This is a genomic window from Streptomyces gilvus, assembly GCF_022513565.1.
GTDB classification, from domain to species: domain Bacteria; phylum Actinomycetota; class Actinomycetes; order Streptomycetales; family Streptomycetaceae; genus Streptomyces; species Streptomyces gilvus.
This window is the reverse complement of the sequence record NZ_JAKWBE010000010.1, coordinates 1-230,686: the sequence shown is the minus strand read 5'-3', so window position 1 is coordinate 230,686 and position 230,686 is coordinate 1. Positions and strand designations below refer to the sequence as shown.

Annotated in this window: 199 protein-coding genes, 1 tRNA gene, 6 pseudogenes and 1 riboswitch (1 of these 207 cut by a window edge); of the genes and pseudogenes, 68 read left to right on the top strand and 138 right to left on the bottom strand. The window is 71.0% G+C overall.

Annotation, left to right across the window (positions count from 1 at the left end; all coding sequences use genetic code 11):
• The 5 genes in view from pabB to MKW14_RS18150 are tightly spaced (at most 23 nt apart) and all read left to right on the top strand, a layout consistent with a single transcriptional unit that may run on beyond the window.
• On the top strand, positions 1–1,678 hold the 3' portion of the coding sequence (gene pabB / locus MKW14_RS18170) for an aminodeoxychorismate synthase component I (protein ID WP_240863571.1). 581 nt of this gene lie to the left of the window's left edge; 1,678 of the gene's 2,259 nt are visible here — the last part of the coding sequence; its start codon lies off the left edge, out of view; it ends in the stop codon at positions 1,676–1,678.
• Complete coding sequence (locus MKW14_RS18165; protein ID WP_240863570.1) at positions 1,675–3,198, top strand: benzoate-CoA ligase family protein; 1,524 nt, start codon at positions 1,675–1,677, stop codon at positions 3,196–3,198. Before pabB ends, MKW14_RS18165 begins: the two co-directional genes overlap by 4 nt.
• A gap of 23 nt (positions 3,199–3,221) precedes the next feature.
• Entirely contained in the window at positions 3,222–4,784 is a 1,563-nt protein-coding gene (locus MKW14_RS18160) for a class I adenylate-forming enzyme family protein (RefSeq protein WP_240863569.1), read from the top strand.
• On the top strand, positions 4,781–5,959 hold the full coding sequence (locus MKW14_RS18155; protein ID WP_240863568.1) for an FAD-dependent monooxygenase: 1,179 nt from the start codon (positions 4,781–4,783) through the stop codon (positions 5,957–5,959). The genes MKW14_RS18160 and MKW14_RS18155 overlap by 4 nt, the downstream gene beginning before the upstream one ends.
• 13 nt (positions 5,960–5,972) lie before the next feature.
• A complete protein-coding gene (locus MKW14_RS18150) occupies positions 5,973–6,767 on the top strand; it encodes an aminotransferase class IV (protein WP_240863567.1) in 795 nt (264 codons plus the stop codon).
• 93 nt (positions 6,768–6,860) lie between these two features.
• Here MKW14_RS18150 and MKW14_RS18145 read toward each other — a convergent pair whose 3' ends face one another.
• Positions 6,861–7,346 (bottom strand): carboxymuconolactone decarboxylase family protein, encoded by a 486-nt coding sequence (locus tag MKW14_RS18145; protein WP_240863566.1) that lies wholly within the window; start codon positions 7,344–7,346, stop codon positions 6,861–6,863.
• Positions 7,347–7,406: 60 nt separating this feature from the next.
• Positions 7,407–8,795: a MocR-like pyridoxine biosynthesis transcription factor PdxR gene (gene pdxR, locus MKW14_RS18140; protein ID WP_240863565.1), complete on the bottom strand. Its 1,389-nt coding sequence runs from the start codon at positions 8,793–8,795 to the stop codon at positions 7,407–7,409.
• Between the two features lie 47 nt (positions 8,796–8,842).
• Between pdxR and MKW14_RS18135 the strand changes: the two genes are divergently transcribed.
• The 3 genes from MKW14_RS18135 to MKW14_RS18125 are packed head-to-tail and all read left to right on the top strand — an operon-like array spanning position 8,843 to position 10,502.
• Positions 8,843–9,340, top strand: a complete 498-nt coding sequence (locus MKW14_RS18135; protein ID WP_240863564.1) for a carboxymuconolactone decarboxylase family protein — start codon at positions 8,843–8,845, stop codon at positions 9,338–9,340.
• Positions 9,337–9,780, top strand: a complete 444-nt coding sequence (locus MKW14_RS18130) for a carboxymuconolactone decarboxylase family protein (RefSeq protein WP_240863563.1) — start codon at positions 9,337–9,339, stop codon at positions 9,778–9,780. Before MKW14_RS18135 ends, MKW14_RS18130 begins: the two co-directional genes overlap by 4 nt.
• A complete protein-coding gene (locus tag MKW14_RS18125; protein ID WP_240863562.1) occupies positions 9,777–10,502 on the top strand; it encodes an isocitrate lyase/PEP mutase family protein in 726 nt (241 codons plus the stop codon). Before MKW14_RS18130 ends, MKW14_RS18125 begins: the two co-directional genes overlap by 4 nt.
• Here the strand turns inward: MKW14_RS18125 and MKW14_RS18120 are convergent, their stop codons facing one another.
• From MKW14_RS18120 to MKW14_RS18100, 5 genes are all read right to left on the bottom strand, one after another.
• A complete protein-coding gene (locus tag MKW14_RS18120) occupies positions 10,503–11,456 on the bottom strand; it encodes an ABC transporter substrate-binding protein (RefSeq protein WP_240863561.1) in 954 nt (317 codons plus the stop codon). It abuts the gene before it with no gap.
• A gap of 1 nt (position 11,457) precedes the next feature.
• Positions 11,458–13,395 carry an ABC transporter permease gene (locus MKW14_RS18115; RefSeq protein WP_240863560.1) on the bottom strand — a complete coding sequence of 646 codons (1,938 nt, stop codon included), beginning with the start codon at positions 13,393–13,395 and terminating at the stop codon, positions 11,458–11,460.
• Entirely contained in the window at positions 13,395–14,438 is a 1,044-nt protein-coding gene (locus MKW14_RS18110) for a quaternary amine ABC transporter ATP-binding protein (protein WP_240863559.1), read from the bottom strand. Before MKW14_RS18110 ends, MKW14_RS18115 begins: the two co-directional genes overlap by 1 nt.
• Positions 14,435–15,967, bottom strand: coding sequence for a GMC family oxidoreductase (locus MKW14_RS18105; protein WP_240863558.1), 1,533 nt, complete (start codon positions 15,965–15,967; stop codon positions 14,435–14,437). Before MKW14_RS18105 ends, MKW14_RS18110 begins: the two co-directional genes overlap by 4 nt.
• Before the next feature lie 119 nt (positions 15,968–16,086).
• Positions 16,087–17,616: an aldehyde dehydrogenase family protein gene (locus tag MKW14_RS18100; protein WP_240863557.1), complete on the bottom strand. Its 1,530-nt coding sequence runs from the start codon at positions 17,614–17,616 to the stop codon at positions 16,087–16,089.
• Positions 17,617–17,810: 194 nt separating this feature from the next.
• On the opposite strand from MKW14_RS18100, the gene MKW14_RS18095 reads away from it, so the two are divergent.
• Complete coding sequence (locus MKW14_RS18095) at positions 17,811–18,569, top strand: LolA-like protein (protein ID WP_240863556.1); 759 nt, start codon at positions 17,811–17,813, stop codon at positions 18,567–18,569.
• A gap of 1 nt (position 18,570) precedes the next feature.
• Here the strand turns inward: MKW14_RS18095 and MKW14_RS18090 are convergent, their stop codons facing one another.
• The 4 genes and pseudogenes from MKW14_RS18090 to MKW14_RS18075 all read right to left on the bottom strand — a co-directional run.
• Positions 18,571–19,344 (bottom strand): serine/threonine kinase C-terminal domain-containing protein, encoded by a 774-nt coding sequence (locus MKW14_RS18090; protein ID WP_240863555.1) that lies wholly within the window; start codon positions 19,342–19,344, stop codon positions 18,571–18,573.
• A 499-nt stretch (positions 19,345–19,843) separates the two neighbouring features.
• Entirely contained in the window at positions 19,844–20,212 is a 369-nt protein-coding gene (locus tag MKW14_RS18085; protein WP_240863554.1) for a hypothetical protein, read from the bottom strand.
• A complete protein-coding gene (locus MKW14_RS18080) occupies positions 20,202–21,947 on the bottom strand; it encodes an AbeC-like domain-containing protein (protein WP_240863553.1) in 1,746 nt (581 codons plus the stop codon). The genes MKW14_RS18085 and MKW14_RS18080 overlap by 11 nt, the downstream gene beginning before the upstream one ends.
• Before the next feature lie 154 nt (positions 21,948–22,101).
• A pseudogene (locus MKW14_RS18075) lies at positions 22,102–22,524 on the bottom strand (LysR substrate-binding domain-containing protein); the annotation flags it as partial.
• Between MKW14_RS18075 and MKW14_RS18070 the strand changes: the two are divergent.
• Positions 22,513–23,163 (top strand): annotated as a pseudogene (locus tag MKW14_RS18070) (MFS transporter); the annotation flags it as partial. The pseudogenes MKW14_RS18075 and MKW14_RS18070 overlap by 12 nt on opposite strands.
• Positions 23,164–23,192: 29 nt before the next feature.
• Here the strand turns inward: MKW14_RS18070 and MKW14_RS18065 are convergent.
• The 6 genes from MKW14_RS18065 to MKW14_RS18040 all read right to left on the bottom strand — a co-directional run bounded on the left by MKW14_RS18065 (position 23,193) and on the right by MKW14_RS18040 (position 29,583).
• A complete protein-coding gene (locus MKW14_RS18065; RefSeq protein WP_240863552.1) occupies positions 23,193–24,233 on the bottom strand; it encodes a serine/threonine kinase C-terminal domain-containing protein in 1,041 nt (346 codons plus the stop codon).
• Between the two features lie 148 nt (positions 24,234–24,381).
• A complete protein-coding gene (locus tag MKW14_RS18060; protein WP_240863551.1) occupies positions 24,382–25,371 on the bottom strand; it encodes a malate dehydrogenase in 990 nt (329 codons plus the stop codon).
• A 332-nt stretch (positions 25,372–25,703) separates the two neighbouring features.
• The gene (locus MKW14_RS18055) at positions 25,704–26,921 is read right to left on the bottom strand and encodes a helix-turn-helix domain-containing protein (RefSeq protein ID WP_240863550.1); all 1,218 of its coding nucleotides are present in this window, start codon (positions 26,919–26,921) and stop codon (positions 25,704–25,706) included.
• A gap of 270 nt (positions 26,922–27,191) precedes the next feature.
• Positions 27,192–27,662, bottom strand: a complete 471-nt coding sequence (locus tag MKW14_RS18050) for a helix-turn-helix domain-containing protein (protein WP_240863549.1) — start codon at positions 27,660–27,662, stop codon at positions 27,192–27,194.
• Positions 27,663–27,893: 231 nt separating this feature from the next.
• Positions 27,894–28,331: a DUF3017 domain-containing protein gene (locus MKW14_RS41280; RefSeq protein ID WP_308314606.1), complete on the bottom strand. Its 438-nt coding sequence runs from the start codon at positions 28,329–28,331 to the stop codon at positions 27,894–27,896.
• A gap of 397 nt (positions 28,332–28,728) precedes the next feature.
• On the bottom strand, positions 28,729–29,583 hold the full coding sequence (locus MKW14_RS18040) for a bifunctional methylenetetrahydrofolate dehydrogenase/methenyltetrahydrofolate cyclohydrolase (protein ID WP_240863548.1): 855 nt from the start codon (positions 29,581–29,583) through the stop codon (positions 28,729–28,731).
• Positions 29,584–29,839: 256 nt separating this feature from the next.
• Here MKW14_RS18040 and MKW14_RS18035 point away from each other — a divergent pair, with 256 nt between their 5' ends.
• Together MKW14_RS18035 and MKW14_RS18030 are read left to right on the top strand one after the other, a co-directional pair.
• On the top strand, positions 29,840–30,544 hold the full coding sequence (locus MKW14_RS18035; RefSeq protein ID WP_240863547.1) for an RDD family protein: 705 nt from the start codon (positions 29,840–29,842) through the stop codon (positions 30,542–30,544).
• Between the two features lie 103 nt (positions 30,545–30,647).
• Positions 30,648–30,870, top strand: a pseudogene (locus MKW14_RS18030) (DUF397 domain-containing protein).
• A gap of 122 nt (positions 30,871–30,992) precedes the next feature.
• Here the strand turns inward: MKW14_RS18030 and purH are convergent.
• A complete protein-coding gene (gene purH, locus MKW14_RS18025) occupies positions 30,993–32,561 on the bottom strand; it encodes a bifunctional phosphoribosylaminoimidazolecarboxamide formyltransferase/IMP cyclohydrolase (protein WP_240863546.1) in 1,569 nt (522 codons plus the stop codon).
• Positions 32,558–33,187, bottom strand: coding sequence for a phosphoribosylglycinamide formyltransferase (gene purN, locus MKW14_RS18020; RefSeq protein ID WP_208785643.1), 630 nt, complete (start codon positions 33,185–33,187; stop codon positions 32,558–32,560). The genes purH and purN overlap by 4 nt, the downstream gene beginning before the upstream one ends.
• Positions 33,188–33,529: 342 nt before the next feature.
• Here purN and MKW14_RS18015 point away from each other — a divergent pair, with 342 nt between their 5' ends.
• Complete coding sequence (locus MKW14_RS18015) at positions 33,530–34,303, top strand: hypothetical protein (protein WP_240863545.1); 774 nt, start codon at positions 33,530–33,532, stop codon at positions 34,301–34,303.
• Between the two features lie 80 nt (positions 34,304–34,383).
• Here MKW14_RS18015 and MKW14_RS18010 read toward each other — a convergent pair whose 3' ends face one another.
• Positions 34,384–36,132, bottom strand: a complete 1,749-nt coding sequence (locus MKW14_RS18010; protein ID WP_240863544.1) for a cell division protein PerM — start codon at positions 36,130–36,132, stop codon at positions 34,384–34,386.
• Positions 36,133–36,231: 99 nt separating this feature from the next.
• Between MKW14_RS18010 and MKW14_RS18005 the strand changes: the two are divergent.
• A pseudogene (locus tag MKW14_RS18005) lies at positions 36,232–37,059 on the top strand (SigE family RNA polymerase sigma factor); the annotation flags it as partial.
• A 136-nt stretch (positions 37,060–37,195) separates the two neighbouring features.
• On the opposite strand, the gene sucD reads toward MKW14_RS18005, so the two are convergent.
• The 6 genes from sucD to MKW14_RS17975 form a co-directional block, all read right to left on the bottom strand.
• A complete protein-coding gene (sucD, locus tag MKW14_RS18000) occupies positions 37,196–38,080 on the bottom strand; it encodes a succinate--CoA ligase subunit alpha (protein ID WP_208784794.1) in 885 nt (294 codons plus the stop codon).
• 27 nt (positions 38,081–38,107) lie between these two features.
• On the bottom strand, positions 38,108–39,289 hold the full coding sequence (gene sucC, locus MKW14_RS17995; protein WP_240863542.1) for an ADP-forming succinate--CoA ligase subunit beta: 1,182 nt from the start codon (positions 39,287–39,289) through the stop codon (positions 38,108–38,110).
• 1,131 nt (positions 39,290–40,420) lie between these two features.
• Positions 40,421–41,467, bottom strand: coding sequence for a hypothetical protein (locus MKW14_RS17990; protein WP_240863608.1), 1,047 nt, complete (start codon positions 41,465–41,467; stop codon positions 40,421–40,423).
• Between the two features lie 227 nt (positions 41,468–41,694).
• On the bottom strand, positions 41,695–42,861 hold the full coding sequence (locus MKW14_RS17985; RefSeq protein WP_240863541.1) for a VWA domain-containing protein: 1,167 nt from the start codon (positions 42,859–42,861) through the stop codon (positions 41,695–41,697).
• Between the two features lie 187 nt (positions 42,862–43,048).
• Positions 43,049–45,631, bottom strand: coding sequence for a DUF5682 family protein (locus MKW14_RS17980; protein WP_240863540.1), 2,583 nt, complete (start codon positions 45,629–45,631; stop codon positions 43,049–43,051).
• Positions 45,628–46,767, bottom strand: coding sequence for an ATP-binding protein (locus MKW14_RS17975; protein ID WP_240863539.1), 1,140 nt, complete (start codon positions 46,765–46,767; stop codon positions 45,628–45,630). Before MKW14_RS17975 ends, MKW14_RS17980 begins: the two co-directional genes overlap by 4 nt.
• A gap of 133 nt (positions 46,768–46,900) precedes the next feature.
• Here MKW14_RS17975 and MKW14_RS17970 point away from each other — a divergent pair, with 133 nt between their 5' ends.
• Together MKW14_RS17970 and MKW14_RS17965 are read left to right on the top strand one after the other, a co-directional pair.
• Positions 46,901–48,256: an SWIM zinc finger family protein gene (locus MKW14_RS17970; protein WP_240863538.1), complete on the top strand. Its 1,356-nt coding sequence runs from the start codon at positions 46,901–46,903 to the stop codon at positions 48,254–48,256.
• A 157-nt stretch (positions 48,257–48,413) separates the two neighbouring features.
• Positions 48,414–50,036, top strand: coding sequence for a DUF5691 domain-containing protein (locus MKW14_RS17965; RefSeq protein ID WP_240863537.1), 1,623 nt, complete (start codon positions 48,414–48,416; stop codon positions 50,034–50,036).
• A 113-nt stretch (positions 50,037–50,149) separates the two neighbouring features.
• Here MKW14_RS17965 and icmB read toward each other — a convergent pair whose 3' ends face one another.
• Positions 50,150–50,566 carry a coenzyme B12-dependent isobutyryl CoA mutase small subunit gene (gene icmB, locus MKW14_RS17960; protein WP_240863536.1) on the bottom strand — a complete coding sequence of 139 codons (417 nt, stop codon included), beginning with the start codon at positions 50,564–50,566 and terminating at the stop codon, positions 50,150–50,152.
• A 395-nt stretch (positions 50,567–50,961) separates the two neighbouring features.
• Here icmB and MKW14_RS17955 point away from each other — a divergent pair, with 395 nt between their 5' ends.
• Positions 50,962–51,825: an esterase/lipase family protein gene (locus MKW14_RS17955; RefSeq protein ID WP_240863535.1), complete on the top strand. Its 864-nt coding sequence runs from the start codon at positions 50,962–50,964 to the stop codon at positions 51,823–51,825.
• A 231-nt stretch (positions 51,826–52,056) separates the two neighbouring features.
• Entirely contained in the window at positions 52,057–53,517 is a 1,461-nt protein-coding gene (locus tag MKW14_RS17950) for a M23 family metallopeptidase (protein WP_240863534.1), read from the top strand.
• Between the two features lie 51 nt (positions 53,518–53,568).
• Here MKW14_RS17950 and pcrA read toward each other — a convergent pair whose 3' ends face one another.
• Positions 53,569–56,055 carry a DNA helicase PcrA gene (gene pcrA, locus MKW14_RS17945; RefSeq protein ID WP_240863533.1) on the bottom strand — a complete coding sequence of 829 codons (2,487 nt, stop codon included), beginning with the start codon at positions 56,053–56,055 and terminating at the stop codon, positions 53,569–53,571.
• A 241-nt stretch (positions 56,056–56,296) separates the two neighbouring features.
• Positions 56,297–56,467, top strand: a riboswitch (cyclic di-AMP (ydaO/yuaA leader).
• An 8-nt stretch (positions 56,468–56,475) separates the two neighbouring features.
• Between pcrA and MKW14_RS17940 the strand changes: the two genes are divergently transcribed.
• The gene (locus MKW14_RS17940; RefSeq protein ID WP_240863532.1) at positions 56,476–57,591 is read left to right on the top strand and encodes a C40 family peptidase; all 1,116 of its coding nucleotides are present in this window, start codon (positions 56,476–56,478) and stop codon (positions 57,589–57,591) included.
• Between the two features lie 358 nt (positions 57,592–57,949).
• Positions 57,950–58,945, top strand: coding sequence for a tellurite resistance/C4-dicarboxylate transporter family protein (locus MKW14_RS17935; protein ID WP_240863531.1), 996 nt, complete (start codon positions 57,950–57,952; stop codon positions 58,943–58,945).
• On the opposite strand, the gene MKW14_RS17930 is transcribed toward MKW14_RS17935, so the two are convergent.
• A complete protein-coding gene (locus MKW14_RS17930; protein ID WP_240863530.1) occupies positions 58,923–59,276 on the bottom strand; it encodes a hypothetical protein in 354 nt (117 codons plus the stop codon). The genes MKW14_RS17935 and MKW14_RS17930 overlap by 23 nt on opposite strands.
• A gap of 414 nt (positions 59,277–59,690) precedes the next feature.
• Here MKW14_RS17930 and MKW14_RS17925 point away from each other — a divergent pair, with 414 nt between their 5' ends.
• Positions 59,691–60,752: a C40 family peptidase gene (locus MKW14_RS17925; RefSeq protein WP_240863529.1), complete on the top strand. Its 1,062-nt coding sequence runs from the start codon at positions 59,691–59,693 to the stop codon at positions 60,750–60,752.
• Positions 60,753–60,755: 3 nt separating this feature from the next.
• On the opposite strand, the gene MKW14_RS17920 is transcribed toward MKW14_RS17925, so the two are convergent.
• Complete coding sequence (locus tag MKW14_RS17920) at positions 60,756–61,475, bottom strand: LuxR C-terminal-related transcriptional regulator (protein WP_240863528.1); 720 nt, start codon at positions 61,473–61,475, stop codon at positions 60,756–60,758.
• Positions 61,472–62,764, bottom strand: a complete 1,293-nt coding sequence (locus MKW14_RS17915; protein WP_240863527.1) for an ATP-binding protein — start codon at positions 62,762–62,764, stop codon at positions 61,472–61,474. The genes MKW14_RS17920 and MKW14_RS17915 overlap by 4 nt, the downstream gene beginning before the upstream one ends.
• Before the next feature lie 188 nt (positions 62,765–62,952).
• Between MKW14_RS17915 and MKW14_RS17910 the strand changes: the two genes are divergently transcribed.
• Both MKW14_RS17910 and MKW14_RS17905 read left to right on the top strand, forming a co-directional pair.
• A complete protein-coding gene (locus MKW14_RS17910; RefSeq protein ID WP_240863526.1) occupies positions 62,953–64,641 on the top strand; it encodes a PspC domain-containing protein in 1,689 nt (562 codons plus the stop codon).
• Entirely contained in the window at positions 64,628–64,873 is a 246-nt protein-coding gene (locus tag MKW14_RS17905; RefSeq protein ID WP_240863525.1) for a hypothetical protein, read from the top strand. The genes MKW14_RS17910 and MKW14_RS17905 overlap by 14 nt, the downstream gene beginning before the upstream one ends.
• Positions 64,874–64,933: 60 nt before the next feature.
• On the opposite strand, the gene MKW14_RS17900 is transcribed toward MKW14_RS17905, so the two are convergent.
• Entirely contained in the window at positions 64,934–65,461 is a 528-nt protein-coding gene (locus MKW14_RS17900; RefSeq protein WP_240863524.1) for a DoxX family protein, read from the bottom strand.
• Between the two features lie 160 nt (positions 65,462–65,621).
• Positions 65,622–66,911 (bottom strand): hypothetical protein, encoded by a 1,290-nt coding sequence (locus MKW14_RS17895; protein ID WP_240863523.1) that lies wholly within the window; start codon positions 66,909–66,911, stop codon positions 65,622–65,624.
• 187 nt (positions 66,912–67,098) lie between these two features.
• On the opposite strand from MKW14_RS17895, the gene MKW14_RS17890 reads away from it, so the two are divergent.
• Positions 67,099–67,980 (top strand): DUF4429 domain-containing protein, encoded by an 882-nt coding sequence (locus MKW14_RS17890; protein ID WP_240863522.1) that lies wholly within the window; start codon positions 67,099–67,101, stop codon positions 67,978–67,980.
• Between the two features lie 41 nt (positions 67,981–68,021).
• On the opposite strand, the gene MKW14_RS17885 is transcribed toward MKW14_RS17890, so the two are convergent.
• Complete coding sequence (locus MKW14_RS17885; protein ID WP_240863521.1) at positions 68,022–68,816, bottom strand: class II aldolase/adducin family protein; 795 nt, start codon at positions 68,814–68,816, stop codon at positions 68,022–68,024.
• A gap of 139 nt (positions 68,817–68,955) precedes the next feature.
• On the opposite strand from MKW14_RS17885, the gene MKW14_RS17880 reads away from it, so the two are divergent.
• Positions 68,956–69,429 (top strand): pyridoxamine 5'-phosphate oxidase family protein, encoded by a 474-nt coding sequence (locus MKW14_RS17880; protein WP_240863520.1) that lies wholly within the window; start codon positions 68,956–68,958, stop codon positions 69,427–69,429.
• An 18-nt stretch (positions 69,430–69,447) separates the two neighbouring features.
• Here the strand turns inward: MKW14_RS17880 and guaA are convergent, their stop codons facing one another.
• Complete coding sequence (gene guaA / locus MKW14_RS17875) at positions 69,448–71,025, bottom strand: glutamine-hydrolyzing GMP synthase (protein ID WP_240863519.1); 1,578 nt, start codon at positions 71,023–71,025, stop codon at positions 69,448–69,450.
• 319 nt (positions 71,026–71,344) lie between these two features.
• Here guaA and MKW14_RS17870 point away from each other — a divergent pair, with 319 nt between their 5' ends.
• Positions 71,345–71,599 carry a chorismate mutase gene (locus MKW14_RS17870; RefSeq protein ID WP_240863518.1) on the top strand — a complete coding sequence of 85 codons (255 nt, stop codon included), beginning with the start codon at positions 71,345–71,347 and terminating at the stop codon, positions 71,597–71,599.
• Positions 71,600–72,200: 601 nt separating this feature from the next.
• Here MKW14_RS17870 and MKW14_RS17865 read toward each other — a convergent pair.
• Positions 72,201–73,352 carry a hypothetical protein gene (locus MKW14_RS17865; RefSeq protein ID WP_240863517.1) on the bottom strand — a complete coding sequence of 384 codons (1,152 nt, stop codon included), beginning with the start codon at positions 73,350–73,352 and terminating at the stop codon, positions 72,201–72,203.
• Positions 73,353–73,604: 252 nt separating this feature from the next.
• On the opposite strand from MKW14_RS17865, the gene MKW14_RS17860 reads away from it, so the two are divergent.
• Positions 73,605–74,630: an LPXTG cell wall anchor domain-containing protein gene (locus tag MKW14_RS17860; protein WP_240863516.1), complete on the top strand. Its 1,026-nt coding sequence runs from the start codon at positions 73,605–73,607 to the stop codon at positions 74,628–74,630.
• 102 nt (positions 74,631–74,732) lie between these two features.
• Here the strand turns inward: MKW14_RS17860 and MKW14_RS17855 are convergent, their stop codons facing one another.
• The 7 genes from MKW14_RS17855 to MKW14_RS17825 all read right to left on the bottom strand — a co-directional run bounded on the left by MKW14_RS17855 (position 74,733) and on the right by MKW14_RS17825 (position 89,335).
• A complete protein-coding gene (locus MKW14_RS17855; protein WP_240863515.1) occupies positions 74,733–76,508 on the bottom strand; it encodes a GMC family oxidoreductase in 1,776 nt (591 codons plus the stop codon).
• Between the two features lie 72 nt (positions 76,509–76,580).
• Positions 76,581–78,194, bottom strand: coding sequence for a succinic semialdehyde dehydrogenase (locus MKW14_RS17850; protein ID WP_240863514.1), 1,614 nt, complete (start codon positions 78,192–78,194; stop codon positions 76,581–76,583).
• A gap of 228 nt (positions 78,195–78,422) precedes the next feature.
• Complete coding sequence (locus tag MKW14_RS17845) at positions 78,423–80,150, bottom strand: serine/threonine-protein kinase (RefSeq protein ID WP_240863513.1); 1,728 nt, start codon at positions 80,148–80,150, stop codon at positions 78,423–78,425.
• A gap of 81 nt (positions 80,151–80,231) precedes the next feature.
• Positions 80,232–81,878, bottom strand: coding sequence for a serine/threonine-protein kinase (locus MKW14_RS17840; protein WP_240863512.1), 1,647 nt, complete (start codon positions 81,876–81,878; stop codon positions 80,232–80,234).
• Positions 81,879–81,945: 67 nt separating this feature from the next.
• Positions 81,946–83,652 carry a serine/threonine-protein kinase gene (locus MKW14_RS17835; protein WP_240863511.1) on the bottom strand — a complete coding sequence of 569 codons (1,707 nt, stop codon included), beginning with the start codon at positions 83,650–83,652 and terminating at the stop codon, positions 81,946–81,948.
• Positions 83,653–83,826: 174 nt separating this feature from the next.
• Positions 83,827–86,739, bottom strand: coding sequence for a serine/threonine kinase C-terminal domain-containing protein (locus MKW14_RS17830; RefSeq protein WP_240863510.1), 2,913 nt, complete (start codon positions 86,737–86,739; stop codon positions 83,827–83,829).
• 163 nt (positions 86,740–86,902) lie between these two features.
• Positions 86,903–89,335 carry a serine/threonine-protein kinase gene (locus MKW14_RS17825; protein ID WP_240863509.1) on the bottom strand — a complete coding sequence of 811 codons (2,433 nt, stop codon included), beginning with the start codon at positions 89,333–89,335 and terminating at the stop codon, positions 86,903–86,905.
• 246 nt (positions 89,336–89,581) lie between these two features.
• Between MKW14_RS17825 and MKW14_RS17820 the strand changes: the two genes are divergently transcribed.
• A complete protein-coding gene (locus tag MKW14_RS17820) occupies positions 89,582–90,625 on the top strand; it encodes a serine hydrolase domain-containing protein (RefSeq protein WP_240863508.1) in 1,044 nt (347 codons plus the stop codon).
• Between the two features lie 108 nt (positions 90,626–90,733).
• On the opposite strand, the gene MKW14_RS17815 is transcribed toward MKW14_RS17820, so the two are convergent.
• A complete protein-coding gene (locus MKW14_RS17815) occupies positions 90,734–92,440 on the bottom strand; it encodes a glycerol-3-phosphate dehydrogenase/oxidase (protein WP_240863507.1) in 1,707 nt (568 codons plus the stop codon).
• A 271-nt stretch (positions 92,441–92,711) separates the two neighbouring features.
• Between MKW14_RS17815 and MKW14_RS17810 the strand changes: the two genes are divergently transcribed.
• Both MKW14_RS17810 and MKW14_RS17805 read left to right on the top strand, forming a co-directional pair.
• Positions 92,712–93,920 (top strand): nucleotide sugar dehydrogenase, encoded by a 1,209-nt coding sequence (locus MKW14_RS17810; RefSeq protein ID WP_240863506.1) that lies wholly within the window; start codon positions 92,712–92,714, stop codon positions 93,918–93,920.
• 124 nt (positions 93,921–94,044) lie between these two features.
• Positions 94,045–94,647 (top strand): hypothetical protein, encoded by a 603-nt coding sequence (locus MKW14_RS17805; protein ID WP_240863505.1) that lies wholly within the window; start codon positions 94,045–94,047, stop codon positions 94,645–94,647.
• A gap of 687 nt (positions 94,648–95,334) precedes the next feature.
• Here MKW14_RS17805 and MKW14_RS17800 read toward each other — a convergent pair.
• The 4 genes from MKW14_RS17800 to MKW14_RS17785 all read right to left on the bottom strand — a co-directional run bounded on the left by MKW14_RS17800 (position 95,335) and on the right by MKW14_RS17785 (position 99,723).
• Positions 95,335–96,459 (bottom strand): GuaB3 family IMP dehydrogenase-related protein, encoded by a 1,125-nt coding sequence (locus MKW14_RS17800; protein ID WP_240863504.1) that lies wholly within the window; start codon positions 96,457–96,459, stop codon positions 95,335–95,337.
• A gap of 106 nt (positions 96,460–96,565) precedes the next feature.
• Positions 96,566–98,068 (bottom strand): IMP dehydrogenase, encoded by a 1,503-nt coding sequence (gene guaB, locus MKW14_RS17795; RefSeq protein ID WP_133043227.1) that lies wholly within the window; start codon positions 98,066–98,068, stop codon positions 96,566–96,568.
• Between the two features lie 153 nt (positions 98,069–98,221).
• Positions 98,222–98,809: a sigma-70 family RNA polymerase sigma factor gene (locus MKW14_RS17790; RefSeq protein ID WP_093724548.1), complete on the bottom strand. Its 588-nt coding sequence runs from the start codon at positions 98,807–98,809 to the stop codon at positions 98,222–98,224.
• 302 nt (positions 98,810–99,111) lie between these two features.
• The gene (locus tag MKW14_RS17785) at positions 99,112–99,723 is read right to left on the bottom strand and encodes a response regulator transcription factor (protein ID WP_003948568.1); all 612 of its coding nucleotides are present in this window, start codon (positions 99,721–99,723) and stop codon (positions 99,112–99,114) included.
• A 381-nt stretch (positions 99,724–100,104) separates the two neighbouring features.
• Here MKW14_RS17785 and MKW14_RS17780 point away from each other — a divergent pair, with 381 nt between their 5' ends.
• Positions 100,105–100,434, top strand: coding sequence for a WhiB family transcriptional regulator (locus MKW14_RS17780; RefSeq protein WP_133043228.1), 330 nt, complete (start codon positions 100,105–100,107; stop codon positions 100,432–100,434).
• Positions 100,435–100,550: 116 nt separating this feature from the next.
• Here MKW14_RS17780 and MKW14_RS17775 read toward each other — a convergent pair whose 3' ends face one another.
• Entirely contained in the window at positions 100,551–101,459 is a 909-nt protein-coding gene (locus tag MKW14_RS17775) for a LysR family transcriptional regulator (RefSeq protein ID WP_240863503.1), read from the bottom strand.
• A gap of 80 nt (positions 101,460–101,539) precedes the next feature.
• Here MKW14_RS17775 and MKW14_RS17770 point away from each other — a divergent pair, with 80 nt between their 5' ends.
• The 3 genes from MKW14_RS17770 (at position 101,540) to MKW14_RS17760 (ending at position 103,849) form a co-directional block, all read left to right on the top strand.
• Positions 101,540–102,208 (top strand): MOSC domain-containing protein, encoded by a 669-nt coding sequence (locus tag MKW14_RS17770; protein WP_240863502.1) that lies wholly within the window; start codon positions 101,540–101,542, stop codon positions 102,206–102,208.
• Between the two features lie 71 nt (positions 102,209–102,279).
• Positions 102,280–103,053 (top strand): SDR family NAD(P)-dependent oxidoreductase, encoded by a 774-nt coding sequence (locus tag MKW14_RS17765; protein ID WP_240863501.1) that lies wholly within the window; start codon positions 102,280–102,282, stop codon positions 103,051–103,053.
• Between the two features lie 88 nt (positions 103,054–103,141).
• Entirely contained in the window at positions 103,142–103,849 is a 708-nt protein-coding gene (locus MKW14_RS17760; RefSeq protein WP_240863500.1) for an ester cyclase, read from the top strand.
• Between the two features lie 56 nt (positions 103,850–103,905).
• On the opposite strand, the gene groL is transcribed toward MKW14_RS17760, so the two are convergent.
• From groL to MKW14_RS17740, 4 genes are all read right to left on the bottom strand, one after another.
• Entirely contained in the window at positions 103,906–105,531 is a 1,626-nt protein-coding gene (gene groL / locus MKW14_RS17755) for a chaperonin GroEL (protein WP_240863499.1), read from the bottom strand.
• Positions 105,532–105,647: 116 nt separating this feature from the next.
• Positions 105,648–105,956 (bottom strand): co-chaperone GroES, encoded by a 309-nt coding sequence (gene groES, locus MKW14_RS17750; protein ID WP_055493212.1) that lies wholly within the window; start codon positions 105,954–105,956, stop codon positions 105,648–105,650.
• A 260-nt stretch (positions 105,957–106,216) separates the two neighbouring features.
• Positions 106,217–107,005: a polysaccharide deacetylase family protein gene (locus MKW14_RS17745; RefSeq protein ID WP_240863498.1), complete on the bottom strand. Its 789-nt coding sequence runs from the start codon at positions 107,003–107,005 to the stop codon at positions 106,217–106,219.
• The gene (locus MKW14_RS17740; RefSeq protein ID WP_240863497.1) at positions 107,002–107,931 is read right to left on the bottom strand and encodes a polysaccharide deacetylase family protein; all 930 of its coding nucleotides are present in this window, start codon (positions 107,929–107,931) and stop codon (positions 107,002–107,004) included. Before MKW14_RS17740 ends, MKW14_RS17745 begins: the two co-directional genes overlap by 4 nt.
• Before the next feature lie 90 nt (positions 107,932–108,021).
• Here MKW14_RS17740 and MKW14_RS17735 point away from each other — a divergent pair, with 90 nt between their 5' ends.
• Positions 108,022–109,185, top strand: coding sequence for a class I SAM-dependent methyltransferase (locus MKW14_RS17735; protein ID WP_240863496.1), 1,164 nt, complete (start codon positions 108,022–108,024; stop codon positions 109,183–109,185).
• On the opposite strand, the gene MKW14_RS17730 is transcribed toward MKW14_RS17735, so the two are convergent.
• The 5 genes from MKW14_RS17730 to MKW14_RS17710 form a co-directional block, all read right to left on the bottom strand.
• Complete coding sequence (locus MKW14_RS17730) at positions 109,186–110,439, bottom strand: RNA polymerase sigma factor (RefSeq protein ID WP_240863495.1); 1,254 nt, start codon at positions 110,437–110,439, stop codon at positions 109,186–109,188.
• A gap of 45 nt (positions 110,440–110,484) precedes the next feature.
• On the bottom strand, positions 110,485–110,841 hold the full coding sequence (locus tag MKW14_RS17725) for a YciI family protein (protein WP_240863494.1): 357 nt from the start codon (positions 110,839–110,841) through the stop codon (positions 110,485–110,487).
• A 131-nt stretch (positions 110,842–110,972) separates the two neighbouring features.
• Positions 110,973–111,941: an LCP family protein gene (locus MKW14_RS17720; protein WP_240863607.1), complete on the bottom strand. Its 969-nt coding sequence runs from the start codon at positions 111,939–111,941 to the stop codon at positions 110,973–110,975.
• A 187-nt stretch (positions 111,942–112,128) separates the two neighbouring features.
• Positions 112,129–113,478, bottom strand: coding sequence for an endo-1,4-beta-xylanase (locus tag MKW14_RS17715; RefSeq protein WP_240863493.1), 1,350 nt, complete (start codon positions 113,476–113,478; stop codon positions 112,129–112,131).
• Between the two features lie 114 nt (positions 113,479–113,592).
• On the bottom strand, positions 113,593–114,660 hold the full coding sequence (locus MKW14_RS17710) for a LacI family DNA-binding transcriptional regulator (RefSeq protein ID WP_240863492.1): 1,068 nt from the start codon (positions 114,658–114,660) through the stop codon (positions 113,593–113,595).
• Positions 114,661–114,790: 130 nt separating this feature from the next.
• Between MKW14_RS17710 and MKW14_RS17705 the strand changes: the two genes are divergently transcribed.
• A complete protein-coding gene (locus tag MKW14_RS17705; protein WP_240863491.1) occupies positions 114,791–117,094 on the top strand; it encodes a beta-xylosidase/alpha-l-arabinosidase in 2,304 nt (767 codons plus the stop codon).
• A 418-nt stretch (positions 117,095–117,512) separates the two neighbouring features.
• Here the strand turns inward: MKW14_RS17705 and MKW14_RS17700 are convergent, their stop codons facing one another.
• The 4 genes from MKW14_RS17700 to tsaB are packed head-to-tail and all read right to left on the bottom strand — an operon-like array spanning position 117,513 to position 120,028.
• Positions 117,513–117,770, bottom strand: a complete 258-nt coding sequence (locus MKW14_RS17700; RefSeq protein ID WP_240863490.1) for a hypothetical protein — start codon at positions 117,768–117,770, stop codon at positions 117,513–117,515.
• Positions 117,767–118,852, bottom strand: coding sequence for a tRNA (adenosine(37)-N6)-threonylcarbamoyltransferase complex transferase subunit TsaD (gene tsaD, locus MKW14_RS17695; RefSeq protein ID WP_240863489.1), 1,086 nt, complete (start codon positions 118,850–118,852; stop codon positions 117,767–117,769). Before tsaD ends, MKW14_RS17700 begins: the two co-directional genes overlap by 4 nt.
• Positions 118,845–119,375: a ribosomal protein S18-alanine N-acetyltransferase gene (rimI, locus tag MKW14_RS17690; RefSeq protein WP_240863488.1), complete on the bottom strand. Its 531-nt coding sequence runs from the start codon at positions 119,373–119,375 to the stop codon at positions 118,845–118,847. Before rimI ends, tsaD begins: the two co-directional genes overlap by 8 nt.
• Complete coding sequence (gene tsaB, locus MKW14_RS17685) at positions 119,372–120,028, bottom strand: tRNA (adenosine(37)-N6)-threonylcarbamoyltransferase complex dimerization subunit type 1 TsaB (RefSeq protein ID WP_240863487.1); 657 nt, start codon at positions 120,026–120,028, stop codon at positions 119,372–119,374. The genes rimI and tsaB overlap by 4 nt, the downstream gene beginning before the upstream one ends.
• A 113-nt stretch (positions 120,029–120,141) precedes the next feature.
• Here tsaB and MKW14_RS17680 point away from each other — a divergent pair, with 113 nt between their 5' ends.
• The gene (locus tag MKW14_RS17680) at positions 120,142–120,690 is read left to right on the top strand and encodes a hypothetical protein (protein WP_240863486.1); all 549 of its coding nucleotides are present in this window, start codon (positions 120,142–120,144) and stop codon (positions 120,688–120,690) included.
• A gap of 196 nt (positions 120,691–120,886) precedes the next feature.
• Here the strand turns inward: MKW14_RS17680 and MKW14_RS17675 are convergent, their stop codons facing one another.
• Entirely contained in the window at positions 120,887–121,723 is an 837-nt protein-coding gene (locus MKW14_RS17675; protein WP_240863485.1) for an AAC(3) family N-acetyltransferase, read from the bottom strand.
• Positions 121,720–122,808 (bottom strand): hypothetical protein, encoded by a 1,089-nt coding sequence (locus MKW14_RS17670; protein WP_240863484.1) that lies wholly within the window; start codon positions 122,806–122,808, stop codon positions 121,720–121,722. Before MKW14_RS17670 ends, MKW14_RS17675 begins: the two co-directional genes overlap by 4 nt.
• Before the next feature lie 127 nt (positions 122,809–122,935).
• On the opposite strand from MKW14_RS17670, the gene MKW14_RS40925 reads away from it, so the two are divergent.
• From MKW14_RS40925 to MKW14_RS17645, 5 genes are all read left to right on the top strand, one after another.
• Positions 122,936–125,284, top strand: a complete 2,349-nt coding sequence (locus MKW14_RS40925; protein WP_276621008.1) for a large ATP-binding protein — start codon at positions 122,936–122,938, stop codon at positions 125,282–125,284.
• Between the two features lie 157 nt (positions 125,285–125,441).
• Complete coding sequence (locus MKW14_RS17660; RefSeq protein WP_240863483.1) at positions 125,442–126,344, top strand: AAA family ATPase; 903 nt, start codon at positions 125,442–125,444, stop codon at positions 126,342–126,344.
• Entirely contained in the window at positions 126,341–127,525 is a 1,185-nt protein-coding gene (locus MKW14_RS17655; protein ID WP_240863482.1) for a hypothetical protein, read from the top strand. Before MKW14_RS17660 ends, MKW14_RS17655 begins: the two co-directional genes overlap by 4 nt.
• Positions 127,522–130,230: a hypothetical protein gene (locus tag MKW14_RS17650; RefSeq protein ID WP_240863481.1), complete on the top strand. Its 2,709-nt coding sequence runs from the start codon at positions 127,522–127,524 to the stop codon at positions 130,228–130,230. The genes MKW14_RS17655 and MKW14_RS17650 overlap by 4 nt, the downstream gene beginning before the upstream one ends.
• A gap of 28 nt (positions 130,231–130,258) precedes the next feature.
• On the top strand, positions 130,259–131,476 hold the full coding sequence (locus tag MKW14_RS17645; protein ID WP_240863480.1) for a toll/interleukin-1 receptor domain-containing protein: 1,218 nt from the start codon (positions 130,259–130,261) through the stop codon (positions 131,474–131,476).
• A gap of 44 nt (positions 131,477–131,520) precedes the next feature.
• Here the strand turns inward: MKW14_RS17645 and fxsT are convergent, their stop codons facing one another.
• The 5 genes from fxsT to fxsA all read right to left on the bottom strand — a co-directional run bounded on the left by fxsT (position 131,521) and on the right by fxsA (position 139,673).
• Complete coding sequence (gene fxsT / locus MKW14_RS17640) at positions 131,521–135,522, bottom strand: FxSxx-COOH system tetratricopeptide repeat protein (RefSeq protein WP_240863479.1); 4,002 nt, start codon at positions 135,520–135,522, stop codon at positions 131,521–131,523.
• Positions 135,519–136,697, bottom strand: coding sequence for an FxsC protein (fsxC, locus tag MKW14_RS17635; protein WP_240863478.1), 1,179 nt, complete (start codon positions 136,695–136,697; stop codon positions 135,519–135,521). Before fsxC ends, fxsT begins: the two co-directional genes overlap by 4 nt.
• A 184-nt stretch (positions 136,698–136,881) precedes the next feature.
• Positions 136,882–138,309 carry an aKG-HExxH-type peptide beta-hydroxylase gene (locus MKW14_RS41275; protein ID WP_240863477.1) on the bottom strand — a complete coding sequence of 476 codons (1,428 nt, stop codon included), beginning with the start codon at positions 138,307–138,309 and terminating at the stop codon, positions 136,882–136,884.
• Positions 138,306–139,457 carry an FxsB family cyclophane-forming radical SAM/SPASM peptide maturase gene (locus tag MKW14_RS17625; protein WP_240863476.1) on the bottom strand — a complete coding sequence of 384 codons (1,152 nt, stop codon included), beginning with the start codon at positions 139,455–139,457 and terminating at the stop codon, positions 138,306–138,308. The genes MKW14_RS41275 and MKW14_RS17625 overlap by 4 nt, the downstream gene beginning before the upstream one ends.
• A gap of 42 nt (positions 139,458–139,499) precedes the next feature.
• Positions 139,500–139,673: an FxSxx-COOH cyclophane-containing RiPP peptide gene (gene fxsA / locus MKW14_RS40915; protein WP_276621003.1), complete on the bottom strand. Its 174-nt coding sequence runs from the start codon at positions 139,671–139,673 to the stop codon at positions 139,500–139,502.
• A 377-nt stretch (positions 139,674–140,050) separates the two neighbouring features.
• On the opposite strand from fxsA, the gene MKW14_RS17615 reads away from it, so the two are divergent.
• Entirely contained in the window at positions 140,051–140,944 is an 894-nt protein-coding gene (locus tag MKW14_RS17615; RefSeq protein WP_240863605.1) for a DUF4231 domain-containing protein, read from the top strand.
• A 267-nt stretch (positions 140,945–141,211) separates the two neighbouring features.
• Here the strand turns inward: MKW14_RS17615 and MKW14_RS17610 are convergent, their stop codons facing one another.
• From MKW14_RS17610 to MKW14_RS17575, 8 genes are all read right to left on the bottom strand, one after another.
• Positions 141,212–141,388 (bottom strand): hypothetical protein, encoded by a 177-nt coding sequence (locus tag MKW14_RS17610; RefSeq protein WP_240863475.1) that lies wholly within the window; start codon positions 141,386–141,388, stop codon positions 141,212–141,214.
• Positions 141,389–141,527: 139 nt separating this feature from the next.
• Entirely contained in the window at positions 141,528–142,070 is a 543-nt protein-coding gene (gene tsaE / locus MKW14_RS17605) for a tRNA (adenosine(37)-N6)-threonylcarbamoyltransferase complex ATPase subunit type 1 TsaE (RefSeq protein WP_240863474.1), read from the bottom strand.
• Positions 142,036–143,277, bottom strand: a complete 1,242-nt coding sequence (locus tag MKW14_RS17600) for an alpha/beta fold hydrolase (protein ID WP_240863473.1) — start codon at positions 143,275–143,277, stop codon at positions 142,036–142,038. The genes tsaE and MKW14_RS17600 overlap by 35 nt, the downstream gene beginning before the upstream one ends.
• Positions 143,278–143,424: 147 nt before the next feature.
• Entirely contained in the window at positions 143,425–144,594 is a 1,170-nt protein-coding gene (gene alr / locus MKW14_RS17595) for an alanine racemase (RefSeq protein WP_240863472.1), read from the bottom strand.
• A gap of 45 nt (positions 144,595–144,639) precedes the next feature.
• Complete coding sequence (locus MKW14_RS17590; protein ID WP_240863471.1) at positions 144,640–145,557, bottom strand: L,D-transpeptidase; 918 nt, start codon at positions 145,555–145,557, stop codon at positions 144,640–144,642.
• 237 nt (positions 145,558–145,794) lie between these two features.
• Positions 145,795–147,348 (bottom strand): NAD(P)H-hydrate dehydratase, encoded by a 1,554-nt coding sequence (locus MKW14_RS17585; protein ID WP_240863470.1) that lies wholly within the window; start codon positions 147,346–147,348, stop codon positions 145,795–145,797.
• Positions 147,349–147,461: 113 nt separating this feature from the next.
• The gene (locus MKW14_RS17580; RefSeq protein ID WP_240863469.1) at positions 147,462–147,695 is read right to left on the bottom strand and encodes a hypothetical protein; all 234 of its coding nucleotides are present in this window, start codon (positions 147,693–147,695) and stop codon (positions 147,462–147,464) included.
• 255 nt (positions 147,696–147,950) lie between these two features.
• Positions 147,951–149,174, bottom strand: a complete 1,224-nt coding sequence (locus MKW14_RS17575; protein ID WP_240863468.1) for an RNA-guided endonuclease InsQ/TnpB family protein — start codon at positions 149,172–149,174, stop codon at positions 147,951–147,953.
• Positions 149,175–149,199: 25 nt separating this feature from the next.
• Here MKW14_RS17575 and tnpA point away from each other — a divergent pair.
• Positions 149,200–149,657, top strand: a pseudogene (gene tnpA, locus MKW14_RS17570) (IS200/IS605 family transposase).
• Positions 149,658–149,870: 213 nt separating this feature from the next.
• Here tnpA and MKW14_RS17565 read toward each other — a convergent pair.
• On the bottom strand, positions 149,871–150,242 hold the full coding sequence (locus MKW14_RS17565; RefSeq protein ID WP_240863467.1) for a holo-ACP synthase: 372 nt from the start codon (positions 150,240–150,242) through the stop codon (positions 149,871–149,873).
• A 9-nt stretch (positions 150,243–150,251) separates the two neighbouring features.
• Entirely contained in the window at positions 150,252–150,623 is a 372-nt protein-coding gene (locus MKW14_RS17560) for a hypothetical protein (RefSeq protein ID WP_240863466.1), read from the bottom strand.
• 83 nt (positions 150,624–150,706) lie between these two features.
• On the opposite strand from MKW14_RS17560, the gene MKW14_RS17555 reads away from it, so the two are divergent.
• From MKW14_RS17555 to MKW14_RS17545, 3 genes are read left to right on the top strand one after another with little or no spacing between them, the layout of a single operon-like run.
• Positions 150,707–151,543: a helix-turn-helix domain-containing protein gene (locus tag MKW14_RS17555; RefSeq protein WP_240863465.1), complete on the top strand. Its 837-nt coding sequence runs from the start codon at positions 150,707–150,709 to the stop codon at positions 151,541–151,543.
• Positions 151,544–151,551: 8 nt separating this feature from the next.
• Positions 151,552–151,755 carry a DUF397 domain-containing protein gene (locus MKW14_RS17550; RefSeq protein WP_240863464.1) on the top strand — a complete coding sequence of 68 codons (204 nt, stop codon included), beginning with the start codon at positions 151,552–151,554 and terminating at the stop codon, positions 151,753–151,755.
• 40 nt (positions 151,756–151,795) lie between these two features.
• Positions 151,796–152,146, top strand: a complete 351-nt coding sequence (locus tag MKW14_RS17545; RefSeq protein ID WP_240863463.1) for a hypothetical protein — start codon at positions 151,796–151,798, stop codon at positions 152,144–152,146.
• Between the two features lie 106 nt (positions 152,147–152,252).
• Here MKW14_RS17545 and glmS read toward each other — a convergent pair whose 3' ends face one another.
• Complete coding sequence (gene glmS, locus MKW14_RS17540; protein WP_240863462.1) at positions 152,253–154,100, bottom strand: glutamine--fructose-6-phosphate transaminase (isomerizing); 1,848 nt, start codon at positions 154,098–154,100, stop codon at positions 152,253–152,255.
• A gap of 164 nt (positions 154,101–154,264) precedes the next feature.
• On the opposite strand from glmS, the gene coaA reads away from it, so the two are divergent.
• Together coaA and MKW14_RS17530 are read left to right on the top strand one after the other, a co-directional pair.
• Positions 154,265–155,233, top strand: a complete 969-nt coding sequence (coaA, locus tag MKW14_RS17535) for a type I pantothenate kinase (protein WP_240863461.1) — start codon at positions 154,265–154,267, stop codon at positions 155,231–155,233.
• A gap of 16 nt (positions 155,234–155,249) precedes the next feature.
• A complete protein-coding gene (locus MKW14_RS17530) occupies positions 155,250–156,188 on the top strand; it encodes a DUF389 domain-containing protein (RefSeq protein ID WP_240863460.1) in 939 nt (312 codons plus the stop codon).
• 124 nt (positions 156,189–156,312) lie between these two features.
• Here the strand turns inward: MKW14_RS17530 and glmM are convergent, their stop codons facing one another.
• From glmM to rplM, 3 genes are all read right to left on the bottom strand, one after another.
• Positions 156,313–157,671 carry a phosphoglucosamine mutase gene (glmM, locus tag MKW14_RS17525; RefSeq protein WP_240863459.1) on the bottom strand — a complete coding sequence of 453 codons (1,359 nt, stop codon included), beginning with the start codon at positions 157,669–157,671 and terminating at the stop codon, positions 156,313–156,315.
• A 177-nt stretch (positions 157,672–157,848) separates the two neighbouring features.
• A complete protein-coding gene (gene rpsI, locus MKW14_RS17520) occupies positions 157,849–158,361 on the bottom strand; it encodes a 30S ribosomal protein S9 (RefSeq protein ID WP_123974782.1) in 513 nt (170 codons plus the stop codon).
• Between the two features lie 41 nt (positions 158,362–158,402).
• Positions 158,403–158,846: a 50S ribosomal protein L13 gene (rplM, locus tag MKW14_RS17515; protein ID WP_133043272.1), complete on the bottom strand. Its 444-nt coding sequence runs from the start codon at positions 158,844–158,846 to the stop codon at positions 158,403–158,405.
• Positions 158,847–159,115: 269 nt separating this feature from the next.
• On the opposite strand from rplM, the gene MKW14_RS17510 reads away from it, so the two are divergent.
• Positions 159,116–159,997 (top strand): hypothetical protein, encoded by an 882-nt coding sequence (locus MKW14_RS17510; protein WP_240863458.1) that lies wholly within the window; start codon positions 159,116–159,118, stop codon positions 159,995–159,997.
• Between the two features lie 87 nt (positions 159,998–160,084).
• Here MKW14_RS17510 and MKW14_RS17505 read toward each other — a convergent pair whose 3' ends face one another.
• From MKW14_RS17505 to MKW14_RS17480, 6 genes are read right to left on the bottom strand one after another with little or no spacing between them, the layout of a single operon-like run.
• Positions 160,085–160,594 carry a GtrA family protein gene (locus MKW14_RS17505; protein WP_240863457.1) on the bottom strand — a complete coding sequence of 170 codons (510 nt, stop codon included), beginning with the start codon at positions 160,592–160,594 and terminating at the stop codon, positions 160,085–160,087.
• Between the two features lie 8 nt (positions 160,595–160,602).
• Positions 160,603–161,364, bottom strand: coding sequence for a polyprenol monophosphomannose synthase (locus MKW14_RS17500; RefSeq protein WP_240863456.1), 762 nt, complete (start codon positions 161,362–161,364; stop codon positions 160,603–160,605).
• Between the two features lie 18 nt (positions 161,365–161,382).
• Positions 161,383–162,702 (bottom strand): UDP-glucose dehydrogenase family protein, encoded by a 1,320-nt coding sequence (locus MKW14_RS17495; protein ID WP_240863455.1) that lies wholly within the window; start codon positions 162,700–162,702, stop codon positions 161,383–161,385.
• Between the two features lie 55 nt (positions 162,703–162,757).
• Positions 162,758–164,602 (bottom strand): ArnT family glycosyltransferase, encoded by a 1,845-nt coding sequence (locus MKW14_RS17490; protein ID WP_240863454.1) that lies wholly within the window; start codon positions 164,600–164,602, stop codon positions 162,758–162,760.
• Positions 164,602–165,612 carry a glycoside hydrolase family 26 protein gene (locus tag MKW14_RS17485; RefSeq protein WP_240863453.1) on the bottom strand — a complete coding sequence of 337 codons (1,011 nt, stop codon included), beginning with the start codon at positions 165,610–165,612 and terminating at the stop codon, positions 164,602–164,604. The genes MKW14_RS17490 and MKW14_RS17485 overlap by 1 nt, the downstream gene beginning before the upstream one ends.
• A gap of 1 nt (position 165,613) precedes the next feature.
• Positions 165,614–167,029, bottom strand: a complete 1,416-nt coding sequence (locus MKW14_RS17480) for a glycosyltransferase family 2 protein (protein ID WP_240863604.1) — start codon at positions 167,027–167,029, stop codon at positions 165,614–165,616.
• 476 nt (positions 167,030–167,505) lie between these two features.
• On the opposite strand from MKW14_RS17480, the pseudogene MKW14_RS41555 reads away from it, so the two are divergent.
• From MKW14_RS41555 to MKW14_RS17470, 3 genes and pseudogenes are all read left to right on the top strand, one after another.
• A pseudogene (locus tag MKW14_RS41555) lies at positions 167,506–167,784 on the top strand (glycosyl hydrolase family 28-related protein); the annotation flags it as partial.
• Between the two features lie 112 nt (positions 167,785–167,896).
• Positions 167,897–168,706, top strand: coding sequence for a right-handed parallel beta-helix repeat-containing protein (locus tag MKW14_RS17475; protein ID WP_240863452.1), 810 nt, complete (start codon positions 167,897–167,899; stop codon positions 168,704–168,706).
• A gap of 221 nt (positions 168,707–168,927) precedes the next feature.
• The gene (locus MKW14_RS17470; RefSeq protein WP_240863451.1) at positions 168,928–173,265 is read left to right on the top strand and encodes an Ig-like domain-containing protein; all 4,338 of its coding nucleotides are present in this window, start codon (positions 168,928–168,930) and stop codon (positions 173,263–173,265) included.
• A gap of 45 nt (positions 173,266–173,310) precedes the next feature.
• Here MKW14_RS17470 and truA read toward each other — a convergent pair whose 3' ends face one another.
• The 31 genes from truA to rpsJ form a co-directional block, all read right to left on the bottom strand.
• Positions 173,311–174,168, bottom strand: coding sequence for a tRNA pseudouridine(38-40) synthase TruA (truA, locus tag MKW14_RS17465; RefSeq protein ID WP_240863450.1), 858 nt, complete (start codon positions 174,166–174,168; stop codon positions 173,311–173,313).
• A gap of 169 nt (positions 174,169–174,337) precedes the next feature.
• A complete protein-coding gene (gene rplQ, locus MKW14_RS17460) occupies positions 174,338–174,850 on the bottom strand; it encodes a 50S ribosomal protein L17 (protein WP_240863449.1) in 513 nt (170 codons plus the stop codon).
• Between the two features lie 106 nt (positions 174,851–174,956).
• On the bottom strand, positions 174,957–175,979 hold the full coding sequence (locus MKW14_RS17455; protein WP_003966937.1) for a DNA-directed RNA polymerase subunit alpha: 1,023 nt from the start codon (positions 175,977–175,979) through the stop codon (positions 174,957–174,959).
• A 243-nt stretch (positions 175,980–176,222) separates the two neighbouring features.
• Positions 176,223–176,627 carry a 30S ribosomal protein S11 gene (gene rpsK, locus MKW14_RS17450; RefSeq protein ID WP_003956432.1) on the bottom strand — a complete coding sequence of 135 codons (405 nt, stop codon included), beginning with the start codon at positions 176,625–176,627 and terminating at the stop codon, positions 176,223–176,225.
• Between the two features lie 60 nt (positions 176,628–176,687).
• Entirely contained in the window at positions 176,688–177,068 is a 381-nt protein-coding gene (rpsM, locus tag MKW14_RS17445) for a 30S ribosomal protein S13 (RefSeq protein ID WP_009300593.1), read from the bottom strand.
• A 194-nt stretch (positions 177,069–177,262) separates the two neighbouring features.
• Entirely contained in the window at positions 177,263–177,376 is a 114-nt protein-coding gene (rpmJ, locus tag MKW14_RS17440) for a 50S ribosomal protein L36 (protein ID WP_003998809.1), read from the bottom strand.
• Between the two features lie 29 nt (positions 177,377–177,405).
• Entirely contained in the window at positions 177,406–177,627 is a 222-nt protein-coding gene (gene infA / locus MKW14_RS17435) for a translation initiation factor IF-1 (protein WP_003948620.1), read from the bottom strand.
• Between the two features lie 155 nt (positions 177,628–177,782).
• The gene (gene map, locus MKW14_RS17430) at positions 177,783–178,619 is read right to left on the bottom strand and encodes a type I methionyl aminopeptidase (protein ID WP_240863448.1); all 837 of its coding nucleotides are present in this window, start codon (positions 178,617–178,619) and stop codon (positions 177,783–177,785) included.
• 106 nt (positions 178,620–178,725) lie between these two features.
• Entirely contained in the window at positions 178,726–179,388 is a 663-nt protein-coding gene (locus MKW14_RS17425) for an adenylate kinase (RefSeq protein ID WP_240863447.1), read from the bottom strand.
• Positions 179,388–180,701, bottom strand: a complete 1,314-nt coding sequence (secY, locus tag MKW14_RS17420) for a preprotein translocase subunit SecY (RefSeq protein ID WP_240863446.1) — start codon at positions 180,699–180,701, stop codon at positions 179,388–179,390. The genes MKW14_RS17425 and secY overlap by 1 nt, the downstream gene beginning before the upstream one ends.
• 191 nt (positions 180,702–180,892) lie before the next feature.
• Positions 180,893–181,348: a 50S ribosomal protein L15 gene (gene rplO / locus MKW14_RS17415; RefSeq protein ID WP_240863445.1), complete on the bottom strand. Its 456-nt coding sequence runs from the start codon at positions 181,346–181,348 to the stop codon at positions 180,893–180,895.
• Positions 181,349–181,350: 2 nt separating this feature from the next.
• Positions 181,351–181,533, bottom strand: coding sequence for a 50S ribosomal protein L30 (gene rpmD, locus MKW14_RS17410; RefSeq protein WP_003998814.1), 183 nt, complete (start codon positions 181,531–181,533; stop codon positions 181,351–181,353).
• 2 nt (positions 181,534–181,535) lie between these two features.
• Positions 181,536–182,141, bottom strand: coding sequence for a 30S ribosomal protein S5 (gene rpsE / locus MKW14_RS17405; RefSeq protein WP_019753099.1), 606 nt, complete (start codon positions 182,139–182,141; stop codon positions 181,536–181,538).
• A gap of 36 nt (positions 182,142–182,177) precedes the next feature.
• Positions 182,178–182,561 carry a 50S ribosomal protein L18 gene (gene rplR / locus MKW14_RS17400; RefSeq protein ID WP_071373345.1) on the bottom strand — a complete coding sequence of 128 codons (384 nt, stop codon included), beginning with the start codon at positions 182,559–182,561 and terminating at the stop codon, positions 182,178–182,180.
• Between the two features lie 3 nt (positions 182,562–182,564).
• On the bottom strand, positions 182,565–183,104 hold the full coding sequence (gene rplF / locus MKW14_RS17395; RefSeq protein WP_208777379.1) for a 50S ribosomal protein L6: 540 nt from the start codon (positions 183,102–183,104) through the stop codon (positions 182,565–182,567).
• Between the two features lie 24 nt (positions 183,105–183,128).
• Complete coding sequence (gene rpsH / locus MKW14_RS17390) at positions 183,129–183,527, bottom strand: 30S ribosomal protein S8 (RefSeq protein WP_007494756.1); 399 nt, start codon at positions 183,525–183,527, stop codon at positions 183,129–183,131.
• A 241-nt stretch (positions 183,528–183,768) separates the two neighbouring features.
• A complete protein-coding gene (locus MKW14_RS17385) occupies positions 183,769–183,954 on the bottom strand; it encodes a type Z 30S ribosomal protein S14 (RefSeq protein ID WP_003948630.1) in 186 nt (61 codons plus the stop codon).
• 5 nt (positions 183,955–183,959) lie between these two features.
• Positions 183,960–184,517 (bottom strand): 50S ribosomal protein L5, encoded by a 558-nt coding sequence (rplE, locus tag MKW14_RS17380; RefSeq protein ID WP_020135807.1) that lies wholly within the window; start codon positions 184,515–184,517, stop codon positions 183,960–183,962.
• Complete coding sequence (rplX, locus tag MKW14_RS17375) at positions 184,517–184,840, bottom strand: 50S ribosomal protein L24 (protein ID WP_018543913.1); 324 nt, start codon at positions 184,838–184,840, stop codon at positions 184,517–184,519. Before rplX ends, rplE begins: the two co-directional genes overlap by 1 nt.
• A gap of 2 nt (positions 184,841–184,842) precedes the next feature.
• Positions 184,843–185,211 carry a 50S ribosomal protein L14 gene (rplN, locus tag MKW14_RS17370; RefSeq protein WP_003998823.1) on the bottom strand — a complete coding sequence of 123 codons (369 nt, stop codon included), beginning with the start codon at positions 185,209–185,211 and terminating at the stop codon, positions 184,843–184,845.
• Positions 185,212–185,321: 110 nt separating this feature from the next.
• Positions 185,322–185,609 (bottom strand): 30S ribosomal protein S17, encoded by a 288-nt coding sequence (gene rpsQ / locus MKW14_RS17365; RefSeq protein ID WP_007384073.1) that lies wholly within the window; start codon positions 185,607–185,609, stop codon positions 185,322–185,324.
• The gene (gene rpmC, locus MKW14_RS17360) at positions 185,609–185,833 is read right to left on the bottom strand and encodes a 50S ribosomal protein L29 (RefSeq protein ID WP_003974259.1); all 225 of its coding nucleotides are present in this window, start codon (positions 185,831–185,833) and stop codon (positions 185,609–185,611) included. The genes rpsQ and rpmC overlap by 1 nt, the downstream gene beginning before the upstream one ends.
• Positions 185,833–186,252: a 50S ribosomal protein L16 gene (rplP, locus tag MKW14_RS17355; protein ID WP_007494765.1), complete on the bottom strand. Its 420-nt coding sequence runs from the start codon at positions 186,250–186,252 to the stop codon at positions 185,833–185,835. The genes rpmC and rplP overlap by 1 nt, the downstream gene beginning before the upstream one ends.
• Before the next feature lie 5 nt (positions 186,253–186,257).
• Complete coding sequence (gene rpsC, locus MKW14_RS17350) at positions 186,258–187,085, bottom strand: 30S ribosomal protein S3 (protein WP_240863444.1); 828 nt, start codon at positions 187,083–187,085, stop codon at positions 186,258–186,260.
• Positions 187,085–187,432: a 50S ribosomal protein L22 gene (gene rplV / locus MKW14_RS17345; protein WP_003974262.1), complete on the bottom strand. Its 348-nt coding sequence runs from the start codon at positions 187,430–187,432 to the stop codon at positions 187,085–187,087. The genes rpsC and rplV overlap by 1 nt, the downstream gene beginning before the upstream one ends.
• A gap of 45 nt (positions 187,433–187,477) precedes the next feature.
• Complete coding sequence (gene rpsS / locus MKW14_RS17340; protein WP_095748093.1) at positions 187,478–187,759, bottom strand: 30S ribosomal protein S19; 282 nt, start codon at positions 187,757–187,759, stop codon at positions 187,478–187,480.
• Between the two features lie 12 nt (positions 187,760–187,771).
• A complete protein-coding gene (gene rplB / locus MKW14_RS17335) occupies positions 187,772–188,608 on the bottom strand; it encodes a 50S ribosomal protein L2 (RefSeq protein WP_240863443.1) in 837 nt (278 codons plus the stop codon).
• A gap of 38 nt (positions 188,609–188,646) precedes the next feature.
• Positions 188,647–189,066 (bottom strand): 50S ribosomal protein L23, encoded by a 420-nt coding sequence (gene rplW, locus MKW14_RS17330; protein WP_133043291.1) that lies wholly within the window; start codon positions 189,064–189,066, stop codon positions 188,647–188,649.
• Entirely contained in the window at positions 189,066–189,722 is a 657-nt protein-coding gene (gene rplD, locus MKW14_RS17325; protein ID WP_208777382.1) for a 50S ribosomal protein L4, read from the bottom strand. The genes rplW and rplD overlap by 1 nt, the downstream gene beginning before the upstream one ends.
• Positions 189,723–189,730: 8 nt before the next feature.
• Positions 189,731–190,375: a 50S ribosomal protein L3 gene (rplC, locus tag MKW14_RS17320; RefSeq protein WP_208777383.1), complete on the bottom strand. Its 645-nt coding sequence runs from the start codon at positions 190,373–190,375 to the stop codon at positions 189,731–189,733.
• Positions 190,376–190,392: 17 nt separating this feature from the next.
• Entirely contained in the window at positions 190,393–190,701 is a 309-nt protein-coding gene (rpsJ, locus tag MKW14_RS17315; protein ID WP_003948644.1) for a 30S ribosomal protein S10, read from the bottom strand.
• A gap of 392 nt (positions 190,702–191,093) precedes the next feature.
• On the opposite strand from rpsJ, the gene MKW14_RS40910 reads away from it, so the two are divergent.
• Entirely contained in the window at positions 191,094–191,228 is a 135-nt protein-coding gene (locus MKW14_RS40910; protein WP_276620984.1) for a hypothetical protein, read from the top strand.
• A 15-nt stretch (positions 191,229–191,243) separates the two neighbouring features.
• Positions 191,244–191,693 (top strand): hypothetical protein, encoded by a 450-nt coding sequence (locus MKW14_RS17310; RefSeq protein ID WP_240863442.1) that lies wholly within the window; start codon positions 191,244–191,246, stop codon positions 191,691–191,693.
• 37 nt (positions 191,694–191,730) lie between these two features.
• On the opposite strand, the gene MKW14_RS17305 is transcribed toward MKW14_RS17310, so the two are convergent.
• From MKW14_RS17305 to MKW14_RS17280, 6 genes are all read right to left on the bottom strand, one after another.
• A complete protein-coding gene (locus MKW14_RS17305) occupies positions 191,731–192,870 on the bottom strand; it encodes an acyltransferase family protein (protein ID WP_240863441.1) in 1,140 nt (379 codons plus the stop codon).
• 261 nt (positions 192,871–193,131) lie between these two features.
• Positions 193,132–194,325 (bottom strand): elongation factor Tu, encoded by a 1,194-nt coding sequence (gene tuf, locus MKW14_RS17300; protein ID WP_240863440.1) that lies wholly within the window; start codon positions 194,323–194,325, stop codon positions 193,132–193,134.
• A gap of 170 nt (positions 194,326–194,495) precedes the next feature.
• Entirely contained in the window at positions 194,496–196,622 is a 2,127-nt protein-coding gene (gene fusA / locus MKW14_RS17295; protein ID WP_240863439.1) for an elongation factor G, read from the bottom strand.
• Positions 196,623–196,661: 39 nt separating this feature from the next.
• Positions 196,662–197,132 (bottom strand): 30S ribosomal protein S7, encoded by a 471-nt coding sequence (rpsG, locus tag MKW14_RS17290; protein ID WP_003998848.1) that lies wholly within the window; start codon positions 197,130–197,132, stop codon positions 196,662–196,664.
• Positions 197,133–197,134: 2 nt separating this feature from the next.
• On the bottom strand, positions 197,135–197,506 hold the full coding sequence (gene rpsL, locus MKW14_RS17285; RefSeq protein ID WP_003948652.1) for a 30S ribosomal protein S12: 372 nt from the start codon (positions 197,504–197,506) through the stop codon (positions 197,135–197,137).
• Between the two features lie 314 nt (positions 197,507–197,820).
• Positions 197,821–198,375 carry a DUF1707 and DUF4190 domain-containing protein gene (locus MKW14_RS17280; protein WP_240863438.1) on the bottom strand — a complete coding sequence of 185 codons (555 nt, stop codon included), beginning with the start codon at positions 198,373–198,375 and terminating at the stop codon, positions 197,821–197,823.
• 436 nt (positions 198,376–198,811) lie between these two features.
• Here MKW14_RS17280 and MKW14_RS17275 point away from each other — a divergent pair, with 436 nt between their 5' ends.
• From MKW14_RS17275 to MKW14_RS17225, 11 genes are read left to right on the top strand one after another with little or no spacing between them, the layout of a single operon-like run.
• Positions 198,812–200,107 (top strand): glycosyltransferase family 2 protein, encoded by a 1,296-nt coding sequence (locus MKW14_RS17275; RefSeq protein WP_308314604.1) that lies wholly within the window; start codon positions 198,812–198,814, stop codon positions 200,105–200,107.
• Positions 200,104–200,601, top strand: coding sequence for a hypothetical protein (locus MKW14_RS17270; protein WP_240863436.1), 498 nt, complete (start codon positions 200,104–200,106; stop codon positions 200,599–200,601). Before MKW14_RS17275 ends, MKW14_RS17270 begins: the two co-directional genes overlap by 4 nt.
• Positions 200,598–201,389, top strand: a complete 792-nt coding sequence (locus tag MKW14_RS17265; protein WP_240863435.1) for a polysaccharide deacetylase family protein — start codon at positions 200,598–200,600, stop codon at positions 201,387–201,389. The genes MKW14_RS17270 and MKW14_RS17265 overlap by 4 nt, the downstream gene beginning before the upstream one ends.
• On the top strand, positions 201,386–202,495 hold the full coding sequence (locus MKW14_RS17260) for a glycosyltransferase family 4 protein (RefSeq protein ID WP_240863434.1): 1,110 nt from the start codon (positions 201,386–201,388) through the stop codon (positions 202,493–202,495). The genes MKW14_RS17265 and MKW14_RS17260 overlap by 4 nt, the downstream gene beginning before the upstream one ends.
• On the top strand, positions 202,492–204,843 hold the full coding sequence (locus MKW14_RS17255; RefSeq protein ID WP_240863433.1) for a DUF2206 domain-containing protein: 2,352 nt from the start codon (positions 202,492–202,494) through the stop codon (positions 204,841–204,843). The genes MKW14_RS17260 and MKW14_RS17255 overlap by 4 nt, the downstream gene beginning before the upstream one ends.
• Positions 204,840–206,012: a glycosyltransferase family 4 protein gene (locus tag MKW14_RS17250; RefSeq protein WP_240863432.1), complete on the top strand. Its 1,173-nt coding sequence runs from the start codon at positions 204,840–204,842 to the stop codon at positions 206,010–206,012. The genes MKW14_RS17255 and MKW14_RS17250 overlap by 4 nt, the downstream gene beginning before the upstream one ends.
• Complete coding sequence (locus MKW14_RS17245; RefSeq protein WP_240863431.1) at positions 206,009–206,503, top strand: hypothetical protein; 495 nt, start codon at positions 206,009–206,011, stop codon at positions 206,501–206,503. Before MKW14_RS17250 ends, MKW14_RS17245 begins: the two co-directional genes overlap by 4 nt.
• On the top strand, positions 206,500–207,870 hold the full coding sequence (locus MKW14_RS17240) for a lipopolysaccharide biosynthesis protein (RefSeq protein WP_240863430.1): 1,371 nt from the start codon (positions 206,500–206,502) through the stop codon (positions 207,868–207,870). Before MKW14_RS17245 ends, MKW14_RS17240 begins: the two co-directional genes overlap by 4 nt.
• Complete coding sequence (locus MKW14_RS17235; protein WP_240863429.1) at positions 207,867–209,000, top strand: glycosyltransferase; 1,134 nt, start codon at positions 207,867–207,869, stop codon at positions 208,998–209,000. The genes MKW14_RS17240 and MKW14_RS17235 overlap by 4 nt, the downstream gene beginning before the upstream one ends.
• A complete protein-coding gene (locus tag MKW14_RS17230; protein ID WP_240863428.1) occupies positions 208,997–210,268 on the top strand; it encodes a polysaccharide pyruvyl transferase family protein in 1,272 nt (423 codons plus the stop codon). Before MKW14_RS17235 ends, MKW14_RS17230 begins: the two co-directional genes overlap by 4 nt.
• Positions 210,265–212,538, top strand: a complete 2,274-nt coding sequence (locus tag MKW14_RS17225) for a glycosyltransferase family 4 protein (RefSeq protein ID WP_240863427.1) — start codon at positions 210,265–210,267, stop codon at positions 212,536–212,538. The genes MKW14_RS17230 and MKW14_RS17225 overlap by 4 nt, the downstream gene beginning before the upstream one ends.
• A 66-nt stretch (positions 212,539–212,604) precedes the next feature.
• Here the strand turns inward: MKW14_RS17225 and MKW14_RS17220 are convergent, their stop codons facing one another.
• The 11 genes from MKW14_RS17220 to MKW14_RS17170 form a co-directional block, all read right to left on the bottom strand.
• The gene (locus MKW14_RS17220; RefSeq protein ID WP_240863426.1) at positions 212,605–216,504 is read right to left on the bottom strand and encodes a DNA-directed RNA polymerase subunit beta'; all 3,900 of its coding nucleotides are present in this window, start codon (positions 216,502–216,504) and stop codon (positions 212,605–212,607) included.
• Between the two features lie 96 nt (positions 216,505–216,600).
• Positions 216,601–220,086, bottom strand: a complete 3,486-nt coding sequence (rpoB, locus tag MKW14_RS17215) for a DNA-directed RNA polymerase subunit beta (RefSeq protein ID WP_240863425.1) — start codon at positions 220,084–220,086, stop codon at positions 216,601–216,603.
• A 576-nt stretch (positions 220,087–220,662) separates the two neighbouring features.
• Entirely contained in the window at positions 220,663–221,046 is a 384-nt protein-coding gene (gene rplL, locus MKW14_RS17210) for a 50S ribosomal protein L7/L12 (RefSeq protein ID WP_240863603.1), read from the bottom strand.
• Between the two features lie 121 nt (positions 221,047–221,167).
• The gene (rplJ, locus tag MKW14_RS17205; RefSeq protein ID WP_240863424.1) at positions 221,168–221,698 is read right to left on the bottom strand and encodes a 50S ribosomal protein L10; all 531 of its coding nucleotides are present in this window, start codon (positions 221,696–221,698) and stop codon (positions 221,168–221,170) included.
• 279 nt (positions 221,699–221,977) lie between these two features.
• Positions 221,978–222,829, bottom strand: coding sequence for an SCO4651 family lipoprotein (locus tag MKW14_RS17200; RefSeq protein WP_240863423.1), 852 nt, complete (start codon positions 222,827–222,829; stop codon positions 221,978–221,980).
• A 102-nt stretch (positions 222,830–222,931) separates the two neighbouring features.
• A complete protein-coding gene (locus MKW14_RS17195) occupies positions 222,932–223,798 on the bottom strand; it encodes an SCO4651 family lipoprotein (RefSeq protein ID WP_240863422.1) in 867 nt (288 codons plus the stop codon).
• Between the two features lie 131 nt (positions 223,799–223,929).
• Positions 223,930–224,655, bottom strand: coding sequence for a 50S ribosomal protein L1 (rplA, locus tag MKW14_RS17190; RefSeq protein ID WP_240863421.1), 726 nt, complete (start codon positions 224,653–224,655; stop codon positions 223,930–223,932).
• A gap of 76 nt (positions 224,656–224,731) precedes the next feature.
• Positions 224,732–225,166 (bottom strand): 50S ribosomal protein L11, encoded by a 435-nt coding sequence (gene rplK / locus MKW14_RS17185; protein WP_055515278.1) that lies wholly within the window; start codon positions 225,164–225,166, stop codon positions 224,732–224,734.
• Positions 225,167–225,333: 167 nt separating this feature from the next.
• Positions 225,334–226,194 carry a transcription termination/antitermination protein NusG gene (gene nusG / locus MKW14_RS17180; RefSeq protein ID WP_240863420.1) on the bottom strand — a complete coding sequence of 287 codons (861 nt, stop codon included), beginning with the start codon at positions 226,192–226,194 and terminating at the stop codon, positions 225,334–225,336.
• Positions 226,195–226,274: 80 nt separating this feature from the next.
• Complete coding sequence (gene secE, locus MKW14_RS17175) at positions 226,275–226,559, bottom strand: preprotein translocase subunit SecE (protein WP_133043307.1); 285 nt, start codon at positions 226,557–226,559, stop codon at positions 226,275–226,277.
• 105 nt (positions 226,560–226,664) lie between these two features.
• A tRNA-Trp gene (locus MKW14_RS17170) sits at positions 226,665–226,737 on the bottom strand.
• A gap of 305 nt (positions 226,738–227,042) precedes the next feature.
• On the opposite strand from MKW14_RS17170, the gene MKW14_RS17165 reads away from it, so the two are divergent.
• Together MKW14_RS17165 and MKW14_RS17160 are read left to right on the top strand one after the other, a co-directional pair.
• A complete protein-coding gene (locus MKW14_RS17165; protein ID WP_240863419.1) occupies positions 227,043–228,269 on the top strand; it encodes a pyridoxal phosphate-dependent aminotransferase in 1,227 nt (408 codons plus the stop codon).
• A gap of 116 nt (positions 228,270–228,385) precedes the next feature.
• Positions 228,386–229,420, top strand: a complete 1,035-nt coding sequence (locus tag MKW14_RS17160) for an adenosine deaminase (RefSeq protein WP_240863418.1) — start codon at positions 228,386–228,388, stop codon at positions 229,418–229,420.
• Here MKW14_RS17160 and MKW14_RS17155 read toward each other — a convergent pair.
• A complete protein-coding gene (locus tag MKW14_RS17155) occupies positions 229,407–230,465 on the bottom strand; it encodes a UDP-N-acetylmuramate dehydrogenase (protein ID WP_240863602.1) in 1,059 nt (352 codons plus the stop codon). The genes MKW14_RS17160 and MKW14_RS17155 overlap by 14 nt on opposite strands.
• Between the last annotated feature and the right edge of the window lie 221 nt (positions 230,466–230,686).

Below are 230,686 nucleotides of genomic sequence, written 5' to 3'. Positions count from 1 at the left end.
GGAACGGGCCCGTAAGCAGCGTACGAAGAACACCGCCGTCACCCCGGCCGCGGCGGCGATCCCCCAGCCGGCGGTCCCGCGTCCCCGGCACACCCCATCCCCGGCGACCCCCTCCCCGGCCACCGCGCCGGTCGTCCCGCGTCCCCGGCGCGCGGCCCCCGCCTACCGTCTGCACACCCGGCGCATCGCCGGCGCGGTCGACGCGGAGGCGGCCTTCACACGGATGTACGGGGCCTCGCGACGGGCGTTCTGGCTGGACAGTGCCCTGGTGGAGGAGGGGCTCGCACGGTTCTCGTTCTTCGGTGACGACAGCGGGCCGCTGGCGGAGTTCGTCCGTTACGACGTCGACAGCGGCCGGTGCGAGATCGAGCGCGCCGGACGGCCGCAGCGCAAGGTGGCGGCGAGCGTCTTCGACTATCTGCGACGGCAGTTGACGAACCGTCGGGTCGACGGCACCGGGCTGCCGTTCGACTTCACGGGGGGCTATGTCGGCTACTTCGGCTACGAGACGAAGGCCGACTGCGGGTCGCCGAACCGGCACTCCTCCCCGGTGCCGGACGCCTGCTGGCTGTTCGCGGACCGGATCGTCGCGGTGGACCATCTGAAGGGGTTCACCTACGCGGTCTGTCTCGCCGAGGACACCCCTCAGGCCGCGCGGGAGGCCGAGGACTGGCTCGAGAGCGCGCTGGCGCAGCTGTCGTTCGTCGCCGCCGACTCCGGACCGTCCCCGCGGGCCGCACGGACGGAGCCCGACCTCGGTGCCGCGGAGCCCTGGCTGGTGCGGGACCGGGCGAGGTATCTCGCGGACATCGAGGCGTGCCAACGGGAGTTGCACAAGGGCACCAGCTACGAGATATGCCTGACGAACGCGGCGCGCTTACCCGCCCCGCCGGACGCGTTCGACTTCTACCGGGTGCTCAGGCGGGTGAATCCGGCGCCGTACGCGGCCTTCCTTCGCTTCGGGGACGTCGACGTGGCCGGCTCCTCCCCCGAGCGGTTCCTGCGGATCACCCGGGACGGGGTCGCCGAGGCACGGCCCATCAAGGGCACCGCGCCCCGGGGTGAGGGGCCCGAGGAGGACGCCCGGCTGCGGGACGCGCTGGCGGCGGACGCCAAGACCCGCGCCGAGAACCTGATGATCGTCGACCTGCTCCGCAACGACCTGGGCCGGGTCTGCCGGACCGGCTCGGTGCGGGTGACCCGGCTGATGGCCACCGAGACGTACGCGACGGTGCACCAGTTGGTCTCCACGGTCGAGGGACGGCTGCGGGAGGGCACGGACGCGGTGGACTGCGTGCGGGCCTGCTTCCCCGGCGGCTCGATGACCGGCGCGCCCAAGCTGCGCACCCTGGAGATCATCGACTCCCTGGAGACGGAGGCCCGGGGCGTGTACTCCGGCGCCCTCGGCTACCTGGGGTGCAGCGGGGGCGCGGATCTCAACATCGTCATCCGTACGGCCGTGTTCGCCGACGGGCAGATGCAGCTGGGGGCCGGCGGCGCGATCGTGCTGGACTCCGATCCGGTCGCCGAGTACGACGAGATGCTGCTGAAGACGGCGGCCCAGATGCGGGCCCTGCACCTGCACACCGCGGAACGGATCCGCGAGCAGCGGCAGCACGCCTCGGCCCGTGCCGACGCCCGTCAGGAGCGCGCCGCGAGCGAGGAGCCGGTGCGATGACGACTCCGCAGAGCACGCTGGCCCCCGCCGACTCCGACGCGCCGGGCAATCTCGCCGCGCAGCTCGCGGGGCTCGCCGAGTGGCGGGGCTGGACCGACCGGCCCGCCTTCCACCAGGGGCACCGGGTGTGGACCCACGGCCAGGTGCACGCCCTGGCGGCGAAGGCGGCGACCGTGCTCGACGGGCACGGGGTGCGGCCCGGGGACCGGGTGGTGATGGCACTGCCCGACGGGATCGCCTGGGTGACGGCGTTCCTCGCCACCGCCCGGCTCGGCGCCGTCGCCGTCCTGGTCAACCCCGAACTCCCCGCCGCCGACCACGCGTTCATGGCCGCGGACACCGACGCCGTGCTGTGTGTGACCGGACCGGGCCTGGAGGACCGCTTCGCCGGCCGGGAGCAGCTCGGCGCCGACCAGCTCCTCGCACTCAGCGCCACCGCCGGACCGGCCCCGGCCCACCCGGTCGACGCGCAGACACCGTTGTACGTGCAGTACACGTCCGGTACGACGGGCCGTCCCAAGGGCGTGGTGCACACCCACGGCGACCCGAAGACGTACCACGACCTCATCGGACGCCGGCTGCTGCGGATCAACCGGGACGACGTCACCCTGTCGGTGTCGAAGCTGTACTTCGCCTACGGCTTCGGCAACGCGTTCGTCTTCCCGCTGTTCTCCGGCTCCTCCGCCGTGCTGGTGGACCGGCGTCCGACCCCGGCCGCCGTGGACGAGCTGGTCGCCCGGCACCGGGTGACGCTGCTGTACTCCGTGCCGTCCGCCTACGCCGCGCTGGTCGCCGACCGGGGCAGCGGGCACGAGGCCTGCTTCGCCTCCGTGCGGGCCGCGGTGTCGGCGGGCGAGGGACTGCCGGACGGGCTCGGCGAACGGATCACCGAGCTGCTCGGGGCGCCGGTGCTGGAGCAGATCGGCTCCACCGAGGCCGGTCACGCCTTCTGCGCCAACGGCTTCGAGCACAACCACCCCGGCACCGTCGGGCGTCCCGTGCCCGGCTTCGAGGTGGAGCTGCGCGACCGCGCGGGGCGGCCGGTCCCGGACGGCACCGAGGGCGAACTGTGGGTGCGCGGACCGACGGTGACCCCCGGCTACCTCAACCGCCCCGAGGAGACGGCCCGCACGCTGGTCGGCGGCTGGCTCGCCACGCACGACCGGGCGGTGCGCGAACCGGACGGCGCCTACCGGCACCTGGGCCGCGCCGACGACATGGAGATGGTCGGCGGGATCACCGTCTCCCCGCTGGAGGTGGAGGCGGTGCTGCGCACCCATCCGGCCGTGAAGGAGGTCGCGGTCGTGACCGTCACCGACGGCACCGGCGCCGGCCGGCTGCGTGCCTTCGTCGTCCCCGTCACGCCCGCCCCCGACGGCCTGCGGGACGACCTCCTGCGCCTGGCGCGCGAGCGGCTCGCCGCCTTCAAGGTGCCCCGCAGCGTGAGTCTGGTGGCGTCCCTGCCCCGCACCCCCACCGGCAAGCTCCGCCGTCACCTCGTCCGTCAGGGCGCCTGGTGACCATCACTGAAGGGAACGTCCAGATGCGACAGCAGCAACCACCGCTCGCCGACCGGGGGTTCTACCTGGGTCAGGTGTTCCGCCGGGCGGCCGACCGGCACGGCGCCGTCTTCGTCACCCTGGACCGGCCGCTGGACACCCACCCCGCCCTCGGCGTCGACCTCACCTACTCGGCGCTCGCGGACGCCGTCGAGGACCTGTCGGGCCGGCTGTGGGCGGCCGGGGTACGCCCCTCGGAACAGGTGGTCGTACACAAGACGGACAACGTCGACATCGTGCTGCTGACCTGCGCGATCTCCCGGATAGGGGCGGTTCCGGTGCTCCTGTCCCCGGCGCTGGCGGGCGAGGTGGTGGGGCAGTTGGCCGAGCGGCTGCGCGAGCCCTGGCTGGTCACCGACCGGGCCAAGCTGGAGGGGCCGCTGAAGGGGCTGAAACCGGCCGTGCGGTGCGTGCTGTCGGTGGACGACGCGCCGGGCGCCGAGTCCCTGGAGAAGCACGCGGGCGCCGAACGACCGGCCCCGGTGCGTCTGCATCCGCGCGAACCGTCGCTCATCACCCACAGTTCCGGCACGACCGGCCTGCCCAAGCTCGCCGTGCACTGCCCGAACACCATGTGGAACCGGCTGGTGCCGCAGAAGGCGATGGGCTGGCCGACGCGCGGCGAGACGGCCGCGCTGCACATGTCGTTCGTGCACTCGCGCTTCTACCATCTGCTCGGCGTGCTGCTGCACTTCGGCAGCCCGCTGGTGCTGATCACCGACCCCGACCCGGCGACCGTGGGCCCCCTCCTTACCCGGCACCGGCCCGGCATCGTCGAGACCCACCCCAACACCTTCGTGCTGTGGGAGGAGTTGGCGGACGCACCGGGCGCGCCCCTGTCCCGGGTGAAGTCGTACGGCTCGACGTTCGACGCGATCCATCCGCGCACGGTGCGGCGGCTGCTGGACGCCTCCAAGCGCCGTACGCCCTGGCTGATCCAGCTGTACGGGCAGAGCGAGACCGGGCCGGTCGCCTTCCAGTGGTTCACCCGGCGCAGTGCCGCCCGCGCGGACGGGCGGCGGGTCGGGATCGGGATACCGGGGTTCACCCGGGTACGGATCACCGGGCCCGACGGACGGCCCGTGGCGCCGGGCACGCCCGGACGGATCGAGGCGCGCACCCGGGGACGGATCCTCACCTATCTCGGCATGCAGGACCGCTACGACCGGCAGCTGAACGACGGCTGGTGGGAGATGGGCGACATGGGGCATCGCAGCCGCCTGGGCGCCCTGTACCTGATCGACCGGGAGATCGACCGGATCGACTCCGTCCACAGCAATCTGGAGGTCGAGGACGCGCTGATGGACCGCCTGGAGGAGCTGCGTGAGGTCGTCATCGTGCCGGGCGCGGACCGGGAGCCGGTGCCGGTGGTGTGCGTACGGGGCGAGCGACCACTGGACCCGGAGCGCTGGCGGGAGGCGACCGCCGATCTGCCGGCGCTGGCCGAGCCTCGGCAGTGGCGGTTCGAGGAACTGCCGATGACCGCGACCTGGAAGGTCAAGCGGGTGGAGATCAGCCGGATGCTGACGGAGGGCGCACGCGCGTGAATCCGGTCGTGGTGGTCGGAGCCGGTCCCGTGGGGCTGTCGGCGGCGCTCGGGCTGCGGGCGCGCGGGCTGCCGGTCGTGCTGCTGGAGGCGGACGCCGAGGACCGTGAACGGCCCGGCAGCCGGGCCCTGTTCGTGCACCGCGAGACGCTCGCGCTGCTCGACGGGATGCTCCCGGGGCTGGCCGGGGAGATCACGGCGTACGGGCGTACCTGGCAGACGAAACGGACCCTGTACCGGGGGCGGGAGGTGTACTCCCGCACCTTCCCGCCCCCGTCCGGCCCGCCGCCCTTCACCAGCCTGCGCCAGGTGGACACCGAGCGCTTTCTGCGGGGGGCCTGCGAGCGGGCGGGGGTGGAGTTCGTGTGGGGCACCCGGGTCACGGGCGTGCGGACGACTCCGGACGAGGCGGTGCTGACCTGCGCGGACGGGCGGGAGTGGAGCTGCGGGTACGTCGTGGCGGCGGACGGCGCGCGGTCGGCCGTGCGGCGGGAGCTGGGCATCCCCATGGAGGGTGAGCGGGGCGAGGGCTTCCATGTGGTCGTCGATGTGGCGGAGGCCGAGGACACCGAGCCGGTGTACGAGCGGGTCTTCCACTACGAGCATCCGGGCGTCGGCGGGCGCAGTGTGATGCGGGTGCCGTTCGCCGGGGGCTTCCAGGTCGATCTGCAGTGCCGGGACGACGACGCGCAGGAGGACTTCGGGACCCGGGAGGCGGTACGGCGGTGGCTGCCGACGGTCGTGGGCGACGGGTACGCCGAACGGATCCTGTGGGTGTCGACGTACCGCTTCCTGCGCATGGTGGCGGCCTCCTTCACGGATCAGCACCGGCGGGTGCTGCTCGTCGGTGAGGCGGCGCACCTCTTCCCGCCGTTCGGAGCGCGCGGGATGAACAGCGGGATCGCGGACGCGGCGGCTGCCGCGGAGGCGGTCGCGGCGGGTACGGCGGACGCGGTCGGCGAGTTCGCACACGTGCGGCGGGCCGCGGGGCTGTTCAACAGCGCCGCCGCCCAGACCGCGCTCGACCATCTGCGGCCCCGGCGCCGGATCGTCCGGGCCAGACAGCGCGCGGCGGCGGTCCTCGCGCCCATGCTGCCGTGGTGCGGGGCATGGCTGGAGCACGCGCCGTACGGGCCGCGCGACGGAGCCCCGGTGGTCGCCGGCGGCAAGTACTGAGGGAGGTGCGGCTGTGACGCAACCGGTCATCGCCGAGGGGCTGTTGGCGTGGACGCCCGCCGGTGGGCTGGTACCGGCGGGCGAGCCGGGAGGGCGGCTGCTCGTCGCGGACTCGTGGCTCGTGCGGGACGGCAGGGTGCGCGGTTTTGACCGGCACCGGGAGCGGTTCCTGCGGGCCTGCGGAGAGGTCGGCGGGCCGCCGCTGAGGCGGTTGCTGGAGTTCTGGCGGGACATGACCGACGCGCTGCCGCGGACCGGCGAGTGGTTCCCGCGTGTCGAACTCGCTCCGGGCGGCACGGAGTTGCGGCTGCTGCTGCGGCACTCGCCGCCGCTCGGGACCGGGGTGCGGGTCTGGGCCACGGGCCAGTCCGACCCGCGGACGGTGCCCCGTCGCAAGGGCCCGGACCTGGACAAGCTGGCCCGGGTCCGCCGACGCGCCGCGGGCGAGGGAGCCGACGAGACGGTGCTCGTCGCGCCGTCCGGAGCGGTGCTGGAGGCGGCCACGGCCAGCGTGCTGTGGTGGGAGGACGACACGCTGTGTCTGCCCCCGCCCCAGCTGCCCGTCCTGCCCGGCGTCACCGTCGCCCTCATCCAGGAACGGGCCCACCGCGAAGGCGTCCGGCTCGCCCACCGCACCCGGACCGTGGCGGAACTGGACGGCCGCGAGGTGTGGCTCGTCAACGCCCTCCACGGGATCCGGCCGGTGACGGACTGGACGGGCGGGTCGATCCAGCCGGCCCCCGCGACGCACGCCCCGGAATGGCGGGCCTGGCTGGACGACATCATGGAGCCGCTGCCGGAGAAATAGAAGGAGAAGAGCGCACAGAATACGGGCATCGACGCATATCGCCGATGCCCGTGTCTGTCATTCCTTTATCACGTGCTGTTCCTCGGTCCGACGTTACTTCTTGGCCGGCTGATAACCGCCCGGCGCCATCCGCGTGGCGATGGCGATGCGGTTGTAGGCGTTGATGACGGTGGCGGCCCAGATGAGTGCCGCGATCTGGTTCTCCTCGAAGACCTCGGCGGCCTCGGCGTAGACGGCGTCCGGCACGCGGCCGTCGTGGACCAGGGTCACGGCCTCGGTCAACGCCAGTGCGGCGCGCTCGCGTTCGGTGAAGAAAGGGGTCTCCCGCCAGGCGTTCAGGGCGTAGATCCGCTGCTCGGTCTCGCCCGCCGCCCGCGCGTCCTTGGTGTGCATGTCGAGGCAGAACGCGCAGCCGTTGATCTGCGAGGCGCGGATCCTGATCAGTTCCAGGAGTTCCGGTTCGACCTTGGCTTCCTGGGCCGCGGAAACGGCGGCGGCGTGCAGGGAGCCCATCGCCTTGGAGACGTCGGGGGTGATTTTCTTGAGGGCCACACGGGATATCGCGTCACTGTTGCTCATGGGACGACTCTATCCGGGCCGCCGTATTCAGGAATGGTGAATGCGGCAATTACGGCGGCGTCATTCGGGCAGTGCCGCGCACAGGGCGTCCAGCGCCCCCGACCAGGCGTGGTCCGGGGGTGTGCCGTACCCGACGACCAGCGCGTCGCGCCGCTCGACCGTCGCCTCGGGGTGCTGGTAGCGGTGCAGCCCGTGCACGGCGAGCCCCTGCCAGGCCGCCGCCCGCAGCGCCTCCTGCTCGGTGCCCGGCGGGAGCCTGAGGACGACGTGCAGGCCGGCCGCGATGCCGGTGGCGCGGACCTGCGGGGCGCTGCGGGCGAGCTGGGCCACGAGCGCGTCGCGGCGCCGCCGGTAGCGCAGCCGGGCGGCGCGCACATGGCGGTCGTAGGCGCCGGAGGTGAGGAACTCGGCGAGGGTCAGCTGGTCCAGCGCCCCGCAGCTGTCCACCCCGCCCTTGGCCTTCACCGCCTCCCGCAGCCATCCCGGGGGCAGGACCAGCCAGGCCAGTCTGAGGCCGGGGGCGAGGGACTTGCTGGCGGTGCCGGCGTAGACGACGTGGTCGGGGTCGAGGCCCTGGAGGGCGCCGACGGGCTGGCGGTCGTAGCGGAACTCGCCGTCGTAGTCGTCCTCGATCACCAGGCCGCCGGTGCGGCGGGCCCAGTCGACGACGGCCGCCCGCCGGTCCCGGTGCAGGGTGCCGCCCATCGGGAACTGGTGGGCGGGGGTGAGCAGGACGGCCCCCTGATCCGCCAACTCCCCCGGATCCGTGCCCCGTTCGTCGAAGAGCAGCGGGACGGTGCGCAGGCCGGCCTCGGCGAGCAGGTCCCAGTGCACGTAGAGGCCGTACGACTCGACGGCGACCGTGGCGGCGCCGCGTGCGCGCAGGACGGCGGCGAGGATCCGCAGGCCGTGTGAGATGCCGGAGCAGATCAGGATGTGGTCGGGGTCGGCGCGCACGCCCCGGGCGCGGGCGAGGTAGTGCGCGAGGGCGGTGCGCAGTTCGGCGCGGCCGCGCGGGTCGCCGTAGTCCAGGGCCTGGTGGGGGGCGGCGGCGAGGGCGCGGCGGGCGGCCTTGAGCCATTCGGCACGGGGGAAGGAGGCGAGGTCGGGCAGGCCCGGGACCAGGTCGTAGGCGGGGCTGCTCGGGGCGCGCGGGTGGGGCGCCGGCGGGGAGGGCGGGGTGACCGGGCGGTCGGCCACCCGGGTGCCGGAGCCCTGCCGTGCGGTGAGCCAGCCCTCCGCGACCAGGTCGGCGTAGGCCTCGGCGACCGTGTTGCGGGCGACGCCCAGGTCGGCGGCGAGGCTGCGGGAGGAGGGCAGCCGGGTGCCGGGAGCCAGCCGGCCGGTGCGGACCGCCTCGCGCAGGGCGTCGGTCAGGCCCCGGCGCACGCCCCCTCCCGTCGGCTCCAGATGCAGGTCGACGCCCAAAGTGGCCCAGGATTTCGCCATGGAAATGGACCATACCCCTGGGCTGCCTCGCCTCTAGGGTCGAGGACATGACCACACAGGAGACCACCGAGTACGCGCCCGAGCGGCCCGCCCGGCTGCGCTGGGCCCAGCACGCGCCCGAGGTCTACAAGGCGATGCTCCGCCTCGAGACCGCCGCCAGGCAGGGCCTGGACCCGACCTTGTACGAGCTGGTGAAGATCCGGGCCTCGCAGATCAACCACTGCGCCTTCTGCCTGGACATGCACACCAAGGACGCCCTCACGGCCGGCGAGAGCGCGGAGCGGATCGTCCAGCTGAGCGCCTGGGAGGAGTCGAAGCACTTCTACACGGAGAAGGAGCTCGCGGCGATCGAGCTGACCGAGGCGATCACCGTCCTGACCGACGGGTTCGTGCCCGACGAGGTGTACGACCACGCGGCCAAGCACTTCGAGGAGGCCGAACTGGCGCAGCTGATCGCCGCGATCACCGTGATCAACGCATGGAACCGGTTCGGCGTGACCACCCGGATGGCGCCGGGCCACTACACGCCGGGCCAGCACCGGTGAGCCGTACGCAGATCCTCGACCGCGCCGTCGGATCGGCCATGTCGGCACTCAGCGCGGCGGCGAAGCGGGGGCTCGGGGATCCCGCCCTCGCCGAGCTGGTCGTCATCCGGGCCTCGCAGCTCAACCACTGCGCCTTCTGCCTGGACATGCACCTCACGATCGCCCGCGAGCACGGGGTGAGCGAGAAGCAGCTGGATCTGCTGGCCGCCTGGGAGGAGGCCGGGGACGTCTTCGACGAGCGGGAGCGGGCCGCGCTCGCGCTGACGGAGGCGATCACCGTGCTGACGGAGGGCTTCGTACCGGACGAGGTGTACGACCGCGCGGCCGAGCACTTCGACGAGGGCCGGCTCGCCCATCTCATCGGCCTGGTCGTCGCCATCAACAACTGGAACCGGGTGATGGTCAGCCGCCGGATCCCGCCGGGAGGGTACACGCCATGAGCAAGGTCGATGTCTTCCGCGCCCTGCACCGCGGCCGCCTCCCGGGCGACCCCCTCGTACTGCCGGGGCCGTGGGACGCGGTCAGCGCGCGGGCACTGGAGGAGGCCGGGTTCCCGGCACTCGCCACGCCCAGCGCGGGGATCGCGGCCTCACTCGGGTACGAGGACGGGACGACCCCGGCCGACGAGATGTTCGCTGCGGTGGCGCGCATCTGCCGGGCGGTGGAGGTGCCCGTGTCGGCCGACGTCGAGGGCGGGTACGGGCTGGCGCCGACGGAGCTGGTGGAGCGGCTGCTGGAGGCCGGTGCCGTCGGCTGCAACCTGGAGGACTCGCACCGGGGCGTGCTCAAGGACCCGCGCGAGCACGCCGACTGGCTGGCCCAGGTCCGTTTCGCGGCGGGTGACCAGCTGTTCGTCAACGCCCGCGTCGACACCTTCGCGCACGGCGACGGCGACCCCGGACGGGCCATCGAGCGGGCCGCGTTGTACGTCGCCGCGGGCGCCGACTGCGTCTATCCGATCGACGCCCCGACGGACGTACTGCCCCTGCTGCGGTCCGGGATCCAGGGGCCGATCAACGTGAACGCCAAGCCGGCCGGCGGCCCCGAGCCCTCCGAACTCGGTGAACTCGGGGCCACGCGCGTCACCTTCGGGCCGACCCTGCAGCGCTGGGCGGCGCTGGCGTTCAAGGGGATGACGGACGAGCTGAAGAAGCGCTGGTGATCAGGACAGCCACGCCTTCCACGTGGACGCGTGGCCGTCCACCCACTTCTTCGCCGTCTGTTCGGGCGACAGCTTCTGGTCGGCGATCATCAGGGAGACCTCGTTCTGGTCCTCGGTCGTCCACCTGAACTTCTTCAGGAAGGCGGCCGCCTTGCCGCCCTTGTGCGCGAAGTCGGCGTTGAGGTACTTCTGCAGCGGGGTGTGCGGATAGGCGCAGGCCACCTTCGCCGGGTCCGCGTCGCAGCCCTCCTTGTACGGCGGCAGCTTCACCTCGGTCATGGGGACCTTCTTGAACAGCCACTGCGGGGCGTACCAGTACGTCAGGAAGGGCTTCTTCTCCTTGGCGAACTGTTTCATCTGGGTGATCTGCGCGGCCTCCGAACCGGCGAACACCACCTGGTAGTTCAGCTTCAGGTTCTTCACCAGCGCCTTGTCGTTGGTGACGTACGACGGCGAGCCGTCCATCAACTGGCCCTTGCCGCCGCTCTCCGCGGTGCGGAAGAGGGAGGCGTACTTGTTGAGGTTCTTCCAGTTCGTGATGTCCGGGTGCTGCCTGGCCAGGTACGTCGGCACGAACCAGCCGATGTGCCCGGTCACCCCGAGGCCGCCGCCGCGCGCGATGGTCTTCTTGTCGTCGACGTACCGCTTCTCCTGGTCGGGGTGGCCCCAGTCCTCCAGGATCGCGTCGACCCGGCCCTGGCTGAGCGCGTCCCAGGCGGGGACCTCGTCGACCTGCACGGTGTCGACGCGGTAGCCGAGCTTGTGCTCCAGCAGGTACTGGGCGACGGCGACGTTGGCCTGCGCGCCGACCCAGGACTGCACGGAGAGGGTCACGCTCCTGGTGCCCGCCGCGTTGACGAAGGGGGACGCCTGCTTGGTCATGTCGGCGGCGCCGCAGCCGGTGAGCAGGGCCAGCGAGGCGACGGCGGCGGTCGTGGTGACGCTCAGTCGCATGTCACGCTCCCTTCGTCGCGCGGCGCCGCGTCGGCTGGGTCACCCGGTCGAGCATCAGCCCCAGGCACACGATCGCCGCACCGGCCACCAGCCCCGTCGCCAGATCGCCCTGCGCGAGGCCGAAGACGACGTCGTAGCCGAGCGCGCCGCCGCCGACCAGGCCGCCGATGATGACGACGGCGAGGACGAGGACCACGCCCTGGTTGACGGCCAGCAGCAACGCGGGCCGGGCGAGCGGGAGTTGGACCTGGCGCAGCTGCTGGGCGGGGGTCGCGCCGAGGGAGCGGGCCGACTCCAGGGCGGCCGCATCGACCTGCCGCAGACCCTGGGTGGTGATCCGGACGACGGCGGGCAGGGCGTAGACCACGGCCGCCGCGACGGCGGGGGCGCGGCCGACGCCGAACAGGGCCACCACCGGGATCAGGTACACGAACTGCGGCATCGTCTGGAAGACGTCCAGGACGGGCCTGAGCAGGCGTTCGAAGCGGTCGCTGCGGGCCGCCGCGATGCCGGTCGCGAAACCGAGGACGAGGGTGACGGCGACGGCGGCCAGCACCTGGGAGAGCGTGTCGAGGGAGGGCTTCCACACGCCGAGCACGCCGATCGCGGCCATGGCGAGGACCGCGGTGAGCGCGGTGCGCCAGGTGCCGATCAGCCAGGCCAGGGCGGCGACCAGGAGCAGCACGGACCACCAGGGCAGCCACTGCAGACCGCCACGGACCGGGTCCAGGACCCAGGTGGTGAAGTGGCCCGCCCAGTCGGCGGTGCCGCCGACGACCGGGACGCCCGAGTAGAGGTGGGCGGTCATCCAGTCGACGGCGCTGTTGACCGGGTCGGCGATGTTCAGGGTCCAGGCCTCGGGCCAGTCGAGACGCCCCGCGAGCCGTCCGGCGAGCGCCACGGCGACGGCGCCGGCGGCCGCGTACAGCCAGGGGCGCACGCCCGCCGGCTCCTCGCCGGCGTTCTCGCCCGCGGCGCAGGTGACCCGGTCCAGGACGACGGCCAGCAGCACGATCGGGATGCCGGCCGCGAGGGCGGCGCCCACGTCGACGGAGGCCAGCGCCTGGTAGACGCGGTCACCGAGGCCGGCGGCGCCGATGACGGACGCGATGACCGCCATGGACAGGGCCATCATGATCGTCTGGTTGAGGCCGAGGAGGAGTTCCTTGCGGGCCAGCGGGATGCGCGCGGTCAGCAGCCGCTGGCGGGCGGTGGCGCCGAGCGAGTCGACGGCTTCGAGGACCTCCTTGTCGGCGCCGCGCAGGCCCAGGGAGGTGAGGCGGGCCATCGGCGGGGCGGCGTAGACGACGGTGGCCAGGACGGCGGCGGGGACGCCGATGCCGAAGACCAGGACGACCGGGAGGAGGTAGGCGAAGGCGGGCAGCACTTGCATGGTGTCCAGGACCGGGCGCAGGGCGCGGTCGAGGCGGTCGGACAGACCGGCGGCGAGGCCGAGCAGGGCGCCCACGGCCACCGACGCCAGGACGGCGACCACCATCAGGGCGAGCGTCTGCATCGTCGGGATCCACATGCCGAGCAGCCCGCAGGCCAGGAACGCGACGGCCGTGCCGAGGGCCAGCCGGACACCGGCGACCCGCCAGGCGACGAGGGCGCCGATGGCCGTCACCCCGGCCCAGCCCGCGGCGAGGAGAACCAGGTAGACGGCGCGTACGGAGATCACGACCGCGTTGCTGACGTAGCCGAAGCCGTAGAGGAACAGCGGGTGGCTGTCGCGGTTGTCGATGATCCAGTTGCTGGCGCCGGTGAGCGGCTTGGACAGGTCGACCGTGAGCGCGGCGGGCCAGCTGCCGCTCGCCCACCGGGCGTCGGCGAGCGGGACGAGGACCGCGGCGGCGAGGGCGAGCAGCAGCAGCTTCCGCACGGCCCGGTGTTTCAGGAAGCCCGCGGACAGTGGGACGGGCGCGGTGAGGGTGGCCATCAGGCGGCCTCCTTCTGCGGCTCGGTCCCGGCGACGACGCCGAGGAGCCTCTCGTGGTCGACGACGCCCAGACAGCGGCCGTCCTCCACCACACAGGCCGGCCTGCCGCTCGTGGCGACGACCTTGATGGCGTCGGCGACGAGTTCGTCCGGCGCGAGCGCGCCCGGGTGCTCCGGGCCCGCGCAGCCGCCGGGCCGCATGGCCGTGCGGACGGTCATGACCTGCTCCCGCGACACGTCCCGGACGAACTCGCGGACGTAGTCGTCCGCCGGGCTGCCCACGATCTCCTCCGGGGTGCCAAGCTGGACCACCCGGCCGTCGCGCATCAGCGCGATGCGGTCGCCGAGCTTGAGGGCCTCGCTCAGGTCGTGGGTGATGAAGACCATCGTGCGGCCCTCCTCGCGGTGCAGTCGCACGACCTCCTCCTGCATGTCACGCCGGATGAGGGGGTCGAGGGCGCTGAAGGGCTCGTCGAACAGCAGGACCTCCGGGTCCACGGCCAACGCCCGTGCCAGGCCCACTCGTTGGCGCTGACCGCCGGAGAGCTGGCCGGGGCGGCGCTGCTCCATGCCCTCCAGACCGACCTTGGCGACGACCTGCCGGGCGCGCGCCCGGCGCTCCGCCCTGCCGACGCCCTGGATCTCCAGGCCGTAGGCGACGTTGTCGAGGACGGTGCGGTGCGGGAGGAGGCCGAAGTGCTGGAAGACCATCGCGGCCCGGTGCCGGCGCAGTTCGCGCAGCCGGGACCGGTCCATGGCGCGGACGTCCTCGCCGTCGATGGCGATCGTGCCGGCCGTCGGCTCGATGAGGCGGGTGAGGCAGCGGACGAGCGTGGACTTGCCGGAGCCCGACAGGCCCATCACCACGAAGACCTCGCCCTTGCGCACGTCGAAGGAGACGTTCCGGACGGCGGCCGTGCAGCCGGTGCGGGCCCGGAGTTCGGAGGGCGCCAGCGTGGACAGCTCGGCGTCGCCGGGGACGCTGTCGGCCTTGGGGCCGAACACCTTCCACAGGTTGTCGACGGAGAAGACCGGCGCGTTCATCGGGCACCGCCCCCGATCAGGTCGACGGCCCTCTCACCGACCATGAGCACTCCGATCATCGGGTTCACGGCGGTCATCGTCGGGAAGACCGAGGCGTCGGCGATCCGGATGCCCTCCAGGCCGCGGATCCGCAACTCGGGGTCGACCACCGCGAGTTCGTCGTCGGCGGCGCCCATCTTGCAGGTGCCGGCGGGGTGGTAGACGGTGTGGGCGACCTTACGGGCGTACTCGCTCAGCTCCTCGTCGCCGGTCACCTCCGGCCCCGGGCACACCTCGCGCTTGAGCCAGCTCGCCAGCGGTTCGGTGCTCGCGATCTCGCGGGCGACGCGGATGCCGTCGACGAGGGTGCGGGCGTCGTAGTCGTCCTCGTCGGTGAAGTACCGGAAGTCCAGGGCCGGTTTGACCGACGGGTCCGCGCTCGTCAGACAGAGGCGGCCGCGGCTCCTCGGCTTGGGGATGTTGGGGGTCATCGAGACGCCGTACGCGGGGCGTTCGTAGCCCAGCCGTTCCGGGTTGTCGGTGAAGGGGATCTGGTAGAAGTGGAACATCAGGTCCGGGCCCGGGTGTCCGGGGTCGCGGCGCACGAACAGGCCGGCGTCGCTGTCCATCGCGGAGTTGTCCGGGATGGGTCCGTTCGTCTCCCAGACGATCACCGACTCCGGGTGGTCGAGCAGGTTCTCGCCGACGCCGGGCAGGTCGTGGACGACGGGGATGCCGAGGGCTTCCAGGTCCGCGCGCGGACCGATGCCGGAGTGCAGGAGCAGGCGCGGGGAGTCGACGGCCCCGGCGCACAGCACGACTTCGTCGCGGGCGCGTACGAGGATCTCCTCGCCGTCCTTGGTGCGGACGTGCACGCCTTCCGCGCGCGTGCCGTCGAACTCCAGCCGGTACGCCCAGGTCTCCAGCAGGATCGTCAGGTTGGGCCGCTCGTCCATCACGGGGTGGAGGTAGGCGACGGACGCGCTGGAGCGCTTGTTGGTCTCGGGGTGGTAGGCCAGGTCGAAGAAGCCGACGCCGTCGTCGAACGGCTTCTTGTTGAAGCCCTCGACACGGGGAACGTCGAGCGCCTTCTGGGCGGCGTCGACGAAGTCGCGGGCGATGGGGTTCCGGTCCTTCTCGTCGACCGGGACGATGTTGTTCTTCAGGCGCGCGAGGTACGCCTCCATCGGCACCGCGCCCCAGCCCTTGGCGCCGGCCGCCTCCCACTCGTCCCAGTCGGAGGGCAGCGGCTTGAAGGCGATCAGCGTGTTGTGGGAGGAACAGCCGCCGAGCACACGGGCCCGGCTGTGCCGGATGTGGGAGTTCCCGCGTGGCTGCTCGGTGGTGGGGTAGTCGTAGTCGAGTTCGCCGCCGAGCAGGCCCATCCAGCGGCGCAGCGTCAGGACGTCCTCTCTGCCGACGTCGCTGGGGCCGCCCTCGATGACGGCGACGGTGACGTCGGGGTTCTCGGTCAGGCGGGAGGCGATGACGGAGCCTGCGGTGCCGCCGCCGATGACGACGTAGTCGTAGAGATGGGGGGTCTCGGACATGAGGGGGTCGCTCCAAGGTGCGGGAAACGTACGGGAGTCGGGGGCTTCGTACGGGCGTGGGGGGCGTACGGAGGTCGCTGTGTCGTACGGAAGTCGCGGGTGGGTACGGGAGTCGGTGCTCAGCCCGTGAACCAGCGCACCGGCTTCGGCGCCAGGTTCTGGTACACGTGCTTGGTCTCGCGGTACTCGGCGAGGCCGGCCGGCCCCAGCTCGCGGCCGACGCCGCTCTTGCCGAAGCCGCCCCACTCCGCCTGCGGGAGATAGGGGTGGAAGTCGTTGATCCAGACGGTGCCGTGCCGCAGCCGGCCGGCGACCCGGCGGGCGCGGCCCGCGTCGGAGGTCCAGACGGCGCCGGCGAGGCCGTACTCGGTGTCGTTGGCGAGGGCGACGGCCTCGTCCTCGGTGCGGAAGGTCTCCACCGTCAGCACCGGTCCGAAGACCTCCTCGCGGACGACCTTCATCTCGCGGTGGCACTGGTCGAGGACGGTCGGCTCGTAGAAGTAGCCGGACACGGGACGCTCCGGCGCCGGTACGGGCCGCCGGCCGCCCGAGCGCAGCACCGCGCCCTCCGCGAGCGCCGAGGCGACGTACGCCTCGACCTTGGCGCGCTGCTGCTCGGAGACGAGGGGGCCGCACTCGACCCCGTCCTCGGTGCCGCGGCCGAGGCGTATCCGGCTTGCCCGGCGGGCGAGTTCGGCGACGAAGCGCTCGCGCAGCGACTCCTCGACGATGAGGCGGGCCCCGGCCGAGCAGACCTGACCGCTGTGGATGAACGCGGCATTGAGGGCCTGATCGACGGCGGTGTCGAAGCCCTCCTCGGAGGCGCAGGCGTCGGCGAAGACGACGTTGGGGTTCTTGCCGCCGAGTTCGAGCGCGACCTTCTTCACGGTCGGGGCGGCCGCCTGCGCGACCTTGGTGCCGCTGACCAGGCCGCCGGTGAAGGAGACCAGGTCGACGTCGGGGTGCTCGGCGAGCCGGGCGCCGACCGAGTGGCCGGGTCCGGTGACGACGCCGGCGACACCCGCGGGCAGCCCGGCCTCGGTGAGCAGGTCGATGAGGGCGACCGTGGTGAGCGGGGTGATCTCGCTGGGCTTGACGACGAAGGTGTTGCCGGCCGCGAGCGCCGGGGCGATCTTCCAACTGGCCTGCAGGAGGGGGTAGTTCCAGGGAGTGATCAGCGCGCAGACGCCGACCGGTTCGTGCACGACCACGCTGTGGACGTCGGGCGAGCCGGCGTCGACGACCCGGCCCGGCGCCTCACCGGCGACCAGGTCGGCGAAGTAGCGGAAGGCGTCGGCGACACAGTCGATGTCGACCCGGCCCTCCTCCACGGTCTTGCCCGCGTCCTGGCTCTCCAGCCGGCCGAGGCGTTCGCGGTCGCGTACGAGAAGATCGGCGACGCGGCGCAGCAGCGCGGCGCGCTCGGCCGCGGGGGTGCGGGGCCAGTCGCCGTGGTCGAAGGCCTCCCGGGCGGCCGCGACCGCCAGGTCGGTGTCCTTCTCGTCACCCTCCGCGACCAGGGCGAAGGGCTGCCCGTCCGCGGGGTCGAGGATCTCTCGCGTGGCGCCGGAGACGGCTTCCCGCCATTCTCCCGCCACGTGGATGGTCGCCTGCGCGTCGAGCTCCGGTGCTTGCGCCCTGTCCGCCATGTTCGGTACTGCCTTCCGTTCCTGTTCAGCTCCCGTGAGTCACACCGGTGTCACCCACCGGGACCGTGAGCACCTGCCCTCCGCCTCTGATTGCATGCGCAATCCATGGCCGAAAGTGCGCTGTGTCACTGAACGTGCGGGCAAATAGGGCAAACCGTAGGCTGAGCCGTGACGCGCACCACGGAGGTGAGGTCATGCACGGCAGGGCTCTGGTGTGTACGGCGGCGAGCGTGGCGCTCGCCCTCGCCCCGGCCGCGCTCGCCGCGGCCGACGACGGCGGTGGGCTCTCCGCCCGGCAGTTGGCAGAGCAGGCGAAGAAGAACCTCCTGGACGCCACGTCCGTCCATCTGAAGCTCACGGACCGCGGGGTGGGGGTGGCTCACAGCAAGACCCAGCCGAGTTTCATGGATCTGACGCTCGACCGGGACGGCAACTGTGTCGGCACCCTCCGCATGGGCGGTCACGGCGGCAGCGTCGACCTGGTCAAGCGGGGGGAGCAGGTGTGGATGAAGCCGGACACCGCGTTCTGGAAGACGCAGGTGCCCGGGGCGCAGGGCGACGCGGTCGCCGAGCTCTTCAAGGGCCGCTACATCCACGGCACGACGAAGGACGCCATGCTCAAGGGGCTGTCGGACACGTGCGATCTGGCCGCCTTCCAGCATCAGGTCGACACCGGGTCGTCGACGGGCGACAAGTCCCTGACGAAGGGCGCCGAGACGACCGTCGACGGCACGAAGGTGATTCCGCTGAAGGGCACGGAGGGCGGGAAGCGGTCGGTCCTGTACGTCACTTCGGGCGCTCCGCACCGGCTGGTCGAGGCCACCATGAAGGGCGGCCGCACCGACACGACGCTGGCCTTCTCGGACTACGACAAGCCGGTGCCGTCCGCCACGCCGTCGCCGGACCAGTCGGTGGACATCGGCAAGCTGCAGCAGCGGTTGCAGAACGCCTGAGTCAGTCGGTGCCCGGGTCGGGGTCGCAGGTGGTGTTCGGCGGGCAGAACCAGTCCAGCGCGGTGGTGAGTTCGGTGAGCTGCTCTTCGCTGCCGTCGGACTTGGGGCCGTAGGCGGCGATGGCGTAGATGTTGCCGTCCTGGCCGACGAAGCGTTCGTCGTAGACGTGCCAGGTGCCGACGTCGGGCTCGCCCTTGATGGTGTCGGCGAGGTACTCCAGCCGGGCCCCGGTGAACCGGCCGTCGTCCAGGGTCCGCAGGGCGAGCTTCTTGAAGCCGGCGGGCTTGGGGGTCTGGTCGGACAGGTACAGGTCGAAGGAGGCCTGCGGGGACTCCTCCTGCACCTGGTAGATCTGCAGCCGGTGCGTGCTGTCCGCGCTGCGGTAGTTGACCACGTCGATCCCGAACTGCGAGGGCACGGTGGTACGGGTCCAGCCCTCCGGTACGGCGATCCGGAACCCCTCCCCGTCGTCGAGCAGTTCGTATCCGGCGGGCGGTGCGGAGGGCGAGGGGGAGGACGTCGTGGTGTCCTCGACGAGCGGTGACGGCGATGGGGTGGGCGACTCGCTCGCCGTCACGGACGACCCCGCGGCGACGGGCTCCTTGTGTCCGCCGCCGCTCCTCCCCACGACCAGGGTCACCACGAGACTGACGACGACCCCGACGACGGCGGCCCCGACCACCACGGACCACACGAGCCGCCGACTGAGCCCCCCACCGCCGGCGTCCTGCTGCTCCGGGGGCGTCCACGAGACCCCGGAACTCCACTCGGGCACGGTCCCCCAGGAGGCCCCACTGGACCACTCGGGCGCGGGGCCTCCGGCCTGGCCGCCACCTGCCGCACCGGAGGCGCCGGTATCAGCAGGAGAACCCGCGACGCCCGAATCAGCCGACGCCGCCCACGCACCACCGCCCCCGGCCGAACCCGAGGCACCGGTCCCGGCCCCCGAATCCACCGCGGTCCCCCCGGCTCCGGGCCCGTGCCACCCACTCCCGCCTCCCGCACCGGGCCACCCACCGGGCAGGGGCGGAACAAGGGGGGCCGGCGGTTGAGAGCCGACACCCCCCGCATCCCCGCCCTCCGAGACACCGGCGCCCGCCCCGTCAGCGTCGGCCACAGCATCAGAGCCACTGACGTCGGCCCCCGGTCCGCCCGCCCCCGGCCACCCCGGGGGCGCGGACGTCGGCTCCACCGTCGGATGACTCCCCGTGCTGTCCTCCCAGCGCTGGGTGTCCTCGTTCCAGTACTGTCCGCCCCCGCTCATCGGCTGTGTCTCACATCCCCAGGAGGCCGGCCAGGGCGCCGGCGGAGGCCAGGAAGGTGACCAGGGCCTGGGAGTCGGAGAGCAGTTCCCTCAGGCGTTCGCGGCGGGTGGGGCCGGCCTGGCCCGTCGTCGCGATCTCCGTCTCCGTCTCCGCGAGGGCCTCGTCCAGCGCGGCCGTCTGCTCGGTGCCGCGCACCCGTTGGGCCAGGTCGGCCCGCAACTCCCGCACAGCGGCGAGAAGTTGTTCGGTCGCCTCGTCGCGCTGCGGACCCGTGCCGTGGTGCACGTGGTGGCTCTCGGCATGCGACTGGCTGCCGATGGCGAAGGTGTTGTTGCCCGAGATGTCGCCGATGTTGACGCTCGGCTCGTTACTTGCCACTGCTGTCGGCTCCCTTCGGCGGCACCGCACCGCCCGAGACACTGGAGGAGGCGGCGGACGAGCCGCTGCCGACCGCGAAGGTGGACCCCTCGATCCGGCCGATGTTCACGTCCCCGTTGCTGATGTTGACGACCTTCTGGACGAACTCCCCGGTCTCGTAACCGGATTCGGCGAGCGCGGCCCGCACCCCGTTCGCCACCCTGTCCTGCACGCTCTTCAGGTAGCGCACCACGTCCATCTCCTGGAACGTGGAACCGGCCGGCGCCGCCCCCAACTCCCGCACGGACAGACCCGGTCCGTCGGGCAGCGCGCCCGCGTAGCCGCCGGTCAGCAGCCGCCACACGTACACCAGCCCCCGGCCCAGCTGACCCAGCGAGCGGCCGACCGACGACGGCACCAGGACGGCCGCGCCCGCCGCCTTCCCGGCCAGGTTGTTGTGCCGGAACCGGTGCGCCATCCGGTCGGCGTCCTTGAAGTCGGCGCGCACCGGCGTCAGCACGTGCGGCGCGATCTCCAGCATCAGCATCCGCCCCTGCGTGTGGATGCGCACGAAGACCGTGACGACCAGCTCCTCCTCCCAGCCGCCGACCCGGATGCGCAGGAAGTGCCGCCGCTTCTCGGCGCCCTCCTCGACCGCCCGGGCCCGGTGCTCCTCGAAGGCCTGCGGGGTGTACGGCGCCTGATCCCGGGTGAGCAGCCCCTCGGCCGGCAGGAACACGCACTCGTCGATCTCCAGCCAGCGCAGCCGGTCACGGACCCCGGGGCCCGCGAACTCGGCCGGGACACGCAGCTGTTCGAGCAGCGGACGGATCCGCTCCAGGACCGTGCGGTTGCTGAGCGGCTGCTGCTTCCGCTCCTCGTCCGGGCGCAGTTCGACGGCCAGCACCCAGGTGTCGTACGCGGCGCCCGCCCCGCAGAACGGCCGGGCCTCGTGGTACATGATCAGCGGCGCGTGCTGTTCGAGCCGGATGCGCTGCTTCAGCCGCTGGAAGCGCGGGTTGTCGGCCTGCTCGGCGGGGTCGTTCGCCGCGTCACCGAACCGCTGCGGGGAGAGTTCGGCGGCCAGCGCCCGGCTCACCTGGTTGCGCTGGGCGTATCCGCACCAGGCGATCAGCGCGAGCACGCCCAGCCCCAGCCAGGCCCGCCACGGCTCGATCAGGTCGGTGATGGTGCTCGGCGAGAACACGTCCGTGAAGCTCGACGAGTCGGAGTAGGGGTCGTACCGCAGGGAGGACGAACCGCTGTCCGAGCCGCTGCCGAACGCCGCGATCAGGGTGAACACCAGCATCACCGCGAAGGACAGCCGGCCCCACCAGCGGGCCAGGAACGCGGGGACCAGCCGCCACAGCGGGGGCTGCTCGGCCCGCCCCCTGATCCAGGGCGCGAGGGCGAGGGCCACGCTGGGCCAGATGAAGAAGGCCAGCAGGCCCCCGCTGAGCACCCCTCCGACCACCCACAGGCCGAGGATCGCCCCGGCCCAGAGCAGCTCGAAGCGGCGGGCGCGCAGGGCGTGGGCGAGGACCCGGGCGGCGTCGAAGCCGAGCGAGGGCGCGACGATCCGCTGTTCGTTGAGCTGCAGTTCCTCGATGACCCGGTCGCGGTAACCGGAATCCAGATAGGCGCCCGCGCACAGCAGCCGGGTCGCCTCGCTGGCGTGCGGTGGGACGGGCGGTGTCGGCGGCGCCCCCGTGGCGACCACGGGCTGCGGTTGCTGAGGCACGTAAGCGGTACTCACGCTACTCCCCCGATGCGTGGAAAGACCGTTGTCAGACGTTCAGTTGACAAACCATCAGCATAGAGGTGCAGGTGGGATGGGGAAAGCGGAATGCCGAGGGATGAACCGATCCGGGTGACAGCCGGCCGCGCGGGGTCGAGCCGACGCGCCTGGGTCAGAGTTCGCGCTCGGACCATCCGGCCAGCAGTTCCCGGACCGTCCGCCTGAGCCATGCGTGGGCCGGATCCGCCTCGTGCCGCGGATGCCAGGCCAGCCCCAGGTCCAGCGGCGGCAGAACCAGCGGCACCTCGAACACGGCGAGATCGAGCGCGGCGGCGAGCGGTAGTGCCCAGGAACTGATCAGACCGACCAGGTCGCTGTCCCGTACGACGAACAGGGAGGCGGGAAGGGTCCCGATCGTGCCCGCCACGCGCCGCGTGAGCCCCAGGGCGGCGAGCGCGTCGTCGACCGGTCCGAGCAGCCTGCCGCGGCGCGAGACGATCAGGTGATCCGCCTCCGCGGCGAACCGCGCGGCCGTCAACTCCCCCTCCAGCAGCGGATGACCGGCCCGTACGACGCCGAGCATCCGGTCCTCGACCCGCGCGTCTTCAGGTCGCCCCGGCTGCGTGCCGCCTCCCTGGGCATGGCCACCGGCTTCTTCGGCCTGTTCGCCCTCTTCTACGTCAACTCGCAGTACCTGCAAGGCGTGAAGGGGTACGGCCCCGCCCTGACCGGCGTCGCGATCGTGCCGCTGATCGTCGGCATGGCGCTCACGCAACGGCTGGCGACGCGCTGGACGTCGTACCCCCGACCGGTCATCGGCACCGGCCTCGCGCTCATCGGTCTGGGGCTGCTCGGCGCGTCCACCGCGGACGCGGGCACGCCCTACCCGGTGTACGCCTGCTGGCTGTTGGTGATCTCGGCGGGCGCCGGTCTGAGCATGCCCGCGCTGACGCTCGGGGTGGTCACCTCCCTCCCGGCCCACCAGGCGGGTCTCGGCTCCGGGCTCGGCACCTCGGCCCGCGAGATCGGCGCGGCCCTCGGCGTCGCCACCGCCGGCACGGTCCTGGCCGCCCATCCCGACTTCGCCCACGGCCTGGGCCCGGCCCTGCGCACGGCCGCCCTGCTGGTCCTGGCGGCGACGGCGGCGGTCGTGGCGGGATACGGCGGGGCCACCACAACGCGCACGATCGCGTCGAGCGGGAAACGCGTACTGTCGCGCTCAGCTCGCCCCTGACCTCCAACAGGAAAGGGCTGGACCAGGGCCTAGGTGCACTGGGCGCCGGTCGGGCAGAAGTACCGGACCGCGGTCCTCAGCGGCTCCCGCACCTGTTCCGGCGCCAGGCTCGCGGGGCCGCTGGCGCGGATCGCGTAGAGGGTGCCGTCGGCGGCCTCGAAGCGGTGGTCGATGACCTGGCGGGCGCCCTTGTCCTGGTCCGTGTAGCGGTACGTCAGCTCCGCCCAGGTGTCGCCGTGGTCCCGCTGGATCACCTGGTAGCCGGGCTGCTTGGCGAAGCCGAAGCCGGGGTCGGTCTCGGCCACGGTCAGCGACTCGTAGGGCGTGGACTCCGTGACCCGGAAAATCTGCAGCTGGCGGCCGTCGGCCGGGGAGTCGTAGTAGACGATCGGCGCGAGCTTGCCCTGCTTCTCGCGGCGGGTCCAGCCCTGCGGGACGTCGATCGCGTAGCCGACCGGGTCCTCGGCGCGGCGGTAGCCGGCGGCGGGCGAGGTGAGCAGCGAGGCCGACGGGTTCGCGGTGGCCGTGTCCGCCGGGCTGCTCGGCGGCTCGGAACCCTGGCTGTGCGCAGGACTGGTCGAGGCCGAGACACTGACGGAGCTTCCGGTCACGGGACCGGCCCCGGTGCCGGAGCGGTGGTCCCGGATCAGGTACCAGGTCCCGGCACCGGTCCCCGCGCCGACCGCGACCACCAGGGCGATCACGGCGAGCACCCGCCCGACCCGACGCCGGGGCTCCGACGGTGGGACGGGAGGCAGGGTGTACGGCGGTGTGGGAGCCCCGGTGTAGGCAGGGCCGGGCGGCATGGGGGACGCCGTGTACGCGGGGCCCGGCGGTGTGACGGGACCCGGCGGCGGTGTCGTCCAGGGCGGCGGGAAGGCGCCGCCGGTCTGCGTCTCGGCGGACGCCCACGGCGGGGGCGTCGTCCCACCGGTCTGTGTCTCGGCCGCGGCCCACGGCGGGGTGGCCCCCGTCTGCCCGTCGGACCAGGCGGCCCGGCCTCTCTCCTCGCTCGGTTCCCGCTCCGGCCCGGAGTCCGAGCCGGCGTCGTACTCGTCCCATCCGCTCATCGCGATCCCCCCGAATCACCCCTGGTGGGTACCGCCTTAGACGGTAGCGGCGAAAACGGGCGCGGGCCCCGTTCCGACCGAAACCGGAACAGGGCCCGTGCGGGCTCGTGACGAAACCGAGGAGATGGCGACCGTCAGATGGCGACCGTCAGATGAGGCCGAGACCGCGGACCGCCTCGCGCTCCTCCTCGAGCTCCTTGACGGAGGCGTCGATACGGGCGCGGGAGAACTCGTTGATGTCCAGGCCCTGGACGATCTCGTACTGGCCGTCCTTGGTGGTGACCGGGAAGGAGGAGATCAGGCCCTCCGGGACGCCGTAGGAGCCGTCCGACGGGATGCCCATGGAGGCCCAGTCGCCGTCCGCGGTGCCGTTGACCCACGTGTACACGTGATCGATGGCGGCGTTCGCGGCGGACGCGGCGGAGGACGCGCCCCGGGCCTCGATGATCGCGGCGCCGCGCTTGGCGACGGTCGGGATGAAGTCCTCGGCCAGCCACTTCTCGTCGCTGACGACCTCGGCGGCGTTCTTGCCGGCGACCGTGGCGTGGAAGATGTCCGGGTACTGGGTGGCGGAGTGGTTGCCCCAGATCGTCAGGCGCTTGATGTCGGCGACCGTCGAGCCCGTCTTCTTCGCGAGCTGGGTCAGCGCGCGGTTGTGGTCGAGGCGGGTCATCGCGGTGAAGCGCTCGGCCGGTACGTCCGGCGCGGCGGCCTGCGCGATGAGCGCGTTGGTGTTGGCCGGGTTGCCGACGACGAGGACCTTGATGTCGTCCGCGGCGTGGTCGTTGATGGCCTTGCCCTGCGGCTTGAAGATGCCGCCGTTGGCCTCGAGCAGGTCACCGCGCTCCATGCCCTTGGTGCGCGGGCGGGCGCCGACGAGGAGGGCGACGTTGGCGCCGTCGAAGGCGACGTTCGGGTCGTCGCTGATGTCGATGCCCTGGAGCAGCGGGAACGCGCAGTCGTCCAGCTCCATGGCCGTGCCCTCGGCGGCCTTCAGCGCGGGCGTGATCTCCAGGAGGCGCAGCTTGACCGGCACGTCCGCGCCGAGCAGCTGGCCGGAGGCGATGCGGAAGAGGAGGGCGTAACCGATCTGGCCGGCCGCGCCGGTGACGGTGACGTTCACGGGAGTGCGGGTCATGGCGTTCTCCGTAGGACAGCTGGCGGTGGTCGTCCGGGTGGGACGTACATCCGGGTAGGACGTACAAATGATCGATCTCTTGGTATCAAGAGAGATCCACAGGTCAGGCTATCGCGCATCCGGCATCCCGCACCGCCGGGCCCGTGTGGCCCACCCCACAGAGTGGAACCGTCCCGAAAAAATTCGGGACGGCACGCATGGGCCCGCCCATCCCGGGCACGCGAACCGTACCCCCACGGGAGTCCGGCACAGTCGGTATCCCCCACCAGGCGGCCGCCCCAGTCCCCCTCTCCCGGACGGGCGGCCGCCCCCTTGTGCCGCTGCTCAGACAGCTACGGGGTGCATCCCTTCCGCCCGGACGCCAGCGTCGCGCATGCCTTCGCCTCGCCCGCGTCCTTCACGGCGACCATCGGCGTGTAGGCGATGGTGTCGCCGGCCTGGGTGATGCTGTCGCTCTCCTTGGCCGTACCGGCGGTGACCTGCACGGAGTCGCCCGGCGCGGCGGCCGTGATACGGCCCCACGCGGCGCCGCAGGTCTTGCTGTAGCGCACCTCCAGGGTGACCGTGCCGACGGTGGCGGTCTTGGCGGTCGTCACCGCGGAGGCGTCCTTGGTGCAGCCCATGGCCTCGGCGTCCTTGCCGGTGCAGGAGGCGCCTGCGCACTTCACACCGGCCGGGAGGTCGACGGAGCTGACGGAGGGCGAGGGCGAGGCCTTCGCGCTCCCGTGCTTGCCGCCGCCGCGGTCGGTCAGGTAGAACACCGCCGCCATCACGACCAGGACGCCGACCAGCCCCGCGAGGAACATCGTCAGCCGCCGGCGGCCGGCACCGGAGGAGGAACCTCCGCCGGACCCGGGGGTCTGCGGAGGCTCGCCGAACGCCCCCGGTGTGTCCGGCGTCCGGACGGACCCCTCGGACGCGGATCCCTGCTCGGGTGCGCCGAGCACCGGCGGGCGTGCGCCGGCCGGCGAGGGGCCCTGGTAGCCCGCCAGCCGCCAGGAGTTGACGCCGGAGGAGCCCGGCGAGGACGCGGCCTCGGAGTCCCCCGCGGCGCCGCCGCCGTCCGGTGTCTCCGACGGGACCGGCTGCGGCGGCACCGTCGGCGCCACTCCCGCGGGTCCCGCGATGCCCGGGGCCACCGTCGCGCTGCCGCTCCGGCCGGCCGCCTTGGCGCCCTTGGCGCCGTTGGAACCGATGGAACCGTTGGCGCTCGTCGCGGGAGGCGCCCCGAACTCCCCGAGCGCGGCGCGCGCCTGGGAGATGCGGATGGCCTCCATGGTCATGTCGTGGCGCATCTCCGACTTGCTCCAGGCACGCTCGGCGAGCTCCCACATGGTCGTCAGATGGACCGGGTTGGTCCCCGTGACCTCGGCCAGCGCCACGATCGCGCCCTTGGGTGCGAGCAGCCGGCCGTTCAGGTACCGCTCCCAGGACGTCTTGCTGTAGCCCGTACGGTCGGCCACCGACGCGACGCTCAGGCCACTACGGTCCACGAGCCGGCGCAACTGGCTCGCGAACTCCCTGACCTGCGGATCGAGTTCATCCGGCAAGGCCCTCCAACGAGGCATTGCTTCCCCCCTCTTCCCCCCTGCTTGCTGCTGCTCTCCTCGCGTCTTCCCCGCCCGTCCAGGATCTCAGTTACCGGAGTGGGGGCGCACGGGTGCATCCGCGGTCGGACTCGCCCACGCTAGCCCTCCCCTCGAACAATCCCGTGTCAGAGACGCAAACTTGTCAATACATCGACACAGCAGCCACACATGGACAACCCCACTCGTCCCGGACGTTTCCCCTCGCTCAAAGGCACCTCACCTCCAGGCACCTCACCTCCAGGGACCTCGCCCCAGTGCCACCACGCCCACGACCGCGATCAGCGCGGTGAGAACGAGCAGCAGCACCGCGTACCGCAGCAGCCGCCCCCCGTCCGCGGACGGTGTCGGTTCCGGGGTGTCCCACCAGGGCAGCGTGGGGTCGTCCTCGTACTCCCCCGCGCCCTGTTCCGCCGCGGGCCGCGCCGGCCGGGGCCAGGCCTGGACCGCCAGTTCCCAGCGGACGACGAAGCGCTCGGCGTCCGTCTCGGCCAGGCCCGCGATCCGGCACAGCGCGGCCACGGCCTGCCGGGGCGGGGGCTGGGTGCCGTTGAGATAGCGGTGCCAGGAGGACTTGCTGTACGCGGTCCTGGAGCCGAGCGCGACGAGACTGAGCCCCGTCCGGTCCTTGAGGAGCCGCAACTGCTCCACGAAGTGCCGCACCTCCGGCGGCATGTCCCCCGCCAGCGGCTGCCAGCCGCCCATCGCACACCTCCCGCATCGTCCTGAGCAGGTGACGACGCCGGTTCACCGATGGTTCCCGCGTGCCGTGCGCGTACCGGAACGGTCACTTCCGTGCCACAGCGCGCTGACAGCCGTTGAACAGGCCCTTCGCCGTGCAGGAGGGTGGTTCCCGCGACGGCCCGTCCTTGCTCGGGGGAGAGGACGGGCCGTCGTCGTACCGGGTTCCGGGTTCCGGGTTCCGGGTTCCCGTGCCTAACTGCTGCTGACCGTGAAGTGCAGCGTGTCCTTGAGGAACGGGATCTGCAGCCAGGGGTTGGGCTGCACCATCAGCGCCAGCAGCACGATCGCCAGGCCGAGGCCGCCGTAGGTGACGATGTCGGTGAAGCGCGAGCGGACGGCGAGCATGCCGACGTCGGGCAGGACCCAGCGCAGCGCGGCACCGGCCACGAGGGCGCAGCCGATCAGCAGGGTGCCGTACCGGAAGGCGTCCAGCGCGGTCAGCAGCAGGCCCAGCCCGACGACGCCGAGCACGGCAAGGATCGGCCACTGCCGCGCGGGCGCGGGAGCGTCACCGGGCGCGGCCCGGCCACCGCCCTCGGGCCGCGCGGTGTCCCGCGTGAACAGCGGAAACCGCCGGGTGGTGCGCCGAGGCACCCCTTCGGCATCGGGAGCACTGATGGCATCCCGCACGGTCTCCTCCCCGGCACCCTCCGCACGGCTCTCGCCCGCGCGCTGCGAGGTGCCGCCGACGCCGGCGGCGTCCCGACCGGCCCCGGGGGCACCCTGCGAAGTACCCCGGGCGCCGGGCGCGTCCTGACCGGCCTTCGCGCCGCCCTGCGGACTGCTGCCGCCGTCCTTCGCGCCGCCGTGCGGAGTGCTGCCGCCGTCCTTCGCGCCGCCGTGCGGAGTGCTGCCGCCGTCCGTCACATCCCGTCCGGCCTTCGCGCCGCCGCGCGAAGTGCTGTCGGCCTCCAAGGCGCCCTCCGTGCCCGTGGTGCCGGTCGTCGCGTTGATCGCCTCGCGGACCGCCGCCTCAGCCTGCTTCTCCGGGTCCTCCGGCACACTCCGCCGCCGGGCGTCCCGGGCGTCAGCCGACACTGCGCTCCGCCGCCTCGACCACGTTGACGAGCAGCTGAGCGCGGGTCATCGGGCCGACGCCGCCCGGGTTCGGAGAGATCCAGCCGGCCACCTCGGCGACCCCGGGGTGGACGTCGCCCACGATCTTGCCCTCGGCGCTGCGCGAGACACCGACGTCGAGGACGGCGGCGCCCGGCTTGACGTCCTCGGGCCGGATCAGATGGGCGGAACCGGCGGCCGCGACGATGATGTCCGCGCGCTTGAGGTGGGCCGCCAGGTCCCGCGTGCCCGTGTGGCACTGGGTGACGGTCGCGTTCTCGCTGCGCCGCGTGAGCAGCAGCGGCATCGGCCGGCCGATGGTGACACCGCGGCCGACGACCACGACCTCGGCGCCCTTGATCTCGACGCCGTACTGACGGAGGAGGGTGAGGACACCGTTCGGGGTGCAGGGCAGCGGCGCCGGCTCGTTGAGCACCAGCCGCCCGAGGTTCATCGGGTGCAGCCCGTCCGCGTCCTTGTCCGGGTCCATGAGCTCCAGGATCCGGTTCTCGTCGATGCCCTTGGGCAGCGGCAGCTGGACGATGTAACCGGTGCACGCCGGGTCCTCGTTGAGCTCCCGTACGACCGCCTCGATCTCCTCCTGCGTGGCGGTGTCCGGCAGTTCGCGCTGGATGGAGGCGATGCCGACCTGGGCGCAGTCGCGGTGCTTGCCCGCGACGTACTTCTGGCTGCCGGGATCGTCGCCGACGAGGATCGTGCCGAGGCCGGGCGTGACGCCCTTCTCCTTCAGCGCCGCCACGCGGGCGGTCAGATCGGACTTGATCGCGGCTGCGGTGGCCTTGCCATCGAGAATCTGGGCGGTCATGACCCCATCCTCGCGGATGACCGCCCCCCGGTTCCAATCAGGGTGCCGCCAGCGGCCACGCCCGCCCTCACGCCCATGATCAGCCAGATTGCACTTGCACAACACATCTGATTTCCGGCTGGACAAGTCACGCGGGGGTGAAGAAGCATGAACGGCGCAGTATCGCGGTTGATGTTCGGGGGGCAAACCGCTCACATCGTGTGATTCCTCCGTGCAATCCGCATCGTCCCCGCAGTGCAACGGAGGAAGACCGGCCATGAGTTTCGGCTCGCCCAACAATCCGTACGGTCAGCCGCAGAACCCGCAGCAGCCCGGTTACGGCTACCCGCAGCAGTCCCCGCAGGGAGTCCCGCCGCAGCAGGGTTACGGCTACCCCCAGCAGCCGGGTCAGCCCGGTTACGGCTACCCGCAGCAGCCCGGTTACCCGCAGCAGCCGGGCTACCCCCAGGGCGGCGGCTATCCCGGCGGCCCCGTTCCCAACGTCGCCTCGATGGGCCGCCGCTTCGGCGCCCGGCTGATCGACGGGCTGATCATCGGCGTGGTCTACATCGTCCTCACCTTCGCCGGCATCGCGGGCGCGGCGAACTCGGTCAAGGACTGCGACCCGAACGCCGCCGACTACAACACCTGCATCAACAACGCCGGCTCGGACTTCCTGGCCAAGTTCGGCGCGGTCTTCGGCATCATCATCGTCGCCAGCCTTCTCTACGAGGTGCTGATGGTCGGCCTGCTCGGCGCGACCCTGGGCAAGATGGCCGTCGGCATCCGCGTGGTGAAGGCCGACACCGGCCAGAAGCCGGGCGTGGGCTCGTCGTTCATCCGCTGGGTCATCCCGCAGGTCGGCAGCCTCCTCTGCGGCATCGGCTCGCTCCTGGTCTACCTGTCCCCGTTCTGGGACAAGTCCGGCCGCCAGCAGGGCTGGCACGACAAGGCCGCCAGCACGATGGTCATCCAGAACTGACCTCACCCCACCCACCGAACACCAAGGGCCGTGCCCACCCGCCAGAGGGGGGCACGGCCCTGGTGCGTGCCCCGTCCGGAGGCCCAAGAGCTGTGAGGCACTCATGAACATCCCCGACAACTGGCGGAAGTCCTCCTACTCCGGCGCCAGGGACGGCAACTCGTGCGTGGAGACATCCACCTCCCCCACCCACACAGCCATCCGCGACTCGAAGACCCGAACCACCGGCGTCCTCACCTTCCCCCGGGACCGCCTTCACCACCTTCATCCAAGCCCTGAAGACCCAGCCCTGGACGGCAAGCCCCAAACCTGACCCTGCTCCCTGACCTTCACGGAGCCCGTCCGCGTCACCCACCCCGTGCGTCCGCAGGTTCCGCAGCGCGGCGTTGACGACGCCCCCCGCACTCGCGCAGTGCGGGGGGCGTCGTCGCGTCCGTTCGGACAGGGGTCAGTGGAAGAAGTGGCGGGTCCCCGTGAAGTACATCGTCACGCCTGCCTTCTTCGCGGCCTCCACGACCAGTTCGTCGCGGACCGAACCGCCGGGCTGGACAACGGCCTTGACGCCGGCCGCGGTGAGGATCTCCAGGCCGTCGGGGAAGGGGAAGAAGGCGTCGGAGGCGGCGTAGGAGCCGCGGGCGCGCTCCTCGCCGGCCCGCTCGACCGCCAGCTTCGCGGAGTCGACGCGGTTGACCTGGCCCATGCCGACGCCGACCGAGGCGCCGTCCTTGGCGAGGAGGATCGCGTTGGACTTCACGGCACGGCAGGCCTTCCAGGCGAAGGCCAGTTCGGAGAGCTCCGCGGGGGACAGCGCCTCGCCCGTCGCCAGCGTCCAGTTGGCCGGGTCGTCGCCGTCCGCCTGGAGGCGGTCGGTGACCTGGAGGAGGGCGCCGCCGTCGACCGGCTTCAGCTCGACGGGGTTCGCGGGAGCCCCCGCAGCCTTCAGGACGCGGATGTTCTTCTTCTTGGCGAGGGCTTCGAGGGCCCCCTCCTCGTAGTCCGGCGCGACGATGACCTCGGTGAAGATCTCGGCGACCTGCTCCGCCATCTCCTTCGACACCGGGCGGTTGACGGCGATGACCCCGCCGAACGCCGACAGCGGGTCGCAGGCGTGCGCCTTGCGGTGCGCCTCGGCGACGTCCGAACCGACCGCGATGCCACAGGGGTTGGCGTGCTTGATGATCGCGACGCAGGGCTCTTCGTGGTCGTACGCGGCACGGCGCGCGGCGTCCGTGTCCGTGTAGTTGTTGTACGACATCTCCTTGCCGTGCAGCTGCTCGGCCTGCGCGAGACCGCCGGTGCCGGATACGTACAGCGCCGCGGGCTGGTGCGGGTTCTCGCCGTAGCGCAGGGTGTGCGCGCGCTCCCAGGTGCCGCCGAGGAAGTCGGGGAACTGCGAGTCGTCCACGGGGGCGTACGAGGACGCGAACCAGCTCGCCACCGCCACGTCGTACGCCGCCGTGTGCTGGAAGGCCTCCGCGGCCAGGCGCTTGCGGGTGGCGAGGTCGAAGCCGCCGTCGCGGACGGCCGCGAGGACGTCGGGGTAGCGGGCGGGGCTGGTGACGATCGCGACCGAGGGGTGGTTCTTGGCGGCGGCGCGGACCATGGAGGGGCCGCCGATGTCGATCTGCTCCACGCACTCGTCGGGGGTGGCGCCGGAGGCGACGGTCTCGCGGAACGGGTACAGGTTGCTGACGACCAGGTCGAACGGCTCGATGCCCAGCTCCGCCAGCTGCTCGCGGTGGCTCTCCAGCCGCAGGTCGGCGAGGATGCCCGCGTGCACCCGGGGGTGCAGGGTCTTGACGCGGCCGTCGAGGCACTCGGGGAAGCCGGTCAGCTCCTCCACCTTGGTGACGGGGACGCCCGCGGCGGCGATACGGCCGGCGGTGGACCCGGTGGAGACGAGCTCGACGCCCGCCTCGTGCAGGCCGCGCGCGAGGTCTTCGAGGCCCGTCTTGTCGTAGACGCTGACGAGCGCCCGGCGGATCGGCCGCTTGTTGGTCTCGGCGTTGGCGGTCACTGGATAACTACCTTTCGTCCCTCAATGCGATAGCCGTTGCGGGCGAGCCGCCCCACGACATCGACGAGCAGCCTTCGCTCGACTTCCTTGATGCGCTCGTGCAGAGCGCTCTCGTCGTCCTCGTCCCGGACCTCCACCACGCCCTGAGCGATGATCGGTCCGGTGTCGACGCCGTCGTCGACGAAGTGGACGGTGCAGCCGGTGACCTTGGCGCCGTACGCGAGCGCGTCGCGCACACCGTGGGCTCCGGGGAAACTGGGCAGGAGTGCGGGGTGGGTGTTGACGAACCGTCCGCCGAAGCGCGCGAGGAACTCCTTCCCCACGATCTTCATGAACCCGGCGGAGACCACGAGGTCGGGTTCATGGGCGGCGACGGCCTCGGCGAGGGCGGCGTCCCACTCCTCGCGCGTGCCGTAGTCCTTCACCTTGCGCACGAAGGTGGGCAGTCCGGCGCGCTCGGCCCGCGCGAGCCCCTCGATGCCCTCGCGGTCCGCGCCTACGGCCACGATCTCGGCGCCGTAGGCCTCGACCCCGGTGGCCGCGATCTCGTCGAGGAGCGCCTGCAGATTGGTGCCGGATCCGGAGACCAGCACGACGAGGCGCTTGACCACGGGCTTGGCGGCCACGATGGGGCCCTTTCTCGGGGGTACGTCGGGTGCGGTTCTGCGAGCGGCCGGACGCGCACGCTGGACGAGCACGGGCTTTGTACATTCGTACGAATGCTTCGCGCCCCGGGATACGGGGAAGTCTACGAAGCGGCCGACCGTCAGCAACGATACCGGCACATGCGGCGGCCCCCACGGGACGGGGGCGTGGCCGGAAGGTAGCGTCTGGGAGGAGCCGGCCCGGGAACGCGCTCGCCGTGCGGCGCGTTGACAGGGTGAAGCCTCCTGCAGGACCAGCCGTAATCGCCCAGTTCGCTGGGTTCGCCCAGTTCACGAAGTCACCAAGGGGAAGACGCTCTCTTGATGTCGGACCGCAGTCTGCGCCTCCATACGCTCTCCCCGCTCCCGGCACAGGGAGGGGAGCGGGACGCCGTGCTGCTGCGGGAGCGGCCGTCCTCGCCGCCGGACGCGCCGTCGGAGGGCGCACAGGGCGGCGAGCGGGACGGCGACCGCCAGGAGGACAACCCGTTCGCCCCGCCGCCGGAGGGCACCCCCGACCGGCCCTGGCAGCCGCGCCGGCCGGCGAACGGCGACGACTCCCAGGGCGACGAGAACTCCCACTCCCCGTGGGGCAACCAGTGGAGCGACCGCCAGCCGGGCCGCTCCTCCGGCGGCTTCGGCGAGCGCCCCGGCGCCCCCGGCCCGGAGGGCCCCGGCGGCAACACCCCCGACCAGGGCATGCGCTGGGATCCGGCCGACCCCGCGCAGCGCCGGGCGCGGTACGCGCTGCTGTGCGGCATGTGGGCCTTCTTCTTCGCCCTCTTCAGCTGGCCGTACGTGGCCCTGCTGCTGGGCGCGCTCGCCCTGTACTGGGGCATCAGCGCGCTCCGCGCCAAGCCCCGCGAGAACCCCGGTGCCTCCCCCGCCGACCAGGGCCGCCCCCAGCTGACGGCGGCGGTGACGGGCCTGGTCACCGCCTCCCTGGCCATCACCCTGGTCGCCGCGGCCTTCACGGCCCAGCTGGTCTACCGCGACTACTACACCTGCACGAACGACGCCCTCACGAACGAGGCGAAGCAGGCCTGCACAGACCACCTCCCCAAGGAACTGCGGGGTTTGCTGGGCACGAACAGCTGACGCTACCGACCGGGGGCGGGGCGGCACCGGGGCGGTTTGGGCGGTCGGCGCGGTCCGGCGGGGGAAGGGTGTCGGCCGGTTCACTGCTCGTCCGGCGGCTGTGGGCCGTCGGTTCGTTCCGTTTCCGGCGTCTGGGATTCGTCGCCGGCTTCTTTGAGTGCACTCCAACGTGCCTCCCGTGAGGCGTCGTGCTCCCGCGGAGCGAGTGGCAGGGGGTCGGCCGGCAGGAGGTCGAACGCCGTTTCGGTCTGGTCGCGTACGACGCCGTAGAACTCGTCCCCGTCGTACCCCCCGCCACCGCCCGGCACCGGACCAGGAGCCGCCTTCTGGAAGCCGAGCCACGCCCGGAAGGCGGCCAAGGCCCCGCTGCGGCCCCCGCCTTCGGCCGCCTCCGACCTCGTCCCGGCGATCCTCGGCTCGGCGTTCCCCGGCTCAGGGATCTTCGGCTCGGTGACCCTCGGCTCCGCATGCTTCGGCTCCGCCCCCGCCGGTCCGCTTCCTTCCCGCCCGGCACCCCTGCGCCGCCAACCCCGCACCCCGAGCGCCACCGGTACGGACAGTGCCAGGATCCATCCCAGCGCCGCGCCCCCCGTCTCCCACCACACCGGCCCGAAGCTCGACAGCGCCGCCACCCCGAGCCGTCCGCCCGCCAGTGCGGTGAGCGCGGCGACGCCGGCCGCGCAGAGCACCGTGGCCAGCGCGGCCGTACCGGCGGTCCTGGCGCCCGACCAGGCCTCGGCGCCGTCTCCCCCGCCCGCCGCCCCCCGCGAGGCAGCGGCCGCGCCCACGAACCACCCCACCACCATCCCGGCCGCCACCGGCACCACCCCCGTCGCCCCGTCGGCCCATCCCCCCTGCCCGGGCCCCGGCACCGCCGCCAGCAGCGGGAACGGCGGGAGCAGCGGGGTCGGTGCCGAGGCCAGCGGCGTCACGGCATGCCCGACGCTCAGCACGAACCCCGGACCGAGGGCGTACGAGGCACCCCACACGGCCGCGTTGGGCAGCAGGGCCAGACACAGCAGCAGTACCGCGAACCGCCCCGACCAGCCCTCCGTCACCTGCAGAAGGGACGCGCGCGCCGCCTCGCCGTGCCACAGCAGCGAGGCGCCCACCAGCAGCGCCCCGCCCCCGACCAGGACCGTCACCCCGGCCGCCGCGGCCTGCGCCGCGACCCCCCACCGTTCACGCGCCCGCGCCCCGAACACCAGCCGCCGCACCCCCGCGGGCAGGAGCAGCAGCACCCCGTCCACGGGCTCACCGGGACGGCCGTAGGCGGTCCAGACGCCGGCCGCAGCCGCCCCCGCCACGACGAGCGGCACACAGATCCCCGTCCACATCCACGACGGCCGCAGATCGCCGCCGGACGCGTACAGGGCGGCCGCCGCTCCGACACCGAGGTAGCCGAGGACGACGCCCGTCCACGCCGTTCGGCCCGGAAGCAGCGGTACCGGCCCCTCCGTCTGCTCCCCCTCCACCGCGTCCCGAGCCGCGCGGTGCACCAGCCACACCGGCAGCGCGAGCAGCAGCAACGGCGTCACGCCGACGGGCGCGGGGGCGCCGGAGAGCGTGTCGGTGCGGACCAGTTCCACGCCGTGCGCGAGCAGCCACAGCGCCGCCGCCACGTGCAGCGCGCCCCCGGGCCCGCTGTCGGGGTACGGCGAACTGATCCACAGCATGATCACGAGCACCGCGAACACCCCGAGCCCCAGCCCGGCGGCGACCGCGCCACCCAGAAGGCCGACCCCCAGTCCGGACGATCGGTCGCGCAGACGGACGAGCAGGGACGACAACGACATGCGGCGAGCGGTCAGCTGAGTCACGACCGTCATGGTCCCAACGACACGCGCTTTCCGGTCGTAACAGGCGAACCTCCGCTGTGTCGCCCAATATATGTTTATGTACTTTTTCGTACGAAGGGGCGCCCAGTGACGCAGCCTCAGGAACCGGAACCGACAGCGCCCCTGACGCCCGCTCAGGCCTTCGACGCGCTGTACGCGTTCTGCGCCCCGGCCCTCGTACGGCAGACCTACCTGCTCACCGGTCGGCGCGAACTCGCCCGTGAGTCGGTGGAGCGCGCCTTCCAACTCGCCTGGCAGCGCTGGCCCGAGGTCGCCCGCGATCCGGACCCGGGAGGCTGGGTGCGCGCGGCGGCGTACGACTGCGCGCTCTCCCCCTGGCACCGCTTCCGCCCCCGCTACCACCACCCCGAGCCACCGCCGGCGGACGCCCCCGACCGCGCGCTCCTTTCCGCGCTCCTCGAGCTCCCCCCGCCGTACCGCCGCACGCTCGTGCTGTACGACGGTGTGGGGCTCGGCCTCCCGGAGACCGCGGCGGAGACGGAGGCCAGCACACCGGCGGCCGCGGGCCGTGTGCTGTACGCCCGCGAGGTCGTCGCCGCGCGCGTCCCGGACCTCGTGGACCCGGCCGAACTCCACCGCTGCCTGACCAGGCTCGCCTCCGCGGAACGGCTGCGCGCGGACAAGCCGACGCGGGTGCGGGCCGGGGGCGAGCGCAGGACCCGCTTCATGACCCGGGCCGCCATCGCCTGCACGGTCGCCCTGATCGGGACGACGACGTTCACCGTGCGGACGGCTCCGACCCACTACGAGCCGCCGGTCCCGCACGGCGTACAGGTGCGGGGGCTGCCGCCCCGGGTGGCGCTGGGGCCGCTGTCGGAGGCGCAGGCCGGCCTGCGGAAGAAGCTGCGGGCGGAGATGGTGCCGGGGCGGGACAGACTCGTACCGCAGGAACGGTGAGGAAACCGGTGGCGAAACCGGTGAGTGAACCGGTGAGGAAACCGGTGAGTGAACCGGTGAGCAAACCGGTGGTGTGCAGGCCGATGGGCCCGCCCCCTCCCCGGGAACGGGCCCATCGTTCGTCGCTGCGGGAGCCTCAGGCGCTGAGGATCTCCCGGGCCAGCTTCGCCGTCTCGGTCGGGGTCTTGCCGACCTTGACGCCCGCGGCCTCGAGGGCCTCCTTCTTCGCCTGCGCCGTGCCGGAGGAACCGGAGACGATGGCGCCGGCGTGGCCCATCGTCTTGCCCTCGGGCGCGGTGAAGCCCGCGACGTAGCCGACGACCGGCTTGGTCACGTTCTCCTTGATGAAGGCCGCGGCCCGCTCCTCGGCGTCGCCGCCGATCTCACCGATCATCACGATCAGGTCGGTGTCGGGGTCGTCCTGGAAGGCGGCCAGCGCGTCGATGTGCGTGGTGCCGATGATCGGGTCGCCACCGATGCCGACGGCGGTGGAGAAGCCGATGTCACGCAGCTCGTACATCATCTGGTACGTCAGCGTGCCGGACTTCGAGACCAGGCCGATACGGCCCGGCTTGGTGATGTCGCCCGGGATGATGCCGACGTTCGACTGGCCCGGGGTGATGATGCCGGGGCAGTTCGGGCCGATGATGCGGGTCTTGTTGCCCTTCTTGCCGGCGTACGCCCAGAAGGCGGCCGTGTCGTGCACGGCGATGCCCTCGGTGATCACGACGGCCAGCGGGATCTCGGCGTCGATCGCCTCGTCCACCGCGGACTTGGTGAACTTCTCCGGGACGAAGATGACCGAGACGTTGGCGCCGGTGGCCTCGATGGCCTCCTTGACGGTGCCGAAGACCGGTACCTCGGTGCCGTCGAAGTCCACGGTGGTGCCCGCCTTGCGTGGGTTCACGCCGCCCACGACGTTGGTGCCGTCGCCCAGCATGAGCTTGGTGTGCTTCATGCCCGTGGCACCGGTCATGCCCTGGACGATGACCTTGCTGTCCTTGTCGAGCCAGATAGCCATGGTGTGTTGTGTCCTCGTCCTGAGTGCTTACTTGGCGGCGTGGGCCAGCTCGGCGGCCTTGTCGGCCGCGCCGTCCATGGTGTCGACGCGCTGCACCAGCGGGTGCGCGGCGTCGGTGAGGATCTGTCGGCCCAGCTCGGCGTTGTTGCCGTCGAGACGGACGACCAGCGGCTTGGTGACGTCCTCGCCGCGCTCCTCGAGGAGCTTCAGGGCCTGCACGATGCCGTTGGCGACCTCGTCGCAGGCGGTGATGCCACCGAAGACGTTGACGAAGACGGACTTGACGTCCGGGTCGCCGAGGATGATCTCCAGGCCGTTCGCCATGACCTGGGCGGAGGCGCCACCGCCGATGTCCAGGAAGTTGGCGGGCTTGACGCCACCGTGCTTCTCACCGGCGTACGCGACGACGTCCAGGGTGCTCATGACGAGACCGGCGCCGTTGCCGATGATGCCGACCTCGCCGTCGAGCTTGACGTAGTTGAGGTTCTTCTCCTTGGCGGCGGCCTCGAGCGGGTTGGCCGCGGCCTTGTCGTGGAGCTCCTCGAAGTCGGGGTGACGGAACTCGGCGTTGTCGTCGAGCGACACCTTGCCGTCGAGGGCGATCACGTCACCGGAGGCGACCTTGGCCAGCGGGTTGACCTCGACCAGGAGGGCGTCCTCCTTGATGAAGGTGTCCCACAGCCTGACCAGGACGTTGGCGACCTTGTCGGCGACCTCGGCCGGGAACTTGGCGGCCGCGACGATCTCGCGGGCCTTGGCCTCGTCCACCCCGTCGATGGGGTTGATCGGGGTCTGCGCGACGGCCTCCGGACGGGTGGCCGCCACCTCCTCGATCTCCATGCCGCCCTCGACGGAGGCGATGGAGAGGAAGGTGCGGTTGGCGCGGTCGAGGAGGAAGGAGACGTAGTACTCCTCGACGATCTCGGGCGCGGTCTCGGCGATCATCACCTTGTGGACCGTGTGGCCCTTGATGTCCATGCCGAGGATGTCCGTCGCACGGGCGACGGCCTCGTCCGCGGAGGCGGCCAGCTTGACGCCACCGGCCTTGCCGCGACCACCGACCTTCACCTGCGCCTTGACGACGGACTTGCCGCCCAGACGCTCGGTGATCTCGCGCGCCGCCTCAGGCGTGTCGATGACTTCACCGGCCAGCACCGGTACATCGTGCTTGGCGAAGAGGTCCCTCGCCTGGTACTCGAACAGGTCCACGCGCTTCCGTCCCTATCAGTGATCTCGCGGTTCGTTGGATGCGTGGGCGTGCCGCGAAGGGCAACGTGACGTCCGCATGGGTCACAGGGGAAGCGCACACGGTGTCCGAGCGCGCGGCATGTCCGTCTCGCAGGTTATCGCCGCTTGCGGGACCTCCCTAAATCGAGGGTCACACCTGAGCGGTGATACCTGTCACATGATGCCGCAATCACTGGCACGGGGTGCCGGGTGTGAGGGGCGGGTGGAGATCGGGAAGGCCCGGGGAGGGCATGGACGAAGGGCACGGGGGAGGCTGGCCGAAGGGAACGGGGGAGGCCTGGGCGAGGGGCACGGGAAGCCTCGCGAAGGGAACGAGGGAGGCCTGGGCGAGGGGCACGGGGAAGTCTCGGCGAGGAGCACGGGGAACCCTCGGCGAAGGGCACTGCGAAGGCCCCGGGCGAGCGCACGGGGGAACACTCAGCGAAGGGCACTGCGAAGGCCCTGGGCGAGTGCACGGGGAAGGCGCGGGCGAGGCGCACCGGGAAGGCCCGGCAAAGGGCACGGCGAAGCCTCGGCGAAGGGCACAGGGAAGTCTCGGCGATGGCCACGACGAAGGGCACGGGGAGGGGTCTCACCGGGCTGGGGTTGACCCGGTGAGACCCCCTGAACAGCCCTCGGGGGCACGAATGGGCCACCCCTGGGGGCTGGGGCCGGCGGTTCCCACCCCAATGGGAACCACCCGCCCCGTCCCGCGCGGCCACGACCGGACGGACCGACGGCTTTCGGCCGTCCGTGTCGCGCACCGCACGGAGTCAGCGGCCCGGCGCGCTGCTCGCGCGTCGGGGGGCGTCTTGCGACGCCGGTGGTGGACCGGTCGTATGCCATGGCGTCCCGCCGATGCCGGGGCTGATCCTTCGGATGCCGGCGCGGAGGCGGGGCCTACAGCGGTGGTGAGTAACCGGTCGGGCGTGGAGGGGGCGTACGACTGCTGCGCGTCACTGGGACCTTTCCGGCGCCGGATCCGTCGCGATCGGGGGGAGTGGGACCGGCGGGCCGGAGAGTCGGCGGCTTCGGTCCGGAGATTCCGGGGGTTCGGACCGGCGCGCGACCTGTTCCGCCCCGCACGGCAGATCAGCCGCGCGGGGGGCCGCCCTAGGCGGGGGAAACCGGAACGTCCCGGTGCCTGTCCCGGGTGGATCCCCCGACGGCGCGGGCTGCGGCGCCGGCCAGAAGCCGCGACGGCGCCCGCTGGTCGAGCGCGACGGCGTACGCGTCGCCGTGCCGCGAGGTACCGCTGTCGACGGCGTTACGGCTGCTCAGCTCGCCGGTCGGGTCCCCGCCGGGAGCCTGGTGCACCGGGACGTAGCCGGGGACGTCGCTCCGCTGTCCGCCGCCATGCCCCGAGGCATGCGCCGCACCGGCGCCCGCACGCGGCATCGGCCCGTACGTCGTCCCGCGCCCCGCCCCCGCTCCGGAACGGCCGTCGGCGACACCTCCGCCCTTCACCGGCTGCCCCGCACCGTCACCCGGCTGCGCAACCGGCGGCGGCGACGTCTGCCCCTGGCCGGTCGGAAGTCCGGGCTGTGAGGGGAACGAGGGCAGGCCCGGCACGCCGGGCAGCGACGGTGCGCCGGGCTGGGTCGGGACGACCGGCAGAGCCGGCAACGACGACAGCGGCGGTATCTGCGCGGTCACCTCGCCGAGCGCGTCGGCCACCACCACGACGAGCCCACCGACCGGCTGCAGAACCCGCCCGCCGACACCCTGGACGTGGCCACCGACGACGGCCCCGAGGACCTGATCACCGGCACCCGGAAGGGTGAGGGGCGACGGCGCCGCGCGTCCCGACGGGGCATCGGGGGTGACTCCGATCGACGGCCGACCGGCGAAGCCCGAGGGCAGGGTCGTGGCGGGGTCGGTGGGGGGCAACCCGGCCGGGCCGCTCGCCCGCACGCCATCCGCCCGCAGGCGATCCGCCCGCCCGCCATCCGTCCGCAGGCCGCTCGTCCGCACGCCCCCCGACCGCAAGCCATCCGCCCGCACGCCATCCACCGCACCGAGCGGTCCGGTCGGACGGGCGGACGTCACCGGCGTCTCCTCCGCCGCGTGCGCCTGCTCCCCGCAGAGAAACCCGAGTGCGAACAACCCACCCACCAGCAGCGCCACTTGCAGCGCGCGCCGGGCAACCGCCGTGCGCATCACGCGCAGAGCGGCGCCGGGCAGGGCTGCATGCCAGGTCAAGAGAGGGTCGATCCTCCCGTGCTGCGGAACGGTCTCGGTCGAGAAGGCGTCGATCCTTGCACGCCCCTCCGCAGGTTGCGCAAGCCCTCCGTTACCGATGGGTAGTCATGTCCCTTTTGCTGGTCCGAGTCGGACGACGACTGGTCGACAAATCGTCAGCGAACACCCCAGCCACGGCCCCTCCGTCACACCGCCTCCGGTATCGGCGGGGGCCGCTTCTCGATCGCCGCCGCCATCACCTCGGGGAAGAGGTCGGGCGTGCAGGCGAACGCCGGTGCCCCCAGCGCGGCGAGCGCGGCCGCGTGCTCCCTGTCGTACGCCGGCGCCCCTTCGTCCGACAGCGCGAGCAGCGCCACGAACTGCACCCCGGACGCCTTCATCGCGGCGACCCGCTTGAGCATCTCGTTCCGTATCCCGCCCTCGTACAAGTCGCTGATCAGCACGACCACCGTCTCGGCGGGCCGGGTGATCTGCGACTGGCAGTAGGCGAGCGCCCGGTTGATGTCCGTACCGCCGCCCAGCTGGGTGCCGAACAGGACGTCCACCGGATCGTCGAGCTGGTCGGTGAGGTCGACGACGGCCGTGTCGAAGACGACGAGCCGTGTGTCGATCGACCGCATGGACGCGAGCACCGCCCCGAACACCGACGCGTAGACCACGGACGCCGCCATCGAACCGGACTGGTCGATGCAGAGGACGACCTCCTTCTTCACCGACTGCGACGCCCGCCCGTACCCGATCAGCCGCTCGGGCACGATCGTGCGGTACTCGGGGAGGTAGTGCTTGAGGTTGGCCGCGATGGTGCGGTTCCAGTCGATGTCGTGGTGGCGCGGCCGGTTGATCCGGGCGCTGCGGTCCAGGGCGCCGGTGAGGGTGGCCCTGGTGCGGGTCGCGAGCCGCTTCTCCAGATCCTCGACGACCTTGCGCACGACCGCCCGCGCCGTCTCCTTCGTCGTCTCCGGCATGGCCTTGTTGAGGGACAGCAGCGTGCCGACGAGGTGCACGTCCGCCTCCACCGCCTCCAGCATCTCCGGCTCCAGCAGCAGCGTGGACAGCCCGAGCCGGTCGATGGCGTCGCGCTGCATCACCTGGACGACGGAGGACGGAAAGTACGTCCGGATGTCCCCGAGCCAGCGTGCCACCGAGGGCGCCGACGCCCCGAGCCCCGCCGAACGGTCCCGCCCCGACTGCCCCTGCCGGTCCCCCTTCCCGTACAGCGCGGTCAACGCCCCGTCCATCGCAGCGTCCTGGCCCGCCAGCACACATCCGGTGCCGTCGGCCGCCTCGCCCCCGAGCACCAACCGCCAGCGCCGCAACCGCTCCTGCGCCGGGTCCGTCGCTTCCGTCGTCATCGGCACACCCCCGCTCGCGGACGGTCCCAGAGCGGAAGGACCACTACGGCAACGGTCGGACGGTCGGCCACCGCGACGCCGGTCGCCGAGGCACCCCTCGTGGAGAGCCGACCGCCCTGCCGGCGCCTGCACTCGACGGCATCCATCACACCGGCTCCCCCGTCCGTCTCCCTCAGCCCGTCATACGTCATCCCGCCACCCCCACGAGGCCGTTGTCCACGTCCCGCCCCTCCACGTCCGGATCCATCCCGTCCCGCCCCAGCCCCAGCCCCAACAGCAGCCGCACCACCGGCACCACGGCCTCGGCACGGTCCGCGTCCAGCTCCGGCGCGAAGCCCGGTATGCCCGAACCGGCCGCCCCCGCACTCCCCTGCCGCCCGGGTCCCCGGCGGACCAGCTCGCCCAGGGTGCGCCGGACTCCCGGTTCGTACGCCGAGAACGTCCGCCTGAGCAGCGGCAGTACGTCCGTGAACGCCTCCGCCGGCACCCCGGTCAGCCAGGCGTCCACCAGGCCGAGCAGCCGCTCGTCGTGCACGAGCAGCATCCCGCCGCCCGAGCCGCCACCGACGAAGCCCTCGATCCACGCGGCCGCGTCCCCCGGCGCAGTCCCGGGCGACAGCACGAGCCCCATGAGCCGCGCCGCCTCGTCCTGCTCCAACGCCCCCTCGTCCAGCAGCAATCGCACGGCCCGTCCCCGTACGACCCCCGGCACGGTGTCCCGCAGCCCCAGCACCCGCAGCACGGCCCGCCAACGCCCACGCAGACCACGATGCCCACCCGCACCGTCCCCACCCGTCCGCACCTGGGCCTGCCCGTCCCGCACGGGTTCCGCGGACGGGTGTGCCAGGGCGGGTACGTCCGCCAGGAGCCCCACCGCCCCGTGCACCGCGTCCACATGCCGGCGCATCTCCTCGGCCCCGTCCTGGTCGAGGGCGGCGCAGGCCGGCGGAAGGCCCACGAACACGCGCTCGGCGAGGCCCGCCGCGACCTCGGCCAGGGCATGGGTGTCGGTGCCGCGTACGTCGCCGTACCGCAGGGAGCGGACCAGGGCGGGCAGGGCCTGGGCGAGTTGGCCGACGTCCGCGTCGAGCGCGGCCCGGTCGGCGAGGATCCGCATCACCACGGGCAGCGCCTGCGGCAGTTCGGCCAGCAGACAGCGCTCGGCGAGCCCGGTGACGTCGGCGAGCCCCTGCGCGGCGAGCGCGTCCGCCTCCGCCCTGGCGGTCGCGGCGCCGAGCACGGTCGTCCCCCACACCCCGGCCTCCGCGACCCGCACCGACAGCTCCGGCTCCCAGCGCAACCGCCAGGTCTCCCGGAAGGTCCCCGTGCTCCCCCGGGAGGCGACCGGCTCGCCCCAGCCGATGCCCAGCAGCCGCAGCCGGTGCAGCAGCCTGCTGCGCCCGGCGTCGGTCTCCTTGCGCAGGTCGAGCTCCAACTCCCGCTCCAGCGCCTCCGGTTTGAGCCGCAGTCGGCGCTGGGTCCGGTCGAGGTCCCGCTGCAGCGGCACCGCCGGCGCCGTCCGCGGCACCTCTCCCAGCACGTCCCCGACGACCAGCCGGTCGCGCACCAGCCCCAGCGGCACGTCCGAGCCCTCGCACATCACCGCGCGCACGGCGTCGGTCGTCTCGCCGAGTCCCGGCAGGGGGCGGCCTCGCATCGCCGCGAGCGTCTCGGCCAGTCGTACCGCCTCGATGACATGCGCGGAGGAGACGAGCCGGTCCTCCTCCCGGAGCAGTCCCGCCACCTTGGTCATCCACCGCTCGATCGGCCGGTCCGGGGCGCCGAACAGATGCCCGTACCAACCCGGGGACTCGATCCCCGCGCCGTATCCGCTGACCCGGGACAGCCGCCGGTGCGTCCACGGCACCCATGTCATGTCCGCCTTGACCTTCGGCAGGCCTTTCAGCAGCGCCCGGTCGGCCGCGACGGTCGTCCTCTCCCGCAGCGCGGGCACATGCCAGGCCCCGCACACCACGGCCACCCCGCCGCCGAACTCCCGCTCGGCCGCCCGCATCTGGAGCCGCATATGGGCCTCGCGCACGAGGTCCCGGTCGCGCCCGCCGACGCCGTACGTCTCCCGCAGCACCCCCATCGCCTCTTCGAGCACGGCGAACGGGGCGAAGGCGTCCCGCTCGCCCACTCCCCGGTGCTCGATCACGTCCTCCCACCACCGCTCGGGGTCGTCATATCCTGCGGCGTCCGCGAGCACGGCCAACGGGTCGATCCGGACGTCGACTTCGGACGCGGAATCGGGACCGCTTTCTGGGACATCCACAGGCCCCGATCCCGGGAGGCCCGCAGGCTCCGTTCCCGGGAGGCCCGCAGCCCCCGCCCCCGCGGAGTCGCCGCCTTCGACGACCTCGACTCCCTCCGCTCCCTCTCCTCCGGCCCCCTCGGCTTTCCGCTCCGTCGGCTCCTCGGTCCCGTCCTGCCCCCACGCGAGCGTGTGGGTCGCCGGCAGGTCGATGAAGCGGGCCGGGACCTCGTGGGCCAGGGCCCAGCGGATCGCCACCCACTCCGGGGAGAACTCGGCGAGCGGCCAGAAGGCCGAGCGGCCGGGCTCGTCCACGGCGTGAGCGAGGAGCGCGACCGGCGGCCGCATGTCCTCCTCGGCGGCCAGCGGGATGAGCGCGTCGGCCTCGGGCGGCCCCTCGATCAGCACGACCTTCGGCCGGGCCGCGTCCAGCGCGGCGCGCACCGCTCGCGCCGATCCGGGCCCGTGATGCCGCACCCCGAGCAGCAACGGCCGGCCGTCCCCCTGAGCCGTCACGCGCTCACCTCCCGGCAGGCCCGGTAGAAGTCCATCCAGCCGTCGCGCTCGCGGACGACCGCCTCCAGGTACTCCTGCCAGATCACCCGGTCGGCCGCGGGGTCGCGGACGACGGCGCCGAGGATGCCCGCGGCGACGTCACCGGCCCGCAGCACGCCGTCCCCGAAGTGGGCGGCGAGGGCGAGCCCGTTGGTGACGACGGAGATCGCCTCGGCCGTCGACAGCGTGCCGCTGGGCGACTTGAGCTTCGTACGCCCGTCGGCGGTGACCCCGTCGCGCAGTTCGCGGAAGACGGTCACGACCCGTCGGATCTCGTCGACGCCGTCGGGCACGGCCGGCAGCTCCAGGGAACGGCCGATCTGGTCGACGCGCCGCGAGACGATGTCGACCTCGGCCTCGACGCTCTCCGGCAGCGGCAGCACCACCGTGTTGAAGCGGCGGCGCAGGGCGCTGGAGAGGTCGTTGACCCCGCGGTCGCGGTCGTTGGCGGTGGCGATCAGGTTGAAGCCGCGGACCGCCTGGACCTCCTGCCCCAGCTCCGGTATCGGCAGGGTCTTCTCGGAGAGGATCGTGATCAGGGTGTCCTGGACGTCCGCCGGGATCCGGGTCAGCTCCTCCACCCGCGCCGTCATCCCCTCCGCCATGGCCCGCATGACCGGGCTCGGCACCAGGGCGTCCCGGCTCGGGCCGTGGGCGAGCAGCTGCGCGTAGTTCCAGCCGTACCGGATCGCCTCCTCCGGCGTGCCCGCCGTTCCCTGCACGAGCAGGGTCGAGTCGCCGCTGACCGCCGCGGCCAGATGCTCGGACACCCAGGTCTTCGCGGTGCCGGGGACGCCCAGCAGGAGCAGGGCGCGGTCGGTGGCGAGGGTGGTGACGGCGACCTCGACGATACGGCGCGGGCCCACGTACTTCGGTGTGATCACCGTGCCGTCCGGCAGCGTGCCGCCGAGCAGATACGTGGCCACCGCCCAGGGCGACAGCTTCCAGCGGGCCGGGCGCGGGCGGTCGTCCTGCGCCGCCAGCGCGGCGAGTTCACCGGCGAAGGCGCCCTCGGCGTGCGGCCGCAACGCCTCGGCCGGTCCCTCCACGGGTACTTCGGCTGCTTCGACGGTCGTCGGTTCCACGGACACAGACATGGCTGAGGCCCCCTCCAGCTCGGCCGGTTCGGATCTGTCACCCACCGTGCACCACGCCACTGACAATGCGATGTGACCTGCGCAAACGCGCTCGCTGGGCCGATTGTCAGTGGCGGGATCTACCGTCGGAGACATGACTCAGCAGGGGGTGCGCTGGAGCGCGGAGCAGGTGCTGGCACTGGCGCCTGACGCCGCGTCACGCAAAGCGGGAAGCAAACTCGGCGCGGCGGGGCCGTGGTCCGAGGCGGGGAGCTGTGACGAGGGGACGGTGTGGGGGCTGTGCAAGGGCAGTGGCAGCAAGCCGTATCAGACGGTCGTCGACATCGCGGACGCGACGGGGCCCGCGTACAAGTGCAGTTGCCCGAGCCGCAAGTTCCCGTGCAAGCACGCGCTCGGGCTGCTGCTGCTCTGGGCGGGCGAGGACGCCGCGGTGCCGGCGGGCAGTCCGCCGGACTGGGCGACGCAGTGGATGGAGGGGAGAAGGAAGCGGACGGAGGAGAAGCGGGCCGCGGACGCCTCCGGTGCCGCTTCGGCCTCCGCTGATCCCGAGGCGGCCCGGCGCCGGGCGGAGCGACGGGCCGAGCGGGTCACCGCGGGCGCGACCGAGCTGGAGCAGCGCCTGGCGGACCTGCTGCGCGGTGGCCTGGCGAGCGCGGAACAGGCGGGGTACCGGCTGTGGGAGGAGACGGCGGCCCGCATGGTCGACGCCCAGGCGCCCGGACTGGCGGCGCGGGTGCGGGAGTTGGGGGCGATCCCGGGATCCGGACCGGGCTGGCCGGTGCGTCTGCTGGAGGAGTGCGCGCTGCTGCACCTCCTCGACCAGGGCTGGCTGCGGCGCGAGCAGTTGCCGGACGGCCTGGCGGCGACGGTCCGCTCCCGTATCGGCCTGCCCGGCACGGCGGACGGCCCGCCGCTGCGGGACCACTGGCTGGTCCTGGCCCAGTACGACACGGCGGACGCCCGTCTGACGACCCGCCGCATCTGGCTCCACGGCGCCGACTCACGGCGCACGGCGCTGCTCCTGTCCTACGGAGCGGCAGGCCGCGCTCCCGAACTGGCGCTGCCGGTGGGCCTGGCCCTGGACGCCGAGGTGTCCACGTATCCGGGAGGCGGCCGGCAACGCGCCTCCCTGGGCGCGCAGTTCGCACCGCCGGCGCCGACACCGGTACGGCCACCGGGCATGACCACGGCCGAGGCCGCCGCCCACTACGGCACGGCCCTGCGCGGCGACCCGTGGCTGAACTCCGTCCCGGTCACGCTGGACCGCGTCATACCGACCCCGGCCGGCGACTCCTGGCAGCTCGCGGACGCCGACGGCGACACGGCACTGCCCCTGGCCCCGAGCGCCCGGTCCCGCCCCGGCCTCTGGCGTCTGATCGCCCTCTCGGGGGGTGCCCCCGTCAAGGTCTTCGGCGAGTGCGGTCACCGGGGCTTCACACCGCTGACGGCCTGGCCGGACGGCGAGGGCGAGGCGGTCCGGCTGTGCTGAGCGGCGGCCACGACCACCGTGCACGGCGGACCCGGGTGACGTCGGCGGAGAAACCCGACCGCCTTCTCACCTCTTCCATGGATACATCCCGTCCCACGGGACACCCGCAATCACTGAGCCTTCAACCACTCCCGGGCACGCCAGGGAAAGGAACCGCATGAACAGGACGTCCACACCTGTGGATGCGCCCGCCCCGGGCGCCTGGGAGGAGCTCGTCACGGCCGCCCTGCTCGGGACGGAGCGCCGTACACCGCCCGGCGGCACCGCGGGCCGGGAGGCACCGGTCGCGCTGCTGGACGCGGCGGCCCTGGAGACCGTACGGCGGCGGGCCGGTCTGCGCCCCGCCCCGGCGGCCGAGCGTCCCGCGCCCGCCCCCGACGACCCTCGCCCCCCGCTGCCGTCCGCGGCGGCCCGCAGACTCGCGCTGCTCCTGGCCGACCGCCCCGGGACCGGTACCGGTGGCCGCAGGGGCACCGCGCCGGACCTCATGGAGCTGCTTCCGCAGTGGCTGGCGGCGGCCAACGCGCGCGGTTTCGCCCCTCCCCCGCAGACGCTGCCCGCCCTTCTGGACGCGGCCCGCGGCCGTACGGACCTGCGCCCGGCGGCGCTGACGTTCGCGGGGCCGCGCGCGACCTGGCTGGCCCGGCTCAACCCGGACTGGCGCTTCGCCCTGCGCGCGGCCCCTGGCGGCGGCGCGGCGCTGCCCCCTGCGGAGGACGAGGAGCAGACGCGCAGGCTGTGGCAGGAGGGCCTGTTCGCCGAGCGGGTCGCCCTGCTCGGCGCCCTGCGCACGCGCGAGCCCGCCGCCGCCCGCGAGCTGCTGGCGAGCACGTGGTCGACGGAGCGGGCCGAGGACCGGCTGATGTTCCTCGACTCGCTGCGCACACGCCTGGGCCCCGAGGACGAGCCGTTCCTGGAACAGGCGCTGGCGGACCGCAGCCGTAACGTGCGGGCGACGGCGGCCGAGTTGCTCTCCGCCCTGCCGGACTCGGCGCTCGCCGCGCGGATGGCGGTGCGGGCCTGCGCGTGCGTGGCCGTGGACCGCACACGCGAGACACCCACGATCACCGTCGAGGCCCCGCACGAGTGCGACGCGAGCATGGAGCGGGACGGTGTCGTGCCGAAGGCACCGGCGGGACGGGGTGAACGGTCGTGGTGGTTCGGCCAGTTGGTGGAGGCGGCGCCGTTGCGGACGTGGTCCGCGCGGCTCGGCGGCCGGACGCCCCGCGAGATCGTGGCGCTGCCGGTCGCGGACGACTGGCAGAGTGAACTGCACGGGGCCTGGTGCCGGGCCGCCGTACGGCAGCGGGACGCGGAGTGGGCGCGGGCGCTGCTGGGCGCCCCCGCGGCCCCGGAGGCCGGCGGTCCGGGCGCGGTGTCCCTGGCCGAGCGCGCCAAGCTGCTCGGCACGCTGGACGCCGCCGAACGGGCCGGCTGGGTGGCCGGGTTCATCGCGGCGCACGGGTTGTCGGAGGCGTTCCAGCTGCTCGGGGTGTGCGCGGTGCCCTGGGCCGAGCCGCTCGGCCGGGCGGTGGTCGACGCCCTCAACATCGCGCGGGACGCGGGGAGTTACCCATGGAGCTTCAGCGGAGTGATGGGCTTGGCCGAACGCTGCCTCGACCCGTCGGAGGCGAGCAGGCTCGACGGCCTGTTGGCGATACCGGACGAGCACGAGGACGCGTCGCCGGGAGCGGGCGGGTACTGGGCGGAGGCGTTCCAGCGCCTGGTCACGACGTTGCGCCTGCGTGCGGCGATGGCTCAGGAGCTGGGGGCGGAGTAGGGACTCCTGTGACCCGTCCGGATGCCGGGGACGCGGCCCGCTGGGCCGACGAGGGGACTGGGGGCGGGGCCCCCGGGTCCGCGCGCCCCCACGCGCCCGTACCGCAGCGCGGCTCAGGCTCCGGCAGGCTGCCTGACGTTGGCCCGGACCCAGTCCACGATCGACTGTGTCGTCGCCCCGGGCGTGAAGATCTCCGCGACGCCCTTCTCCTTCAGCGGGGGGATGTCCGCCTCGGGGATGATCCCGCCGCCGAAGACCAGGATGTCCTCCGCGTCCCGCTCCCTGAGCAGGTCGATCACGGCGGCGAACAGCGTGTTGTGCGCGCCGGAGAGGATGGACAGCCCGATCGCGTCGGCGTCCTCCTGGATCGCGGTGTCGACAATCTGTTCGGGCGTCTGGTGGAGCCCGGTGTAGATGACCTCCATGCCGGCGTCGCGCAGCGCCCGCGCGATCACCTTGGCCCCTCGATCGTGGCCGTCGAGCCCCGGCTTGGCCACCACCACGCGGATCGGACCGGCTGCCACACCCATCACTGCCTCCATGAAGCGACTGCATTCACCCCTACCGACGAGTACAGGGGTACCCGAACCGGCCGGGGAAGTGAACGAACGTTATCGACAGCATCCCGCAACCGGCAGTTTCGCGGTGCGGAGCGAGGGGGAAATCACACGGTGGGACACGTTCACCGCGCACCGTTCCGGCGGGAACAGGCGCAACGGGAGCCGCAACGAGGTCGCCGCACCACCGCGCCGCAGGCCGCGCGTCGTGGCGGTACGGCGTTTCGGCGTCGGCTGGAAGGGCACGCGGGGCGCAACACCGACCCCACGCATCTCTCAGTCGCGCCGTCGACCGTCTTCGTCGAGGCTGTCCACGAGGGCACACGGGGGACGGAGGCGTCCTCCAGTGTGCCGACAGGAGGTCGGCCATGACGGTCACCAAGGCGGTGCAGCCCTTTCTTCCGTTCTGCCAGCGACTGCTCCCGAGCAGGCTGGCGGGGCTCTCCCTGGCCCTGCTGAAGGCCACCGCCCTGGAACTCGCGATCCTCGCGGGCCACCTCCTGCTCTATCCCTCCGGCATCACACCGGAACGCCGGGGACCGGCCCCGCTCCCCTCGTCCGACGGCACGGCCCAGCTGCCGACCGAGGCGAAACCCCCGGTCGTCCTGCTGCACGGCTTCATCGACAACCGCTCGGTGTTCCTGCTGCTGCGCCGCAGCCTCCTCCAGCACGGCCGGCAGCAGATCGAGTCGCTGAACTACTCGCCGCTGACCTGCGACATACGCACCGCGGCGGAGCTGCTGGGCCGCCACATAGAGGAGATCTGCGAGCGCACCGGCAGCAGCCAGGTCGACGTCGTGGGGCACAGCCTCGGCGGACTGATCGCGCGGTACTACGTGCAGCGGCTCGGCGGGGACCTGCGTGTGCGCACCCTCGTCACGCTCGGCACCCCGCACTCCGGCACCCGGGTGGCGCCACTGGCCAACGCGCACCCGATCGTGCGCCAGATGCGCCCCGGCTCGGAGCTGCTGGAGGAGCTCGCCCGGCCCGCGCCCGGGTGCCGTACGCACTTCGTGAGTTTCTGGAGCGACCTCGACCATCTGATGGACCCGCTGGAGACCGCCTGCATCGACCATCCCGACCTGCACGTGGAGAACGTACGGGTGAGCGGGATCGGCCATCTGGCGCTGCCCGTGCATCCCGCCGTCGCCACGGGGATACGCCAGGCCCTCGACGCCGCGGCGTCCGGTGCCGCGGCCGCCGCCTCCGCCGGCGGTCTGACGGTGGCGTGAGCCCACCCGTACAGCCGATCCACAGCCGCCAAAGGGCCCGCTCACACCGAGCAGACGTCGAACACTCTTCGAACACAAGGCCAAACCCGCGTCCGCACTCCCCCGAAACACGGCCGAATGCCCGTTTCCTGCGCGCCCGAAACCAGTTGAAGATTGTCGCGCCCGCATACCGGCGGGTACAGTCGCCGCACTGCTCTGGCAGCCCCTGTTGTCGAGGCGAAAGAGAAGTTGGTGAACGACCGTCACCCGTCGGGGACCATGACCACCCCGGCCCCGGCTTCCGACGCCGCCTCGGCGCACTACGCGCCGTACGGCACCGAGGAGGCCCAGTACGGCGACTTCACCACGTACGGCGGCTACGACGCCAGCGGTTTTCAGACCGGCGCGCACACCACGGCGAGCTTCGCCGCCGACCCTCTGTTCGGCAGCCTCCCGGACGACGGCACCAACTCCTACGACTCCACGCAGTGGGCGACGGGCCACCACCAGACGCCGCACTACGACGCCTACGCGGCCCAGCACCACGCCGCCTATGACACCACCGGCGTGTACGGGACGGCCGCCTGGACCGGCGAGCACCAGCGCCTCTCGGTGATCCCGGCGCAGGCCACCGGCCACGACGTCTCCGGGCAGTGGGACGCGAGCGCCTGGCTCCAGCCCGACCAGTCCGGCGGCGCGGCCGACCAGACCCAGCACTGGGAATGGGGCACGCAGACCTTCGACACGGGCGCCTACGACGCGACGCAGTGGAACTCCGACGCCCCGGCCGATCAGGGCGAGCCGTTCGACCAGCAGGCGACCGCCCTCTTCGAACAGGTCGAGCACGCCTCCTACGAGGAACGGTCCGAGGACGAGGGGGAGTTGACCGCCACGGGTGAGCTGCCCGCGGAGTCGCCCCTGCTCGACGACCAGGAAGAGGCCACCCGCACCCCCGCCTCGCGCGCCGCCGCCCGCAATGCGGCGCGCTCCCGCCGCCGTACGCCCGCCAGGCGCTCCGCGCTGCTGACCATCGCCGTGCCCTCGGCGTGTGTGATGGGGGTGGCGGGTATCGCCGCCGCCTCGGTCGGCACCTTCTCCGGCGACGACACCTCGACCACCGCCTCCGACGCGCACGCCGTGAAACCGGCCGCCGCCAACAACAAGCTGGACGCTCAGCTCCGGAGCCTGTCCGCCGGCGCCGACGACTTCGCCGACCGGGCCAGCCGGACGCAGGAGCGCATCGACCTCAAGGCGCAGCAGGAGGCCGAGAAGAAGAAGGCGGCAGCGGAGGCGGCCCGCAAGGAGCGGCTGCGCCCCAAGTACGTCCTGCCGGTGACCCAGAAGGGGCTCAGCGCCTACTTCGGCCAGGCCGGCGTCAACTGGATGTCCGTGCACACCGGCATCGACTTCCCCGTCTCCTACGGCACCACGGTGATGGCCGCGACCGACGGCACCGTGCGCACGCAGTGGAACAGCGCCTACGGCAACATGATGATCGTGACCGCGAAGGACGGCACGGAGACGTGGTACTGCCACCTCTCCAGCTACCGCGTCGTCTCCGGTACGACGGTGAAGGCCGGCCAGCCGATCGCGTACTCCGGAAACTCCGGCAACTCGACCGGCCCGCACCTGCACTTCGAGGTGCGCCCGGGCGGCGGCGCGCCGATAGACCCCCTGCCGTGGCTGCGCAGCCACGGACTGGACCCGACGTAGGTCCCCCAACTCTCCGGTGATCCCCCGCCCTCGGGACGGGGGCTCACCGCGTCACAGCTTCTCGACCGGCGCGTACCGCAGCAGCAGCCGCTTCGGCTTGGCGTCGCCGAAGTCGATCGTCGCCTCCGCGTTGCCGCCCGTGCCCTTCACGGCCACGACCGTGCCGAGCCCGAACTGGTCGTGGGTGACCCGGTCGCCGACCGCCAGCGACACCACCGGCTTCTCGGAGGTCCGGCTGGTGGCGAACCCGGGTACCCCCGACGCCGACGAGCGTGAGCGGGAGGACGACAGGGAGGCCGCGACACCGGACGCCGGTCCGGAGGAGACGGGAGCGGTGGCGCCCTTCCGCTTCCAGTCGACGTGCTGCGCCGGGATCTCCTCCAGGAAGCGGGAGGGCGGGTTGTACGACGGCTGCCCCCAGGCGCTGCGCAGCGCGGAGCGGGTCAGATACAGCCGTTCACGCGCGCGCGTGATGCCGACGTACGCGAGCCGCCGCTCCTCCTCCAGCTCCTTGGTCTGGCCGAGGGCGCGCATGTGCGGGAAGACGCCGTCCTCCATGCCGGTGAGGAAGACCACCGGGAACTCCAGGCCCTTGGCGGTGTGCAGGGTCATCAGGGTGATGACTCCCGAGCCGTCCTCCTCTTCGTCCGGGATCTGGTCGGAGTCGGCGACCAGCGCGACCCGCTCCAGGAAGTCGGCGAGCCCGGGGGACTCCTCGCCCGCACCGGACTCCTGCTCGAACTCCAGGGCCACGGCCGCGAGTTCCTGGAGGTTCTCGATGCGGGTCTCGTCCTGCGGATCGGTGGAGGCCTGCAACTCGGCCAGGTAGCCGGTGCGTTCGAGCACCGCCTCCAGGACGGTCGCCGGGCCCGCGCCGGACTCGACGATCGTACGGAGGTCCTCCATCAGCGTGTTGAACTTCTTGACCGCGTTGGCGGAGCGCGCGGCCATGCCGTACGCCTCGTCGACGCGGCGCAGCGCCTGCGGGAAGCTGATCTTCTCGCGCTGCGAGAGGGCGTCGATCATCGCCTCGGCGCGCTCGCCGATGCCGCGCTTGGGGACGTTCAGGATGCGGCGCAGCGGCACCGAGTCCTCGGGGTTGGCCAGCACGCGCAGATAGGCCAGGACGTCCCGGACCTCCTTGCGCTCGTAGAAGCGGACGCCCCCGACGACCTTGTAGGGCAGGCCGACGCGGATGAAGACCTCTTCGAAGACACGGGACTGGGCGTTCGTGCGGTAGAAGACGGCGACGTCCCCGGCCTTCGCGTCGCCCGCGTCGGTGAGACGGTCTATCTCGTCGGCGACGAACTGGGCCTCGTCGTGCTCGGTGTCGGCGACATAGCCCGTGATGCGCGCGCCCGCGCCCGCGTTGGTCCACAGGTTCTTGGGGCGGCGGGACTCGTTGCGCTCGATGACCGCGTTGGCCGCGGACAGGATCGTCTGGGTGGAGCGGTAGTTCTGCTCCAACAGGATCGTCGTGGCGTCCGGGTAGTCCTCCTCGAACTGGAGGATGTTGCGGATCGTCGCCCCGCGGAAGGCGTAGATCGACTGGTCGGCGTCACCGACCACGCACAGCTCGGCGGGCGGGACGTCGTACTCGTTCGGCGGGACGTCCTCGTCATGTGCGCCCGTGCCCACCAGCTCGCGCACGAGCGCGTACTGGGCGTGGTTGGTGTCCTGGTACTCGTCGACCAGGACGTGCCGGAAACGGCGGCGGTAGTGCTCGGCGACGTCCGGGAAGGCGCGGAGCAGGTTGACCGTCGTCATGATCAGGTCGTCGAAGTCGAGGGCGTTCGCCTCGCGCAGCCGTGACTGGTAGAGGGCGTAGGCCTGGGCGAGGGTCTTCTCGAAGCCGTCGGTGGCCTGGGCTGCGAAGTCCTCCTCGTCGATCAGCTCGTTCTTCAGGTTGGAGATCTTGGCGCTGAAGGACTTCGGCGGGTAGCGCTTGGGGTCGAGGTCCAGGTCGCGGCAGACCAGGGCCATCAGGCGCTTGGAGTCGGCGGCGTCGTAGATCGAGAAGGAGGAGGTGAAGCCGAGCTTCTTGCTCTCCCTGCGCAGGATGCGCACGCACGCGCTGTGGAAGGTCATCACCCACATCGCGTTCGCGCGCGGGCCGACGAGCTGCTCGACGCGCTCCTTCATCTCACCGGCGGCCTTGTTGGTGAACGTGATCGCCAGGACCTGGCCCGGGTGCACGTTCCGCTCGGCCAGGAGGTAGGCGATGCGGTGGGTGAGGACACGGGTCTTGCCGGAGCCGGCGCCGGCCACGATGAGCAGGGGGGCGCCGTGGTGCACGACGGCCGCGCGCTGGTTCTCGTTCAGCCCGTCCAGCAGCGCCGCCGGGTCGATCGCCGGGCGGGGGGCGCCGTCGCGGTAGTAGGCGTCCCGGTCCGGCGGCACGTCGAACTTCCCGCCGAACAGATCGTCCGGAACGGGCTCCGGTACGTGATCGTCCTCGGGCGGCGGCGGGGGTTCCTCCCCGTGCCCGCGAGGGGCCTGGAGGTCCGCCAGGAAGCTGTCGTCAAAGAGGCTGCTCATCGCTCTCCGAGTCTAGGGCGCCCCACTGACAGCCCGCCGCCGCCCTGAGAACATCGACCGATCCCGTCGTGCGCGCACGCTCCGTGGCGTGCCATCACCGCACGTGGCCGGGCGGGCGGGGCCGATCGAAGGTCACGGAAATGTATCGGGCAAATCGAACATCAACCTTCACACGGACCACACGAGTTGGCTACCGTTCCGGGCAGGCCGTACGACCTCCACCGGCGAACCTCGCCGGGCCGTGCGGCCTCCGCCGAGTCCGGAGCGCCGCCGCGCAGCCGGAGCCGGGGACCCACGAGGACCTTGGGGTGAATCGGCCGGCCCCCTTCCGGGGCCCGGGCCGTAGGGCAACCCTTCCGAACCACCCGCCCGAACCCGACAGCTAACCCGGTAGGCGGACGATGGAAGGAGTCGCCGGTCTTGGCGTCGCACCGCAAGACGCGTCCCGCCGTTACGCGCGTAGCAGGCATACGCACCCCCGCTCTCGCCACGGCCGCCCTCACCTCCGTGGCCCTGCTCTCCCAGTCGGCCAACGCCGCCCCCTCGGCCGACGGCGGACCCAGCCTCGAGGAGGTCGAGAAGAAGGTCGACGACCTGTACCGCCAGGCGGAGTCGGCCACCGAGAAGTACAACGCGGCCAAGGAGAAGACCACCAAGCAGCGCAGACGCGTCGACTCCCTCCTCGACGACGTCGCCAAGCGCGCCCAGAGGCTCAACGAGGAGCGCGACAAGCTCGGTTCCTTCGCCGCCGCCCAGTACCGGACGGGTGCCGCCGCGCCCGACACGGCGACCTTCCTGCTCGCCGACTCCCCTCAGGACTACTTCGACCAGACGCAGCTGATGGGCCGGTTGACCGCCCGCCAGAAGAGCGCGGTCGACGACTACTCCACCGAGCAGTCCGCGACGATGAAGAAGCGCGAGGAGGCCTCCCGGAGCCTCGAGACGCTCAGCACGTCGCAGAACGATCTGCAGACCGCCAAGTCCACGGTGCAGAAGAAGCTCTCCGACGCGCGTGAGCTGCTGTCGAAGCTGACGGCCGAGGAGAAGGCGCGGCTCGCGGCGATCGAGAAGAAGCAGCAGCAGGAGGCCGCGCGCAAGGCCGCGGAGCTGGCCCAGCGGCAGGCGTCCCAGGACGAGACCACCCCTTCGGACACCGGCACCACGGACTCCTCCTACGCCGCCAAGGCCGCGAAGGCCCTCGCGTTCGCCCGCGCGCAGATCGGCAAGCCGTACGTCTGGGGCGCCACGGGCCCCGGCTCCTACGACTGCTCCGGCCTCACCCAGGCCGCCTGGAAGGCCGCGGGCGTCGACCTCCCGCGCACCACCTACGACCAGGTGAACGCGGGCACCACCGTCTCCCTCACCGACGCCCGGCCCGGCGACCTGATCTTCTTCTACGACGACATCAGCCACGTCGGCGTCTACCTGGGCAACGGCATGATGATCCACGCCCCCAAGCCGGGCGCGTACGTCCGCGAGGAGTCCATCTACTACGCCGGCGAATCCATCATCCACAGCGTGGTACGCCCCGCGTGAGCCGCTGAAACGGGGCGCACGAACGGTCTCGTGCGCCAGGGTGGAGGCAGCGGCCGTGCGACGCGCTTGGCCCACCGCCTCGGGGCGTGACGCGGGGCGCGCGAAGTCTCCGAGCGCCCACCGAACGGACACGGCAGGCGTGCGGGGCCGCTTCGCGCGCCGCCCGGCACCCTCCGGGCGTGCCCACGGCTGCGGTAGGTGTGGGGCGTCGGTCGTGCGCTGTTTGGGCACCACCCCGCCTCGGCGCGCAGGGGTCGGTTCGCGCTCCTCCCCCGCTCCCCGCGCCCGCGCGTATTTCCTTCCGCCCCGCGCGCGTGCCCTTCCCGGACTCCGGGCCGGGCTCCCTACCATCGGCCGCATGCCCGGCAGCAGCAGCCCCGTGCCCGACCGCTCCGCCCTCCTCGACTGGTGGGCGCGGCGGCCGCCCGCGGCCGGGGCCGCTGTCATGGCGACCGGGATCGTGTCGGTCGGGCTTCAGCTGACGGGGTACGAGACGCTGTCGCGGATCACCCTCGTCCTGGCCTGCGTGGGCTGGCTGGGGCTGGCGGCGGATTTCGCCGCGCGGCTGGTGTGGCACCGGGAGAGGTGGCTGGCGGAGGCCGGGACGCCGGGGTCGCTCGCCGCCGTCGCGGCGACCACCGTGCTCGGCACCCGCTTCTCGCTCCTGGGATGGCAGACCCTCGCGGAGGTTCTGCTCGCGCTGGCGGCCGTGCTGTGGCCGGTACTGCTCGTGGACGTCGTACGGCACTGGCGGCGGTGCATGCCCGGCGCCGTGTTCCTGTGCTGCGTGGCCACCCAGGGGCTCGCCGTGCTCGGCGCCGTGCTCGCGGCCGCGGAGTCGGCGGCGTGGCTCGCGCACACCGCGCTGGTGCTGTTCTGGCTCGGGCTCGTCCTCTACGGTCTCGCCTTCGCCCGGTTCGACCTGCGGCAGGTCGTGGAGGGCGCCGGCGACCAGTGGGTCGCGGGCGGCGCGCTCGCCATCTCGGCGCTGGCCGGCGCGAAACTCGTGGCGGCGGACAGCCCGCCCCTGTATCTGTGGAGCGGCGACGACCGCGGTGTCCTGCGCGACGTCACCTTCGCGCTGCTCGCGCTGGACGCGGCCTGGTACGCCGTACTGCTCACCGCGGAGGTGATGCGGCCGCGGCCCGCCTACGACGTGCGCCGCTGGGCGACCGTGTTCCCGATGGGGATGACGGCGACGGCCCTCCTGTCGGTCGCCGCCGCCCTGCACGTGCCGTGGCTCAAGGGGCCGGGGCAGGTGCTGCTGTGGATCGCGGTGGCGGCGTGGCTGGCGGTCGCCGCCCAGGCCCTCGCCGCCGCCCGCGCGGGTCTCAGGTCCACAGCACCGCGATGAAGATGTTCACCGTGGTGAGCGCGCCCACCAGCCCGAACAGACTCTTGTCCACCTTCTCCTCGTCCCGCTTCACATAGACCAGGCCGAGGATCACGACCAGCAGCGCCAGCTTGATCCCGATCTTGATGTTGTTGACGTGATGGTCGTCAGCCTGGTTGAGCCCGACCAGGATCGCGCCGGTGACCAGCATCGTCAGCGCGCCGTGCAGCATCCCCGGGACGAAGCGGGCCTCGCCGCGGCCCATCGCCTTCAGCTGGGTGAGGAAGCCGCCGAGGAGCGCGGCGATGCCGACGATGTGCAGGCCGACGAAGAGGTGGATGAGTACGTCCATGAGGCCGGAGCTTAAACAGGGGCGCATGGGGCGTCCGACACCGGCCCGCCTCTCCTGACCCGATCTTGCATATATGCGGCCCATAGCACCATGCCGCCCGTACGTGTCCCGAAACCGTCACTTCGGTCAGCGCCCTGCGCGATATCGACGGTCCCGGATCGCCGTCACGGTCGTTTACGGTCACCCGCCGGTCTGCTCGCGGCAGTTCCGCACAAGGCGTTACCCCGCCGACACCGTCAGGTTTAGCGTCCTCCCCCAGGTGACCGGCTCCCCACCGCCGCCCGGGCCAGGGGCGGCAGTCGGCCACCTCCGCCGAGAAGGTCCGGCGGCGGGCCGCTCCCCCTGTGCGGGCCGTCGCCGGACGCGTAAGCCGCCTCGGTACGGGGCGGTCGTACGAAAGGACGTGCAGTCCACGTGGCAGCGCACCGCAAGCCCCGGCGTTCGCTCGGCGGCAACACGGCCCGTACCGCGTTCACCATCGCCCTCGCGGGCGCGGCCACCGCCACGGCCTTCGACGGGACCGGACACGCCGAGCCGAAACTGACGCCGGCGCAGGTCAAGGCGAAGGTGGACAAGCTGTACCAGGAGGCGGAGACCGCCACCGAGAAGTACGACGGGGCGAAGGAGAAGGCGGACGCGGCCGGGAAGCGGCTGTCGGCGCTGCGGGACGAGGCGGCGCGCAAGACGGACAAGCTCAACTCGGCCCGGGACGCGCTGGGTTCGATGGCCGCGGCACAGTACCGGGCCGGCGGCATCGACCCTGCCGTGCAGCTCGCGTTGTCCGACGACCCCGACCGGTACCTCGCCGGGGCCGAGTTCGTCGACCGGGCGGGCACCCGGCAGGCGGCGGCCGTGGCGGACGTCCGCAGACAGCTGCGGGACATCGAGCGGTTGCGCGGAGCCGCGCGCGTCGAGCTGGACGCGCTGACATCGCGCCAGGCGGAACTGCGGCGCCAGAAGAAGACGATCACCGGGAAGCTGGCCGCGGCACGGCGACTGCTGGACGCGCTGCCGGCCGAGGAACGCGCCCGGATCGGGGCGGACGGGGGCACGCGCGCGTCACGGTCCGGTTCGGACGCGCGGGTCGGTCTGGAGGCTCCCGGTTCCGCCACCGCCCAGGCACCCGACTCCCGTGCGGCGGCGGCCGTCTCGTACGCCTACTCCAAGCTCGGCAGCCCCTATGTGTGGGGCGCGACCGGCCCCGGCGCCTTCGACTGCTCGGGCCTCGTCCAGGCCGCCTACCGCTCCGCCGGACTCTCCCTCCCCCGCACCACCTATGCCCAGATCGACGCGGGCCGCCGCGTCTCGCGCTCCGAACTCCTTCCCGGAGACCTGGTGTTCTTCTACTCCGGCATCAGCCATGTCGGCCTCTACATCGGCAACGGCCGGATGATCCACGCCCCGAACCCGTCGGAGCCGGTGAAGATCGCCCCGGTCGACGAGATGCCCTTCGCGGGCGCCACGCGCGTGGTGTGAAGCTCACACCAGCCGGCGTGCCGTCGCCCAGCGGGTCAGCTCGTGCCGGTTCGACAGCTGCAACTTCCTGAGCACCGCCGAGACATGGGACTCGACCGTCTTCACCGAGATGAACAGTTGCTTGGCGATCTCCTTGTAGGCGTACCCGCGGGCGATCAGGCGCAGCACCTCGCGCTCGCGCTGGGTGAGGCGGTCCAGGTCCTCGTCGACCGGCGGGGCGTCGGTGGAGGCGAAGGCGTCCAGGACGAAGCCGGCCAGACGCGGCGAGAAGACGGCGTCGCCCTCCTGGACGCGGAAGACGGAGTTCACGAGGTCGGTGCCGGTGATCGTCTTGGTGACGTAGCCGCGGGCGCCGCCGCGGATCACCCCGATCACGTCCTCCGCCGCGTCCGACACGGACAGGGCGAGGAAACGCACCGGCTGCTCGGCGTCGGCCATCAACGCGGCACAGCGGCGCAGCACTTCCACCCCGCCGCCGCCCGGCAGATGGACGTCGAGGAGGACCACCTCGGGGCGGGTCGCGGTGATGACGGTGACCGCCTGGTCGACGTCCGCGGCCTCGCCGACGACCTCGACGCCGGTCTCGTCGGTCCGGCCGATCTCGGCCTGTACGCCGGTACGGAACATACGGTGGTCGTCGACGAGGACCACGCGCACGTGCCGCTCGCCGGCGCTCCCGCCGGTCGCCTCCACGGGCTCGTTCGCCTCGGTCGGGTCGCTCATGACGTCTTCTCCGCCCTCTCCATCTCCAGCTCGACCTCCGTGCCGCCGTCCGGCACCGCGCGCAGCCGCGCCGTGCCGCCGTGGCGCTCCATGCGGCCGATGATCGATTCTCTGACGCCCATGCGGTCGGCGGGTATCGAGTCGAGGTCGAAGCCGGGACCGCGGTCCCTGACCGACACGAAGACCGTCCTGCCCTCCACTTCGGCGTAGACCTGTACCGCGCCGCCCTCGCCACCGTACTTGGCGGCGTTGACCATCGCCTCGCGCGCGGCCTGCATCTGTGCGCCGATTCTCTCGTCGAGCGGGCAGTCGCCGACGATGACGACCTCTATGGGGACGCCGTGCTTGTCCTCGACCTCGGCCGCGTTGCGCCGCACGGCGTCGGCCAGGTTGGCGGGTTCGTCGGCCTCGTCCTTGCCGGTGCCCTCGGGTTTGTAGAGCCAGGTGCGCAGATCGCGCTCCTGGGCGCGGGCGAGCCGGCGCACCTCGCCCGCGTTCTCCGCGTTGCGCTGGATCAGGGTGAGGGTGTGCAGCACGGAGTCGTGGACGTGGGCGGCGACCTCGGCGCGCTCCTGGGCGCGGATGCGCATCAGGCGCTCCTCGGAGAGGTCCTGGGTCATACGGACGAGGTACGGCCCCGCGAGGAGCGTTATCCCGACCAGCACCGCGAGCGCGGCCTGGAGGACCGAGCCGAGATGGGCGGCGGAGCCCTGCAGGACGAAGACGCCGGAGACGCCCGCCGTGACGAGGAGGACACCGCCCGCCGCGCGCAGCAGGGTGAGGGTACGGCGGCGGCTGCCGACCTCGACCCAGCGGGCCCGGCGGGCGTTGTCCGCCTGGCGCCAGACGAGGGCGACGCCCGCGCCGACGAGGACGGCCGGCCACAGGTAGGCCTTGGCGCCGCCGCTCAGATTGACGTTGCCCACGAACACCATGGCCACCACGACCATGAGGAGCAGGGCGACGATCTGACCCCGGTCCGGCTTGCGGGCGACGAGTCTGCGGCGGCCGTCGGGCGAGGTCTCGGTACCGACGAGCGACGGGGGCTTCTGCCCGCCGACACCGCCGACGCCGAGCGGTACGAAGAACCAGAACGCGGCGTACAGCAGCGCGCCGAGGCCGTCCGCCATGAACAGGCCGACGAAGACGAGCCGCACCCAGACCACGGGCAGCCCGAGATGGCCGGCGAGCCCCCGCGCCACACCACCGAGCCAGCGTCCGTCGCTGCTGCGGTAGAGCTTGCGCGGCGGCCGCGGTTCGACGAGGGGCGCTGCAGCGGCTTCCGGCATGGCATCGATACTCACACGGTCGGCGGAGCCGGGCATCAGGGTCGACCCCCGAGACTCCCCTGATCTTCGCCGTCCTCGGCGTTCCGGCCCGTCGAACGCTTCCCGGGCGCCGGCTCAGGGGCGATATCAGGGTCCGGCCAGGGTCGTCCCGACTCCCGTCGGGGGCGCCCGGCCGTCACCATGGACACATGACAGATCACCAGCACGCCGCGACGGGTCCGGGACCCGGCTCCGGCCCGCGCCCCCCGGGCGCCGGGCCGCGGGATGCCGCACCCGCCGCGACCCCCGGCACCCCGCCCGACGCGGGCACGCACGCACCCGCGGGCGCGCCCGGGCAGGCGGGCGCGGGCGCGCGGAAACAGGGGAGCGCGGAAGCGGGTGCGGGTGCTGGAGCACGGGAGATCGGAGACGCGGAGAGCACGGACGCCAAGACCGGCGGAGCTGCGGAGAGCAGGGACGCCAAGACCGGCGGAGACGCGGAGCGCACGGACGCCAAGGCCGACTCAGGTGCCACCAAGACCGACTCACGCAACCCCGGAGCCGTGGGCGGCGACGCGACAGTTGTCGGCGGCGACGCCGGACCCGTCGGTGGTGATCAAGCCGCCGCCCCCGACAAGTTCCGCCGGGACCGGCAGTTCAAGATGCTCGCCGGGGTCTGCTCCGGGCTCGGGCGGCAGTGCGACATGGACCCGGTGATCTTCCGGATCACCCTCGCCGTGCTCTCCGCGACCGGCGGCATCGGTCTGATCTTCTACGGCTTCGTCTGGCTCCTCGTTCCGTTCGAGGACGACGAGGAGAACGAGGTCCGCAAGCTGCTGACCGGCCGCGTCGACGGACAGGCGCTGACCGCCGTGCTGTTCGCGCTGGTCGGCTGCGGCGTGTTCCTGACCATGTTGAAGAACGGCTCGGTGCTGGCCTTCGCCGTGGTCCTCTCCCTGCTCCTCGCCGGCGCCGGGTACTGGTCGCGCCGGCGCGGCGCCCCCGACCCCGACCCGCTGGCCGCCCAGGCCGTCGCCGACGCCCCGCCGGAGGCGAAGGCGCCGCCGGTTCCCGCCGCCTACCCCTCCTGGTGGCGCGACCCGATCGTCAAGGACGGGACGCACGTCGGCGGCACCGGCTACCTCTGGGGCCCCCGCGACTCCCGGGACCGGGACATCGCCGCGGCGGTCAACATCAGCCTCGGCACCCCCTGGACCGCCCGCCCCAGCCCGCGGACCCCGCGTCCGCCGGCACCCAGGCCGCGCGGTCCCCGCTGGATCGGCGGCTGGATCTTCCTGCTCGCTCTCGTGGCCGGCGGCATCGGCACCGGCACGACCTGGCACGACCACGCCCTCGGCACCAGCCTGCAGACGGGCCTCGCCTGCGCGCTGCTCGTCTTCGGCCTGGGCATCGCGCTCAGCGCGTTCCTGGGGCGCACGGGAGCGGGCTCGGTCTTCCTGGCCGTCGTGACGGCGGCGCTGCTCGCCGCGTCGGCCGCCCTGCCCAAGGACATCAGCACGCATTGGATACGCACGACCTGGCGGCCGGCCGCGGTGGCCGACGTCGGGACGTCGTACCACCTCGGGAGCGGTGTCGGCACCCTGGATCTGAGCCGGCTGCGGGTGCCCGAGGGGAAGACGGTGAGGACGGAGGCCGAGGTGGGGGCGGGCCAGTTGAAGGTCGTCGTGCCGAAGGACGCGACGGTGAGGCTGAGCATCGACGTGGGGGTGGGCGACATCCAGTTGCCGGGCGACGAGAAGAGGGACGTGGACGTGGAGCCGGGCAAGCACAAGGACGTCACCCTGACACCGGCCGCGGGTGCCGGGAAGGGCGGCACGATCGACCTCGATCTCCGGGTCGACGTCGGACAGGCGGAGGTGGCCCGTGCTGCGTCATGAGTTCCAGCCGGGAAGGCTGGTCGCCGGTGTCTTCCTCACCCTCGCGGGGACGATGTACGCCGGTGACGCGGGCGGGATGTGGGAGACGCCGTGGTTCGCGGTGATACCCGTCGTCATCGTCGGACTGTTCCTCGCCGGTGTGGTGGGGATGGTCAGCCGCGGGATACGCCGACGACGGGCGCCGACGGCCCGGCGGGACGGTGCCGACAGGGAACCGGCCGCGCATGTCTGACGGAGCGTCAACCCCGTACGGGTCGGCGCTCCGCCACCGGTAGCCCCCGCCGACCAGGAGCTACCGGTACCCTCCCGCCCGTGTTCGCCGCGCTCGGAGTGCGGCATCCAGGGAGAACACGGGGGCCCCCGCGAGGACGAGGGGGAGCCAGGCCATCAGGTAGGCGAGGTCGTTGCCGTAGTAGTACGGGTCGGACGCCCAGCTCACCGTCAGCCACAGGCTGAGCGAGATCAGCGCTCCGCCGAGGGCGGCGAGGCGGGCGAGCAGGCCGATCAGGGTGCCGATGCCGACGGCCAACTCGCCGAAGGCGATGGCGTAGCCGAAACCGGTCGGGTTCTTCAGCGCCAGGTCGACCAGGGCCGGAATGGCGGACGAGTCGCGAACGGACCGCATGGTGTCACCGATGGAACCCGCGCCGGAGGACTTCATGAAGGCGCTGTCGGTGATCTTGTCCAGGCCGGCGTAGATGAAGGTGACGCCGAGGAAGATACGGAGGGGAAGGAGGGCGTAGCGGGTGGCGTTGTCGCGCCAGCTCCGGTCGCCGTCGAGATAGGGGGTGTGCGTGTCCGTGCGTATGCCGTGAGTCATCACTGTCGCCTCTCGCCCGTGTGCCGGGGCCCCTTGAAAGACGATACGTACGTCAGGGGCCGGGCGCTCAATGTGTTCGTGCCGTTTTCTGACGGAGTGCGCGGGATCGAACAGCGTGTCCGCGTCGAGAAGTGCCGTTCCCCTCACGGCGTCACATGAATCACTCGGTCACGTCGACCGTGTACCGGTTCGTCTCCACCCCCGCGGCGGTGACGACCTGCACCTCGACCCGGCCCGGTTCCACGTCGGCCGGTACCGGGACGGTGAGGACCGCGTCGGTCGGGTTGCTGAATCCGCCGCTCACCGGGACGAGCGGGACGTGGACGTTGACCGGGCCGATGCGGACGACCATGCGCGACAGACGGTCGGCGCCCTGGGCACCCGGGGGCACGAAACCGGCGCCGCGGATCTCGATGTCGTCGCCGGTGCGGATCGGGGCGTCCAGGTCGCCGGCCTCCCGGGCGCGGACGACGGACAGGATCACCGGGCGCCCGCCCTCGGCGTACTTGCCGGCCAGGTAGGTGGCCGCCGAGACCAGCACCACCACGGCCAGTCCCCAGGGCAGGTCGGGCAGCTGGTCGGGGCGCCGGGCGAGCCGTACCGCGCAGAACAGCACGGCGACCGTGCTGATGACGACGTACTGGATGTCGGCGAAGCTGCCGCGGCCCGCGTCGTCGGTGAGCAGGTCGGCGGCCCTCGGCCGGTGCGCCCGTACCTTCTGCAGGCGTTGGGCGAGGACGCGCAGTCCGACGACGCGGCGCACCAGGACCGCGATCCCGCAGACCACCGCAAGGACGGTCACCGCACCGGCGGCGCGGGCGAGTTCGAGGCCGGAGATCAGCGCGTCCCGTTCCGCGTGGTCGGAGGCGGCGGCCAAGCGGCCCACCAGGACCAGGACCGCGAAGGCGACGAGGAGGACCCAGGCCGTGGCGACCGTGCGGGAGGTGGAGAGACGGTTGTCCTCGCCGATCACCGGGGCCAGCGCGCCGCCCCGGGCGCGGTGGAACCAGGAGGCGGCGGTGATCGCGCCGGCGGTCAGCAGCGCCGCCAGCAGTCCCGCGGTGCGCGCCGCCGTCCATCCCGCGCCGATCGCCGTCAGAGCCTGTACCAGCAGCAACACCAGCACCAGGGCCCACACTGTGATGGTCGTACGGAGCCACAGCCGGGTCAGCCAGGCCTCGCCCTCGGCGCGCCCGCGCTCGGCGACCAGTTCCGCGGACTGGCTGAGTTCCTCCGACACCCACTGGCGGGAGGCCTGCGCGGAGTGGGCGACCGCGGCGGGCACTCCCTGTCCGGCCGCGAACCCGTCGCGCATCAGCAGGAACTCGGCGACCGCCCGCCGATGTCCCTCGCGCGCCCCGTGCGGGCAGTCCCCGCAGGTGCAGCCACCCGCGTGCGCCCCTCCCGGCGCGCCCGTGTCCGCCCCGCCTCTCGCCTCCTGCACCGCCACGCCCGACGCCCGCCTTCCGCACGATCCCATCGACCGGCGGCCCCCGTCCGGGGGTCGGCCGCCGTCCCGCAACTCCCCTGTGATGACAGCGAATTGTGCCCTACGCCACCCCGTCCTCGCGGGCCAGGTCTGGTCAGCGCGGGTGAAGCGGGGGCAGCCGTGTTGACCCGGCTGCGAGAATTTCCCTATGGCCGAGATCATCCAGCGCGACGGGACCTGGGCCTTCGACGGCACCACGGTCAGGATCACGCCGGGCCTGCACCGCTCCGTGCCGCTGTTCCGGCAGACGTACGGGGAGGTCGCGGTACCCCTGGAGGCGATCGCGGGTGTGGTCTTCGAGCCCGAGCGAAAGCGGGGGCGGCTGCGGATGCGGCTGCGCGAGGGGGCGGATCCGTTGCTGCAGGCGACCGGTGGGCGGCTGCCGGACGCGGCGGACCCGTACCGGCTGCTGGTGGACGTGGACCGTTCCGGGGTCGCGGAGTACGTGGCGGAGGAGATCCGGCAGGCGCTTCTGCTGGAGCAGATCCCCAAGGAGCCGACCAAGGCGTATCTGCTGCCGGGTCCGCCGGTGCCGGTCTCGGTCCGTTCCTCCGACGGCACGGTCTCCTTCGACGGCACCCAGGTGCGCCTCGACTGGGCCGACACCTCGGACCGGGTCAAGCGGGCGACGGGGCCGCGGATCATGGCCGTCGGCGATGTGGTTCAGGTGGAGTGGCTGCCCAACTCCGGTTATGAGGACGGTTTTCTGCGCTTCGTGACCCGGGAGACGGTGTTCTCCAAACTGCCCCCGGAGAAGGACCCGTACGCCCTGGACCTGTGGGGCAGCGCGCGGCGCGATCTGCTGACCGCGCTGGTCGCCACCGCGGTCACCGCGCGACTGCCGCATCCGTCCACCCGCAACGGCGGCGAGCTCGCCGGCCGCCGCCCCACCGGCGCCGTCTCGCCGCCGGCCGACCACCACGACGTACTGCTGCGCAGGCTGCGGGAGTTGGGCGAGCTGCACCGGGACGGGGTGCTCACGGACGAGGAGTTCGCGATGACCAAGGCGGCGGTGCTGCGGGGATTCTGAGCCCCTTGCGCCCCCGGGACTCAGGACTCAGGACTCAGGGCTCAGGACAACAGATCCGGTTCGCTGCGGCTGATGTCCTGCCACAGGGGCTGGTAGTTGATCCAGGCGACCAGGTCGCCGCCGAGCTGTTCGCGGGTCGCGACCGCGAGCCGGTGGTCGATGAGGAGGGGGCGGCCGGCCGCCTTGGCGGTCAGCTGGACCTGGGCGGAGCGTTCCATGGACAAGAACCACCAGGCCGCCGCGTCCACCGAGTCGCCGACGGTCAGCAGTCCGTGGTTGCGCAGCACGAGCGCCTTGCGGGTGCCGAGCGCGGAGGCGATACGGCGGCCCTCCTCGGCGTCGACGGCGACGCCGGTGTAGGCGTCGTAGAGGGCGTGGTCCTCGTAGAAGGCGCAGCTCTCCTGGGTGATCGGGTCCAGGAGCTCGCCGAGCGCGGACAGGGCGCGGCCGTGCACCGAGTGGCAGTGGGCGACGGCGACGACGTCCGGGCGGGCGGCGTGCACCTGGGCGTGCACGGTGAAGGCGGCCTGGTTGACGTGGTAGCGGCCCTCGATGACCTGTCCGTCGGAGTTGACGAGGACCAGGTCGCTCACCGTGACGTGCTTGAACGGCATACCGAACGGATTGACCCAGAAGCAGTCGCTGTACTCCGGGTCGCGCGCGGTGATGTGGCCGGAGACGCCGTCCTCGAACCCGTACCGGCCGAAGATCCGCAGCGCGCCCGCGAGCCGCTCTTTCCGGTGCCTGCGCTCGTCGTCGACCGAGTCGTGCATCGGCGGCATGGCGAAGCGCAGCCGATCGCTGGGCAGCGGCGTCGGTGGGGTCGGCCCGGGCATGTGGTCCTCCGGCACTGGGTTGCTTGACGAGGCGGAAGTTACCCTCGGTCAGCGCAGGAGAACAGAGCTGTTTTGTAAAGATGACGCGCGCAGCCGATACACGACAGAAGATGTCCGGTATCGACGGCACCCTGGACGTATGGCATGGAACTGGGCGGCTTTCAGCGCCGCCGAACCCAAGTTCGCGAAGACCGCCGAGGAGCGCTTCGGCGCCTTCACCCATCATGTCCTGGCCACGCTCCGGCAGGATGGTTCCCCGCGTACGACCGGTCTCGAGGTCCGTTTCCTCCAGGGTGAGCTGTGGCTCGGCATGATGCCGGACTCGCTCAAGGCCCTCGATCTGCGCCGCGACGGGCGCTTCGCGCTCCAGGCGAACCCCGGGGAGGGGCAGACCATGGGCGGGGGCGACGTGCGGATCGCCGGGCGGGCGGTCGAGGTCGAGGATCCCGCGGCGAAGGCCGCATACGGCGAAGAGGTGGAACCGCCGGAGCCGTTCCACCTCTTCCGCACCGAGCTGACGGAGGTCGTGCGGACCTACGTCGAGGACGACACGTACCTGGTCGTCCAGGTCTGGAAGCCCGGTGAACCCCTGCGCACGATCAAGCGCAGCTGATCGTCCGCGTGCCGGGGCCTACTCCCACTCGATCGTGCCCGGCGGCTTCGAGGTGACGTCCAGGACGACCCGGTTGACGTCCCGTACCTCGTTGGTGATCCGCGTCGAGATCTTCGCGAGGACGTCGTACGGCAGCCGGGACCAGTCGGCCGTCATGGCGTCCTCGGAGGAGACCGGGCGCAGCACGATCGGGTGGCCGTAGGTGCGGCCGTCGCCCTGGACGCCGACCGAGCGGACGTCCGCGAGCAGCACGACCGGGCACTGCCAGATGTCCCGGTCGAGGCCGGCCGCGGTCAGTTCCTCGCGGGCGATGGCGTCGGCGTCCCGGAGCAGGTCGAGCCGCTCCTTGGTCACCTCGCCGACGATACGGATGCCGAGGCCGGGGCCCGGGAAGGGCTGGCGCTGGACGATCTCCTCCGGGAGCCCCAGCTCCTGGCCGACCATCCTGACCTCGTCCTTGAACAGCTTGCGCAGCGGCTCGATCAGCTGGAACTCGAGGTCCTCCGGGAGCCCGCCCACGTTGTGGTGAGACTTGATGTTCGCCGTGCCGGTGCCGCCACCGGACTCGACCACGTCCGGGTAGAGGGTGCCCTGGACGAGGAACTCGACCGCCGGGCCCTCGTCCGCGATGATCTCGGCCTGGGCCTGCTCGAAGACCCGGATGAACTCGCGGCCGATGATCTTCCGCTTCTCCTCGGGGTCCGAGACGCCCTTGAGGGCGGTCAGGAAGCGCTCCTCCGCGTCGACGACGACCAGCTTGACGCCGGTCGCGGCCACGAAGTCCTTCTCGACCTGCTCGGTCTCGCCCTTGCGCATCAGGCCGTGGTCCACGTAGACGCAGGTCAGCTGGTCGCCGATGGCGCGCGCGACGAGCGCCGCCGCCACCGCGGAGTCGACGCCGCCGGACAGAGCGCAGATGGCACGCTTGTCGCCGACCTGCTCGCGGATGGCCGCGACCTGCTCCTCGATGACGTTGCCGGTGGTCCAGTCGGGGCTCAGGCCCGCGCCCCGGTACAGGAAGTGCTCCAGGACCTGCTGGCCGTGCGTGGAGTGCATGACCTCGGGGTGGTACTGGACGCCGTAGAGCTTCTTGTCGTCGTCCTCGAAGGCGGCGACCGGGACGACGTCCGTGGAGGCCGTGACGGCGAAGCCCTCGGGGGCGGCGGAGCAGGCGTCGCCGTGGGACATCCACACGTGCTGCTCGGCGGGGGTGCCCTCGAAGAGGGTGGAGGACGCCTTGGACACGTGCAGGTCGGTGCGGCCGTACTCGCGGGCGCCGGTGTTGTCGACGGTGCCGCCGAGGGCCTGGGCCATCAGCTGGAAGCCGTAGCACATGCCGAAGACGGGGACGCCGGCCTCGAAGAGCTCGCGGTCCAGGCGGGGGGCGCCCTCCTCGTACACGGACGAGGGGCCGCCGGAGAGGATGATCGCCGCCGGGTTCTTGGCGAGCATCTCCGCCACCGGCATGGTGCTCGGCACGATCTCGCTGTAGACCCGGGCCTCGCGGACGCGACGGGCGATGAGCTGGGCGTACTGCGCGCCGAAGTCGACGACCAGGACGGTGTCGGGAGCGGCGGCTGGGTTCGCTGATGACACGGGTTGCCTTCCGGCGGTGAGCGAGGGTGTGTGTGGGGCCGAGTCTACCGGGCCCCGCGGGACCACTCCCTGGGCAATCCTCGTCTCAGCATCCGAACCGGCTTGGACACCACCCACCGCCCCGGCATACTGGGCCGCATGCTCACGCACCCGACCTTCCTCTTTACCTATGGCAACCGGCCCACCGGCTGCCATGGTCGTGCTGCTTGAGCCACTGACAAGCGACTTCCCCAGGCGCCCCGGGCCGACAAGGTCCGGGGCGCCTGGTGTTTTCCGGATCCTGTCGCCTCGGGGCACCCCCTTCACCGAGGAGCCCGACATGACCACCACACCGGAAGCGACCATCGCGGACGCCCGGGAGCGCATCGACGCGCTCGACGACCGGATCATCGGTCTCATCCAGGAACGGATGGCCGTCTCCGCCGTCGTGCAGCAGACCCGTATCGCCTCCGGCGGCAGGCGGGTGCACCTGTCCCGCGAGATGGAGATCCTCGGCCGCTACCGCGAGGCGCTGGGCAAGCCGGGTACGCCGCTCGCGATGACGCTGCTCGAACTGTGCCGCGGTCGCATCTGAGTTCGGGCCCTTCTCACCCGTACGGCGCGTGACCGCCCCGCGGACCGCTTCGTTGGTGGGGTGTCCGCGCCAGCCAGGGGCGGGCCCGAAAGAACCACGCGTGGCTTGCTGGAGCGATGAGACGCACGGGTCGTGCCGTGTGTCGTGGGACCTCGTTCCAGGGTCGTGACCGGACGGCAGGGGACAGCAGCCCGGTCACCCAAGTAAACGGTCGGCTCCGGGGACGCCCGGGGCCGACCGGCGGAAACTGCAAAAATGCACAACCCTGGGTCAAACGGTTGCGGAGGGCGCGTCCATCCAGCACGATGCCTAGAAAGCCCCCCAAGTCCCACCGCAGACAACCGCATTGCGGTGTCCTCGCGGAGTGCCAGAGGTCCAGACCATCCGCGCGCCCCGTGTGCGCCCGGTCGGCGACCCGGAGCACACGGGACCACCAGGGCGCACTCAGGACAAGCGGCGCAACCCCCCGGCGCCGCTCCCCGGGCACCGGCGCTGCCCTGACGTCGGTGCTGACGGAGAAGGGCCCCGCGGCCTCAAGTCCCGCGGGGCCCTTCGTATTCCGGGTACGCCGTGCGCCTACCCTGCCGCGCGTCCCGGGGCACTAGGTGCGGCTCACCGTTCCGCAGGAGTCGGACTGGCCGATGGGGCGGCTGCGGTCGTAGGGGTCGACCGAGGGGCCGGTCGGGGTGGCGCCGTCGGTGGGGGTCCGGGACGGGAACTGCGGGTGCAGGTAGCCGTCGTGGACGTCGCAGGCCGTGTTGCCGCCGTCCTCGTCGTAGCGCACCAGGTTCAGCCGGCCGGGGGTGACCCGGTAGTGCGCGGGGTCGGGGAGTTCGGCGTCGATGACGCGGCGCACGATGGTGCGGGTGACCTCGTCGGAGCCGTCGGCGGGGACGACCGGGTAGACGAAGGTGTAGTCGGCGTGCACCGCGACCCCGGCGAAGTCGCCCTTCTCGAAGGTGATCCGGCCGCGGACCTTGACGACCTTCCCGGCGGGCTTCACCTCCTTCGGGTCGAACCGGCTGAAGAGGGTCAGCGGGTCGTGGTCCTTGCTGGGCGTGCGCAGGGCCGTGTCGAGGTCGTCCAGCAGCTTCGGCTGCTTGGGGTCGAGCACCGAAAGGGCCGCCTCGGGGCGGGCGCCGGCCAGCACCTTCGGGTTGAGGTTGGCGTCGACCAGCAGCTTCCTGGTCAGCTGGAGGGCCAGTTCGACCCGGTCCTTGGGGATCGAGCCCAGCGTGGTGGCCTTCGGCAGCACGATGCCGGCCTCGCCGTCGGCCCACCGCTGTGCCGGGGATCCCGCGAACGGGCGGGCCAGGGTGGGCGCTTGGGGGTCCGCGGAGGAGGGCGGCGCGGTGGGCTGCGCGGTCTCCTCGGGCAGCGGGGAGCCGGCCGCGTCCGAGGTGCCGGAGCCGAAGGGGTCGCCGGGCAGCAGCGACGGCTTCATCGCGACGACGGCCACGGCGCCGGCGAGCAGCACGGCGACCACGGCGCCCACCCGGCGGCGCCTGCGTCCGCGCCCGTTCATCTCCTGCCAGGCCGGCCCGGTGCGCCAGCCCTCGGGCGACGTCCCCCGCGCGTCCTGCTCGCGCAGCCGTTCGGTGACCATACGGGCCCGCGCGGACGGCTCCTTGGGGGCGGACCTGATGTCGCGTTCGCTGTCCTGGAGGAACTTCTCCCAGACGTCGTCGGGTATGGAGGATTCCCCACCGGAACCCGATCCGGAACTCGGTTCGTCGGACGGTCTGTCGGCCACGGCGCGAACGCCTTTCTGTGAAGCGTGACATGGGATGCGTGACATGGGATGCGTGACATGGATGCGTGACAAGAGCATGGGACGCGTGACGGTGTGTCGAGCAGGAGAGCGTACGTGACGCAGGGCACATAAAAAATCTGTGAGAGCGAACACAACCATTCACCCCGGTCACGGATCCAACCTGACGAACCAAGGGCCACAACCCGCGCCCCACACGCGGAGCCCTCCACACTGGACTCCCTTGAGGTCTTGATGAAGCTTCGCCGTGCCATGGGCGTGGCGGCCGCGACGGCCGTCCTGGCTCCCCTTGCCCTGCTGTCCGCCCCGGTCGCGTTCGCGGACGAAACCCCGGACACGTCGTCCAGCAGCCCGACGGCGCCGGAGAGTACCCCCGCCGCCCCGGAGAGCACCCCTGCGGCGCCTGAGAGCACACCGGCCGCCCCCGAGAGCACCCCGGCGGCGCCGGAGAGCACCCCCGCCGCCCCGGAGAGCACTCCCGCGGCTCCCGCGAGCTCCCCGGCCGCGTCGCAGAGCAGCTCCGCCTCCCCGTCGCCGAGCCCCAGCGAGAGCACCCCGGGCGGTGCCGAGCTCTGCGTCGACGAGAACGGCGACAGCACCGCCGAGCTCAGCGCCGACCTGAAGAGCGGTCTGTCCGGTCTGCCCGACACGATCGTCGCCGGAAGCGGCTGGGTGCCGTTCTCCTTCAACGTCACCAACCACGGCGACACCCAGATCAAGGACATCAAGCCGCTGATCGGCGTCGCCGCCGTCGGCTGGGAGGACGCGAAGGACTACTCGGGCCAGATCAAGGTCCAGGTCCTCGACAAGTCCTCCGGCACCTGGAAGACGATCGCGGACGCCGCGGGCGAGGGCGGCACGTTCACCGCGTTCTCGCTGGACGCGGGCAAGTCGGTCTCGTACCAGCTGCGCCTCAGCGTCTCCGGCAAGGTGCCGGACTCCCTCGGTCTGACCGGCGGTCTCGCCGAGTACGCGGACGACCAGGGCTGCTGGGTCGCCGACGACCCGAACGGCTGGGTCTACTTCTTCGACATCCTGGCCGCCGGCTCCGACGCCGGTAAGCCCGGCGACGCCAAGCCGCAGACGGGTGGCCGCAAGCCGCTGAAGGACGTCAGTGACGTGTCCGCCACCGGCAGCCTCGCCGAGACCGGCTCCAGCTCCGCGCTGCCCGTGATCGGCCTGGTCGGCGGTGTCGCGGTCGTCCTCGGCGCCGGCTCGATCGTCGTCGTCCGGCGCCGCAGGGCCGGCTCGGACGCGTAACCGGAACCCACCGGAAGACGCTGAACCGGACTCATCGCAAGAAGAAGTGAAGGACCCGCGCTCGGAGGGGGGCGCGGGTCCTTTCTTCGTCCCGGTGCGGCTCTACGGCTTCGGCGGCACCGCCGGCATCCCCAGGAACGGCAGCCTCAGCGCGCCGAACGCCTCCGCCGGGACCGCCGGGCTCTTCGGCTCGACCGGCTTGAGGCGCTCGTACGCCGCTCCCTGCGCCGGACGCGGGTCCGCCTCGCCCTTGTTGGGCCAGTAGGACATCGCCCGCTCGGCCTGCGCGGTGATGGTGAGGGACGGGTTCACGCCCAGGTTGGCGGAGACCGCGGCGCCGTCCACGACCGAGATGCCGGGGTGGCCGTACAGGCGGTGGTAGGGGTCGATGACGCCGGTCTCGCGGGAGGAGCCGATGGGGCAGCCGCCGAGGAAGTGGGCGGTGAGGGGGGTGCCCATGAGCTCGCCGACGTTGGAGCCGGCGAAGCCGTTGATGTCGGCGGCGATCGCGGACGCGGCCTCGGAAGCAGCCTTGATCTGCTTGGGGTTGGGAGCGCCGTGGCCCTGCCGGGCGGTGAGCAGTCCTTTGCCGACGCCGTCCGGCTTCAGGTACGTCGTCAGGGAGTTGTCCAGCGACTGCATCACCAGGCCGATGATGGTCCGCTCCGACCAGCGGCGGTTGGAGAGGGAGCGCAGGACCAGCAGCGGGTGGCGGGCGGCGCTCCTGAGCCAGGCCAGCACCCTCGACGAGCCCTCCGCGTACGGCACTTGGAGGATCGACAGGCCGCCCATCGAGTTGGAGCCCTTGCCGTAGCGGACCGGCTCGATGTGGGTGTTCTCGTCCGGGTGGACGGACGAGGTGATGGCCACGCCACGGGTGAAGTCGACCCGCGGCGCTCCGGTGGCCTTGCGGTAGCGCCGGTTGTCGGTCTGCGCGCCGACGAGGGCCTCGGAGTTGGTCCGGGTCAGCTCCCCCAGCCTGTCCGAGATGTACGGCAGTTGCCCGCCGGCCTTCATACGGTGCAGCAGGGTCTGGGTGCCGTAGGTGCCGGCGGCGATGACGACCTGGCGGGCCCGGAAGGTACGGCCCTCCGCGCCGCGGTCGTCGGTCGGCAGGGTGGCGACCGCGTACCCGCCCTGTGAGTCGTCCGAGACCGACACGACCGTCGTCATCGGGTGCACGACCGCGCCCGCCTTCTCGGCGAGGTGGAGGTAGTTCTCGTTGAGGGTGTTCTTCGCGCCGTGCCGGCAACCGGTCATGCACTCGCCGCACTCGGTGCAGGCGGTGCGGGCCGGGCCCGCGCCGCCGAAGTAGGGGTCGTCGACCTGCTGGCCGGGGGCGGCCTTCACCGTGCCCTCGGCGTCCTCGCCGTCGCCGAAGAACACGCCGACCGGCGCCAGGTGGAAGGTGTCGCCGACGCCCATCCGCTCCGCCGCCGCCTTCAGATGGACGTCGGAGGGGGTCATCGTCGGGTTGAGCCGTACGCCGAGCATGCGCCGGGCCTGGTCGTAGTACGGCTTCAGCTCCTCCTGCCAGTCGGTGATGTCCCGCCACTGCGGGTCCTCGAAGAAGGGCTTCGGCGGGACGTAGAGGGTGTTGGCGTAGTTCAGGGAGCCGCCGCCGACACCCGCGCCGGCCAGCACCATGACGTTGCCGAGCAGGTGAATGCGCTGGATGCCGTACATGCCGAGCTTCGGCGCCCAGAGGTAGTTCTTCAGGTCCCAGGAGTTCCTGGGCAGGGTCTGGCGGGTGAAGCGGCGGCCGGCTTCCAGGACACCTACGCGGTAGCCCTTCTCGGTGAGGCGCAGGGCGGTGACGCTGCCGCCGAAGCCGGAGCCGACGACGACGACGTCGTAGTCGTGGGTGTCCTGGGGCACGTGCGTTCTCTCCTTCGAGCCTTCGAGCCTTTGTGCCTTTGCGCAAGCAGTGCGGAGGGAGGGAGGGGGGGTCTAGCGGAACCGGAACGCCTTCATCAGCCGCAGGCTCCGGCTCATGAACTGCGCGTACTGCTCGTCGTCCATCCCCAGCGACGGAGCCATCGGCAGCAGCCGCTGCTGGGCGACCGTCTGGGCCTCGGTGTACTTGAGGATGCCCTCGGAGCCGTGGCGCCGGCCGAGCCCGGAGTCCTTCATGCCGCCCATGGGGGACTGGACGCTGCCGTAGGCCGGCGCGTAGCCCTCGTTGACGTTCACGGTGCCGGTTCGCAGGCGGGCGGCGACCTGGCGGCCACGGGCGCCGTTCTTCGTCCAGACCGAGGAATTGAGGCCGTACGGCGTGGAGTTGGCGTGCTCGACGGCCTCGTCGTCGGTCGAGAAACGGTAGATGGAGACGACCGGGCCGAAGGTCTCCTCCGTGCACACCGCCATCGGCTCGGTCACACCGTCGAGGATCGTCGGCTCGAAGAAGTACGGGCCGACGTCCGGGCGGGCCACCCCGCCGGCGACGACCTTCGCGCCCTTCGCCACGGCCTCCTCGACATGCCGGGTGACGGTCTCCAGCTGCCGCTCCCCCACCAGCGAGCCCATGTCGGCGCCGTAGGCGAGGGAGGTACCGAGCCGCATGGCCTTCGTGCGGGTGGCGAAGCGCTCCAGGAAGGCGTCGGCGATCGACTCGTGGACGTACAACCGCTCGATGGAGATGCACAGTTGGCCGGCGGAGGAGAAGCAGGCGCGGACCGCGCCCGCGGCCGCCTTCTCGATGTCGGCGTCCTCCAGGACCAGCATGGCGTTCTTGCCGCCGAGTTCGAGGGAGACGCCGACCAGCCGGGCGGCGGCGCCCTGGGCGACCTCGCGGCCGGTGCGGGTGGAGCCGGTGAAGGAGACGTAGTCGGCGTGCCGGACGACCTCGGGGCCGACGACCGGGCCCTCGCCGAGCACGACCTGGAAGACGTCGGCGGGCAGCCCCGCCTCGATGAGCAGGTCGCGGGCCCACAGGGCGGTCAGGCAGGTCTCGGTGTCCGGCTTCATGACGACGGCGTTGCCCGCGACGAAGGCGGGGAGCGCGTCGCCGACCGACAGCTCCAGCGGATAGTTCCAGGGGGCGATCTGGCCGACGACCCCGCGCGGGTGGCGCAGCTCGGTGACCTTGGTGAGGGTCGGTACGGCGCCCGTGTGCCGCTTCGGCTTCAGATACGCGGGTGCCTTGCGGCCGTAGTGGCGGGCGGCGACGGCGACGGCCTGCACCTCCTCGTGGGCGTGCAGCCGGGCCTTGCCGGTCTCCAGCTGGATCAGGTCCAGGACCTCGGCCTGACGCTCCAGGACCAGGTCGTGGAAGCGCAGCAGGACGGCCGCGCGCCGGCGTACCGGCGTCTGCGCCCACACGGCCTGGGCCCTGCGGGCCGCCTGGAAGGCCTTCTCCACGTCCTCGGGTGTGGACTCCGGCAGGTCGGCCAGCTTCTCGCCGGTGAACGGCGTGTGGTTGGCGGTGCGTCCGGAGCCGACCACGCCCTTGGTGAGCTGGGCGACCAGCTCCGGGGTGACCACGTCGGAGGCGGTACGGGCGCCCTCGGGCGCGGGGGCGAGGGGGTTCGTGCCGGCCTTGGCCGGGGCTTGCGCGTCCGTCATGAGCCGCAGGGTATTCCGGTACCGAAATTTTGGGTACCCGTCGGTAACGCGGCTTCACCGAGTACACACACGCCGCCAGTGGTCACTGGCAAGGTTTGCGCTGATCAGGGCGTTGGGGGGAGACGACGGGCGATGGATCCGGCCATTTCCGGTTCAACCTTCTCCGGTTCAGCCTTTTCCGGTTCAGCCCTTTCCGGTTCAGCCCTTTCCGGTTCAGCCCTTTCCGGTTCAGCCCTTTCCGATCCGCAGGCGCTCCCGCGCGCCCTTGAAGACGGCGGTGCCCTGCTTCTCGTCCGGGGTGCCCTTGGGCATCTGCACCTGGAGCTGGTACATCCGGTCGTCGGAGGTGCGCACGACGAGCTGGAGCACCCGGACCGGTGTGCCGTCCGGATCGTAGGTGACGTCGGAGAGGGCGGCCTGGTCGCCGTGGAAGGTGGTGGCGGTGTACTGGCCCGCGGTGCGCTGGTGCCCCTCCATGCCGGTCGCGGTCTTCCTCGCCTCGGCCATCGGGGCGGCGGGAGCCTTGGTCCATTCGGTGAAGTGGACCGAGATGACCTCATCGGCACCGTCGTTGTAGATGCTCCACCGTGGGTCGTCACCGGCCTTGTCCGTCCAGTAGAGCTTCCGGTACCGCCTGGGCAGATAGAGCACGGCGTCCGTCCCCGTGTCCCGGTGCGCGGTCCAGGCCGCCGTATCGGGGGTGGCGCGGGCCGGTGCCTCGGTGAGGGTGGCGGTCTGCTCGGAGACGCCCGCGCCCTCGCTGGATCCGGCGAAGTACGACGTGCCGAACCAGGTCCCGCCGACGAGGAGCGCGGCGACCGCGGCGAGCGGGACGGGACGGACGCGGAGGACACGCTTCGAGACGCGCGGGACGCTCGCGGTGTCCGGCTCTTCCGCGCCGCCGGACGCGCTCACCGTCCCGGGCGGCCCGGCAGACGGCTCGGCAGACGGCTCGGCACCCGCGTGCGGCCCCGGGTCCAGCCGCGCGCCCGGCCCCGGTTCCGGCCCCGGTTCCGGCGGCTTCGCCCCCAGCCGTACGGTCCCCACGTCGTCCGCGAACTCCCGCAATTCGCCAGCGTCCTGAGCCTCCGTCACCCAGCCCTCGACCCGCGGCACCGGCCACCCCTCCGCCACCGCCTCCAGCACCGCCCCGGTCTCCTCCGGGCCCGGCCTCTGCTCGGGGTCCTTCACCAGGAGCCGGGCGATCAACGGGCCCAGCGGCCCGGCCTGGCGCGGCTCGGCCGGATCGGCGGTGATGACCGCGGCCAGCGTCGACTCCACCGTCGTACGCCTGAAGGGGGACGCGCCCTCGACGGCCGCGTACAGCAGCACGCCCAGGGACCACAGGTCGGAGGACGGCCCGGCGCCGCGCCCCGACATCCGTTCCGGCGCGACGAACTCCAGTGAGCCGACGAACTCCCCGCTGACGGTGAGGGATTCCTCGCCCTGGACATGGGCGATGCCGAAGTCGGTGAGGACCACCCGGCTCTGGGGACCGAGCAGGACGTTCGCGGGCTTCACGTCCCGGTGGACGATCCCGACGGAGTGCGCGGCGCGCAGCGCGCCGAGGACGGCGAGACCGATCCGTGCGGCCTCGACGGCGTCGACCGGGCCGCGCCGGAGCACCTCGTGCAGGGACTCGCCGCGCACCAGCTCCATGACGATCCAGGGCAGTCCCTCCTCGTCGACCACGACGTCGTGGATGGAGACGGCGGCCGGATGGTCGACGCGGGCGGCTGCGTGGGCCTCGCGGTAGAGGCGGTGGGCGGCCCGCTGGTGCTGCTCGTCCTCCGGGTCGCCCGGCAGCCGCGGCTGCTTCACGGCGACGTCCCGGTCCACGAGTTCGTCGTGCGCCTCCCACACGGTGCCCATGCCGCCGGAGCCGATGCGCCGGGTCAGTCGGTAGCGACCGCCAAGTACCCGGCCCACGCGCGTCTGTTCGCCGCCTGCACTCATGTCCCATGAGTACCGTGCGCGGCGGCGACTTGTCGACGCGGGTCCGGGCCGCCCGGTCGGAAGGGCCCTGGGACCGGCGGGTCAACCCCCGGGCCGCGCCACGAACGTGTCGACCGCCACGTCGAAGTACTCCTTGGCCTCCCGCACCTTGCCGACCGGCGCCGACACCCAGACGTCGTACATCCGCCCGCCCTCGTCCCAGCACAGGTCGTAGGTGTGCCGGGGGCCCTCCGCCGTGCTGAAGCCGTTCCAGGTGAACTGCCAGAGGGCGGCGGGGTGTCCGTCGTGCTCGGTCGACGTGACCTGTCCGTCGTGGTAGCCGGGGTTGGTGTCGGGCCCCTTGGCCGCCGAGCGCTTCATCACCGCGAGCGGGCCGCCCGCGTCCGGGTCGGCGACCTTGATGCCGAGGCGGAAGGTCTCCCCCGGCGACAGGTAGAAGACCCGCTCCCCCTGCGGCGACCGCGTGAAGCCCTCCGGCACGGCGAGCGAGAAGCCGTCCGGGTCGTCGGCGACGCGGTAGCCGGAGGGGGCGGAGGGGCGGGTCGCGGCGGAGCTTTGGCTGGAATGAGCCGCGGGACTGGAACCGGAGGGGGGACTGGGGCTGGCACTGGGGCTGTGGCTGGATTTTGGCGCACTGGGCGAGGGCGAGGCGCTCACCGACGTCCGCGGCCCCGAACCGGCGGACGTACGGCCTGTTTCGTCGTCCCGGTTCATCAGCAGCGCGGCCGCCGACACCCCCGCCCCCGCCATCGCGGCGACCAGCAGCGCGGCCACCAGCACGCCCCGGGTGGACCGCCGCGTCTCCACCGTGGGCGGTGACGGGGGCGCGGGAGCGGGTGGCGGCGGGCGGGGCACGTCCCGCTGGGTCGGCGTGTAGAGGGAGGGCTGCGGGGTGCGGCCGAGGTCGCGGAAGGCGCGCAGCATGTGTTCGGCCTGCGCGGCGCCGAGCCTGCGCTCCGGGTCGCGCTCCAACAGGCCCCGTACGACGGGCAGCAGCGGCTCGGCCTGTGCGGGCGGGCGGATCTCGTCGAAGACGACGGCGTGCAGGATGCCGCCCAACGAGTCCCGCCGGAACGGGGATTCACCGCTGAGCACCGTGCACAGCAGCGCGCCCAGCGACCACAGGTCGGACTCGGGGCCGGTCCGCGCCCCGGACATCCGCTCCGGCGCCGTGTACTCGGGCGAGCCGACGAAGGAACCGGTCTCGGTGAGAGTGGTGGCGCCGGCGACCTGCGCGATGCCGAAGTCGGTGAGCACGACCCGGTCGGAGCCGGACTCCAGCAGGACGTTGGCGGGTTTGATGTCCCGGTGCAGCACACCGGCGGCGTGCGCGGTGCGCAGCGCGCTCAGCAGGCCGATGCCGATCCGCGCCGCCTCGTCGGCGTCGACCGGGCCGCGCGCGGAGATCCGGTCGGCGAGCGAGCCGCCGCCGATCAACTCCATGACGATGTAAGGGCGTTCGTCGTCCTCGACCACGTCGTGCACGACGATGATGTGCGGGTGCCGCAGCTGGGCCACCGCCCGCGCCTCGCGCAGGGTGCGGTCGCGCCGTTGCCGGGCCTCCTCGTCGGAGAGCGTGTCGTCGAAGGGGAGTTCCTTGACCGCCACCTGCCGGCCGAGCAGTTCGTCGGTCGCCCGCCACACCACGCCCATGCCGCCGCGCCCGAGCCGCGTCTCGAGCCGATACCGGCCCGCGACGACACGGACGCCTTCCCCCTGGGTCCCCATGCGCCCCATCATGCCCCACCGGAGGAACCGGCTCCGGGACACCGACCGGCCAACTCCCGCGCACCCCCTACTGGGAGGTCTTCTCCTGCCAGCCCCGCAGCACCGCCTTGAACTGCTTGCCCGTCGTCGCCCAGTCGGCGGCCGGCGAGGACATGTAGATCGCGTACTCGGTGCCCTCGCGCGACATGTACGTCTCCTCGATCGCGCGCCGCGGCCCCGGGAACTTGGTGTCCTTGGCCTGCGCGATCCAGGTGTACTCCCACTCCGAGCCGTCGCGGTCGCGGTAGACGTTCTGCTGCAACTGGACGCGGTGGTAGTCGACGAGCCGCTGGAGCTGCTGCTCCAGATCCTTCTGGTGCTCGTAGGCGCTGTTGAAGTCCGGCGAGGTGTCGATGGCGATGCGGACGAAGTGCTTGCCGCCGTCGGGCGTGTAGTCGACCTGCCGCAGCGCACCGGAAACCCCGACGACCTGCCGCTTCCAGCCTTCGGGCAGGGAGACGGTGAAGCCCCAGGGATCGTTGTACGTCTTCCAGTTGGCGGAATCGGTCCCGCCCGTGCCCTCGGTCGGCGAACTCGTGGGCGACGGGTCCTGCGAGGAGGACGAACCACTGTTGTCCGAGCTCTGCCACTCGTCCCACTTCGCCAGGCCGAAGGCCACGCCGTTGGCGAGGATCGCGGCGAGGGCGATGACGAGGACGACGGCGCGCAGCCGCCGCTTGGGCCGGGCGGCGGGAGCGGTCGGGCCCATACCGTTTGGCCCCATGCCGTTCGGGCCCATGCCGGTCGGGCCCATGCCGGTCGGCCCGATCGTCGTGACCCCCGTCATCGGCGGATACGGCGTCCCGGAGTCCGTGGGCGGTGTCGCACCGCCGGTGTGGGTCTGCGAACCAGTACCGGGCTGCGTCTCGTAGCGGTTGCCCACATGTTGGGTCGGCACATAAGCCTGCGCCGTACTGGGCCGCCGCCCCTCCGCCGCCTCGGCGAGCATCTGCTCCGCCTCGGCCGCGCCGGGCCGGGCGGCCGGGTCCTTGTGCAGCAGGGCCGCCATGACCGGCCCGAGCGGGCCGGCGTACTGGGGCTGGGTGGCCTCCTCCTCGACGACCGCCTGCATCGTGGACAGCGGCGAGGTGCGGCGGAACGGTGAGCGGCCCTCGACCGCCGTGTAGAGCGTGGCGCCCAGCGCCCACAGGTCGGAGGCGGGGCCCGGATCGTGGCCGCGGACCCGCTCGGGGGCGAGGTAGTCGACCGAGCCGACGACCTCACCGGTGCGGGTGATGGTCGAGTCGCCCTCGATCTGGGCGATGCCGAAGTCGGTGAGCAGCACCCGGCCGTCGTGCCCGATCAGCACGTTGCCGGGTTTGACGTCACGGTGCAGCACCCCGGCGGAGTGCGCGGCGCGCAGCGCCCGCAGCACCCACAGTCCGATCCGCGCGGCCTCGGCGGGCTCGACGCGTCCGCGCTCCTTGACCGCGTCGGCCAGGGAGTAGCCCTCGACGAGCTCCATGACGATCCACGGCCGCCCGTCGTGCTCCAGCACGTCGTGCACGGTGACGACCGCGGAATGGTTGATCCGCGCCGCGGCACGCGCCTCCGCGCGCGTACGCGCCAGCAACCGTTCCCGGTCGCCTTCGGAGACGTAGAGCGCGGCGGTCAGCTCCTTGATGGCGACGGCCCGGTGCAGCACCTCGTCGTGCGCCCGCCACACGCGGCCCATGCCGCCGCTGCCGATGGAGTCGGCGAGCCGGTAGCGGCCCGCGACAAGCTGGCCCTGCATCTGATTCACGTTGCCCCGCAATGGTCTTGACAGGGTCAGACTAAGGACCGGCCCGCTCGCAGGGAACCACGGGAGTGCCAAGGTGACACCACTGTGACGGTTGTCGCTTCGGCCGCGAGAAGTGAACCTCAGGGCGTCCGGCACGTTACCGCGCCGTGGATCACGGAGGGTGACTCACTTGGTGTACGCGTAGGTGGAGTACGCCTGCTCGTACAGCCTGGTCACCTCGTCGCGCTGGGACTCCGGGCCGCGCACCTGCACGACGTGGTACCGCCCGTCGATCAGGATCGCGAGATTGCGGACGTACAGATCGTGTCCGCTGCCGTCGGTCCAGGTGAACTGCCCCTCGGCCATGACCCGCGTGCCCACGGTGATGGTCCTCAGCCCGGTCGCGGTGGCCCAACTGGAGCTGCGGTACGGCTGCAGCTCGTGTTCCTCGTCGCGCTGGTACGCCATCGGATCGCTGCCGTACGTCGCCGCGCCGTCCCGCCCCGGGACGACGATCAGCTGGAAGTCGCCCTTGGAGTAGACGACCTGGTTCCAGGCGTTCTTGTCCGCCCGGCTCCATCCCTTGGCCACGGCGACCTGGAACCCCTCGGGGTCCTTGCGCAGGGTGAACCCGGCGGCGACGTCGGGGTCGGTGGTCTGGGTTCCGGTGGCCCCGGCGGAGGTCGAGGGACTCTTCTCGGGCGTGGGAGAGGCCTGCGGGGGCGGCGACTTGACGCCGGTGCTGCTGCCGGAGGGCTGTGGCGCGGGGCTGACGTCCCCGGCCGCCCCGGTCCGCTGCCCGCCGGCGGCGCCGTCGTCGCCGGCCTTGGGCATGAACAGCATGGCGTACGCGACCGCGCCCGCGAGCAACAGCAGTATCAACAGCAGCAGTGTCCTGCCGAGCCGTCGGGGGGAATGCGCCTGCTCCCTGGCCCGCTTGTGCCGGCCGTGCGGGGAGGTCGCGGGCAGCCCCGCGCGCCGCCTGCGCACCAGTTCGCCGCGCCGCCGGATGATGGGCAGCCGGTTCGGGTCGGCGGGCGGCGCGGGCACGACATGCGTACCGGCGTCCGGCTCGGGCGCCGACCGCACCAGCGAACGCAGCCAGCCCCGGAGTTCCTCGAACTCCGGCCGCTCGGTGGGGTCCTGTCGCAGCAACGACTCCACGACCGGCCTGAGCGGCCCGCACTCCTCGGCGAAGGCGGGCGGCTCGGCACAGACCATCTGCACCAGCTCGGCCGTCGACTCCTCGGGGTAGGGCGCGTGGCCCTGTACGGCCCTGAAGAGCAGCGCTCCCAGCGCCCACAGGTCGGTCGCCGGCCCGATGGGCGCCGCGAGTTGCCAGTTCTCGTGCACGGGCCCGGCCTGCTCCGGCGCCCACCGCTCGGTGACGGGCCCCACGACAGCCATCCGAGCCTGCCGCGCCCGCTCGGCTTCGAGAGCGGTGGCGGGCCCCCGGGACGGCACGGGCGTCTTGGCGAGCAAGTCGTCCCAGTGGGCAGGGGGTTGGGGGGCGCCGGTGTCCGCCGGGGGGAGTCCGGGGGCGGAGGGGCGGGGGGTGTCGTGGTCCGACGGCTGGAGGCCGGGGGCCGAGGGGCCGGGGGCCGAGGGGCGGGGGGCCGAGGGGCGGGGCTCGCCGAACTCCGGCGCCGGGAGGCCGGTCGCGGGGGCCGTGCCCAGGTCATGTGCCGAGGTGCCGGTCGCGCCGAAGGGGTTCCCGGTGCCAGGACCCCCGCCGTGGGTGCCGTTTTCCCCATACGTACCGCGGCCGTTGTCACCCCCGGAGGGCAACGCGGCCGGACCGTCCGGCCCCAGGGAGCTGCTGCCCGGCCGCCCGGGCGCCGGTGTTCCCCCGGATCCGGGACGACGGGAGGCACCATGCCAGGGTGCTCCGCCCACCCCGTACGGGTCGGCTATCTGCCCCGGCGGCACCTGCGGCGCATGCTCGACACCCTCACCCGAGGGGTACGGCTGCGCCGTGCCGTTGGTCTGCGTCGCGGGGTCCGAGTCGGGGGCCGGGCGGGCTCCGGGCAGGGCCGTGCGGCCGTTCTGCGCCTCCTGGACTCGGGCGGCGGCGCGGGCGCCCGCGCGGTAGGCGGCGATCGCCCCGGCCCGCGCGGCCCTGATGTCCCCGCCGGTCTCCAGAGCCTTGGGCACCACGGCCCCCGACCCACCGCTCCCTTGGCCGGCGTCCGCCTCGGCACTCGGCAGCCCGCCGGCCGTGCGCGCCCTGATCGCGGCACTCCGGGCGGCCACGGGATCGACGTCACCGAGCCCGCCCGGGGAAGTCCGCGCACCCTGTCCGCCGCGCCCCCCGGGACCGGCCTGTCCGCCGCGTCCCCCAGGACCGGCCTGTCCGCCGAGCACCCCGAAGGTCCCCGTGCCGCCGGAAGTCCCAACCCCGCCGTACCCTCCGGCGTCTTTCCGGCCGTCAGCCGGTGCGCTGCCCGACGGGCCCGACGGGCCGTCGTCGTCCGGGGCCGGTACCGGGTCGTAGCCGCACAGGGCTTCCTCCGCCGCGCCGACCGCGAGGCCGGTCAGCATCACGCGGCCGTCGTCGCAGACGAGGACCGTGCGGGCGGTGATGTTCCGGTGCACCCAGCCGTGCGCGTGCAGCACCCGCAGCGCCATCAGGACGTCGGAGGCCACCTCGGCCGCCCGGTACGGAGCCAGCGGCTTCTCGGCGAGCAGCGCCGCCAGCGGCCGCGCGGCCACCAACTCGCTGACGATCCACAGCGACCCACCCTCGGCGAACACGTCGAAGACCTGGTCGAGCCGCGGATGATCGGGGATGCGCGCCGCCGCCTGAGCCGCCTCGACCGCCCGCCGCACCGCGGGATCCGTGGGCCTGCGGACACCCCCGCGCGCCTGCGGGCGCCGACTCCCCCGGTCCCAGGGGTCACGCGCCGTGAACCCGTCCGGCAGCCCCTCCGCGTCGAGCACCTCCGCCTCGACGACCTCCGGCAACGGCACCTGGCGAACCAGGACTTCCTGCCCGCTGTAGGTGTCGAAGGCCCGGGTCTCGGTGAGTTCGTACTCGTCGGACGGCGGCAACGGCAGGCGGTAGCGGTCGGCGAGCACCCGACCCGCATAGTCGTCCACGCTGCCTCCCTCGGCCGCCCGGTCGGTCAATTCCGCTCGCCCTGTGCCCTGTTCCGAACGCATTCCTGGATGCGTACGGTCCGCAAGCCTTCACGATACGTGCCGGAGGCAACCCACAGAGAGGGGATGCCAGATCTGGCGCTTCAAACTCGGACCAGTCGCTTTACGACTTCGGTTCGAACGTCTTCGCGAGCGTGTTCCAGGTGTCCTTACGGAGGTCACTGTCCCAGTTCGCGGCTTTCGCCGTGTACATCAGGGCGTACCCGAGATGGCTGTTCACGACGAACCCCCGGTCGATCGTCCGGTACTGCGTCCCGCCGTCCACATAGGTGAACTCCCAGTCGGCCGCGTTCCAGCCGCGGTAGCTCACCTGCTCTATGCGGATCTTCTGGTACTGCGAGCGCACCATGTAGCGCTCCTGGTTCTTCCAGTCCGCCACCGGGTCGCTCTTCGGCGTGGACGTCCAGGCGACGAGCAGCTTCTGCCCGTCCGGCCCGGTGAACCGGTCTCCCGCGGCACTCGTCGACTGGTACTTCCAGCCCTTGGGCAGACCGATCGAGTACCCCTGGCTCCCCGTGTACGTCGATGCCACCGCGCCGTCGCCCCCGGAGGAACCGCCCGCCTGCGCCCCGCTGCCGCCGGACGCGCTCGGGCTGTTGCCCGGCGTGCCGTCCCCGGTCGAGGCCGACGGGGACGTCGCCGAGCCGCCGTCCGCCTTGCCTCCGGCTCCCGTGTCCTCCTTGGTACGAGGGCCGGCGGACGCGCTCGCGACGGCCTTCCCGCCGCTCTTCTTCGCCCCGTTGTCGGAACTGTCGTCGCCCCCGCCAAGCGTGAGGGCCAGCACGGTCCCGATCACGGCGAGCGCGACGACCACCGCGATGATCACCAGCGTCCGCCGGGGCACCACGTCGGTGATCGGCGCCCTCGGCACGGGCCGCGGCGGCAGATCGGGCGGCGTCATCACCGGCCACCCCGAACTCCGGCCACCGGCTGCCCCGCTCACCCCCTGCCCCGCACCCTTCGAACCCCCGGAGGCTCCCCCCGAAGACGCAGAGGAGACGGAAGACGCCGAGGAGGCGGAAGAGCCCGCAGCCCCCGGAGAGGCACTGGCAGCCGAAGCAACTCCGGAAGCGGCCGACCCGGCAGACGAAGACCCGACAGACGAAGACCCGGCAGAAGAAGGCCTGTCGGACGAAGGCGCGGTGGACGAAGACCCGGCAGAAGAAGCCGACGACTGCGACGGAACGGACGGCGGCGCCGAAGCCGCCTTCCCGCCCGCCGGAGCCGAAGCCGCCTTCCCGCCCGCCGGTGCCGCAGCACCGCGCGAGGCCGAGGGAGTACCCGGGACCCCGGGCGCTCCAGGCGCCGCGGGAGGAGCCCCCGGCGGCGGCGGAACGGCGGCCCCCTTCGCCCCCGCCCCGGCGGTCCCGTCGCCCGCGGTCCTGCTCGACGTGGCACCCCCGGCGCTTCCCCCGGCCCCCGAAGCCGCCGTGTCACCGCCCGACTTGCCCCGGGACGTGACCGCCGATCCGGCCGCGGCCGCCACGGCGGCCTTGCGCATGGACCGCAGCGCCCCGCGCAGCTTCTCCCCGGCCTCCTCGCCCCGCTTGCTCCCGGAGCCACCCGAACCGCCCTTGCCCGCGGGCCGGTCCGGCTGCACCGGGATCGGCACGACCTTGGTCGCGTCCGCCGGCGGCTCCGGCTCGGCCCTGCGCTCGGGCGCGTGGATGACGGCGTTGAGCATCGCCCGCGCCCGGGCGTCGTCGAGCCGCTGCGCCGGGTCCTTGGTGAGCAGCCCGTAGATGACGTCCTTCAGCGGACCCGCGTTCTTCGGCTCCTCCAGCGGCTCCGTCATCACCGCGGTCAGGGTCGCGATCGCGGAGCCCTTGTCGTAGGGCGGCACGCCCTCGACCGCCGCGTACAGCAGTCCGCCGAGCGACCACAGGTCGGCCGCGGGACCCGGCTTGTGCCCGCGGGCCCGCTCCGGGGAGATGTACGAGGGCGCGCCGACGAGCATGCCGGTGGAGGTGATGGACGGGTCGCCCTCGACCTGGGCGATGCCGAAGTCGGTGAGCACCACCCGGTCGGTGTCGGACTCCAGCAGCACGTTCGACGGCTTCACGTCGCGGTGCAGGATGCCCTCGCGGTGCGCCGAGCGCAGCACGTCCAGGATGGCCAGCCCGACCTCGGCGGCCCGCTTGGGCTCCAGCAGGCCGTCCTCCCGGATGACCTCGGCCAGCGACTTGCCCTCGACGAGCTCCATCACGATCCACGGCCGGTCGTCCTCCTCGACCACGTCGAAGACCGTCACCGCGCTGTTGTTGCGGATCCGCGCGATCGCCTTGGCCTCACGCAACGTGCGTGTGATCAGCCGGCGCTTCTCGTCGTCGTCGATGTTCGACGGGAACCGCAGCTCCTTGACGGCGACCGTCCTGCCCAGGGTCTCGTCCTCGGCCCGCCACACCGTGCCCATGCCGCCCCGGCCGAGCACGTCGTGCAGCCGGTACCGCCCGGCGAGAAGACGCTCGCTCTTGTCCTGACGAGAGTCCTGACGAGTGTCCTGACGAGATGTACCCGCCCGCTCCGCCTCCGACATGCGTCCCCTCATACAACCCGCCCTGACAGAGCCTCCATTGTCCCTCACCCGACAAGTGCCCGACGCCCAGGGTGCCCCTGGCCCGACGACGGCCCGCGCACACCGGTTCGGCGGCCGATCGACCTCCCTCAGTCCCCTTACAGGACCGTCACAACCACCGCAAAGCCACCTCCCCACCACCAGATCCGGACCAAGTCCGCGTCTCGCCGCCCTGGATGATGGGCCGTGACGAGGGAGGAGCCCACGATGCCGTCGCTCCGAGCGCTGCTGGTCCTGCCCGTGTCCCTGGCGCTGCTCGCCCTGGCCCCGGCCGACTCCTCCGCGCCCCGGCCGCCGACCCCGGACGCGGTCCTCGCGCTGCTGGTCACGCGGGGCGGCGCCCCGGCCGCGGCGCTGCTGGTCCGAGACGGAGCCGGCAGCCACTACGCCCAGGCCGGTACCGGCATCGCCCGCGACGACCACTTCCGTGCGGGGAGCATGACGAAGACGTTCATCGCGACGCTCGTCCTGCAACTGGCGGAAGAACACCGGCTGAAGCTGTCCGACACCGTGGAGCAGCACCTGCCCGGCCTGGTGCGCGGGGCCGGCAACGACGGCCGCACGATCACCCTGCGCGCGCTGCTCACCCACACCAGCGGCCTGCACGACTTCACCGCCGACACCAAGGGCCTGGTCCCCCTCTCCCCTCGTCAGGCCGTACGCATCGCCCTCACCCACCCCCCGGCCGACCCCGGCCGCTTCTCCTACTCGAACACCAACTACGTCCTGCTCGGCATGGTCGTCCGGCAGGTGACCGGCCACTCCTACGCCACCGAGGCCGAGCGCCGCATCATCGCTCCGCTGGGTCTGACCGGCACCTCCTTCCCTGGCTCCCGCACCTCTCTCCCCTCCCCGCACGGCCGCGACTACGCCGCCGACGGAACCGACGTCACCGAACTCGACCCGCGGGTGGCCGGGGCCGCGGGCGAGCTGGTGACCACGCTCACCGATCTGGACCGCTTCTACGCGGCCCTGCTCGGCGGGCGTCTGCTGCCCCCGCGCCGGCTGCGCGAGATGCGCGACACCCGCGCCGCACACGGCTTGTACGGCATGGGCCTGTATCTGGAGAAGCTGCCGTGCGGCACCACGGTGTGGGGACACAACGGCCGTATCCTCGGCAGCTACGTGCGCACCGCGGCCACCGTCGACAGCCGTCGCGTCCTCACCTACCGGGTGAACACGACGGCGATCACAGACCCCGACCTCGAACCGGCCCTGCTCGCCGCCGAGTTCTGTCCCCGCACCTCGTAGAACGACCCGGTTCCGAACGAAGATCCCGCTTCACGACACTCGTTCGAGTGAACCGAGGCCGACGGCAGCCCCCGGGAAGGACCGCCCGACCGCCCAGACCACACCGCCCTACAACGGCACGATGTCCGGCGCCCCCAACCGCGCCGCGTCCGCCGTCAGGTCGTCCGGCTGCCGCTGGGACTCCCGCTCGGCCTCCACCCGCTTCTCGTAGTGCTCGACCTCGCGCTCGATCTGGTCCTTGTCCCAGCCCAGCACCGGCGCCATCAGTTCGGCGGCCTCCCGGGCGCTGCGCGTCCCCCGGTCGAAGGTCTCGATGGAGATACGGGTGCGCCGGGTCATGACGTCGTCCAGATGCCGCGCCCCCTCGTGCGAGGCGGCGTACACGATCTCGGCGCGCAGATAGTCGTCGGCGGCCGGCATCGGTTCGCCCAGCGAGGAGTCGGAGGCGATGAGGTCGAGGACCTCCTCGGCCATCGAGCCGTAACGGTTCAGCAGATGCTCCACCCGCACCACGTGCAGACCCGTCCGGGCGGCGATCCGCGCTCGCGCGTTCCACAGCGCCCGGTACCCCTCGGCGCCCAGCAGCGGCACGTCCTCCGTGACGCACTCGGCGACCCGCATGTCGAGCCCGTGCACCGCCTCGTCGACGGCGTCCTTGGCCATCACCCGGTAGGTCGTGTACTTGCCGCCCGCCACGACCACCAGCCCCGGCACCGGATGCGCCACGGTGTGCTCGCGCGACAGCTTGCTGGTGGCGTCGGACTCGCCGGCCAGCAGCGGGCGCAGCCCCGCGTACACGCCCTGGACGTCGTCGCGGGTGAGCGGCACGGCGAGCACCGAGTTCACGTGTTCCAGCAGATAGTCGATGTCCGCGCTGGAGGCGGCCGGGTGCGCCTTGTCGAGGTCCCAGTCGGTGTCGGTCGTGCCGACGATCCAGTGCCGGCCCCAGGGGATGACGAAGAGGACGGACTTCTCCGTGCGCAGGATCAGGCCCGTGGAGGAGTTGATGCGGTCCTTCGGCACGACGAGGTGGATGCCCTTGGAGGCACGGACGTGGAACTGTCCGCGCTCGCCGACCATGGCCTGGGTGTCGTCGGTCCACACCCCGGTCGCGTTGACGACCTGCTTGGCACGGATCTCGTACTCGCCGCCCGCCTCGACGTCCTGCACGCGCGCGCCCACCACCCGTTCGCCCTCGCGCAGGAAGCCCGTCACCCGGGCACGGTTGGCGCACTTGGCGCCGTAGGCGGCGGCCGTGCGCACCAGGGTGGCCACGTAACGCGCGTCGTCCATCTGGGCGTCGTAGTACTGCAGGGCGCCGACCAGCGCGCCCTTCTTCAAGGCGGGTGCGACGCGCAGGGCGTGACGGCGGCTCAGGTGACGGTGGGTCGGCAGACCCCGCCCGTGCCCGCGCGCCATCGACATCGCGTCGTAGAGCGCGACGCCCGAGCCGGCGTACAGCCGCTCCCAGCCCTGGTGCTGCAGCGGGTACAGGAACGGCACCGGCTTCACGAGATGCGGGGCGAGGCGCTCCAGCAGCAGCCCGCGCTCCTTGAGTGCCTCCCGTACGAGGGCGAAGTCCAGCATCTCCAGATAGCGCAGTCCGCCATGGATCAGCTTGCTGGACCTGCTGGAGGTGCCCGACGCCCAGTCACGCGCCTCGACCAGCCCGGTGGACAGGCCGCGGGTCACGGCGTCGAGGGCGGTGCCCGCACCGACCACACCGCCGCCCACCACCAGCACGTCCAGCTCGCGCTCGGCCATCGCCGCCAGTGACTCGGCCCGCTGCGCCGGCCCCAGTGTCGCTGTCCTCACCGCTGCCTCCCGCTATCGATAGCGCCGGCCGCACCCGTCGGGCGAAGCCCGTGTCGTATCCCCCATGCCCAAATTCTGACCGTCTTGCCCGACTTCAGCCACCACGGCTCCCCACCCTGTGGACAACTTTCCCGGGACGACCGGAAAACACAGGCGACCAATCCCGCATAACGGTCATATTTACTCCTAGTCTGACATTGCGCTCGCCCATCCTGTCCACCGGGCTTGCGCACCTGTCCCGCGTCGGTTACTGGGAAGGACGGCCCACGCCATGCCCGCAGATCTCGCCGTCATCGGACTCGGCCCGTTCGGCCTGCCCCTGGCCCAGGCCGCCGTGGCCGCGGGCATCCCCACGCTCGGTTACCGCACCGGGCCGGAACCCGGCTCGCTCAGCCCCGCCGAACTGCGCCGGATGCTCTCGGCGGGCTTCCGGCACGCCACCAGCCCCGCCGAGCTGGGACGCGTCCGCACCGCGGTCATCTGCGCACCGACCCCGCCCGGCCCGGACGGCGGTCTCGACCTCACCCAGGTGGAGACGGCCGCCCGCACCCTGGCCGCGCACCTGCGCCCGCACACCACGGTGATCCTGGAGTCGGCGGTCCCCCCGGGCACCACGGAGGACCTGCTCCGCCCGATCCTCGAAGAGGGCTCACGGTTGCGCGCAGGGCGCGATTTCCACCTCGCCTACTCCCCCAGCCGGGTGGATCCCGGCAACCGCGACGTCACACCCGCCGGCACCCCCAAGGTGATCGGCGGCCTCACCCCCGCCTGCACCGAGTCGGCCGCCGCCTTCTACGGCCGTCTCACCGACAAGGTGGTACGCGCGCGTGGACCGCGCGAAGCGGAGACCGTCCAGCTCCTGGAGACGAATTTCCGGCACGTCAACATCGCCCTCGTCAACGAGATGGCCGTCCTCTGCCACGACCTCGGCATCGACCTCTGGGACGTGATCCGCTGCGCGGAGACCAAGCCGTTCGGCTTCCACGCCTTCCGCCCCGGCCCCGGCGTCGGCGGCCACTCCGTCCCCCAGGACCTGACCGTCCCCGCCGGCCGCACCCTGCGCATGGTCGAACTGGCCCAGCAGGTCAACAGCCAGATGCCGCGTTACGTCGTCCAGCGCGCGGCCACGCTCCTGAACGAACACGGCAAGTCCGCGCGCGGCGCCCGCGTCCTCCTCCTCGGCGTCACCTACAAGCCCGACCTCGCCGACCAACAGGCCACCCCCGCGCGCGAGATCGCCGTCCGTCTGATGGAACTCGGCGCCTCCGTCAGCTACCACGACCCGCACGTCCCGTCCTGGAACGTCCTGGACCGCCCGCTCCCACGCGCCGACTCCCTCTACGAGGCCGCCGCCGACGCCGACCTGACGATCCTGCTCCAGCACCACCGCACGTACGACCTCCAGGGCCTGTCGGTGAAGGCCCAGCTCCTCCTGGACACGCGCGGGGCGGCGCCGACGGGCGCGGCGCACCGCCTCTGACGTCGAAAACACCGGTGGCTCTGTCGGACCCACCTGTTAATCTCCCCTCACTCGTCGCACAGTCGTGCGCACGTTTCTCCGCTTCACCATTCCGCTCGTTCCGTCCCGTGGGGGGATTTCTGTCATGAGCCAGTCAGCTCCACCGCCGCAGCAGCCGTCTGCCCAGCCGCAGGCCGAGACCCAGCCGCAGCCGCAGCCGGTCGACGGCAACCCGTTCGCCCAGCAGCCCGCCGACGCCGCGCCGTACGCCCCGCAGCCGGGTGCCGTACCGCCGCCTCCGGCGCCGGGGGTTCCGTACGGGGCCGTCTCCGCTCCCGTTCCGGCGCGCAACAACGTCGGCCTCGGTCTGCTGGCCGCCGTCGCCGCCGCCGTGGTCGCCGCCGGTGTCTACGGCGCGATCATCGGCCTGACCAAGCACGAGATCGGCTGGGCCGCGGTCGGTGTCGGCTTCCTGGTCGGCCTCGCCGCGGGCCGTCTCGGTGGCCGCAACCCCGTGCTGCCGGTCGCGAGCGCGGCGCTGTCCCTCGGCTCCGTCTACATCGGCCAGCTGGTGGGCGAGGCGATGATCGGCGCCAAGGAGACCCCGCTCAGCTTCAGCGAACTGTTCTTCCAGCACTTCGACGTCGTCCAGGCGGCCTGGAAGGCGGACGCCGACCCGCTGACGTTCGTGTTCTTCGCGATCGCCGCGTACGTCGCCTTCACGGGGGCAAGGAAGGCGGCACTCTGACGCTGCCGGTGCGCCGCGGAGGGGCGGCGCGTGGGTGGTGAAGGGGGGCGCGCGGGTGTGCCGGGCTTCGGGGCTGGTGGCATGGGGGGCGCGGCGCGGGTACCTTACGGAGACAGGTGGGGCCGGTCGCAGCGGCTACTGCGGCAGGCTCGTGGATGGATCACGGAGTGTCCGCCCCTAAATTGCGTGGGGGCGGCCGCTCACCATCACACCCACTGGGTGGAGCCCACCGCAGGGGCTACTGCGGCAGGCTCCTGGATGGTTCACGGAGTGTCCGCCCCTAAGTTGTGTGGGGGCGGCCGCTCACCATCCGAAAATCCGCAAGATCCACCTCCTCCGGCACTTCACCATCCACAGACGGATCCGATCCCAGCGAGTGGGCTTGCGGTGACGCCCCATGGACGCCCCCTTCCACGACACCGCCCAGTAGCCCGGTGAGACGGTCCGTCGGAAATCGGGCCGGGCCCCGAGGAGCGGGGTCCGGAACCAAGTCCTTGGAAGGGGGCGCTCCAGCAACTTGGGGCGCCGATACGGACGTTATCGCCCCCGACCCGGCTGACCAGCCCGTATCTGCCCCGAACGCAACCGCACGCCCCCACACCACCCCACGCGCCCCGCGCAAGCCCCGGGCACACGAAAGGGGGCCGGTCACCCCTCAGATGACCGGCCCCCTTCCCGCCGTAACCCCTACCGCTTGTGCTGCGAGTCCGCCACCGTGACCTCGACCCGCTGGAACTCCTTCAGCTCGCTGTAGCCGGTCGTGGCCATCGCCCGACGCAGTGCGCCGAAGAAGTTCATCGAGCCGTCCGGGGTGTGCGAGGGGCCCGTGAGGACCTCCTCGAGCGTGCCGACCGTGCCGAGGTCGACCTTCTTGCCCCGCGGCAGCTCCTCGTTGACGGCCTCCATGCCCCAGTGGTGGCCGCGGCCCGGCGCGTCGGTCGCCCGCGCGAGCGGGGAGCCCATCATCACCGAGTCGGCGCCGCAGGCGATCGCCTTCGGCAGGTCGCCGGACCAGCCCACGCCACCGTCCGCGATGACGTGCACGTACCGGCCGCCGGACTCGTCCATGTAGTCGCGCCGGGCCGCCGCCACGTCCGCGACCGCGGTCGCCATCGGGACCTGGATGCCCAGCACGTTGCGCGTGGTGTGCGCCGCGCCGCCGCCGAAGCCGACCAGGACGCCCGCCGCGCCCGTGCGCATCAGGTGCAGGGCCGCCGTGTACGTGGCGCAGCCGCCGACGATCACCGGGACGTCGAGTTCGTAGATGAACTGCTTCAGGTTCAGCGGCTCGTGCGAGCCGGAGACGTGCTCCGCGGAGACCGTCGTACCGCGGATGACGAAGATGTCGACGCCCGCGTCCACGACCGCCTTGGAGAACTGGGCCGTGCGCTGCGGGGAGAGCGCGGCGGCCGTGACCACGCCGGAGTCGCGCACCTCCTTGATGCGCGCGCCGATCAGCTCCTCCTTGATGGGGGCGGAGTAGATCTCCTGGAGGCGCCGGGTGGCCGTGTCGGCGTCCAGCTCGACGATCTCGTCGAGGAGGGGCTGCGGGTCCTCGTGCCGCGTCCACAGTCCTTCGAGGTTCAGCACGCCGAGGCCGCCGAGCTCACCGATGCGGATCGCGGTGGCCGGGGAGACGACCGAGTCCATGGGGGCGGCCAGGAACGGCAGCTCGAAGCGGTAGGCGTCGATCTGCCAGGCGATCGAGACCTCCTTCGGGTCCCGCGTACGGCGGCTGGGGACGACGGCGATGTCGTCGAAGGCGTACGCCCGGCGGCCGCGCTTGCCGCGCCCGATCTCGATCTCAGTCACGTCTGTGGCCTTTCCCTGATGCGTTTCAGCGTCTTCCAGTATCGCCGACGGGTACGACAAGGGCGGCCCCGGATGCTTCCGGGGCCGCCCCTCGCATGCCTGTCGCCTACTTGCTGCTGTAGTTCGGCGCCTCGACCGTCATCTGGATGTCGTGCGGGTGGCTCTCCTTCAGGCCCGCGGAGGTGATCCGCACGAAGCGGCCCTTGGACTCCATCTCGTCGATGGTGGCCGCGCCCACGTAGCCCATGGTCTGGCGCAGACCGCCGACGAGCTGGTGCAGGACGCTGGAGAGCGGGCCGCGGTAGGGCACCTGGCCCTCGATGCCCTCGGGCACGAGCTTGTCGTCGGAGGCGACCTCGGCCTGGAAGTAGCGGTCCTTCGAGTACGACTTGCCCTGGCCGCGGGACTGCATGGCGCCGAGCGAGCCCATGCCGCGGTACGACTTGAACTGCTTGCCGTTGATGAACTGCAGCTCGCCGGGCGACTCCTCGCAGCCCGCGAGCAGCGAGCCCAGCATCACCGTGTCGGCGCCGGCGGCCAGCGCCTTGCCGATGTCGCCGGAGTACTGCAGGCCGCCGTCGCCGATGAGCGGGATGCCGGCCGGGCGGGCGGCGAGGGAGGCCTCGTAGATGGCGGTGACCTGCGGGACGCCGATGCCGGCGACCACGCGCGTGGTGCAGATGGAGCCGGGGCCGACGCCGACCTTGATGCCGTCGACACCGGCGTCGATGAGGGCCTGGGCGCCGTCGCGGGTGGCGACGTTGCCGCCGATGACGTCGACGCTCACGCTGGACTTGATCTTCGACATCCAGCTGAGGGCGTTGCTGTTGTGGCCGTGCGAGGTGTCGACGACGAGGAAGTCGACGCCCGCCTCGGCCAGCGCCTGGGCCCGCTCCAGCGCCTCGGGGCTCGCGCCGACCGCGGCGCCGACGAGCAGCCGGCCCTCCGAGTCCTTGGCGGCGTTCGGGTACTTCTCCGCCTTGACGAAGTCCTTGACGGTGATCAGGCCCTTGAGGACGCCCGCCTCGTCGACCAGCGGAAGCTTCTCGATCTTGTGGCGGCGCAGCAGCTCCATGGCGTCCACACCGGAGATGCCGACCTTGCCGGTGACGAGCGGCATCGGCGTCATGACCTCGCGCACCTGGCGGCTGCGGTCGCTCTCGAAGGCCATGTCACGGTTGGTGACGATGCCCAGCAGCTTGCCGGCCGGGTCGGTGACGGGGACACCGCTGATGCGGAACTTGGCGCACAGCGCGTCCGCGTCGGCGAGCGTGGCCTCGGGGTGCACCGTGATGGGGTCGGTGACCATGCCGGACTCGGACCGCTTGACCAGGTCGACCTGGTTGACCTGGTCCTCGACCGAGAGGTTGCGGTGCAGCACGCCGACGCCGCCGAGGCGGGCCATCGCGATGGCCATGCGGGACTCGGTCACCTTGTCCATCGCCGCCGACAGCAGCGGGATGTTGACCCGGACGTTGCGCGAGATGCGGGACGAGGTGTCGACCGCGTTCGGGAGGACCTCGGAGGCTCCCGGCAGCAGCAGCACGTCGTCGTAGGTCAGCCCGAGTGTCGCGAATTTACCGGGCACTCCGTCGACGTTCGCAGTCATGACACCTTCCCCAAATGGCCTTGATCGGTGCGGATGTCCATGCTAACGGGAAGCAGGGCCGTCGAATTCCACGGTTCCGCGTGACCTCGGGCTTCGTATGTTCGTACGGAATCCCCGAGCGGCCTGTTCAAGAAAGGCGTCGACCGCCCGGAATCACTGTTCCGCCAGTGCCCTGAGCCGGCTCAGGGCCCGGTGCTGCGCCACCCGGACCGCGCCGGGTGACATTCCCAACATCTGACCTGTCTCCTCGGCCGTGAGCCCCACCGCGATGCGCAGCAGCAACAGCTCCCGCTGGTTCTCCGGCAGGTTGGCCAGCAGTTTCTTGGCCCATTCGGCGTCGCTGCTGAGCAGCGCGCGCTCCTCCGGGCCCAGCGAGTCGTCCGGCCGCTCCGGCATCTCGTCGGACGGGACCGCCGTCGAACCCGGGTGCCGCATCGCCGCCCGCTGCAGGTCGGCGACCTTGTGCGCGGCGATGGCGAAGACGAACGCCTCGAAGGGGCGGCCGGTGTCCCGGTAGCGCGGCAGCGCCAGGAGGACGGCCACGCAGACCTCCTGCGCGAGGTCCTCAACGAAGTGCCGGGCGTCGCCCGGCAGCCGGGACAGCCGGGTGCGGCAGTACCGCAGCGCCAGCGGGTGGACATGGGCGAGCAGGTCGTGCGTGGCCTGCTCGTCCCCGTCCACCGCGCGATGGACGAGTGCACCGATCGCCCCTGCGGCATTCGCCGCCTCGTCGTCGCGCATCGGTCCATGGTGCCTTGCGGCCGTGCGGTCCGTGGCACCGCGTCCGATGTTGTGCACCGAAGCGTTATGAGCAGGTGCGCCGGAACTCATCCCCTGCGCCCTCCCCTTCCGCTCGACCGACTCGTCCCCGAGAGACTCCACATCTTCAAGGATGCGGCATCCGCGCCGAAACGAGCAGCGGGTACCGACACCCGCGCCCCGCAGGGGCGCGGGGCGGGACATTGCGCGACTCCGTCGTATGGGCGCGACCAGCCACAACGAACCCGCAGCCGCCGACGAAACAAGGCGGCGACCCAGTGGGCCTAACGGACCAGACCCCACCGGAACCCGAGTGCCACCGCGTGCGCCCGGTCCGACGCGCCCAGCTTCTTGAACAACCGCCGCGCATGCGTCTTGACGGTGTCCTCGGACAGGAACAGCTCCCGCCCGATCTCGGCGTTGGACCGCCCGTGGCTCATTCCTTCGAGCACCTGGATCTCCCGCGCGGTGAGCGTCGGCGCCGCCCCCATCTCGGCGGACCGCAGCCGCCGCGGGGCGAGCCGCCAGGTCGGGTCGGCGAGCGCCTGCGTCACCGTCGCGCGCAACTCCGCGCGGGAGGCGTCCTTGTGGAGGTAGCCCCGCGCCCCGGCGGCGACCGCGAGAGCGACGCCGTCCAGGTCCTCGGCGACGGTCAGCATGATGATGCGCGCGCCGGGGTCGGCGGACAGCAGCCGGCGCACGGTCTCGACGCCGCCCAGTCCGGGCATGCGTACGTCCATCAGGATCAGGTCCGAACGGTCGGCGCCCCAGCGGCGGAGGACTTCCTCGCCGTTGGCCGCGGTCGTCACGCGCTCCACGCCGGGCACGGTCGCGACCGCGCGGCGGAGCGCCTCTCGGGCAAGCGGGGAGTCGTCGCAGACGAGGACGGATGTCATGGCCGCCCTCCGCAGCTGATGCACGTCACCTTGAGCCTCCAGGCTGGTACGAAATCGTCACCTGTGCGGTCGACTGTCTCGGACACTAGCCCGAGCACTTCTTGTTTCAACCGCCTCCGCACTCTCAACGACGGTCACTCGAAAGAGTTACGGGGCCGTGTGCCATCTTCGGCACTCTACGTGAGGGAGCGGACACGGTGCAGACATGCGGGGCTGACCCTCAACGTTTCATCACAACCAGTGCCCCATTCAGCCCTATTTCTTCCCATGTACTGGTGTCTGAGGCTAGATTCGCAATGAGTCATATTTTCATCTCCTTAGATGAGAGATGTACGGTCGTGGGCACCGTATCCGCTCAGAACGGCTACAAGGGGTCACGTAATGGCAGATTTCTCCCGCCTTCCCGGACCGAACGCGGACCTGTGGGACTGGCAGCTCCTGGCCGCCTGTCGCGGGGTGGACAGCTCGCTCTTCTTCCATCCGGAGGGCGAGCGGGGCGCGGCCCGGAGCGCTCGCGAGAACTCGGCCAAGGAGGTCTGCATGAGGTGCCCCGTGCGCGCGCAGTGCGCGGCGCACGCGCTGGCGGTGAGAGAGCCGTACGGCGTGTGGGGCGGCCTGACCGAGGACGAGCGCGAGGAACTCATGGGGCGGGCGCGGAACCGGCTGGTGTCGGCGGGGGCCACTGGCGCGGGCAGCGTCTCGAACAACTGAAGGAACGTTTCCTCGTTCCCGAGCTCCTGGACCCAGAGCTCCCGATATGAAGGGCACGCACGCGTGCCCTTCTTTTTTCTCGCCCACGCGCGCGCTCGCCGTGGAGCGGGCACGCGTCACGCCTGCCGGGCCGCCGCGTGCGCGAGGTGGTCCAGGGTCGCCGCGACGGCCGGCACCTGGGCGAGGTCCGGCAATGTCAGCGCCACGATCTCCCGCCGCACCGCGGGCCGCAGTGTCAGCACGCGCGCGTGGCGCGGCCGCACGGACTCGATCGCGAGCTGCGGCAGTACGGCGACGCCCAGACCGGCGCCCACCAGACCGACCACGGCCGGGTGGTCGTCGGTCGCGAAGTCGATGCGCGGGGTGAAGCCGGCGCCCTCGCACACCTGGACCAACTGTCCGCGACAGCGCGGGCATCCGGCGATCCAGGGCTCCTCGGCGAGCTCCCCGATGGCCACGGACCCGGCGCCCGCGAGCCGGTGCCGCTCCGGTACGAGCCCGACGAGCCGGTCGCTGAGCAGCGGCCGTACGACGAGGTCGTCCCACTCCCCCTCCTGGCCGCCCGCCGCGCCCTCGTACCGGAAGGCGAGCGCCACGTCGCACTCGCCCTCGCGCAGCATCTCCACCGAAGCGGGCGGTTCGGCCTCCTCCAGGGAGACCCGGGTGCCGGGGTGGGCGGCGCGCAGAGCCGCGAGCGCTGCCGGTACGAGGGTGGAACTGCCGCTGGGGAACGACACGAGCCGTACCCGCCCGGCGCGCAGGCCGGCGATGGCGGCGATCTCCTCCTCGGCGGCGGTGAGCCCGGCGAGGATCGTGCCGGCGTGCCGGACGAGCGCCTCGCCCGCCTGGGTGAGGCGCATCTCGCGTCCGCTGCGGACGAGCAGCGGGGTGCCCACGGACGTCTCCAGCGCCTTCATCTGCTGGCTGACCGCGGGCTGGGTGCAGCCCAGCGCGCGCCCGGCCGCCGAGAACGAGCCGGTGGCGGCGACGGCGCGCAGGACACGGAGATGACGGGCCTCGATCACCCTTCGAGGATAAGTGAGGCTTTGGTACTGCGCCGAATAATCGGTCGACGCTTTGAGTTCTGGCGGCCTACCGTTCCGTCATGAGGCTTCTGTCGGTGAATCTGGGCAGCGCGCGGGCCGTGCCGTACACGGACAACCCCGAGGGGGTGACCGGTATCGACAAGCGTCCGGTGGCGGGGCCGGTGCGGGTGGCCGCGCCCGGGCCCAAGGGCGTCGGCGGGAGCGGGCTGGCCGGGGACGCGGTGTGCAAGCGGCAGCACCACGGCGGGGACGACCAGGCGGTGTACGCCATGGCGCGCGAGGACCTGGACGGCTGGGAGCGCGAGCTGGCGCGCCCGCTGGCGAACGGCGCCTTCGGCGAGAACCTCACCACCGAGGGCCTCGACGTCTCGGGCGCGCTGATCGGCGAGCGGTGGCGGATCGGGGACCGGGTCGTGCTGGAGGTGACCTGCGGCCGGATCCCGTGCGGCACCTTCCAGGGCCATATGGGTGAGCGGGGGTGGGTGAAGCGGTTCACGCGGAGGGCCGCTCCCGGGGCGTATCTGCGGGTGGTCGAGCCGGGTGAGATACGGTCCGGCGATCCGGTCGAGATCGTGCACCGGCCCGCTCACGACGTGACGGTGGCCCTGCAGTTCCGCGCGGTGACGACCGAACGGACGCTGCTGCCAAGGCTGTTGGCGGCCGGGGACGCACTGCATCCGCAGGTGCTGGCCGACGCGCGGAAGTACCTCGAGAAGTACGGCGCCTGACGGCACCCGAACCCCCTTCACCGCCCGGCCGCGGATCGGAGTCCTTTCCTCCGGGTAACTACGCTTGGGCCATGACAACGGCTCTGATTACGGGATCGACGGCGGGCATCGGCGCCGCGTTCGCACGGCGGCTGGCGGCGGACGGACACAACCTCGTCCTGGTGGCCCGGGACACCAAGCGGCTGCGCGAACAGGCGACCGAACTCCACGACCGGCACGGCGTCGAGGTGGAGGTCGTGACGGCGGACCTGGCTACGGACGACGGCATCGAGACGGTGGCCGCCCGTCTCTCCGACCGCAGGAACCCCGTCGACCTGCTGATCAACAACGCCGGCTTCGGCAACAAGGGCCACTATCTCGACGTCCCCATGGCCGACGAGCTGAAGATGCTCAAGGTCCACTGCGAGGCGGTGCTCCGGCTGACGTCGGCGGCGACGGAGGCGATGCGGGAGCGGGGCCGCGGGGGTGTCGTCAACGTCGCGTCCGTCGCCGCCTTCGTGCCCCGGGGGACGTACGGCGCCTCGAAGGCGTGGGTCGTGCAGTTCACCCAGGGCGCGGCGAAGGACCTCGCGGGCAGCGGGGTGCGGCTGATGGCGCTGTGCCCCGGGTTCGTGCGCACGGAGTTCCATCAGCGGGCCGGGATGGGGACCGACAACATCCCGGGGTGGATGTGGCTGGACGCGGACAAGCTGGTGGCGACGGCACTCGGCGATCTGGCTCGGGGAAAGCCCCTGTCGATCCCGGACCCCCGCTACAAGGCGCTCATGGGCCTGGTGAAGGTGACGCCCAGGGGGCTGCTGGGCGGGATCACGTCCCGGACGGGGCGCAAGTACGGGCCGCAGTAAGGCAAAAGACCGCTGCCATGGCCCGATGACGCCGGCGGGCAGAGAATGGGGGTGTTCAACCGGACCCCGGCGGACCGGAGGCACCATCATGACCTTCGTACAGCTCATCGACTGCAGGACCAGCCGCTTCGACGACATGAACCGGCTGATGGACACATGGGTCGAGCAGACCAGGGGGAAGCGGACGGCGACGCACGCGGTGGTCGGCAAGGACCACTCCGACGGGTCGCACTTCATCGAGATCGTGGAGTTCCCGTCGTACGAGGAGGCGATGCGGAACTCGAACCTGCCCGAGACGGACAAGATCTTCCGGGAGATGGTGGCTCTCTGCGAGGAGATGCCGACCTTCACGGACCTGGACGTGGTGCGGGACGACCGGCTGTACGCGGCGAGCGTACGGCGGTTCTTCGAGACGGTCGCCGTCAAGGGCGAGCTGCCGCCGCTCGACGACCTGATCGCCGAGAACTACCACGACCACGATCCCGCCAACGAGCAGGACACCATGGGCATGGACGCCATGCGGCGCGAGATCGGCATGTGGCGCGCGGGCTTCGACTTCGTCTTCGACGTCGAGGACCAGATCGCGGACGGGGACCGGGTGTGCACCCGGTGGACCTGGCGCGGCACCCAGCACGGTGAGTTCATGGGGCTTCCCGACACGGGGAGGAGCGTCGTGATGACCGGTTCGACCATCTTCCGGTGCGACGAGGACGGGAAGATCGTCGAGGGCTGGTGGCAGTACGACCGGCTCGGGCTGATGGCGCAGCTGGGCGCCCTGGACCAGTTGGAGCAGTAGACGCCAAAAGGCCCGGCACCCCAGAGGGTGCCGGGCCTTCGGTGTGGTGCGGTGCGTCAGTGGGAGTGACCGTGGCTGTGGCCCGCGGCCGCCGGCTCCTCCTCTTCCTTCTTCTCGACGACCAGGGTCTCGGTCGTCAGGAGGAGGGAGGCGATGGAGGCGGCGTTCTCCAGGGCGGAGCGGGTGACCTTGACCGGGTCGATGACGCCGGCCTTGACCAGGTCGCCGTACTCACCGGTGGCGGCGTTGAAGCCCTGGCCCTTGTCGAGCTCGGCGACCTTGGAGGTGATGACGTAGCCCTCGAGGCCGGCGTTCTCGGCGATCCAGCGCAGCGGCTCGACGACCGCGCGGCGGACGACGGCGACACCGGTGGCCTCGTCGCCGGTCTTGCCGAGGGAGCCCTCGAGCACCTTGGCGGCGTGGACCAGCGCGGAGCCACCACCGGAGACGATGCCCTCCTCGACCGCGGCGCGGGTCGCGGAGATGGCGTCCTCCAGACGGTGCTTCTTCTCCTTCAGCTCCACCTCGGTGGCGGCGCCGACCTTGATCACGCACACGCCGCCGGCCAGCTTCGCGAGGCGCTCCTGGAGCTTCTCGCGGTCCCAGTCGGAGTCCGTGTTCTCGATCTCGGCCTTGATCTGGGCGACGCGCCCGGTGACGTCCTCGGAGTTGCCGGCGCCGTCGACGACCGTGGTGTCGTCCTTGGTGACGGTGACGCGGCGGGCGGAGCCCAGCACGTCCAGGCCGACCTGGTCGAGCTTGAGGCCGACCTCCTCGGAGACGACCGTGGCGCCGGTGAGGATCGCCAGGTCCTGCAGCATCGCCTTGCGGCGGTCACCGAAGCCGGGGGCCTTGACCGCGACCGCGTTGAAGGTGCCGCGGATCTTGTTGACGACCAGGGTGGACAGGGCCTCGCCCTCGACGTCCTCGGCGATGATCAGCAGCGGCTTGGAGGAGTTGGTCTGGATGACCTTCTCCAGCAGCGGCAGCAGGTCGGCGATCGAGGAGATCTTGCCCTGGTTGATCAGGATGTACGGGTCGTCGAGGACGGCCTCCATACGCTCCTGGTCGGTGACGAAATACGGGGACAGGTAGCCCTTGTCGAAGGCCATGCCCTCGGTGAAGTCCAGCTCCAGACCGAAGGTGTTGGACTCCTCGACGGTGATGACACCGTCCTTGCCGACCTTGTCCATCGCCTCGGCGATCAGCTCGCCGACCTGCTGGTCCTGGGCGGACAGCGCGGCCACGGCGGCGATGTCGGACTTCTCGTCGATCGGGCGGGCCGTCGCGAGGAGGTCCTCGGAGATGGCGGCGACGGCGGCGTCGATGCCCTTCTTGAGCGCGGCCGGGGAGGCACCCGCGGCGACGTTCTTCAGGCCCTCGCGCACCAGCGCCTGGGCGAGCACGGTGGCGGTGGTGGTGCCGTCACCCGCGATGTCGTTGGTCTTGGTCGCCACCTCCTTCACCAGCTGCGCGCCGAGGTTCTCGTAGGGGTCCTCGACCTCGACCTCACGGGCGATGGTGACGCCGTCGTTGGTGATGGTCGGGGCGCCGAACTTCTTGTCGATGACGACGTTGCGGCCCTTGGGGCCGATCGTCACCTTGACCGTGTCGGCCAGCTTGTTGACGCCGCGCTCGAGGGCGCGACGGGCGTCCTCGTCGAACTTCAGGATCTTCGCCATGACAGCGGGAGCCCTCTCGGATCTGTGGGTTCAAAAAGACACTGCGCCCCGGGCGCCCGGCTGATTAATGGTCGCGGGGGCCAGGGGCGCAGCTCACAGCAGAATGCTTCGGTGAATTACTTCTCGATGATCGCGAGCACGTCGCGAGCCGAGAGGACGAGGTACTCCTCGCCGTTGTACTTCACCTCGGTGCCGCCGTACTTGCTGTACAGCACGATGTCGCCGGTCTTGACGTCGAGCGGCAGGCGCTCGCCGTTCTCGAAGCGGCCCGGGCCCACGGCCAGGACGACGCCCTCCTGGGGCTTCTCCTTGGCGGTGTCCGGGATGACCAGGCCAGAGGCCGTGGTCTGCTCGGCGTCCAGCGGCTGGACCACGATGCGGTCCTCGAGCGGCTTGATGGCAACCTTGGAGCTGGCGGTCGTCACGATCCGACCTCCCCCTTCGGAGATCTCACGGGGTTAACTGTCTGAGGTGGCGACCAGGTCGATCCGTCGTCGCGGGTGCCGGACCTGCCCGTCGCTTTGTTGGCACTCTCCCTCGGGGAGTGCCAGAGCCGAGACTATGACCGGGGTTAGCACTCGGTCAAGCGGACTGCTAATTCGACGCGCGGGGATGTGCGGGCGGACGGCGGGCGGCACGCCGGCGACGGGTCCCTCCGGACGCCCGGGGACAGGCCTCAGGGCGCCTAGAGATAGTCCTCCAGACGCCCCACGGTCAGCCCCCGTTCCTCGACCCGCGCGAGAAGGCGGGAGGTGCGTTGGGTGAGGGGCGGGCCGGTTCCGTCGTCCGGGGCCACGGAGACGATGTCGCCGGGGGTCAGGTGGCGGGCGGTGCGGGTGTAGGTCAGCCGGCCGGCGGCGTTCACCGACGCGCGCCACAGCACCAGCGCCGTGACCCCGCAGTCACCGGCCGCGCGGAGGGTGGTGCCGTCGTACGCGCCGTGGGGCGGCCGGAACAGACGGCGCCGGGGCCGGTCGTGGCGGCCGCAGATCTCGGCGCGCTGACCGGCGTAGGGCAGGCCGCGCAGGGTGGCGCGGCCCAGGCGGTGGCCGTGGCTGCCCGCGTCGGCCGGCCGTGGGCGGCCGTGGCCCGGGCCGGAGGTGCCGCCCAGGCCGAACACGCTGACGGGCAGCCGGAGTTCACGGACCATGGCGGCGAAGCGCGGGTCCCTCGCGGCGCCGTCGTCGTAGGTGAGGAAGACGACCCGGTCGCGGGTGGGGACGTGGGCGACGACCAGGGGAAGAGCCGGGCCCGCCGGGCGGACGGCCGGGGCGTGGGCGGGTCGCGGGGCGCGGGGCAGCGGGGCCTGGAGCCCCCAGCGGCGATACGACCGCTCGGGCCGGCCGGCGTGTCCGTGCGGCCGTACCTCCTGCGCCGCCTTCCTGCCGAGCCGTTCGATGGGGTCGACGGACTGGGCGCAGCCGGTGAGAAGGGCGAGCGCCAGGATTCCGGCGGCCAGGCCCCGCCGCCTCACAGGTAGTCCTCCAGGCGGGCCACCGCGTACCCCTCGGCCGTGACCTTGTTCAGGAAGCGCCGCATGTCGTCGACCATGGTGCCCTTCCACTCGTCGCGGCCCCGGAAGTGGGTGAGCACGATGTCGCCGGGGTGCAGGTCCTGGTCGTCCTCGCGGTACTCCCAGTGGTCGACGAAGACCTCCTCGTCCCAGATCGGCGCGTACCGGATGCCGCAGGACTTCGCGGCGCGCAGGGTGTCCTGGTTGTAGTTGCCGAAGGGCGGCCGGAAGACGGTGGGGGCCTTGCCGAACTGCTTCTTCATGACCTCCTGCATGCCGCAGATCTCGTGCCGCTGCTGCTCGTAGGAGAGCCCCGGCAGATAGGGGTGGGTGAGGGTGTGGTTGTTGAGGGTGACGCCCTCGGACTGCATCCTGCGGAAGTACCCGTAGTCGTCCTTGACCAGGAAGTCGCTGAGGAAGGCGGAGTACGGGATCTTCAGCTCGCTCATCATCCGCAGGAACGCCGGGTCCTTCTCGGCGCCGTCGTCGATGGTGAGGAAGACGACCCGCTGCCGGGTGGGGACGGTGGTGAAGACGGGCGGGAGGTCCAGCTCCTCCTGGCCGTCCACCTCGAAGCCCCTGCGGGCGGTGATCCGCGGCTTGTGCGCCGGTGGCGGAGGAGCCGTCAGGGGCACCTGCCGCAGCCCCCAGCGCCGCGCGGCGGCGGCCCGCGCGGTGAGGGCCGCGCGCAGCTTCAGGGCGTACGAGTCCAGGGCGCGGGCCTCGGGTGCCTTCAGCGGCTGCTGGCCGGAGGCCGGGCGCACCTCCTGGCCGTCGCCCGTCGCGCAGCCGGAGGCGATGGCGGCGACGGCGAGCACGGCGATCCCGCCACGGACTCGCCGCTTCCGGGATGCGCCATTTTTATCGTTTTGTACGACTGCTCGCATGGTGCCGGATCCTCGCAGTACCGGGTCCGGGATCCCGGCCCGACACCCCGCCCGGGGCACACGATCCACCGACTGGCCCACAATGACCCGGTGACCGACCTCGCCCTCCTCCTCACCCCCGAAGGCCGCGCCCTCCTCGACGAGGTGCGTGACACGGCCCCGGCCGACGAGCTCGCCGTGGCGACCCGGCTGCGCCGTGAGCACCCCGCCGACCTGGTGTCGGCGGCCCTCGGGCAGGCGCGGCTGCGGCAGCGGGCGGTGGCGAAGTTCGGGGCGGCGGACGCCGGGCGGATGTTCTTCACGCCCAACGGGGTGGAGCAGTCGACGCGGGCGAGCGTGGCAACGTACCGGGCGGAGCGGATGAAGGCCCTCGGGGTCACCTCGGTGGCCGACCTGTGCTGCGGGATCGGCGGGGACGCGATCGCGCTCGCACGGGCGGGGATCGAGGTCCTGGCCGTGGACCGGGACCCGGCGACGGCCGCCGTGGCACGGGCCAACGCCGAGGCGCTCGGACTGGCGGACCTGATCGAGGTGCGGGAGGCCGACGTCACGGAGGTCGACACGGCGGCCCACGACGCCGTGTTCGTCGACCCGGCCCGGCGCGGCGGACGCGGCCGGATCTTCGACCCGGAGGCCTACTCACCGCCCCTGTCCTGGGCGGTCGGGGCGGCCCGCAAGGCGTCCCGGGCCGCCGCCCTGAAGGTCGCCCCGGGCATCCCGCACGAGGCCGTGCCCGAGGACGCCGAGGCCGAGTGGATCTCGGACGGCGGGGACGTGAAGGAGGCGGTGCTGTGGTTCGGGATGGCCCCCGGGGCGGTCCGCGCCACGCTGCTCCCCGGCCCCCGCACGCTGCTCGGAAGGGGGCTGCCCGATCCGCAGGTCCGCCCGGTGGGCCGCTACCTCTACGAACCCGACGGCGCCGTCATCCGCGCCCACCTGGTCGCCGAGGTGGCGGAGGACCTGGACGCCGGCCTGATCGACCCCACCATCGCCTACGTCACCTCCGACGCCCTGCTCCCCTCCCCGTACGCCACCGCCTACGAGATCACCGATCAACTCCCCTTCAACGTGAAGAAGTTGAAGGCCCTGCTGCGGGAGCGGGAGGTCGGGACGCTGACCGTGAAGAAGCGGGGGTCGGCGGTGGAGCCCGAGGAACTCAGGAAGAAGGTCAAGCCGTCCGGCCCCCACTCGGCGACCGTGTTCCTGACCCGGGTGGCGGGGGCGCCGACCATGCTCGTCGGGCACCCCGCCTGATCACCCCGCTCCGGCCGCCCGCCCAAGCAGCAGCTCCCGTTCCCGTTCGTTGCGGGCGAGTTCGGCCGCCCGGGTGAACTCGGCGCGTGCCTCGGCCGTACGCCCCAGGCGTTCCAGCAGGTCGCCGCGGACGCTGGGCAGCAGGTGGTAGTCGCGCAGGGCGGGTTCCGCGGCGAGGCTGTCCACGATCGCGAGTCCCGCCTCCGGTCCCTCCGCCATCGACACGGCGACCGCGCGGTTGAGTTCGACGACCGGGGAGGGGGCGCGGGCCGCGAGCAGGCCGTAGAGGGTGGCGATGCTCGCCCAGTCGGTCTCCTCGTAGGTGTACGCGTGCGCGTGGCAGGCGGCGATGGCGGCCTGGAGGGTGTACGGGCCCGGGGCGCCGCCGGCCGTGGCCTCGGCGCGGTGCAGGGCCGTGATGCCGCGGGCGATGAGCATGCGGTTCCAGCGGCGGCGGTTCTGGTCCCTGAGCAGGACGGGCTCGCCGCCGGGGCCGGTGCGGGCCGCGGCGCGGGAGGCCTGGAACTCCAGCAGGGCGGCCAGGGCGTGCACCTCGGGTTCCTTCGGCATCAGCGACGACAGCACGCGGGCCAGCCGCAGCGCGTCCTCGCACAGCGCCGGGCGCAGCCAGTCGTCGCCGGCGGTGGCGGCGTACCCCTCGTTGAAGATCAGGTAGATGACGTCGAGGACGGAGCCGAGCCGGGCCTCGCGGTCCGGGCCGTAGGGCACCTCGAAGGCGACGTTCCTGGTGGCGAGGGTGCGTTTGGCGCGGACGATGCGCTGGGCGACCGTCGGTTCGGGGACGAGGAAGGCGCGGGCGATCTCGGCGGTGGTCAGGCCGCCCAGCAGCCGCAGGGTGAGGGCGGTGCGGGCCTCGGCGGACAGGACGGGGTGACAGGTGGTGAAGACCAGCCGGAGCAGGTCGTCGTCGATGTCCTCGGGGTCGGCGGGCTCCTCGGGCGGCGCGGTCGTCTCCAGGCTGCGGCCGATCTCCGCCAGCTTGCGGGCGTAGTTCTCCCGGCGCCGGACCAGGTCGACGGCGCGGTGCCGGGCGGTGGCCGTCAGCCAGGCGCCCGGGTTGTCCGGCACACCGTCCCGGGGCCACTGCTCCAGCGCGGCGACCAGGGCGTCCTGCGCGAGCTCCTCGGCGATGCCGACGTCCCGGACGATGCGGGTGACGCCGGCGACGATGCGCGGGAACTCGAGGCGAAAGACGGTGTCGACGGCACGGGTGGCGGTGGGCTGCTGTTCCACAGCCCACCATGCAACACCCCCGACGGGCCTCGGGCCAAGCGACCGTCAGCCCTCCGCGATCTCCCTGACCTCGCAGGTCACGGTCCAGAACTCCTCGTGCACCTTCAGGAAGCGCTTGGTCCACTCCAGCGCCTCGGCCTTGTCCTTGCACTGCATGATCGCGTAGCCGCCGACGACCTCCTTGGACTCGGTGAAGGGCCCGTCGGTCACGGAGATCTCGCCGCCCTCCCAGCGCACCCGCGTGCCCTGCGCGGACGGCGTCAGCCCGGCGGTGTCCAGCATCACGCCGGCCTTGGTGATCTCCTCGATCAGCTCCCCCATCCGCTGCATCAGCTCGGGGCTGGGCCCCTCCGCGGGGGCGGTCTTCTCGTCGATCTGCACGAGGGAGAGGTAACGGGGCATGGTGACTCCTCGGTCGGTCCGGGGCCGGTCGCTGTCCGGCCTTTCACCAGTGCGTCGATCGGAGGCCGGGCGGATCGACAGGCGCGCCGGAATTTCCCCGAAGATTTTTCCGCCGCCCTTCTTTCCGCGGCTCAGCGCAGCGATTTCCACAGCTTGCTCGCCGCCGGTTCCTTCGCCACCACGCGGTTGGGGTCGGACGGGGCCGTGACCACCGGCATCATCACCGTGCGGACGTGCTGCGCGGTCAGGCCCTCCAGGCTGCGCCCGAATCCGACCAGTTCGCTGATGGAGTCCAGGCCGGTGTCGGTGGTGAGGCCGTCCGTCAGGGCGTCGGCGACGGAGTAGAGCCGGGCGGGGTCGGTGAGGAGGTTCGTCGAGGAGATCTGTTCCAGCAGGGCCTTCACCAGCTTCTGCTGGAGGCCTATGCGGCCCAGGTCGCTGCCGTCGCCTATGCCGTGCCGGGTGCGGGCGAGGGCGAGGGCCTGCTTGCCGTCGAGATGGTGGGTGCCGGCCGCGAGGTGCAGATGGCTGTCGTCGTCGTCGATGTCCTGGTCCGTGGTCACGGTGACCCCGCCGAGGGCGTTCACCAGCTTCGCGAAGCCGGAGAAGTCGATCTCGATGTAGTGGTCCATGCGGATGCCGGTGATGGACTCGACCGTCTTCACCGCGCACACCGGGCCGCCCACGGAGTAGGCGCTGTTGAACATAGTGCTGTAGGCCACGGCCGTGGAGCCGCCCGACTTCAGCGGGCAGGACGGGCGGGTGACGAGCGTGTCGCGCGGGATGCTGACGACGGTCGCGTTCTTCCGGCCCGCGTCGATGTGCACCACCATCGCGGTGTCCGACCGGGCCCCGGAGCTGCTGCCCCCGCCGAGCGCCTTGTTCGCCTTGCCGCTGCGGGAGTCGGACCCGAGGACGAGGATGTTCAGGGAGCCGGTGGGCAGCGGGGACTCGGAGGCCCCGGGGGACGGGGTCGTCACCGCCTTCGCCGGACGGTCGTCGCCGAGCGCCTGGTTGATGTCGACGCTCTTGATGTTGCTGTCGAGGTGCCAGTACACCCACCCCGCCGCCCCCGCGCCCAGCACCAGCAGTCCCGCCATGGTGAGGCCGGCGATCCTCAGTACGGTCGACCGCCGGCCCCTGGGTCTGCCTCCGCCGCCGCTGTCTGCCTGTCCCGGCTCAAGTCCCGTCACGGTCAAGAACGTAAGTCCGAATTATTAGGAGATTGTTAGCGGCGGCTCTGCGGAGCGGTTTTCTTCGGGAAATCTCACGGTTCTCAGCGCGTGGTCAGCCCAGCGTGACCGTCGGCACCGGATTGCTCCCGCTCCACGACCCGTTGAACCCGAAGCTCACCGAACTGCCGTCCGGCACCGAGCCGTTGTAGGGGGCGTTGGCGCAACTGACCGCCGTGCCGCTCTGGGCGCAGGTCGCGTTCCAGGACTGCGTGATCTTCTGCCCGGCGCCGAAGGTCCAGTTCGCCTTCCAGGACGACAGGGAGGCGCCCGAGCAGGCGATCGTCACCTGGCCGGTGAACCCGGTGTTCCACTGGCTGGTCACGCTGTACGTCGCCGAGCACGCGCCCGTCGGAGGCGGCGGGGTGGTCGTCGTACCGCCGAGGGCCTGGGCGATCCCGAAGTACGCCGGTTTCGGCGCGTAGTTCTCGTCGTACGGCGTCGCCGCCCCGTAGCCCGGGAAGGTGGACGGCACCCAGGAGTCGGAGTCCGTGAAGCCCCAGACGGTGACGCCCGCACAGCGGGTGACGGCCGCGCACGCGGCGACGACGGACTTGAAGTCGGCGGCCTGCTGGGCGAGTTTCGCGCTGTCGGCAGGCAGCGCCATCCGTACGTCCAGCTCGGTGATCGCCACGTCCACCCCGAGGTCGGCGAAGCGCTGGATGTTCTGCTGAAGGGTGGCGGGCACCTGCCCCAGGACGAGGTGGGCCTGCAGGCCCACGCCGTCGATCGGGACGCCCCGGCTCTTCAAGTCCTTGACCAGGTTGTACAGGGCGGTCGACTTCGCGCCCACGCCCTCGACGTTGTAGTCGTTGATGTACAGCTTGGCACCCGGGTCGGCGGCGTGCGCCCAGGTCAGGGCGTTGGCGATGTAGTCGGCGCCGAGGTTGTCGTACCAGAGGGTCGAACGGTAGGTGCCGTCCTCGTTGAAGGGCTCGTTGACGACGTCCCAGGCGGCGATCTTTCCCTTGTACCGCCCGACCTCGGTGCTGATGTGGTTCTGGAGCAGGCCGCTGAGCTGGGTGGGGGTCCACGATCCGTTCGTCAGCCAGCTGGGGTTCTGGTTGTGCCAGACCAGGGTGTGGCCGCGCACCTGCTGGTTGTGGGCCTGCGCGAAGGCGACGATCTGGTCGGCCTCGGTCCAGTTGAAACTGCCCTGGGTGGGCTCGACCGTCCCCCACTTCATGGCGTTGCCGGGGGTCAGGGAGCTGAACTGCGATCCCGCGATGTCCCCGTAGGTTCCGGTGAGCTTGGCCCCGGTGACCGCCGTGCCGATGACCTTGCCCCGGGCGGCGGCGAGATCACGCAGCGGGCTGTCGGCGGCGTGCGCCGCGGGGGCCGTGAACAGCAGAGCGGCACCGGTGACGAGTGCCGCCAGCGACGAGCCGGTTCTCAGAGATCTCATAGCGGGTGCCTCCGAAAGTTTCGGCCGTGCAACCGATTGACTTCGGAGGAGTGTGGGCGTGGGCGCACCACCCGTCAATACGGCAACTTCCGGCCAGGGGGCACCAGCGCCCCGTCAGACACCGCTGGGCGGCGGAGCCGTGCTGCTGCGCACCACCAGGCTCGTGGCCAGCTCGACCCGGGTGGCCACCGGCGCCTGGTCCTCCCGCCCCAGATCCAGCACCAGCCTGGCCGCCGCCTCGGCCATCTCCGTCAGCGGCTGCCGTACGGTCGTCAGCGGCGGCCCCACCCAGCGGGCGACCGGCAGATCGTCGAAGCCGACCACGCTCAGGTCCTCCGGGACGCGCAGGCCCAGCTCGCGGGCGGCCTCGTAGAGACCCAGCGCCTGCAGGTCGTTGAGGGCGAAGACGGCGGTCGGGCGGTCGGGGCGGCGCAGCAGCTCCAGGCCCTGGCGGTAGCCGGTCTCGTGGTGGAAGTCGCCGGACGCGACGAGCGAGGGGTCGACCGGGAGCCCGGCGGTCTCCAGGGCGGCCCGGTAGCCGTCGACCCGGGCGCGGCTGCACATCATGCGGGAGGGGCCCGTGATGGCGCCGATGCGGGTGTGGCCGAGTTCGACGAGGTGCCGGGTGGCGGCGAGACCGCCCTGCCAGTTGGTGGCGCCGATGGAGGGCACGTCCACGCCCGGGTCGCCGGCCGGATCCATCACCACGAACGGGATGGATCGGCTGGTCAGCAGGGCCCGCTGGGACTCGTCCAGGCCCGAGAGGACCAGGATCACCCCGTGCGGTCTGCGGGCGGCGACCTGGTCCGCCCAGGTCCGTCCCGGTGTCAGCCGCCCCGCGCTCTCGCTCAGCACCACGCTCAGCCCGGTGTCCCGGGCCACGTTCTCCACGCCCCGGATGACCTCCATCGCCCAGGCGCTCTCCAGCTCGTGGAAGACCAGGTCGATGAGCGGGGAGCGGCTCGCCTCGGCCCTGCGGCGCCGGTAGCCGTGCGCGCGCAGCAGTTCCTCCACCCGGGTGCGGGTGGCGGGTGCGACGTCGGCGCGGCCGTTGAGGACCTTCGAAACTGTCGGCGCGGACACGCCGGCCTCGCGGGCGATCTCGGCGAGCGTCGCGGTCTGCTGGGACCGGCCTGTCGCCGGGGTTGTCGTCCGCGTTTCAACGGGCTCCGGAGGCGTCATGGCCGCGATCGTATCCCTGCGCCCCCTCTTGACGAACCCTTGCGACCGGCCTAGGTTCCCGGAACATTCGAGATGAAAAGCGAAACATTCGTGAGACGGCCCGTCCCGACTCGACCAGAGCAGGAGTTTCATGACCACCGCGCCTTGGCGTGACCCCGCCCTGCCCGCCGCCTCCCGCGTCGACGACCTCCTCTCCCGGATGACCCTGGAGGAGAAGACCGCCCAGCTCTACGGCGTGTGGGTGGGCGCCGACACCGACGGCGACGGAGTCGCCCCGCTGCAACGCGAGATGAGCTCCGCCTACGACTGGGACGAGCTGATCACCCACGGCCTCGGCCAGCTCACCCGTCCCTTCGGCACCGCCCCCGTGGACCCGGCGCTGGGCGCGCAGGCGCTGGCCCGCGCCCAGCGCCGGATCGCGGAGGCGGGCCGCTTCGGCATCCCCGCCCTCGCGCACGAGGAGTGCCTGGCCGGCTTCACCGCCTGGCGGGCCACCGCCTACCCGGTGCCGCTCGCCTGGGGCGCGAGCTTCGACCCCGCCCTCGTCGAGGAGATGGCCGCCGCCATCGGCCGCGACCTGCGCTCGGTCGGCGTCCACCAGGGTCTCGCCCCGGTCCTGGACGTCGTACGGGATCCGCGCTGGGGCCGGGTCGAGGAGACCATCGGCGAGGACCCGTACCTGGTCGGCACGATCGGCACCGCCTATGTGCGGGGGCTGGAAACGGCCGGGATCGTCTCCACGCTCAAGCACTTCGCCGGGTACGCCTCCTCGGCCGGCGCCCGCAACCTCGCGCCCGTGCGGGCAGGGGTGCGGGAGTTCGCTGACATCACGCTGCCGCCCTTCGAGATGGCGCTGCGGGAGGCCGGGGCGCGGTCGGTGATGGCCGCGTACAACGACACGGACGGCATCCCGGCCTCGGCGGATCCGGGTCTGCTGACCGAGCTGCTGCGCGAGCGGTGGGGCTTCACGGGCACGGTGGTCGCCGACTACTTCGGCGTCGGCTTCCTGCAGACCCAGCACCGGGTCGCGGGCTCCGAGGCGGAGGCCGCCCACGCGGCGCTCACGGCGGGCCTGGACGTCGAGCTGCCCACCCTGAAGTGCTACGGCACACCGCTCGTGGAGGCGGTACGGGCGGGCGAGGTCCCCGAGTCGCTGATCGACCGGGCGGCCCGCCGGGTCCTGCTGCAGAAGTGCGAGCTGGGCCTGCTGGACGCGGACTGGACCCCGGAACCGGCCGAGCGCATCGACCTGGACTCGGCGGCGAACCGGGCGCTCGCCCGCCGCCTGGCCGAGGAGTCGGCGGTCCTCCTCGACAACCCCGACGGCCTGCTCCCCCTCGCCCCCGACACCCGTATCGCGGTGGTCGGCCCGCGCGCCGCGGACGCCCTCGCCATGCTGGGCTGCTACTCCTTCCCCTCGCACGTCCTCACGCACCATCCCGAAGTGCCCATGGGCATCGAGATCCCCACGGTCCTCCAGGCGCTGCGCGCCGAACTCCCCGACGCCAAGGTCACGTTCGCCGAGGGCTGCGGCGTCGACGACCCCGACACGGGCTGCTTCGAGGAGGCGGTGGCCCGGACGGCCGAGGCGGACGTGTGCGTGGCGGTCCTCGGCGACCGGGCGGGCCTGTTCGGCCGGGGCACCTCGGGCGAGGGCTGTGACGTGACCGATCTCCAACTCCCGGGAGTGCAGGGCGACTTGCTGGACGCCCTGGTGTCGACGGGCGTCCCCGTGGTCCTCGTCCTCCTGACCGGCCGCCCGTACGCGCTGGGCCGCTGGCACGGACGCCTGGGCGCGGTCGTCCAGGCGTTCTTCCCGGGGGAGGAGGGCGGCCCGGCGGTGGCGGGCGTGCTGTCGGGCCGCGTCAACCCCTCGGGCCGCCTTCCGGTGAGCGTCCCGAGGGTGCCGGGCGGCCAGCCCTGGACCTACCTCCAGCCCCCGCTGGGCCTGGCCGGCGAGGTCAGCAACCTCGACCCGACCCCGCTGTACCCCTTCGGCCACGGCCGCTCGTACACGACGTTCGCCTGGGAGCCGGACGCCCCGGGCGCCGAGCTCACGACGGACGGCTCCCACGACGTGTCGGTCACCGTCCGCAACACGGGCGACCGGCCCGGCGCGGAGGTCGTGCAGCTGTACCTGCACGACCCGGTGGCGAGCGTGACGCGCCCGGACGTACGGCTGATCGGGTACCGGCGGGTGGAGCTGGAGCCGGGCGGCTCCGCCCGGGTCACCTTCCGCTTCCACACCGACCTGTCAGCGTTCACCGACCGTTCCGGTCGCCGGGTGGTCGAGCCCGGCGCGCTGGAACTGCGGTTGGCGGCATCGAGCGCGGACACCCGCCACACGACCCACCTCAACCTCACAGGCCCCGTGCGGGTCCTCGGGGTCGACCGCCGACTGCTCTGCGAGACGGAGGTGTCGGGGGCGGAGTGACCCCGGGCCGCGCACCACGGGGGACGCCGTGGTCAGGTACGTGCCGCACGAGCCGGCGGTCGGCTCGGCGAAGCCGGCCGGGATCGCGGCGGGTGTGGAGGTGGCCGCCGGCGTCCACGAGAACCGGCGGTGGTCGGTCACCGACGTGGGGAACGCGGCCTGTGCGGCGGCCTCGTTCCTGGTGGTCGCGGCGCTGGTGCGGTCGACTCGCCTCGGTCATGTACGGGACTTCGAGGCGGCGGCCCCGCTGACGGGCACCGGCCCGGGCGCATGGGGCGTCGAGGCCGCTGTGCGTCCGCCGGCCTCGTTCGTGCTGTCGGCCGGGTTCGTCTTCGCCCGGAGCGGCATGGGGGTCTTCGCCCTGATGACGGCGGCGGACTCGCCGGCCGAGGCGGCCGTCGGCGCGGGTACGCCCCGGTCAGTCCCGTGCCACCGACTCGAACCGCCACCGATGCACCGCCCGGCTGACCAACTCACCGTCCGGCTCGGGGAGTTCGGGCAGCTCGGCGTCGTGGGCCGCGTCCCACCACGTGATCACGAGCACCCGGTCCTGCGGGGCCCGGAAGGTCTCCCGGCGTACCGGCCGGGCCGGCAGCTCCTGCGACCGCGCCCAGGTCAGCAGTTCCTCGCCGCGGCCCTCGGCCGCCCGGGCCTCCCACATCAGGGCGACGGTCACGAGTAGAGGTTCTCCTTGCTGACCTCGTGGACGTGGTCGTGCCCCGGGACGTGCGGGTCCGTGACCGGCAGGGAGGAGTCCGCCGACAGGTCCCAGCCGGAGGCCGCCCGCCCCCGCGCGACCATCTCGGCGCCCAGCGCGGCCACCATCGCCCCGTTGTCCGTGCACAGCTTCGGCCGCGGCACTCGCAGCCGGATCCCGGCCGCCTCGCACCGCTCCTGCGCCAGCGCCCGCAGCCGCGAGTTGGCGGCCACGCCACCGCCGATCATCAGATGGCCGACGCCCTCGTCCTTGCAGGCCCGCACCGCCTTGCGGGTCAGCACGTCGACGACCGCCTCCTGGAAGGAGGCCGCCACGTCCCGCACCGGCACCTCCTCCCCCGCCGCCCGCTTCGCCTCGATCCAGCGGGCGACCGCCGTCTTCAGTCCGGAGAAGGAGAAGTCGTACGCCGGGTCGCGCGGGCCGGTCAGGCCGCGCGGGAACGCGATCGCCTCCGGGTCGCCCTCGCGCGCGTACCGGTCGATGACCGGACCGCCCGGGAACCCGAGGTCCAGCACCCGGGCGATCTTGTCGAAGGCCTCGCCCGCCGCGTCGTCGATGGTCGCGCCCAGCGGCCGTACGTCCGAGGTGATGTCGCTGGACAGCAGCAGCGAGCTGTGGCCGCCGGACACCAGCAGCGCCATGGTCGGCTCGGGCAGCGCGCCGTGCTCCAGCTGGTCCACGCAGATGTGCGAGGCGAGGTGGTTGACGCCGTAGAGGGGCTTGCCGAGCGCGTAGGCGTACGCCTTCGCCGCCGAGACGCCGACCAGCAGGGCGCCCGCGAGGCCGGGGCCGGCGGTGACCGCGATGCCGTCCAGGTCGCTCGCGCTCACCCCCGCGTCCTTCAGCGCGCGGTTGATCGTCGGCACCATCGCCTCGAGGTGCGCGCGGGAGGCGACCTCCGGGACGACACCGCCGAAGCGGGCGTGCTCGTCGACGCTGGAGGCGACGGCGTCGGCCAGCAGGGTGGTGCCGCGGACGATGCCGACGCCGGTCTCGTCGCAGGAGGTCTCGATGCCGAGGACGAGGGGTTCGTCAGCCATGGATCTCAGTTTCTCGTTCGGAGGTGGAACCCGCGGCGGGGCCGCTGTCGGACTGCGTGGTCAGCCGCATGACCAGCGCGTCCACGTTGCCGGGCTGGTAGTAGCCGCGCCGGAAGCCGATGGCCTCGAAGCCGAAGCGCTCGTACAGCTTCTGGGCGCGGATGTTGTCGATCCGGCACTCCAGCATCACCTCGCCGCACTCGAAGGCGGTGGCGGCGCTGAGCAGCTCGGCGAGCAGGCGGCCGCCGAGACCGGTGCCCCAGTGGTCGCGGGCGACGGCGATGGTCTGGACGTCGGCGAGGTCTCCGGAGGCGGCGAGGCCCGCGTACCCGACGATCCGCTCGTCGGTCTCGGCGACCACGTAGCGCCGGGTCGCCTCGGGGCCGCGGGCGTGGGCGAGCTCGGACCAGAACATGCCCCGGGACCAGGTGTCCTCGGGGAACAGCTCCTTCTCCAGCTCCAGCACGGGATCGATGTCCCACCAGCGCATCTCGCGCAGTCGAGGAGTCACGGCGTCGGTCACTTGGGGGTGACCACCTTGTAGTTCTTGGGCACCTGGGCGTCCGGCCGGCGCAGGTACAGCGGCCGGGGCGCCGGCAGCTCCTCCCCCTTGGCCAGCCTCTCGGCGGCCAGCGCGGCCAGGGCCGCCGCCGACACGTGCTCCGGCTCGTGCGCGTCGGGGAAGGTGCCCGGATACAGCAGCGCGCCCGCGCCGACGGCCGGCAGCCCGGCCACCTCGTCGGCGATGTCGGCGGGCCGGTCGACGGCCGGGTCGGTCAGCCGGGTCCGGGAGTCCGCGTACCGCGCCCAGTAGACCTCCTTGCGGCGCGCGTCGGTCGCCACGACGAAGGGGCCGCGCTCGATGCCGGCCGCGTACGCCAGCCCGTCGAGCGTGCACACACCGTGCACGGGCACGCCGAGCGCGAGCCCGAAGGTGTCCGCGGTCATGAGACCGACGCGCAGCCCGGTGTACGGGCCGGGTCCGATCCCCACGACGACACCGGTCACGGCGTCGAGCCGCAGTCCGGCCTCGGCGAGCACCCGGTCGACGGCGGGCAGCAGCAGCTCCCCGTGCCGGCGCGCGTCCACCTGACTGGACGAGGCGATGACATCCGTCCCGTCGTGCAGCGCGACGGTCACGGCGGGAGTGGCGGTATCCAGAGCGAGCAAGAGCACGCAAACAGCGTACGGCGGTTTGGGGCTCGGCATCGCCGCCCGGGCGGAGCGGGCCGTGGCTGCTACGGTCGCCGCAAGTACGGCGGGCGAGACGACCGGTGAGGTGGGTGACGGTGGCAAAGGGCAGCTCCGGATTCGTGTTCGGGCTCACCGCGGCGGCCTTGGCGACGGTCTCCTTCCTCGCCTACCAGGCCTCCGCGACCGTCCCGGCGGGCTTCTCCGTTCCGCAGGCCGCGGCCTCGGCGTCCGCCTCCCAGGCGCCCCGCGTCGACCCGAACCCCGCCGCGCTGCCCGCCGGCACGGGTACGGGTGAACGGGTGGTGTACTCGGTGGACGCCGGCCGGGTGTGGCTCGTCGACGCGCGCGGGCGGGTGCTGCGGACGTTCACGGTCACCCCCGGAAGCCTCGCCCCGTTCCCCGGCACCTACCCGGTCACCTCCCGCTCCAACTCGATCACCGGCACCGACGGCACCCCCGTCGAGCACGTCGTCCGCTTCACCGCCGTGGACGGCGTGGCCATCGGCTTCAGCGCGGCGGTCGGGGTGACGAGATCGGAACCCGACACGGACGTCCGCACGGGCGGCATCCGCGAGTCCCGCACGGACGGCAACGCGATGTGGCAGTTCGCGACGATCGGAGTCCCGGTGGTCGTCATCCGCTGACGTCACGGACCCCGACGGGCGCGATCCGGTGCCGGTGGACCCGGCCAGACATGATCGGGTGCCGGTGCGGACCCCGGCAGGCGTGATCCGGTGACCGCGCGGACCCCAGCGGGCGTGATCCGGTGACCGCGCGGAGCCCAGCCATCACGCTCGCCCGAACCCCGTCACCCCGGCGCCCACCGTCCGCTGACCGTGTTCACCCCATCGGGTAGGTCTCGTGCGCCCCGCTCGCTCTTCGGTCGGTCAGCCACTTCGACGCGTAGGACACCGCGGGGGCCAGGGCGAGCAGGCGGCAGTCGGCGGCGCCCACGGGGCCCCGGGTCACCGGCCGTTCCGGCAGTGCCTCGTAGGAGTCGCCCAGGGCCGGGAAGACGGAGGCGTCGAAGTCCAGGTCCCGGTACTGGTGCCAGCGGCGGCCCCCCGGGCCGTCGGCCACCGCGCAGCCGTAGTCGCGCGTGGTCTGGCCCGGCACGCGGTACTCCGCCAGATGGAAGGCCGTGCAGACGGAGTAGTCCACGCCCAGCAGCAGGATCCGCGCCTCCAGCTCCTCCAGCCGGGCCAGCGGGGAGTCCTCGCCGAGGTGGCAGTCCAGGGCGTGCCCGCCGGTGATCCGCGCGGCCGCTGGTCCGAGCGCGGCGAACGAACTCTGCGGATGGCCGCTGCGCAGCGCCCCGGGGCGGGTGCGCACCTCCTCGGGCAGGACGCCGACCCCGAAGCTCGGCGTCCGGGCGGGATCGAAGGGGGGCAGGGAGGCACGCAGCCGCGGCCACTCACTGGCCGGCACGGCGTAGCCGCGGGTGACGGGCCAGCGGGACGGGTCGGTGTTGTCGGGGGTCTGCGTGTAGACGACGAGGGTGCCGTCCGCCCCCAGCACGTCCAGCAGGGAGTCGGCCACGGCTCGTGCTCCCCCACGCACCGGCCCGAGGGCCCGCAGGGAGGCGTGCACGAGCAGGATGTCACCGGGGCGGATTCCCAACTCGCGCCAGTGGGCAGCCAGTTCCGCACGATCGAGGGGACGGGGAGAGGACGTCATCGCAGGGCATCCTGCCGGACGTCGGCCACTCGGCGCAGGTCGCCCGGCAGCAACTCGTCCCACAGCAGCTCCAGATCACGGCGGGCGGCCTCGACCGGCGGATCGCCGGGCAGGCCGCCCTCCAGGAACTCCCGCAGTCCGACGTCCCCGCCCCGCGCCATCGTGTACGGCGGCACCGCGTGCCGGGTCAGCACCAGTGCCCCGGGCCCCTGCGCCGCCCCGGACGCGAACAGGCGTCGTACGTCGTGGAAGTGGCGCTCCTGCAGACCGCCGACGTCGATCACCCTGGCGTCGGACGGCACGGGAGTGCCCCGCTCCAGCTCCAACGGGACGGCGGCGCGGTCGTGCACCAGGACGTGGGCGGCCGCGTACAGCAGGGTCTGCTCCTCGGCCGTCGCGCCGCCCTTGCCGCCGAGCCGCTCGAGCACCTGCGCCCGCTTCTGCGGGGTGAGGGTGCGCACCAGGTCGTCCAGCGCGGCCAGGAGATCGGCCGGGGTCCGGGTGCCGTAGATCCCGTAGCGCCCGGGGACCAGCAGCGAGAGCAGTCCGTCGAGGCACCGGGCGAGCAGGCCGGTCTCCTCGGCCACCGCGGAGGCGGTGAGGCCGTTGATGGGGCAGCCGAGGGAAGCGGCGAGCACGACCTGGAGGTGCAGGGCACGGTGTCCGGCCGCCGTCAGCCGTGCCGCCATCCGCACGGCCGGCAGGACATAGCTCAGCGCGCGCAGCGGAACCTCGGTACTGGCGCCGTACACCACCCGCAGCACCAGCGGGGCGCGCACGGCCTCGCCGACGGTACGCAGCAGCGGCTCCAGGCCATGGCTGGGCAGCCCTCTGAGGTAGCACGCCTGCCGGGTCCGGGCCCCGATGACCGCGTCCAGCAGGCGGGGACGCAGCCGGTTGAGCTCACACGTCTCCAGGACGTCGGTGCCCGCGGGGAGGGTGTCCAGCGCGCCGCGGACGTCCCCGTCGGTCAGGGTGTGGACGTCCTTGCCGCGTCCCAGGACAGGCACCCCCCGCATGATGGCAGTGAGCAGGTTCGCCTGCTTCTTTCCCAGGGACTGCTCCCCGACCGGCACGTTGTGCATGGTACCTGACAATTCGCCAATAAAGCATGAATGGTTACGAGTTGATGGCGGGGATTCTGCCACGGCCGGTCCCCCGTCCTCGTGAGAAACTGGATTCAGGTACGCAAGCCACATACCGGGGGATGAGATGGTGTCCGTGTACCGCTATGCCGTCAGCTACGTGCGCGGCAGGGACGAGGCCTGGGTCGCGAGATTCCTGGACGAGCTGAGACGGCGTCTGGACGCCACGGACGGACCGGTCTTCGACCGCGTCGTCCCACAGCCCGTCTCCCCGCCCGTCTCCCCGGCCGAGCAGAGCAGGACGTACGGCGTCGAGAGCGCGGACGTCGTGCTGGCGCTGTGCAGCCCGGCGTACTTCAACGAGGGCCCGGCCCACCGCGACTGGGCGGTGCTGGCGCTGCGGCGCAGTCTGGGACAGGCGAGGACCGGGACCGCGCCACAGCCCGCGCTGCCCCTGGTCTGGGAACCGGTGGAGCGGCGGCTGCCGGGGCCGGTCGCCGCCGCCGACACCTTCTCCGCGGGCCAGCCGCCCGAGTACCGCTCATTGGGGCTGGCCCTGATGACCATGCAGGCCCCGCGCTACCGTTCGGCGCTGGACCGGGTCCTGGACGGGATCGTGGCCCGGATGACGGCGATGGCCGCGGGCTCGGCCCCGACACCCGTGCTGGACGACCGTACCGCCGGGAACGCGCCCGACGCCCTGGCGGCGGACGACGGGTCCTTCACCGAGCAGTTCCGCAAGGAGGTGGCGCCGGCCCTGCCCGCGATGCCGGTGGCCCGCGCACTCGGCGTCCGCGCCGGCCGGGACGCGCCGGAGCCGGACCGTGACGTCCCCGCGGAACTGCTGCCGGAGCTGGGGCGGCGCATCCTGCTCGTCGGACCCACGGGCGCCGGGCACAGCACCGAGCTGGCGCGGCTCGCCGCACAGGCGCTGGACGACCCGGGACGGGGACCGGCGGGCGCGGGCCGGGCGCCCTGGGGCTGCCGGACACCGCTCGTGCTGTCGGCGCGCTCGGGGGCGCTGCCCCGGCTGGACGGCATGGTGCCGACGCTCGCCCCGCTGTCCGCCCCGCAGGAACCGGCGGGCTGGGTGGCCCGGCAACTGCGGTCCGGGCGGGCCTTCCTGGCCGTCGACGACCTGGACGCGGTGCCCGAGGGCAACCGCGCCGCCGTGTGGGACCACCTGCTGCGCCTGCTCGACGCCCATCCCAAGGCGCCGTGTGTCATCGCCACGAACGGCACCGGGGTGCCCTGGGCCCGCCTCGGGGACGCCTTCCGGGTCGTCGGGCTGCGGCCCCTGTCCCCCGACGACGTCCACACCCTGCTCGCCTCCCTCACCTCGGCGGCCCCCGAGGACCGTCAGGCCGGTACGTTCCTCGCCGACCGGTTCGCCACCGACCCGCTGCTCGTCGGCGTCGCCCGCCGCCCGGCCGCCGTCCCGGCGCTGCTGCGGGCGGTGCGCCGGACCGGGCGGCCGACGCCGGTCGCCCGGCACCGGCTGCTGCGGGCCGGTGTCTCGGCGGCGTGGCGGCGGACCGCGGAGGAACCGGCCGGCTCGTCCGACCCGGCCGTGCCCGGACTCGTCGCGCGTCAGGTGCCCGACAGTGTCCTGCGGGCGGCCTCCGGCCGGCTGGCGGTCGCCACGCTCGGCGTGGACGCCTCACGGATCCCGCTGCGGACCGCGCTGAAGGCGCTGCGCGACCCCGGCGCCTCCGACGCGGCCGCCCCCGAGCGGCTGCTGGCCGCGCTCGCGGACCGGGCGGGCGTGGTGTTCCGGCCCGGCCCGGACACCGTGGCCTTCCCGGGCCCCGAGGTCAGGACCTTCCTGGCCGCCCACCACCTGGCCCACGCGCCGGGCATGAGCCCCCAAGAACTGGCCGGCCGGGTCGGCCGCCATCCCTCCCCCGAACTCCGCGAGCTCCTGGACGAGTTGCGGGCCGCCGAGTCGGACCAGGACACCGCCCGCAGCGTGTTGGCGCCGCCCGGACGGCCGCCCCGGCGGCTCACCGCCCTCGGCCCCCGTCCCCGGCCTCCGGAGCGGCGGGTGCGCGTCCGGTCGTCCGCCCAGGTGCGCGCGCTGCTCCGGGCCGGCACCCCCGTGCCCGAACTGTGCTGCTCGGGCCGGGTCGACGCACTGGCCGAGGCGCTGCCACGGCTGCCCGGGCTGCGCTCACTGGTCCTCACCGACGACCCGGAGCTCGTCGCCCTGCCCGCGCTGACCGGGTGCCGCTCGCTGCGGTCGGTACGGATACTGCGCTGCCCCAACCTGCTGGATCTCAGCGCGCTCGAGTCCTCGCCGGTCATGTTTCTCGACATCGACCCGTGGCCGGACCTGCCGTTGCCGGAGGGCCTGCGCCGGGCGCCCTGGCTGAGCCGGGTGGACGTGACGACCGGCGGCCCGGGCGCGCTCGTGCCCGGACCGGCGGCGCCCACCGGCTTCCCGGAGGTGCGGATACGGCGCCGACTGGGATGCTGACGCTTCGTCACCCGTGCCCGCCGCAGGAGAGATTGGCCGGCGGAGTACTGGCCGCGCGTGCCATGGGGAAGAGAGCAACGGGGTAGGCCGGAGATCTGTGCCGACATCTGATCCGACATCTGATCCGGCATCTGGTTTGACAAGGGGGACAGTAGGCTTGATCAAGCTTTTCGACCCGGCCGGGGAGTCGGAGTGGCCCGCGGACGTCACCCGCGTACCCGCGCGTGACACGGCCCGCCTCGACGAGCAGGTGTACCTCTTCGACGACCGGACCGTCCTGGCCGTCAACGTCGCCCTGGCGTCCGGCCGTCCGTTGCTGGTGCTCGGCCCGCCCGGCTCGGGCAAGTCGACCCTGGCGCCGAACGTGGCACGGCTGATGCGGCTGCGCTACTACGCCGAGGTGGTCACCGCCCGCACCGAACCGCACGACCTGCTCTGGCGCGAGGAGGCGTTCCGCCAGCTCAACGACGCCACGCTGGGCCGGCTGAAGGGCGCCGGTTCACGGTCCTACGTCCGGCCCGGCCCGCTGTGGAAGGCGCTCGACCCGGCCATGGACGAACAGTGCCCGCCCGCCTTGCGCGACCGGCCCGCGGTGGTCCTGATCGACGAGATCGACAAGGCCGACCCCGATGTCCCGGACGCCCTGCTCGATCCGCTCAACAACCTCCGCTTCATGGGCCCGGACCGGCGGATGGTGACGGCGGCCGAGAGCGCGGGGGCGCCGCTGGTGGTGATCACGAGCAACGAGGAGCGGGAGCTGTCGGCCGCGTTCCTGCGCCGCTGCATCCTGCTGAAGCTGGAGTCGCCGGACCGCGGACACCTCCTGAAGGTCGCCCGGTTGCACATGGGGGACGACTACGACGAGGCGCTCACCCTGGAGTTGGCCGAGATGTTCGAGAGCGAGTCGGTGGCGGCACGGCCGGCGGCGAGCACCGCCGAGTTCCTGGACACGCTGCGGGCCTGCCACCAGATGGCCCTGACGGCCGGCTCTCCGGAGTGGCGGGCCGTCGCGGAACTCGCCATGGTGAAGGGCACGCCCGACACCTCCGCCTACGCATGAGCCCGGGCCCGGCCCGTCTGGGGGATCTGCTGCGCGCGGCCCGTGTTCTGGGGGTGTCCGATCCGGACGGCATGACCACCCTGGCCAGGGCCATGGGCCTCGCGCTGCCCTCGGCGACCCGTGCCCCGTCCGCGCCCACCGGGGACGCGCCCTCGGCAGACCCCTCGGGAGCCGCGCCCGCCGGCCGGGGCCGAGCTGCTGCGGCGCCCCCGCCACGACCACCGCGCGGCGCCGGCGACCCCCCGGGCCGGACGGACAGGACCGATGTGAGGGCAGGCACCACGTCCTCGCGGCCCGGCCCCGGGCCTGGTTCCGCCGCCGGCCCCGCGAGCGCGCCGGGACGGCTCCCCGAACCGGACACCCGCCCGCCCACCGGCGGTTCGCTGCTCCTGGTCCGCGAAGCCCGGCCGGCACCGGACGCGGCGGCGGGCCGACAGCTGTGGCGCGAGGGCGTCGTCCCCGACCCCGGGGACGACGACGCCGAGACGCTGCTCGGCCACACCGAGGCGTTCGACGTGCCCTGGGCGACGGCCCCACCGCTGCCCGCCTCGCCGTGGAACCCGCAGACCGAGCGGGCGATCTTCCTCGCGGTGGCCAGCACCTACCGGACGGGACGGGCCGTCGACCACGTCCGGCTCGTGGACCTCGTCGTACGCAGTCTCGCGGGCGGCCGTCCCGCCCGGCAGCGGGTGCCCTACCGGCGGCGGCCCACCACCCGGGCCGGGGCGCTGCTGCTGATCGACCGCGGTGAGTCGATGCGCCCGTTCCGGCACGACCAGGAGTGGGCGGCCCGGCTCGCGGCCCGGATCCTGCCGCCGGGCGGGCTGCGCGTGCTGGACCTGCGCATCGCCCGGGGCGTCAGCCGGGACCGGGGCCGCACCTGGGAACCCCACCCGGTGCCGCCGCACGGGCAGCCGGTGATCCTGCTGTCCGACCTCGGGCATCTGCAGCCGCCGCTGCCCGGCCGGCACCACTCCTCGCCGGCCGGCTGGCTGCCGTATCTGCGGCGGCTGCGCGAGGCCGGCACCTCCGTCGTCTGTCTCACCCCCTACCCGGCGGAGGAGTATCCGGCGGCCGTGCGGCGGACGGTGGCGCTGGTCCCGCTGGACCGCCGGGTGTCCGTACGGTTCGCCCAGACGGCGGCCCGCCAGGACCCGCGCCGGGCGGGACGGCCCCGATGACGGCGGCGCCCGAACGCAGCGGCGCGTCCCGGCTGATCGCGGAGCAGCGCCGGCATCAGCCCGACGTGGTGCGGCTGGCCCGCTCGCTGTGCCTGGCCGCGCAGGCGGAGCCGTACTTCCTGCGCGGCGCCCGGCTCCGGTTCGCCCCGGACAGCGGTACCGGCCTGGAGGCCAGGCTCTCCTTCTCGCCGCTGGTGGAGGCCGCCGACAGCCGCGCCCTGGTGCTGTACCCGGAGGTGAGCGCGGCGCTGCGGCAGGAGCTGTACGTCCACGACCCCCATCTGCTCGGCTCGGTCCGGGACTTCACCCTCTCGGCGCATCGCTGCGCGCCACCCCTCGTACGCGGCTTCGAGGAACTGCTGTGGACGGCGACCATCGGCCCGCCGCCCGCCGAGACCGAGGTCGAACGCACCCTCACCCCCCTGTTCCGGCAGGTGCTCGCCGAGGGCTCCGCCGCCGCCGAGGCCAGTCGCTGGATCCTGCACTTCCTGCCCCGGCTGCCTCAGGCCGTACGGGAGTCGTTGCCGGCCTGGCGGCTGCGGGTGATGGCGGCGGAGCGGCTGGGCATGGAGCCGCCGCCGGGCCTGGTGAGCCGGGCCGACGCCGAGGAGATACGGACGGTACGGACGCTGGTCCACAGCGAGGTGGACATCGGCGTCCGGGCCGAGCCGGACGGCCTGACCCTGAGCCGCCCCCCGGAGCGCGACGCCCTGGTCCTCGGCGCGAGCGGGGCGGGCCGGGTGCGGCTGCGGCTGCGCGGCGCGCTGCCGGGGGCCGCCTGGCACGACCTGGACCTGTACGACGGCGAGCACACCACCCTCGCCATGGGCGTGGCCGCCGAGGCCCGCGCGGACGGAACCGTGCTGGCCGCGCAGGCGGAGCTGGGCGGCACGCTGCTGTGCGCCCGGGCGGGCCACCGGGCCGCCCTCGCGACGACCGCGGACGGCCGTACCGTGCTGCGCCTCGACGACGGCGAGTCGGTGCTCTCGGTCGACCTGCCCGCCGAGCCGCAGCTGCTCGCGGTCGCGGACGCGGGGCCCCCTGCCACGGCGGTGGTCGGCGACAAGGGGCTGCACGTGGTGACGACGGCCGTGGACGGGACCGCCGACGCCGTCCTGCATCCGTTGGCGGTGCGGCCGGCGGCGGTGGGCTGGTCCCGTACCGCCGAGCGGGGCGTGCTCTGCCTGGCCAGGGGGAACGAGGTGCTCCTCGTCGACGACGGTGACCCCGGCCGGATCCTGGGCACGCTGTCGCATCCGGCGCCGGTGCTGCGGCTGTGGTGCTCCGTGCGGGCCGGCCTGGTCGCCGCGGCGGACGCCGAGGGCGGCGTGACGGTCCACCAGCTGACCGCACGCCCTGGCACGAGAACCATTCGGTGGCCGTCGGGCCGGGAGATCACCGCGCTCGGCGGAGACCCCCGGTCCGGGGCGGTGGTGTGGGCCACGGCGGACGGGTGGGTGCACGGGACGACGGAGGGCGGCCCGGACGCTGCCGACACCCTGCTGGGCATGCTGCCGGCGCCCGCCGTCTCCCTGGCGCTGCTCGCGGAGGCGGGGCTGGTCGTCGCCGCGGACGGCGGTGCCCGGCTGCTGCGCCTGGACTGGCCCGGGGGCGGCCCGGTCACGGCGGTGCCCCTGCCCTTCCGGGTACGGGAGGTCCATCCGGCGACCGGCGAACTGCTCCTTGTGTCGGGGCACGGCGGCGAGGTGGAGATCCGCGCGGAGAACGGCCGGACCCATCTGCTCACCCCGGGACCGATGCCGCCGCCACCCCACCCGGCGGGCCCCGACTGGCTCCGGGACAGCCTCGGAGTGGTCCTGCCCGCGCTCGACCCGACCCTCCCCGCCGGGATCCGCCGCTGGGGCATCGGGCACGTCTGCGTGCCCGCCTCCCTCCCGCCGGGCTCGCAGGAGTTCACCGCGCTGCTGACCCAGGCCCGGCAGGAGGGGCTGCGCGTGCTGGCCGAACTGGCGCCCCCGCACGGGGACTCCGCTCAGGGCGAGCTGCTCGGGCGGGCCTACGACCTGCTGGAGGAGCCGGTCGACGGACTCAGGCTCCGCGAAGCCGCCCGCTGGCCGGCCCCCCTCCTCACCCGTCTGCGCCACCTCCTGGACGCCTACCCGGAGTCGGCGCTCGTCACGGAAGGCGCCCCCGGCTCCGCGATCGGCACCGCGCACCTCACCCTCGGCCCGCCCCCGACCACGCCGCCCACCTGGTACGGCGCCTGGGCCCTGCCCGACGCCCCGCCGAGCCCCCGGACCTGTCTCCTCCTGGCCCTGCCGGGCTGCCACGAGGTCCCCGCCTCGTCCCTGACCGAGCCCGGGTTACGGCCGCTCCTCGCGGCCCGCGCCGCCCAACTCGCCCTGCGGCACGGCACGGTCGAGTCGGTGTCCACCGGCACCGAGGCGGTGACCGCCGTCCGCCGCGACCACGCCGGGCAGAGCGTCCTGTGCCTGACCAGCACGGCCGACGACCCGGTCACCGCCCGGATCGCGCTGCCGGACACCACCGAACGGACCGTGCTGACCGAGATCGCCCGGGACGTCTCCGCTCCCCCACCCGACGGACCGGCGGTCCTGCGGCCGTCCGCCGACGGCGCGTTCACCGTCCGGCTCGGCCCCGGCCGCACCCGCTGGTTCCGCGTCCGCACGGACGCCCATCCACCGCCGGAGGACACGGACCCCTTCGCCCCGCCCGCCCGCTGACCGTCCCGCTCCCCGCACGAGGAGTCCCATGCCCGCCCCTCATGTCTTCCTCAGCCGCAGCGAACCCCTGGACTGCGCCTGCAGTTGCTGGCCGGCCCGCCGCGCCATGGAGGAACTGCTGTACCAGGAGGGCTGCGAACCCGTCGTGGTGGACCGGGAGTCCCTGGTGCCGGGGCAGGACTGGATGGAGGCCATATCCGACGGCATGGGCAGCGCGCACGGCATGCTCCTGATCGTCTCCAGCCACGCCCTGCGCTCCGAGCACGTGCAGAACGAACTGGCCATGGCCGAACTGCGCAACCGGCACGACGGCTTCCCGGTGATCCTGCTGATGCTGCCGGAGGTGACCCTCGAAGCGCTGGAGAAGAGCGGCCTCGGCTCCCTCAATCCGAACAGGCGCCAGCTGGTGGAGTGGCCGGGCGGCGACGACCTCGGTTCCGTACGCCGTGTCATACGCCCCCAACTGGAGCTGATGCGCGCCGAGTTGAGCGGGGCCAAGGTGCACCACCGGGTCGTGCACCATCTGCGTGAGGTGGACGCGGAGAGCCTGAGCCGGGCCGGCGCGCTGTTGGGGGTCCCGGTCGAGATGCTGTCCCTGCTGATGCGTCACCGGCTCGCCTCGGGCCTGCTGGCGGAACGGCCGAGCGAGCCCGGGGCCGACCCGCTGCGCGCCGCCCTCACCGAACTGCTGCCCCTGTCCGGGCCGGACGCCTCCCGGGAACTGATCCAGCTGAGCGTGACGCACGCCCGGGTGCCCGCGGTGGAGGCGGAGCGTATCCGCGGGGTGGCCGGCGACGGCTCCCCGCGGGTCGCGGTGCTGCCCGCGCGGTCCACGGAGACGGCACGCCGGTACGTCCACCGGGCCAGCGAACAGCCCCTGCCCTGGGACCACTTGGTCGTCACGCTCAGCGCGGGCGCCGGGGTGCTCGGGGACCTGGTGGAGCACATCGGGGAGGAACTGCTCAAGGAGTTCGACATCGAGGACGAGGAGATGCTGCGCGAGCACGAGCAGGACTTCGGCCCGCTGGTGGTGATCGTCCCGCACGCCCCGGACCCGGACCTGGTCAGAGCGCTCGACGCGGCGTACCCGGTCGGCCTGCTCTTCCTCTTCGTGGTGGACGGCGAACTCCTCGGCGCGACCGGCACGCACACCCGGCTGGACGGTCTGTCCGCCTCGCGGGAGGAGGAGATGAACCGCACCGTGCGGCGGTTCGTACGCAAGTACGGGACGTCCCTGAGCAACTGACCGCCCCGGCACGGGACCGGGGCGGCTGCCGCACAGACCTCGGATCAGGTCGGAGGCATCTCCAGGTCGAAGTCGACGCGCCTGCGGTCGCTCATCATCCGGACCGTGGGGTGGTCGTGGCCGAACTCCCGCTCGGCGGACTGGGTCGCCCTGCCGAGCTCCGCCGGGCCCTCGTCGTCGCCCATCAGGGTGCGGTCGAGGGCGACGTTGTAGTCCGCGCACAGCACGCGGGGGTGGTGGTTGCGGTAGAGGGCGCGGTAGGCCTCGCGGGCTTCCTCGTCCTCGCGCAGCGCCTCCTCGTGCCGGCCCAGCGCGGACAGCACACCGGCCCGGTTGGCCCGGCAGGCCACGGTGGCGGGGTGGGAGGCGCCCAGCCGCTCGACGAGGAGGGGGAGCGTCTCGTCGGCGAGTTCCGTCGCGCGCTCGGTGTCGCCCTGGTTCCTGAGGATGGCGACCAGGTTGGAGGCGGCTGCCAGCGTGAAGGGGTGCTGCGGGCCCAGGCGCTCGCGGTAGCGCTCGAAGTTCCGCTTCCCGAGGTCCAGTGCCTCCGATCCCCGCACCGGATCCAGCAGGGACAGGGCGAGCAGGTCACAGGCGAGATTGGCCGTGCACGACATGGTGTCGGGATGGCCTTCGCCGTAGCGCTGCCGGTACACGTTCAGGGTGGAGCGCGTCAGCGCCTCGGCCTCGTAGAAGTTGCCCATGCGGCGCTGCGTCACCGCGAGGGACGCGTCCGTGCGCAGCACGTCGTCCGCCTTCTCGTTCTTCAGCAGGTGGACGAGTCGTTTGCGGATCTCGAAGAGCAGGTCGAGGGAGCCCTGGTAGTCACCCGTCTCCCGGCGGTCCAGTGCCACGTTCGTCGCGAAGGGGGCCCAGGTGAGCATGTGTGACAGTCCCAGCGTCTGCCGGGACCGCTGGTACGTCTCGGTCGCGCGTTCCAGGGCCGCCGAGGGGTCGCCGGACAGAATGAGCGAGACGCCGAGATTGCTCGCGGCCCGGAGCGTGTCCTCGTGGTCGGGGCCGAAGTGCGGGCTGTTCAGGTACAGCTCGTAGGTCCTGCGGTCGACCGCGTACGCCTCCTGGTAGCGGCCGAGGCCACGCAGGTCGCCGCCGTAGTTGCGGGCCGTCACGAGCGTGTAGCCGTCGTCCTCGCCGAGCTGTTCGCGCTGGCGCTCGAGTGTGTCCTCGTCCAGGGCGTGGGCCTCCTCGAAACGGCCGAGGGAGCGCAAGGGGTTGGCCACCTGTGCGGCCAGTCGCAGCTTGAGGTGGTGGTCCTCGCCGAGCGAGACCTTCCAGATGTCGAGCGCCTTCTGTCCCAGCGCCGCGGCGGCGCGGTGGTCCCCGATCCGCCACTGGTTGCGGACCTGGCGGATGACCCACTCGCAGACCCGCGCGTCGGTGTTGAGCATCGCCTCGGAGGGCTCCAGATGGGGCAGCAGCTCCGCGAACCGCTGCTGGACCGTCGGATGGTCCTCCGGGAAGGCCGCCGAGGGCAGTGCTCCCGCCAGCACCAGTTGTGCCTGGCGCCGGGTCCGCTCCTCCCGCTCGGGATCGTCCCGCAGCCACTCGCGCACCGCGGCCTGGACCAGTCGGTGGATCTGGATGGAGCCGCTCTGCTGATCGACGGTGGCCAGCGCGTACCGCCCGAGGTCACGGATCAGGTAACCCATCACCATGGCATCGAGCACGGAGTCGTCCCCGGTCTCCTGGGCGAGCCGGTTGCGCATGGCGTCGCTGTAGAGGAGCGAGTGGGCGATCGGCTCCGGGGAGAGGAAGGCACAGAGTTCGAGGAGCCGTACCGCCGCGGGGCGTTCGCTGCCGAGGCGGTCGACGGTCAGCCGCCAGACCGCGAAGAGGGACTCCCGCTGGCTGTCGCCGGTGCTCGCCGTCCCGCTCAGCACCGAGCTGGCCTGGCTCCTGACCCGGTCGAGGTAGGTGTCGAGCGGCATGGCCGTCTGACGCAGCCAGGCGGCGGCGATCTCCATGGCCATCGGGAAGTCGCCGAGCGTGTCGGCGATCCGGTCGGCGTCCTCCGCCGACAGTCCGTCCACCCTTCGGCGCAACAGGGCGATGCTTTCGGACCTGTTGAAGGAGTCGACCTCCATGGAGGTCTCGTACTCCTGGTGCGGGGACCGCCGGGCGGTGAGGATGACGTGTCCCGGCCCCTCTGCGGGAAGGTACCGCTCCACCGGCGTGTCTCCCTCTTCCGTGTTCCAGCTCTCACCGTCCGTGGCCTGGTTTTCCGTGACGTTGTCGAAAACCATCAGCCAGCGACCATGATCGCCGTTTTTCAGCGCATTCATCGTCGCCTGGGCACGTTCGTCCACCGTGTCGCCAGGAACGCCCAGCTCAAGACCGAGTTCCGCGAGCAGCTGCGGAATCCGGTTGGGCTGTTCAGCCGGGATCCAGTGCACGAGGTCGTACTGCGAACCGTAACGGTGGACGTACTCCTGCGCGATCTGAGTCTTGCCGATTCCGCCGAGTCCGTAGAGGAAGACCTTGCCGACCGGTGTGTCCGGACGCAGTGACTCGGCGCTCAGCTCGGTGCGCAGCCGGTCCAGCTGTACGTCGCGTCCGATGAAGGTGTTGTTGCGGCGCGGCACGTTGAAGATCCGAGGCACCAGGCCCGGATAGGCGATGCCCTCGGCGACCGGGGGCGACGCGGGCCCCTCCACTTCGAGGATGGCGAAGACCTTGCTGAGAGCCTGTTCCTCGGATGCGTCCACCAGGGTGAATCCGGGCAGCCCGCGCAGCGCCGGCTCCGGCTGGTGCTCCCGGGTACGCAGCCCGATGATCCTGGGCCCCTCGGGGGCCGCCACCAGGGCGCGCACCTCGTCGGCGACCGGTGTGGCGGAGAAGTCGGGCGAGAGCAGCGCGATGACCACGTCGGCCCCGTCCGCCGGGCCGCTGGACAACGGCAGGGACGGGCTGCTTCCGCGCAGCGCCACGGCGATCCCGGCGGACTGCAGCTGGGCCGCGAGCCACTCCGCCCAGGCGCCGTCGCGCAGCGCGAAGTCGACCCGCACCCGGGGCACCAGACGCCCTCCGGGTACCGGCACCCGCTGGAAGCGGGCGAGCAGTTGCCGGCGCACCGGTTCCTTGACCGGCTGCAGCGCCGTGACCTGCCCGTCGGTGATCACCGAGGTGAGACGCTCGTAGGCGCCGAGCAGCGAGGCGGGCTGGCGGGGCGTGTCGGCGACGGTGGCCAGGACCTCTTCGTAGGCGAAGAACGGCTTGTACGGGATCTCCACCGCGCCCCAGTAGGCGTCGGGGTCGGCCGCCCGGGGAGTGTCCTTCAGGAATTCCTGGAACCGCCGCCGGGCGTGCCCCCGGCTCACCGCGAGCTTCTCCTGCTCGGCGTCCTCCACCCGCATGGGCACGGGGAAGATCCGCACGTGCGGGGCGGCCCGCCGGACGTCCGCGGCCACGCTGGCACTGCCGTCCACCGACTGGGTGTTGAGGGTGAAACAGTTCACCAGTACGTCCGGCATCAGCACCGTGGTGATGCCGGAGGTGTCGCTCCAGCCCGTGCGGCTGTCGATCAGGGCGTAGTCGTAGTTGCGCCGCATGTCCTCGCGCAGGGCGCGCAGGAAGGCCGCGCCGTCACGCTGCTCGTAGAAGCCCTTCCAGTCGTAGGTGTTGATCATCTCGGAGTACTCGGGCGTCTTGCGTCCCGGGGAGATGAAGTCGACGTAGCCACCGCTGTCGAAGCTCAGGGCCAGGGTGGAGGCGAACCGCTCCACCCGCGCCTGCTGGCTGTAGTCGCCGCCGGCCGGCCGGGGCCTGGCCATGTCGAAGCCGCGGATGAGGTCGATGACACCGGGAGTGGAGTCGAGTTCCGGATCGCCGAGGAACGGCGCGAAGTAGCGGTGCAGGCCCGGCGCCTCCAGGTCCCAGTCCATGGCGAGCACCCGCTTGCCGTTGCTGGCCAGGATCCACGCCACGTTCGCCAGTGCCATGGTGCGGCCCGTCCCACCCTTGAAGGAGTAGAACGTGACGATGGTGCCGGACTCGCGGGCGCCGGCGTCACCCGAGTCGAACGTCATGACGAGTACCTTCCGAGCAGGGGAAACGTATGGGGGACGTCGGTCGACGTCGCCGGCGGCCGGACGGCTTCCACCGATGACTTGAGCGCCTCGTTCTGCAGGCGGACGAGCACCTTGCGCAGGGAGGACGTGAAGCTCTCCGCGTCCGGCAGCCCCCAGCGCTCGTACTCGCTGTGCCGTCCGCGCAGCAGAGGCAGCGTGCGGTCCAGCAGGTCGTCGAGGGTGACCGCGCGTTCGGTGGACTCCGTGTCGTCGCGGGCCCGGGGTTCGAGCGCCGTGGTCGCCTCGGGAGTCCGCCCGTCGACGGCGGCCAGGAGCCGGTGCTTCTCCCCCAGCATGGCCACCCACGCGTCCACCAGCAGCACGACGAGCTGTTCGGGGTCCCGCTCCCGGCTGATCCGGTCCACGGTCTCCTCGTCCAGCGGCAGCACGGTCGCGCTGAGGTCCAGCGCGGTGGCGGTGTTCTTCACCAGCGAGACCAGCGCCTCGTGTTCCCCCGGGGCGTAGGGGGACCACTGCAGGGCCGTCTTCCCGTAGTACTGACGCGAGTGCCGCTCAGCGGGCGCGTCCTGCTCGGTCATGGACGCCATGACGAAACTGACGGACTGGCCACCCGCCGGGGCGGACGCGCCGACGGGCGCGTGGCTGCCGGCCGCGTCGAACCCGTGCACCTCGGGGAGCTGCTCGGCCGCGGCGACGATACGGTCGGCGATCGCCTTCAGCACCTCCTCGTACGCCGGCCGGTACCGCGCCTTCAGCCGCAACAGGTGCAGCAGCCCGTCGCGCTGGTAGGCCTCGGATCGCACCCGCAGGGGCGGATACGGGGCGACGGCGTCCAACGGGTGGGCCGGATCGGGCTCCCACATGACGGGGATGACGGCGTCGACACTGCGGCCGGTCCTGGACCGGTGCACGTTGAGGCGCCGCTGGAAGTAGGACCACTCGGCCAGACAGTACGACTGGCTGAAGTAACGCGGCGAGTGCAGCGCCACCAGGACGGTGGACCGGCCGAGCAGATCCACCGACACGTCCGAGGACAGCGGCTCTCCGCGAACGCCGACGGTCTCCGGAGGCCGGCCGGTGCGCCCGGCGACGACCGTGCAGAGGTCGAGGTAGAACGACGCCACCCACTCCTCGTCGACCGTGCGGACGTGGCTCAGATAGAAGTGGTTCACGATGGCTCCAGTGGCGCGTGATCGGCGGCCGCACCGTGTCGATGTTTCTCCCGGACATGGTGAAGCTCCTGCGCCGGGCCCCTGCACGCGCGACGGACGGCACCGCGCGACACCACCGGCCGCTGGGTCTGTGCCGTCCGCGATCGCGCGGTCGCGTCCCCGCCGTGCCACCGCACCCTCATATTCAGCCCGCCCCCGGAGTCGTGTCGTCGGACGTCTTCCCGCATCCGGTGCGGCATGCCCGGCCCGCTGCACCCTGTGCGGCGGGCGACGCCGCGCGCCTGCGCATGAGGTGCTGGGGCCGGGACGCCACCCGAACGTGTGATGGGTCGCCGGGGCGCGCGGAGGACGGCGGCCGCACGGCGAACCCGCAGCGCGCCGCCTCGTCCACCATGACCGCCACGAAGCGTTCCCCGAGGGGCGTCAGGGCCGGATGGGCCTGCAGGATGCGCAGGGCGTCGGTCACCTGACGGCCGTAGTGGTGCAACCGCGCGGACACCACACGGGCCTGTCCGCCCGTCAGCTCCCGCCGGCGGCGTCGCCAGAACTCCAGCAGCGCCAGGTGGGCGTGGGTTCCGGTGAGTACCGATCCGACGGGACGGGCGTCCTCGCGCCAGCCGACCTTCTGCAGGGTGCGGTCGTCCGGGTCCGCGAGGTGGGTCAGATCGGCGAGGGCGCCGAAAGCGATGTGCGCGCTCTCGTGCACCACGGTCTCGGCCAGCCGCACCGGGTCGGGGGTGAAGGACGCCGCGATCGCCCCGTACGCCTCGCGTGCCGAGGAACTCGTGCTCTTCCCGGTCCGCGGCGGCAGCAGCGGCACCAGCGCCGTCCACAGGGTGGCGCAGGCGGCGGCCCGTTCGGGGAGCAGACGGGTCACCACGTCCCACGCCGCGGCCACCGACATCTGCCACACGCGCAGCTGTGCGGCCGTCTGGCGGGGCAGCACCGGATGACCGTGCGCGTCACGGTAGGGGTCGCCGTCCTCAAAGGCCACCGACAACGCGGGTGCGCCGGCCGGCGACGCAGCGGTCACGTGGCGGGGCGGGCACCAGGCCGTGTCCCGGGCGGCCGCGTCCCCCCGTTCCCCGACGACGACCGGCGGCTGCCCGTCCGCTTCCAGGACACCGTCGCGCAGGCGCACCTCGTCCGCGTCCCCGGACAGCCGCAACGTCCCGACGGCCGGCAGCCAGAGCAGTGAGCCCGGTGCCGCGAGGACCACATCCTGGCGCAGCCCCGCGCGTAACCCCGCGGCGGCCGCCAGGCCGCCCAGCCGGGCGAGGTCCGCGCTCGCGTCGGTGGCCGGGCCCGGGCCGTGCAGCGCCCGCAGGCAGCGGCCCAGCCACACCCCGACATGGGGGTGCAGCAGCACCTCCTCGAAGGCCCGTACGTCCACCCGCCGGACGACGGCGCACTGTTCCCAGGCGGCCGCCCCGTGGGCGGCCCACAGCTCGGGCACGCCGTCGCGGGCCGCGTCGGCCACGCTCTTGAGCAGCAGCAGGCGCCGGGAGACCTGTCCGTCCCGCAGCACCCTCAGCGCCGTGGGGCACGGCCGGCAGGCCGCCAGACTCGCGAAGTCCTCGGCGGTCATCCGCAGCGTCGCCGGGGCCGTCACGAGGCGCTCCCGAGCAGGGCGGCGGCGTCGGCCTGGACGCGGTCCCGGATCCGGGAGGTGAGTACGCGCAGGTCGGCGCAGTAGACACTCGGGTTGGCGAAGCCGGTGCGCGGGTGGAAACGGTGGGCGCGCAGTCCGCCGCCGCACAGGTCCACGACCTCACATCCGTGGCAGGCGTCGGCGAGCGCCGCCAGACCGCCCCGGCGGGCGTCGGCCACCTCCGGATGCCGTGCGACGGTGTCGAAGTCGTGGGCGAAGACGTCGAGCCCGGTGGCGGCGGCGCCCTCCCGGGTGGCCTTCAGGGAATCGGACAGTTCGATCGTCCCGTCGCTCTCGACGACGAGGAAGTCGGTGTCCGCCAGTCCCACGCTCTCCGACCGGGCGAGGCCGCCGAGCGCGAGGTCCATGATGTCCTCGAAGAGACGGACCCTGGTCTCCTGGCGCGGTGCCGTGTACCACCGTTCGAATACGGCCAACAGCCAGTCGGCGTACGGCGTTCGGACCGGGTCGTGGCCGGGCGGGGGGTGCTCCCAGGTGGCGTGCGGTAAAAGGAAGTTGACGGCCGGCGGTTCCTGGGCGAGGAGTTCCTCGTAGACCCGCAGCGGCGGATTGGCGACGTCCACCGTGCACAACAAGCCCGCGAACAGCGTCTTGTTCTCGGGCCTGCGCAAGAGTTCCAACCCCCTCTGGACGGAGTCGTAGCTGCTCCGTCCGTTCCTGCCGCGCCTGTGACGGTCGTTGGCGTCGCGACCGCCGTCAAGAGAGACGCCGACCGACACGGCATGCCGGCGGAACACGTCCATCCATAAGGGACTGAGAAGAGTCGCATTGCTCTGCAGGGAAATACCACATTCGGCCACGCCGCGCAGCTCGCGTCTCACGGCCGTCACAAGGTGTTCGATTCGGGACGGTCCGGCGAGCAGCGGTTCGCCCCCGTGCAGCGTGATCCGGACCCGCGGCAGGGCGTGCCGACGGACGTACTCGCCCAGACGGAGGGCGAGTTGGTCCATGGTCGCGGTGGCCATGACGGACGGTTTGTGCCGCCAGCTGTGATCCCTCAGCTCGTAGACGTAGCAGTGGTCACAGGCCAGATTGCACGGCTGGGCGACCTTCACTATCCACTCGACGAAGGGCTTCGCTTCCCGCACGTGCCACCTCCCGCATGCGGCGCCCGGTCCTCTGAGCGACCGTCACAGTGCCGACGTGAACATGGCTACATCCACCCTCTGACGCCCCAGGGCATCCGACCGAACCCTCGTCACGGACCGCCCGAGCGCGTTGTCGGACATTTCGTCCAGCTCCACGGTCGGATCACCGCTCAGGTTCACCACATCGAACTCCACGTCACTCGACGGCGTCTCCATGGACCCCCCGGCCTCGCTCGACCCGCAAAGACCCGGGCGTGGCCCCGGATCCGCGGACTGTACGTGTGTCAGGCCACAACTCGGACTCCGTATGCCAAGTTGCGGACGGAGTGGTGCTGTTGTTCGGTTCTCGTCTCAGGGAAGCACATAGATCAACCAAGGGCCAGCGTGCGACGAACTCCCGGCGACCGTCTGCGGCTCGATCTGGTCAGCACTGCCAAGCCCTCCTGCCCTACGCGGTGTTGGCACCCGCGCTACGCCAAGTCACCATGAGTCTTCCCCCCTTCATGGCGAGGTGACGCATGACGGCCACGACCACTCCCGGACAGAACGTTCCGGGACCGGGCGCGCGGATAGGAGACGACGACCTGCCACCGTTGTTCCGCTCCAACGACCGGTGGGCACTGAACCGTCAGAGCGAATCGTTCCGCGCGACCCGGACCGAGCTGGCGCTGCTGCTCGTGGCGACCGGCTTCGCCACCCTGGCCGACCGCTTCAACAGCCACGTCCTCACCGCCCTGTCCGCCCTGCTGTACGGCCTCACGGTGATCGCCGGCATCGTCATCCGCCGGCGCCGGGCACGGGCCCACTGGCAGGCGCACCGCGACGCCGCCGAGACGGTGAAGTCGCTGGCCTGGCAGTACATGGTCCACGGCGGACCGTTCCACTCCGCCGTCCCCGACCCCGAAGGACTGTTCCACCAGCAACTGGAGGAACGGCTGCGCCCCTTGCGCCGGGTCGGCTGGCAGGAACCCTCCCACGACCCCGGCACCCCCTGGGTCCCGCCGAGCGGCCAGCGGCCGCAGGACCCGCGCTATCCGCAGATCACCCGCGCCATGCTGGCGGTACGCGCCCAGCCGTTCGCCGCCCGCAAGGACATCTACCTGCGCGACCGCGTCCTCGACCAGCTCGGCTGGTACGGCGGCCGGGCCGGCCAGGCGCACCGGTCCGCCACCGCCTGGTCCACGCTGACCGCGGCACTGACCCTGCTGGCCCTCACGGCCGCGGTGGCCAGAAGCACCGGCATAGCGGCGAACTGGGACCTGAGCGGCCTGCTGGCCGCCGCCGCGGCGGCCGGCGTCGCCTGGCTGGAGTCCCGACGGCACCATCCGCTCTCCTACGCGCACGAGCTGGTGCGCGAGGGACTGGAGACCCAGCGGGCCGCGCTGACCATGAGCGTGCCCGAGGAACAGTGGCCGCAGGCCGTGGCCGAGACCGAGCACCTGATGTCCCCCCAGCACACCGACTGGCTCGCCCGCTTCGGCGGATGAACCGGCCGCGGGCGGAGGCGAGTGAACCCTTCACACGGGAGGGGACTCTCCTCGGCGCGACACGAGCGGGCCCTTGCCTGAGAAGGCCGGCCCTCGGCGCGACACGGCCGGGCCCTTGCCTGAGATGGCCGGCCCTCGGCGCGACGCGCTTCGGCCCTCGACGGGCTTCGGCCCTCGTGAACCCGACCAGCCGCCCGGGGCTCCCGGCCCGAGCCCGGCCGAGCCGACTCGAACCCGTTCGGCAGGGCGACCCGGACCGTCGGAGGCTCAGGCCGCCTCGGGACGTTCCGTGAGTTCCGGGTCCGGCATGCGTGGGGGTGTGGAGATCACCGTCGCGGCCGCGCAGGACGCCAGCAGGTCGCGCATGGACACCCCGGACGCCCCGGGCACCGTGCGCGGCAGCGTCTCCGCCCGTTCCGGGAGCGATCGTTCGGTGGCCGACATGGACGCCTCCTGAGGTGCGGGGGCGGGCGTAGTTAGGTAGACCTAACCACGAGCTGGATACCATGTGACCACGCACAAGACACCGAACGCAACATCTTGCCGACGTCTTGTCGGAACGTTCACGCGAAACGACCGGTGTTCAGGCGGAGAGCACGCTCAGATCGACGGTCCCCCACCGCTCGCCGAGCCCGGCCACCGTGACGTGCCGCACCTCGTCCGCCGTGTCGCCGACGGCGCGGTGGATGACGACGTTCAGCCGGTCCTCGGTGAGCTCCTCCACCTTGCCCTCGCCCCACTCCACGACGATCACGGAGTCGGACAGCGAGACGTCGAGGTCGAGGTCCTCCATCTCGTCGAGTCCGCCGCCCAGCCGGTAGGCGTCGACGTGCACGAGGGGCGGCCCGTCACCCAGGGACGGGTGCACACGGGCGATCACGAAGGTCGGGGAGGTCACGGCCCCGCGCACACCGAGGCCCTCGCCCAGCCCTCGGGTGAGCGTCGTCTTGCCGGCGCCGAGTTCTCCGTTGAGCATCACGAGGTCACCGGCGCGCAGCAGCTTGGCCAGCCGGCGGCCGAGGTCCCGCATCTGCTCGGGGGACGTCACGGTGATGTCGGCTGAGGCCACGGACGGCACGGAGAACCCGGCCTCAGCCCGGTTGTGCGGTGCTGCTGGTGCTTCCATAGCCACCCACGGTAGCCCCTGCGGGTACGGCGCCCGCACGGGTGAGGAGGTCGGCGAGACGGTCGGTGACCACTTCCGGGTGCTCCAGCATCACCAGGTGCCCGGCGTCCGGCACGAGCACCAGCTCGGCCTCCGGCAGCAGGTCGGCGATGGCCTCGCTGTGCTCGCTGGGCGTGACCATGTCCTGCACCCCGGCCAGCACCAGCACCGGCATGTCCGTGAAGAGGGCCAGCGCCTCGGTCTTGTCGTGGTCGTCGAACGCCGGGTAGTACTCGGCGACCACGTCGATGGGCGTGCCCTCGATCATCCGTTCGGCGAACCGTACGACGGCCGGGTCGACGTCCTTCGAGGCGAACGAGTACCGCTTGATGATCCCGGCGAACAGATCGGCGGTGGCCCGCCGCCCCTTCTCCACCAGCGCCGCCTGCTGCCCGAGCGCCTTCAGCACTCCGGGCAGGATCCGCCGCACCGCGTTGACGCCGGCGACCGGAAGCCCGAAGTTGACCTCGCCGAGCCGCCCCGACGAGGTACCGACGAAGGCGGTGGCGACGACCCGGTCCCGGATCAGCTCGGGGAACTGGTCGGCGAAGGCCATCACGGTCATCCCGCCCATGGAGTGCCCGACCAGCACGATCGGCCCCTCGGGCACGGTCGCGTCGATGACGGCCTTCAGGTCCCGCCCCAGCTGCTCGATGTCGACCGGCACCCCGTCCTGTACCTGCCGCACCCCGCGCCCGGACCGCCCGTGGCTGCGCTGGTCCCAGTGCACGGTCCGTACGACGCCCCGGAGGGCCGCGCGCTGGAAGTGCCAGGAGTCCTGGCTGAGGCAGTAGCCGTGGCAGAAGACGACGGTGACGGGCGCGGGAGCCTTGCGGCCGAACAGCCGCCGCCGGCGCGGGCCGAGCGCGGGCACGGCGTCGGGGTCGACGTCGTCGACCTCGTAGTAGAGCTCGGTGCCGTCGTCGGCGTACGCCTTGCCGGGTGTGCCGCGCAGCGAGCCGTACGGTCCGGTCGCGTCGAGGGCGAGCCGGGCCTTTCTGCGCATGCCGCGTCCGACGGTGAGCCGCTCTATGGCGACGCCCGCCGCGGCGCCCGCGGCGACCACGCCTATCGCGGCGCCCGCGATGCCGGTCGCCCGGCGCCAGTTGGCGGCCGCCCCCGTGGCGGAGGCTACGGCTGCGACGGCCTCCGCACTGCTCTCGCTCACGTACCGCTCCTCTTCGCCGCACTCATGTTCGCTGGGTCGGGTGACGCCGGTGTCACCCGAGGGACTGCTGGTGTTACTGCCGGGACTGCTGGTGGTGCTGCACGGACTGCTGGTGGTGCTGACCTCGGCGGGGCGCCCCCCGTGCGGTTACCCCGCTTGTTCCTCATTCACGTAGACGCGAGGAACACGTGTTCCGATGCGCGTGACGATCTCGTACGCGATGGTGCCCGCGGCCTGCGCCCAGTCCTCGGCGGTGGGCTCGCCGCGGTCGCCGGGTCCGAACAGCACCGCCTCCGTGCCGACCGGGGGTTCGTCTCCCCCGAGGTCGACGACGAACTGGTCCATCGCCACCCGCCCCGCGACCGTCCGCCACTTGCCGTCGACCAGGACGGGCCCGGTGCCGGAGGCGTGCCGCGGGATGCCGTCGGCGTACCCGACCGGCACGAGTCCGAGGGTCGTGGCGCCCGGAGTGATGTAGTGATGCCCGTAACTGACGCCGTGACCCCCCGGAACGCGCTTCACGAGGGCGATGTTCGCCGCGAGCGTCATCACGGGCCGCAGTCCGAAGTCGGCGGGCGTGCCGACCTCGGGGCTCGGCGAGATGCCGTACAGGGCGATACCGGTCCGAACGAGGTCGAAGTGGGACTCGGGGAGCGTGAGGGTGGCCGGCGAGTTGGCGATGTGCCGCACCTCGGGGCGGACGCCCTGCTGCTCGGCGTACGCGAGCATCTCGCGGAAGAGGGTCAGCTGGGCGGCGACGGAGGGGTGCCCGGGTTCGTCGGCGCAAGCGAAGTGGGACCACAGCCCGGTGATCCGGAGGAGTCCGTCGGCCTCGGCGCGCAGGGCGGCCGCGACCAGTTCGGCCCAGTCCTCCCCCGGCTGGCAGCCGTTCCTGCCGAGCCCGGTGTCTGCCTTGAGCTGCACGCGCGCGGGGAGGCCCGCCTCCCGTGCCGCCGCGGTGACCTCCTGCAGGGCCCACATGCCGCTCAGCGACACGTCGATGCCGGCCTCGATCGCCGCCCGCCAGGGCCCGCCCGGCGTCCACAGCCAGCACATGAGCCGGCCGTCGAGCCCCGCCTCACGCAGCGCGAGGGCCTCCTCGGGCGTGGCGGTGCCGAGCCAGGCGGCTCCCGCCTCGACGGCCGCGCGGGCGCACGGCACCGCGCCGTGGCCGTACGCGTCCGACTTGACCACGGCCATGAGCTGCGCTCCCCGCGCGCGGGCACGCAGGGTCCGCACATTGGCGCGCAGAGCGCCCAGGTCGATCTCGGCGCGGGCCCGCAGGGGCGCGGTCGGGGCAGTGGCTGTCTCAGTCATGGCGCCCCCAGTGTCTCAGAGGGGTCCGACAACCCCGGCGGACGGCTACGCTCCGGGCCGCCGCCCCCACACGTACACGTGGTCCCCGGTCTTCAGCACACCCCAGAGCTTCCGCGCGTCCGCGAGCCTCAGATTCACGCAACCCCATGATCCGACCGTCGTGTAGATGCTCCCGTAGACGGCGTGGAAGGCCTGCCCGCCGCTGAAGAACTGGGCATAGGGCATGGGCGAGTTGTAGAGCGTGGACCAGTGGTTCTTGTGCTTCCAGTAGATCTTGAACCAGCCGGTACGGGTCCGGTGCCCCGCCCGCCCGCTCCGCATCGGCACGGGCCCGTAGAGGACCTTCTTCCCCTTCTGCACCCAGGTGAGCTGCCGGTCGAGATCGACGCAGGCGACGCGGTAGCCGCGCACGGGACACTTCCCGGCGGCGTTGGGGTTCTTCCGCGCTCCGATCAGCTGCATGGTGGCCCAGGTGACGGATCCGGCGAACCCGATGGCGGGCTTGATCCCGTGCCTGACCTGGAAGGCCTGGATGGCCCGGCAGTCGGCGGCCGACTGCTTGCCGTCCACCTTCAGCTTCAGCCATCGCTCGACGCCCCGCTGGTAGGGCCCGGTCCGCTTGCTGCAGGCGACCTTCTGGACGGCGTCGGCGAGCGGCACGTACTCGACGAGGTCGTACGTCCCCGGGGCGGCGTCCGGCGGCTCGACGGCGTCCTCCTCGGCGCTCGGTGTGTACACCTTGGGCGAGAGCACCTGGTCGGGCGTGTCGATCTGCCAGGCCTGGGCGGGGCCCGGCGGAACCCCGGGGACGAGCTCGACCTCCGGCCCCGGAGCGTGCACCGGCGGTGCGGGGGCGGCGAGGGCGGTGGTGGCGAGCGCGGTGGTGCCGACGGGCAGGCCGGTGACGGCGGCGAGCACGACGGCGAGGCCGCGGCACGCGATACGCCTTCTGATTCTGATCATCCCATCAGAAGAACGCGCGGGACCGGCGCGACCGGGGTGCCGCGCGGCGGGGTCACCCTTTCCGCCGAGCCCGCCGGGGGTGACGGGGCTTCAGTCCCGTACGTCGCGCTGGGCCGCCAGTCGGTTCCGTACGCGGCGCGGGGCCGCCAGCCAGTTCCGTACGCGGCGCCGGGCCGCCAGTAAGTTCCGTACGCGGCGCCGGGCCGTCGGTTCCGTATGCGGCGCCGGGCCCGCCAGTCAGTCCCGTACGTCGCGCCAGGCCGCCGGGATCGCCTCCGCGACGTCGTGGGCGCCGGCCGGTGCCCCGTGCGCGGCGAACCGTCCGGCCAGCCCGTGCAGATAGGCCGCGACGCTCCCCGCGTCCAGCGCGCTGAGTCCGGAGGCCAGCAGCGACCCCGCGAGCCCCGACAGCACGTCCCCACTTCCGGCCGTGGCCAGCCACGCCGTCCCGGTCGCGTTGACCCGTACCGCCCCTCCCCCCGAGTCGGCGACCAGCGTGGTGGACCCCTTGAGCAGAACGGTGGCGCCGTAACGGGCGGCGAGTTCACGCGCGGAGGCGAGCCGCGCCCCCTCGACCTCCTCCCGCGCCACCCCGAGCAGCGCGGCGGCCTCCCCGGCGTGCGGGGTCATCAACGTCGGCGCCGTACGCCCCCGTACGGCATCGCGCTCCGCCAGCCGCAGCCCGTCCGCGTCGACGAGCACGGGTACGTCCGTCTCCAGCACCTCGGCGACGGTCGCCGCGTCGTCCCCGGCGCCCGGTCCCACGACCCACGCCTGCACGCGCCCCGCCTTCTGCGGCCCCTGGTCCGATACCAGCGTCTCCGGGAACCGGGCGAGGACGGCGTCCCCGGCGGGCCCGACGTACCGTACGGCCCCCGCGCCACCCCGCAGCGCCCCCGACACGGCGAGCACGGCCGCGCCCGGATACCGCACGGACCCGGCGGCGATCCCGACGACCCCGCGCCGGTACTTGTCGCTCTCGGCCCCGGGCACGGGCAGCAGCGCGGCGACGTCGGCGTGCTGCAGGGCTTCCAGTTCGGGTTCGAGGGGCAGCACGTCCGCCAGCCCGATATCGACCAGCCGCACCGACCCGGCGTACTCGCGCGCGGGATCGATCAGCAGCCCGGGCTTGTGCGTCCCGAACGTGACAGTGAGGTCGGCCCGCACCGCCTCCCCCCGCACCTCACCGCTGTCCACGTCGACCCCGCTGGGCAGATCGACGGCGACGACGGTAACGCGGGCGTCCGCGACGATCGCGGCCAACTTCGCCGCCCCGGGCCGGAGTCCACCCTTGCCGCCGATCCCGACGATGCCGTCGACGACGAGATCGGCACGGAGGACCGCCTCTTCGACGGCCGCGGCGGTGGTGGTCCCACCCACGGCCGCTGCGGTGGTGGTCGTACCCACGGCCGCGGCGGTGGCGGTCAACCCCTTGGCCGCAGCGGTGGTCGTCGTCTCCCCGCCCCCGCCGGGGCCCGCGTCGAGGACCCGCCCCCCGGCCCGCCGCAACGCCGCGAGCCCCCCGGCGTGCGCCCGCTCGGGGGCGAGCAGCAGCGCCGTGACTCCCGCGCCCCGCCGGGCGAGCCGGGCGCCCGCGTACAGGGCGTCACCCCCGTTGTCCCCGCTCCCGACGAGCAGCACGACGCGGCTGCCGTAGACCCGCCCGAGCATCTCGGCGCAGGCGGCGGCGAGCCCGGCCGCGGCCCGCTGCATCAACGCCCCCTCGGGAAGCCGCGCCATGAGCTCCCGCTCGGCGTTCCTGACCGTCTCCACGCTGTAGGCAGTACGCATGCGACCGAGTCTCCCCCGCCGACGCCCCGCCCCGCACCCCAGGCCGCCCGCCGAACGGACGGACTGTCAGTGGCGGCTGCCATGATCGGCCGTATGGGAGTCATCTACGGCTATTACGCCGCTGCGGACGACGGGGACGCCGCCGGGGCGATCGTGCGCGAGGACGAGGAGCCCTTCGGGGCGGGGTACGACGAGGTGGAGGTGAAGGGCATGGACCCGATGGTCGACCTGCTGCCCGCCGAGACCCTCATCACCGGCCTGTCGGAGGAGACGGTCAGGTCCGACCCCCGCCGCGGTGAGCTGATCGCCATGGTCGCGGACGGAGAAGCGGTCAGCCTCTCCCTCACGGACACCTTCCGCGACGCCCTCGCGGCCTTCGACAAACACCTGCTCGACGCCGTCGCCGAAGGCTGGGCGGCCTCGGGCGACTTCCCCACCCCACCGGACCCGTCCGACCTGGCCGACTTCCTCCGCGCCCTGTCCGGCTTGGCGGAACGGGCGGTGGGGCGGGGGCACGGCTCTTGTACTGCTGGATGTGCGTTTGACATGCTCCTCGCCCTGAAGGGCGAGGATTGTGGCCTTTCCCACCGGTTGCTGTGCCGCTACGCGGCACGGTTTCCGGTGGGGAATCCGTGGCTTCCTGTTTCTTCGCGCTGTGCCAGAACGGGTTCTGGTCTTACCGGCGCTCCGCAGGCTGATACCGCCAGTCCGGCGGCCTGTTTCACGTTGAGTGCGGCGTTGTGGTCCCGGTCGTGGACCGTGCCGCAGGCGGTACAGGTCCATTCCCGGATGTGCAGGGGTTTGGGACCGTCCTTGATCCCGCAGGTGGAGCAGACCTGACTCGTCGGCTCGTACCGGCCGGTCTTGATGAGGGTGCGTCCGTACCGTTCCGCTTTGTATTCCAGCATGGTCACGAACGCCGTCCAGCCGGCGTCGTGGACGGACTTGGCCAGCCTGGTGCGCGCCAGTCCCGCCACCGACAGGTCCTCCACGGCGATTGCTTGGTTCTCGGAGATCAGCCGGGTGGAGAGCTGGTGGTGGAACTCTTTGCGGGCGTCGGTGACCTTGGCGTGGGCGCGGGCGGCCTTGAGGCGTGCCTTCTCGCGGTTTTTCGATCCTTTCTGTTTGCGGGACAGGTCGTTCTGGGCCTTCTTGAGCTTCTTCTCCGCCCGGCGCAGGAACCGGGGTGAGTCGATCTTCGTGCCGTCGGAGAGGACGGCGAAGTGGGTGAGCCCGAGGTCGATGCCGATGCTTTGGTCCGACTCGGGCATCCGGGCGGCGTCTTCGGCGGGGTCGGTGTCGATGACGAAGGAGGCGAAGAACCTGCCGGCCGCGTCCTTGATGACGGTGACGGAGGTGGGGGTGGCGGGCAGGGTGCGGGACCACTTCACCTTCACCGCCCCGATCTTCGGCAGGTTCAGGCGCCCTTTGCCGGTGATGTTCCACCGGGCGTTCGCGGTGAACCGGATCGACTGCCGGGCATCCTTGCGGGACTTGAACCGGGGCGCACCCAGCTTCGGGCCCTTGCGGGCGCCCTTCAGGGAGGCGAAGAAGTTCTTGTAGGCGGCCTCTGCGTCGCGCAGCGACTGCTGCAGGACGACCGCGGAGACCTCACCCAGCCAGGACCGCTCCACCGTCTGCTTCGCCTCGGTAATCAGCCTCTTCGACAGCTCTGCGGCCTTAGGGAACGGCTGCTCGGCCACTCTGGCCTCCTCACGGGCACGCACCGCGTCGTTGAACACGACACGGGCACACCCGAACGCCCTCGCCAACGCCCTCTGCTGGCCGGCATCCGGGTACAGCCTGAAGGCGTACCTGAGCTGCATGACCCTCACGGTACATACGTGGGTTATGGGCGAGATGCAGAAGATCAGAACTGGTAGGCACTGTGCTTTCGTGATGCACGTCCACTTGGTCTTCGTGACCAGGTTCCGGCACAAGGTGTTCACCGATGCCCACGTGAGGCGCATGGAGGAGATCATGCGGTCGGTGTGCACGGACTTCGAGTGCGAGCTGGCGGAGTTCAACGGCGAGGACAACGGCGAGGACAACCACGTCCACCTCCTGGTGAACTTCCCGCCCAAGGTCGCCGTGACCAAATTGGTCAACTCCCTCAAGGGTGTCTCCTCCCGCCGCCTGCGCCTGGGGGCACCTCCCGGCCGAAGGCTGGGGGAGAGTTCCCCGACCTGGTACGCCACTACTGGCGGGCCAACAAGCTGTGGTCCGGCTCCTCCTTCGCCAAAACCGTCGGCGGCGCCCCGCTCACCGTGGTCAGGCAGTACATCGAACAGCAGAACAGGCCGGTATGAGCGTTCCCCGGCTCCGCCGGGGTGGGCCGTCATGACGCTTCGCGTCATGAGGGACGAATGCGCCATCTCCGGCTCCGCCGGAGCAGACGCGGCGACGCTCCGCGTCGCCACCATCAGATTCGCTTCACCCCCGGCGTGAACACCGAGGCACTCCGAATGAATCCCGATAGCCCGCGGCACGGCCGCGACGGCAGACCCCGCCGCTCGCCTTGGTCACCCCTCGGCGACGACGACCGCCGAAGCCACCCCTGCATCATGACTGAGCGACACATGCCAGGACCTCACGCCCAGTTCCGCCGCCCGAGCCGCGACGGTCCCCTTCACCCGCAACCGCGGCTGCCCGCTGTCCTCGACATACACCTCGGCATCGGTCCAGTGCAGCCCCGCCGGCGCCCCGAGCGCCTTGGCCAGCGCCTCCTTGGCGGCGAACCGAGCGGCAAGCGAGGCAACCCCCCGCCGCTCCCCACTCGCCAGCAACAACTCGCTCTCCACGAACAGCCGCTCCGCCATCCCGGGCGTCCGCTTCAGCGACGCCTCGAACCGCGCGATCTCAGCCACGTCGATCCCGACGCCGATGATGCTCATGCGGGCACTCTATTCCTGCAGCGCCCCCGCACCCTCGCTGAACAGGGCTTCCACGCACTCGACGGTCCGGGCCCGGCGGAGCCAGTCGTCAAGGCGAGCGGGGTCTGAACAGCTGGTGATGCGCTCACGGGCAAAGCCGGGGACGGGGAGCCGTCGTACGTCCAGCACGACCAGGATTCCCTTGGCGATCCCCTCCGCCAGGCCTGCGGCGTACCCGGATGCCCACGCCTCGACGTACTCTCGCGGCCGCCTCTCGATCACGCCCCTCAAATACGCGATCTCCCATGGAGACAATCCCTCCCGCTTGAGGATCTCCTTGCACCTTCTGCGGAGTTCGGTCATGGCGGTCTGGGACGGGAGCCCCAAGGCCATGGCCGCCATGAGCGACATGGAAATGCCGGAGACCTCTTCCTGCAGCGTCGGGGGCAGGCTTCGCTGATTTCCTTGATCAGAGGAGCAACGAGATGGTTCAGCGGCGCGAACCAACCGCCCGTCAGATGCGCCTCGGGATCGAACTGCGCCGACTTCGTGAGGCGGCAGGACTGACCGCCGTCGAGGCGGCGGCGCTGCTCGGCGCGAACCGTGTCCAGATGAGCCACATCGAATCCGGACTCGTCGGCGTGAGCGAGGAACGGGTCCGCCGTCTCGCATCCCATTACGCCTGCACCGACCGGGAGTTCGTCGACGCGCTGGTCGCGATGGCAACCGACCGGACGCGCGGCTGGTGGGAGGAGTACCGCGGACGGCTCCCCACGTCGTTCCTGGACCTCTCCGAACTGAACCACCACGCGTCGTTCCGCCGCGACGTGGCCGTCCTTTACGTCCCCGGCCTTCTGCAGACGGAGGACTACGCCCGCGCCGTCTTCTCCGGCCGAGTTCCCGAACTCACCGATGAGGAGCGGGACTTGCGTGTGCGGCATCGCATGGCGGGCCAAGAGCTCACCGTCCCGTACGAGTTGGTGATCCACGAAGCCGCCCTGCGCATCAGGGTCAGCGACCGAGCCACCTCCCGGGCGCAACTCACCAAGCTTCGGGAGCTGTCCGAAGCGGACCACGTCACCGTGCGCGTGATCCCCTTCGACCTGGACGGATTCGCCACAGCCGCCAGCACCATGACGTATGTCGGCGGGCCGGTGGCCAAGTTGGACACGGTCGTACGGGACGTTCCGCACGGTTCGGCCTTCATCGACTCCGCAGCACAGCTCAGCGCCTTTCGAACTCGCTTCCGTAAGGTGGAAGCCGTGTCCCTCGACCCCGTACGGTCGCGTGACTTCATCCACCGGCTGGCGAAAGAGCTGTGAGGCATCCCATGGACAACTGGCGGAAGTCGTCCTACTCGGGCCCCGACGACGGCAACGAATGCGTGGAAGTGGCCCACTCCCCCACCCACATATCCGTCCGCGACTCCAAGGCCCCCACCCGGGCCACCCTCACCTTCCCCGCCGCCGCCTTCACCCTCTTCCTGCAAGCCCTCGACACCCCCAAGATCATCGACAGCCCCTCCTCCCAGTAGCCTTTGCGGTGACCATCGCAAGTAACGGGAGGAAACAGCCTTGAAGTTGAAGTCTCTGGGCACCGCACTCGCCACCGCCGCCCTCGTCGGTACGGCCCTCACCGGCACCGTCGCCACCGCCGGGACCGCCGCCGCGGCGACCCTGCCGACGGACTGCAGCAAGGCGCTCGTCAACGTCAAGCCCAAGGAGACCGTCAACGTCCGCACCTCGCCGAAGACCAGTGCCACGGCCATCGGCATCTGGGCCAAGGGCGCGAAGGGCGCCGTCTGCAACGACGGCAAGTCCTACAAGGGCGGCTCGTACACGGCCTGCGGCAAGACGAGCAACCAGTGGCTCTACGGCGGCGACACGAAGAACGGCTGGGTGCCGAAGACCTGCTTCGCCATCTGACCGGGATCTGACCGGGATCTGATCGGGTCCGGATGACTGAGGGGCGTACGGCATGCCTCGCGGCCGTACGCCCCTTTCCGCGCCCGGGGGCTCTACCCCCGCCCGCTCACTCCACCGTCACCGACTTCGCCAGGTTCCGCGGCTGGTCCACCTCGTTGCCGCGGGCCGTCGCCAGTTCGCAGGCGAACACCTGCAACGGGACCGTGGCGACCAGCGGCTGGAGGAGGGTGGGAGTCGCCGGGATGCGGATCAGGTGGTCGGCGTACGGCACCACCGCCTCGTCCCCCTCCTCCGCGATCACGATGGTCCGCGCACCCCGCGCCCGGATCTCCTGGATGTTGGACACGATCTTGTCGTGGAGGACGGAGCGGCCCCGGGGCGAGGGCACCACGACCACCACCGGCAGATCCTCCTCGATCAGCGCGATCGGCCCGTGCTTCAGCTCGCCCGCCGCGAAGCCCTCGGCGTGCATGTAGGCGAGTTCCTTGAGCTTCAACGCGCCTTCCAGGGCCACCGGGTAGCCGACGTGCCGCCCGAGGAAGAGCACCGTTTTCTTGTCGGCGAGGGAGCGCGCCAGCGCCCGTACCGGCTCCATCGTCTCCAGGACGCGCTCGACCTCGACCGAGATCCGGGCGAGGTCGCGGATGACGGCGCCGATCTCGTCACCCCACTTGGTGCCGCGCACCTGGCCCAGGTACAGGGCGACCAGGTAGCAGGCGACCAGCTGGGTGAGGAACGCCTTCGTCGACGCGACCGCCACCTCCGGACCGGCGTGGGTGTAGAGCACTCCGTCCGACTCGCGGGGGATGGTCGAGCCGTTGGTGTTGCAGATGGCCAGCACCTTGGAGCCTTGCTCGCGTGCGTGCCGCAGGGCCATCAGCGTGTCCATCGTCTCGCCGGACTGGGAGATGGCGATCACGAGCGACCGTGCGCCCAGGATCGGGTCCCGGTAGCGGAACTCGCTCGCCAGCTCCACCTCGCACGGGATGCGCGTCCAGTGCTCGATGGCGTACTTGGCGATCAGCCCGGCATGGAAGGCCGTACCGCAGGCGACGATGACGACCTTGTCGACCTCGCGCAGCTCCGAGGCGCTGATCCGCACCTCGTCCAGCGTCAGCGAGCCGCCGGCGTCGATGCGGCCGAGCAGCGTGTCGGCGACCGCCTTGGGCTGCTCGGCGATCTCCTTGAGCATGAAGTAGTCATAGCCCCCCTTTTCCGCGGCGGAGGCGTCCCAGTCCACGTGATAGGAACGGACCTCCGCGGGCGCGCCGTCGAAGCCTGTCACCGTCGCGCCGTCGCGGCGCAGCTCGACGACCTGGTCCTGGCCCAGCTCGATCGCCGACCGCGTGTGGGCGATGAACGCGGCGACGTCGGAGGCCAGGAACGCCTCACCCTCACCAAGGCCCACCACCAGCGGGGAGTTCCGCCGCGCGCCCACGACCACGTCGGGTTCGTCGGCGTGCACCGCCACGAGCGTGAACGCGCCCTCCAGGCGCCGGCACACCAGCCGCATGGCCTCGCCGAGATCGGCGCAGGACGAGAACTCCTCGGCGAGCAGGTGTGCGACGACCTCGGTGTCGGTCTCGGAGGCGAGGTCGTGGCCGCGCTCCGCCAACTCCGCCCGCAGCCCGGCGAAGTTCTCGATGATCCCGTTGTGGACGACCGCGACCCGCCCCGCGTTGTCGAGATGCGGATGCGCGTTCGCGTCGGTCGGTCCGCCGTGCGTGGCCCACCGCGTGTGCCCGATGCCGGTCGAACCCGACGGCAACGGCCGGTCGACCAGTTCCTTCTCCAGGTTCACCAGCTTTCCGGCCTTCTTGGCCGCAGCCAGCCCTCCGTCCGACAGCACGGCGACACCCGCCGAGTCGTACCCCCGGTACTCCAGCCGCTTCAGCCCGGCCATCACGACATCAAGCGCCGACTGCGACCCCACGTATCCCACGATTCCGCACATGGCCCGCAGCCTACGGCCGAATCACCGTCGGAAAGACAGCAATCGTGCCCGATTTCGGAAATTCCCACGGCCATACGAACCCGCGCGGACGAGCGTGACGCACCCCACCCCCCACCCCGTTCAAACTCCGTTAACAATGGACTGTGATCTCTCCGGTCTCCTCGATGCCCCGGAGCGCCCACCGGCAGCGGCCGGAGGCGACTCCCTACGTCGACCTCACCCGAACCGAGTGGAGCGCGCTGCGGGACAAGACTCCGTTGCCGCTGACCGCCGAGGAGGTCGAGAAGCTGCGCGGTCTCGGTGACGTCATCGACCTCGACGAGGTGCGGGACATCTACCTCCCGCTCTCCCGGCTCCTCAACCTCTACGTCGGCGCCACGGACGGGCTGAGAGGGGCGCTGAACACGTTCCTGGGCGAGCAGGGCTCCCAGTCCGGCACCCCGTTCGTCATCGGCGTCGCCGGATCCGTGGCCGTCGGGAAGTCGACCGTCGCCCGTCTGCTCCAGGCGCTGCTGTCCCGCTGGCCCGAGCACCCCCGCGTCGAGCGCGTCACGACGGACGGCTTCCTGCTGCCCACCCGGGAGCTCCAGGCCCGCGGTCTGATGTCGCGCAAGGGCTTCCCGGAGTCGTACGACCGCCGGGCCCTCACGCGTTTCGTCGCCGACATCAAGGCCGGCAAGGACGAGGTCACCGCACCCGTCTACTCCCACCTGATCTACGACATCGTGCCGGACCAGCGGCTCACGGTCCGCCGCCCGGACATCCTCATCGTCGAGGGCCTCAACGTCCTGCAGCCCGCCCTCCCCGGCAAGGACGGCCGCACCCGCGTCGGTCTCGCCGACTACTTCGACTTCAGTGTGTACGTCGACGCCGCCGCCGACGACATCGAGCGCTGGTACCTCAGCCGGTTCAAGAAGCTGCGCCAGACCGCCTTCCAGAACCCGGACTCGTACTTCAGGAAGTACACCCAGGTCTCCGAGGAGGAGGCCCTCGACTACGCCCGCACCCTGTGGCGCACGATCAACAAGCCCAACCTGGTCGAGAACATCGCCCCCACCCGCGGCCGTGCCACGCTCATCGTCCGCAAGGGCGCCGACCACAAGGTCCGGCGCCTGAGCCTGCGCAAGCTGTGACCGTTAGTCTGCGGCCATGCTGCACCTGCGTCTGATCACCCCGTCCGGCACGACCGACGACGTGGTCCGCCTGATCGAGAAGACGGTCGGGACGACCCACCTCGTCGTCCTGCCCGGCGCCGCCCGCAACCCCGCCGGGGACGTGGTGCTGTGCGATGTCGCCCGTGAGGCCGGCGACGAACTTATCGGTGCGCTACGGGAGTTGGGGCTGGACCGGACCGGTTCCATCGCCGTCGAGAACATCGACCTCTCGCTGTCCAAGCGGGCCGACAAGGCGGAGGAGGAGGCCCCGGGCGAGGGCGCGGACGCGGTGCTCTGGGAGCAGCTGACCGAGGCGACCCACGAGGAGTCGACGCTCTCCGTCACCTACGTCGCCTTCATCACCCTCGCCACGATGATCGCGGCCTGCGGTGTCGTCCTCGACAACGCCATCCTGATCGTCGGCGCGATGGCGGTGGGCCCGGAGTTCGGCCCGCTCGCCGGCATCTGCACCTCGGTGGTCCAGCGCCACCCGCGTCTGGCCCTGCGTTCCCTGATCGCGCTGCTTGTCGGCTTCGCGGTGGCCATGCTGATCACCGTCGGCTTCACCTACTTCATGGACGGCATCAACCTGTTCACCAAGGTGCGCCTGGAGGCCGAGCGGCCCAACACCAACTTCATCTACCGCCCCGACGCCTTCTCCTTCGTCGTGGCGGTCCTGGCCGGCATCGCCGGCACGCTCTCGCTCACCTCGGCGAAGTCGGGCCTCCTGGTCGGCGTGGCCATCTCGGTCACCACGGTCCCGGCCGCCGCCAACGCGGCGGTGGCCTTCGCCTACACGGAGTACAAACAGGCCTGGGGATCGACCGAGCAGCTGCTCCTGAACCTCATGGGCATCGTCCTGGCAGGCACAGTGACCCTTCTGACCCAGAAGTGGCTGTGGGCCTCTCAACGCCGGAACATCAGCGCCCGATAGGGGCGCGGGGCTCTGCTCAATGTGCGGCTCCGCCGCTTGGGCGCGACAAGCCACAGACAACCCGCGGCCCGCCGACGACAGCACCCCCCACCCCCCACCCGGCACCCGCCAGGGGCTCGGATTACTAACCCAACGCCGACTTGACGGCATCGGCCAGCCGCCCCGCCACCGACCGAGCCTGATCGATATCGGCCGCCTCGACCATGACCCGAACCAACGGCTCCGTCCCGGAAGGCCGCAGCAGCACCCGCCCGGTCGCCCCCAACTCCCGCTCCGCCTCGGCGACGGCAGCCGAGAGTTCGGCCGATTTCCCGACCCGGGACCTGTCCACGTCCGGCACGTTGATCAGGACCTGCGGCAACCGCTCCATCACCGCCGCGAGGTCCCGCAGCGACCGCCCCGTCTCCGCGACCCGCGCCGCCAGCATGAGCCCCGTCAGCGTGCCGTCCCCGGTCGTCGCGTGGTCCAGGATGATCACGTGCCCGGACTGCTCGCCGCCGAGCGCGTAGCCGTGCTGCTTCATCTCCTCCAGCACGTACCGGTCCCCGACCGCCGTCTGGACGAGGGTCAGCCCCTCCCGCTCCAGCGCCAGCTTGAACCCGAGGTTGGACATCACGGTCGCCACCAAGGTGTCGGCCCGCAGCGCCGACCGCTCCCGCATGGCCAGCGCGAGTACGGCGAGGATCTGGTCGCCGTCGACCTCCGCGCCGGTGTGGTCCACGGCCAGGCACCGGTCCGCGTCACCGTCGTGCGCGATACCGAGCGCCGCCCCGTGCTCGACGACCGCGGCCTTCAGCTTGTCGAGGTGGGTCGAGCCGCAGCCGTCGTTGATGTTGAGCCCGTCCGGGGAGGCGCCGATCGTGACGACCTCGGCGCCGGCCTGGGAGAACGCCTTCGGCGACACCCACGCCGCCGCCCCGTGCGCCTCGTCGAGGACGATCTTCAGCCCGTCCAGCCGGTTCGGGAGTACGGCGATCAGATGGGCGACGTACCTGTCGAAGCCCTCCTCGTAGTCCCGCACCCGTCCGACGCCCGCTCCGGTAGGCCGCTCCCAGGGCTCACCGTGCCGGTGGGAGTCGTACACCGCCTCGATCCGGTCCTCCAGCTCGTCGGCGAGCTTGTGGCCGCCGCGGGCGAAGAACTTGACGCCGTTGTCGGGCATGGCGTTGTGGCTGGCGGAGAGCATGACGCCCAGGTCGGCGCCGAGCGCGCCGGTGAGGTACGCCACCGCGGGCGTCGGCAGCACTCCGACGCGCAGCACGTCCACGCCGGCGCTCGCGAGGCCCGCGACGACCGCGGCCTCCAGGAACTCCCCGGACGCACGGGGGTCCCGTCCGACGACCGCCGTTGGCCGGTGGCCCTCGAACGTTCCCGCCTCGGCCAGCACGTGCGCCGCCGCGACCGACAGACCGAGCGCCATCTCGGCCGTCAGGTCCGCGTTGGCGACGCCCCGCACGCCGTCCGTGCCGAAGAGTCGTCCCACTTGTCCTCCTGAGGAAACGTCAGTTACAGGCGGCGTACACCCACCGGATAGCGGCATCCGATCACACAAGCCGTTGAGGGTCTTGTGCCGTTATACGCCCCCGACGGTGATAAACGAACGCCCCGACAGCACTGTGGCGTGCCGCCGGGGCGTTCGCGGAAGAGCAGGCAGCGAAGCTTAGCGCTTGCTGTACTGCGGGGCCTTGCGGGCCTTCTTCAGACCGGCCTTCTTGCGCTCGACCGCACGGTCGTCGCGGCGGAGGAAGCCGGCCTTCTTGAGCGGGCCGCGGTTGTTGTCGACGTCGGCCTCGTTCAGCGCGCGGGCGACACCGAGACGGAGCGCACCGGCCTGACCGGAGACACCGCCACCGGCGATGCGGGCGATGACGTCGTAGCGGCCCTCGAGCTCGAGCACCTTGAAGGGCTCGTTGACTTCCTGCTGGTGCACCTTGTTCGGGAAGTAGTCCTCGAGGGTGCGACCGTTGATCTTCCACTTGCCGGTGCCCGGGACGATCCGGACGCGGGCGATGGCGTTCTTGCGGCGGCCCAGGCCGGCGGCCGGCTGGGGGTCGCCGAAGCGGGACGCGAGGGACTCGGAGGTGTACTCGCCCTCGACGGGGACGTCCGACTCCGTGGTGTAGCTGTCGATGTCAAGCTCTTCGAGCGGCTGCTCGGCAGTGGTCTCGGCCACGATTCTCCTCAGATTCTCTTCAGGCTTAGGGGTGGCCGGACTTACTGCGCGACCTGGGTGATCTCGAACGGCTGCGGCTGCTGCGCGCCGTGCGGGTGCTGGTCACCCTTGTAGACCTTCAGCTTCGAGAGCATCTGACGGCCCAGGGAGTTCTTGGGGAGCATGCCCTTGACGGCCTTCTCGATGGCCTTCTCCGGGTTCTTGTCCAGCAGCTCGTCGTAACGGACGGAGCGCAGACCACCCGGGTAGCCGGAGTGGCGGTACGCCATCTTCTGCGTCCGCTTGTTGCCGGACAGGTGCACCTTGTCGGCGTTGATGATGATGACGAAGTCACCGGTGTCGACGTGGGGCGCGTAGATCGGCTTGTGCTTGCCGCGGAGAAGCGACGCGGCGGTCGTGGCGAGACGCCCCAGGACAACGTCCTGAGCGTCGATGACGTGCCACTGGCGAGTCACATCGCCGGGCTTGGGGCTGTACGTACGCACTTCGCAGCCTTCTTCTTCAGTGGATGGGTGCTGGAAATGGCATCACTGAAGCGATCGTGCAGCTGGGGACGACAAATATGCCGGGCCACTGCCCGTATGCCGCCCACTGGTAACTGCTCCAGGGAACCTGTGTGAAGGGCCTCTCGTGAGTACGAGCGAGCCAATACACAACGAAGAAGCAGGATACCGGGGTCATCCGGGCGGGTCAAAACGAGCCCGTTGTCCACAGGCCCACCGGCACCACGCGCACCCCCACTAAGATGCGCCCCATGAGCTTTGGGCAGCAGGGGGGACCTCAGTCCCAGTGGGATCCCTGGAAACCGCAATCCCAGCAGCCGTGGAACAACGGCGGCGACGGCCGGACCCCGGACTGGGCGGCCCTCGCCGAGGCGTCCGAGACGCGCAACAGGAGGCGCCGGCTGCTGTTCATAGGCGGCGGCGCGGTGGCCACCATCGCGATAGGCACCGCCGTCGCCATGGCCGTCGTGTCGGCGAACGGCGACAACAAGGCCTCCGGGAGCCCGTCCAACCTGCCCGCGAGCGCCTCGATCCCCAGCAGCAGCGCCTCGGCCCCGTCCTTCGCGCCGACCAGCGCGCCGCCCCCGCTGGACCCGAAGGAGTTCATCTCCAGCAAGGCCAAGGACACGGCGCCGCTCAGCGTGGAGACCCTCTTCCCGGGCTCCCAGCTGACCATGGGTTCGGCGGTCTACAAGAAGGGCGCCACGGCCGACACGAAGAACTGCGCGTCGGCCGCCAAGGGCACCCTCCCGGCCATCCTCACCGGCAACGACTGCACCCGTCTGATGCGGGTCACCTACAGCAAGGACGGCGTCGCGGTGACGGTCGGCGTGGCCGTCTTCGACACCCAGGCGCAGGCGGCCAAGGCCCGGACCCAGTCGGACAAGAAGGGCTTCGTCACGTCCCTGCCCGGCAAGGGCGTGAAGGACTTCTGCAACGCCGCCACCTGCCTGACCACGGCCAATTCCTACGGTCGCTACGCCTACTTCACGACCGTCGGCTTCACCGACGGCAAGGATGTGACGAAGAACTCCACGAACGTCTTCGCCGCCGGCAACGACCTGCAGCTGTTCACGTTCCGCCAGATCAACCGTCGGGGCGAGGCCCAGGCCTCGGCCGCCGCGAACGGCTGACCGGCCCGCCGTCAGAGGCGCGCCGGTCCGGTCAGCTCCGCTCCGGCTGCGGTCCGGTCAGCTCCGGTCCGGTCAGCTCCCGTCCGGTCAGCCCCGCTCCAAGGCCCCGCTCAGCACGGGTTCCGGGTAGACCGGCACCGGGTCGTCGGCCGGCGGGGCGGCCGTCCGGAAGACCCACGTCCGGTAGGACCAGAAGCGGAACAGGGTCGCGATGCCGATGCCGACGAACTTGCTGACGTTGTTGGCGATCGTGCCGTCGAAGCCCAGCCCGTAGGTGGCCGCGTAGAGGACCCCGTTCTCGATGACCAGGCCGACCGCGCTGAAGAAGAGGAAGAGACCCATCTCCCTCCGCTTGCTGCCGCGGTCCTCCTGGGTCCGCTCGCGGTAGGTGAAGTACCGCAGGCCGAGATAGTTGGTCATGATCGCGACAATGGTCGCCGCGACGCTCGCCCGGACCGTCTGCCACTGCGTGAAGGACCTGATGGCGTTGAAGACGGCGAGGTTCACCACGAACCCCGAGGCTCCCACCAGGCCGAACTTCGCGATCTCGCCGTACAGCTTCCCCGTCCGCGTCGGAAGCGCATGCCGTCCGCTCACGGTGCCGCTCAGCCCCGCCGGTTGCGCAGCCGCAGCCGCACCGGCATCACGGCCGACTCGATCTGGGTCGACAGGTTCATCTTGGACACGCCCTCGGTGCGCTCCTCGAAGCGGATCGGGATCTCGACGGCGCTGTGCCCGGCCCGGACGGCCTTGAACTTGAGCTCCACCTGGAAGCTGTAGCCGGCGCTGTCCAGGGTCGCGAGGTCGATGTCCCGCAGCGTCGCGGCCGACCACAGGTTGAAGCCGGCGGTGATGTCCCGGATCTTGGTGCCGAGCACGGTCCGGGCGTAGCGGTTGGCGAACCGGGACAGCAGCACGCGGTGCTTGCCCCACTCCTCGTCCAGCGAGCCGCCCTCGACGTACCGGCTGCCGACGACCAGACCGACGCCGGACGCGATGGCCGTGCCGAGCATCCGTGGGACCGCTTCCACCGGGTGGCTGCCGTCGGCGTCCATCTGCACGACGTACTCGGCGCCCTCGTCGAGCGCGGCGCTCATGCCCGCCACGTAGGCCCGCCCGAGCCCGTCCTTCTCGGTGCGGTGCAGCACGCTCATCCGGTACTGCCCGTCCCAGTTGTACTTCTCCGCCAGCTCCTCGGCGATCCGCCCGGTGCCGTCCGGGCTGGAGTCGTCGACGATCTTCAGATGCAGCCCGTCGATCCGCAGCCCGAGCACCAGCTCGGCCATCCGCGGCAGGTTCGCGGCTTCGTTGTAGGTGGGCATCACCACGGTGACGCGCACGCCCGGGTATCTGTCGAGGCTCGTCATGGCCGTTCTCATCCCTCCCTAGAGGCCCCGAAGGGGCCTCTCCCCAGTGGGCGCGGGTCTGCCCAGCGCCCGGAAGTGCCAGCCCGCCGCGGTCCAGCGGTCCGCGTCGAGCACCCCCCTGCCGTCCACGATCAGCGGCCGGGACACGAGCCCGGCGGCATGCTCCGGGTCGATCTCCCGGAACTGCGGCCACTCGGTCAGATGCAGCACGAGGTCCGCTCCCCGCAGGGCCTCCTCGGCCGACAGCGCGTAACCGAGGAGCGGGAACGCCTTGCGGGCGTTGTCCAGCGCCTCGGGGTCGTAGACGGTGACATCGCCGCCGTCGAGACGCAGCCGGGCGGCCACGTTCAGCGCGGGCGAGTCGCGGATGTCGTCGGAGTCGGGCTTGAAGGCCGCTCCGAGCACGGCGATCCGGGCCCCCAGGACCGAACCCCCGCACAGTTCGCGCGCCACGTCGACGACCTTGTCGCGGCGGCGCATGTTGATCGCGTCGACCTCCCGCAGGAAGTCCAGCGAGACCCCCAGTTCCCCGGCGCGGTGCGCGAAGGCCCGGATGTCCTTGGGCAGGCAGCCGCCGCCGAAGCCGATGCCGGCGCGCAGGAACTTCCGGCCGATCCGGTCGTCGTGGCCGATCGCCTCGGCGAGGACGCCGACGTCGCCGCCCGCGGCCTCGCAGACCTCGGCCATCGCGTTGATGAAGGAGATCTTGGTGGCGAGGAACGCGTTCGCGGCCGTCTTGACCAGCTCGGCGGTCGGGAAGTCGGCCGTGACCAGCGGGGTACCCGCGTCGAGGACGGGGGCGTACACGGCACGAAGGATCGTTTCCGCGTGCGAAGACCGCACCCCGAACACCAGCCGGTCCGGCCGCAGCGTGTCCTCGACGGCGAAGCCCTCGCGCAGGAACTCAGGGTTCCACGCGACCTCGGCACGCTCGTGCAGCCCCGCCAGCCGCTCCGCCGTCCCCACCGGCACGGTCGACTTGCCGACCAGCAGCGCCCCCTCGGCCGCGTGCTCGGCGATGGCCGCGAAGGCCGCGTCGACGTACGTCAGGTCGGCGCCCTCGGAACCCGAGCGCTGGGGAGTGCCGACGCACACGAAGTGCACCTCGCCGAAGGCCCCGGCCGCCGCGTAGTCGGTGGTGAACCGCAGCCGTCCGCTCGCGGTGTGCTTCGCGATCAGCTCCGGCAGCCCGGGCTCGTGGAACGGCACCCGCCCCGCCTGCAGCGCGGCGACCTTGTCGGGGTCCACGTCGACCCCGAGCACCTCGTGGCCGAGTTCCGCCATGCAGGCGGCGTGGGTGGCACCGAGATAGCCGGTGCCGATGACTGTGAGCCGCATGGGTACGGCCTTTCGTGAAGACATGAGCAAGGAAGAACAGGGGTGGCCGACCGGCTCAGGACGTCTTCGCCCAGATCTGGTACGAGCCGGTACCACCCCCGCTGAGCCGGTACGGGATCTTGCCGACCAAGCGGTAGTTCCCGTTCTTGGTCACCTGCTGCTCGATGTACTTGTCGATGTCCGGCGTCGCGATGCCGTCCAGGACGACGAGGTCGAAGTAGCCGGCCTGGATGGCGAGCCGGTACCCCTCCTGACCGTGGTGGATCTTGCCGTTCTTGTCCGAGTAGCCGATGCCATAGGTCGACGTCCACTGGTCCTGCTCAGTCTTGGCCCGCAGGTAGTAGACAGGCACCTCGTAGGTGGCAGCGAGGTACTTGCCCTTGGGCTTCATGTACGGCTCGATCGACTTCACGAGGGGAGTGGAGTCCGGCCACAGACCGAAGCGCCACTCCGACTGCGAGACGCCGAGGCACAGTGCGGTGACCCAGAGCAGGATGCCCAGCTGTGGATAGCGAAAGTGCTTGCCGACCAGCCGGATCACACCGACACCGGCCATCGGGGCGGCGAAGAGCAGACCGAAGTCCAGGTGCTTGTAGAGCGAGACCGACGTGCTGAGGTGGATCTGGTACGCGGGGGCCAGCAGGGCGGTACCGGCCAGCACCAGGCCCGTCAGTGCACGCCAGCGCCAGCCGGGACCGGCCAGCCCGTGGGAGCGCGGCGACTCGTTCATCCGGCCACGCAGCGTGTAGGCCACCGCACCCGCGACGGCGGCGGCGAACATCAGGCCACCCCATTCCACGGACTTCTCCGCCAGGGCCATGGCGGTGTCGGTGCCGTGGGCGCGGTTGGTGGTCGTCGACTTCACACCGGCGAGCACGTTGGTGTACATCAGGCCGACGCCGACCAGCGCGGCTGTTCCGAGGCCGAGCAGAAGCGCCCGCAGCACACACCGCCAGCCCTTGTGGTGCCAGGCTGTGAGCGCGGCCAGCACGATGAGCGTCGGCACGTACAGCGCGGACGCGTACTTCACCGCGACCGCCAGCACCATCACCGGCGCCGCGAGCAGCACGACGATCACAGGCGCCTTGTTGGTGCGGACGACGATCCAGGCGCTGAGGGCCAGCAGGAAGATCGCCGGGGCGTCGTAGGTGGCGAACCAGCCGAGCACGATGGTCGGCTGGGTGACCGCGAAAAGCGCCGCGGCGACCAGGGCGACCCGCTCGTTGAACATGCGCCGGCTGAAGGAGTACAGCAGCGCGGTCGCACCGAGCATGCACACCAGGCTCAGCAACCGGGCCCCTGACAGCCCGAAGTACCCGTCGACGACGGCCGCGACGACCGGGTACAGCATCGGCGATCCGGAGAAGTACGACTCGTACCCGCTGTGCAACGGGGTGCCGCTCGCCCAGTGGTCGATGATGTTGTGGCCCGCGGCGAGGTAGAGGGCCTCGTCCTGGAACGCCGTGTTGGACAGCCGCAGCGACAGCACGGCCTGGATGAGCAGGACGACCGCCAGGACACCGCGGCTGACCCATGCCCGCCGCTTGCTCGGGGCGTCGTCCCAGCCCGCGTCCGGGGACTCGGGGATGTGGTACCCGGGCTCGTCCTCGGGCACCTGCTGGTACGTGACCGTACGCAGGGCGTACGTCGGCTGGTCGTCGTAACCCGTCTGCGGCTGCTCCGGGATGCCGGAGGCGAACGGCTGCCCGGTCTGCTGCTGCCCCTGGTAGGGGTGCCGACCGTCGTACCCGTACCCGTGCTGCTGGTACTGGTCCTGCTGCTGGTACTGGTCCTGCTGCTGCGGCTGTACCCAGCCATTGGAGTTGAACCAGCCGCCGGCGTCGTCCTCGGCGTAGGGATCGTAGGGCTGCGGGGTGTGGTGATCGTGTCGGGAGGTCATCACGGCTTCCGTACGTCGAAGCCGAAACGGTCGTCGGCAGCCAGTCGCTTGAACTCCTTCAGCGCCAGCGGGCTCGCCTCCAACCGCCAGTCGGCACGCTTCTTGTGGTTGAACCAGATGAAGCCGAGCATGTTGTCGTCGGCCTCCACACCCGCGAACAGGTTGCGGATGTCGGCCCGCCGTCGCTCACCCGGCATCGCCGCTGTCTCGGCCAGGAGCATGGGCCTCTTGGTGAAGGCACGGATCTCGTCGATGGTCGGACCGAAGACGCTGTTGAAGGCGTTGTCCTGACCGAGCGTCCAGTAGCCGACGAGGCCGACCCAGTCGACGTAGGCGTCCCCCGGGTAGTACGGCTTCAGCCGCACGCTCTTGACCGGGTTGATGATGTTGGGCGTCCAGGCCCAGATCACGTTCGTGGCACCGGCGTCGATGAACGCGTCGTGGATGTGCCGCCACGCGGCCACGTACTCCTTGGGAGTGACGTACTTCGTACCCCACTTCTCCCAGTTGCCGTTGAACTCGTCGGCGAAGTCGATCACGACGGGCAGGTTCAGCTTGCGGACCGCGGTCGCGTACTTCTTGAGGTACGCGTCCGACTTGCCGGCCGCGATGTCGGCGAGGGTGCTGTCGAAGGGCTCCCAGGACATCAGCGTCATGGCGCCCTTCTTCCAGGCGTTGCGGACACCGCTGGCGTCGAAGCCGTCGCCCCAGGCCGCGTAGTACTCGATGAGGTTCGGCTGTTTGCCGGTCATCCCCGTGTACGCGTCGACGCCCTTCATGGAGGTGGGCGCGCCCTCGACGGCGGCTCCGTAGTACTTCTTCGCTGGCTTGAGCAGCGGGACGACGTCGTACGGGACGTCGCTGTCCGCGCTCTGCGACGGATCCGCGCCCTGCGCCCGTCCGGCGGGTGAGGTGCGATTCGAGTCGTCGAGCACGGAGCAGCCGCCGAGGGTGAGGACGCTGATCAGCGCAGCGGCGACCGCGGTGCGTGTGCCGGTGGGCAATCGCATGTCAGATAGCCGCCTTCTCCCGCGGCTGGACCAGCACGCGGCCCACGACGAGGGCGTAGAAGAGTCCGGAGGACAGGACCAGGGCGAAGTTCGGGGCCTCCATGGTGAAGGTCCGGTAGACCGCCGCCACGACCCAGACCAGCGCGGTGCCGCCGCTCCAGACCCACATGCCGATCCAGAAGCGGCGGGTCTTGTTCTTCTTGGCGCCGGAGGAGCCGGTGGGCTGCCAGCCCATGCGGTTCTTGCGCAGGATGTCCCAGATGGCGAAGACGTGCGCCCAGCCGTACATCATGCGGGCGGCCCAGGCCTCCAGGCGGTAGGGCGCCTTGTGCCACATGGGGAAGACGATCGTGGTGTAGACGATGCTGGGCACTACCAGGAGCAGGTTCTCGACCCTCAGCTTGTCCGGCATCATCAGCAGCAGCACGATCGGGATGACCGGTGCGGCGAAGGTGAAGAGCGCCGTGTGGATGTAGTAGAAGAACCCGGACATGTAGCACAGGCGGCTGGAGAGCCTGATCTTGCGCTCCCAGAACTTCCTGCTGCCGAGCAGGCTCATCGAGCCGGAACACCAGCGGTACTGCTGGTTGAAGAAGGCGCCGGCGGTGTCCGGGCACACCCCCGTGGAGACGGCGACGGGCACATAACGCAGGTCCCAGCCGAGGCCGCGCAAGTCGAAACCGGTGTGCACGTCCTCGGAGTGCTCGATCAGGGTGGTACCGCCGTTGGTCTCCAGCGCGGCCCGCCGGTACACGGCGCAGGAGCCGACGCAGATCGCTCCGTCACTGCCCTGCCGGGAGACCTGCACCGACCGGTAGAACAGCTCCTGCACGGCGCCCGCGCCGCGCTCGATCCAGTTCTGCGAGTCCAGCACCCGGAAGTACTGCGGGGACTGCACGATGCCGACCTTCGGGTCGGCCTCCATGTACGGCAGCAGTTCTTCCAGAAGGTCGGCGCGCGGGGTGAAGTCGGCGTCCAGGATCAGGATGTACTGACCGTCGGACTGCCCGAACCCGAAGTGCAGGTTGCCGGCCTTCTTGAACCAGCCGCGGTTCTCCCGGGTGCCGTAGCGGAACCCGAAGTCGCGGGCCATCGCCTCCAGCTGAGGGTCGGCGCCGTCGTCCAGGACGAACGGGACGCAGACGCCGGGGTAGTGGTCGGCCATCTGCCGGACGTGCCGCCAGGTGTTGTGCAGTACCTCGATGGGCTCGCCGCACACCGGCAGGAACACGTCGACCGTGGGGTAGACCTCGGGTCGCCAGTCATGCACGAGCCGCTTGTGATGCTCGATGTCGAAGTCTCTGGTGAAACCGTTCACCCGAAGCGAGACCAGGTAGTAGAGCACGGTGAAGACCAACAGCGGCGTGTAGATCCACAGCACCGGCGTGGACTGCGCCAGCTTGAACTGGCTCACCACCAGACAGCAGAAGCTGATCAGCGAACTGATCGTCAGGATCCACAGGTTCCGGCGGGTGTACGCGTACTTCTCCCTGTCCGTGGGCGGCAGCGGCAGCAGGCCCAACGGGGCTTCGACCCCTCGCCCGGCTTTCCTTCGCCCACCGTTCTGACGCGCGACACGACGCCTCCCGGCCCGTACCGGGCCAACTGAACTCATGAAAAAACCACCAATGGGCCCCTACCGGCCCGTTGACCCCCACCGTGTTTCGGCCACCCCCAGTCGAACCTATGGCCGAGTTGCGAAACATTATCCGAGTTATATGGAAGGCGTAAGGGTTAGCTGGAAACTTACGGGGAGTAAGCGACTCTATGTCCGTTATCTTCTGCGAAATGAGGGATAGCTAACAGGTTTCACATCCAGTGCCCCGGGCATACCGTTCTGCCCTCTGATGGGACGCGCTGATCGACGATCTCCGACGACCCGCGGGGCACCACATGACCGGTTCACGACGCTCCGTCCTCAGATCGGCCCTCGCGGTGGGCGGCGTCGCCGTGTCCGCCACGGCGGTCTCCGCGGGTGACGCCACCGCCGTAGCGGCGGACGCGGGATGGGTGAACGTCAAGGACCACGGCGCCAAGGGCGACGGCACCACCGACGACACCGCGGCGATCCAGGCGGCACTGGACGCCTGCCGGCCTGGCAATGTCACCGTGCTCCCCGCCGGGGTGTACCGCACGAGCGCTCCGCTGCGCATCGGCCCGTATGTGACCCTCCAGGGTTCGCACGCCGGCGGTGAGTCCCAGCCGGGCGCCCAGAACCCGGTGACCGGCCTCCGCCCCCTGCCCATTCACGGGGCACGCCGTCGTCGAGATCCTGGACCAGCAGTTGGGGGGATACTCGATCCAGGCCAACGCGCAGCGCGTCTTCTCGCTGTCCATCGACGGCTCCGACCTGCCGCGCGGCGGGGCGGAGATCGACGGCATCCGTGCCACGGGGCAGATCCAGCCCCTGCAACTGCGCGACGACCACGTCCGTGCGGTCACCGGCATCGGGATCAACACCTGGTACAACTTCGACGCCACGGGCGGCCCCCAGGCGCCGTTCTGCCTGCACTACGACCGCGTCTCCGTCCTGCGGACCGGCTCACACGGCATCGTGCTGAACAACTCCACCGACTCCGTCTTCCACGACGTGTACGTCCTGGGGGTCGGAGGCTGCGGCTGGTGGATGTCGGGCGCGGGCAACTCCTCCTTCACCAGCTGCCGCGCGGCATGGTCCGCGAAGCACGGGTTCGACATCGAGTCCGTGCCCGGAGTGATCAAGATGGTCGCCTGCTCCACCCACCGGAACGGCTGGAACGGCATGTACGTCCACGCCACGGACACCACCGGCGTCCTCCTGCTGTCCGCCGTACAACTCACCCGAGACGGCAAGAACGCCGGGGCCGGTGGCGGCGGGTACGCGGGGCTGGGGGTGGCGAGTTCCCAGTGCAAGGTCATCGCCGACGGCCTGGTCGTCCTCACGGGCAAGGACGACGACGGTGCGGGAGCGGCGAGCACCCAGTACGGCGTGCGTGCCGACTACTCGACCTACGTCGTGGTGAACTCGGGCCACCTTCAGGGCGTCACGTCCCCGTGGCAGAGCGGCTCCGGCAACACCAAGTTCGTGAAGGGCACGCTCGTCGGCACGGGTTGAGAACACGCCGTTCCCCCTGGCGATGCCGAAGCGAAACGCGCCCCATAGTGCCCAAAAACCTCAACTGATGATAAGAACAACCACTTAGTCTTCACGTTTGTGCCGCGCCCGTGACCACTCCGGGCGCGACCACGAGGGGGGGTCCCGAATTGCCTGGGTTTTCCATGCCCGCACGCGGTGGCCGTCATCGCAACCGGCGGCGCACATGGTTGGTGTCCGTCGTGGCCGCGGCCACCGCCGCACTGATCGGCACGATGATCAGCCTGGTGGCGTCCTCGGCCCAGGCCGACCAGAACACCCAGGGCGTCGACAACCTGCGCACCAACTGGGACCAGGACGAGGCCTCCCTCTCCCCGGCGGTCGTCCAGTCCTCCGCCTTCGGAAGGCTCTTCGCCACCAAGCTGGACGGGCAGATATACGCCCAGCCGCTGGTGCTCGGTGACCAGGTGATCGCCGTCACCGAGAGCAACACCCTGTACGGCCTCGACCGCACCACCGGAGCGATCGAGTGGAGCAAGAACTACGGCCCCTCATGGCCGGCCTCGGCGATCGGCTGCGGTGACCTCGTGCCCGACATCGGCGCGACCGCGACGCCGGTCTACGACCCGTCCACCAACTCCCTCTACTTCACCACCAAGGTCGACGACGGCACCTCCACCCACCGCCACCCCAAGTGGCTGATGCACGCGGTCGACCCCGCCTCCGGAGCCGAGCGCTCCGGGTGGCCGGTCACCATCGCCGGCAGCCCCGTCAACGACCCGAGCGCCACCTTCGACGCCTACTACGAGCAGCAGCGCCCTGGCCTGCTGCTGATGGACGGCGTCGTCTACGCGGGCTTCGGTGCCCACTGCGACGCATGGCCGTACCGCGGTTACGTGGTCGGCGTGAGCACCACGGCGCACAGCATCACCTCGATGTGGGCCACGGCGACCGGGGCCGGCATCGGCGGCGCGGGCATCTGGCAGGCGGGCGGCGGACTGGTCTCCGACGGGTCCGGCCGCATCTTCTTCAGCACCGGCAACGGCATCAGCCCGGCGCCCGGCCCGGGCAAGACCGTCCAGGGAACCCTGGCCGAGTCCGTCGTACGCCTCCAGGTCGGCGCCGACAACAGCCTCAGCACGGCCGACTTCTTCAGCCCCAGCAACGCCGCCACCCTGGACCTCAACGACCAGGACATCTCCTCGGGCGCCCCGATGGCGCTCCCGGACGGCTTCGGCACCAGCGAGCACCCGCACCTGCTCGTCCAGCAGGGCAAGGACGGGCGGGTGTTCCTGCTCGACCGCGACAACCTCGGCGGTATGGGCCAGGGGCCCCAGGGCGGCGACGCCGCGGTCAGCGTGTCCGGCCCCTACCAGGGCATGTGGGGACACCCCGCGTTCTGGGGCGGTGACGGCGGCTATGTCTACGTCGTCGGCAACCAGGGTCCGCTGCGCGCCCTCAAGTACGGCGTGCGCAACGGCGGTACACCCACGCTCACCCTCACGGGCCAGAGTCAGGACACCTTCGGCTACACCAGCGGCTCGCCCCTGGTCACCTCCAACGGCACGGACGAGTCCAGCGCCCTGGTGTGGATGACCTCCGCGAGCAACGCCTCTGGGGCCGACGGCACCCTGCGCGCCTACAGCCCCGTCCCCGACGGCAACGGCCGTCTCCAGCTGCTGTGGTCGGCACCGATCGGCACCGCGACGAAGTTCAGCACGCCGACCGCCGACAGCGGCAAGGTGTACGTCGGCACCCGGGACGGTGTCCTCTACGGCTTCGGCAGCCCGGCCAGGACCGCCCTGACCGCGGCCTCACTGGACTTCGGCCAGGTCGGGGTCGGCGGCAACGCCTCCAGCCAGATGAAGCTGACGGCCACGCAGGACGTCAGCATCACCGGGCTCACCGCCTCCGGCCCGTTCACTGTCGACCCGTCCGCCGTACCCACCCCCGCACAGCCCACGGCGCTGGCGGCGAACGCCACCCTCAACGTTCCGATCAGCTTCACCCCGACCACCACCGGCGGCGTCAACGGCACCTTGACCGCGAACCTCTCGGACGGCCAGAAACTCGTCTTCGCCCTCCACGGCATCGGCACCAGGCCCGGATTCGGAGCGGCGCCCGGCGCCCTCGACTTCGGCGAGATACCCACCGGCAGCACCTCGACGCTGAACCTGCAGGTCACCAACACCGGTACCGAAGCGGAGACCATCACCTCGGTCGACGCGCCCGGCGGCGCCTTCTCCGCCTCGGGGCTGCCGAGCGCGGGGACGGTCGTACCGGCCGGCGGCTCGTTCGTACTCTCAGTCACCTACACACCGACCACCGACCAGGTCGACAGCGACGCGCTCGTGATCAGCAGCAGCGGCAGTGGCGGCGCGACCCACACCCTGAGCGTGCCGGTCACCGCGACGGCCATCACCGGGCAGGGACACCTGGAGTTCTCCACGAGCTCGCTGGACTTCGGCAAGGTCCCGATCGGCAGCTCCAAGTCGCTGACGTTCACCATCACCAACACCGGCAACATCCCGGTGACGGTGACCAAGGCCAAGGCACCGACGGGTGACTTCAACAGCCCGTTGCAGCTGTCGGAGGGCCTGGTCATCGGTCCCGAGCAGACCGCGGTGCAGAGTGTGACGTTCACTCCGCGTTCCGCCGCGGATCTGAACGCCTCCTATGAGGTCACCGGCACCGGAACCGACGACAACGGCAACCCCCAGGGCGCCATGTACGTACAGGTCAAGGGCACCGGCACAGGCACCGCCACGACCACCTCGACCGCCGACGGACTGTGGCAGACCAACGGCTCGGCAGTGCAGGCCGACGGCGGCGGCGTCCAACTGACCCCGGCCACCAGCTACAAGGCGGGCTCGGCGGTCTACACCAAGCCGTTGCGCACCGACGGTCTGCGGGCGACGTTCACCGCCAAGTTCGGCCCCGGCACGGGCGGGAAGGGCATGGCACTCACCTTCCTCGACCCTGCCCAGAACTCCGCCTCGGCGCTGGGCGGGTTCGGCGACAGTCTCGGCATCGCGGGACGGCCGGGCACGGTGATCGCGCTCGGCACCAGCTACAACACCACGCTGAAGGCGCAGAACTTCGTGGGCGTCGGCCGCAGTTCGGCCGACTCGTCGACGATCGCCTACCAGTCGGTGGTCCCGCTCACCACCTCACTGCGCCAGGGCACACATCAGGTCGACGTCCAGGTGGCCACCGGCCATGTGTACGTCTGGATCGACGGAACCCAGGTGGTCGACGCGACTCCGGCACTGACCCCCACCGCGCTCCTCGCCTTCTCGGGGTCCACCACCGACATCTCCGACGTGCAGACGGTGAGCGATCCGGTCATCTCCCAGGGGCCGGCAGCGGCCACCTCCCTCCACCTCACCGCCCCGAGCACCGCCGTCCCCGGCCGGTCCCTGACCATCACCGGCACCCTGACCTCGACCGCGGCTCTCCCCGCGGGGCAGGTCGCGCACATCACGCGGAACGGGACGGCGCTCCCCGACGTGACGACGAAGGCGGACGGCTCCCTCACCTTCACCGACACCCCGCCGGCCGAGGGAACCTACACCTACGCCGCGAGCTACGCCGGGGACGCGACCCACGACCCGGCGACCACGACGACCCTCGTCCAGGCGTCCAAGCTGGTCACCTCGGTCAGTCTGACGGCCCCGGCCACGTCCACCCGCGCACAGAAGCTGACCGTGTCCGGCAAGCTCTCCGGCGCGCCCTTCGCCGCCGGCGGGGTCGTCAAGGTCACGAAGACCGACCTCGGGCACACGTCCGGCACCGCACTCGCCGACGCGAAGGTCGCCACGGACGGTTCGTTCACCTTCTCGGACACCCCGCAGATCGGCGGCGCCAACACCTACAAGGTGACCTACGGCGGCGACGTCTCGCACAAGTCGGGCAGTACCAGCGCCACCGTCCAGGTCTCCCGGACCGCGACGTCCCTGACCATCGCGACCGACCACGCGACGTACGCGTACGGCCAGACCGCGAAGATCACCGCTCATCTCGGCACGACGTACAACAAGCGCACGGTGGCGATCTACGCCCAGCCGTTCGGCGGCACGTCGGTCCTGGTGAAGTCGGGGACGGTGGACAGCCACGGCAACCTGGCCGGGTCGTACAAGCTCACCCGCAACACCACGTTCAGCGCGGTGTTCGCCGGCGACTACCGGTACGCCCCGAAGACCGTCGCCCGAACCGCGCAGACCCAGGTACGGGTCTCGGAGACGCTGTCCGGCTACTACACGAGCACGCACTACGGCAGCACCCTCTACCGCGTCTACCACCGCACCGCCAAGGAGCAACTGGACGTCACCGTCACACCCAACAAGTCCGGCCAGTGCATCCTGTTCCGCGTACAGCGCTACTACAGCGGCGCCTGGCACACGCAGACCACCACGCCCTGCACGGCCCTGAGTTCCGCCAGCACCGGCCGCCACAAGATGTCCCTCACCAGCTCCGTGGGCAGCAAGTTCCGCATCGCGGCGCAGTACGTCCACAGCAGCAGGGACACCACCAACCCCAGCACCTGGGGCGCCTGGCAGTACTTCACCGTCAAGCAGTGACCGCGAGCCACGCCCCCGGCCGCCGGCCGGGGGCGTGGCTCCCTCTCAACACCCGCCGCACCCCGGCAACGACCGCTTGTTGCGCGCCTCCTTGCTGCGCGCGGCCAGCAACTCGTCCGCCGGATAACCGACTTCCTCCAGCGTCAGCCCGTGCGGCCGTACGACGTGCACTGCCGAGTCCCGTACGCCGGCGGCCAGCACCTTGGCCGGCCAGTCCGGCCCCCGGTGCCCGTCCCCCACGAACAGCAGCGCCCCGATCAGCGAGCGCACCATGTTGTGGCAGAAGGCGTCGGCCCGCACGGTGGCGGTGATGATCCCGTCCGCCCCCCGCTCCAGGCTCAGCTCCTGCAGCGTACGGATGGTGGTGGCCCCCTCCCGGCGCTTGCAGTAGGCGGCGAAGTCGTGCTCCCCCAGCAGCCCCCGGGCTGCCTCGTTCATGGCGTCGGCGTCGAGCGGCCAGTCATGCCACAGCACATGGTTGCGCAGCAGTGGATCCACTCCCCCGGGGTTGTCCGTCACCCGGTATGCGTACCGGCGCCAGATCGCCGAGAACCGGGCGTTGAAGCCGCTCGGCGCGGGCCGCAGCGCCCACACCCGCACATCCCTCGGCAGCCGCCCGGCGAGCCGCTTCAGCAGCTTCTCGTGATGCTCACGCCAGACCCCCTCCGGCAGATCCACATGCGCCACCTGCCCCCGCGCATGCACCCCGGCGTCCGTCCGCCCGGCCACGGTCAACTCGTAGGAGACGTCCCCCGACCGCGTGACGGTCCGCAGAGCATCCTCGATCTCCCCCTGCACGGTCCGCCGCCCCCCGGCCTGCTTGGCCCACCCGGAGAACTCGGTCCCGTCATAGGAAAGGTCAAGGCGAACACGTACACACCCGGGCTCTACTTCGTCACTCACCCAGAGATCCTCTCAGAACACAAAAGCGGGCCCGCTCCCCGAAAGGAACGGACCCACTGACGCGCCCCACAGGGGCGCGGGGCTCTGCTGAATTTGCGGCTCCGCCGCGTGGGCGCGACCAGCCACCACGAACCCGCAGCCGCCAGCCGAACAGCACCCCGCAGAACGCTTACGCGTCCTTCGACTCCTCGGCGTCAGCCTCGTCGGCCTTGGTCACGTCGACCTTGGCGTCCTCGACCTCGGCAACCGGAGCCGCAGCCTCGGCCTCCTTGACCGCACGCTTCGTCGCAGCCTCCGCCTCACCCGTGGCCTGCTGCGCAACCGTCAGCGCCTCGACCAGCTCGATGACAGCCATGGGCGCGTTGTCGCCACGGCGGTTACCGATCTTGGTGATGCGGGTGTAGCCACCCGGACGGTTCTCGTAGCGCGGGCCGATCTCGGTGAAGAGCGTGTGGACGACGCTCTTGTCCGTGATGACCTGCAGCACCTGGCGGCGGTTGTGAAGGTCGCCCTTCTTCGCCTTGGTGACCAGACGCTCGGCGTACGGGCGCAGGCGGCGGGCCTTCGCCTCGGTGGTGGTGATACGGCCGTGCTCGAACAGCGACTTCGCGAGGTTCGCGAGGAGCAGCTTCTCGTGCGCGGCGCTGCCGCCCAGACGGGCACCCTTGGTGGGCTTCGGCATTGTTCTTCTCCTGTGTGTCTGCCCCGGCCGTGTCAGGTACCGGGGTCAGGAACCCGATGAGCGGACGCTCACCGGCATCAACCGATCAGGTACTGCTGGGTAGTGCTCAGTACTGCTCGGTCTCCACGAAACCCGCGTCCGCGTCGTCGTCGGCGCCGAAGGCGTCGGCGGCGGCCGTGGGGTCGAATCCGGGCGGGCTGTCCTTCAGGGCCAGGCCCATGCCGGCCAGCTTCGCCTTGACCTCGTCGATGGACTTCGCACCGAAGTTGCGGATGTCCAGGAGGTCGGCCTCGGAGCGCGCCACGAGCTCACCCACGGAGTGGATGCCCTCGCGCTTGAGGCAGTTGTAGGAGCGGACCGTGAGCTCCAGCTCCTCGATCGGCAGCGCCAGGTCGGCGGCAAGGGCGGCGTCCGTCGGGGACGGGCCCATGTCGATGCCCTCGGCGTCGATGTTCAGCTCGCGGGCGAGACCGAACAGCTCGACCAGGGTCTTACCGGCGGAGGCCATGGCGTCACGGGGACGCATCGCCTGCTTGGTCTCGACGTCGACGATCAGCTTGTCGAAGTCGGTGCGCTGCTCGACACGCGTGGCCTCGACCTTGTACGTGACCTTCAGCACCGGGCTGTAGATGGAGTCGACCGGGATACGGCCGATCTCCTGGCCCACCTGCTTGTTCTGCACGGCGGAGACGTAACCGCGGCCACGCTCGACCGTGAGCTCCATCTCCAGCTTGCCCTTGCCGTTGAGCGTGGCGAGGACCAGGTCGGGGTTGTGCACCTCGACACCGGCCGGGGGCGCGATGTCGGCGGCGGTGACCAGACCCGGGCCCTGCTTGCGCAGGTACATCACGACCGGCTCGTCGTGCTCCGAGGAGACGACCAGCTGCTTGATGTTGAGGATCAGGTCGGTGACGTCCTCCTTGACGCCCGGCACGGTGGTGAACTCGTGCAGGACGCCGTCGATGCGGATGCTGGTGACAGCGGCACCGGGGATCGACGACAGGAGGGTGCGGCGGAGGGAGTTGCCGAGGGTGTAGCCGAAGCCCGGCTCCAGCGGCTCGATCACGAACCGGGAGCGGAACTCGTCGACGACCTCTTCGGTCAACGAGGGACGCTGAGCGATCAGCATGTGTGGATCAGATCCTTCTTTCGTGGACGCCCGCTATTTGACGCCCGACGGAAACCGCGCCCGTGAAAAGCGCGGGTACTGCAAGGGTACGGGCGGTACGACCTCGTACGAGAGCCATACCGCCCGAAAGCCCGAAAAGCGACCGCGTCAGACGCGACGACGCTTCGGCGGACGGCAGCCGTACTGCGACATGTGGGGGATAACCCCCACACCCCCAGCCGACAGCCGCCGTGAGCCTGCGTGTCAGACGCGACGACGCTTCGGCGGACGGCAGCCGTTGTGCGGGGTCGGGGTGACGTCCTGGATGGAGCCGACCTCGAGGCCCGTGGCCTGCAGGGAGCGGATCGCGGTCTCACGACCGGAACCCGGGCCCTTGACGAACACGTCGACCTTGCGCATGCCGTGCTCCTGGGCGCGGCGGGCAGCCGACTCGGCGGCCATCTGCGCGGCGAACGGCGTGGACTTCCGGGAGCCCTTGAAGCCGACGTGGCCGGCGGAGGCCCAGGAGATCACGTTGCCGGACGGGTCCGTGATGGAGACGATCGTGTTGTTGAACGTGCTCTTGATGTGCGCGTGGCCGTGAGCGACGTTCTTCTTTTCCTTGCGGCGCACCTTCTTGGCAGCGCCCTGACGACCCTTGGGGGGCATGTAGAAATCTCCTACGGGAGGTGGTCGGTCCTACGGCAGCTGGTGGGACCGCTGCGAGGACTACTTCTTGCCCGGCTTCTTCTTGCCGGCGATGGCGCGACGCGGGCCCTTGCGGGTGCGGGCGTTGGTGCTGGTGCGCTGACCGCGGACGGGCAGACCACGACGGTGACGGAGACCCTGGTAGCAGCCGATCTCGACCTTGCGGCGGATGTCGGCCTGGATCTCGCGACGGAGGTCACCCTCGGTCTTGATGTTGTTGTCCACGTACTCGCGGATCGCGACGAGCTGCTCCTCGGAGAGGTCGCGGACGCGGGTGTTGGGGTCGACGCCGGTCGCTGCCAGCGTCTCCTTCGAGAGGGTCCGGCCGATGCCGAACACGTAGGTGAGGGCGACCTCCACGCGCTTTTCGCGCGGGATGTCAACACCGGAAACGCGTGCCATTCAATGGCTCCTGGTGATCTTCGGAGGTCTTCCGCAGAATCGGTTCCCGGCCGCCGTATCAGGTACGAACCGGGTCCCCGGCCTCCGAACCGGGGGTGTCAGGCGGACGCTCGCGTCCTCCTGGATCCTGCGTATGAACATATTCAGCTCGCGTCGCGCGAAGCCCTGCGAAACCGCAGAGGGAGGTCGTTACGTCAGCCCTGGCGCTGCTTGTGGCGCGGGTTCTCGCAGATGACCATGACCCGGCCGTGACGGCGGATCACCCTGCACTTGTCGCAGATCTTCTTGACGCTCGGCTTGACCTTCATGGGATCGAGGTTCTCCGAGTCAGAGGGATCTACTTGTAGCGGTAGACGATCCGGCCACGCGTCAGGTCGTACGGAGACAGCTCCACCACGACCCGGTCGTCAGGGAGGATGCGGATGTAGTGCATACGCATCTTGCCGCTGATGTGTGCCAGGACCTGGTGGCCGTTCTGGAGCTCGACCTTGAACATGGCGTTCGGAAGAGACTCGACGACAGTGCCCTCGATCTCGATGGCACCTTGCTTCTTGGCCACGCTTCGCCCTTCGAATCGACTACCTTGATCGACTCCCGCCAGCGCATGAGGACATGCGGGTACACGAGAGCCGACGAGTCAGTCTACGTCAGCCCTCTCGGAAAGACGAATCGAGAAAGAGTGCCCCGGCGGGGAGATCCTTAAGCGGCCGGCGCTCAGGCAAGCGGGTCCGGCGCCGCCGTGACCCCGTGTTCCGCCAGCTTGGCCCTGCCGCCGTCCGGGGACGTGAGGACCAGGGGGCCCTGCTCGGTCAGGGCGACCGAGTGTTCCCAGTGGGAGGACCAGGTGCCGTCCGTGGTGATGACCGTCCAGTCGTCGGAGAGGACCTCGGTCTTCGGGGTGCCCAGGGAGACCATCGGCTCGATGGCGAGGCAGAAGCCCGGGACCAGCTTGGGGCCCTTGCCGCGGCGGCGGTCGACGTAGTTCAGCAGGTGCGGGTCCATGTGCATCTCGGTGCCGATGCCGTGGCCGCCGTAGTCCTCGATGATCCCGTACCTGCCGCCGCCCGGCTTCGGCTGGCGGCGGATGTAGGTCTCGATGGCACGGGAGACGTCGACCAGCCGGTTGCCCTGCTTCATGGCCGCGATGCCGGCCCACATCGACTCCTCGGTCACCCGGGAGAGCTCGATGAGTTCGGGAGCGTGACCGGAGCCCACGAAGGCCGTGTAGGCCGCGTCCCCGTGCCAGCCGTCCACGATCGCGCCGCAGTCGATGGAGATGATGTCGCCGTCCTTGAGGACCACGTCCTCGGACGGGATGCCGTGGACGACGACCTCGTTGACGGAGGTGCAGATCGTCGCCGGGAAGCCGCCGTAACCGAGGAAGTTGGGCTTGGCGTTGTGCTCGGCGAGCACCTTGCGCGCGACCTCGTCCAGGTCCTTGGTGCTGGCTCCGGGCACCGCCGCCTCACGGGTGGCCGCGTGGATGGCGGCGACGACCAGCCCCGCCTCCCGCATCCTGGCGATCTGCTCGGGGCTCTTGATCTGCACCATGGGGGCCTGCGCTCTCCGTCTACTGCTCAACTGCGTCAACCGGTTACCAGGACAACAGTACGGCCGTGACGCCCTTTCGGGTGCCACGGCCGTGACCGGCTGACGGCTACTTGCCGTCGTCCTCGCGCTTGAGGGCCTCCAGAGCCCGCTGCGTGACCTCGTCCACCGGGCCGAGGGACGAGATCGTGACGACCAGGCCCTGCGACTTGTAGTAGTCGATGATCGGCTCGGTCTGCGTGTGGTAGACCTCGAGCCGGGTGCGGACCGTCTCCTCGGAGTCGTCGTCCCGCTGGTACAGCTCACCGGCGCAGACGTCGCAGACGCCTTCCTTCTTCGGCGGGCTGTACGTCACGTGGAAGACGTGCGAGGAGTCGTTGCGGCAGATACGGCGGCCGGCGATCCGCTTGACGACCTCTTCCTCGGGGACTTCGAGGTCGAGTACCGCGTCCAGCTTGATGGCCTCGGTCTTCAGCAGCTCGTCCAGCGCCTCGGCCTGCGAGACATTGCGCGGGAAACCGTCGAGCAGGAAGCCGCCCTCGGCGTCCGGCTGCTCCATGCGGTCCTTAGCCATCGCGATGGTGACCTCGTCGGGGACGAGATTGCCGGCGTCCATGTAGGACTTCGCGAGTTTCCCGAGCTCCGTCTGCTGGCTGATGTTGGCGCGGAACAGGTCGCCCGTGGAGATGTGCGGGATGCGCAGTTTCTCGGCAAGGCGAACGGCTTGCGTTCCCTTGCCGGCTCCCGGCGGCCCGACGAGGACGATTCGCATCAGCGGAGGAACCCTTCGTAATTGCGCTGCTGGAGCTGGCTCTCGATCTGCTTCACCGTCTCGAGACCCACACCCACGATGATCAGGATGCTCGTCCCGCCGAAGGGGAAGTTACCGGATGCCCCGAACCCGACCAACGCCATCGTTGGAACGAGAGCGATCAGCCCCAGATACAGCGAACCCGGCCAGGTGATCCGGTTGAGCACGTAACTCAGGTACTCAGCGGTCGGTCGGCCAGCCCGGATGCCCGGGATGAAGCCACCATACTTCTTCATGTTGTCGGCGACTTCCTCGGGGTTGAAGGAGATCGCCACATAGAAGAACGCGAAGAAAACGATCAGCAAGAAGTAGCTGACCAGGTAGATCGGGTGGTCACCCTTGGTCAGGTTGTCGTTGATCCAGACCTTCCAGCTGGAGTTCCCGCCGGAGAACTGCGCGACCAGCGCCGGGATGTAGAGCAGCGACGACGCGAAGATGACGGGGATCACACCCGCCTGGTTGACCTTCAGCGGGATGTACGTCGACGTACCGCCGTAGGAACGGCGGCCGATCATGCGCTTCGCGTACTGCACCGGGATCCGGCGCTGGGCCTGCTCGACGAAGACGACCAGACCGACCATCACCAGGCCGACGAGGATCACGGTGCCGAACTCGATCCAGCCGCCGGCCAGCGTGCCCTGCTTCTTGATGGCCCACAGCGCGGACGGGAAGGTCGCGGCGATCGAGATGAACATGAGGATCGACATGCCGTTGCCGATGCCGCGGTCGGTGATGAGCTCACCGAGCCACATGACGACGGCGGTGCCGGCCGTCATGCAGATGACCATCGTGATGGTGGTGAAGATCGAGCGGTCGGGCACGATCTGGCTGCCCACCGAGCACTGGCCGAAGAGCGCGCCGCTGCGGGCGGTGGCCACCAGGCCGGTGCCCTGCAGGATGGCGAGGGCCACCGTCAGGTAGCGGGTGTACTGCGTGATCTTCGCGGTACCCGCCTGGCCCTCCTTCTTCAGTGCCTCCAGGCGCGGGATCACCACGGTCAGCAGCTGCAGGATGATGCTCGCCGTGATGTACGGCATGATGCCGAGCGCGAAGATCGTGATCTGCAGCAGCGCGCCACCGCTGAACATGTTGATCATGCCGAAGAGCCCCTGGTTGCCAGAGGCTTCCTTTACGCACTGCTGGACAGACGTGTAGTCGACGCCAGGGATCGGAATGTGGGTACCGACCCGGTAGACCACGATGATGCCCAGCGTGAAGAGCAGTTTCTTGCGCAGGTCGGGCGTTTTGAACGCCCGGGCGAACGCGGTGAGCACGGTGCCTCCTGCGACCCCCGCGCAACTGCGTCAAGGGTGACGGTCTTGAGGTTCGACGGATACGAATAACGAACGGTGGAGGCTACCTTACCGGCGGCACAGCTCCCCGTGGAACGACCAACCGGGGATACCCCTTTGTGGGATATCCCCGGTCGGGATCGTTCATGTCATCGAGCGTTCGCTGAGTGGTGTCAGACGAGCTCGGTGACGGTGCCGCCGGCGGCGGTGATCTTCTCCTTGGCGGAGCCGGAGACGGCGTCGACCGTCACCTGCAGCGCCACGGAGATCTCGCCCTGGCCGAGGACCTTGACGAGCGCGTTCTTGCGAACGGCGCCCTTGGCCACCAGACCCTCGACGGTGACCTCGCCACCCTCGGGGTAGAGCGTGGCCAGCTTGTCGAGGTTCACGACCTGGTACTCGGTCTTGAACGGGTTCTTGAAGCCCTTCAGCTTCGGAAGACGCATGTGGAGGGGCATCTGCCCACCCTCGAAGCGCTCCGGAACCTGGTAGCGGGCCTTGGTGCCCTTGGTACCACGACCGGCCGTCTTACCCTTCGACGCCTCACCACGACCGACACGGGTCTTGGCGGTCTTGGCGCCCGGGGCGGGACGGAGGTTGTGGATCTTGAGCGGGTTGTTCTCCGCCATGATCAGTCGACCTCCTCGACCGTCACGAGGTGGCGGACGGTGTGCACCATGCCGCGGAACTCGGGGCGGTCCTCCTTGACGACCACGGTGTTGATCCCCTTGAGACCAAGCGACCGCAGGGTGTCACGGTGGTTCTGCTTGCTGCCGATGTAGGACTTGACCTGCGTAATCTTGAGCTGCGCCATGATTACGCACCCGCCCCGGCACGCGCACGGAGAAGAGCCGCGGGGGCGACGTCCTCGAGCGGCAGACCACGGCGGGCCGCGATCTCCTCGGGACGCTGCAGACCCTTCAGGGCCTCCACGGTCGCGTGCACGATGTTGATCGCGTTGTCGGAGCCGAGCGACTTCGACAGCACGTCGTGGATACCGGCGCACTCGAGCACGGCACGCACCGGACCACCGGCGATAACACCGGTACCGGGGGACGCGGGCTTGAGCAGCACGACGCCGGCAGCCTTCTCACCCTGGATGGGGTGCGGGATGGTGCCCTGGATACGGGGGACCTTGAAGAAGTGCTTCTTGGCCTCCTCAACGCCCTTGGCGATGGCGGCCGGCACCTCCTTGGCCTTGCCGTAACCGACACCCACGGTGCCGTCACCGTCGCCCACCACGACCAGCGCGGTGAAGCTGAAGCGACGACCACCCTTCACAACCTTGGCGACGCGGTTGATCGCGACGACGCGCTCAACGTACGCGGTCTTCTCGGCGGCAGCAGCGCCGCCGTCACGGCCCTTCCGGTCCCGCCGCTCGCCGCCACCGGCACCGCTTCCGCGGCGCTGGGGTCCAGCCATTGGATTACCTCTCTCTTTCCGCTAGCTACAAGCGGCTCAGAACTTGAGCCCGGCCTCGCGGGCGGCGTCCGCCAGGGCGGCGATGCGCCCGGCGTACTGGTTGCCACCACGGTCGAACACGACGGCCTCGACACCGGCGGCCTTGGCACGCTCGGCGACCAGGGCGCCGACCTGCTTGGCCTGCGCGGACTTGTCGCCCTCGCCACCGCGGATCGACGTGTCCAGCGTGGACGCCGAAGCCAGGGTGTGGCCCTTCAGGTCGTCGATCACCTGCGCCACGATGTGGCGGTTGGAGCGGGTCACGACCAGACGCGGACGCTCCGCCGTACCGGAGAGGTTCTTGCGAATCCGGATGTGGCGGCGCTTGATCGCGGCGCGCTTGTAGGCGTCGCCCTTGAGGATCTTCTGTCCGTATGCCATGGCTTACTTACCCGCCTTTCCGACCTTGCGGCGGATGACTTCGCCCTCGTACTTGACGCCCTTGGCCTTGTACGGGTCGGGCTTGCGCAGCTTGCGGATGTTGGCCGCAACCTCGCCGACCTTCTGCTTGTCGATGCCCTCGACCGAGAAGCGGGTCGGGGTCTCCACCTTGAAGGTGATGCCCTCGGGCGCCTCGACGGTGATCGGGTGGCTGTAGCCGAGCGCGAACTCGAGGTTCGAACCCTTGGCCGTAACGCGGTAACCGACACCGCTGATCTCGAGCTTCTTCACGTAACCCTGGGTCACGCCGGTGATCATGTTCGCCACCAGCGTGCGGGACAGGCCGTGCAGGGCCTTGTTCTGACGCTCGTCGTTGGGGCGGGTGACGTTGAGCACGCCGTCCTCACCCTTGGCGATGTCGATCGGCGATGCGACGGTGTGGGTCAGCGAGCCCTTGGGGCCCTTGACCGAGACCGTACGGCCGTCGATGGTGACGTCCACGCCGGCGGGAACCGCGATGGGGAGCTTGCCGATGCGCGACATAGCTGTTTCCTCCGTTCCCTTCCGCTACCAGACGTAGGCGAGGACTTCCCCACCCACGCCCTTCTTGCCGGCCTGCTTGTCGGTCAGGAGACCGTGCGACGTGGAGATGATCGCCACGCCGAGGCCACCGAGGACCTTGGGCAGGTTGGTGGACTTCGCGTACACCCGGAGACCGGGCTTGGAGATCCGCTTGATGCCCGCGATGGAGCGCTCACGGTTCGGGCCGAACTTCAGCTCGAGGACGAGGTTCTTGCCGACCTCGGCGTCCTCGATCTTCCAGCCCGTGATGAAGCCCTCCTGCTGGAGGATCTCCGCGATGTGAGACTTGATCTTGGACGCCGGCATCGTCACGGAGTCGTGGTACGCCGAGTTCGCGTTCCGCAGACGCGTCAGCATGTCTGCGATCGGATCAGTCATGGTCATGAATTGGCCTTCGGCCTCTCTCGCCGGGGTTTCCTGGTGCGCCATCCCTCTCCCCGATCCGGGACGGGACGGGTGCGGCGCGGTGGACCTACGGCGTAGTAAGCATCATTCAGCGGACAGCTGTCCGCGTGCGTACGGGCAGTCGTCAGACGCCCAACCCTCCAAGCCTAAGGCATGGAAGGGCGGGCGCCTGACAGAGCCCAGTGCTTACCGAGAGCCTCTGGAATCCCGAACTACGGGACTACCAGGAGCTCTTGGTCACGCCCGGCAGCTCGCCACGGTGAGCCATCTCACGAAGGCACACGCGGCACAGGCCGAACTTGCGGTAGACGGAGTGCGGACGGCCGCAGCGCTGGCAGCGGGTGTAGCCACGCACACCGAACTTGGGCTTGCGAGCAGCCTTGGCAATCAGAGCCTTCTTCGCCATCTCGCTCACGCCTCCTTGAACGGGAAGCCGAGGTGACGAAGGAGCGCGCGGCCCTCAGCGTCGTTGGTCGCCGTGGTGACCACGGTGATGTCCATGCCCCGGGTACGGTCGATCTTGTCCTGGTCGATCTCGTGGAACATGACCTGCTCCGTGAGACCGAAGGTGTAGTTGCCACGGCCGTCGAACTGCTTGGGGGACAGACCGCGGAAGTCGCGGATGCGCGGGAGCGCGAGCGACAGGGTGCGGTCCAGGAACTCCCACATGCGGTCGCCACGGAGCGTGACGTGGGCACCGATCGGCTGACCCTCGCGCAGCTTGAACTGCGCGATGGACTTGCGGGCCTTGGTGACGGCCGGCTTCTGACCGGTGATGGTGGTCAGGTCGCGGATCGCGCCCTCGATCAGCTTCGAGTCACGGGCGGCGTCGCCGACACCCATGTTGACCACGATCTTCACGAGACCGGGGATCTGCATGACGTTCTCGTACTTGAACTCGTCACGCAGCTTGCCCGCGATCTCCTCGCGGTACTTCGTCTTGAGACGCGGAGTGGTGGTGGTAGCCATCAGATGTCCTCACCCGTCCGCTTGGCAACGCGGATCTTGTTGCCCTCGTCGTCGAAGCGGTAACCGACACGCGTGACGACCTTGTTGCCGTCCTTCTCAACGACCAGCTGGACGTTGGAGACGTGGATCGGCGCCTCGGTCGTGACGATGCCGCCGGCCTGCGAACCGCTGGCGGTCGGCCCGGCCTTGGTGTGCTTCTTGACCCGGTTGACACCCTCGACCAGGACGCGCTCGTCGCGCGGGTAAGCGGCAATGACCTTGCCCTGCTTGCCCTTGTCCTTGCCGGTGATGACCTGGACCAGGTCGCCCTTCTTGATCTTCATGCTTACAGCACCTCCGGAGCCAGCGAGATGATCTTCATGAACTTCTTCTCGCGCAGCTCACGCCCGACCGGGCCGAAGATGCGGGTGCCGCGAGGGTCGCCGTCGTTCTTCAGAATGACGGCGGCGTTCTCGTCGAAGCGGATGTACGAGCCGTCCGGGCGGCGGCGCTCCTTGACGGTGCGAACGATGACCGCCTTGACGACGTCACCCTTCTTCACGTTGCCACCGGGGATCGCGTCCTTGACGGTGGCGACGATGACGTCACCGATGCCCGCGTAGCGGCGACCGGAGCCACCGAGCACACGGATGCAAAGGATCTCCTTCGCACCAGTGTTGTCGGCGACACGCAGTCGCGACTCCTGCTGGATCACGTCTATCTCCTGTTTGTCTGCCGGTTCCCGGCAGGGGCCTCATCCCTTACGGGAGTTGAGCCCCTGCCGAGCCTGGCGGAACTGACCTGCGAGGAATGCCCCGCAGGAAATTACTTGGCCTTCTCGAGGATCTCGACGACGCGCCAGCGCTTCGTCGCGGACAGCGGCCGGGTCTCCGCGAGGAGGACGCGGTCGCCGACACCCGCGGCGTTCTGCTCGTCGTGCGCCTTGAGCTTGTTGGTACGGCGGATGACCTTGCCGTACAGCGCGTGCTTGACGCGGTCCTCGACGGCGACGACGACGGTCTTGTCCATCTTGTCGCTGACGACGAGACCCTCACGGGTCTTGCGGAAGCCGCGGGCCTCTGCAGTCTGCTCAGTCACGTTGCTCTCACTCATCAGGCACTCTCCACCGTCTCGATGCCCAGCTCGCGCTCACGCATCAGGGTGTAGATCCGCGCGATGTCCTTGCGGACCGCCTTCAGACGGCCGTGGTTCTCGAGCTGACCGGTCGCCGCCTGGAAGCGGAGGTTGAACAGCTCTTCCTTGGCCTCGCGGAGCTTCGCCAGAAGCTCCTCGTTGCCCAGCTCGCGCAGCTCGGACGCCTTGGTACCGGCCGACATCACGCTTCACCTGCCTCGCGCTTGACGATCCGGCACTTCATCGGCAGCTTGTGGGCCGCACGGGTCAGCGCCTCACGGGCGATCTTCTCGTTGGGGTACGACAGCTCGAACATCACGCGTCCGGGCTTGACGTTGGCGATCCACCACTCCGGAGAACCCTTACCGGAACCCATGCGGGTCTCGGCGGGCTTCTTCGTGAGCGGACGGTCCGGGTAGATGTTGATCCAGACCTTGCCACCACGCTTGATGTGACGCGTCATGGCGATACGAGCGGCCTCGATCTGACGGTTCGTCACATACGCCGGGGTGAGCGCCTGGATGCCGTACTCGCCGAACGCGACCGTCGTGCCACCCTTGGCAGCGCCGCTGCGTCCCGGGTGGTGCTGCTTGCGGTGCTTGACCCTACGGGGGATCAGCATGTCGGTCAGGCCTCCGTTCCGGTGCTCTCAGCCGGAGCGGCGGCGGGCGCCTCGGCCTGGGGGGCCTCGGCAGCCGGAGCCTGCTGCTGCGGCTTGCGACCGCGCCGCTCGCCACCACGGCCACCACGGGCCGGGCGGTCGCCGGCGCCACCGCGGGCCGGGCGGTTACCCGCACGGGCGGCAGCGTTCTCGGCGCGGACCTCGGCGATGTTCTTGACGTCGCCCTTGTAGATCCAGACCTTCACACCGATGCGGCCGAAGGTCGTCTTGGCCTCGAAGAAGCCGTAGTCCACGTTCGCGCGGAGCGTGTGCAGGGGCACGCGGCCCTCGCGGTAGAACTCCGAGCGGGACATCTCGGCGCCGCCGAGGCGGCCACCGCACTGGATCTTGATGCCCTTGGCGCCGGCCTTCATGGCGGACTGCATGCTCTTGCGCATGGCCCGACGGAAGGAGACGCGGGAGGAGAGCTGCTCGGCGACGGCCTGCGCGACCAGCTGAGCGTCCGTCTCGGGGTTCTTGACCTCGAGGATGTTCAGCTGGACCTGCTTGCCCGTGAGCTTCTCGAGGTCGCCGCGGATGCGGTCGGCCTCGGCGCCACGGCGGCCGATGACGATGCCCGGACGAGCGGTGTGGATGTCCACACGCACGCGGTCACGGGTGCGCTCGATCTCGACCTTGGAGATGCCGGCGCGCTCCATGCCGGACGTCATCATCCGACGGATGGCGACGTCTTCCTTGACGTAGTCCTTGTACAGCTTGTCGGCGTACCAACGCGACTTGAAGTCGGTGGTGACACCGAGCCGGAACCCGTGCGGGTTTACCTTCTGGCCCATTACCGGGTTCCTTCCTTGCTGCTGACGACCACGGTGATGTGGCTGGTCCGCTTGCGGATCCGGTAGGCACGGCCCTGGGCACGCGGCCGGAACCGCTTCAGGGTCGGGCCCTCGTCGACGTACGCCTCGGAGATGAAGAGGCTGTCGGCGTCGGTGTGGTCGTAGTTGTGCGCGGCGTTGGCAATGGCGCTGTCGAGCACCTTGCCGACCGGAACCGAGGCTGCCTGCGGAGCGAATCGCAGAACAGCCTGGGCCTCCGTGGCGTCCATGCCACGGATGAGGTCCACCACACGGCGGGCCTTCATGGGCGTGACGCGGATGTACCGCGCCTGGGCCCTGGCTTCCATGGTTGTCCCTTCAGAGTTACTTACGTGTCTGAATGCGATCCGCTGTCAGCGGCGCTTCGACTTCCGGTCTTCCTTGACGTGACCCCGGAAGGTGCGCGTCGGCGAGAACTCGCCGAGCTTGTGGCCGACCATCGACTCGGTGACGAACACCGGGATGTGGGTCTTGCCGTTGTGCACCGCGATCGTGTGGCCGAGCATGGCCGGGACGATCATCGAGCGACGGGACCAGGTCTTGATGACGTTCTTAGAGCCCGCTTCGTTCTGGGCGTCCACCTTCTTGATCAGGTGGTCGTCGACGAAGGGCCCCTTCTTGAGACTGCGCGGCATCTAAACCCGCTCCTAGCGCTTCTTGTTCGTCTTGCGGCGGCGGACGATGTACTTGTTGCTCGCCTTCTTGGGAGCACGAGTACGACCTTCCTTCTGACCCCAGGGGCTGACCGGGTGGCGACCACCGGAGGTCTTGCCCTCACCACCACCGTGGGGGTGGTCAACCGGGTTCATCGCCACACCGCGAACGGTCGGGCGGACGCCCAGCCAGCGCTTGCGGCCGGCCTTGCCCCAGTTGATGTTGCTCTGCTCGGCGTTGCCGACCTCGCCGACCGTGGCGCGGCAGCGCTGGTCGACCAGGCGGATCTCACCGGACGGCATGCGGAGGTGGGCCATCGAGCCCTCCTTCGCGAGCAGCTGCACGGAGGCACCGGCGGAGCGGGCGAACTTGGCGCCGCCGCCCGGACGAAGCTCCACGGAGTGGATCGTCGTACCGACCGGGATGTTGCGCAGCGCCAGGTTGTTGCCGGGCTTGATGTCGGCGCCGGGACCGTTCTCGATCCGGTCGCCCTGGTTCAGACCCTTCGGCGCCAGGATGTAGCGCTTCTCGCCGTCCGCGTAGTGGAGCAGCGCGATGCGCGCGGTGCGGTTGGGGTCGTACTCGATGTGCGCGACCTTCGCCGGCACGCCGTCCTTGTCGTGACGACGGAAGTCGATCACGCGGTAGGCGCGCTTGTGTCCGCCACCCTGGTGGCGAACGGTCACACGACCGGCGTTGTTACGGCCGCCCTTGCTGTGCAGGGGGCGGACCAGCGACTTCTCCGGCGTGGACCGCGTGACCTCGACGAAGTCGGCGACGCTGGAACCACGACGGCCCGGCGTAGTCGGCTTGTACTTGCGGATTCCCATTTCTCAGTCCTCGTCCGATATCGGACGATCCGACCCGCTTACGCGGTCGGACCGCCGAAGATGTCGATACGGTCGCCCTCGGCGAGGGTCACGATCGCGCGCTTGGTGGCCGCACGCTGGCCGAAGCCGGTGCGGGTCCGCTTGCGCTTGCCGATGCGGTTGATCGTGTTGACCCCGGTGACCTTGACCGAGAAGACCGCCTGGACGGCCTGCTTGATCTGGGTCTTGTTGGCGTTCGGGTCGACGATGAACGTGTACTTGTTCTCGTCCAGGAGCGCGTAGCTCTTCTCCGACACGACCGGCTTGAGCAGCACGTCACGGGGGTCCGTGTACGACTTGCTCAGCGGCGTCTCGACGGTGTTCTTGCCCTCGGCGGCGTGGCGACGCGCCTTGGCGACGCGGGCGGCCTTGGCCTTCTTCGCGGCCTTGGAGGCAATGGCGGGGTGACGGATGGCCATCAGACCTCGCTCCCTTCGGTGTCATTGGCCTTCGGGCCGGACACGAAGGACTCGAAGGCGGCCTGGGTGAAGACCACGTCGTCGGAGACGAGAACGTCGTACGTGTTCAGCTGGCCCGGCTCCAGGATGTGGACCTGGGGCAGGTTGCGGGCGGACAGCCACGCGGCCTCGTCGGCGCGCTCGACGACCAGGAGCAGGTTCTTGCGCTCCGAGATCTTGCCGAACAGCGTCCGGGCGGCCTTCGTCGAGGGGCTGTCGCCCTCGATGACGCCGGAGACGACGTGGATGCGGTTGTGGCGGGCCCGGTCGGTGAGGGCGTGACGCAGCGCGGCAGCCTTCATCTTCTTCGGGGTCCGCTGCGAGTAGTCGCGCGGCACGGGACCGTGCACGACGCCACCACCGGCGAACTGCGGCGCGCGGGTCGAGCCCTGACGGGCGCGGCCGGTGCCCTTCTGGCGGTACGGCTTCTTGCCGCCACCGCGAACCTCGCCACGGGTCTTGGTCTTGTGCGTGCCCTGACGGGCAGCGGCCAGCTGCGCGACGACGACCTGGTGGATCAGCGGGATGCTGACCTTCTCAACGCCGAAGATCTCCGCGGGGAGCTCGACGGAACCGGCCTTGTCGCCCGCCGGCGAAAGGATGTCAACAGTGCTCATCGGTTACCTCAGGCCCCCTTGGCCGCGGTGCGGACCAGGACGAGGCCGCCGTTCGGACCGGGAACCGCGCCCTTGATGAGCAGCAGACCCTTCTCCGCGTCAACGGCGTGGACGGTCAGGTTCTGGGTGGTGACCCGCTCGTTGCCCATACGACCCGCCATGCGGAGGCCCTTGAACACACGGCCCGGGGTGGCGCAGCCACCGATGGAACCGGGAGAGCGGTGCTTGCGCTGCGTGCCGTGACCGGCGCCGAGGCCACCGAAGTTGTGGCGCTTCATGACACCGGCGAAGCCCTTGCCCTTGCTCTTGCCGGTGACGTCGACCTTCACGCCGGCCTCGAACACCTCGGCGGTGATCTCCTGGCCGAGGGTGTACTCGGCGGCGTCCGCGGTGCGGATCTCGACGAGGTGGCGGCGCGGGGTGACGTCGGCCTTGGCGAAGTGGCCCTTGAGGGGCTTGTTCACCTTGCGCGGGTCGATCTCGCCGAAGGCGATCTGGACCGACTCGTAGCCGTCGCTGTCGTTCGTACGCACCTGGGTGACGACGTTGGGGCCGGCCTTGACGACGGTGACCGGAACAACACGGTTGTTCTCGTCCCACACCTGCGTCATGCCGAGCTTCTCGCCCAGGATGCCCTTGATCTGCTTGGTCATTCTCAGCTCACCGGCCCTCAGAGCTTGATCTCGATGTCGACACCGGCCGGGAGGTCGAGTCGCATCAGAGAGTCAACGGTCTTGGGCGTCGGGTCGAGGATGTCGATCAGGCGCTTGTGCGTGCGCATCTCGAAGTGCTCGCGCGAGTCCTTGTACTTGTGCGGCGACTTGATGACGCAGTACACGTTCTTCTCAGTGGGCAGCGGCACCGGGCCCGCGACCGACGCACCAGTGCGGGTCACCGTCTCGACGATCTTCTTCGCCGAGGAGTCGATGACCTCGTGGTCGTAGGCCTTGAGCCGGATGCGGATCTTCTGTCCCGCCATGGCTACTCAGTAGTCCTGTCTCTCTACAGCTCTGGAACCCGGTGTTCCCTTGACTTCTTCCGACCCACGCGGTCGGGCGTGTCGCGCTTTCACTGACACAGATGTCCCTTGTTCGAACATCCCTTGCCTGGGAAAGAGGTTCACCGGGTGCCTGGCCAGTGCCGCACCACACTTCCCGGAAGATTCCCGTACGTCCGCCCCAGCGCTGCCATCAGGCAGTTAGGACGACGAGTACTGTGGGACTCGCTTCCGGTCCCCCCGGCGGGAGGCGCGCAGCATCAACACTCGACCGAGCAACTCCGACAGTCTGCCATATGGGACAGGGGCCTGGCCAATCGAGCCGGAGACAATACCCCGGGAGTGACGCAGGTCAAACACGAGGGCGAAACGACATGGGCCTGCGGCCGGCGGCCCCGCTTCTGGAGCCGCGCATCCAGCGGTCGCGGGCCGACGGTCTGTGGCCCTCTCCCCCGCTGTGGGGCGCGACGGGCGACCGTCTGGGCGTGCACCTCAGAGGCGCCGGCTGACGGGTCGAGCTCTTCGTGGAGCCGCGCCCCACCGGCCAGGCGCAGCTGTACTTCCGTTCCGACAGCCACACCGCGCAACAGCCCCGCCACATACGCACCGCCTCGGCCTGGGAGGCGCTGCTCGACGAGGCCGTCTCCCGCGCCTGCCGCCTCGCCCTGCTGCCGGCCCGGCAGCTCGCCGCCACCTGCACGACGGGTCGGCTGGACCGGATCCACGGTGAGCTGTGGCTGCTTCCGGACGCCCTGGTGCGCGTCCGGAGCGGGCCGATGGACAGCGTGGCCAACTCGCTCGGCGGTTCCGGCGTCACGGGCCGCTCGCCGTACCGGCACGTCGCCTACGACCCGGCCGCGATCCTCGCCGCCCACCGCACCAACAAGGTCATCGCCCTGGCCGACATCGCCGAGGCCCGCCTGGACGGCGGCGTGACGCCCAGCCCGCCCCGGTGCCCTTGCCCTCGACGGTGACCTTCGAGCCCTTGGCCACCGCCAATCCATCACATGATCATGTCGGGTTCCGCAGCCGGGCGAACGACGTCTCCAGGCCCCGTTTCAGCAGGCGGGCCACCGGTGCCTCCACGAAGCGGTGGACCAGCCAGCTCAGGAGCAGGAAGCCGGTGATGACGGCGGCGACCAGGAGGCGGGCGTCCATCGTGTCCTTCAGGCGGTTGATGACCGTCGTACCGGCCGCGTAGTGCATCAGGTACAGCGGGTACGTCAGACTGCCGGCCGTCACCAACCACTTCCAGCGGACCCGGTCCGTCGCGCCGAGCGCGATCGCCACCATGACGAGCAGGAACACGGTGTAGATCAGCAGCGCCCCGCGCCAGCTGGAGACGTGCTCCACGGTGTCGATCCGTTTGCCGAGCTCCCGCTGCCCCATCAGCCAGGACATCGCGAGGATGCCCCACAGCAGCAGGTCCTGGCCGAAGCGGTACATCAGGTAGAGGGCGAGGCCGGCGATGAAGTACCAGGCGCCGTCGGGATTCGCGACCAGGGTGAGGAGCTTGAAGTCCGCCACCGGCGTCAGCATCGCCGCCGCGCCCCAGACGCAGCAGAAGACGACGACCTTGCGGTACGTCAGCCCGGTCGCGACCACGAGCAGGAAGAGCAGGTAGAAGCGGAGCTCGGACCAGAGGGTCCAGTACACGCCGTCGACGTTGCCCACGTTCGAACCGGCCTGCAGCATCGTGAAGTTGAGCAGCACGTCCCGTGCCCGCAGCCGGTCCCAGACGCCGGGCAGCAGCACCAGGACGGCGGTGGTGAAGGCTATGGCGAACCAGTACGCGGGGTAGAGCCGTATGACCCGGGAGACGAAGAACTGGCGCGGACTGCGGCCCCAGCAGGACATGCAGATCACGAACCCGCTGATGACGAAGAAGATCTCGACGCCGATCCAGCCGTAGGACGCGACGCGGAACACCGTCGGCATGATGTCGGACACCGGCCGGTCCCAGATGGCGTTGCCCGGCTGGTTCACCCGCCAGGTGCCGACGTAGTGGTGCGCGGCGACCATCAGCGCGGCCGCCAGCCGGATGCCGTCGATGGCGTACAGCCGCGGCCGTTCCCGGCGCGGCGGGTCGGCGGGACGGGGCACCCGCACCACGCGCAGCTGCTGCGTCGGCCGGTCGGCCATCACGGACATGCACGTCCCCCTGTCTGCCTGTTTCTGCCTGTCCACGCTAGGACGTCACAACCACCCCACAGCGAACACACGCGAACAATCGGGGCACCGGAGGCCGGGAGTTGGTCCAACTCTCGACGACACGTCCCGCAAGGTTTGCCGAGACTTCACCGGCCGACCATCGCGTGGCCGCGCGCCGGGCTGGCGAAAAGGCACAGGCACGCGAAAGGGCCCGTACGACCGACGTCGTACGGGCCCTCTCAGAGGCCTAGCGGCTCAGAGTCACTTGTTGATCTTCGTGACCTGGCCGGCGCCGACCGTCCGGCCACCCTCACGGATGGCGAACTTCAGGCCCTCTTCCATGGCGATGGGCTGGATGAGCTCCACCTTCATCTCGGTGTTGTCACCCGGCATGACCATCTCGGTGCCCTCGGGGAGGGTCACGACGCCGGTCACGTCCGTCGTACGGAAGTAGAACTGCGGACGGTAGTTGTTGAAGAACGGCGTGTGGCGGCCACCCTCGTCCTTGGAGAGGATGTAGGCCTGCGCCTCGAACTCGGTGTGCGGGGTGACCGAGCCCGGCTTGATGATGACCTGGCCGCGCTCGACGTCCTCGCGCTTGATGCCACGGAGGAGCAGACCGACGTTCTCACCGGCCTGGCCCTCGTCGAGCAGCTTGCGGAACATCTCGATGCCGGTGACCGTGGTGGTGGTCTTCTCGTTCTTGATGCCGATGATGTCCACGGTCTCGTTGACCTTCAGGACACCACGCTCGATACGGCCGGTGACGACCGTACCGCGACCGGTGATCGTGAAGACGTCCTCGATCGGCATGAGGAACGGCTTGTCGACGTCGCGCTCCGGCTCCGGGATCGCGGTGTCGACGGCGGCCATCAGGTCCAGGACCGACTGGCCCCACTCCTTGTCGCCCTCGAGCGCCTTGAGCGCGGAGACCTTGACGACCGGAACGTCGTCGCCCGGGAACTCGTACTCGGAGAGCAGCTCACGGACCTCGAGCTCGACGAGCTCCAGGATCTCCTCGTCGTCCACCATGTCGGCCTTGTTCAGGGCGACGACGATGTACGGAACGCCGACCTGGCGGGCCAGGAGCACGTGCTCCTTGGTCTGCGGCATCGGGCCGTCGGTGGCGGCGACAACGAGGATGGCGCCGTCCATCTGCGCCGCACCCGTGATCATGTTCTTGATGTAGTCCGCGTGACCGGGGCAGTCGACGTGGGCGTAGTGACGGGTCTCCGTCTGGTACTCGACGTGCGCGATGGAGATGGTGATACCGCGCTGGCGCTCTTCGGGAGCCTTGTCGATCTGGTCGAACGCCGAGGCCTCGTTCAGGTCCGGGAACGCGTCGTGCAGCACCTTGGTAATGGCGGCCGTGAGGGTCGTCTTACCGTGGTCGATGTGACCGATGGTGCCGATGTTGACGTGCGGCTTAGTCCGCTCGAACTTCGCCTTCGCCACTGGGGTCCTCCTGTGGAGTGGTTCTGTACGCCTTACTTCATCGGCGCCAGGTGATCTTTGCTGTCAGTGCCCGGGCCCCGGGGCATTCCCCCACGATCGGGGAGGAATGCCCCGGCAGGCTCCGGAGTCAAGCCTACGGCGTGTGAACGCGGTGCGTTAACGCGGTGCGTTTACTCGCCCTTGGCCTTCGCGATGATCTCCTCGGCGACGTTCCGCGGAACCTCGGCGTAGGAGTCGAACTGCATGGAGTAGCTGGCCCGGCCGGACGTCTTGCTGCGCAGGTCGCCGACGTAACCGAACATCTCCGAGAGGGGCACGAGGCCCTTCACGACGCGGGCACCGGCCCGCTCCTCCATGGCCTGGATCTGGCCACGGCGGGAGTTGATGTCGCCGATGACCTCACCCATGTAGTCCTCAGGCGTGGTGACCTCGACGGCCATCATCGGCTCGAGCAGCACGGGGCTGGCCTTGCGCGCGGCCTCCTTGAAGGCCTGCGAACCGGCGATCTTGAAGGCCAGCTCGGAGGAGTCGACCTCGTGGTAGGCACCGTCGTGCAGGATCACACGGACACCGGTCATCTCGTAACCGGCGAGGATGCCGAACTGCATGGCCTCCTGCGCGCCCGCGTCCACCGAGGGGATGTACTCCTTGGGGATGCGGCCACCGGTCACCTTGTTGATGAACTCGTACGAGGCGTCGCCGCCCTCGATCGGCTCGATGCCGATCTGGACCTTGGCGAACTGACCCGTACCACCGGTCTGCTTCTTGTGCGTGTAGTCGACGCGCTCGACGGCCTTGCGGATCGTCTCGCGGTAGGCCACCTGCGGCTTGCCGACGTTGGCCTCGACCTTGAACTCGCGGCGCATACGGTCGACCAGCACCTCGAGGTGCAGCTCGCCCATACCACCGATGATGGTCTGGCCGGTCTCCTCGTCCGAGTGGACCTGGAAGGACGGGTCCTCCTCGGCCAGGCGCTGGATCGCGACGCCCAGCTTCTCCTGGTCGCCCTTCGACTTGGGCTCGATGGCGACCTGGATGACCGGCGCCGGGAAGTCCATGGACTCCAGGATCACCGGGGCCTTGTCGTCGCACAGCGTCTCACCGGTCGTGGTCTGCTTCAGACCCATGACGGCGATGATGTCGCCGGCGCCCACCGAGTCGATCTCCTCACGCTTGTTCGCGTGCATGCGGTAGATCTTGCCGATGCGCTCCTTCTTGCCCTTGACGGAGTTCAGCACCGAGGTGCCGGACTCCAGGCGGCCCGAGTAGACCCGGACGAAGGTGAGCTTGCCGAGGTGCGGGTCGCTCATGATCTTGAACGCCAGCGCGGACAGCGGCTCGTCCTCGGACGGCTTGCGCTTGACCACGACCTCCGGGTCCTTCACGTCGTGGCCCTCGATGGCCTCGACGTCCAGGGGGGAGGGCAGGTAGCGCACGACCGCGTCGAGCAGGGGCTGGACGCCCTTGTTCTTGAACGCGGTACCGCAGAACACCGGGGTGACCGTGGTGTCCTTGGACTTGCCGGACGCGATGGTGATACGACGGATCGCGGCGTACAGCTGCTCCTCGGTGGGCTCGACGCCCTCGAGGTACAGCTCCATGATCTCCTCGTCGTTCTCGGCCACGGCCTCCAGCAGCTTGCCGCGGTACTCCTCGGCAGCCTCGGTGTGCGTGTCCGGGATGTCGACGACGTCGTACATCTCGCCCTTGGTGGCCTCGGCGGACCAGACGAGCGCCTTCATGCGGACCAGGTCCACGACGCCCTTGAAGTCGGCCTCGGCACCGATCGGGAGCTGCATGACGATCGGCTGAGCGCCCAGGCGGTCCGAGATCATGTCCACGCAGCGGTGGAACTCGGCGCCCGTGCGGTCGAGCTTGTTCACGAAGCAGATACGCGGAACGCCGTAGCGGTCCGCCTGACGCCACACCGTCTCGGACTGGGGCTCGACGCCGGCGACGCCGTCGAACACCGTCACGGCACCGTCGAGCACACGCAGCGAACGCTCCACCTCGACGGTGAAGTCGACGTGGCCCGGCGTGTCGATGATGTTGATGGTGTGGTCGACGTCTTCCAGCGGCCAGTGACAGGTGGTGGCAGCAGAGGTGATCGTGATGCCACGCTCCTGCTCCTGCTCCATCCAGTCCATGGTGGCAGCGCCGTCGTGGACCTCACCGATCTTGTAGGACACACCGGTGTAGAACAGGATCCGCTCGGTGGTGGTCGTCTTGCCCGCGTCGATGTGGGCCATGATCCCGATGTTGCGGACCTTGGCCAGGTCAAGTGAAGTGGTAGCCATAAGGCTTCAGTCTTCTCTCGGTCTCGATGTGGGTAGCGACTACCAGCGGTAGTGCGCGAAGGCCTTGTTGGACTCGGCCATCTTGTGCGTGTCCTCGCGCTTCTTGACGGCCGCACCGAGGCCGTTCGAAGCGTCGAGAAGCTCGTTGAGCAGACGCTCGGTCATGGTCTTCTCGCGACGGGCGCGGGAGTAACCGACCAGCCAGCGCAGCGCCAGGGTGTTGGCGCGGCCGGGCTTGACCTCGACCGGCACCTGGTAGGTGGCGCCACCGACACGGCGGGACTTGACCTCGAGGGTCGGCTTGATGTTCTCGAGAGCGCGCTTGAGGGTGATGACCGGGTCGTTGCCGGTCTTCTCGCGCAGGCCCTCCATGGCGCCGTAAACGATCCGCTCGGCAGTCGAGCGCTTGCCGTTCAGCAGCACCTTGTTGATCAGGGAGGTCACCAGAGGAGAACCGTAGACCGGGTCGATGATGACCGGGCGCTTCGGGGCGGGGCCCTTACGAGGCATTCTTACTTCTCCTTCTTGGCGCCGTAACGGCTGCGAGCCTGCTTGCGGTTCTTGACACCCTGGGTGTCGAGCGAGCCGCGGATGATCTTGTAGCGAACACCCGGCAGGTCCTTCACACGGCCGCCGCGCACGAGCACGATGGAGTGCTCCTGCAGGTTGTGTCCCTCACCCGGAATGTAGGCCGTGACCTCGATCCCGCTGGTCAGACGCACACGCGCGACCTTACGCAGGGCCGAGTTCGGCTTCTTCGGGGTGGTCGTGAACACACGCGTGCAGACGCCCCGGCGCTGAGGGGAGCCCTCGAGTGCGGGCGTCTTGTTCTTCTCGACCTTGTCCTGCCGGCCCTTGCGGACCAGCTGCTGGATCGTAGGCACTACTTCTCCGGTTTCTGTGTGCCGATGGGTACAGCTAACCTGGAACGTCGCCGACCCACGCGGTCGGGTGTGTCGAATCCGGCAGACTCCCGCCGCAAGGCAAAAGGGCACAGATTACGGTGGCCAGTAGCGGCTCGCTATGCGGTTGATGGCACGCACAAGAGCCAGGGCACACCCCAGGCACAAGGTCTGAGCGTACCTACCGCATTCGCTGCGGTCAAAACAAATGGGCCCCGCCCGCATCACCATGCGGAACATGTCAACCCCTACGCCGTACGTGATCTTCGATTTCACGTCCCGGACACGTGCGGACGCTAGCCGGACGCCAGCGACACGGCGATGAGCAGGGTCAGCACCAGGGCCCAGCCGGCGGTCGACAGCCAGCCCAGCACCAGCCCCGTCATGGCGAGCCCCTCGCCGGCCTCGCCGGTCCGCTCGATCTCGGCGCGCGCGGTGTGACCGAGGATCACCGCCGGGATCCCGGTCAGCCCCAGCGTCGGCACGCACAGCAGCCCGCACACGGCGGCTCCCACAGCCTTCCCGTTCGTCTGCGGCCGCGCGACGGGCAGGAACGTCCGCGGCAGGGGCGGTACGGCCGTCAGGGGCGCCGGCTGCGGTACGGGACCGGTGGGCAGGTCGCCGACCAGCAGGGCCAGCTCCCCCACCGTCCGCGCCGCGTAGGCCCGCGCCACCCGCTTCTCGAACTCGGAGTGCTCCAGCCGCCCCTCCCCGTACCCGGCTCTGAGCACGTCGACGGCCCGCTCGCGGTCGGCGTGCGAGGCGAGCATGGAGGAGGTGGTGTGGGACTGCCACGGCTGCGGGACACCTTGCCCCGACTGCCACGGCTGCCATGGAGTCGGTTGAGACACGGGCGCCTCCCCCCAAAAGCGAATGAACGCCTCCATCATCCTCCAACGCCCCACTTTCGCCACGGGTTCCCACAGAGAGGGACGGCTTCCGGCGGGGGGCGCCTCACCCCCCTTCGTCAACTCGGGCTGCCGGCCGACTGATTGCGCGGGCGATCACCACCCCACGCATGACCGATTGTGGATTATTTGCACCATTTGAGAGTTCAAACTGTTTGTAAATATTAGATAACTGGCTACTCCGGGTAACAGGGGACACAGGTTCGATGTGCCGCCCCTTGGGCACCATGCGGCGGTTTTGGTCCCGATGGGCACGAAGCACCCACTGATGTCGGGGTAAGTGCCGCCGACCTGCGAAAAAGCCCCGCACCGGACCTCCGGTCACGACGACCGGGCAGGTGCGACCACCCCCGCGACCGGGCGGGCGGACGTTACGGCGATGTGGCGCGCCGGAGGGCCCGCCGCCCGGCGAGGCCACACATCCCCTATGAGTCGCACACACAACCCCCACATTCGCCGTAAGCTTCCTTTCGGTTTCGAACTCCACTCGGTGTTCGGAGCACTCATTCGCGTGCCGTCTGAAACAACAGGCGCGCGTACCCCCTGGGGAGGGGGAGAGGGGGAAAGAAAGCGCTCATGGGCCGTTCGTCGACGTGCCCTTGTCACCAAGGCCGTTAAAACCGCCGTCGTTGCCGGTTTTCCTGAGGCATCTGCATACCTCGGGACAGGGCCTCCACCTGCGTCAACCTGGGATTTCCCGCGTACCCGCACCCATGGGTCCGACATCTCCAGGGCACGGCCGTCTTCGCATTCGGGGCCCGCCCCCGCCGCCGGAACAGTCGTGGGAATTCAGTTGTCCGGCTGTCGTCTCATGCTGCCGGAAAGCATTCACCGTCACATTGTTCAGTTCAGCCGTGCCATTTTCCGGCTGCTCCGCGGCCATTGGGGGGCCTTCGTGAAGACGTTGTCCATAGTAATTCCCGCACTCAATGAGGCGCCCAATCTCGCGCCGGTCATGAAGACCATCCCGGTCGACGCACTCGCCACGGCCGGCTGGCGGACCGAGGTGGTCGTGGTCGACAACGCGTCCACGGACGGCACCGGAGACGTCGCCCGGGAGCTGGGGGCCCGGGTCGTGTACCAGCCCGCGCGAGGCTACGGGAACGCCTACCACGCCGGGTTCGCGGCGGCGACCGGCGACGTCGTCGCCACCGGGGACGCGGACCGTACGTACCCCTTCGACGCGCTCCCGGGCCTTCTCACCACGCTGGAGGAACAGGGGATCGAGTTCCTGACGACGAACCGGCTGGTCCGCCCGAACGCGCAGGCCATGAAGCGTTCCCACACGGTCGCCAACCATGCCCTCAGCGGGGTGAGTCGCATGCTGTTCCGGAACGGACTGCGCGACTCGCAGTCCGGGATGTGGGTCTTCCGCCGCTATGTCTGGCACGGCATCGACGTCAGATCGACCGGCATGGCCTTTTCGCAGGAAATCAAGAACGCGGCGGTACTGGCCGGTTTCCACACTCTCGAAGTGCCGATCGAGTACCGCAAGCGCGGCGGTGAGGTGAAGCTCAACGCGCTGCCCGACGGCATGGCCAACATGCGGCAGCTCTTCCACCACCGGTTCCGCAGACCGCGGGCGGCCGTCGTCCAGACCGTCACTCTCACCCAGTCCGCCGCCACCGGTACCGTCACCGCGTCGCCAGCAGGGGAGTTCGGAACCACCGCATGAGTCGACTGGCTGACGCGGACCAGCGGACGGCGGGGCCCCGGGCGGGGCACCGCCGCCGTCGGCATGCCCAGGGGGCGTTCTGGACGCCTCGCCGGATCGTCGCCGCCGTGGCCGTCGCCCTGGCCCTCGCGGTCGCGGCATGGGCGACGCCGCCGGTGCGCAAGGAGCTGGCCGCCTCCTTCACCCGGCTGCCCAGCGAGTACACCGAGCTGTACTTCACGCGGGCCCCCGTGGCCGCCCGTGGCACCGTCGTCGTACCGCTCTCGGTAGTGGAGCACGGCCCGCACCCGAGCCCGTACCGGCTGCGGGTCCAGCTCGTCACCGCGGCGGGACGAACCACCGCGACGACCACCCTCACCCTCACCCCGCGCCACACCGACGTGCCGCAGAACACCACCGTCCGGCTCCCGTACGTTCGGCGGGCGGCCGTTGTGCGCGTCGCCCTGCTCGACCGCGGGCAGACACTCCACTACGACCTCAGGGGCACCGAATGACGGCTTCCCGCACCGTCGTCACCACCAGCTGGGACGACGGACACCGGCTCGACCCACGCCTCGCCGACCTGCTGACCGCACACGGTGTGCCCGGCACCTTCTACATCGCGCCCCGCAACATCGAGTTCGACCCCGCCGACCGTCTCCCGGCACAGGGCATACGGGAGTTGGCCGAGCGCGGCTTCGAGGTCGGCGGACACACCCTGAGCCACCAGAGGCTGCCCCTGATATCCGAAGCCGCGGCCCGCGAGGAGATCGAGGCCGGAAAGACCGAGGTCGAGGACATCGTCGGTACGGCGGTCACGAGCTTCTGCTACCCACGCGGCGAGTACACCCCGCTGCACGTCGAACAGGCGCGGAAGGCCGGTTTCACGGTCGCCCGGACGGTGCGACGCAGCTCGCTCAGGACCGGTCCGCTGCTGGAGATGACGACGACGGTCAACGCGTACGCCCACCGGGTGGACGGTCCCCTGGCACTGCGACTCGCCGGGGGCCGGCCGTGGCGGGCGGCACGGCTCTACCTCGAGTGGGACGAGCTGGCCATCCACTGGTTCGAGCTGTGCCGCCGGCAGGGCGGCGTCTTCCACCTGTGGGGCCACAGCTGGGAGGTCGACGCCCGGGGCGACTGGTCCCGCCTCGAGCGGGTGCTCGCGCACATCGGCGGCCGCTCGGCGGAAGGCGTCCAGTACGCGACCAACGGGGAACTGGCCGGGCTCGCGGGCGGAACGCCGAGGCGCTCGGAGACCGGCGAGGACTCGTCGGACACCGGAACGGGGGCGGCCGCATGACCACCGTCCTCCAGATCACCCCCTACTACCCGCCCCATCTCGGGGGCCTGGAACGGGTCGTGGAGAACCTCGCCGACGGGCTCGGCGCCCGCCATGACGTACGGGTCCTCACCACCACCATCGGCTCGGAGGACGCCGCCCGCCGCACCCGCGCGGGCGGGGTCCGGGTCCTGCGGCACCGGTCGGTCGAGGTCGCGCACACGCCGCTCGCCCCGGGGCTGGCCGTCTCGCTGCTGAGGTCCCCGCGCCACTCCGTCCTGCACCTGCACTCGGCGCACGCGCTGTTGCCGGAGCTGGTCGCGGCGGTCGCCCGGCTGCGCGGACAGCGGTTCCTGCTCCACTTCCACCTGGACGTGGACGCCTCGGGACGTTTCGGCCGGCTCCTGCCGGCGTACAAACGGCACGTCTTCGGACGGGTCCTTCGGGCGGCGGCCGGGGTGCTGGTGCTGACCGAGGCTCAGGCGGAGTTCGTGCGCCGGACGTACCGGGTGCGGCCGGAGCGCGTCTTCGTCGTCCCGAACGGTGTCGGATCCGCTTACTTCATGCCGGTTCGCGCGTCCCGCCCCGCCGGCGAGCCGCTGAAACTGCTGTACGTCGGCCGGCTCAGCGCGCAGAAGCGCGTCGACCGGCTGCTGGACGCCATGGCCCTGATCCGCGAGCCGGTACGGCTGCGCATCGTGGGCGACGGAGAGGACCGGGCCGAACTGGAGGCGCGAGCCGCCCTCCTGGGGCTGCGCGACGTCGAGTTCGACGGCCCTCGCCTCGGCGACGCCCTGATCCGCGCCTACCGGGAGGCCGACGCGTTCGTCCTTCCGTCCGACAAGGAGGGCATGCCGCTGGTCGCGCTGGAGGCCATGGCCGCCGCCCTCCCGGTGATCGCCACCGACGTCCCCGGCAACACCGAACTCCTCGGCGATGTCGGGCTGTTGTCCGCCCCCTCACCCGAGGCGTTGGCCGAGGCCGTCGACACGGTGGCCGGCGACGAACGTCTGCGCACCACGCTGGCCCGGCGCAGTTCGCAGGCTGCGCTCGGGCACACCTGGGACGCGGTCGTCCGACGGGTCGAGGACATCTACGACACCGTTTACGGCGAGGTCGCGCGATGAGCCGCCGCCGGGGACTCGTGCTCCTCCTCGCCACCGCGCTGGCCGCCCTGCTGGAGGTGCTGCCGGGGACGCCGGTGTTCCTGCTGACTCCCGCCGGGCTCTGGCTGCTGGTCGGGGGCCCGACGGCCGTCTGGTACGCCTCCGGCGTGGCCGGGCGGGCCGCCTCGACCCGGGACGGGCAGCTGCTGATCGCTCTCGGGCTGGCCGTGGGCGGCGCCATCGCCGTACCGCTCGTGGTGAACACGCTGCTGCCGTGGGCGGGTGTGTCGAGGCCGTTGGAACGACTGCCGCTCGCTCTCGGGGCGCTCGTCCACATGACGGGTCTCACGGTCGTCACGGGCAGGCTGTGGCGGCCCTCCCCCGTCCTCGGGACTCCGTCGGAGGGCCCCGCCGCCCGGCAGCGGCCGGCCCTCCACGCGAACCTGCACGGACTCGGTACCGTGCTGCCCCTCGGACTCGGCGTGATCGCGCTGTGCGTGGCCGGGCCCGTCCGGCTCAACAACGGCCTCACCGGAACCGTCGCCGTGGCCGGGCTGCTCGCGGTCGCCGCGCTGCTCGTGCTGCTGCTGGTGCGGCGGGGACGCTACGGAGCCGCCGTGCTCGAACTGGGGCTGTTCTTCGCGGCGGCCGGGATCCTGCTGCTGACCTCGCTGCGCGGCTGGTACATCACCGGACACGACATCCAGCGCGAGTACGAGGTCTTCCGGCTGGCCGCCGACAACGCGCACTGGGACATCAGCGCGTTCCCCGACCCGTACAACGCCTGCCTGAGCATCGTGCTGCTGCCGACCGCGCTGACCCGGCTGACCGGGATTCCCGGGACCTACGTGTTCAAGGTGCTGCTGCCGCTGCTGTTCGCGCTGACGCCCGTGCTGGTGTACCGGTCGGTGCGGAACGTGGCGCCGCAGATCATCGCGCTGCTGTCGGCCGTCTACCTGATGCTCTTCCCGACGTTCTTCACCGACATGACGTTTCTGGGCCGCCAGGAGGTGGCGTTCTTCTTCCTCGGCTGCGCGATGGTCGTGGTGACCGACAGCGGACGGCCACTGGCCGGGCGACGCGTCATGTTCATCGTCATGGTGGCCGGCATCGTGCTGTCGCACTACTCCACCACGTACGTCATCGTCGCCGTCCTCGGCCTGGCACTCGGCACCGACCTGATCTGGCGCCTCTGGGGCCGGTTGCGCAGGGCCCGGCCGGCCGGGCGCTCCTTCGTCACCTGGTGGATGGTGGCCGCCTCGGCCCTGGCCGCGTTCGTCTGGTCGGGGCCCGTGACCCACACCACGGGGCAGCTGCACAGCACCCTGTCCATCACCGTTCGCGAGCTGGTGGGCGGCGCCCCGGAGGACACCGCGTCGTCCGACGTGTCGTACAGCCTCTTCAGCGGCGCGACGGTCAGCGCCGAACAGCGGCTGAAGGACTACCGTGCCGACACCATCCGGCAGACCCGGGCAGGCCGAGCGGCCGGCGACTACCTGCCGTTGAGCACGATCGACAAGTACCCGGTCAGGGTCGTGGCCGAGCAGCCGAACCTGCCGCTGACCTCCGCCGGACGGCTGCTGGAGAAGGCGGGAATCGACGTGCGCGCGGCCAACGGGCTGGTCCGCGCGTCCGCCGCCCGGCTCCTGCAGGTGCTGCTGATGGTCGGACTCGCCACCGCCGTCATCCGGCGCCGCGTCCGCGGCCGCCGGGCCCGGCCCGGGTTCCGGCCGAGCCGGGACCAGGTGACGCTCTCCATCGGCATGATCGCGATCATCGGACTGCTGACGGTGCTGCCCCAGCTGTCGGTCGACTACGGCGTGCTGCGCGCCTTCCAGCAGGGCCTGTTCTTCTTCGCCCCGTTCGTCGCCGCCGGCTCCCTGTGGCTGTTCCGCTGGTCGGGCCGATGGGCGGTCCCGGCGGCGAGCGCCCTCGCCCTCGGCCTGCTGCTGGACCTGACCGGCGTGGTCCCCAAACTGCTCGGCGGCTACCCGGCCCAGCTGCACCTGGCCAACACCGGGCAGTACTACGACATCTACTACGTCCATCCGGAGGAGCGGAGCGCTATCCGCTGGGTACAGACCCGGGCCACCGACGCCCAGCGGGCCGATGTGCAGTCCGAGGTACAGACCGACCGGTACACCTTCAGCCGGCTCCAGACGCTGATCCGGGGCCGCGCCCAGAACGACATCTTCCCGGCGCTCGTCGGCTCGCACAGCTATGTCTTCCTCGGCACGACGACGGTGACCAAGGACCAGGCCACCACCTTCTATCGCGGCGACCTGGTGACGTACCTCTATCCGACGGAGCTCCTGGACGCCACGAAGAACAAGCTGTACAGCAACGGGGGGGCGGAGATCTACCGATGACGCGCGTACTCCTGGTGAGCCACTACTACCCGCCGCATGTCGGGGGCATCGAGAACGTCGTGCGCAGCGAGGCGGTCCACCTCGCCCGCGCGGGTGCCGAGGTCACGGTGCTGACCAGTGGCGCCGAGACCGCCACCACCGTCGAGGACGGGGTGCGGGTGGTGCGTGTCGCCGCCTGGAACGGGGCCGAGGCACGGGCCGGGGTGCCCTTCCCCGTGCTCTCGCCGCGCCTGCTCGGCGCGGCCCTGCGCTGGGCCCGGTGGGCGGACGTGGTCCACGTCCACGACTGCCTGTACATGACCTCCTGGGCGGCGGGCCTGGCCGCGGCACTCACCCGCACGCCGCAGGTGCTCACCCAGCACGTGGCCCTCGTCGAGCATCCCTCCGCGCTCGTGCGCGCCGTCCAGCGCGCGGTGTACGCGGTGGCCGGCCGCCCTCTGCTGCGCCGGGCCCGCCGCGTGCTGGTCCTCAACGACCGGGTCGCCGCGTTCGTGGCCGAGCGCGGCGCCCGCCCCGCCACCGTCCGGTATCTCTTCAACGGAGTCGACACCGGGACCTTCCGGCCCGCCCGTACCCCCGCCGAACGGGACGCCGCCCGCGAGCGGTTCGCGCTGCCCCTCGGCCGCGCCCTGGTGTTGTTCGTGGGGCGGCTGGTGCCGAAGAAGGGATACGACCTGCTACTGAGCGCCGCCGACCCGGCCTCCTACGACCTGGTCTTCGCGGGAAGCGGCAGCGAGACGACCGCCGACCGGCCCGGTGTGCGGCATCTCGGGGCCCTGTCCCCCGACCAACTGGCCGACCTGTACCGGGCCTGCGACGTCTTCGCCCTGCCCTCCACCGCCGAGGGCTTCCCGCTGACCGTCCAGGAGGCGATGGCCTCCGGCCTGCCCGTCGTCACGACCGACGACCCGGGATACGCGCCGTACGGACTCGACCGCACCCGGCTGCGGCTGCTGCCCAGAGACGCGGGCGTGTTGCGCGAGGCGCTGAGGGAGCTGGCGGACGACGAAGCCCTGCGCACCGCCATGGGCCGCTACTCGCACACCTACGCCACCACCGGCTTCGCCTGGGGCGAGCATGCGGCACGGCTCCTCACCCACTACGGTGCGGCGGCCGGTGACCGGACCGTCCCGGAGGATCGCGAAGAACGCGCAGAGGCGGTCACGTGAAGCGGCTCGCCCGTGCGTTCCTGGAGACCGCCATGGTCCACGGCCTGCTCGGCTGGCTCTACGTCGCCGCGGTCGCGGCCCTGCGCCCGGACGACCTCACCGCCCCGGTCAGCACCCTGCTGCACGTCCGGCGGGACACCTTCGGGGCGGTGTGTTTCGCGGTGTCGGCCCTGGCTGCGTTCGTGCTCCAGGCCGTGTATGGAACGTGGTGGTCGCGCCCGGCACCGGCCCGGGGAGCGGTCCTCGCGCTGCTGCGCACCACCGCCACGTACGCGCTGCTCGCCTGGGCCTACTTGTGCGTCAACTCGCTCACCCACCCCTACACCATGGCGCGTCCGCTCACCCACTTCGCCGACGTGCCCCGGGAAGGTGAGACGGCGTCCTGGGCGTTCGCCGCCTCAGCCGTCGCGCTGCTGCTGGCCAGGACCAAGGCCCCGCCCCCCGCTCGCCGCCGCGACCTCGACGGCGACCCCGGAGGTGTGGCCGCATGACCGCCACCACTCCCCCCACCGGGCCGGCCGGGCACACCGTCCCCGGCCGTCCCCCCACGACGCCCGGGGCGATCGCGCGTCTGGCCGCGACGGCACGCGATCCGCTGATGCTCAACTCCTTCTTCCTCATCGCGACCACCGCGCTCGGCGCGGGCGCGGGATTCCTCTTCTGGATCCTCGTCGCCCGCCTCTTCCCGGCGTCCGACGTGGGCCGGGCCTCCTCCCTGCTGTCGAGTGCGTCACTGCTGTCGTACTTCAGCCTCTTCGGCCTCAGCTCGACCCTGGTGCGGCACCTTCCGACCAGCACCCGGCAGGCCGAGGAGACCAGCACCGCCATCAGCACGGTGGTGCTCGCGGCCTGTGTCATCTCGGGCGGTTTCGTGGTGGTCGTGCCCTGGGCCGCGCCCCAACTGGACTTCCTGCACGCCTCACCGCTGCACGCGGTCGGTTTCGTGGTCCTCGCGGCGGGAGCCGCCGTGAACCTCCTGACCGACTCCGTCTTCGTCGCCTTCCGGGCGGCCAAGGTCAACCTGGCGGTCAACGGCGGGCTGATGAGCGTGGTCAAGCTGGGCATGCCGGTGCTGTTCGTCGGCCTCGGCCCGTTCGGGATCTTCGCGGCGAGCGGGGTCGCCTCGGCGGTCGCGGCCACGGCGAGCGTGGTGGCGATCCGGCGCGTGCTGCGGGTGCGCGTGCGACCGTCGTTCTCCTGGCGGACGTTCCGTTCCACACTCGGCTATTCGCTGAGCAGCTATCTGTCGGGCAGCCTCAACCTCATCCCGCAGATCGTGCTGCCCATCGTCGTCCTGCAGACCCTGGGCCCCGTGCCCGCGGCCACCTACTTCGTCGCCTTCCAGATCGCGAACCTGGTCAACTCAGCCTCGTACGCGATCGGCGAGGCCCTGTTCGCGGAGGGCTCCCAGCAGGGGGCGCAGCTGGGCCCGATCGCCCGGCGGTCCGCCAAGGCCATCTTCGCCGTCACCGTCCCGGCGGTGGTGCTCGTCGTGGCGCTGGCGGGACCGGTCCTTCGGCTCTTCGGCCCCGAGTACGCCACCGACGGCCGGCAGACGCTGACCGTGTTCACCGTGGGTGCCCTGGCCGTGGCCTTCAACACCTGGGCCAGTTTCCTGCTCAAGGTCACGCGCCAGCTCGTCGCCATGGTCGTGTCGAACCTCGTCCTGGTCGTCGTCATGCTCGTCATCGCCCTGGCGCGGCTGGACCACGGCCTGGAGTGGGCGGGCATCGCCTGGGGCGTGGGAAATCTCGCGTCGGGAGCCGTGGCGGGCCTGGGCCTGCTGTGGAGCGGCATGCGGGAGCCGTACAAAGGGCGGCACCGCCGCCACAAGCGCAAGGGGGGCGGGTCGTCGTGAGGATCCTGCAGATCGTCAACATCGGATACGAGGCCGGAGGCGCCGAGAAGAGCGTCCGGCTGATCGCGGAGGGGCTGGGCGCGCGCGGCCACGAGGTACGGGTCCTCGCGACCGACCTGCTCTCCCAGGGGCAGCGGGTCTTCGCCGACGACCTCGTCCCGGCCATCGCCGGACACCCCGTCAGACGGTTCGCCCGGAAGTTCTGGTACGGACGGGCGCACCGCCAGGTCCGTGACGTGGTGCGGGAGTTCCGGCCCGACTGCGTACACCTGCACACCATCGGCGAGTTCAGCCCCGCCGTGCTCTCGGCCACGTCCGGCACACCGCGCGTCCTCACCCTGCACGGCCCGGAGGACTGGACGCGGAAGCTGCTGCGCTGGAACCTGCCGAGCGCGGTCACCGGGCGGCTGTCGGCCGCGGACACCGCCCGGTACATGTATCTGCGCTGCGTGCAGCGGCCCGCGTACCTGCCGAGGCTGCGTCGCGTGGACCGGGTCCTCGCACCCAGCGCGTACTTCGCCGAGGCCGTCCGGACCGACGTGGGGCGGCGGGTGCCCGTGCATGTGCTGCCCAACGGCATCGAGGCCGAGGGGGCGGCCCGACCCCTCGAAGCCCTCGACCACGTGCTGTTCGTGGGCCGGCTGGAACGGGTCAAGGGCGTGGATGTGCTGCTGGACGCCTTCCGGCGGCTCGGCCGCGGCCGGCTCACCGTCGTCGGCGACGGCCCGGACCGGGCCCGCCTGGAGGGGCTGGCCGGACCAGGCGTGTCCTTCACCGGCTGGCAGGAACCGGCGGGGGTCTCCGACCGGCTGGCCTCCGCCTCGGTCGTCGTCCTGCCCTCCCTGTGGCCCGAGAACTTCCCCACGGTGGCCCTGGAAGCCCTGCGGATGGGCCGCCCGCTCGTCGCCTCCCGGGTCGGTGGACTGCCCGAACTGGTCGGTGACGACAACGGGGCGCTGGTGCCGGCGGGCGATGCCGCGGCCCTGGCGTCCGCGCTGGACGCCCTGCTCGGCCGGCGGGACGTGCTGGAGCGGATGGGCGCGGCCTCGGCGGCACGCGCCGGGCGGTACGGGGTGGAGACCTTCCTCGACGCCCTGGAGGAGCACTACGAAGGAGTGGCTGGGAGATGAAGGACGTCAGCAAAGTCGTCATCGTCAACGCGTTCGAGCGCGGCAACCGTGGGGACGCGGCCCTGCTGAGCGTCGCCGTCGCGCAGGTCCGGGAGGCGTTCCCCGGCGCCGAGGTGCTCATCGCCGGGTTCGAACACCCGGCGGTCTGGGCCGAGTTCGACGGTGCGCGGAACATCGGGTCGATCCGCCGGTACGTGGGCGACGAGGAGGCGGGCCGGCTCACGCGGATCGCGCGCAAACTGGCCGCCGCCGGGCTGGCCGGGATCGCCGCGCTGCCCGGGGGCGGACGGCTGGTACGCCGTGCGGCCCGGCTGCTGCCCGCCGAGATGCGGGCCGAGGTGGAAGCCGTCACGGGCGCCGACCTCGTCCTGTCGCTGGGCGGCGGCTACCTCAACGCCCGCGCCGACCTGCCCTCCGACCTGAACATCGCCTTCCTGCTGCTCCCGCTCCGGCTCGCCCAGCGGGCCGGCGTACGGACCGTGCTGGGCCCCCAGTCCTACGGGCCGTTCCCGCGCGCCCGGCAGCGGCGCATGGTCCGGCGCGTCGTCGGGGCCGCCGCGACGGCGTCGGCGCGCGAGGAGATCAGCGTCACCCGGCTCGCCGAGGCCGGGGTCACCTCACCCCCCGTCGTACGCGGCGTCGACAGCGCCTTCGCCTTCCGCAGCACGTCCCGGCGGGCCTGGCGCGCGGAACTCGGCATATCCGAGGACCGCCGCCTGGTCCTCGTCACCGCACGCCGCCATCTGGCGCCCGCCGAACAGGCCCGCTACGAGGCGGCCATGGCCACGGCCATCCGGCACCTCCTCGGCGGGGGTGCCGCCGTCGTCCTCGTTCCCCAGGTCACCTGTGCCTTCCAGGCCGACGACGACCGCATCGTCAACGCCCGGATCGCCCACCTCACCGGTCCCCGCGAGGGTCTGCACGTCCTGGACGACGCGGCCCTCGACCACCATGACGTCCATGCCCTCTACGGCACCGCCGACTTCATCCTCGGCACCCGTTTCCACTCCGTCATCTTCGGCCTCACCGCCCATGTGCCCTGCCTCGCCATCGAGTACGACCACAAGACCCGGGGCATCATGGAGGACCTGGGCCTGGGCGAATGGGTCATCCGCATGAGCGACGTGCGCGACGACGTTCTCACCGGCCCGCTCGACCGCCTCATCGAGGCCGGTCCCGCCTATCGCAAGCACCTGGACGACACCCTGCCCGAATACGCCGAGCGGGCCGGGGAGTTCGTGACCGTGCTGCGCGAGGCAGCCCGGTGAGCGACCGGTCCATCCTCCTCGCCACGCCCTACTTCCCCCCGTCCGTCGGCGGTGTCGAGCAGTACGTCTGGCATCTCGCGAGGGAACTGCGGGTCCGGCACGGCCACCGGGTGGTCATCGCCACCACCGCGACCACGGGGGTGCCCGGCAGCGAGCCCGGACGCAGCGAGGACGGGCCCGGCGGAGCGACCGTCTACCGGCTGCCGGCCCCACTGCGCCTGTCCCGCACGCCCTACGGCACCGGCTGGCGGCGGATGCTGCGTCAGATCATCGACGACGAGGACGTGGCCCTCGTCAACGGTCACGCCCCGGTGCCGTTCTTCGCGGACACCGCCGCCCACGCCGCGGGCACCGGCACACCGTTCGTGCTCACCTATCACACCGGCAGGATGCGCAAGGGCCGCCTCGTCCCGGACCTCGCACTCGCCGCGTACGAGCGGACCGTGCTGGCCGACACCGCCCACCGCGCCCAGGAGATCATCTGCTCCTCCGACTACGTCGCCGCCGATCTGCCGAGCCTGTTCGCCGGGCGCACGACGACCATCTCCCCGGGCGTCGACCTGACGACGTTCACGCCGAGCGCCGTGCCCGCCGAGCCGCGCATCCTGTTCGCCGGGTCGCTGGAACAGGTGACCAGCTACAAGGGGCTGGCGGACTTGATGCGGGCGGTGGCCGGGCTACGTCCGTCCGTCCCCGGCGTGCGCCTGGACGTGGTGGGCGCCGGTTCGGCCGCCGACGGCTACCGGCGCCTGGCCGGCGAACTGGGACTGGCCGACCGCGTGACCTTCACCGGCCGGCTGGACGGCGACCGCCTCGCCGAGGCGTACCGCAGGGCCCGGGTGCTGGCGCTGCCCACCTCGTACGACAGCTTCCCGAGCGTGCTCGTCGAGGCGATGGCGAGTGGGCGGCCCGTCGTCACGACCCCGGTCGGCGGGATCCCTTCCCTCGTCCGGCACGAGGGCAACGGGCTGCTCGTCGAGCCCGGCGACCACGAGGGGCTGATCGCCGCGCTGCGGCGGGTGCTGACGGAGGACGGCCTGGCGGAGCGGCTCGGCGCCTCCGGGCGGCGGCACACCGAGCGCGAGCTGAGCTGGACGCGGCAGGCGGACCGCACCGAGGAGATCTTCGACCGGGTGCTGCGCCGGCGCAGGACACGGACGGTGGCCGTCGTCGCCCCGTACTACCCGCCGAAAGTGGGCGGAGTGGAGAACTACGCCGCCCGTATCACGCGTGCCGTCGCCGACGATCCGGCGCTGCGCGCGGTGGTGATCACCACGAACACCGCGGGCCGCCGCACTCGCGTCACCGTTGACGGTGGCGTACCCGTGGTCAGGCTCGGGACCTGGGCGAGGCTGTCCAACACCCCCATGAGCCCGCTGTGGCCGCTCCAGCTCCGCCGCTGGATGCGCAGGATGCGGGTCGACGTGGTCAACGCGCACGCACCGGTACCGGGCCTGGGGGACGTGGCCGTGACGCTCAGCGGCAGGCGCCCGGCGGTCCTGACCTACCACGCCGGATCCATGCGCAAGGGTACGTCCGGCGCCGTGGACCGGGTCATCGACCTGTACGAACGTCATGTGCTGCCGCGGGTGTTCGACAGGGTCGAGACCCTGGTCGCGGTCTCCCCCGTGTCGCTGGCCGCCGGGCGGGCCGGTGCCGTCCAGATCACCCCCGGCGTGGACATTGATCGGTTCACCCCTGGCCCGGTGCCGCCCTCGGGCCGCCCTCGCACCGTCGTGTACGTGGGCCGCATGGACCGCACCTCGGCCTGGAAAGGTGTCGACGTCCTGTTGGAGGCGTTCGCGCGGCTCGACGACGACACCGAGCTGATCCTGGTCGGCGGCGGCGATGCCGTACCGGACCACCTGCAACGGGCGGCCCGGCTGGCGGTGGAGGACCGGGTGACGACGGCGGGCGAGCTGACGGGCGAAGCACTGGTCGACGTCCTGCGGCAGGCCGCGGTCGTCGTGCTGCCGTCCCGCACCGAGGCCGAGTCCTTCGGAATGGTCCTCGCCGAGGCGATGGCCTGTGGCACGCCCGTCGTCGGTTCGGCCGTCGGTGGTATCCCCCACGTCGTCCGGGACGAGCACGACGGTGTGCTGGTCCCACCCGGCGACCCGGACGCCCTGGCAGCCGCCTGCCGCCGGATCCTGACGGACGGCGCCCTCGCCGACCGCTTGGGGACGGCGGGCAGGCGCAGCGCCGTCGAGAGGTTCGCCTGGCCGGCGCTGACGGACCAGTACCTGCGGCTGTTCAAGTCGCTCGCCTGACCTAAACGCCGAAGGGCGGCCACCCCTGAAAGAGGTGACCGCCCTTCGACTCAAGCGGACGCTCGCTTACTGGTTGTACGGACCGTAGTCGTAGTCCTCCAGCGGGACGGCCTGGCCGGAGCCCGTGCCGAACGGCGAGTAGTCGATGTCGTCGTAGCCGACGGCCGAGTACATCGCGGCCTTGGCCTCCTCGGTCGGCTCGACCCGGATGTTGCGGTAGCGGGACAGACCCGTACCGGCCGGGATGAGCTTACCGATGATGACGTTCTCCTTGAGGCCGATGAGCGAGTCGGACTTGGCGTTGATCGCCGCGTCCGTGAGGACTCGCGTCGTCTCCTGGAAGGACGCCGCCGACAGCCAGGACTCCGTGGCCAGCGAGGCCTTGGTGATACCCATGAGCTGCGGACGACCGGAGGCCGGGTGACCGCCCTCCTGGACCACACGCCGGTTCTCGTGCTCGAACTTCGAGCGCTCGACCAGCTCACCGGGCAGCAGCTCGGCGTCGCCGGACTCGATGATCGTCACACGGCGCAGCATCTGCCGGATGATGATCTCGATGTGCTTGTCGTGGATCGACACACCCTGCGAGTTGTAGACCTTCTGGACCTCGCCGACCAGGTGGACCTGGACGGCACGCTGGCCCAGGATGCGCAGCACGTCGTGCGGGTTGGTGGCACCCACGGTGAGCTTCTGGCCCACCTCGACGTGCTCGCCCTCGCTGACCAGGAGCCGGGCGCGCTTCGAGATCGGGTACGCCGTCTCGTCGCTGCCGTCGTCCGGGGTGATGACGATCTTCTTGGTCTTCTCCGTCTCTTCGATGCGAACGCGGCCGCTCGCCTCGGAGATGGGAGCCACACCCTTCGGGGTACGGGCCTCGAAGAGCTCGACGACACGCGGCAGACCCTGGGTGATGTCGTCACCGGCCACACCACCGGTGTGGAAGGTACGCATCGTCAGCTGGGTACCGGGCTCACCGATGGACTGGGCGGCGATGATGCCGACCGCCTCACCGATGTCGACCAGCTTGCCGGTGGCCAGCGAACGGCCGTAGCACATCGCGCAGGTGCCGACGGCGGACTCGCAGGTCAGGACCGAGCGGGTCTTGACCTCGGAGACACCGTGCTTGACCAGCTCGTCGATGAGGACGTCGCCCAGGTCGGTGTTGGCCGGGGCCAGCACCTTGCCGTCGACGGTGATGTCCTCGGCCAGCGCACGTGCGTACACGCTGGTCTCGACGTTGTCCGCCTTGCGCAGCACGCCGTCCGCGCCGACCTCCGCGATGTGGAGCTTGAGACCGCGCTCGGTGCCGCAGTCCTCCTCGCGGATGATGACGTCCTGGGAGACGTCGACCAGACGACGGGTCAGGTAACCCGAGTCGGCCGTACGCAGAGCGGTGTCCGCCAGACCCTTACGGGCACCGTGCGTGGAGATGAAGTACTCCAGCACGGACAGACCCTCACGGAAGGACGCCTTGATCGGACGCGGGATCGTCTCGTTCTTCGCGTTCGACACCAGACCACGCATACCGGCGATCTGACGCATCTGCATCATGTTGCCTCGTGCACCCGAGTTCACCATCATGAAGATCGGGTTGGTCTTCGGGAAGTTGTCGTTCATCGCCTCGGCGACCTCGTTGGTCGCCTTGGTCCAGATCGCGATGAGTTCCTGCGTGCGCTCGTCCTTGGTGATCAGACCGCGCTCGTACTGCTTCTGGACCTTCTCGTCCTGCGCCTCGTAGCCCTTGACGATCTCCTTCTTCGCCTCGGGAACGACGACGTCGGAGATGGCGACGGTGACACCGGAACGGGTCGCCCAGTAGAAGCCGGCCGCCTTCAGGTTGTCGAGCGTCGCCGCCACGATGACCTTGGGGTAGCGCTCGGCGAGGTCGTTGACGATCTCGGAGAGCTGCTTCTTGCCGACCTCGTAGTCGACGAACGGGTAGTCCTCGGGCAGCAGCTCGTTGAAGAGCGCACGGCCGAGCGTGGTCTTCAGACGGAAGCTGTCACCCTGCTGCCACTCCGGCTCGCCCTCCTCCTGCGCCGGCGGGGTCCACCCGCGGGGCGGGATGGTGCCGACGGGGAAGCGGATGTCGACCTTCGACTGCAGCGAGAGCTCGCCCGCGTCGAACGCCATGATCGCCTCGGCCGCGGAGCCGAAGGAACGGCCCTCGCCCTTGACGTTGCGCATCTCGCCGTCGGTGGTGAGGAAGAACAGACCGAGGACCATGTCCTGGGTCGGCATCGTCACCGGACGGCCGTCGGCGGGCTTGAGGATGTTGTTCGAGGACAGCATCAGGATGCGGGCCTCGGCCTGCGCCTCCGCGGACAGCGGCAGGTGTACGGCCATCTGGTCACCGTCGAAGTCCGCGTTGAACGCGGTGCAGACGAGCGGGTGGATCTGGATGGCCTTGCCCTCGACCAGCTGCGGCTCGAAGGCCTGGATGCCGAGGCGGTGCAGGGTGGGGGCACGGTTGAGCAGCACCGGGTGCTCGGCGATGACCTCTTCGAGGACGTCGTACACGACGGTGCGGCCGCGCTCCACCATGCGCTTGGCGGACTTGATGTTCTGCGCGTGGTTCAGGTCGACCAGGCGCTTCATCACGAACGGCTTGAAGAGCTCCAGCGCCATCGCCTTCGGCAGACCGCACTGGTGCAGCTTCAGCTGCGGACCGACGACGATCACGGAACGCGCGGAGTAGTCCACACGCTTGCCGAGCAGGTTCTGACGGAAACGGCCCTGCTTGCCCTTCAGCATGTCGCTGAGGGACTTCAGCGGGCGGTTGCCGGGGCCGGTCACCGGACGGCCGCGACGACCGTTGTCGAAGAGGGCGTCAACGGCCTCCTGAAGCATGCGCTTCTCGTTGTTGACGATGATCTCGGGCGCGCCGAGGTCCAGGAGCCTCTTCAGACGGTTGTTGCGGTTGATCACACGGCGGTACAGGTCGTTCAGGTCGGAGGTCGCGAAGCGGCCACCGTCCAGCTGCACCATCGGGCGGAGGTCCGGCGGGATGACCGGGACGCAGTCGAGGACCATGCCCTTGGGGCTGTTGGAGGTCTGCAGGAACGCGGACACGACCTTCAGCCGCTTCAGGGCGCGGGTCTTCTTCTGGCCCTTGCCGGTACGGATGATCTCGCGGAGGCGCTCGGCCTCCTCGTCGAGGTCGAAGGACTCCAGGCGCTTCTGCAGCGCCGCGGCACCCATCGAGCCGTCGAAGTACGTGCCGAAGCGGTCGCGCAGCTCGCGGTAGAGCAGCTCGTCGCCCTCGAGGTCCTGGACCTTGAGGTTCTTGAACCGGGTCCACACCTCGTCGAGACGGTCGATCTCGCGCTGCGCGCGGTCGCGCAGCTGCTTCATCTCGCGCTCGGCACCCTCGCGCACCTTGCGGCGCACGTCGGCCTTGGCGCCCTCGGCCTCCAGCTCGGCCAGGTCGGTCTCGAGCTTCTTGGCGCGGGCCTCCAGGTCGGCGTCCCGGCGGTTCTCGATCTGCTGCCGCTCGACGGAGACGTGCGCCTCCAGGGAGGGCAGGTCGCGGGTACGGCGCTCCTCGTCGACGTACGTGATCATGTACGCGGCGAAGTAGATGACCTTCTCGAGGTCCTTGGGCGCCAGGTCCAGCAGGTAGCCGAGGCGCGAGGGGACACCCTTGAAGTACCAGATGTGCGTGACGGGGGCGGCCAGCTCGATGTGGCCCATCCGCTCACGGCGCACCTTGGCGCGAGTGACCTCGACGCCGCAGCGCTCACAGATGATGCCCTTGAAGCGGACGCGCTTGTACTTGCCGCAGTAGCACTCCCAGTCCCGGGTCGGACCGAAGATCTTCTCGCAGAAGAGTCCGTCCTTTTCGGGCTTGAGGGTGCGGTAGTTGATGGTCTCGGGCTTCTTGACCTCGCCGTGGCTCCACTGACGGATGTCGTCCGCGGTGGCCAGGCCGATCCGGAGCTCGTCGAAGAAGTTGACGTCGAGCACTATGCGTCAATCCCTCTCAGGGTTGTGAGTCTTTGGTCTGAAACGGGGGCCTGGGGGTCGGCGGGCCCTGGTCGGTCAGGGCCCGCCGGACTCCCGTCAGACCTCTTCGACGCTGCTCGGCTCGCGCCGGGACAGGTCGATGCCGAGCTCCTCCGCAGCGCGGAAGACGTCCTCGTCGGTGTCACGCATCTCGATGGACATACCGTCGCTGGACAGCACCTCCACGTTCAGGCAGAGCGACTGCATCTCCTTGATGAGCACCTTGAAGGACTCGGGGATGCCGGGCTCGGGGATGTTCTCCCCCTTGACGATGGCCTCGTAGACCTTCACGCGGCCGGTGACGTCGTCGGACTTGATGGTCAGCAGCTCCTGGAGGGCGTACGCGGCGCCGTATGCCTCCAGCGCCCACACCTCCATCTCGCCGAACCGCTGGCCACCGAACTGCGCCTTACCACCCAGCGGCTGCTGGGTGATCATCGAGTACGGACCGGTGGAACGGGCGTGCAGCTTGTCGTCGACCAGGTGGTGCAGCTTCAGGATGTACATGTAGCCGACCGAGATCGGGTCCGGGAACGGCTCACCGCTACGGCCGTCGAACAGCCGCGCCTTACCGGTCGGGAGCACCATGCGCTCGCCGTCCCGGTTCGGGATGGTGTGCTGCAGCAGACCCGCGAGCTCGTCCTCGCGCGCACCGTCGAAGACGGGGGTCGCGACGTTCGTGCCCGGGTCGACCTGGTCGGCGCCGATCGCCTGGAGGCGCTGCGCCCACTCCTCCGCGAGGCCGGAGACGTCCCAGCCGCGGCTGGCGAGCCAGCCGAGGTGGATCTCCAGGACCTGTCCCGGGTTCATTCGGGACGGGACACCCAGCGGGTTGAGGATGATGTCGACCGGGGTGCCGTCCTCCAGGAACGGCATGTCCTCGATCGGCAGGATCTTGGAGATGACGCCCTTGTTGCCGTGCCGGCCGGCGAGCTTGTCACCGTCGGTGATCTTGCGCTTCTGCGCGACGTAGACGCGCACCAGCTGGTTCACACCGGGGGGAAGCTCGTCGCCCTCCTCGCGGTCGAAGACGCGCACGCCGATGACCTTGCCGGTCTCGCCGTGCGGCACCTTCAGCGAGGTGTCACGGACCTCACGGGCCTTCTCGCCGAAGATCGCGCGCAGCAGGCGCTCCTCCGGCGTCAGCTCGGTCTCACCCTTCGGGGTGACCTTGCCGACGAGGATGTCACCGGCGATGACCTCGGCGCCGATGCGGATGATGCCGCGCTCGTCGAGGTCGGCGAGGACCTCCTCGGAGACGTTCGGGATGTCCCGGGTGATCTCCTCGGGGCCGAGCTTGGTGTCACGGGCGTCGACCTCGTGCTCCTCGATGTGGATCGAGGAGAGGACGTCGTCCTGCACGAGGCGCTGCGACAGGATGATCGCGTCCTCGTAGTTGTGACCCTCCCACGGCATGAACGCGACCAGCAGGTTCTTGCCGAGCGCCATCTCGCCGTTCTGGGTGGCCGGACCGTCGGCCAGGACCTGGCCCTCGATGATCCGGTCGCCCTCGTTGACGATGACCTTCTGGTTGACCGAGGTGCCCTGGTTGGAGCGGGCGAACTTGGCCAGCCGGTAGGTGATGTACGTGCCGTCGTCGTTGGCGGTGGTGATGTAGTCCGCGGAGACCTCCTGGACCACACCGGCCTTCTCGGCCTTGACCACGTCGCCGGCGTCGACCGCGGAGCGGTACTCCATGCCGGTGCCGACGAGCGGGGACTCGCTCTTGATCAGCGGCACGGCCTGACGCATCATGTTCGCGCCCATGAGGGCACGGTTGGCGTCGTCGTGCTCGAGGAACGGGATCATGGCGGTCGCGACCGACACCATCTGGCGCGGCGAGACGTCCATGTAGTGCACGTCGTCACCGGCGACGTAGTCGACCTCGCCGCCACGGCGGCGGACGAGCACCCGGGCCTCGGCGAACCGCATGTCGTCGTTGAGCGTGGCGTTGGCCTGCGCGATGACGAAGCGGTCCTCCTCGTCGGCGGTCAGGTAGTCCACCTCGTCGGTGACCTGGCCGTCGACGACCTTGCGGTACGGGGTCTCGACGAAACCGAACGCGTTGACCCGGCCGTAGGAGGCGAGCGAGCCGATCAGACCGATGTTCGGGCCTTCGGGGGTCTCGATCGGGCACATGCGGCCGTAGTGCGAGGGGTGCACGTCACGGACCTCGAAGCCGGCCCGCTCACGGGAGAGACCACCCGGACCAAGGGCCGACAGACGGCGCTTGTGGGTGAGACCCGACAGCGGGTTGTTCTGGTCCATGAACTGCGACAGCTGGCTGGTGCCGAAGAACTCCTTGATGGAGGCGACGACCGGCCGGATGTTGATCAGGGTCTGCGGCGTGATCGCCTCGACGTCCTGGGTCGTCATGCGCTCGCGCACGACGCGCTCCATACGAGCCAGACCCGTGCGGACCTGGTTCTGGATGAGCTCGCCGACGCTGCGCAGACGACGGTTGCCGAAGTGGTCGATGTCGTCGGTCTCGACGACGATCGTGTCGCCGTTGTCCCCGGCGGTCTCGGTCTCGCCGGCGTGCAGCTTCACCAGGTACTTGATCGTCGAGATGATGTCCTCGACGGTCAGGATGCCCGCGTCCAGCGGGGCGTCCGCACCCAGCTTCTTGTTGACCTTGTAGCGGCCGACCTTGGCGAGGTCGTAGCGCTTGGGGTTGAAGTACAGGTTCTCCAGCAGCGTCTGCGCGGCCTCACGCGTGGGCGGCTCGCCCGGACGCAGCTTGCGGTAGATGTCGAGCAGCGCGTCGTCCTGGCCCTGGGTGTGGTCCTTCTCCAGGGTGGCGCGCATCGACTCGTACTCGCCGAACTCCTCCAGGATCTGCTCGGTCGTCCAGCCGAGAGCCTTCAGGAGAACGGTGACGGACTGCTTGCGCTTGCGGTCGATACGGACACCGACCATGTCACGCTTGTCGATCTCCATCTCCAGCCAGGCACCCCGGGAGGGGATGATCTTGGCGGAGAAGATGTCCTTGTCGGACGTCTTGTCGATGGTGGAGTCGAAGTAGACACCGGGCGAGCGGACCAGCTGCGACACCACGACACGCTCGGTGCCGTTGATGACGAAGGTGCCCTTGTTGGTCATGAGCGGGAAGTCGCCCATGAAGACCGTCTGGGACTTGATCTCGCCGGTCTCGTTGTTGGTGAACTCGGCCGTGACGAAGAGCGGGGCCGCGTACGTGAAGTCGCGCTCCTTGCACTCGTCGATGCTGTTCTTCGGCGGCTCGAAACGGTGGTCGCGGAACGTCAGCGACATCGACCCGGAGAAGTCCTCGATCGGGGAGATCTCCTCGAAGATCTCCTCCAGACCGGACTTGGTGGGGACGTCCTGACCGGACTCCAGAGCCTCCTCGACCCGACTCTGCCAAGCGGTGTTGCCGAGCAGCCAGTCAAAGCTCTCGGTCTGCAGCGCGAGCAGGTTGGGAACCTCGAGAGGCTCCTTGATCTTTGCAAAAGAGATGCGCAGCGGGGCGGTGCTGGCGCCGTTGTTCGTATTCGCGGTCGAGGCAGTGCGCGAGGCGGCCAAGAGGGGGTCCTTCCGAGGGCTCGGACTCACTACGCGCTCCCCGGCCCCTTGCCACCGCATCACGGCAGGCTCTTCCCGATCTGGCAAAAGGCCAGGTCAGGGATGATCCGGTCGGCAATGCTGAGGCGAGGGCAGACCCCTGGTGACGGGCAGGGGACAGCTAACAGGCAGCGCAAAGGGTCAGTGTAGCCACTTGGCGCACTGATGTCCAGCCCCGCTTTTCTGAGACCCTCGTTGTCCTCAACGCCCTCGGCATGCCTGCCCTCAACGCACGTTGATACTGCCCTCTTCGTCGCCGATCCATGCCTCGGATTCGGACCGTTCTGGCGACGCGTCCTGAGAATTGCGCGCTGCGTGCGGTTCGTCAAGGCCCCCTTGCCCGAACCGGAGTTCCGGGAGACACGACGAAGATCACCATACCCCTCGCATACGAGCCCGCAAGGTGACCGTGGCCGCGCCCCCAGGAACGCCGAGGAGCGACCACCCGGATGGATGATCGCTCCTCGACGCTTGAGCGTTACAGCCCTCTGTCACGACGGCTGCGGCGCACGTGGATCCTGGCGGACCCGAGAGGTCTTACTTGACCTCGACGGAGGCACCGGCGCCCTCGAGGGACTCCTTGGCCTTGTCGGCGGCCTCCTTGTTGACCTTCTCCAGAACCGGCTTCGGCGCACCGTCGACCAGGTCCTTGGCCTCCTTCAGGCCGAGGGAGGTCAGCTCACGCACGACCTTGATGACCTGGATCTTCTTGTCGCCGGCGCCGGTGAGGATGACGTCGAACTCGTCCTTCTCCTCAGCGGCCTCGACCGGGGCGGCCGGACCGGCGGGGCCGGCGACGACGGCCGCGGCGGCGGCGGTGACGTCGAACTTCTCCTCGAACGCCTTCACGAACTCGGAGAGCTGGATGAGGGTCATGCCCTCGAACTCGGCGAGCAGTTCGTCCTGGGTGAGAGCCACGATGGCTTTCCTTCCACTAATTTCGGCTGGTGCCGGATGTACATGTAAGGCGGGCGTACGTTCGGCCCGCTACGACCACTGCCTGCGGCGGCTGCCTCAGACGGCGGTCATGATGCGAGCCGAGTTACTCGGCACCGCCCTGCTCGTCCTGCTTGGCGCGCAGCGCGTCCACGGTCCGGACGAGCTTCGTCGGAAGCGCCTGGAAGAGCTGTGCAGCCTGCGTCTGCTTGCCCTTCATGGCGCCCGCCAGCTTGGCGAGCAGAACCTCGCGGGACTCGAGGTCCGCAAGCTTCTTGATCTCGTCGGCGGACAGAGCCTTGCCGTCAAGGACACCGCCCTTGATGACGAGGTTCGGGTTGTCCTTGGCGAAGTCACGAAGACCCTTCGCCGACTCCACCGGGTCACCGGTGACGAAGGCGACCGCCGTCGGACCGTTGAACAGGTCGTCGAGCGTCGTGATCCCGGCCTCGTTGGCCGCAATCTTGGTCAGCGTGTTCTTCACCACGGCGTACTGGGCGTTCTCACCGAGCGAGCGGCGCAGCGTCTTGAGCTGCGCCACGGTGAGACCCCGGTACTCGGTCAGCACGGCGGCGCTCGAGCTGCGGAACTGCTCCGTCAGCTCGGCTACCGCGGCAGCCTTGTCGGGCCTTGCCATAGAGCGTCGGCCTCCTTCCGGGTGATGACGACCGCTCGGAAGGGGCTGGGGAAAACGAAACGCCCCGGCGCAGGCGCACGGGGCGTAGCTCGACCGGGCGACCCCAGGTCAGGGGCGGTCCGGGAGCACTTCCACAGTCACCTGCGCGGGTCGTCCGCGGTTCAGCGGATCCTTCGGCCACCGGGCCCTCTTCCGAGCGCACGGCAACGACCAGCGGTCTTTGGCTTCTGTAGGAGAGTACGGGACCGGATCGCCGCGAGGCAAATCCGGTCGTACGGCTCAGCCCTGGACGCCCTTCATCATCTCGGCGAGGTCGGCGACGTCCTTGGCGGGCGGGGCGGTGACGGCGACCGGCTTGTTGTAGTCGACGAAGGTGATCGTCATGTCGAGCGGGCCCTTGTCGGCCTGGCCCTTCATCCGGAACTGCTTGGTGCGGTCCTGGCCGTCGATCCACATGTCCATCGTCATCGTGTCGACGCCGAGCTTCTCGTACTGCTGGAGGCTCTTCTCACGCTGCTCGCGGACGTCCTTGCTCTCCTTCTTCAGGGAGGCCTTGAGCTCGTCGAGGGTGAGGGTGCCCCGGTAGTGGGTCGTCTTCACACCGTCGACGGTCTCTGTGCCGATCTTCTTCAGGTCCTTGGCGCCGGTGAGGAAGCCGGACTCGGCCGCCGGGTTCTGCTCGGCCTGGCCGGCGCCCGGCGCACCCGCGCCGAGCCCCTTGTCGCCGAGGGCGGACAGGTCGAACTTGAGCCAGGTCTTGCCGTCCATCTCCTTGGACATCTCGGGATTGCCGCCGATGTACATGGCCTTGTCGACGAGCCGGATCTCCGCGGCGCCCTCGGCGCCCTGGGAGGGCACGTTCATCTTCATGCTCATCGCGACGGTGGGCTTGAGCCGCATGGAGGCCTCGGCCGTCATCTGCCCCTGCTCGGGGTACGTGCCCTTCATGCGGTAGTGCAGGGACGTGATGTTCTGCGTCTTCTTCGCGGCCTTGGCCACGGCCGCGACAGGCGACATCTCCGGCGACTGGTCGCCCTTCCCGCAGGCCACCGCTCCCCCGGCGAGCAGCAGGGCGGCGAGTCCGGCCGCCGTCGCCCGGCGGCGCACAGAACCACGTACAGCAGACCTCATCGATTCCCCCCAAAGGAACACGGAACACATGGAACACATGGTCGATACACAGGTGTGCTGTGAGCCTATCCCCAAGGGAGTGCAAAGTGCTGCCGAATAACCTCACGCGTCAGGAGTGAGCCCCTGTTTCTTCAGCAACTGCCGGAAGTCCTCGGTGTCCCCCGCAGGAGGCCGGGCCGCCGAGACCCGCACGCCGTAGTCGCTGTAGTACGCGGTCTGTGTGTAGGCGCCGCTCGCCGTCCGGCCCCGCTCGACCTTCTTGACCAGCAGGTCCCGGTCGTTTACCCAGATGTCGACGCTCTCCCTGTCGACGCCGGCCTCGGTGAGCTGCTTCCTCAGCTCCCCGGCCGCGAGGTCGGCGAGCCGCACGGTGCCGGCGTAGTGCGTGGTGTTCTCGCCGCGCACCTTCTCCGCGCCGACCTCGCGCACATCGCCGGAGGCCAGCAGCAGCTTCACGGACTGGTTGGGCGTGGTGGACCGCATCTGGTTCTTCAGCTCGGCGCCGGAGCCGCCGCCGAGGTCGGCGAGATCGTCGTAGCCGTACCGGATCCAGTGCCTGCCGCCGGCCTGCCGGGCGAACTGCTCGCCCATGCGCGCGTAGTAGGCGTCCGGCAGATAGCGGGCCTCCATGGACGTCGTGCCGAGACGGCGCATGAGGTCGGCGGTCGTGCCGCTGGTGTAGGTGATGGTGACCGTGCCGGTCGTGCCGTCGCTCCAGGCGAGGACGCCGTCCGCCGTCATGGACAGCTCGGAGCCCATGGTCGTGCTGGAGCGGACCCGGGCCGACTCGGCCCGGTCGGTGGAGCGTTCGGCGCTGCGCAGGGCGGCGGTGACGGCGGCGGGGACCGCGGCCTTCCGGGACGGCTCGTCCTGCCCCGAACCCCCGGAGGACGTGCACGCGGCCGTCGCGGAGAGCGCGAGCACCGCCGCGGCCGTCAGGGCCGCGCGGCGCACGGTCGTGCTCTTCATACGGCCCACCCCTGTGCGATCGCCCTGCTCGCACGCTAACTCAGGGCACGCGCGCGTGTACCGCAAAAGGGAACGGGCCCCGCACCTGGGCAGGTGCGGGGCCCGTCGTCCGACTGGGGTGAGCCTCAGGCTCAGACCGCGGCCGGGTCCTCCTCGACGAGGAGGTTGCGGGTGCGGTTCGGGTCGACCGGGATGCCGGGGCCCATGGTGGTGGAGACCGCGGCCTTCTTGATGTAACGACCCTTGGCGGCGGACGGCTTCAGACGGAGGATCTCCTCCAGCGCGGCGCCGTAGTTCTCCACCAGCTTGTCGTCCTCGAAGGACGTCTTGCCGATGATGAAGTGCAGGTTCGAGTGCTTGTCGACGCGGAACTCGATCTTGCCGCCCTTGATGTCGTTGACGGCCTTCGTCACGTCCGGGGTCACGGTGCCGGTCTTGGGGTTCGGCATGAGACCACGGGGACCGAGCACACGGCCGAGGCGGCCGACCTTGCCCATGAGGTCCGGGGTGGCGACGACGGCGTCGAAGTCCAGGCGGCCCTTCGAGACCTCGTCGATCAGCTCGTCGGCGCCGACGATGTCGGCGCCCGCGGCACGCGCGGCCTCGGCACGGTCACCGGTCGCGAAGACCAGGACCCGGGCGGTCTTACCGGTGCCGTGCGGGAGGTTCACGGTGCCACGGACCATCTGGTCGGCCTTGCGCGGGTCGACACCCAGGCGGAAGGCGACCTCGACGGTGCCGTCGAACTTGGTCGTGGAGGTCTCCTTGGCGAGACGGACGGCCTCGAGCGGGGCGTAGAGCTTCTCCCGGTCGATCTTGGCGTCCGCAGCGCGGAGAGACTTGCTGCGCTTGCTCACTACTGCTCCTGTGTGTTCTTGAGGAGTCGTGGTGCGGGCCGAGCAGGCCCTTCCACTACTGCTGGGGGATTGGGGCTCAGCCCTCGACCGTGATGCCCATGGAACGGGCGGTGCCGGCGATGATCTTCGACGCGGCGTCCAGGTCGTTGGCGTTGAGGTCGGGGAGCTTGGTCTGGGCGATCTCGCGGACCTGCGCCTCGGTGATCTTGGCGACCTTGGTCTTGTGCGGCTCGCCGGAGCCCTTCTCGACACCCGCGGCCTTGAGGATCATCTTCGCGGCCGGCGGCGTCTTGGTGATGAAGGTGAAGGAACGGTCCTCGTAGACCGTGATCTCCACCGGGATCACCCAGCCACGCTGCGACTCGGTCGCGGCGTTGTACGCCTTGCAGAACTCCATGATGTTGACGCCGTGCTGACCGAGCGCGGGGCCGACCGGCGGGGCGGGGTTCGCCGCACCGGCGTTGATCTGGAGCTTGATGAGCCCCGTGACCTTCTTCTTCTTGGGAGGCATTGCTCTCCGGGTCCTTTCGGTTCGGGTCCTGCCTGCCTACGGGGGGCACCCGAACGCAGGCATACCGCACAACGATAACGGGTATAGATGCGCGGCCAAAAACCGAGCAGGTCAGGCGATCGCCGGAACGGTCGCCTGACCTGCTCGGAAGCTCTGTGCGGTGGCGGCTAGTTCTTCTGGATCTGGTCGAAGGACAGCTCGACCGGCGTCTCGCGGCCGAAGATCTCGACGAGACCCTTGACCTTCTTCGAGTCCGGGTTGATCTCGTTGATGGTCGCCTGCAGCGTGGCGAACGGGCCGTCGGTGACGGTGACCGAGTCGCCCACCTCGAAGTCCAGCACCTGGACCTCGACCTTGCGCTGCGGAGCCGGCTTGCCCTCGGCCTCGGCGGCCTCGCGGGCGGCCTTCTCCTCGGCCTCCGGGGCGAGCATCTTGACGATCTCGTCCAGCGTCAGGGGGTACGGGTCGTAGGCGTTGCCGACGAAGCCGGTGACACCGGGGGTGTTGCGGACGACGCCCCAGGACTCGTTCGTCAGGTCCATGCGGACCAGGACGTAACCCGGCAGCTTGTTCTGCTTGATCGTCTTGCGGTCGCCGTTCTTGATCTGGACGACCTCTTCCTGCGGCACCTCGGCCTGGAAGATGTAGTCCTCGACGTTCAGCGAGACGGCGCGCTGCTCCAGGTTGGTCTTCACGCGGTTCTCGTAGCCGGCGTAGGTGTGGATGACGTACCACTCGCCGGGCAGCGTGCGCAGCTCCTCGCGGAGGGCCTCGACGGGGTCGACCGGCTCGGTCTCCTCCTCGACGGCGGCTTCCTCCGCTTCCTCGGCGTCCTCGCCGGCCGCGGAGTCCGTGTCCTCGTCGGCGTCCTCGTCCACGACGTGGACGGCGTCCTCCTCGGCGGCCTCCCCCAGCTCGGCCTCGGCAGCCTCGAACTCGTCCTGCTCGTCCGCGCCCTCGACGATGTCGAGCTCGTCGTCGACAGACTCGTCGGGCTCGATGGCGTCGTTCAGGTTCTGCTCAGACACGGTGGCTGCTTCTTCCTGGATACATAGGGGTGGAACACGCGAAAGGGGCGCCGGTAACCACGGCGCCCTTCGCAGTCGGCTCAGCCGAAGACGTACTTGGCGGCGTGGCTGAGTCCATAGTCAATCACGGTCACCAGGGCGATCATGATGGCGACGAAGAAGATCACCACGGTGGTGTACGACGTCAGCTGGTTACGCGTCGGCCAGACGACCTTGCGAAGCTCGGCGACGACCTGCCGGTAGAAAAGGGCAAGCCTCTTGAGCGGACCCTTCTTGGCCCGCTTGCCACCCTTGCGGGCCTTCTTCGTCTCCTGTGCCTCGTCCTGGGCATCAGGCGTGTCGATGGAGCCCACGGCGTCCGCCATTCGTCCTCACCTGTTCCCGGGTCGTGGCCGTGCCGCGCCCGGTCTGAGCCGCACGGCGGTGCGTTGCTGTACGTACGTGCGCACACCTGGTGGAGGTGTGTGTAGCAGGGCCGGAGGGACTTGAACCCCCAACCGCCGGTTTTGGAGACCGGTGCTCTACCAATTGAGCTACGACCCTTTGTGTGTCCCCCAACCTACCGCATCCGACCGAGTGCTCGGTGTGCACCGCTTGCGGCGCGGCTGCTGATGGCCAACGAGGTGAGAGTGTACGTGGTCCGGAGCGCCCCGTCGAACAGAAAGTGCCCGTGGGGGCGTTGACGGCGGAAGATCGCCGTGGAACCCCGGAAGATCACCCAGGCCACCGCGTGATTCCGGACGGGCGCACCTCATGATTCCGGACGGGTGTTCAGTGGCCGACCCCTACATGTTCAGTCTGTGAAACCCACGTGCCCGCCATGTTTCCGGTCTGGAACGATGGGCCCCATGAGCGCTGCAACCCCTCCCACCGAGCGCCGGGTCTCCGCCCGAGTCGGCGCGATCTCCGAGTCCGCCACCCTCGCCGTGGACGCCAAGGCCAAGGCCCTCAAGGCCGCCGGGCGTCCGGTGATCGGCTTCGGCGCCGGTGAGCCCGACTTCCCGACCCCGGACTACATCGTCGACGCGGCCGTCGAGGCCTGCAAGAACCCCAAGTACCACCGGTACACGCCGGCCGGCGGTCTGCCCGAGCTGAAGGCCGCGATCGCCGCCAAGACGCTGCGCGACTCCGGCTGGGAGCCCGACGTCTCGCAGATCCTGGTCACCAACGGCGGCAAGCAGGCCATCTACGAGGCCTTCGCCGCGATCCTCGACCCGGGCGACGAGGTCATCGTCCCCGCGCCGTACTGGACGACGTACCCCGAGTCGATCCGGCTGGCCGGCGGCGTCCCGGTGGAGGTCGTCGCCGACGAGACGACCGGCTACCGGGTCTCCGTCGAGCAGCTGAAGGCGGCCCGCACGGAGAAGACCAAGGTCGTCCTCTTCGTCTCCCCCTCCAACCCGACCGGCGCGGTCTACACCGAGGCCGAGACCGAGGCGATCGGCCGCTGGGCCGTCGAGCACGGCCTGTGGGTGCTGACCGACGAGATCTACGAGCACCTGGTGTACGGCGACGCGACCGCCGTCTCCCTGCCGGCGCTGCTGCCCGAGCTGCGCGACAAGTGCGTCGTGGTCAACGGTGTGGCGAAGACGTACGCCATGACCGGCTGGCGCGTGGGCTGGGTCATCGGCCCGAAGGACGTGGTCAAGGCCGCGACCAACCTGCAGTCGCACGCCACGTCGAACGTGTCGAACGTCGCGCAGGTCGCCGCCCTCGCCGCCGTCTCCGGGGACCTGGAGGCCGTGGCGACAATGCGCGAGGCCTTCGACCGGCGCCGCAGGACGATCGTGCGGATGCTCAACGAGATCGACGGCGTGGTGTGCCCCGAGCCGGAGGGCGCCTTCTACGCCTACCCCTCGGTGAAGGCGCTGCTCGGCAAGGAGATCCGCGGCAAGCGGCCGCAGGACACGGTCGAGCTGGCCGCGCTGATCCTGGAGGAGGCCGAGGTCGCGGTCGTCCCGGGTGAGGCGTTCGGCACGCCCGGGTATCTGCGGCTGTCGTACGCGCTGGGTGACGAGGATCTCGTCGAGGGCGTCAGCCGGATCCAGAAGCTGCTGGCGGAGGCGCGGGACTGACCCGTCCGCCGAGAAGCGAGCTCCCTCGGGCGAGGGGGCTCGCTTTTTCGTGCGAGCAAGACCACTAAAGGGGAATCCGCTTCCGGGACGTCGTCGATGTACGGCAGGATCCTGGGATGGAACGTGTACGTGATGTCTCTGAGCTGCCCAAGGCCCATCTGCATCTGCACTTCACCGGGTCGATGCGGCCGGGGACCGTCCTGGAACTGGCCGACAAGTACGGCGTGCGGCTGCCGGAGACGCTGAGCGAGGCACTGACCAGCGGGGAGCCGCCGAAGCTGCGGGCCACGGACGAGCGGGGCTGGTTCCGTTTCCAGCGCCTGTACGACGCCGCGCGGTCGTGTCTCAGAGAGCCCGAGGACATCCAGCGGCTGGTCCGCGAGGCCGCGGAGGAGGACGTCCGGGACGGGGCCGGGTGGCTGGAGATCCAGGTCGATCCGACGTCGTACGCGCCGCGGCTGGGCGGCCTGATCCCGGCGCTCGAGATCATCCTGGACGCGGTGGAGACGACCTCGCGGGAGACGGGGCTCGGCATGCGGGTGCTCGTCGCCGCCAACCGGATGAAACATCCGCTGGACGCGCGGACGCTGGCCCGGCTCGCCGTGCGGTACGCCGAGCAGGGCGTCGTGGGATTCGGGCTGTCGAACGACGAACGGCGGGGCATGGCCCGCGACTTCGACCGTGCCTTCCACATCGCGCGGGAGGGCGGTCTGCTGTCGGCTCCGCACGGGGGTGAGCTGACCGGGCCCGCGTCGGTGCGGGACTGCCTCGACGACCTGGACGCCGACCGGATCGGCCACGGGGTGCGGGCGGCGGAGGATCCGCGGCTGCTGAAGCGGCTGGCGGAGCGGGGGGTGACGTGCGAGGTGTGCCCTGCCTCGAACGTCGCTCTGGGGGTGTACGAGAAGCCTGAAGACGTGCCCCTGAGGACCTTCTTCGAGGCCGGTGTGCCGATGGCGCTGGGCGCCGACGACCCGCTGCTGTTCGGTTCCCGGCTGGCCGCGCAGTACGAGATCGCGCGGCGCCATCACGGCTTCACGGACGAGGAGTTGGCGGAACTGGCGCGGCAGTCGGTACGCGCTTCGGCGGCGCCGGAGGCCGTGAAGGCGCGGCTGCTGACGGGGGTGGACGACTGGCTCAGCGCAAGCTGACGTTCACTGTCACGGGCTCGTTGACCAGCGTGATGCCGAAGGTGTCGTGGACGCCGGCCACGACCTCGCGGGCCAGGCTCAGGAGGTCCTCGGTCGTCGCGTTGCCCCGGTTCGTCAGGGCCAGCGTGTGCTTGGTGGAGATGCGGGCCGGGCCGGTGCCGTAGCCCTTGGTGAAGCCCGCCTTGTCGATCAGCCAGGCCGCGGAGGTCTTGGTGTGGCCCTCTCCCGCCGGGTAGGCGGGCGGTTCGACGCCCTCGCCCAAGTGGGCGCGCACGCGCGCGTGGAACTCGGCGAACTGGTCGCGGGTGAGGATCGGGTTGGTGAAGAAGGAGCCGGCCGACCAGGTGTCGTGGTCCTCGGGGTCCAGGACCATCCCCTTGCCGGCGCGCAGCTTCAGTACGGTGTCGCGGGCGTCCGCCAGGGGGACGCGGTCGCCGGGCTCCACGCCCAGGGCGCGGGCTGTTTCGGCGTACTTGATCGGTGCCGAGAGGCCGTCGGCGTCTTCGAGCTGGAAGCGGACGCGCAGGACGACGTAGCGCTCGGGGTCGGCCTTGAAGCGGCTGTGGCGGTACGAGAAGGCGCACTCCTCGTTGGTGAGGGTCACCGTTTCGGCGGTGCGGCGGTCGTAGGCGATGACCTCCGTGATGGTGGAGGAGACCTCCTGGCCGTAGGCGCCGACGTTCTGGATGGGGGTCGCGCCGGCGGAGCCCGGGATGCCGGCGAGGCACTCGATGCCGGCCAGGCCGGCCTCGACGGTGCGGGCGACTGCGTCGGTCCACACCTCGCCGGCGGCGAGTTCGAGGGTCGTGCCGTGCAGTTCGTAGCCGCTGATGGCGATGCGGAGGGCGGTGCCGTCGAAGCCCTTGTCGGCGATGACGAGATTGGAGCCGCCGCCGATCAGCAGGAGGGGGGTGTGGGTGGCGTCGGCCTCGCGGACCGCTGTGATCACTTCGGCGTCGGTGGTGGCGGTGATCAGGCGCTTGGCCGGGCCGCCGAGGCGGAAGGTGGTGAGCGGGGCGAGGGGGGCGTCGTGTCGTTCCTGCACGGGCTCAAGGGTACGGGGTGGGGGTGCGGGCGATGCCTGCGGCGGCCCGTGCGGGTTCGGTGGGGGCTTGCGTTGCGCATCCGGTGGGTTGGGGGTCGGTGCCGCGGCGGGGGGGGGGGGGGGGGGGGGGGGGGGGGGGGGGGGGGGGGGGGGGTGGGGGGGGGGGGGGGGGGGGTTTGGGGGGGGGGGGGGGGGGGGGGGGGGGGGGGGGGGGTGGGGGG

Coding starts and splice junctions, on each gene's coding strand:
- rpsH (WP_007494756.1), bottom strand. CDS start 183,527: ATGACCATGACTGATCCGATCGCAGACATGCTGACGCGTCTGCGGAAC.
- MKW14_RS17500 (WP_240863456.1), bottom strand. CDS start 161,364: ATGACGAGCCTCGACAGATACCCGGGCGTGCGCGTCACCGTGGTGATG.
- MKW14_RS17975 (WP_240863539.1), bottom strand. CDS start 46,767: ATGTCTGTGTCCGTGGAACCGACGACCGTCGAAGCAGCCGAAGTACCC.
- icmB (WP_240863536.1), bottom strand. CDS start 50,566: ATGGGTGTGGCAGCCGGTCCGATCCGCGTGGTGGTGGCCAAGCCGGGG.
- MKW14_RS18060 (WP_240863551.1), bottom strand. CDS start 25,371: ATGACCCGCACTCCCGTGAACGTCACCGTCACCGGCGCGGCCGGCCAG.
- rplB (WP_240863443.1), bottom strand. CDS start 188,608: ATGGGAATCCGCAAGTACAAGCCGACTACGCCGGGCCGTCGTGGTTCC.
- MKW14_RS17760 (WP_240863500.1), top strand. CDS start 103,142: ATGACCTTCGTACAGCTCATCGACTGCAGGACCAGCCGCTTCGACGAC.
- MKW14_RS17780 (WP_133043228.1), top strand. CDS start 100,105: ATGGCAGATTTCTCCCGCCTTCCCGGACCGAACGCGGACCTGTGGGAC.
- MKW14_RS17825 (WP_240863509.1), bottom strand. CDS start 89,335: ATGTCGGAGGCGGAGCGGGCGGGTACATCTCGTCAGGACACTCGTCAG.
- MKW14_RS17890 (WP_240863522.1), top strand. CDS start 67,099: ATGGCCGAGATCATCCAGCGCGACGGGACCTGGGCCTTCGACGGCACC.
- rplO (WP_240863445.1), bottom strand. CDS start 181,348: ATGGCGGAGAACAACCCGCTCAAGATCCACAACCTCCGTCCCGCCCCG.
- MKW14_RS17455 (WP_003966937.1), bottom strand. CDS start 175,979: ATGCTGATCGCTCAGCGTCCCTCGTTGACCGAAGAGGTCGTCGACGAG.
- rpsJ (WP_003948644.1), bottom strand. CDS start 190,701: ATGGCGGGACAGAAGATCCGCATCCGGCTCAAGGCCTACGACCACGAG.
- MKW14_RS40910 (WP_276620984.1), top strand. CDS start 191,094: ATGGGCCTGCGGCCGGCGGCCCCGCTTCTGGAGCCGCGCATCCAGCGG.
- MKW14_RS17955 (WP_240863535.1), top strand. CDS start 50,962: ATGACGGTCACCAAGGCGGTGCAGCCCTTTCTTCCGTTCTGCCAGCGA.
- MKW14_RS17165 (WP_240863419.1), top strand. CDS start 227,043: ATGAGCGCTGCAACCCCTCCCACCGAGCGCCGGGTCTCCGCCCGAGTC.
- fxsA (WP_276621003.1), bottom strand. CDS start 139,673: ATGGAGACGCCGTCGAGTGACGTGGAGTTCGATGTGGTGAACCTGAGC.
- rpsS (WP_095748093.1), bottom strand. CDS start 187,759: ATGCCGCGCAGTCTCAAGAAGGGGCCCTTCGTCGACGACCACCTGATC.
- glmS (WP_240863462.1), bottom strand. CDS start 154,100: ATGTGCGGAATCGTGGGATACGTGGGGTCGCAGTCGGCGCTTGATGTC.
- MKW14_RS17200 (WP_240863423.1), bottom strand. CDS start 222,829: ATGAGGTCTGCTGTACGTGGTTCTGTGCGCCGCCGGGCGACGGCGGCC.
- fusA (WP_240863439.1), bottom strand. CDS start 196,622: ATGGCTACCACTTCACTTGACCTGGCCAAGGTCCGCAACATCGGGATC.
- MKW14_RS17270 (WP_240863436.1), top strand. CDS start 200,104: ATGAGTCGACTGGCTGACGCGGACCAGCGGACGGCGGGGCCCCGGGCG.
- MKW14_RS17530 (WP_240863460.1), top strand. CDS start 155,250: ATGCTGCACCTGCGTCTGATCACCCCGTCCGGCACGACCGACGACGTG.
- MKW14_RS17675 (WP_240863485.1), bottom strand. CDS start 121,723: ATGACGTCCTCTCCCCGTCCCCTCGATCGTGCGGAACTGGCTGCCCAC.
- MKW14_RS17765 (WP_240863501.1), top strand. CDS start 102,280: ATGACAACGGCTCTGATTACGGGATCGACGGCGGGCATCGGCGCCGCG.
- rplQ (WP_240863449.1), bottom strand. CDS start 174,850: ATGCCGAAGCCCACCAAGGGTGCCCGTCTGGGCGGCAGCGCCGCGCAC.
- groL (WP_240863499.1), bottom strand. CDS start 105,531: ATGGCGAAGATCCTGAAGTTCGACGAGGACGCCCGTCGCGCCCTCGAG.
- MKW14_RS18110 (WP_240863559.1), bottom strand. CDS start 14,438: ATGAACGCGCCGGTCTTCTCCGTCGACAACCTGTGGAAGGTGTTCGGC.
- MKW14_RS17260 (WP_240863434.1), top strand. CDS start 201,386: ATGACCACCGTCCTCCAGATCACCCCCTACTACCCGCCCCATCTCGGG.
- MKW14_RS18050 (WP_240863549.1), bottom strand. CDS start 27,662: ATGGGCGGCTGGCAGCCGCTGGCGGGGGACATGCCGCCGGAGGTGCGG.
- MKW14_RS17990 (WP_240863608.1), bottom strand. CDS start 41,467: ATGCGCACGGCGGTTGCCCGGCGCGCGCTGCAAGTGGCGCTGCTGGTG.
- MKW14_RS17385 (WP_003948630.1), bottom strand. CDS start 183,954: ATGGCGAAGAAGGCTCTGATTGCCAAGGCTGCTCGCAAGCCCAAGTTC.
- rplV (WP_003974262.1), bottom strand. CDS start 187,432: ATGGAAGCCAGGGCCCAGGCGCGGTACATCCGCGTCACGCCCATGAAG.
- MKW14_RS17575 (WP_240863468.1), bottom strand. CDS start 149,174: ATGCAGCTCAGGTACGCCTTCAGGCTGTACCCGGATGCCGGCCAGCAG.
- MKW14_RS17275 (WP_308314604.1), top strand. CDS start 198,812: ATGTGGCGCGCCGGAGGGCCCGCCGCCCGGCGAGGCCACACATCCCCT.
- map (WP_240863448.1), bottom strand. CDS start 178,619: ATGGTGCAGATCAAGAGCCCCGAGCAGATCGCCAGGATGCGGGAGGCG.
- MKW14_RS18160 (WP_240863569.1), top strand. CDS start 3,222: ATGCGACAGCAGCAACCACCGCTCGCCGACCGGGGGTTCTACCTGGGT.
- MKW14_RS17555 (WP_240863465.1), top strand. CDS start 150,707: ATGGTTCAGCGGCGCGAACCAACCGCCCGTCAGATGCGCCTCGGGATC.
- MKW14_RS17790 (WP_093724548.1), bottom strand. CDS start 98,809: ATGCGCGACGACGAGGCGGCGAATGCCGCAGGGGCGATCGGTGCACTC.
- MKW14_RS17840 (WP_240863512.1), bottom strand. CDS start 81,878: ATGGGGACCCAGGGGGAAGGCGTCCGTGTCGTCGCGGGCCGGTATCGG.
- rpsK (WP_003956432.1), bottom strand. CDS start 176,627: ATGCCCCCCAAGGGTCGTCAGGGCGCTGCCAAGAAGGTGCGCCGCAAG.
- MKW14_RS17510 (WP_240863458.1), top strand. CDS start 159,116: ATGAGCTTTGGGCAGCAGGGGGGACCTCAGTCCCAGTGGGATCCCTGG.
- MKW14_RS18135 (WP_240863564.1), top strand. CDS start 8,843: ATGACCACACAGGAGACCACCGAGTACGCGCCCGAGCGGCCCGCCCGG.
- MKW14_RS17910 (WP_240863526.1), top strand. CDS start 62,953: ATGACAGATCACCAGCACGCCGCGACGGGTCCGGGACCCGGCTCCGGC.
- rplR (WP_071373345.1), bottom strand. CDS start 182,561: ATGGCATACGGACAGAAGATCCTCAAGGGCGACGCCTACAAGCGCGCC.
- MKW14_RS17850 (WP_240863514.1), bottom strand. CDS start 78,194: ATGACGGACGCGCAAGCCCCGGCCAAGGCCGGCACGAACCCCCTCGCC.
- MKW14_RS18035 (WP_240863547.1), top strand. CDS start 29,840: ATGAGTTTCGGCTCGCCCAACAATCCGTACGGTCAGCCGCAGAACCCG.
- tsaD (WP_240863489.1), bottom strand. CDS start 118,852: ATGGCTGACGAACCCCTCGTCCTCGGCATCGAGACCTCCTGCGACGAG.
- MKW14_RS17670 (WP_240863484.1), bottom strand. CDS start 122,808: ATGCACAACGTGCCGGTCGGGGAGCAGTCCCTGGGAAAGAAGCAGGCG.
- MKW14_RS18095 (WP_240863556.1), top strand. CDS start 17,811: ATGCACGGCAGGGCTCTGGTGTGTACGGCGGCGAGCGTGGCGCTCGCC.
- MKW14_RS17935 (WP_240863531.1), top strand. CDS start 57,950: ATGCCCGGCAGCAGCAGCCCCGTGCCCGACCGCTCCGCCCTCCTCGAC.
- MKW14_RS17805 (WP_240863505.1), top strand. CDS start 94,045: ATGAGCCAGTCAGCTCCACCGCCGCAGCAGCCGTCTGCCCAGCCGCAG.
- MKW14_RS17495 (WP_240863455.1), bottom strand. CDS start 162,702: ATGCGGCTCACAGTCATCGGCACCGGCTATCTCGGTGCCACCCACGCC.
- MKW14_RS17585 (WP_240863470.1), bottom strand. CDS start 147,348: ATGCGTACTGCCTACAGCGTGGAGACGGTCAGGAACGCCGAGCGGGAG.
- MKW14_RS17720 (WP_240863607.1), bottom strand. CDS start 111,941: ATGGCGGGACTGCTGGTGCTGGGCGCGGGGGCGGCGGGGTGGGTGTAC.
- tsaE (WP_240863474.1), bottom strand. CDS start 142,070: ATGGAAGCACCAGCAGCACCGCACAACCGGGCTGAGGCCGGGTTCTCC.
- MKW14_RS17770 (WP_240863502.1), top strand. CDS start 101,540: ATGAGGCTTCTGTCGGTGAATCTGGGCAGCGCGCGGGCCGTGCCGTAC.
- MKW14_RS17305 (WP_240863441.1), bottom strand. CDS start 192,870: ATGTCCGTGATGGCCGACCGGCCGACGCAGCAGCTGCGCGTGGTGCGG.
- MKW14_RS17930 (WP_240863530.1), bottom strand. CDS start 59,276: ATGGACGTACTCATCCACCTCTTCGTCGGCCTGCACATCGTCGGCATC.
- secE (WP_133043307.1), bottom strand. CDS start 226,559: ATGGCGGACGCCGTGGGCTCCATCGACACGCCTGATGCCCAGGACGAG.
- rpsM (WP_009300593.1), bottom strand. CDS start 177,068: ATGGCACGCGTTTCCGGTGTTGACATCCCGCGCGAAAAGCGCGTGGAG.
- MKW14_RS17845 (WP_240863513.1), bottom strand. CDS start 80,150: ATGAGTGCAGGCGGCGAACAGACGCGCGTGGGCCGGGTACTTGGCGGT.
- MKW14_RS18105 (WP_240863558.1), bottom strand. CDS start 15,967: ATGTCCGAGACCCCCCATCTCTACGACTACGTCGTCATCGGCGGCGGC.
- rplC (WP_208777383.1), bottom strand. CDS start 190,375: ATGACCAAGCAGATCAAGGGCATCCTGGGCGAGAAGCTCGGCATGACG.
- rpmD (WP_003998814.1), bottom strand. CDS start 181,533: ATGGCGCAGCTCAAGATTACGCAGGTCAAGTCCTACATCGGCAGCAAG.
- rplE (WP_020135807.1), bottom strand. CDS start 184,517: ATGGCTACCACCACCACTCCGCGTCTCAAGACGAAGTACCGCGAGGAG.
- MKW14_RS17565 (WP_240863467.1), bottom strand. CDS start 150,242: ATGAGCATCATCGGCGTCGGGATCGACGTGGCTGAGATCGCGCGGTTC.
- MKW14_RS18065 (WP_240863552.1), bottom strand. CDS start 24,233: ATGAGCGGATGGGACGAGTACGACGCCGGCTCGGACTCCGGGCCGGAG.
- MKW14_RS17970 (WP_240863538.1), top strand. CDS start 46,901: ATGACTCAGCAGGGGGTGCGCTGGAGCGCGGAGCAGGTGCTGGCACTG.
- MKW14_RS17870 (WP_240863518.1), top strand. CDS start 71,345: ATGACCACCACACCGGAAGCGACCATCGCGGACGCCCGGGAGCGCATC.
- MKW14_RS17880 (WP_240863520.1), top strand. CDS start 68,956: ATGGCATGGAACTGGGCGGCTTTCAGCGCCGCCGAACCCAAGTTCGCG.
- rplP (WP_007494765.1), bottom strand. CDS start 186,252: ATGCTGATCCCCCGTAGGGTCAAGCACCGCAAGCAGCACCACCCGGGA.
- rpmJ (WP_003998809.1), bottom strand. CDS start 177,376: ATGAAGGTCAAGCCGAGCGTCAAGAAGATCTGCGACAAGTGCAGGGTG.
- rplW (WP_133043291.1), bottom strand. CDS start 189,066: ATGGCCATCCGTCACCCCGCCATTGCCTCCAAGGCCGCGAAGAAGGCC.
- MKW14_RS17195 (WP_240863422.1), bottom strand. CDS start 223,798: ATGAAGAGCACGACCGTGCGCCGCGCGGCCCTGACGGCCGCGGCGGTG.
- pcrA (WP_240863533.1), bottom strand. CDS start 56,055: ATGAGCAGCCTCTTTGACGACAGCTTCCTGGCGGACCTCCAGGCCCCT.
- guaB (WP_133043227.1), bottom strand. CDS start 98,068: ATGACTGCGAACGTCGACGGAGTGCCCGGTAAATTCGCGACACTCGGG.
- MKW14_RS17915 (WP_240863527.1), bottom strand. CDS start 62,764: ATGCCGGAAGCCGCTGCAGCGCCCCTCGTCGAACCGCGGCCGCCGCGC.
- MKW14_RS18125 (WP_240863562.1), top strand. CDS start 9,777: ATGAGCAAGGTCGATGTCTTCCGCGCCCTGCACCGCGGCCGCCTCCCG.
- MKW14_RS17965 (WP_240863537.1), top strand. CDS start 48,414: ATGAACAGGACGTCCACACCTGTGGATGCGCCCGCCCCGGGCGCCTGG.
- MKW14_RS18165 (WP_240863570.1), top strand. CDS start 1,675: ATGACGACTCCGCAGAGCACGCTGGCCCCCGCCGACTCCGACGCGCCG.
- MKW14_RS17425 (WP_240863447.1), bottom strand. CDS start 179,388: ATGCGAATCGTCCTCGTCGGGCCGCCGGGAGCCGGCAAGGGAACGCAA.
- MKW14_RS17725 (WP_240863494.1), bottom strand. CDS start 110,841: ATGCCCCGTTACCTCTCCCTCGTGCAGATCGACGAGAAGACCGCCCCC.
- MKW14_RS18115 (WP_240863560.1), bottom strand. CDS start 13,395: ATGGCCACCCTCACCGCGCCCGTCCCACTGTCCGCGGGCTTCCTGAAA.
- MKW14_RS17740 (WP_240863497.1), bottom strand. CDS start 107,931: ATGCGAGCAGTCGTACAAAACGATAAAAATGGCGCATCCCGGAAGCGG.
- alr (WP_240863472.1), bottom strand. CDS start 144,594: ATGACTGAGACAGCCACTGCCCCGACCGCGCCCCTGCGGGCCCGCGCC.
- MKW14_RS17255 (WP_240863433.1), top strand. CDS start 202,492: ATGAGCCGCCGCCGGGGACTCGTGCTCCTCCTCGCCACCGCGCTGGCC.
- MKW14_RS40925 (WP_276621008.1), top strand. CDS start 122,936: ATGGTGTCCGTGTACCGCTATGCCGTCAGCTACGTGCGCGGCAGGGAC.
- MKW14_RS17250 (WP_240863432.1), top strand. CDS start 204,840: ATGACGCGCGTACTCCTGGTGAGCCACTACTACCCGCCGCATGTCGGG.
- MKW14_RS17715 (WP_240863493.1), bottom strand. CDS start 113,478: ATGAGATCTCTGAGAACCGGCTCGTCGCTGGCGGCACTCGTCACCGGT.
- pdxR (WP_240863565.1), bottom strand. CDS start 8,795: ATGGCGAAATCCTGGGCCACTTTGGGCGTCGACCTGCATCTGGAGCCG.
- rplF (WP_208777379.1), bottom strand. CDS start 183,104: ATGTCGCGCATCGGCAAGCTCCCCATCGCGGTTCCCGCCGGCGTGGAC.
- MKW14_RS17610 (WP_240863475.1), bottom strand. CDS start 141,388: ATGTCGGCCACCGAACGATCGCTCCCGGAACGGGCGGAGACGCTGCCG.
- rplK (WP_055515278.1), bottom strand. CDS start 225,166: ATGCCTCCCAAGAAGAAGAAGGTCACGGGGCTCATCAAGCTCCAGATC.
- MKW14_RS17560 (WP_240863466.1), bottom strand. CDS start 150,623: ATGGCGGCCATGGCCTTGGGGCTCCCGTCCCAGACCGCCATGACCGAA.
- rplJ (WP_240863424.1), bottom strand. CDS start 221,698: ATGGCAAGGCCCGACAAGGCTGCCGCGGTAGCCGAGCTGACGGAGCAG.
- rpsQ (WP_007384073.1), bottom strand. CDS start 185,609: ATGAGTGAGAGCAACGTGACTGAGCAGACTGCAGAGGCCCGCGGCTTC.
- MKW14_RS18120 (WP_240863561.1), bottom strand. CDS start 11,456: ATGCGACTGAGCGTCACCACGACCGCCGCCGTCGCCTCGCTGGCCCTG.
- rpsE (WP_019753099.1), bottom strand. CDS start 182,141: ATGGCTGGACCCCAGCGCCGCGGAAGCGGTGCCGGTGGCGGCGAGCGG.
- MKW14_RS18015 (WP_240863545.1), top strand. CDS start 33,530: ATGTCGGACCGCAGTCTGCGCCTCCATACGCTCTCCCCGCTCCCGGCA.
- MKW14_RS17920 (WP_240863528.1), bottom strand. CDS start 61,475: ATGAGCGACCCGACCGAGGCGAACGAGCCCGTGGAGGCGACCGGCGGG.
- MKW14_RS17835 (WP_240863511.1), bottom strand. CDS start 83,652: ATGCAGGGCCAGCTTGTCGCGGGCCGCTACCGGCTCGCCGACTCCATC.
- MKW14_RS17820 (WP_240863508.1), top strand. CDS start 89,582: ATGCCGTCGCTCCGAGCGCTGCTGGTCCTGCCCGTGTCCCTGGCGCTG.
- rplD (WP_208777382.1), bottom strand. CDS start 189,722: ATGAGCACTGTTGACATCCTTTCGCCGGCGGGCGACAAGGCCGGTTCC.
- MKW14_RS18040 (WP_240863548.1), bottom strand. CDS start 29,583: ATGACCGCCCAGATTCTCGATGGCAAGGCCACCGCAGCCGCGATCAAG.
- MKW14_RS17655 (WP_240863482.1), top strand. CDS start 126,341: ATGAGCCCGGGCCCGGCCCGTCTGGGGGATCTGCTGCGCGCGGCCCGT.
- MKW14_RS17265 (WP_240863435.1), top strand. CDS start 200,598: ATGACGGCTTCCCGCACCGTCGTCACCACCAGCTGGGACGACGGACAC.
- MKW14_RS17590 (WP_240863471.1), bottom strand. CDS start 145,557: ATGATCAGAATCAGAAGGCGTATCGCGTGCCGCGGCCTCGCCGTCGTG.
- MKW14_RS17485 (WP_240863453.1), bottom strand. CDS start 165,612: ATGCGATTGCCCACCGGCACACGCACCGCGGTCGCCGCTGCGCTGATC.
- MKW14_RS17860 (WP_240863516.1), top strand. CDS start 73,605: ATGAAGCTTCGCCGTGCCATGGGCGTGGCGGCCGCGACGGCCGTCCTG.
- MKW14_RS17160 (WP_240863418.1), top strand. CDS start 228,386: ATGGAACGTGTACGTGATGTCTCTGAGCTGCCCAAGGCCCATCTGCAT.
- MKW14_RS18100 (WP_240863557.1), bottom strand. CDS start 17,616: ATGGCGGACAGGGCGCAAGCACCGGAGCTCGACGCGCAGGCGACCATC.
- rpmC (WP_003974259.1), bottom strand. CDS start 185,833: ATGTCGGCCGGTACCAAGGCGTCCGAGCTGCGCGAGCTGGGCAACGAG.
- MKW14_RS17490 (WP_240863454.1), bottom strand. CDS start 164,602: ATGACCTCCCGACACGATCACCACACCCCGCAGCCCTACGATCCCTAC.
- MKW14_RS17240 (WP_240863430.1), top strand. CDS start 206,500: ATGACCGCCACCACTCCCCCCACCGGGCCGGCCGGGCACACCGTCCCC.
- fxsT (WP_240863479.1), bottom strand. CDS start 135,522: ATGACGTTCGACTCGGGTGACGCCGGCGCCCGCGAGTCCGGCACCATC.
- rpsC (WP_240863444.1), bottom strand. CDS start 187,085: ATGGGCCAGAAGGTAAACCCGCACGGGTTCCGGCTCGGTGTCACCACC.
- rplX (WP_018543913.1), bottom strand. CDS start 184,840: ATGAAGATCAAGAAGGGCGACCTGGTCCAGGTCATCACCGGCAAGGAC.
- MKW14_RS18145 (WP_240863566.1), bottom strand. CDS start 7,346: ATGAGCAACAGTGACGCGATATCCCGTGTGGCCCTCAAGAAAATCACC.
- MKW14_RS17785 (WP_003948568.1), bottom strand. CDS start 99,723: ATGACATCCGTCCTCGTCTGCGACGACTCCCCGCTTGCCCGAGAGGCG.
- MKW14_RS17705 (WP_240863491.1), top strand. CDS start 114,791: ATGACCACCGCGCCTTGGCGTGACCCCGCCCTGCCCGCCGCCTCCCGC.
- MKW14_RS17650 (WP_240863481.1), top strand. CDS start 127,522: ATGACGGCGGCGCCCGAACGCAGCGGCGCGTCCCGGCTGATCGCGGAG.
- coaA (WP_240863461.1), top strand. CDS start 154,265: ATGCCCCGGAGCGCCCACCGGCAGCGGCCGGAGGCGACTCCCTACGTC.
- MKW14_RS17885 (WP_240863521.1), bottom strand. CDS start 68,816: ATGCCCGGGCCGACCCCACCGACGCCGCTGCCCAGCGATCGGCTGCGC.
- MKW14_RS17550 (WP_240863464.1), top strand. CDS start 151,552: ATGGACAACTGGCGGAAGTCGTCCTACTCGGGCCCCGACGACGGCAAC.
- rpsG (WP_003998848.1), bottom strand. CDS start 197,132: ATGCCTCGTAAGGGCCCCGCCCCGAAGCGCCCGGTCATCATCGACCCG.
- MKW14_RS18010 (WP_240863544.1), bottom strand. CDS start 36,132: ATGACGGTCGTGACTCAGCTGACCGCTCGCCGCATGTCGTTGTCGTCC.
- MKW14_RS17985 (WP_240863541.1), bottom strand. CDS start 42,861: ATGACGACGGAAGCGACGGACCCGGCGCAGGAGCGGTTGCGGCGCTGG.
- MKW14_RS17645 (WP_240863480.1), top strand. CDS start 130,259: ATGCCCGCCCCTCATGTCTTCCTCAGCCGCAGCGAACCCCTGGACTGC.
- MKW14_RS17900 (WP_240863524.1), bottom strand. CDS start 65,461: ATGACTCACGGCATACGCACGGACACGCACACCCCCTATCTCGACGGC.
- MKW14_RS17230 (WP_240863428.1), top strand. CDS start 208,997: ATGAAGGACGTCAGCAAAGTCGTCATCGTCAACGCGTTCGAGCGCGGC.
- sucD (WP_208784794.1), bottom strand. CDS start 38,080: ATGGCTATCTGGCTCGACAAGGACAGCAAGGTCATCGTCCAGGGCATG.
- MKW14_RS17710 (WP_240863492.1), bottom strand. CDS start 114,660: ATGACGCCTCCGGAGCCCGTTGAAACGCGGACGACAACCCCGGCGACA.
- MKW14_RS17810 (WP_240863506.1), top strand. CDS start 92,712: ATGCCCGCAGATCTCGCCGTCATCGGACTCGGCCCGTTCGGCCTGCCC.